The following is a 230,686-nucleotide window of genomic DNA, read 5'->3' on the forward strand; positions in this document are numbered from 1 at the left end:
TACGTCTCCATCAAAATTCATATCGTCATCATAGTCTTTTCCGTCGAATTCTGAAAAGATGTTTTGAGTGTTTTTGCCAAAAATATTTGCCAATACATTTAAACGACCTCTGTGAGCCATTCCCATTACAAATTGCTCTACTCCTTTGTCTGCTGCTGCTTCAATTAAAGCGTCAAGAGCTGGAATAGCAGATTCACATCCTTCTAATGAAAAACGTTTTTGTCCTACGTATTTTGCATGAAGAAATGTTTCAAAAGAAACGGCTTCATTCAGTTTTCCAAGGATTTTTTTCTTTTTTTCTGGAGAAAAATTAGGTTGATTATTATTTACGTCTAACCTGTTTTTTATCCAATCTTGTACTTTAGGATCTCTAATGTACATAAATTCTACTCCAATAGACTGGCAGTAAACACTTTCAAGATGTTTGATAATGTCGGCTAATGTGCTTGAAGGCATATTCAACATTTTAGCTGCATCAAAAACAGTAGTTAAGTCAGCTTGCGATAAACCGAAGTTTTCTAATGCTAATGTTGGAGAATATGTTCTACGCTCTCTAACTGGATTAGTCTTTGTAAATAAATGTCCACGTGTTCTATATCCTTCTATAAGTTTTAGAACGTTAAACTCCTTATGTAATTTTTCAGAAACATGGTCACATGAAAAATCCCCTGAAGTAATTTGACTAACAATATCTTGTGAACCATAGTTTGTTACAGCAAAATCAAAGCCTTGGAAAAAACTCCTCCAGCTTGGCTCTACAGTGTCTGGGTTTTGTAAATATTGATCGTATAAATCTGCGAAAAATGCAGTATGTGCTGCGTTTAAAAAGGAAAACCTATCCATAATTCAGTCTTAATGACGATTTGGTTAAAAATAATTGTACAAAAGTAAAACATTTGTAATAATCTTTTAAAGAAATTTGTATTTTTATAACATAATTTTTTTAGAAAATAGCTTATGAAAAAGAATTTGATTCTCTTTTTAACAAAATCCCTTTTTTTTGCTTTTTTAATCACACCTTTTCTTGTAGTTAATGCTCAAGAAGACGCTTCTATTAAAACAAAAAATCCTTTTTGGGAGAATGTACAATTTGGTGGAGGACTTGGTTTAGGATTTGGAAGCAATTTTACAAATATTACTGTGGCTCCGAGTGGAATTTATAATTTCAATGAGTATTTTTCTGCTGGTTTGGGCCTTCAGTATAGTTATGTGAAACAAAAAGGATATTATCAATCTAATATTTACGGAGGAAGTATTATTGCTTTATTTAATCCAATTCGTGAAATTCAAATTTCTACTGAAATTGAACAACTTAGGGTTAATTCTAAATATGATGGATTTTATGGCAATTTTAATGATGATTTTTGGAATACAGCCTTGTTTATTGGAGCAGGTTATAGGACAAATAATGTAACATTAGGCGTTAGATATAATGTGCTTCATAAAGACAACGATGGTGTTTATGCAGATGCATTGATTCCTTTTGTAAGAGTTTATTTTTAATGTTTTAAAAGTAATCTTTATCTAATATTTATTACGAAACCAAACTTTTTGCCATTCTCTTTTCAATATCAAGAAAGTAACTTGTTCAGATAGGAGTACTAAATCAGAGCCGTCTAATTTTTTGATTTGCTCTTCTGATACATCAATGATATATAACAGGTTTAAGTATTCAGCGAATTTAAATTGTATTAATTTTAATATTTTTTCGTGAACTAAATCTTTAAATTGAAAAGGAAAAATATTTAATGGAATGTCTATGCTTTCATTTGCTAAAGCAAAGTCTTTATTAGTTTGTTCAATCAATTTAAAGTACAGATGTTCTTCCTCTGCTTGAGAAATTAAAGAATCAATATCTATAGGTGGTTTATACATTTCTATTCATTAACTTTTCTCCAAAGGTTCTTAATATTTCTTTCTTTTCATTAGAAATATGCATTTTGTTAAGTGTTTCAAACGCTTTTAATGTGTATTCTTTTATTGCTATTTGTGTTTCTTTTGATGCTCCAGAATTATTGAAAATCGTTTTAACAGATTCTATTTTGTCTGTATTATCGTTTGGTTGAATAGAAAATAAATGTAGTAACTGTTCTTTCTCTTCATTATCACTCTGCGCAAGTGCTTTTAAATATAAATATGTCTTTTTGTTTTCAATAATATCTCCTCCAACTTGTTTTCCAAAAGTTTCAGGATCTCCGAATGCATCTAAATAATCATCTTGTAGTTGAAAAGCAATTCCTAAATTTAATCCAAAATCATATATTAAATTTGCGTTTTCTTCTGTAGTTTCTGCTACAATAGCTCCCATTTTCATTGCTGCGCCAACTAAAACGGCTGTTTTGTATTCAATCATTTTTAAATACTCTGAAATCGTCACATCATCACGTGTTTCAAAATCAACATCGTATTGTTGTCCTTCACAAACTTCTAAAGCGGTTTTACTGAAAAGTTTTGCCAGTTTTTGAAAGATTATAGGTTCGTAATTTTCAAAATATTGATATGCTAAAATTAGCATTGCATCACCAGATAAGATTCCAGTATTTATATTCCATTTTTCATGAACGGTTTGGTGACCTCTTCTTAGAGGAGCATCATCCATAATGTCATCGTGAATCAATGAAAAGTTGTGAAATACTTCAATTGCTGCTGCTGCATGAATTGCATTTTCTAATGAACCATTAAAAATTTCACTAGCCATTAAGGTTAAAACAGGACGCATTTTTTTACCTCCTAATGAAATAATATATTGGATAGGTTCGTATAAATTCTTAGGCTCCTTTGTTAGTTTTAACTCTTCAAAATGAGTTTTTATTGTTTCTTGATATTGGATTATTGAATGCATTTTTTTACAAATAATAGCTTTCTGCAAAAATAGCTTTTTTATTTATAATCTGTGTTGGTTTGATAAAGTTTACTTTTTTGAAGTTTTTCGTTTATGTAGGTTTTAAATAACTATCTGAGTTTTACTGATTATTGAAAAAAAAACCAAGACTAATAAAAATCAGAAACAAATGAACAAAAGAAAGGTGACTTTCAAATTCTTTTTAAAATTTTAAAAGTTTGAATTATATTTGTTTTGGCTTATTGCAACTTCTTTTAGCTGTAAAATGTTGACAAACATTAGAGAAAAATGAATAGTGAGAAAATATTAAATAAAATGGGAGAAATTTATTCTCCATTATCGATTCAATGTCAAGAAGATTTTATAGCGAATTCAAAAATTGGAACATTTAAAAAAGGTGATATTGTAGTTCGTGAAGGACAATTTTCTAAAAATGCATATTTAATAGTTAAAGGGTGTGCAAGAGCATATTATTTGAAAGAAGGTAAAGATATTTCAGACTGGTTTACTTTTGAAAATGAGTTTATGGCATCAATTGTTAGTTTTTTTAGTAAAGAACCTAGTCCTCATTATGTTGAATTTGTTGAAGATTCAATAGTTTTTGAATTTTCGAGAGATACTGTTGATAATCTGTCCAATAAACACCATGATTTTGAACGTTTTATTAGTAAAGTAGTGACCGAAACCATGTTAGGGCTATGTGAAAGATTATATACTATTCAATTTAATAAAGCAGATGAAAGATATAGACATCTAGTAAATATTCATCCTGATATAACAAACAGAATCCCTTTAACGCATATTGCTTCTTATTTAGGAATTACGCTTGAGACTTTGAGTAGAATAAGAAATCTTAAAAACCGAATTTGATTTATATCAAATGATAACTCTTCCATTAAGAGGATTTTTGTAAAAAAATAAAAAAATGGAAGAAAAAAACAAAAAATTAAAATCAATTTGGGGAAAATGGTGGGAATCAATTAGAAAATGGTTTTATCCAGCTTGGTTAGTGTACGAAACTTCAATTCGTTTTTATGATTACGCGCTAGGGGTTTATAATTATTTGGAGATGTATCAAGATAATATATTACCTTATCTTGGAAATATTGGAGTTTTAACTTTAGCTATTTTTTGTAGTGTTGTTACTTTTGTTGTTTGTACAATATTTTTAACAGTACCTACTTGTTTTGTTCTATATAAATTCTTCAAAGTAGGTAATTTAACAGGAACTTCATTTGAAGAAAAAATAAAAATTTATTTCTAGAACAAATGAGAAAAATACTAATTATTAACGGACATCCTGATAAGGAAAGTTTCAATTTTGCACTTTCAAAATCGTATAAGTTAGGTGCTGAAAAAGTAGGTGCTGAAATAAAGGAAATTAATATTAGAGAATTGAATTTTAATCCAAATCTTCAATTTGGATATCGGAAAAGAACTGAGTTGGAACCAGATTTATTAGATGCGCAGGATAAAATAAAATGGGCTAATCATTTGGTTTGGATATATCCTGTTTGGTGGAGTTCTGTACCTGCAATAATGAAAGGCTTTTTAGATAGGATTTTACTTCCAGGATTTGCTTTTAATAAAAGAAAAGACTCATTGTGGTCAGATAAATGTTTGACAGGTAAAACAGCAAGACTAATTTGTACGTTGGATCAGCCTGCTTGGTATTACAAATGGATGTATAGAAATCCTAGTCATAATGCGATGAAAAAAGGAACAATGAATTATATTGGAGTGAAAAAGGTAAGAATTACAACTATTGGACCTATAAGGCTTTCTAAAGAAGAGTTTAGAATAAAATGGCTAAAAAAAGTGGAGAGATTAGGTGAAATGAATAAATAATAACAATTGTAAACAGGAAAAATCAGTTGACGATATGTTTTACAAGCGTCTTTATGGATTTTCCTCTGGTTTGTTCTTTATTCAAGTAATAGAGGGTTTTAAAAAATAAACTTTCTTTTTTTAAACCATATTGCATGTTAATTATAACAAAGCGTATAATGTTTTTCAGTGTTGTGATTTTTTTAATATAGAATATTATTTTCAATTTCTAGAATTGAAAGAGAATAGTTATCGGTTAAGAATATACTAATATAAAAGGGTTGTCTTTAATTAAGAACAACCCTTTTGTGTTATATTTATGTCTATTTTATAAATACTATACTTTCATTATTTCAGCTTCTTTAATAACTAAGTGTTCTTCAATTTTTTTAATATAAGTATCAGTTAGCTTTTGAACGTCTTCTTCTGCTTTTTTGCAAATATCTTCAGATGTTCCGTTTTTTTCTTCTTTTTTAATATCAGTGTTAGCATCTTTACGAGCATTACGAACACCTATTTTTGCATCTTCAGCTTCAACCTTTGCTTGTTTTACAAGATCACGTCTTCTTTCCTCAGTTAAAGCAGGGATGTTTATAATAATGTTGTCTCCGTTATTCATTGGGTTTAACCCTAAGTTTGCAATCATAATTGCTTTTTCTATAGGTTGTAACATTGGTTTTTCCCATGGAGTAACCGTTAATGTTCTTGCATCTGGGGCATTTATATTAGCTACTTGAGATAGAGGTGTTTGAGAACCATAGTATTCAACAAAGACACCGCCTAGCATTTGTGGAGAAGCTTTACCTGCTCTAATGTTTAAAAATTCTTTTTCTAAATGCGCTATAGAACCTTCCATTGATTCTCTTGCACTGTCAATTATAAAATTAATTTCTTCAGTCATCGTATGTCTTTTTTTTATTTTTAGACTTTCTGAATTCTAAATTCTGAATTCTAAATTTTGTTATATTGTTACAGTTGTTCCTATAGTTTGTCCTTCGCAAACTTTTAATAAATTCCCTTCTTTGTTCATGTCAAAAACAATAATAGGTAATTTGTTTTCTTGACTAAGAGTAAACGCAGTTGTGTCCATAACGTTTAATCCTTTTGCTAATACATCTTCAAATGAAATATAATCAAATTTCGTTGCATTTGTATCTTTTTCTGGATCAGCACTATATACTCCATCAACACGTGTTCCTTTTAATATAACATCAGCATTAACTTCTACTCCTCTTAAAACTGCTGCTGTATCTGTTGTGAAATATGGATTTCCTGTTCCAGCTCCAAAAATAACAATTCTTCCTTTCTCTAAGTGTCTTGTTGCTTTTCTTTTAATATAAGGTTCAGCGATTGCTTCAATTTTTAAAGCTGTTTGTAAGCGCGTTTGCATTCCTGCTTCTTCAAGTGCACCTTGTAATGCCATTCCATTAATAACGGTTGCAAGCATTCCCATGTAATCTCCCTGAACACGATCCATTCCATTACTAGCACCTGCTACACCTCTAAAAATATTTCCTCCTCCTATAACGATAGCAATTTCAACTCCTTTATCATGAATTTCTTTAATTTCTTGAGCATATTCGGCTAAACGTTTAGGGTCAATTCCATATTGTCTATCTCCCATTAAGGCTTCTCCGCTCAGTTTTAGAAGAATTCTTTTGTATTTCATCAGGTTGTTTCTATTTATATTTGTGATGCAAATATAATTATATATCTACAGAAAAAAAATGTTGTTTAAATTATGGGCTTAATTCTTCAAAAGTCTTTTTGGCTTCATCGTAACCAATTTGAAAAATAGTTTTCATTTTTGTTTTACTCGTTTCAAAAGTGCTATAGTTTGCTAATTCTTTTGGCTCAATAATTATATCGCATAAACTAAACTTTTGATAATTTCCTTGCGCTGATAGTAAATCAAAGGCTCTTGATGTAATCGATTTTATTGAATTTAAATCTTTTGCCTCAATATTTTGAATAGGACTTACGTAAACCCCAATAATGCTGTCGCAGTTTCCTAAAAGCAAGTCGGTTGGAAAATGGTTTAAAATACCTCCATCACTATATAGTTTGTTGTTTATTTTATATGGGGTTAACATTCCAGGAAAAGAGGCTGATGCTAAAACGGCATCTGTTACTTTTGTGTCATCATTAAAAATTTTTAATTTCCCTTTTACTAAATCGGTTCCTGTAATTTTAATAGGAATGGGTAGTTCACCTATTTTAGTATCTCCAAATATTTGATTGAAATAAACTTTAAAAGAATCAGAATCAATGATACCTGGTTTTTTTAGGGTAAAATGTTTCCAATTAAAAAAGTAAATAGATTGAAAAAAACGCAGAATTTCATCTGGAGATTTTCCAAAAGCATATAAGGCAGCAATAATAGCTCCTGCGCTTGTGCCAGATAATATGCTTGGCTTTATACCTTGGTCTTCTAAAAACTGAAGCGTTCCTGCATGAGCGATTCCTTTAGAGCCTCCTCCAGATAGTGCAATCCCAATATTTTTTGATTTAAAATCCATTTGTAACTAAACTAACATTTAATATTCAAATTTAGTTTTAAATTTGTCAAATAAATATTATAAAGATGAAAAAAATAATAGAAAACGCACTTTTAAATTCATATACATACGTAGAATATAGAGAATTAGTTAGTCAATTAATAAGTGAAGGAAAATCTACAGGGCATACGCAGTCTGAAGATTTGTTAAAATATTCAGAGTTGAATGAAACAAGGTTAAAAAGATTAGATAAAACAATTGTTGTTAATGATGAGTCTCTTTTTAGATTAGAAAATTTAGATAAGAAATACACTTGGTTGGTTCTTTCAGAAGGATGGTGTGGTGATGCAGCACAATTACTGCCTATAATAAATAAAATGGCAGAGTCTTCAAAAAATATAGATTTAAATATAGTTTTGAGAGATGATAATGAAGAGTTAATGAATCTTTTTTTAACAAATGGAGGAAAAGCAATTCCAAAGTTGATTGTTTTAGACGCTGAGACCCATGATGTAATTGCAGATTGGGGGCCAAGACCAGAACCTGCTCGTAAATTAATTGCAGATTATAAAGCGGCTAATGGAGTAGTAGATGAGCCTGTGAAAATTGAATTGCAAAAATGGTATTTAAATGATAAAGGAAATACAACTCAAAATGAAATTATAAGTTTATTAAAAAAGGAAAAAGCACTTGTTTAAGTGCTTTTTCCTTTTAGAATATGCTGTTCAAATTGTTCTGGAGAAATAGCTTTATCAACTGAATAATCACCAATTTTTGTTCTACGTAAAGCTGTTAAATGCCCACCCGATTTTAGAGCTAATCCAAAATCATAAGCTAAAGAACGAATATAAGTCCCTTTACTACATTGTACTCTGAAATCAATTTCAGGTAAATCAATTCTAGTGATTTCAAATTCGTAAATAGTTGTTTTTCTCGATTGAATTTCTATCTCTTCACCAGCTCTAGCATGTTCATACAGTCTTTTTCCATCTTTTTTTATAGCAGAAAAAACGGGAGGTTTTTGGTCTATTTCTCCTAAGAATTGATGGGTAGTTTCGTTAATTAATTCTGGAGTAATGTGATTCGTTGGAAATGTAGCATTTATTTCGGTTTCTAAATCATAAGAAGGAGTTGTTGCTCCTATAGTTATTGTACCTGTGTATTCTTTGACTTGGCTTTGAATGTCAGAAATTGTTTTGGTAAATTTACCTGTACATATAATTAATAAGCCTGTAGCTAAAGGATCTAACGTTCCTGCATGACCTATTTTAAATTTTTTAGGTAAATTATAATGATGTTTTAATAAGTATTTCAGTTTATTTACTGCCTGAAATGACGACCAGTGTAATGGTTTGTCAATTAGTAAAACTTGTCCAGCTAAATAATCTTCTGCTTGCATTAAATAATAGTTAGTTTTTGCACAAAGAAATGAATAATTAAAATAGCAACTCCTGCAATGATTCTATAGTAGCCAAATATTTTAAAACCGTGCTTGGTTAAGTATCCAATAAAAGATTTTATAGCAATTAGAGCGACTATAAAACCTACAATATTTCCAATAATCAATAAGTTTAATTGATGATCTGTTATTTCAACTCCTAATTTGCTGTAGTCATATAATTTTTTAACAGTTGCGCCAAGCATTGTTGGAATAGCAAGAAAAAATGAAAATTCTGCGGCAGTTGTACGAGATAGTTTCTGGCTCATTCCACCTACAATACTAGCACCACTTCTAGAAACTCCAGGAATCATAGCTAAACATTGAAACAACCCGATTTTTAAAGCAGTAAGATAGGATATTTCTGTGTTTTCAGCATTACCAAACCAATCATCTACTTTTAAAAGTAAAAATCCACCAATAATAAGAGAAATGGCCACAACAATTGGACTTTCTAATAAATCATCTATAAAATCGTTTAGTAGTAGTCCAAAAAATACTGCTGGAATGAAAGCAACAAATAGTTTAAAATAGAAATCAATGCTTTGAAAGAAACGCTTAAAATAGAGAACCACAACAGAGAGAATTGTCCCTAATTGTATAACAATAGTGAATAATTTTGTGAAATCATCTCCGGCAATTCCAAAAAAGGAAGAGGCAATAATCATGTGGCCTGTTGAAGAAACAGGTAGAAATTCAGTTATTCCTTCAATAATGGCAAGAATAATAGCTTGTAATGTGTTCATGCTACAAAAGTATATTTTTTTATAGAATAAAGATAATTGAAAAAAGGTTAATTGTTTTTTATAAATTTGTGACACCAGTTGATAAGAATCATTGTATTTTTTTGGCATTTAAAATTACTGCTATTAACCCCTGTTTTATTGATTTGTATAAAGTAAAACATGCAGGTTTTAAACATAACTTAAATATCATAATGAAAACAACTATCACGTTATTTGCACTTTTACTAAGTGTGCCTTTTTTTTCTCAAACACATTCGTTTAATAATCCAATTGTATTAGCTTATTTTCCATCTTATTCGGAAAATTGGACAACAACAAATCAAAATTCTAAATTAAGAGAAATACCGTCTTTTGTGAATTATGTTTTTCTTGCATTTGCAAAGCCAAATTTAACTTATACAAAAGATTCATTTGATATATCAGGAACAGGAATAGAAGTGCCTTATGATGGTTGTACTTTGAAAGAAAGTGTTTCAGCATTAAAACAAAAGGGAGTTCATGTCATTTTATCTATTGGAGGAGAAACTTATTGGAATTCTAATGTTTATTCAGCTATTGATTATCAACAGATAAAAGATTTGGTCGATGACATAGGTTTTGTTGGTATCGACTGGGATTTTGAACCTAATGGTTCTTTTGGGGAAATAGGAAACGCAACAAATGTTCAACATTTTATCAATTTTTTCACAAATTCTAGAGCTATAATGCCTAAAAGTGAGGGGTATATTTTGGCATGTGCTCCAGCAGGAGTAGGAGCTTTAGGAGGACAAACAAATAATGATGTAATGTCTCCGTTTGCTTATGAAAATAGAAATATAGTAACAGGAGAAACAGATGCTAATTTATATAATGGAACAGCAGCTACAAATGGAATAAATCTTTTTGGATTTGCTTCTACAGGACACATGATTCCTGTAATTGAAGCTGTTGGAGATAAAATTGACATTATTGCGTTTCAAGGCTATAATACTGGAGGAAGTACTAATAGAAGTATAATGTATGACGCTTATGCATATTATGCAGAACAATATGGTTTTAAAGTAGCAGCAGGAGTGCATTATCCAAATGAACCTTGGGGACCTTATTATACTTACACACATCAAAATGTTGCAGATTTAGCAAGTCATATTCGTAATTATTCCACAAGGATAGGAGATCAAGATGGGATTATGTTATGGCAGCTATTGTTGGCCAATACAGGATTAAATAGTTCAGGTTATTCTTATATGAACGTTGCAAATAAGGTTTTAAACGGTATTCCAGCAAATACAGCTATTTCTGAAGCGAATGATTATTCTTTATCTCCTTATACAGGTGGAGCAGAAGGATGTTCTGGTCAAGGAGGAACACTTTTTTGTGGTTTTTCAGAATATATGTCCAATCAGTCATATCCAACTGCAAACACAACAGTCTACTATCAATGTAAAATTTGGGCAAATCAATGGTGGGCAAATGCAGGTGAAATTCCGGGAGAAAATTCAGTTTGGCAAGAAATTAATGATTGTCATGAAGGAACAGGTTGTACTTTAGATTTACAAGATTTTATAAATCAAGATATACAAATTGCAGTGAAAGAAACAATAATTGTTTTTGAAAGTCAAAATCAATATATAAACCAATTGTCAATATTTGATATTACTGGAAAAGAAATTTTTAAATTGAGAAATAAAACAAAACGAATAGAAATAGATAAAGCACATTTAGCAAAAGGAATATATATTGTTAAATGTGAAATAGAAGGAAAAACATTAAACAGTAAGTTTGTGTTAAACTAAATTGTATAAAATAAACAAACCTTTTTACTCTCAGAATAAAAAGGTTTGTTTCATTATTTCTTAGTCTTTTTTAAAGATAGAATAAATTGTAATTCCAAAACCAATTAAAACAGTAGTAGGTGCTAAACGAATTCTTCTAAAATCAAAAATAGCATCACTCCATACATTTGGGTCATCACTTCCACCACCAGTCATCAATATAAAACCTATTCCGATTACGGCTAAACCAATTAAAAGAATTTTATAATTTGCTTTGTCAAATAAAAACTCTGGTTTGTTATTTTCGTTGTTTTTCATCTTGTGTTGAAAATATTTTTTATAAATTATTTAATATAAATCGTCTGTTCTTAAATTTAGAAAACGTTGTGTTGCAAAAAATGTACTTACCCATGTAATAATGATTCCAATAAGTAATACACCACCAAAAACAATTCCTAAAGAAACATAATCTTTAGACAGTTTCAAAGAAGGTAATAGTTGATCAATGTAATAAACAGCTCCCATTAAAGCAATAATAGCTAGTAATGAACCAACAAGCCCTAGTTTTATACTTCTCCAAATAAAAGGTTTTCTAATAAATGATTTTGTAGCGCCTACCATTTGCATAGTCTTAATAGTAAAACGATGCGAATAAATAGAAAGTCTAAGCGAACTATTGATTAATAACATTGCTACAATACCTAAAAAACCACTAATAACAAGAATCCAAAAACTTATTTTTTTAACATTATCATTTACTAAGTCTACTAATTGTTTATCATAAATGATTTCAGAAACCATCTCATTCTTTTTAATATCTCTTTCAATTTTTTTAATGCTATCTGCTACAACATAATCTCCTTTTAAATTAATATCGAAAGAATTTTGAAGTGGATTAAAGCCTAAAAATTCCATAAAATCTTTCCCTACAATATCAACATTGTTTTTTGCAGCACTATCTTTATGTACAAAAGCATATTCTTTTATGAAGCGAGCATTTTTCATTTCAACATCAAAAGCCTTTAAAACACTGTCATTAGCTTCATTTTTAAAAAATACGGTCATAGGAATATTTTCTTTAAAATCATTTGTTATTTTTTTAGAGTTAATAACAAACAATCCTAAAGCTCCTAGTAAAAAAAGCACCAAAAAGATACTTACAATTACAGAAAAATAAGAAGAAATCAATCGTCGTTTTTGATAGGTCTCAAATGAAGATGCCATATAAATTTATAAATTATGCTGTAAAAATAAAAAAGAATTTTGGTAAATATAGAATATAACGTTCAAAGTTTTGACTTTCGTACAATAAACGTAAATTTGCAGCTTAATTTTTAAAAGCGAATGGATTAGAATTTTACAAATCCATTTTCCCGCTTTCTGCTTTATCTTTTGATTGGCTCTATTATTTAACAAAAGCAAATCAAAAGGATATCGCTACAATCGGGGCTAAAAAGAAACAAAAAGAATTTTTGTAATCAGAATAAAAAATGAAATTATTAGCGCTTGCAATAATAGCAAGACTTCTAATTAAAAAATAATAAAGACAAATGACTTAAGCTTGCGACAGCATGAGTCCTTAGGCAAAAATAATAAAGACGAATGACTTAAGCTTGCGACAGCATGAGTCCTTAGGCAAAAATAATAAAGACGAATGAAATACAATCCAAACGAAATCGAAGCCAAATGGCAACAATATTGGGCAGAAAACCAAACATTTGCTGCTACAAATAATTCAGAAAGACCTAAATATTATGTTTTAGACATGTTTCCTTATCCATCAGGAGCCGGATTACATGTTGGACATCCTCTAGGCTACATCGCTTCAGATATTGTAGCTCGATACAAACGTCATAAAGGATTTAATGTATTACATCCACAAGGGTATGATTCGTTTGGTTTGCCTGCTGAACAATACGCTATTCAAACAGGGCAACATCCAGACAAAACAACTAAAGAAAATATTGCTCGTTATAGAGAGCAATTAGATAAAATCGGATTTTCATTCGATTGGAGTAGAGAAGTACGTACATCAAATGCTGATTATTACAAGTATACACAATGGATTTTTATTCAATTATTCAATTCTTGGTATAATAACGAATCGGATAAGGCAGAAGACATCTCAACTTTAATTTCAATTTTCGAAAAAGAAGGAAACGCTACTGTAAATGCAGTTTGTGATGATAATATTATTTCTTTTTCGGCAAGCGAGTGGAACGCATTTTCATCGTCAGCACAACAAAAAATACTATTACAATATAGATTAACGTATTTAGCTGAAACAGAAGTAAACTGGTGTCCAGCTTTGGGAACCGTTTTAGCCAATGACGAAATCGTAAACGGGGTTTCAGAACGTGGTGGTCATCCTGTTATTCGTAAAAAAATGACCCAATGGTCGATGCGAATTTCTGCCTATGCAGAAAGGTTACTTCAAGGGTTAAACGATATCGATTGGACGGAATCGCTAAAAGAATCTCAAAGAAACTGGATTGGAAAGTCGGTTGGAGCAATGGTTTCTTTCAATGTGAAAAATCATGATGAGGTAATTGATGTTTTCACAACTCGACCTGATACTATTTTCGGAGTTACATTTATGACTTTAGCACCAGAACATGATTTGGTAGCTAAAATTACAACTCCTGAACAAAAAGCAGCCGTTGAATCTTACATTGAAGCAACTGCTAAACGTTCGGAAAGAGAAAGAATGGCTGATGTGAAAACTATTTCAGGAGTTTTCACAGGGGCGCATGCTGAACACCCTTTTACAAAAGAGCCAATTCCAGTTTGGATTGGCGATTACGTTTTAGCAGGCTATGGAACAGGTGCAGTTATGGCTGTTCCTTGTGGTGACGAACGTGATTATGCTTTCGCGAATTTCTTCAAAGGAACTAATGGAATGCCTGAAATTAAAAATATTTTTGACCAAGATATTTCGGAAGAAGCTTTTGGAGCTAAAGAGGGTTTCCAATTAGTAGATTCAGATTTCTTAAATGGTTTAGGTTACAAAGAAGGAACGAAAAAAGCGATTGAAGCTTTAGAAAATATAAAACAAGGTAACGGGAAAACAAATTATCGTTTGCGTGATGCTGTTTTTTCGAGACAAAGATATTGGGGTGAACCTTTTCCTGTATATTATGTAAATGGTTTACCACAAATGATTGACAAAAAATATTTGCCAATTGCTTTACCAGAAGTAGAAAAATATTTACCAACAGAAGATGGGCAACCACCTTTAGGTAATGCAACAGTTTGGGCTTGGAATACTGAAACCAATCAAGTGGTAAGTAATGACAAAATAAATAACACTAGTGTTTTTCCTTTAGAATTAAATACGATGCCAGGTTGGGCTGGTTCTTCTTGGTATTGGATGCGTTATATGGATGCTCACAATAAAGAAGAATTTGCAAGTAAGGAAGCTTTAGACTATTGGCAAAATGTAGATTTATATATAGGTGGAAGCGAACACGCAACCGGACATTTATTATATGCTCGTTTTTGGAACAAGTTCTTAAAAGATAGAGGTTTTGCACCAACAGAAGAGCCGTTCAAAAAGTTGATTAATCAAGGAATGATTTTGGGGAATTCTGCTTTTGTTTATATTCTTCAACAACATACTGAAGTGAAAGATACTACACAAATAGTAAAATCGCTAAATGCAAAAAGGAAAACATATCTATTGTCAAAAGGAATTTATGATGATTTAGTAGGTAATAAAAATAATCCTATAATTGACAAAATTAAAGAAGAGATTTTATTAGCTTATAGAGAAGTAGGAGCTGATAGTGTTGTTTGGGCTGATGCTGAACCAAAGGCTTTAAAAATCCATGCCGATTTATCAGTAATTAATGATATTACATCAGAACTAGATATCGAAAAATTCAAAGCACATCCTTTGTATAAAGATTATGCAAATGCTGAATTCATTTTAGAGGATGGTAAATACATTGTAGGTCGCGAAGTAGAAAAAATGTCAAAATCAAAATACAACGTAGTGAATCCAGATGATATTTGTAATGAATATGGTGCAGATACGTTGCGTTTGTATGAAATGTTCCTTGGGCCTTTAGAACAAGCAAAACCTTGGAATACAGCAGGTATAACAGGTGTTTTTGGTTTCCTTAAAAAATTATGGCGTTTGTATTTTGATGATAACGGTTCAATTGTAACCAATGAAGAGCCATCGGCTGAAATGTACAAATCGTTACACAAAACCATCAAAAAAATTACAGAAGATATCGAGAATTTCTCATTCAATACTTCAGTGTCACAATTTATGATTTGTGTAAATGAGTTGGTCACTTTAAAATGTCATCATAGAGCCATTTTAGAACCGTTAGCAATCGTAATTTCTCCTTATGCACCACATATTGCAGAAGAGTTATGGAGTGCTTTAGGTAATGAAGGTTCAATAGCAACGGTTGCTTTTCCAATTTTCGAACCCAAATATTTAGTAGAATCTGAGAAAGAATATCCAGTTTCTTTTAATGGTAAAATGCGATTTAAAATTAATTTGCCTTTAGATTTAACAAAAGAGCAAATTGAAGAAATTGTAATGGCAGATGAAAGAACACAAGCACAATTACAAGGAAGAACACCTAATAAAGTAATTATTGTTCCTGGAAAAATTATCAATTTAGTGGGATAATAAAAGAGTTTTATAAAGCAAAGAGACTGTCTGGAAATTACTTTTTGGACAGTCTTTTTTTTGTTTTAATCAGCATAATATAATCTTTAAAGTACGTGTGCAAAGAGAAGGAGAAACACTAAAACGGGTTAAAAGCATAAAACGCATAGATCTACAATTTGAGATTTCTAAAAAAGACAAATAAATTTCCATTAGCTCTAAGCTGCTATTTTTTTAAGAAATTAATCTTGTGATTTTATTTTCTTTTTGAAAAAAAACACAAAAATATTGGACTTCTAAAACATTCCTAAAACGAAATGAACATAGTTAGAATATAAACATAAAAAGAGGCTGTCTTTTTAGACAGCCTCTTTTATTCTTGTTAAGAAATTACAAGATTAAAATTCAGCACATAATTTCCAATACTCACATCCGTATGGAGGATAAGGAGGAGAATCTGGTTTTATACAACATTTGTCCCAATCTCTAATGACACCACCTTGTATTTGTTTTTGCTCATTAGACGACAATTCTTTTGTCCCTTTTAAATTTAAAACTGTTTTTTTCATGTTTGTTTGTTTTATTGTTTCAATAAAGATAATAAATAAAATAGAAATAAATACATAATAATTGTCGCTCTTTTCTATAAAAATATCTTGTTTCTATATTCTTGTGCCTAGGATATTAATATGTTATTGATAATTTTTGTTCGATTTTTCTTCTTAATAAGTAAAAAAGATTTATAAAAAGCGTTAAAACTAAAATTTAATACAATAAAATCGGGTTTTTTACTTTCTTGTAAAGAAACAAACCAAATAAATTTTTATTAATTCCCCCAAATTTAAATCAATGAAGAAAATAACAAGAAAATCAGTTTTAGTAATGTGCTTTTTTTGTGCTAGCTTATTATCGTTAAATGCACAAGAAAAGAGTAAAAAAGTATCAAATGACTTAACTAGATTGCTAGATGTATCATCAAGCTATAAAAATTATAAAGTAATTGAAAAAGGAGCAATTAGTAATTTTCAATCTACATTAAATAATTATATACGACAAGAACAAAATACACAAGCTTCACTTAGAAAAGAATTAAAGGTGAATGAGGATAAAATTTTAGGATTGCAAAATCAAATGGATGAACTTAAAAAATCAAATGAAGTATTGTTGAATGAAAAAGCAAGTATTAGTTTTTTAGGTTTCTTAATAGATAAGAAAAACTATTCCATTGTAATGTGGACATTGTTTATTGGAACGTTGTTAGTATCTCTTGTTTTGCTTTTTAAATTTAAAGCAGCTAATAAAATAACGAATAATTCTAAATCGCTATTGAAAGATTTAGAAAAAGAATATGACTCTTATAGAAGGGTTTGTATTGAACGTGAGCAAAATTTAAGAAGACAGTTATTTGAGGAAGCAAAAAAGAACAAAGAACTTATGAACGCTTCATAAATTGAAACAGTCGCAATTGAGAGATTAAAAGCAAATAAATTTTAACATTTTTTTAAAAATGACAAACTGACATCTTTAAAATATTGGAATACAATTTGTTATTTATTTTGTAATTTTAAGAAATAAAAACAAAAACTATGGATTTTACATATTTAATATTAATTGGAGGAATAGCTCTTTTTAGTTGGTTAGTTAGTTCAAAATTGAAAAGTAAGTTTGCACATTATTCTAAAATTCATTTGAGAAATGGAATGAGTGGTGCTGAAATTGCAGAAAAAATGTTAGCTGATAATGGGATTAGAGATGTAAAAGTAATTTCTACTTCAGGGCAATTAACAGATCATTATAACCCGATTAACAAAACAGTAAATTTGTCAGAAGCTGTTTATAATCAAAGAAATGCTGCGGCTGCGGCTGTTGCTGCCCATGAATGTGGACATGCTGTTCAGCACGCACAAGCCTATAGTTGGTTAACCATGCGATCAAAAATGGTTCCTATGGTAAATGTTTCCTCAAGTATGTCACAATGGTTGATAATGGGAGGATTAATTTTAGGTTTTGCTTCAAAATCAAGTATCGGATTTTATGTTGCAGTTGCAGGATTAATATTAATGGCAATTGCTACAGCGTTTAGTTTTGTTACCTTGCCAGTAGAATATGACGCTAGTAATAGAGCATTAGCTTGGTTGAAAAATAAAAACATGCTAAGTCAAGAAGAATATGCAGGAGCAGAAGATTCATTAAAATGGGCAGCTAGAACTTATGTAGTTGCAGCGCTTGGAGCTTTAGCATCACTTTTATATTGGGCATATAGAATTTTAGGATCTAGAGATTAAAAATAAAGTAAAAACTCCGATTTTAAAATCGGAGTTTTTTATAATTGTATTTGTCGATCAATTTGCTGATCTAAGGAAATAAAAGTTTCAGTTCTTGAAACTCCTTTTATAGCTTGAATTTTTTTGTTTAGTAATTGCATTAAATGCTCATTATCTCTACATATTATTTTTATAAGAATACTCCAATTTCCAGTAGTATAATGACATTCTAATACTTCGGGTATTTTTTTTAATTCGCGAACAGCTTCTGCATTGCTAGATGCTTTGTCAAGATAAACACCTACAAAAGCCATGGTTGAATAACCCAAAACTTTGATATCGATAACGAATTTTGAACCAGATATTACGCCTGCTTGTTCTAATTTTCTTAATCGTTGATGTATTGCTGCTCCAGAAATACCAATTTTATTTGCGATTTGCAAAATAGGTTTTCGAGCATCATGCATTAAATCTCGTAGAATTTCTTTGTCAATTCCATCAATTTCAATTTGTAACTGATTTATCTTCATATTCTTTTATTTGTAAAGTAAAATTAAATAAAAGAATACTGTTTTAAAACAAAAATCCGAGAATTAATTGAAATTTTCGGATTTTAATGATTTTTAATTAGCTGCTAACATTTAAAGGATTGTAGCCCATATATTCTTTCTCAGTTTCATTAAATAGAACACCATATTCTTCTAATTCTTTTAAAATGGGAATATAAACTTCTTTAGCAATAGGTAGTTGTACACCAGGTGTTTTAATTTCTCCATTTAAAATTTTGATGGCTGCAATTGCAACAGGTAAACCAACTGTTTTAGCCATCGCGGTATAGGTTTGGTCATCTCCTATGCAAACCATTGTAGAATCTATTTGTTTTTTCTCACCATTTATTTCATACCCAAATTTATGATACATCACAATCATGTCTTTATCTTCTGGTTGTAATGTCCATTTTTCAGAAAGAATTTTTTCTAAAATTTGAGCAGGAGTCGCGTTTTTTAATTCTACTTTTTTGTTTCCGTTAAAAATGTCTAATTCTAAAAGTTTGTCCCAAATAATATCATCTTGGTCAATTTTTTGAGCATGTCTAAGTTTAATTTCAACAGTGTCAGTAGGATGATAAGGTAGAAATGAGTTTGTGAATTCACGATATGTCATCTCTTCAGAATTTTCAATGATATAAGAATCATCAGTCATTCCAAGTTGAACTAAAATATCCCAAGCTCTTGAATATCCTACTCTTCTAATAGTTCCTCTATAAACTGTTAAGGCATTGTCTAATTTGTAAACACTTCTATATTTTAGAGAGTCTCTATTCGCATATCCTTCAAAACGACCATATCCTTCAATTTCAAGAAACTCAGTTCTTCTAAATAATTTATTATATGGAATATATTTATAAGTTCCTTCTTGAATAAATTTTGCGGCACCACCTTGACCTGCTAAAACCACATTTCTTGGGTTCCAAGTGAATTTGTAGTTCCAAAGGTTATTATCGCTTTCTGGAGCAACAAGTCCTCCACAAAATGATTCAAAAAGCATTATCTTTCCACCATTGTCTCTAATCTCATCAATTACTTTCATGGCACTCATGTGATCTATACCAGGATCAAGTCCGATCTCATTCATTAGAACTAATCCATTTTCTTTAGCTAAATCATCTAATTCTTGCATTGCAGGACTAATGTAGGAAGCTGTAACCATATGTTTTTTATATGTAATACAGTCTTTTGCTACTTCAATATGCATGTGAGCAGGTAACATTGATATGATTATTATAGCTTTTTGAATTTCTTCATGGCGCTGTTTTTCATTAAAAATATCAAATTCTATTGCTCTAGCATTTTTATGATTGTTCGCTTTTTTTTCGGCTAATTCTAGTGATAAATCAGCAATAGTAAGTTGTAATTGCTCTTTCTCTGACTTATCTAATAAATATTTTATTAATGAGGAAGCAGATCTTCCCGCACCTATTATTAATATGTTTCTCATGGTAGGTTTTGTAAAAATATCACACGAAGGTAGTGAAATGTTATATTTATAAAAAATATTTTAAGAATTACAATTGAAATATTTTTATTAAAAATAAGTTTGCAATTGATAAGAGAATAAATAAAAAAACCGACTATCTTTTTTGATAATCGGTTGTCTTTTTTATAGAATATTGTTTATTTAACCTCTTCTAAGTTGTTATTGATTAAAGTAGTGATATATTCTTTATGTGCTTTTGTAGAGATGTCTACAGGAGTAGAAGGAGACATCATTCTTTTGATGTTTTTAATGTTATATAAAGCCATAGATTTTACAACATTAGAATACATGTTTTTCTTATCATCTTTTAATATGTTGATAAGTCTATTAGTATATTCAATTTGTAAATTCTGTCTAAATGTATTGATGTTACTATTAGTGTCTGCTTTAAATATTGCATTGTTTAAATCAGTCATAAACATTGATAGTTTATATTGATTTCCATATAATTCAGAATCAACAATACGCTGTAGAGTATTAGGATGTAAAATATGGTTTAAAATATTATTTTGATAGCTTAATACTTGACTATGAATTTTTGGATCTTCAGGACCATTGAAAAAATTATATCCTCTTCTTTGTAAAGCTAAATAATTGTAAAGTTCATTAGGTGCTTTAAATGCATCAGGAGCAAATACGTATGTTTCCAATGCGTTCATTGCTCTTTTTTGGTCATCTAAGCTTACAGGAGTATAAGGTTGTGTAGCATTTATTTGCCCAGACATTGCTCTGTCAACATATACGCCTCCAATAAATCTAGAAATAACACCAGCGGAAACATTTTTCTGATTACTAAGTATATAATAAATTCTTCTTAACTCTTGATACGATTCGCCTGTTTTTGAAAATTTTGTTTTAGCATTCTTCATCATATTGTCAACAAGTTTGAATCGACCAATTGAATAAGAAATAGGATCATTTGATAAATCACCTATCATTACCCTTGGGTCAATGGCTTTTCCTGGTGCGCGCATATCATCTGCATCATTTCCGAAAATTAATTCAGGTTGAGTCGATTTATTAAGCAAATTAACTTTTTCTGATTCCGATTTGAAAGGAGTGTAACCAAATTGTATTGCCCAAATATCATAAGGCCCAACAGAAGTATCGTAGTATTGTCCTTGTTTTGTTCTGTCTAAAGTTATATTAATGTCAGCATAATCCATTACAGAACCCGTTAAAGCTTTCCCTTTTATAAAATCAGGATTACTTAATTCTTCAGGAGAGAATAAATGACTTGCTTTCATATTATGATTTAATCCTAAAGTATGACCAACCTCGTGCATGATTAATGCTATCATTGACTCTTTTTTCATTCTAGCCATTTCTAAATCAGAAGTAGCTGCTGAAGATAATAAGGCTTGACCAAACATTCTGTTTTCATGCATAACATGCCCTAGAGAACACATTTTTGGATTGTTTTTTTGGAAAGATATAGGATATGCTTCTGCTGAAGACGCAGATAAGTCAAATATTTTATCATATAGTACTCTGTTTGTAAAGTGAACATATTCAAGCATAATATCGGCACCTAGAATTTCTCCTGTTTTTGGATTTACAAAACTTGGTCCGTAACCACCAAATGGAGGATTAGGAGATGAAGTCCATCTTAATACATTATATCTAATGTCTCCAGCATCCCATGTAGCATCATCAGGTTGCACTTTCACAACTATAGCATTTTTAAATCCTGCTTTTTCAAAAGCGATATTCCATTTTAATACACCTTCTGTTATGGTTTCTCTCCATTCAATAGGCGTTGTGTTTTCAATCCACCATGTTATTGGAGTTACTGGTTCAGATAATACTGCATTAGGATCTTTTTTTACTAAATTCCATCTGTGAACTAAATCTCTATATGCTGTTGAAGAGGTAGACGTTTGATCGTCAACTTGCGTAGTGAAAAAACCAACTCTTGGGTCGTCAAATCGTACTTCATAATTGTTTTCTGGCATTGAAATTAAACTATGATATACTTTTATGCTTACGTTTCTTGCGTCAGACACAGCATTAGAACCGCCATTTAATACAGACTGATTGCTGTAAATATATTCAACGGCTATGTCTGTATTTTCAGGATAATTTCTAATCGAATTTATCTTTGTTTTGTCTTTATCTAAACTTCCAAGAGAAAAGGAATGTGGAGATGCTAATGGAGATCTTGAAGGTTTAATTTGTGAAAGTGTTTCTTTAAGGAATAGATCATTGGCTGATATTAAATATAATTTTTTATCACTATCATGAGCTAAAATCTTTTCACTAGACATATTTCCTTCACTCAAATTAGCCTTTTGTGATTTTGAAATAGGATTGTTTGGGTCAAAATAATAAGAAGTATTTTGTGTGATAAATTCTATCTTATCGAAGTACTTTTGAATCTTAAAAACCTTTGAGTCATTATATGAACCTCTAAAGCTTCCCGCATCAGATACACCATCTGCAATTTGATTAAAGTAAATATATTCTTTGTCAATTTGGTCTTCGTTAATTAACATTTGAATGCTACCTGTTACAGTGTCTTGATAAATAGTAAATAAGCCTTCAATTTTTTTGCTTTGTTTTACTAATTCTTCAATAGTCTTTTTTTCGGGCTTTTTTGCTTTTGCAGCTAATAAGCTCGCTTCTTTCTCCTTCTCTTTCTTTCTTTTACTTTGTGCCTCTATAGTTTGATTTTGGAATAAAAACAAACAAATTAAAAGTGTAGGGAAAAGGACTTTTTTTGTTTTAACAAAATTAATTTTCATTGTAATGTATTAGTTAATTTTAAATAGGTCACAATTTAGAAAAAAAGGATATGAGAATGAGTGCCTAAAAGTTAAAGTTTATTTAAAAAAAGAATCGTTAATTTTTTAGAGAGAGTGGAGTTATAAAGGATCTCTTATAGTTGGTGTTTAAAATAGAATTATTGCTTTTCTTTAACTTTAAAATACTCATTTATTATTTTTTATCTTTACACGAAAATAGAACTAATGGATAAGAAAATTCTTTTAACGGCACTTGTATTAGGATTGGTAGCAATAATATTAGGAGCGTTTGGTGCTCATGGATTAAAAAAAAGTTTAACAACGGAAGCTTTGTCTACTTTTGAAGTAGGAGTAAGGTATCAAATGTATCATGCATTGTTTCTATTGTTTGTTTCCACTGCTAATTTTTTAAGTTTAAAAGAGAAAATGATTATTTTTTATTTAGTATTAATAGGTGTTTTGCTGTTTTCAGGGTCAATATATTTATTATCAACAAGTAGCATAACATTAATAAAAACAAAAGTATTAGGGCCTATAACACCTATTGGGGGACTTTTTTTAATTGCTTCATGGGGGTACATGTTTTATAGTGTTTTGGTAAAAAATAGCATTTAACACTTGATTCTAAAATTAAATTTATAATTTTACACCTTTAAATAAACACAACATAACTCATTTTTTATGAACAGTTACACCCAACCTGCGAAATCGATTTCGTTAGAGAAATATGGAATTAAAAATGTATCACAAGTTATTTATAATCCTTCGTATGAATTTTTATATAAAGAAGAGCTTGCAGAAGAATTAAAAGGCTTTGAAAAAGGACAATTGTCTGAATTAGGAGCTGTTAATGTAATGACTGGAGAGTTTACAGGTCGTTCTCCTAAAGATAAGTATATTGTAAAAGATGATACTACAAAAGATACTATTTGGTGGACTTCTGATAAAGCAGTTAATGACAATAAAGGAATTTCTCAAGATACTTGGAATGCATTAAAAGAAACTACAATCAATCAATTATCAGGTAAAAAATTATATGTTGTTGATGCTTTTTGTGGTGCAAATGAGAATACTCGTTTAAAAGTTCGCTTTGTAATGGAAGTTGCTTGGCAAGCACATTTCGTTAAAAACATGTTTATTAGGCCTACAGCAGAAGAATTAGAAAATTTTGGAGAACCAGATTTTATAGTTATGAATGCGTCTAAAACGTCTTTTAAAGATTATGAAAAACACGGATTGAATTCTGAGGTTTATGTGGCTTTCAATTTAACAGAAAGAATTCAGTTAATAGGTGGTACTTGGTATGGAGGAGAAATGAAAAAAGGAATGTTCTCTATGATGAACTATTACTTGCCTTTACAAGGAGTTGCATCAATGCACTGTTCTGCAAATAAAGGGAAAGATGGTGATGTTGCCGTTTTCTTTGGTTTGTCTGGAACAGGAAAAACAACACTTTCTACAGATCCTAAACGTGAATTAATTGGAGACGATGAGCATGGATGGGATAATGATGGTGTTTTTAATTTTGAAGGAGGTTGTTATGCTAAAACAATTGATCTAAGCGCTGAAAATGAGCCAGATATTTATAGAGCAATTCGTAAAGATGCTTTGTTGGAAAATGTGACTTTAGATGCTAATGGTAAAATCGATTTTACAGATGGTTCTGTTACTCAAAATACACGTGTTTCATATCCAATCAATCATATTGATAATATTGTTAAACCCGTTTCTAAAGCAGGTCATGCAACAAAAGTAATTTTCTTAACAGCAGATGCTTTTGGAGTAATGCCTCCAGTATCTAAATTAACTCCTGAACAGACTAAATATTATTTCTTGTCTGGGTTTACAGCTAAATTAGCAGGAACGGAAAGAGGAGTTACAGAGCCTCAACCTACTTTTTCGGCATGTTTTGGAAAAGCATTCTTGTCTTTACATCCAACAAAGTATGGAGAAGAATTGGTTAAGAAAATGGAAGAGCATAATGCTACAGCATATATGGTTAATACAGGATGGAATGGAACAGGGAAACGTATTTCTATAAAAGATACAAGAGCTATTATTGATGCTATATTAGATGGTTCTATTGCAGAAGTTGAAACGAAAACAGTACCGATATTTAATTTTGAAGTTCCTGTTGCGTTAAATAAAGTTAACCCTGCAATTTTAGATCCAAGAGACACTTATGAATCGGCTTCTAAATGGGAAGAAAAAGCAAATGATTTAGCTGCTAGATTTATTAAGAATTTCGAACAATATACAGATAATACTGAAGGAAAAAATCTTGTTAAAGCAGGACCTCAATTATAATAATTATATTAGATTCTGTCTATAAAAAAAGCGTTCTAAAATTTTAGAACGCTTTTTTTGTATTATATAATATACTCTGTATAGGATAAACTTTTTGATTACTTTCCTTTGTTAACTTCAAGAATGTATTTTTCTAAAGCTCCTGTCATAGAAGGTGTTCCAGGAGTTGGAGCCATAATGTCAACTCTTAATCCGCTATCAAGAGCTTCTTTTTGAGTTGTAGTTCCAAAAACAGCAATACGAGTATTGTTCTGTTTAAAGTCTGGAAAGTTTTTGAAAAGAGATTTAATACCTGTAGGACTAAAGAATGCTAAGATGTCATAATATACATCTTTTAAATCTGATAAGTCGCTCATTATTGTTCTGTAAAAAATTGCTGGAGTCCATGAAACTTTCAAGTTGTCTAAAGTTTGTGGAATATCATAATTTAGCTGATCTGAAGCAGGTAATAAGAATTTCTCATCTTTATACTTTTTGATTAAAGGTGCTAAATCAATAAAATCTTTCTGACCAACGTATATTTTACGTTTTCTGTAGACAACATATCTCTGTAGGTAAAATGCGACAGCTTCAGATTGACAGAAATATTTCATGTCCTCAGGAACTTTATAACGCATTTCCTCTGCAACTCTAAAGAAGTGATCAACAGAATTTCTGCTAGTTAATATAATAGCGGTAAAATTTTTTAAATCTATTTTTTGCGCTCTTACTTCTTTTGCAGGGACACCTTCTACGTGAATAAAAGTTCTGAAGTCAACTTTAACTTTGAGTTTATTTTGTAGTTCAAAATAGGGAGAGTTCTCTACCTTAGGCTCTGGTTGTGAAACCAATATTGTTTTCACTTTTAAATTTGACATACGTTTTGATCTAGTTTTTTGTAATAAAATAATACATAAAATAGTAAGGTGCTATTTCAAGGGTGCAAAGATATAAAATAAAATAAAATATTTTACGAATTACCAAATTTTGATATGTTTTTAGGGTTATAATGTAAATAATAAAATTTGTAATAATTATAATGGCAGCCAATGAAAGATAAACCCAACTTTTATTTGTTTCGGGGTTATAAAAAAGAATGATATTTATTGGTAAAAGTAGTAAACTGAAATAAGTTCTATAACTTACTTTTAAAAGATTAAATTGATCTACAAACTCTTCCATTTTAAAGGTTGTAGCTATGATTTTCTCAATTAAATATTTTGATAGGATAAAAACACCTAAAAAAGTAAAAATTTGTAAAAAAACTATTTTGTCACTGTTTTCGTGAAATATAAAGTGTTTTAGGAATAGTAATATAAAAAAAGAAAAAGAAAATAACTGCACAAAAAACATGGAAGCAGTGAAAGTGCTTCTCACATTATTACTGTCTTTGTAAATTTTAGTATATTTGTTAGATATTGCAAGTCTTATAAATTCGTTAAAACGAACTTCAAATATGTTTTTGTTAATTGCAATTATAACAAAGCTAAGGACAAACAATATCGTTGCCCAGTCTTTAAAATTTATAATCCTATCTTGAAATTGAATTGCTAACATGTTTGGCAAAATTACAAAAATTAATGTCATTAATATTATTATAATATTATTATGAAATAAACTTGATAAATAGTTTATTTTTGCATTCGAAAAAGTGTTGTAAAATGACAAAAGCAATAGTAGTAATACCTACGTATAATGAAATTGAAAATATTGAAAGTATTATAGATGCTGTTTTTTCGTTAACGACATCTTTTCATATTTTAATTGTAGACGACAATTCTCCTGATGGAACTTATGTAAAAGTTAAAGAGCTACAAACTAAATATAAAGATAGATTATTTTTAGAAGTCAGAAATAAAAAATCAGGATTAGGAACAGCCTATGTTCATGGGTTTAAATGGGCTTTGTCAAATGAATATGAGTATATTTTTGAAATGGATGCCGATTTTTCTCATAACCCAAATGATTTAGAACGATTATTAGAAGCGTGTAAAGATAAAAATGCAGATGTAGCCATTGGATCAAGGTACTCAACAGGAGTTAATGTAGTTAATTGGCCATTAAATAGAGTATTAATGTCTTATTTTGCTTCTATATACGTGAAGCTTATTACAGGTATGAAAATTCACGATGCGACTGCTGGATTTATCTGTTATAAAAAAAATGTTTTAGAAAATATTAAGTTAGATAGAATAAAGTTTATAGGTTATGCGTTTCAAATAGAAATGAAATATAGAGCTTATGTTCAAAAATTCAATATTGTTGAAGTGCCAATTATCTTTACAGATAGGACAAAAGGAGTTTCGAAAATGAGCAGTTCTATAATCAGAGAAGCTGTTTTTGGAGTAATAATGTTACGTATAAGAAAATTATTTAATAAATTATAATGAGTACCTTTTTAATTAGAAATGCAAAGATTGTAAATGAAGGAGTTGTTTTTGAAGGAGATGTGTTAATTGAAGACGAATTCATTAAAGAAATAGCAGATAAAATTAGCCCTAAATCGTCAGAATGTATTATTATTGACGCAGAAGGAAGCTATTTGATTCCAGGGGCTATTGATGATCAGGTTCATTTTAGAGAACCAGGTTTAACACATAAAGGAACAATCGCATCGGAAAGTAGAGCAGCAATTGCAGGAGGAATAACATCTTTTATTGAACAACCGAACACTGTTCCGAATGCTGTTACGCAAGAACTTTTAGAAGAAAAATATCAAATAGCAGCCGAAACATCATTTGCGAATTATTCTTTTATGATGGGAGGAACAAATGATAATTTAGAAGAAGTATTAAAAACAAATCCTAGAAATGTTGCTGGAATTAAATTGTTTTTAGGATCTTCAACAGGAAATATGCTAGTTGATAATCAAGAAGTGTTAGAAAAAATATTTTCTTCAACTAAAATGCTTATCGCAGTTCATTGTGAAGATGAAGCTACTATAAAAAGAAATTTAGAAAAATATAAAGAAGAATATGGTGATGATATACCCATGAAGTATCATCATTTAATAAGAAGTGATGAAGCTTGTTATCTGTCTTCATCAAAAGCAATTGAATTGGCTAAAAAGACAGGAGCAAGACTTCATGTTTTTCATTTGTCAACTCAGAAAGAAATGAGTTTGTTTACAAATAAAATTCCGTTAGAAGAGAAACAAATCACTGCGGAAGTTTGTGTACATCATCTTTGGTTTTCAGATAAAGATTATGATACTAAAAAGGCTTTTATAAAATGGAATCCTGCTGTGAAAACAGAAGCAGATAAAGATGCTTTGTGGGAAGCGCTATTAGATGATAGAATAGATGTTATAGCAACAGATCATGCTCCTCATACATTAGAAGAGAAAAAGAATCCATATACTTCTTGTCCTTCTGGTGGACCACTTGTTCAACATGCTGTTGTAGCAATGTTTGAGGCTGTTCATAAAGAGAAAATATCAGTAGAGAAAGTAGTGGAAAAAATGTGTCATAATCCAGCTAAGATATTTAAGATTGAAAAAAGAGGCTTTATTAAAGAAGGATATTATGCCGATTTAGCTATTATAAATCCACATTTGCCATGGAATGTAATGAAAGAAAATATATTGTATAAATGTGGATGGTCTCCATTTGAAGGGACTAATTTTAAATCTAGGGTTACACATACTTTTGTTAACGGGAAATTGGTTCATGTAAATGGGAAAATAAAAGAAGTAAAAGTAGCAAAACGTTTGTTATTTGAAAGAGAATAAATAAAAGAATGTTAGATGAAAAAAATAACTTTTTTAATTTTTAGTATTATCCTTTTCTCTTGTTCAGAAAAACCAGTACCTGAACCTGATACTCTTTTGGATGAGAAAGTAATGGTGGATATCTTGTTTGATACAGCAATACTTCAAGCTTCGGAATCGTATTTACCAGATAAACTAACAGAGAATAACGTTAGAATAAAAAAATATATTTATACAAAATACAGTATTGATAGTACTACTTATTATCAAAATCAACGTTATTATGCTTCAGATTCTAGAAAATATCGAGACATGCATAAAGAGGTCTTAGAAAGAATTGATCAGTTAAAAGCAGAAACAGATACTTTGATTAAACACGAAGGAGTTAAAGGTGGGTTATTGAAAGAAAAGAAGTTGACTAAAACTCTTGAGACAAAAGAGTAAGATAATTAGTCATGTCTAAAAAATTATAATCAAGCGTTTCAGTTATTTTTGAGTTACTGTAAATAGTAGTGGAATGTGATGATCTTGATGAGGTTTTTGTGAAGCCTCTTTTTCTTCCTGTTATTTTACATAATAGCCAGTCTAATTTCCAAGCAATGTTTGTAACTGTTTTATTAGCATATAAAAAAGGTCTTTTTGTATTCATTGCATCAGCAATTGTAAATAAAATAGATTCTAATGTAATATTTTCAGAAACTATAGTATATCGTTGGCCGTTATAATTCTTATTTGTTAGTATTACAGCACAGTTTACGACATCTTCAACGGCAACAATTCCTATTTTCCCTTTTGTATAAAATGCAAGCCCTTTTTTTATAGAATTAAAGAAAGCACTACTTCCTTGTTTTGGAAAACCATAGCCAAAAATTACTCCAGGATTTAGAATAATTACTTTTAATCCTTCTTGAAAACCTCTCCATATTTCCATTTCTGCTCCATATTTTGAGATAGCATAATCACTATGAAATTTTTCTGAATTCCATTCTGTTTCTTCTGTTATGGTGTACTCGTTCTCTTTTGCGTCTCCAAGAGCTGCGATAGAACTTATGTAACAAAGTTTATCAACTTTAAAATCAATGCAACAGTTTACAATATTTGCTGTTCCTTCAATATTTGTTTTTCTTAATTCTTCCTCATCATTTGGATCAAATGAAATAAGAGCAGCACAATGGTATACTTGTCTTATGTTTTCAAAGGCTTTGTTAAGTGATGGAATGTCGTTTATATTGCCTTCTATCCAATTAATTTTATCAAATAAGTTCAATTGATTTTTATATCGAAAAACATTTCTTACTTTTTCTATATTTTCCTTATTTCGATATAAGGCTTTTACTGCCTCATTTTCTTGAAGCAATTTCACAAGTAAGTGAGAACCTACTAATCCTGTAGCACCTGTAACTAATATCATTTTGTAAAGATAATTAGATTTTTTATTTAATGAAATTTCAATATTGCAATTACAATTGAATATTGTCAATGCTATTCAAATTGTTATATTTGTACAAATTTTAAAGAATGAAAAATCTAGTAGAAGAATTACGTTGGAGAGGGCTTATCCATGATATGATGCCAGGAACAGAAGAACAATTAGTAAAAGAACCAACAACGGTTTATATTGGTTTTGATCCTACTTCAGATTCACTACACATTGGAAGTTTAGTTCCTATTATTTTATTAATGCATTTAAGGAAATTTGGACATAGGCCTATTGCATTGGTTGGTGGTGCAACAGGAATGATTGGAGATCCATCAGGAAAATCAAATGAGCGTAATTTATTAGATGAAGTAACGTTAAATCATAATGTTAATGGTATAAAGGGTGTTTTATCTCGCTTTTTAGATTTTGATGCGAAAGATGAAACAGCACCTATACTAGTAAATAATTATGATTGGATGAAAGATTTCTCTTTTATCAATTTTGCACGTGATGTAGGTAAACGTATTACGGTTAACTATATGATGGCTAAAGATTCTGTAAAAAAACGTTTGAGTGGAGAAGAAGGAGGAGAAGGAATGAGTTTTACAGAATTTACATATCAATTAATTCAAGGATATGATTTCTATCATTTAAATAAAGAGTATAACTGTTTGTTGCAAATGGGAGGAAGTGATCAATGGGGAAATATTACAACAGGAACAGAATTGGTTCGTAGAATGAACGTAGATAACGAAGAGCGTTCTAAGGCATATGCTATGACTTGTCCTTTAATAACTAAAGCAGACGGTTCAAAATTCGGAAAATCAGAAGGTGGAAATGTATGGTTGGATGCTGATAAAACATCGCCATATAAATTTTATCAATTTTGGTTAAATACGACTGATGTTGATGCTGAAAAATATATTAAAATCTTTACATTTTTAGATGAAGAAACAGTAGTTAAGTTGATTGCAGAACATAATGAAGCTCCACACTTGAGAGTGTTGCAAAAAAGATTAGCAGAAGAACTAACATTATTAGTGCATTCAAAAGAAGATTTGGAGAGTGCTATTTTTGCTTCTAATGCTTTTTTTAGCAAAGATATGGACGGATTAAATGCTTTATCTGAAAAAGCTTTATTGGAGGTTTTTGAAGGAATTCCAATGGCAGAAATTTCAAGAAAAGATTTTGAAGAAGGATTAGATATGGTTGCTGCATTGGCAACTAAAACTAATTTTTTAGCTTCAAATGGTGAAGCTAGAAGAGAACTAAAGCAGAATGCAGTTTCTTTAAATAAAGAAAAAGTAAAAGAAGAACGAGCTATAACAACAGATGATTTAATTAATAATCAGTTCTTGTTATTGCAAAAAGGGAAAAAGAATTATTATGTAATTAGAGTAGTATAGTTTACAAAACCATCAAATTACAACCTCTAATATCAGAATTGTCAAAACGTCCCAACACTTCGAAAGAATGGTTGGGATATTTTTTTCCTAAATCTTGTGTGGCAATAAAAGAGCATGAATTAATATTTGCTAAATCTATTACATTTACACCGCCAGTTTTTCCATAATCAATATAAGATAAAGCATCTTCTGTATCTCTAATTAAAATCTGCATCCATGGTGGACATTCAAAAATACCGTTTCCTAAAGAGTAAGCTTGTGATAATAATTCGGTCATGCCATATTCAGAATGAATCACAGGAACTCCAAATCCTTGGCATAAGATTTCATGTAGCTCTTCTCGAATAATCTCTTTTCGTTTGCCTTTCATGCCACCAGTTTCCATGACAATCGTGTTCTTTAACTCAAATTGATGTGGTTCAATCAAATCTAATAAGGCATAAGTCACACCAATTAGAATTACATTTTGACCCGATTTATCTAGTTCAGCTAATTTGATTGCTAATTCATCAAGATTATTTAAATAAAATCCTGAATCTGGATGGTTGCTACTTTTAATTAAATCATTAATCATGTAGATTAGTGAAGAGCCTTCACGCTCTAAATAAGATGGAAGTAAGGCTAAAACGCAATAATCTTCAATATTACCATAAAATTCAGAAAAGGCATTGCGATAACTTTGCTCATAGATTGAAACATCTGTAACAAAATGATTGCTGGTTTGCATTCCAGTTGTTCCACTACTTGTAAATGTTTCTTGTATAGTTTCTCTGGAGCTTATAATATCATGACTTTTAAAAAACTGAATGGGAAGAAATGGAATATCTAATAATGATTTCACATTAGATTTATCTTTTTTTAGAAGATTACAAAAATTCTTATAAACAATATTGTTGTCATATTGATGTCTGAAAACTTTGAGCGTTAGTTTTTCAAAATCTTTTTTGCTTGAAATGGTAAAGATATCTCCTGTTGAAATCATAGTGTTTTTGTGTTGCTAAATAATTTTTAGAACAATGCAAAAATATAAAATAAAAAAAGCATCAACATATCGTTGATGCTTTTAAGAATGTATTTTTTAAGAAAAATTATTTAACAACTAATTTTCTAGTAGCTGTTTTTCCTTCTTCTGTAATTTTTACAATATACATACCAGCATTTAAGTTAGCTGTATTTATTGTATTATTGATTACTTTAGCATTGATTACTTCTTTTCCTACGATATCAAAAATTTGAACACTCATGTTAGCATTTGCTGTAGAAGAAAAATGTAAAACATTTCCAGAAACTGGGTTTGGATACATTGTTAAGCCTTCAATTGCATTGAAAGAATTTGTTGATAAAGTAACATCTGCTAAAGAACGAGCAACCACTTGAGGAGTTCCATTAAATTCTGTAACAATCACAGCCATGTCGTTTGCTCCAGAAGGTATTAAATTAGCATTTGCTACATAATTTGCTTCTGCAAAAAGAGTTCTGAAAATCATAGTGCTTCCGTCAGAAATATCATAATTAGTGCTTACAGCAAAAGTGGCTACTCCATCTCCATTTATAAAAGTCACGCCATTAATTTGGACTAATTCACTTTCATATGCTTCAATATTCCCTGTTATATCAGAGATTGTAACAACTTCAGGAGTGATTGTGTTTCCAGTAGAAGAAGCGGTAATGTTTTCATAAGGTATTAATTGTAAAACACCACTAAAAATTATCGCTTGTCCTTTAAGACCTGTCATTCCATCACCTTCATTGAAAGTGTTTAATATGATTCCAGTATTATCATCAATTAGAATCGCAGCTGTTCCGTCTTGAATGTATTTCTGATTTCTTGCTGCTCTAGTGTAGGTTACAATTGCTTCACTAGAAATTTCATAAAATAATCCGTCTCCATTTGCAATAACATCAGCTCTTAATGCAGCAAGGTTATTGACTACTGTAAAAGGACTAACTGTAAAATTTACTGTTGAGTTTACTGCTGGTGATATAGGTGTACCAGAGTCATCAACAAGTTCCATGTAAATAGTATGTACTCCTGTAGATAAGCTAGTTAAAGAAATAACTGAAGTGTCAAATTTATCTGTTGCTGAACCATTATCAACAGTATAGCTAATGTGTCCATCTCCAGATCCTGGATTTGCTACGGCAAAATTTTGTACACTAAATGCTATATCAATATTAGTGTCCGGAGTTGTTGATCCATCAGTTGGACTTGTAATTGCTAAACTAGGTGTTAATTGTGCCACGAATTGAAAATTATCAATATACATAATTGATGATCCCGTCCAATTTGCAGAGGTGTCGTAAAATCTAAATCCGATGTCAATTGGTCCAGATGTAGTAGCAGTATAAGTATATGTTAATGTCTGCCATTGATTTAAAGTAGTATCATCACTATAATTTTGGTATGTCTCTACGAAAAATCTAGCTCTAGCTCCATTATCTAAAGCATAAATATCTACTGAAACATCATATGTAGTTCCTGCTACAACATTGATGGTTTGTCTTAAATCTGTATCTGCTTGATTTTGAGTTGTGATTGTGAATTTTCCAGATTTAGCACCTTCTGATATAATAGTTGTTTCCTCTTCAATAGTTATTCCTGAGTCATTTGTCCATGTATCTAATACTCCAGTTGTAAAACTTTCAAAATCACCATTAATTGCTAGATTTTGAGAAAAAGTAATTGTGGAAATCAGTAAAGTAAATAAAAAGTAAAGTTTTTTCATTTTTTTAAGTTTAAATTTTAATACAAATATAATAACTAATTTTCTTTTGAAAGAAAATAGCGATGTAAAATAAAGGTTAAGGTTTATATGGTTGTAAAACGTAATTAATTGATAATTAGTTTTCGTGTAGCAGAAGCTTCTGCTTCTCTTATTTTTACAATATATACACCAGGATTTAGTGTGCTAATGTTTATTTCTTTTGTAGTGGTAATTGTTTCAAACACTTTTTTTCCTAGTACATCAAAAATTTCTACTTTCTTTTCTAAAGAAAGTTTTGATGAAATATTTATTTTTCCTGTATTTGTAGGGTTTGGATAAATAGTTAAACCCTCAATAGTTAGCTCTTGAGTTCTGGTTGTGCTATTTTTTGAATCCTGAGAATAAGTATTCACAGAAAATAGAAAAGCACCGAAAAGAATAATATAAAAGTATTTTTTTATCACTGACGTAAGTATTTAAGTGTAAATATAATGAATTTTTTAATTACAATAACAATGCCAAATGAAAAAATCCCTCAACTGAGGGATTTTTAACTTTTTATATAGATTTTATTATAATCCTGTAGTCCAACCTTGTGCCCAAGAAGGTGTTTCTGCACCATTTCCTGCACCAGTATTATTCCCTTCTGTAAGGTATGTTGTGTTTGTTCCTGAATATTCAGATTTAGAACCAGCAACATTTACAAATTGTATTGGATTGAATATTACAAAACCATTATCTACATTTGTGTTTGCAGGAGCATCTTCAGCAGCAGGCTTGATTTTTATACCTTTACTGAAATCTTGAATATAAATATTTTGAGCATTCCATTTTCCTCCGCCTTCTTTGATATACATTCCATGTTCCTCACCGTTTAAAGAACCTTTTAAGATTGTGAAGTTCTTTAAAGTTGCATTTGTAGTTGGTAATGCATCTCCATTATCTCCATTGTTAGAACCTTCAACACCAGCTTTTGCAACATCTTTTATGAAAACATTTTCTAAAGTTCCAGAATATCCGTCTGCAAAGTCAACAGCATCATCTTCACTATGTAAAGCGATTAAATATTTAGCGTTTACAGATCCGCCGAAAAATTCAATTCCATCATCACCACTTTTGTAGGCTTGAACATATTCAACAGTTGTTCCAGAACCTACACCAAATAATGATAATCCGTTGAATTCTTTTTGATTTGTAAATGCAGCACCAGTATATTCAATTCTTAAGTAGCGAATGATACCAGAACTATCATTGTTGTCAGAGCCACCATAAGTTAAATCAGAAACTTCTGCAGTTGCTGTTTCTCCATTAGCTCCACCTTTATTTGTTCTTGCTTTTCCGCAAACTACTAATCCACCCCAATCACCAGGAGCAGGATTTGTTTTTCCACTTGTCATAATAACTGGATTAGTCTCTGTTCCGTTGATGTATATTAAAGCATCTTGTGCTACAGCAATGTAAGAAGATGTTCCTCCTGTTGCTTCAATTCTAGTTCCTGCTGGTATTGTAAGAGTAGCATCTGCTTTAACTACTAAAGAACCTGTTAATTTGTATGTAACGGCTGGGTCTAATGTTAAAGACTGACCTGCTGTTAAAACACCTTTAAAGTTGCTTGGATCAAATGTTTGTGTAGTTTCATTAGAATCATCGTCTCTTGAACATGAAGTCATCAATAAAGCTGTAATAGCTAAGGTTGATAAAAGTAATTTTTTCATTGTAATTGTGTTATTTAATATTTGAATCAAAAGTAGTAGGTGTATGCTACTTGAATTTTATCTCAATGTTATTAGTGTGTTAAAAAGAAATAGGCTAGTTTTTATAAAAACTAGCCTATGTTTCTTTAATGTTAAAAAGATGTTTAGAATTCGTATTTTAACGAAAAACTATAATTTTGGCCTTTCTTATATGAATCTACTACTACGTTTTGAATGTCTTGGTAACGCTCAATTGTAGGGTTTGTAATATTTTTGACAGTAAAACCTAGGCCTAAGTTTTTGTTTAATTTATATTTTAAAACAAAATCGAATGTTCCTACTTTACTATCAATAAGGTTCCCTTTTCCATAAGAACCAATAGCAAAGTTTCTATCTGAAAAATAACTAAAAGCTAATGTTGATTGTAGTCCAGAATCATTTTTAAAATCTTTACTAAAACTAATGTCTGAATTTATTAATAGATCTGAGGCACCTGTTAGTTTTCCTTCTTTTTCTGTGAACGCAACATTGATAGTTCCTTCTGTTTCATTTAAAACTTTTTCTTTATCAAAATCTTGATTTGTATTCATGTATGATATATTTAATCCAAAAGAAAGATTTGTTTTTTCATTTGTAGAAAGGTTTTCTCTTGAAAGAATATTTTTTCTGAATTCAATTTCAGCTCCTAATCCAATTGCTTTTTCGCCAGAGTTTACATAAGAAATATCATTTGTAGCAGAAGCAACAGTTACTTCGTTTATTGGATTTTGAATGTATTTTCCAAAAGTTGTTAAAGAGATAATTTCTCCGCTTTTAGGAAAAAATTCCCATTTTAAATCGAAATTGTAATCTGTAGAGTTATATAAATATGGATTACCAAAATATACTTGATTTACTTCTTCAAATTGGAAAGGAGCTCTTTCTTTAAACTGTGGTAATGTATATGTTTTACTTGCTGCAATTTTTAAGTTTTGTTTTTCATTAAGTTCATATTTTGCAGTAATCATTGGCAAATATTCCATTGTGTCAAAGTTCTTTTTTCCTCCTTGTGGAGCAAGAGCTGTTTTGTATTTGATATCTTGAATGATAAATTCAGAACGGAAACCCGCAATTACATATAGTTTTGGATTGAATTGATATTCAATAGCTCCATAACCAGCAGAAATAATTTGTTGGCCATTAAAATTTTGAGGGTTAAGAGCATTAGGATCTCCTAATCCACCATTAAACGTTTCTATCACAAATAACCCAGCATTGAAGTTGTTTTGATTGAAATAGCCATCAATGTTATTTAAGTCGATTGTTGGTTGCGCGACGGTTTGAATGTCAAAGTTAAATTGTGTTGCATCAAAATTTAATTTCTTATATCTTATACTATATCCTGCAATTACTTTTCCTTTGTATTTATCACTATCTTTACTGAATTTATAAGATAAATTAGCATTAGCAGCAACTTCATCATCAGTCATTTCTTGATAATATCTGTGGTTTTCAGATTGATTATTTTCAGCAACTTTTATATTTGACAAATCTCCATTATCATTAACAGGAATAAAAGTATTCTGCATTCTGTCTGGAACAATATTTTTCATCATGTTGTATGATGTTCCCCAGTTTAAATCAATTCTATCTGAAAATGTATGTTCTCCAAGTAGTTGATTTACTAATAAAGATGTTCTTTCAAAAGTAGAACGTCTAATAAATCCACCACCATTTGCAGCAATATCAAAAATGTCAATTATTCCTGTATATTCTTCGTGTTTTTGATTAGAAGAATTGATATACATGGAATTAAAGCGTAAATTGTTATTGTTGTTTATTTTATAATTGACGTTAGCCATCAAATTAGTGTTTGTTTGATAATTATATGATTGCTTAAATAAATCTCTTTTTGCAATCCCTTGTACATTAACACTTCCTCTTGAAACTCCTTCTTTAAATGTATATCCATTGTCGAAAGAAGAATTGATAAAGAAGCTTAATTTTCCATTTTCACTTACTGAATATGAATCGCCTCCTCTTAAATAAAATGAGCTATTTATTGGTGTTTGAGCTCTTTTGTCCCAACTGGTATTAAAATTGTAACCACTAAAAGGGCTGTTAGGATATTTTTGATTGCTGAATCCATGAAAACTTGGACCATCTTGTAAATAGAATTTGTCTTGTTTAATTGCATTTGAGTTTACTCCAAAACCAGTTCCTATTTCTAGTGTTCCGCTACCTTTGTAATTTTTAGAAACAATATCAATGTTTGCTCCTGCAAAATCACCATAATTTTTGTAATTGAATGTTTTATCAATGCCAATATATTCAACAATATCTGTAGAGAAAATATCTAAGCTAATATTCTTTTTAGTTGGATTGTTAGATGGTAATGGCAATCCATTCATTGTAGTAGTGTTATATCGATCTCCTAATCCACGAACATAAATGTTTCCTGAACCTTCTTGTTTTGTAATTCCTGTTGTTTTAGTTACTGCCGATGCTACATCGCTAATACCTTTTTTAGAAATCTCTTCAGCTCCTATCGCTTGTTTGATTTCAACCGCTTTTTGTTGCTCTTGTAGTAAAGCTTGCTCGCTTTCTTTAGTTACAGAATGTGTTATTACTACATCTTGTAATTGAACACCACTTGCTTCAAGTGTGTGATTAATTACTTTTTTTTCTCCAGCTTTAATTGTAAAAGGGATTTCTTTTGTTTCGTAACCTAGATATCCAATTTCTAAAACATAACTTCCTGGCTTAACAGATAGTGTATATTTTCCCATGTCATCTGTTGAAGTGCCAATTGTTGTTCCTTTTATTACTATATTAGCAAAAGGTAATGGCTCGTTGTTGAATTCTTTATCTAAAATAACTCCTGTTACTGTTCCTGTTTGGCCGAAAGAGTAAAGGCTAATAAATAAAAAGCTTAATAAAAATTGTAGTTTCATTATTGTGTTGTTGAAATTTGGTGCAAAGGAACTCTAACAAGATTATCAAACTGTTACTGTCAAGTTATAAAAAAGTTTTATAAACGTTACTTAAATGTTAAGTCATTAAATTATCGTTAAGAGCTTGATAGGTTTCATATTATATTTACCTTTACAATCAATAAAGAGAACTTTATTATATTATGAAAAAAAGAGAAATTAAGATTTTATTAGTTGATGATGAGCCAGATATCTTAGAGATTATTGGTTATAATTTGTCACAAGAAGGCTATCAAATTGTAACTGCTTCAAATGGAAAAGAAGCTGTTGCTAAGGCAAAAAAAGAGCTTCCACATTTAATAATTATGGATGTTATGATGCCTGAAATGGATGGTATTGAAGCATGTGAAAATATTAGAAAATTTTCAGAATTAGAGAATACAATCATCACTTTCTTGACTGCTAGATCTGAAGATTATTCTCAGGTTGCAGGCTTTGATGCAGGTGCGGATGATTATATTGCAAAGCCTATAAAGCCTAAAGTTTTGGTTAGCAAAGTAAAAGCGCTTTTAAGGAGGTTAAAAGATGATGTTTCTGCTACTGATACTTTAAAAGTAGGTGATATTGAAATTAATAGAGAAGAATATAAAATCATTCGTCAAGATGAAGAGATAGTACTTCCTAGAAAAGAATTTGAATTGTTTTATCTTTTAGCGACTAAGCCTGGAAAGGTTTTTACAAGAGAAGAAATTTTAGACAAAGTTTGGGGTAATGAAGTTGTAGTAGGAGGAAGAACAATAGATGTTCATATTCGTAAATTAAGAGAAAAAATAGGGGATGATTTCTTTAAAACTATAAAAGGAGTTGGTTACAAATTAGAGTTTTAATGGTCATTAATTTTAAAAAATCATACAAGTTTGCTGTTAAATCAGCAGTATATATAACCCTTTTTTCCTCAGGGTTATTGTATTTATTAAACTTTTTTTATTTAAAGGCAAGTGTTTGGTTCGTGGTTTGCTTTTCTTTTTCAGTATTTTCTTTTTCTTTTTTTGTTTTACAATATCGAGTAGAAAGATTCATATATAGAAGAGTAAAAAAAATCTATGACGATGTATCGCTATTAGAAAACGCATCTTTTAGAAATCAGCCTGTTACAACAGATATGGCTACTTTAACGAGAGAAGTACAAAAGTTTGCGAAAGATAAAAAGTTAGAAATAGAAACATTAAAGATTAGAGAAGAATACCGTAGAGAATTTTTAGGAAATGTATCACATGAATTAAAAACACCATTGTTTACTGTTCAAGGTTATTTACTAACTCTTTTAGATGGAGCAATGGATGATAAAAACATTCGAAAAAAATATTTACAAAGAGCAGAAAAAGGAGTTGAAAGACTTATCTATATTGTTAAAGATTTGGATTTAATAACAAAACTAGAAACAGGAGATATAAACTTAGAGCTTTCAGAATTTAATATTGTAGAGGTAGTTCAAAATGTTTTTGAACTATTAGAAATGAGAGCTTCAAAGAAAAACATATTACTGACTTTTGATGCTAAGTATAAACCCATTACAGTAATAGCTGATCAAGAAAAAGTACAACAAGTAGTTACAAATTTGGTTATGAATTCCATCAAATATGGAAAACAAGGAGGAACTACTGAGGTAAGTATTGAAGATTTAGTGAATAATAAAATAATTGTTAGGATTACAGATAATGGTGAAGGAATAGAGAAGCAACATATTTCTAGACTATTTGAAAGATTTTATAGAGTTGATAAAAGTGGTGCTAGAAGCGAAGGAGGATCTGGTTTAGGATTAGCAATTGTAAAGCATATTATTGAAGGGCATAATGAAAAGATATACATAGAAAGCCAATTTGGAATTGGATCTGAATTTTCATTTACCTTGGAAAAGACTAAATAATTTTTTCCAGCTTATTTCAGTAGAAAAGTTTAAAAATCCTTTATAGCTATTTATTTGTTCAAGTTTTTCAATGCTAAAGTTATCTTGACTACAACTCGGAGCTATATTTTCTTGTTTAAGTTTCTTAGCTAAATATTCTTGTTCATATTGTCCTGGTGTTGGAATGAAAAATGCTTTTTTCCCTAATTGAGCTAAATCCATGATTGTTGTATAACCAGATCGACATAAAATAGTAGAACTTTCATTAAAAGCTATCTCAAGTTGCTCACTATTCATGAAGTTATAATAGGTAATATTTTTTTCCTCATAAGTGCTTTGTTTATCTTCAATAATACCTTTTATAAACAACGTTTTATGAGTATAGTTTTCCAACTCTGTTATCAGTTTTTTTTCTAATAATGTTCTTTGCGGTTCAGGTCCTGAAAGAATTACCATTAATTCATACTTGTTTTTAGTAACTTTTTTATGTAATCTGCTTAATGGACCAATATATTTTAAAGAACTGAAAGGATCTTCTAAATGACCTAATTTTCCAGATAAATTTGGTTTTTTTTCCATATCAGGAACCCAGCATTCATTGTATTTTTTTATGTAATGATGATGTATTTTTGTACTTATCCAAGTAGTATTTCCTGTTAAAACATTTAATTGATGAGTAATGAAAACAGAAGGAATGTTTTTAGAATAAACACCTAATCTATTATCCGATATTAATCCAGAAATATTATATTCTTTAATTATATTTTCAGTGGCTATTCTTTCCGCTTTTATTGCTTTTATAATAGTAGGAAGTTGAGAGAAAAGTTTTATTTTAAAATTTTTTCCTTTTTCTGAATATTTTATTTGATATGAAGGTAATTCAAGTGTAATTAGATGAGCAAATTCTTTTTTTAATAATTCTAATGCAATTCCATCAGAAGCAATTACAGGTTCAAAGCCACTTTTTTCTAAAGCTCGAATTATGGGTATGCATCGAGTTGCATGACCCAATCCCCAGTTTAATGGTGCAACAAGGATTCTGTTTTTCATTGATGAAATCTTATAAATTTATTATTTTAGAACAGAAATAAATTGTTCAGCGAGTTTGTTTTCATATTCGAAAAAGGATTCTTCATTAGAAAAATCTTCAGTTGTCTTATGTTTATATAGCTTCCACTTTTTATTATTATATTCAAGTGAAGTTAGATTTTCTACCCAATCTCCGGAGTTTAAATATACAGTTTTTCCTTTAGTTGTTTCTATGTGCTCTATTTTGGGCTCATGAATGTGTCCGCAAATAACATACTTATAATTGTTTTCTATAGCTAACTCAGTGCAGATTTTTTCAAAATTAGAAATAAATTTCACAGCAGACTTTACATTGTTCTTTATTTTTTTAGATAGAGAATAAGGCTCTTTCTTCGCTTTGGCTAAAATCCAATTTAAAAAACGATTTATTAATATTAATAAATCATAACCCCAACCTCCTAATTTTGCAAGCCATTTTGCATGAGTTATTGAAGAATCAAATACATCTCCATGGAAAAACCAAGCTTTTTCTCCATCTAATTCTAAAACTAATTTATTTAATAAGCTTAGGTTTCCAAGATGCAAATCAGTAAATTTTCGTAAAAATTCGTCATGATTTCCTGTTAAATAATATACTTTTGTTCCTTTGGAGCTTAAAGAGATTATTTTTTTTATGACTTTTAGATGATTAGCAGGAAAATAAGACTTTCTAAATTGCCAAATATCTATAATATCTCCATTTAGAATTAAAGTTTTGGGTTTTATAGATGATAAATAGGCAAGCAATTCTTTTGCATGACAACCATAGGTTCCTAGATGAACGTCAGAAATGACAACAACCTCAACTTTTCTTCTTTTCAAAATAAAATGTTTTTACAAAATAAAAAATTTTATCTTTAATTAAAGTTAATCAAAGATTATTAAAACTTTATTTCATTAATTTTACCAAAAATTATAAAACACGTGGGAAGTAAGAATAAACTTAAAAGATTTAAAGAGAATGAAACATTTACGAATGTTTTTCAACCTACAAGAGAAGAAGTAGTTTCAGATAGTTTTCCGTTAAAAGGAAAATGGAATAGTGAGTTTTTTAAAAATGATAATCCAATTGTGTTAGAATTGGGTTGTGGAAAAGGCGAGTATTCAGTAGGTTTAGCAGAAAAATATCCAAATAAAAATTTTATCGGAATTGATATAAAAGGAGCTCGTTTTTGGAGAGGAGCTAAGACTGCTGTTGAAAACGGAATGAAAAATGTAGGTTTTTTAAGAACGCAAATTGAACTTATCGAACATTGTTTTAATGAAAATGAAGTAGATGAAATATGGATTACATTCCCAGATCCGCAAATAAAATATAAGCGTACAAAACATAGAATGACAAATACTGAGTTTTTACAAAGCTATAAAAAAGTATTAAAAGCTGATGGGTTGATGCATTTAAAAACAGATAGTGAATTCATGCATGGTTATACATTAGGACTTTTACACGGAGAAGGACATGAAGTTTTATATGCGAATCATAATGTATATAAAAATGAAGGAGCTCCAGATGAGGTAATTAAAATTCAAACTTTTTATGAAAGTCAATATTTAGAGCAGAATAAGCCTATTACTTATATTCAATTTAAAATAAAATAGTATGACTTATTTGCTGCCTTTATTATTAGGCTTTCTAATAGCGTTTATAGGAATTATTCCGCCTGGTATGCTTAATATGATGGTGGCAAAAATAAGTGTAAATGAAAGTAAAAAAACAGGATTATTATTTGGATATGGAGCAGGATTCATTGTTTTAATTCAATGTTTTTTAGGATTATATTTTGCAAAATTTTTAGAAAGTCATCCAGCTATCAGTGATAATTTGAAGAAATTTGCAGTAGTTATCTTTATAGCTCTTACTTTGTTTTTTATATATGGAGGCTTTAGAGCAAAAAAGCCTAAAAAAGAAGTAGAAATTAAAAGTAAAAAAAATCGATTTTTTTATGGAGTAATGCTGTCTTCTTTAAACATGTTTGCTATTCCATATTATGTTTTTGCAAGTTTAACATTGTCATCCAAAAATATTTTTGATTTTTCAACCATTTCAAACTTGCTTTTTATTTTGGGTGCTGGTTTAGGCACTTTATTAGTTTTTTATATCTATGCTTCATTATTCAGAAAAATAGAACATAAAGTAGGTTTCTTAATTAGAAATATTAATTTTTTCATAGCTGCAATTACTGGAATTGTAGCAATTTCATCAATTTATAAAATGATATCAGGATAAAATTGACTAAAGAAAAATCAAATAAAGATAATTTTTTTGAACGAGTTTATGATATTGTTCGGCAAATTCCAGAAGGGAAAGTAACATCTTATGGAGCAATTGCAAAAGCAATTGGTGCTGCTCGATCTGCTAGAATGGTAGGTTATGCTATGAATGCAAGTCACGATATGGAAGATGTGCCAGCGCACAGAGTTGTAAATAGAAAAGGGTTGCTCACTGGAAAACATCATTTTGACGGTACAAACTTGATGGCACAATTGCTCGAAAATGAAGGTGTAAAAGTTATAGATAATCAAATTATCAATTTTGAAAAGCATTTTTGGGAACCTGAAATTAGTAGTTAATAATTAGACTTGTAATTATTCCATCAGGCAAATTACAAAAGTAGTTTTTCCATCATTATTCTGATACGTTAAATAACCACCATGAGCTTCAATTATATTTTTAGATAAAGTGAGCCCAATTCCTGCTCCTTCTTTTCGAGTAGTGAAAAAAGGTAGGAAAATTTTATCTTCAATTTCGGGCTCAACACCATTTCCTGTGTCAGTTATTGTAATAAAAAGTCTTTTTTCTTTAGTTTCGGCAGAAAGCGTAATTAGTCTGTTTGTTTTGTTAGACAAAGCATACATACTATTGGTTAATAGATTAATAAGAACTTGTTCTATTTGTAATTTATCAACAAAAAGCCAACGGTTAAATGAGACTAAATTTTGAACTTCAATGTTCTCTTTTTTGAATAATGGAGCCATAAGTTGTAAACCATTTTGAATAATTTCAGTTAACGCTACTTTTTCTTTCTGTGGAGTAGGTAACATAGCTAGTTTTCGGTAGCTTTCCACAAATTGTTGTAGATGATTACTTCTATTTAGCATTGTTTGTACACTTTGTTTCATGTCATCTAAATCCTCATTTGAAAGAGTTTCTTGTTGTACTAATTCATGTAAGTTTTGTGATAATGAACGAATAGGAGTTAATGAATTTAATAACTCATGAGAAATAACTTTCATTAAATTAATCCATGCCTCTTTTTCTTTTTTCTCCACTACTTTTTGAATAGAATCTAATAAAACTACATAATATTCTTGTTGAAAGGTTCTAGTTCGAGAAGATTGCATTACAAAGGTTTGCGTGTCTTGTTTGTTAACCCTAATCTGTAATGAAGTTTTAATTTCATTGAAATTTTGTTCTTCAATTATACTACAAAGTGAAGGTAGTTGATTTTTAAGATAATGCCATTTGGAAACTTTTGGGACTTTGAAATGAGTAGAAAAATAATCATTCATTAAAAAAATATTCCAGTCTTCCTTTTCCTTTTGTAATATTAAAATACCTGTTTCAATATTGTTTAAAATAGAACGATAAATAATATCTTTTGAAATTTGTTCGTTCTGGTTTTCTTTTAAATTTTCATATAATTTGAATAAACTAGCATAACTAGTAAAGGATTTGTGTTTTGAAAAATCAGCAGAAAAATCATTTTGTAAAATAGCCTGAATTGTCTTGTCGTAAAAAACAAAAGCATTTTTTATGTATAAATAAAGCTCTACAATAATTAAGAAAGTAACTACGCAAATGAAAATAGAAGTATATATTAAACCATATTGAAACACATAAGCACTACAACCAAAACAAATTAGAATAATTAATATTCGAACAAAGATTTGATTATATATTTTAAAGTTTGAGAACATATTAAGGCATTATTATGTTGTATTTTTCTATTCTTCTATACAAAGAAGCTCTTGATAAGCCTAATTCTTCAGCAGATTTACTTATATTATATTCATTTTTAAACAGTGCTTTTTCAATAGTGTTTTTTTCAATATCAGAAAGATGAAAATCATCCTGATTGTTATCATAAGGAGTAATTACTTCTAAATCTAAATCCGAAACTTTAATATTGTTGTTTTCACAAAGTATAATAGCCCTTTCAATACGATTTTCCATTTCTCGAATGTTTCCATTCCAAGCATGCTTTTTTATTTGTTCTAAGGCATTCTCTTCAAATGTGATATTGCTTTTTTCATACTTTATCATCATTTTTTCTAATAAAAATTGGGCTAATGGAATTTTGTCTACAACACGTTCTCTTAAAGGAGGTAATAAAATTTCCATAGTATTAATGCGATAAAACAAATCTTCTCGGAAATTTTTCTCTGTAACTTCTTGTTTCAAATCTAAATTAGTTGCAGTAATAATTCTTACATCCAAAGGTCTTGATTTAGATTCTCCAAGGCGAGTTACAGTTTTGGTTTGAATTACTTGTAATAATTTAGCTTGTAAATGAATTGGAACATTACCAATTTCATCTAAAAAAATAGTTCCTTTTTGAGCAGATTCAAATCGACCAGCAGTATCGTTTTTAGCATCTGTAAAAGCACCTTTTGCATAACCAAATAATTCGCTTTCAAAAATATTCTCGTTTAATGATCCTAAATCTACATGGATGAAAGGATTGTCTTTTCGACTAGAAGTTAAATGGATATGATGTGCTAAAACATATTTTCCAGTTCCATTTTCTCCTAAAACCAGAACATTTGCATCTGTTTTAGCTACTTTTTCAGCTAAAGAATATGCTTTTTTAATAACTGGTGATGTGCCAATGAAATAACTAGAAACTTCATTTTTTTGAATATCTTTTTTTTGGCGTTTTCTCGATTCGTCAACTCCTTTTTTTACTGATTCTAATAATTTATCATTATCCCAAGGTTTTAAAACATAATCAAAAGCACCTGATTTTAAACCTTCAACAGCCGTTTCAACTTTTCCAAAAGCTGTCATTAAAATAACAATCGTTTTAGGAGATAATTTTTGTATTTCTTTTAAAAAAAATAAACCTTCTTTTCCATCTTCAAAACCAATACGATAATTCATGTCTAATAAAACTACATCAATAGTGTTGTCAGCTAAAAGTTGAATCACATTCTTAGGATCGTTTAGTGTATAAATAGTTTCAAAATGTTTCTTTAAAAGAATTCTTGCAGCGAAAAGAATGTCATCTTGGTCATCAATTATTAATATATTGGCTTGTGTTTTCTTCATTTTTATTGTTTTTCATCAGTCAAATGTTTCCACATTAATCTTTTATTAATGATTATTTTATAAAAGGACTGTTTTTGCAATTTTATAAAGTGTTCAGTATCGCACAAATGGTGTTCGAAAACGAACATTTTGTTTTTTTGATTTAAATACAATATGTTTTAAATCAGCATGTTGTGGTCTTTAAATTTTTGGCACGAAATTGCTTCTGTTTTTAGAAAATTTAAATAATGGACACAGTCATTAAGCGTAAAAATAATAAAAAAAAGAAGTTACTTGTAGTTATACCAATAATTTTACTTTTGATTTATTTTGTGTTTACATCAATTACTAAAAAGAGAAGTTTGAATGTAAAAAAAGCAGAAATAACCATTAAAACAGTTTCATCTGATTTTTTTGAGGATTTTATTGTTTTTCAAGCTAAAGTAACTCCATTAAATGCAATGTTAGTTAATGTTATTGAAGGTGGAGCTGTTCAGGAAATTTATGTTGAAAATGGCGATTTAGTTAAAGAAGGGCAGCCTTTAGTTCGCTTGTATAATCCAAATACAGAATTGAATTATATGCAACAGGAAACAGCTATAATTGAGCAAATTAATAATTTAAACAAAGCAAAGCTCGATTTGCGCAATCAAGAATTAAATTTAGCAAAAGATTTAATTAGTATAGAACACGATTTTCAAGATGCAAAAAACTTATATGAATTAAATATAAAACTATTCAATCAAGAAATTATTGCTAAAAATGAATGGATAGTAACACAAGAAAATTATCGATTTCAAAAAGAACGAATGGATATCATTAAGCAAAGTGTTACGAAAGAAAAACAAGCTAATCAAATTCAAATTAGTCAACTGAACCAATCAATTGGCATTATGAATCAGAGTTTATCTATTTTAAGAAAAAACAAAAACAATTTTTTAATTACAGCACCACTTTCAGGTCGATTATCATCGTTTGAACCAATATTAGGAAAAACGTTTATACAAGGAAATAGTATTGGAACTATAGATGTAATGAAAGGATATAAATTGGTAGCTGATGTAGATGAATTTTATTTAAATAAAGTGTCAGAAGGTCAAAAAGGGTCAATAGATTTTAAAGGAAAACCTGTTGAAGTTCAGATTTCTAAAGTGATTTCTGAAGTGAAAGAAGGTAGATTTATAGTAGAATTGAATTTTATAAATAATGATAATCTAGAATTAAATCAAGGAATTTCTTTTGGAGTACGTATTAATTTATCAGAGAAAAATAAAACAATGGTGCTTTCTAAGGGAAGTTTCTATCGAGAAACTGCTGGGAAATGGGTTTTTGTAGTGAATGGGAATAAAGCTGAAAGAAGAACAATAAGCTTAGGTAGAGAAAACCCATTGTATTATGAAGTTCAAGAAGGATTACAACCAGGAGAAAAAGTAATTACATCTTCTTATAAGGATTATAAAGATGTAGCAATATTAAATATTGAGAATTAAGAAAAAGCTATAATTAACTAAAAACTAATTACTAAAAATGATACAAATACAAAATCTTTCTAAAGTTTTTCAAACAGAAGAAGTAGAAACAAAAGCATTAAACGAGGTTTCAATCACAATCAATCAAGGAGAGTTTGTAACTATAATGGGTTCTTCAGGAAGTGGAAAATCAACACTTTTAAATATAGTAGGGCTTTTAGATAGTGCATCGAGTGGTAATTATCAATTATTAAATCAGGAAATGATTGGTTTAAAAGAACAAGAAAAAGCAAAAGTGAGAAAGCAAAATATCGGATTTGTATTTCAAAATTTTAATCTTATTGATGAACTTTCGGTATATGATAATATAGAATTGCCTTTAATTTATAATGATATTCCAGCTTCTGAAAGAAAGAAAAAAGTGGAGAAAATTGCAGAAAGATTAGGAATCTCGCATCGATTAAAGCATTATCCTCAACAACTTTCTGGTGGACAACAACAAAGAGTAGCAGTTGCAAGAGCATTAATAAATGAACCTAAAATTATTCTAGCAGATGAACCAACAGGAAACCTGGATTCTAAAAACGGAAATGAAGTAATGGAATTATTGACTGATTTACACGCTCAAGGGGCAACTATATTAATGGTAACTCACTCTGAATATGATGCTTCATTTTCTCAAAAAACTATTTTCATGAAAGATGGTGTTATCCTTTCCGAGAAAAACAATAGTAAAAATGTAGATGTTTTCATTTCTTAATTAAAAATATAATACCATGATAAAAGTAATTACAACCATAGCTGTTTTTTTAATTGGATTGTTTTCAATAGCACAAGTTTCAGAAAATAGAAACGTAGGAAATTTTTCAAAGTTAAAAGCGTCACATGCAATTGATGTATTTTATACAGTTTCAAATGAAAGAAGTATAACTGTTACTTCGGATAATTTAGAAAAGGTAAGTTTTATTAAAACTGAGATAGAAGGTGAAACACTTAAAATTTATGTTGAAACAGGAGATAAAAAAGAAAAAATAACTAAAAAACAGACTAAGAAAAAATATGTTAATTGGGTAAATGGAGTTGAATTCCAAGTGCTAAAAGTAACTGTTTCAGGCCCTGCATTGAAAGGAATTAAAGTAAGTTCATCAGCCGATGTGAAACTTGAAAATGAAAATACAGTAGATAACTTAGAAATAGAATCTAGTTCATCTGGAAGCGTAACAGGAACTTTTAATTGTACAATGTTAACTGTTGATGCATCATCAAGTAGCACACTTGATGCAACAATTAAATCAAAAGAAATAAAAATCAAGACAAGTAGTTCAAGTGACGTTAAATTACAAGGGAAAGCTCAAAACATAGAAGTAAAGAGTAGTAGCTCATCTGAATGTGATTTGGAAGGATTGTATGTGGAAAATGCAAAAGTAGAAGCGAGTAGTTCTTCTGATATTATATTAAATGTATCAAAATCTATAAATGCAAAAGCATCATCAAGTGCGGATATTGTTTTTTATGGTAACCCAACCCAAATAAGTACAGAAAAGAGTTCGTCAGGTTCAATCACAAAAAAATAAAGTGGTATCATCAATCTAAAAAATCATATTAAATCAAAAAACGAATAGTTATGTTTAAAAATTGGACAAACCTTTTTATATATCATGCAAAAAACAATAAGCTTTTTACTTTTCTTAATATTTTAGGATTAAGTATTGGTATAGCTGGATTGATTTTTGCCATTTTATATTGGAACGATGAGCAAAGTTATAATGATTGGAATCCAGATAAAGATAAAATACATCAAGTAATTAGTGATTTGGGAGAAGATTTAATATGGGGTTACACAGCAAGTCCGCTATCACAATATCTAGATGAAATACCAGAAGTAGAATCATATTGCTACTTTAATACATGGTATTATAATGAAATAATAAACTATAAAGACAAAAAAGAATTAGTAGCGAAAATATTTGATGCTCAAAATAATTTTTTTGAATTTTTCCCTTTTGAATTTGTTAAAGGAAGTTCAAATATTAAAAATCATGATAACACAAGTATATATCTTTCAGAAGAAGTTGCTGAAAGAATATTTGGTAATGATGATCCAATAGGAAAGCAAGTTCAGTATTCTGGAAGAACATTAGTTGTAAGAGGTATTTATAAAATTGAAGAAAAATCATCAATTGCTCCAGAGGCAGTTACAAATATTATAGACAAGAAATTAGAAGAGAATAAAGATCAATGGGGTAATTTTAATTTCGGATTATTGTTAAAATTAAAAGATCCATCTCAAAAGACAAAAGTTGAAAAAGCACTAAACTCTCTTTTTCTTAAATATAAAATGTCTAAAGAAGCAGAAAGCGAAGGGATTTCAATAGAAGAATATCTAAAATTATATGGATCAATAAAAAATATTTTAGAACCACTTTCTACCTCAAGACTACATTCGAAAGCACATGGATATCCTGAAGGAAACGGGAATTATCAAATGTTATTAATTCTGATGGGATTATCTATTTTAATATTAATTCTGTCAGTAGTAAACTATATTAATTTAGCTACGGTTAATGCTGTTAAAAGAGCAAAAGAAGTAGGTATACGAAAAATAATAGGCGCTTCAAAAATGAATATCATTAAACAGTTTGTTTTTGAAACCATAATAATGGTGCTATTGTCAATACTGTTGTCATTAGTAGTGGTAGAACTATCATTACCATATTACAATGAGTTTCTAGGAAAAGAATTAGTTATATATGGAAGTCAGTTCTATCAACAGTTAATAGTTGTTTTTCTATTAACAGTCTTATTCGCAGGTATTTTTCCAGCTATTTATGTGTCTAATTTCGAAACATTAAAAGTTTTAAAAGGCAATTTTGGACGTAGTAAAAGTGGTGTTTGGATTCGAAATGGGATGCTTATTCTTCAGTTCTCAATTGCTACATTTTTTATAATAGGATCATATATTGTATATGAACAAGTTCAATTTATGTTAAATAAAGATTTAGGATTTAAAGGCGAACAAGTATTAGAAATTTCGTATAGAAATTCATATGATTATAAAGAAAGAGATTATAGGCAAAAACTTATTACGCGCTATAATACAGTAAAACAAGAAATTTCTAAAATTAAAGGAGTAAAGCAAGTTTCTACAGGAGCGTTTAAATTTGGAGATGGAGCATCATCATCATCAAGTTTTAGATATAATGATGCAAATATTCAAGGGCAAAACATGGCAATCGATTTTGGAATGTTAGAAATGATGAAAGTAAATGTAAAAGAAGGACGACTATTTTCTGAAAAATACGCATCAGACACTATAAATTCAATTATGATAAATGAAACAGCATTGAAGATGATGAATGAAAAAAATCCGATTGGAAAAGAAATAGATTGGAATGGTAATAAACTTAAAATTGTAGGAGTGGTAAAAGATTTCCATTTATATGGACCACAAGCAGAAATTCCACCAATGTCATTTTTTCATTTCAAAACAATAGATTGGATACTTCAAAATGTAAACACAATTTATGTGAAAGTAGATGCAAATAATATGGAGCAAACTATTAATGATATTGAAAAATTTTGGGTAAATAAAGTAGACACAGAATATCCATTTGCGTATGATTTTGTAGATAAAAGCTATGCAAGAACTTTTGATCGTTTTGTTAAAATGAAAAACTTATTTTCATTGTTAAATATAGTCGTTATTCTCATAGCACTTTTCGGACTTTTCGCATTAGCATCTTATTCTATTCAAAGAAGAATGAAAGAAATTGCTATTAGAAAAACATTAGGAGCTAATACTAATACATTACTTAAAGAATTATCAAAACAATATATTACATTCTGTGTTATAGGATTTTTAATAGCGCTTTTCCCTATTTATTATCTTTTAAATTTATGGCTAGAAGATTTTGCCTATAGAATAAGAATTACAGTGCTACCTTTTATAATCGGTTTTATTGTTCTATTGTTGTTAACATTAGGAATAGTGCTATCTAGAGCTTATCAAGGAACCAAAGTAGATGTTTTAAAATACTTAAAATATGAATAAGAAAATAATTGTATGTCTCTTTTTCATAACAATAAGCTTTTTTGTAAAAGGCCAAGAAAATACTTGGTCTTTGCAAAAATGTATAGATACTGCTTTGGAGAATAATATAGAAATAAAGATAAGACAATTAGAAATAAAAAGAACTCAGAAAGCAAGAAATTCAATGCTGAATGAAATATTGCCTGTTGTGAATTTATTTGGAAGTCAGAGTTATAATTTTGGTTCCACAATTAACCCATCAACAAATGGAAGAGTAAGTTCAAACATTCAATATGATAACTTTTATTTAAATGCACAAATGAACCTTCTCGATTTTAATGCTATTGTTAATTCAAAAAGGAATAAAATTAGTATTGAAATAGCTAAAGCAGAAAAAGAAATTATTGAAAATGAATACAAATTACAAATTTTAGAAAGCTACTATCAAGCTCTTTTTACACAAGAGTTATTGAAAATTCAAAAAGAACAGCTTAAAAATACCATTTTTAATTTTGACAGAATATCTAAAGAAGTAAATACAGGAAGCAAACCTAAAAGCGATTTATATGATATTCAACTTAACTTGTCTCAAGAAGAAAAACAAGTTATCGAAACAGAACAATTATTTACAATACAGAAAACACAATTATTTCAATTGATGAATTATTCAAATATTATAATTGAAAATGTATCTTTAGAAAAAGCATTAACAAGTAATGTTGAAACTGAAAAAGAGATAAATAACCCAAAAATTATTTCAGCAAAACTCAATTATGAACGAGATTTAGAAGAAGTAAGTCTACAAAGATCAAATAATTTACCTGTATTATCTGCTTTCTATCAAATATCATCGTTTTATTATAAGCCTTTAAATCAGCCCGACGTAATTGTAGATAGTTTTAATAATCAAATTGGGAATAATAAAAACCAACAAGTAGGATTACAATTAAATATTCCCATTTTAAACGGTTTCAAGAACAATAGAAAAATTAACGTGGCTAAAATAGAAAGTGAAAAATCAAATTTAAAAATAGAACAAGAAAATCAAAAAGTAGCACAACAATTAGAAATAGAAGAAAAAAATAAACAAAACTATTTAGCGCTACAGAAAAAATTAGATGAAGTACTAGCATTTGCTCATGCCTCATTTATTACTACACAAGCAAAATTTGTAGTAGGCAAAGTAGATACTTTTATTTATTCGTCAGTTAAAAATAACGTACTCACATCAGAATATAATGTTTTAAAAAACGATTTACAATTACAATATATTAATTTCAAAATGAATTTAATACGCTCAAATAACCTGTAAGTAGCGATTATAATTTTTTTCTATCTTACTATTAACAAACTTTAAACATATAAACTTTTAAACTTTTAAACTTCTGCCTATCTTTGCAATTCAGATTCAGTTTAAATAACGAAAAAATATTTAAACTTTTAAAAAATGACATCCTTGATAGCTTAGTTAAATAGTTAAAGGATTTAAACGTTAGTATAATGAAATTAGATAGAAAAGAAATTCTGGGAGCTTTAGAAACCATTTCTGTTGCAGGAGAAGGAAAAAATATGGTAGAAAGTGGAGCGGTTAAAAACGTAATTACATTTGGAGATGAGGTGGTTGTAGACGTTGTTTTAACTACACCAGCATTACATATAAAGAAAAGAGCTGAAGTTGATATTATTAAAGTTATACACGAAAAAGTGTATGAAAAAGCAAAAGTAAAAGTTAATATTAAAGTAGAAGCTCCAGAAAAGCCAGAAAATCCAAATCAAATTAAAGGGAAAGCAATTCCAGGAATTAGTAATATTATAGCAGTTTCATCAGGAAAAGGAGGAGTTGGAAAATCTACTATTACTGCAAACCTTGCAGTAACATTAGCAAAAATGGGCTTTAAAGTAGGAGTATTAGATGCTGATATCTATGGTCCATCAATGCCAATAATGTTTGATGTTGAAAATGCAAAACCAGTTTCAGTAGAAGTAGAAGGAAAATCTAAAATGCAACCTGTCCAAAGCTATGGAGTTGAAATATTATCTATAGGGTTTTTTACAAAACCAGATCAAGCTGTAATATGGAGAGGACCAATGGCAGCAAAAGCTTTAAATCAAATGATATTTGATGCTAATTGGGGAGAAATTGATTTCATGCTAATTGATTTGCCACCAGGAACAGGAGATATTCACTTATCAATTATGCAATCACTACCAATTACTGGAGCAGTAGTGGTAAGTACGCCTCAAGCAGTAGCACTTGCAGATGCTAAAAAAGGAGTTTCTATGTTTGCAAATGAAAGTATCAATGTGCCTGTTTTAGGAATTATTGAAAACATGTCTTATTTTACACCAGAAGAACTACCAAACAATAAATATTATATCTTTGGAAAAGAAGGTGCTAGAAATTTAGCAATAGATTTACAAGTTCCATTCTTAGGAGAAATTCCATTAGTACAAAGTATTAGAGAAGCAGGTGATTATGGTCGTCCAGCGGCACTACAAACATCAACTCCTTTAGAAAAAGCTTTTGAAGATTTAGCTAGAAATGTAGTGCAAGAAACAGTAAGCAGAAATGAAAGTTTGCCTGCTACTGAAGCAATAAAAATAACGACAATGGCAGGTTGTTCTGCTGTTAAAGGAAAATAAGATGAATAAAGAAGAAATAATAGTAAATATCGAAAAAGCATTAGATGAAATTCGCCCATTCTTAAATTCGGATGGAGGAGATATTTCTCTAGTTGAGGTAATCGATGAGAAGCATGTAAAAGTCCGTTTAGAAGGAGCGTGTACAAGTTGTAGTTTAAGTGTGAGTACTATGAAAGCAGGTGTTGAAACTACAATTAAAAAATATGTTCCACAAATTGAAACGGTAGAAAATATTGCGTAACTATTTCAAAAAAGATTAATTACAAACTAAATATTTATTAGTTGAGAATGCCTTTAAGGTTGGTTTTTGTTGTGTTTTTTATTTTAATAATAGAATATGTTTCTTCAACCTTTTTAAAATAGCTAAAACTGATAAAAATCATATTAAAAATCAAAGTAACTTCGTTATTTTGTAGCTTACAATTATAAACATGATAGAAACTGATATATTAATAATAGGAGCTGGTCCTACAGGACTTTTTACTGTTTTTGAAGCAGGATTATTAAAATTAAAATGTCACATTATTGATGCCTTACCTCAGCCAGGAGGTCAATTAGCTGAATTATATCCTAAAAAACCCATTTTCGATATTCCAGGTTATCCGGAAGTATTAGCAGGAGATTTGGTGACTAATTTGATGGAACAAATTAAGCAATTTCAACCTGGATTTACTCTTGGTGAGACAGCCGAAACTATTGATAAGTTAGAAGATGGAACTTTTATTGTCACAACAAAAGAAGGAACGAAACATAAAGCAAAAGCAATTGCAATTGCTGGAGGATTAGGAACATTTGAACCTAGAAAACCTCTACTAAAAGATATAGAGTTCTATGAAAAAGAAGACAGAGGAGTTGATTATTTTGTAAAAGATCCTGAAAAATATCGTGGAAAAAATATCGTGATTGCTGGAGGAGGAGATTCTGCATTAGATTGGAGTATTTTCTTATCAAATGTAGCAAAATCAGTTACTTTGGTACATAGAAGAAATGAATTTAGAGGTGCTTTAGATTCTGTTGAAAAAGTTCAGGCGCTGAAATCTGAAGATAAAATAAAATTAATTACACCAGCAGAAGTGGTTGGTTTTAAAGGGGATGAACGTATAGAGTCTATAGATATTGAGGTTAATGGAGCTCGTATGAATGTGGAAGCGGATTATTTTATTCCTCTTTTTGGATTAACACCTAAATTAGGACCTATTGCAAATTGGGGATTAGAGATTGAAAAAAATGCAATCAAAGTAAATAATGCACTAGATTACCAAACTAATATTGAAGGAATCTATGCTATTGGTGACGTTAATATTTATCCTGGTAAGTTAAAATTAATTCTTTGTGGTTTTCACGAGGCAACCTTGATGTGCCAAAGTGTATACAATAAGTTAAATCCTGGAAAACGATATGTATTGAAATATACAACAGTATCTGGTGTTGATGGTTTTGACGGTACACGAAAAGAAGCAGAAAAAGCAGTTGTAAAAGCTATAGACTAATGACAGACATTACTATAAAGATTACAGATCGTAATGGTATAATTCATGAAGTACAAGCTCCAACAGACATGAACATGAATGTTATGGAGCTTATTCGCTCTTATGAATTAGCAGAGGAAGGAACAGTAGGCGTTTGTGGAGGTATGGCAATGTGTGCTTCATGTCAATGTTATCTTTTAAATGACGTTTTGAAAACAGAACGGAATGACGATGAAGAAGCAATGCTTTCCGAAGCCTATCATGTTAAAGAAAATAGTAGATTAGGTTGTCAAATTCACCTTACTGAAGATTTAGATGGTCTTGAAATAGAAATTGCACCAGAGCAGTAAAAATAATAAAGCGAAGAATATTCTTCGCTTTATTATTTTATTTATAATCTTCCAAATTAGCCGGTCCTTCTAAGTATTCTTTCTTAATTTGTAATGTTCCATCTTCTTTAGTATCGATAAACCATTTTATTAAAGCAATTGCTCCATTTTCTATTTCGATGCCAGTTATGCTTCTAGGATGTACGCAACTTCCATCATTAAAATAGTGTAAGGCATTTTCACTAGGACTTGGAAAACGTGGTCTATGGGTATGTCCAGTAATTGTTATTTTATTGTTATTTTCAGCAATCCATTTTTTGATTCTACGTTCTACCTTTATAAGTTCAATATAATTTTTAGCAGGACTTGTGGGGTCTTTTATTCCCCAAACTTGTAAAGGTTTCCAAAGAATTCTAACTAAAAAGCGATTAATTTTCCACCCGACATAATTCATAAAATCAGCTTGATGTCCGTGTGTTAAAAACAACTCTTGGTTATCATTATCTGCGTTTTTTAAGACAATTCCTTCGTGAAATTTAATATTTGGGAATAACGGTATTTTTTCTCCTTTTCGTTGATCAAAATATTCACTTAAAGTTTTTTTTACAACATTTTGATTACGATATACCATGTCATGATTTCCGTAAATCATATGTAACCTATTGTTGTTGAAAAATTGCTGAAGAAGCATATAAACATTCTTATTTGCTTCAAAAATATCTTTAAAGAATAAGTTTTCCCATAATTCATCTCCATCTCCAAGCTCTATATATGTAAAGCCTTCTTTGTAATAATGTTGGAGTGCATGAAAATAAATGTTTCTATTATTAGCAAAATCATCTGCAAAACTAGAATCACCTCTGTGACAATCACTAAACAAAATAAATTTGTCCTTCTTTGTAAAGGATACTCTTTTAGCTTCTTTATATGCTTTTGTTAATCGAGTTTGTGAAGACATTTAGCATTTGTTTGTTTTGTAAAGATAAACAAAAACCACTTTTGTATTGTTTTGTTACAATGCTAATTCTTTTTTTCGAATTTGTTCTTCAATGGCATCCCATAATTTAATTCTCTTTTGAAGCGCTAATATGGCTGTTTCTTCAACTTCTTGCCATTTTTTATCATCATTTTCACATAATTCCTCAATCATTTTCATTGCCATTGGTCCATGTTCATCTGCATCTAATTCAATATGACGTTCAAAATAATAGATTAATTCAGATAAATCTATTTCAGGGAAGTTTTGTTGAAATTTAGTAAGAATTGCTGAAAACATATCAGGAATAAGATCTTCTCTTCCAAAGGTGAAAGCAGAAGCTATTTGATGAGGTTTTCCTTCTTCGATTACTCTAAATGTAAAATCTAAGAAAGCTTTTATATCATCATGTAAATCACTTTGTTTAATACTTACAAATATATTTTTCGTAGTGACAACATCTTCTAAAAAGTTTTTTATTATAGCTGTATTTGCTCCACAAGTTGCCATTGCGTCAATATATAGCTCATAATGACTTTTTCTATTTCCATTTATATCAACATCGGTTTCTTCTGCAACAACTATCTCATTTATTAAGTAACGAATTTCAGGATTACCAACAGGTAGCCAAGGAGTTGTTGTACAAGTTAATTTGTTTTGTAAGGCTTTTAATAAAGACATAAAATCCCATACAGCAAACACATGATTTTCAAGAAAACAATGTAAATCTTCAATGTTTTTTATTTCATTGTATAAAGAGTGATTTAATAATTGGTCTTTATACGATTGAATTCTACGGTTAATAGTTTGGGTTTTCATAATATTTTGTTTTTAAAATTATTTACGAAATCTATCTAAATATAGTTTTAGCAAATAATGTTCCAAAAATAAAAATGCTTCATCAAATAATGAAGCATTTTATATTATTTTTATCTATTATGGTATTATTTAAATGCTGAAAACCCAGTTACATCCATTCCAGTAATTAATAAATGTATATCGTGAGTTCCTTCATAGGTAATTACTGATTCTAAATTCATCATGTGGCGCATAATAGAATATTCCCCTGTTATACCCATTCCACCAAGCATTTGTCTGGCCTCACGAGCAATATGTATTGCCATATCTACATTATTACGTTTTGCCATAGAAATTTGAGCAGAAGTAGCTCTTCCTTCATTTCTTAAAACACCAAGTCTCCATGTTAATAATTGAGCTTTTGTAATTTCGGTAATCATTTCAGCTAGTTTCTTTTGTTGTAACTGAGTTGCACCAATAGGTTTGTCAAATTGTATACGCTCTTTAGAATATCTTAAAGCAGTATCATAACAATCCATTGCTGCTCCAATTGCTCCCCAAGCAATACCGTAACGAGCGGAATCTAAACATCCTAGCGGAGCTCCTAATCCAGATTTATTTGGTAATAAATTCTCTTTTGGAACTTTTACATTATCAAATATTAATTCTCCTGTTGCAGAAGCACGAAGTGACCATTTATTATGAGTTTCAGGAGTAGAAAATCCTTCCATTCCTCTTTCTACAATAAGACCATGAATTCTTCCTTCTTCATTTTTTGCCCAAACAACAGCAATGTCAGCAAATGGTGCATTTGAAATCCACATCTTTGCGCCATTTAAAAGATAGTGATCTCCCATGTCTTTATAGTTTGTTGTCATTCCTCCTGGATTTGAACCATGATCAGGTTCGGTAAGTCCAAAACAACCTATAAATTCTCCAGAGGCTAATTTTGGTAGATATTTCATACGTTGTTCTTCATTTCCATATTTCCAAATAGGATACATAACTAATGAAGACTGAACAGATGATGTTGAACGAACACCGCTATCACCACGTTCAATTTCTTGCATAATCAAACCATACGAAATTTGATCTAAACCCGCTCCTCCATATTCTACAGGAATGTATGGGCCAAAACCACCTATGTCGGCTAATCCTTTAATTATTTGTTTTGGGAATTCTGCTTTTTGAGCATATTCTTCTATAATTGGAGAAACTTCTCTTTTTACCCATGCACGAGCTGCGTCTCTTACTAATTTGTGCTCATCTGATAATAAATCATCTAATTGATAATAATCTGGAGCTTGAAATAAGTCTGGTTTCATAATTATGTCATTGCAAGCAACGCAATTAAGCGAAGCATTTGGTTATATTTTCTAACAAAAGTAGGTAAAGATTTTTAACAAATCAATCCTAAAATGTTATAATTTTAAATTTTATATCATAAAATAATTATAATCTTTCTGATTGAATAATCCTTAATTTAAAAACTTAGATGTAGGATTAATATTTGTCTTTGGTTTGATAAAATTATTTTGTGATTAAAAATAACAGAGGTTTTAATTATTAATAATATGTTAATTATTTTACAAAATTAATTTTTGTAAAGAAGATATTTTATATTTTTAGGTTAAATTTTATTTATAATATAACATTTTTATTAGTAATATCGTATTTTAATGTAAGATATATTGATGATAATTACTATTGTATTTTTTTAAATAGAGCAAATAAACAGACAAAAAATCCAAGTGTCTTTAAATGATTGGATATTAAACAATTTTTAAACCTAGTATTATGTTAAAAAGTATCTTAGAATTAAAAGGAACTCAAAAGTTAAGTAAAAAAGAACAAAAAACAATTAGTGGTGGAATTGGACCAATTTATGAAGATAAACGTTGTGGAGGAGACGGAAGCTTCATTTTTGTTAATGGAGTAAAAACATGTTGTTATATTCCTTCTCAGAATAATTATATCTGTTAATTTATAGTTATAAGAATTTTAATAAGAACTAATTTAATTAAAAACCTCTCTATTTAGTAAATGGAGATAAATAAAAATAAACAATGAAAAAATCAATTTTAAAATTAAAAGGATCTCAAGAGCTAACTAAAAAAGAACAAAAAAGCATTAATGGAGGTATAAGAATTCCAATTCCTGGAGACCCAATAGAAGAGCCAAAAGCTTGCGGAGGTGATGGAAGTTTTATATATGTAAATGGAGTAAAAACATGTTGTTATATTCCTTATAACAACACCTATTTCTGTTAATTAAAAAAATCAGTTTATTAAAAATAATTTACTGAAAGCAAACTAAATAAAATGAAAGAATTACTCTTATTGTTGCAATAGGAGTTTTGTTTTAAGGCTATCTAATTTAAAAGATAGCCTTTTGTGTATAACTAATTTAAGTAAAGAAAACAGGTATAATTACCTGTTTTTTTAATTCTCTATTTAGGTAATTTTGAAAAGAATCAAACAAACAAAAAGATGGAAAAAGATCAAGTTATTCAAAGTGTAGCAATTTATCCACCACTAGGAATTGCTAGAATTGGAAATTCTTCGGAATATTATTTTGCTTCAGATTTATCAAATACTATGGAAACACCAGATGGGGGATTTAAAGATAAAGAAGGGAAAGTTAAAAAGCAAGTTGCTCGGTTTAGAGTATACGGATTTAATGCTGCTGGAGAAGTTGTTAAAGAAATAGTAGCAAGTGAAGCACAAATAAATTGGAGAGTACATGTTGCCAATGTAAAATCAGCTTGGTATGAGTTCAATAATGCTTTAGATTTAGAAGGATATGCTATTCCTTCAACATATAGAAATGGAAATGTTAAAGGAGGTGATAGGGATGAATTGGTTATAAATCCAGGAGTCAAAAAGATAAATGGAATAAGTCAAAAAGATAAACCAGAATATGAGTTAACAGGAGGGAAGTTTTATGGGAAAGAAGTACCACTAGGAAAAATAGAAACAGATGATAAAGGAAGGCTTTTGTTTTTTGGTGGAGATGGAAACTCTGCTTCTTATGATAATAAACCAGCAACAACCTTTGCAAATAACGTAGGTTGGCATGATGATACTTCTGATGGTACAATTAGGGCAACTATTGTTCTCAATGGCAAAACATTTGAAGCAGAACCAGCAATGGTTGCTGTAACTCCTCCAAATTTTGGACCAGGGTTATTTGGAGTTGTAACCATGTATGATGTAGTGTTGAATTTATTTATTGAAAAATTCAATTATCCAGATCCAACTTCTAATGGAGTAAATTTTTGGGAGCATATTTATCCAGTTTTAGAACGTATGACAAATACACAATGGGTAAATCATGGATTTTTTATGCTTTTTGGGAAAAACTCTCCTTCTGATTTCACTAATCCAGAGTTATTGAATAAGTTGTCTGATCCTTCTGAATCTTCAAAAGAAGAAAGGGAAAGAATCTTTAATTGGTTAAGAAATCCAAATAGTAATGTAGCAGAACCTAAAAAAGTACCTCCTTTTTATGGGGATGGTTTTGGAGATTATACAAATATTGCCTTAGATGATTTGCCAATTACAAATACACAATATAAATGGTTTGAAAAATGGGCGAAAGGAGATTTTAATAATGTCAAAGTAGATAAAATAAAATCTTTTAATGAATTATCTCTGGAAGAACAAATAGAGGCTTTAAATATAGCTCCATTTGAAGAATGTTTAGGAGGTCCTTTTCATCCAGGAATTGAATTAACATGGCCAATGCGTAATGCTTTGATGTGGGAAAAACCTTTTAGATTGAAAGTATTGCCTGAAAATGAGATGCCAAATTTAGATTATGGAAGCTTATTAAGTCCTGCAATTGCTTTGTCTGAAGACGGACCATTGTCGGCAAGTGGACCAGGTTCTTTGACTAGATGGTTAGGTGTGCCTTGGCAAACAGATGAGGCAAGTTGCCTGTCTGGATATGATACTACAACTTATTTGCCTTTACCATCATTTTGGGCAGCAAGAGTGCCTAATCAAGTATTAAGTGAAGATAGTTATGGTAGAATGAGTGATACAAAAGTAAATATTGCACAGCGATTGAAACACTTTGATTATCGTCAAGATTGGTTACGTGAATTTGGTACACAATATTTACCAAAAATAAATAAAATGATTAGTGAATGGCATGATTTAGGAATTATTGCAGAGACAGAATATAAGAATCAAGAAAGTGATTTTTTACCAAATAGAGTTTGGAAGGAAACAAGAATGGCTTATACTTCAATTGATCCAACAATGGAACAAGTTCGTTATGCGGAAAGAGTAACAGTAGATGAAAAAATGTTAAAAACAACATTTGCTGAATCTACTAAAATAGCTAAGAAAAGACCATTTTATGGTAGAAATGAAAGATAATAACTTTTTTAATGTAATTATTATTGGAGGAGGTCCTGCTGGTATTGCAGCAGGATTAACTCTTAATTCTAGGAATATTTCAACTGTTATTGTTGAAGCAAATCAGTTAAGTAATCAAAAAGTAGGAGAATGTATTCCTCCTAACGCTTATCCATTATTTCAAAAAATGGGTTTAGAATCATTGCTTATAGATGAAAAACATCATTTGTATTATGGGAATAAATCTGTTTGGGGAACGTCTATTTTGCATGAAAAATTATTTCTTTTTGATAGGTATAATAAAGGGATTCTTTTAAATAGAACTTATTTCGAAAAACAATTACAAGACATTTCTAAAAGAAATCAAATAAATTGGTTGGTAGATTATACATTATATACTATTAATAAAGAAAAGAATTTTACAAAAGTAGTCTTGAAATCGAAAACAGATGAGTTAACTCTTTTTTGTAATTATGTTGTAGATGCAACAGGAAGAAAAGCTTCTGTATGTAGAAAATTAGGAATAGAAAAGAAAACACTAGATCAGCTTGCATCATTAAGTTTTAAATGTCAAATTAAAACAACTATCCCGTTTTATGTTCATACAGAAAGTTTTGAGAATGGATGGATATACGTGTCGCCATCAGAAGGGGATAATGTGATAGTCATGATTTTTACGGATTTAGATTTGATTCCGTCTAAGAATAAAGGAAAAGACTTTATTTTGGATATTATGAATAATTCTCAATTAGGTCAAAAAGTATTTAAAACTAGATTAGAGGAAGATAATATTTTTGATATAACAACAAGAATAGCAAATACAACATATTTAGAAAAACCTTTTGGAGGAAATTGGTTAGCTATAGGAGATGCTGCTTATTCATTTGATCCATTGTCTTCTTATGGTATTACCTCGGCTCTTGCTTCAGGATATTATGGCGGACATGCATTGGCAGATATACTCTTGAAAAAAGAAGAAGCATTAGATGTTTATCATTATATTATGAGAGATGCATTTGAAAACTATAAAGTTCAACTTCATGAACAATATGCTCTTGAGAGCAGATGGGCAAATTCAATTTTTTGGAGTAGAAGAAATTAATAAAACATTTTTGAGGTTATTATGTTTTGTTTATACAAAAATTATAGTTGAATTTAATGTATAAAAAAAATGAGGTTGTTAAACCTCATTTTTTATTTATAGTTTTTAATCTAATCTTTCAAATTTTCCCTTTTTGTTTCTAGAGTAAACAACACTTCTGAAATCAAGTTTTTCAATATCGCTTAAAACATTTAAAGCTTCGTCAACATAGATATCTTTTTGAAGTTCTTCATGCCAACGCTCTCTTTTCTCCTTTAAAATGTTGTCTTTTTGAGTAGCTTCAATTTCATAAGGAAGTGAATTGAACGTTAGATTGTTTTTATAATCAGCAAGTGATTTAAACTTTCTAAGTTTATTGTCAATAATCTCCATTTTTATTTCAAATTTTTCTAAGCTAAGTTCAAAATCATTATCATCTTTTCTTTCAAAAATCCATTTTGCATTTTCATCAATCAACTTAAATTGTTCGTTATTAGCTATTCTATCATTGCTTTTAGAAATAATAGATTCAAATCCTGAAAAAATAGGTTTGTATGGAGCAGCGTCAATTTTGTCCCAAGGTAAAGAATTTTTCTCATCTCTTTCTCCCATATCTAAATAAGCAAAACGATCTGGTAAAATAATATCGCTTAATACACCTTCTCTTTGAGTTGATCCACCATTAATTCTATAGAATTTTTGAGTAGTAGTTTTTAATGCTCCTAAATCTCCATAAGAATTACTTCTTACGAACTGATTTAAATCAATAAGGTTTTGAACTGTTCCCTTTCCATAAGTATGTTTACTACCTATAACAAGACCTCTTTTGTAATCTTGAATTGCTGCTGCGAAAATTTCAGAAGCAGAAGCAGAAAAATTATCAACCATTACTACAAGCGGGCCAGTCCATTGAACACCAGGATCTTTGTCGGATAAAATATCCTTTTTACTTCCGGATGATTTTACTTGTACTACCGGACCTTGTTCTATAAATAATCCCGTCATATTTACAACAGTTTCAAGAGAGCCTCCTCCGTTTCCTCTTAAATCCATTATAATACCTTCAATGTTTTCTTTTTTAAGTCTCTCAATTTCAAGAGCAACATCTTTGTATGCATCTCTTTCGTCTTTGTTGTCAAAACTAATGTAGAATTTTGGAAGGTAAATAATTCCGAATTTTTTACCATCTTTTTCAACTACAGAAGATTTAGCAAATGTTTCCTCTGTTTCTACTTCATCTCTAATGATAGAAATTACAGAAATTGTACCATCTACTTTTTTAACGGTTAAACGAACTTCGGTTCCTTTTGCTCCTTTGATCTTTTTTACAACATCATCAAGTCTCATTCCTGCAATATCAAGAGGATCTTCACTTCCTTGAGCAACTTTTAATATTATATCTCCTGCTTCAAGTTCTTTTCCTCTCCATGCTGGTCCACCAGAAATTAATTCTGATATTTCAACTACTTCATTTTTCTTTTGAAGTTTTGCACCAATTCCTTCAAATTTTCCGCTCATACTAATGTCAAACTTGTCTTTTTCTTCAGGAGAAAAATAAAAAGTATGAGGATCAAATTGCTCAACAATTGAGTTTATAAATATTGAATACCAATCATTGCTATCAAGTTCTTTTTCAATAAAATCAAAATAATCATTTAATGATTTTAAAGAGCTTTCACGTGCTTCTTTTTCAATTTCTGAAAAACGCTTTTTAGTATAATTAGGATCTTTTTCTTTTTTGTCTTTTTCTAATTTTTCTTTATCAACGATAGTTGAAAGAACAGATAATTTTAATTGTCTACGCCATCTATTCTTTAATTCTTTATCATTTTTAGCATAAGGCTGTTTTTCATAATCAGTATTGATAACTTCATCAATAGTGAAATCAAAAGGTTTAGATAATATAGATTTATAAATAGATTCCGATTCTTTAATACGTTTTAATAATCGCGTATTAGTTAAGTAAAAAAACGACAAGTCTTTATTTTTGATCATGTCATCAATTACTTGCTTATATTGATCGAATTCTTTTATATCAGATTCTAAAAAGAAGCGTTTTGTAGGATCAATTCCATTCAAATACTTATTGTACACTTGTTTTGAGAAGCTGTCATTAATTTCAACAGGGCTATAATGTCCTTTTTCCAAGACATAAGTTAGTAGTTCCAAAAGTAATTTGTCTTTCTCTGGATCTTCGGTTTTTTTCGTAGGTATAAAACTCCATAGAACTGCTGATAAGGCAGTTATTAACAAAATAACCTTATAATTTCTTTTCATAAAATTAACAATTTGGGTCATTAAAAAAATTTTCAACTAAATTACATAAAAAATCATGCCATATCTCGCAATTTACGACAATTTTTTGTTAAAAATTAAAAACTTTATATTTATATTATTGAATTTGGTTTCCATTTAAATTATTTAAATTAGCAGAAAAAAATAAATGAAAAAACCACTTATACTTGTAACTAATGACGATAGTATAGTAGCACCTGGTATCCGTTTCTTAATTGATGTAATGAAAGAAATTGGAGAGGTAATAGTTGTAGCGCCTGATAGTCCTCAAAGTGGAATGGGACATGCGATAACAATAAATAATACACTACACATTGATAAAGTAAATTTAGATAAAGAAATTGAACATGAATATAGTTGTTCTGGAACACCAGTTGACTGTGTTAAAATGGCTGTTCATGAAATTTTAAAAAAGAAACCAGATTTATGTGTTTCTGGAATTAATCATGGATCAAATTCTTCTATAAATGTTATTTATTCAGGTACAATGAGTGCTGCTGTTGAGGCAGGTATTGAAGGAATTCCAGCTATTGGTTTTTCACATTTAGACTATAGTTGGGAGACAAATTTTGAACCGACAAGAGAGTATGTTAAAAAAATAACACAAGAAGTTCTGAAAAATGGGTTACCTGAAGGTGTTGTTTTAAATGTTAATTTTCCTAAAGCTTCGAAAGGAGTAATAAATGGAATTAAAGTTTGTCGACAAGCAAAAGCAATGTGGGTTGAAGAATTTGATAAAAGAACAAACCCACAAGGAAAAGAATATTACTGGTTGACAGGGGAATTTGTAAATAAAGATGAAGGAGAAGATACAGATGAATGGGCTTTAGAAAATAATTATGTTTCTGTTGTACCAGTTCAATTTGATTTAACAGCTCATCAGGTAATAAAAACGCTAAATAATTGGGATTTAAAATGAAGAAAAAAGATTTATTCATAGGGTTAATAATTGGTTTATTAGGAGCTTTAATAGGAACTTTTATAGCGCTTCAGTTTTTTACAGAACAAGGTTTTGTAGAAGGATTTAAAATAATGAAAAGTGCAGGAATGATAGGAAAAGTTATAACACTAGGTGCAATACCAAATGTTGTTGTTTTTTTCTTATTATTGAAAAAGAATAAAGATTTGATGGCAAGAGGAATTATCTTGGCAATGTTTATTATAACAATTACAACATTACTTTTATAACAATGAAAAATATTATTTTTTTACTTATTATTAATTTTTGCTTTGCAAGCTTAGTTCATTCGCAAAATAATGTAAACTCTAAAGACTTTTCAAAAGAAAAGACGATAACAAAAATAATATTAGTTCGTCATGCTGAAAAAGAAAAGGACGGAACTAAAAATCCTGCTTTATCAATAGAAGGAGAAGAAAGAGCAAAAAAGTTAGCGTTTATGCTTAATGATTTTTCTATTGACAGATTGTATGCAACACCTTATCTAAGAACGCAAAAAACATTAGGAGTAATTTCAGATGAAAAGAAAATAGAAATTACTAATTATGATGCTAGAGATGTTGAATTTGCTAAGAATATAGTAAAGAAAGAACAAGGAAAAATCATAGTAATAGCAGGACATTCAAATACAATTCCTGCTTTGGTTAATCAATTTATAGGAAGTTACAAATATAAAGAGTTGAGCGAAGAAGAGTATGGCAAGTTGTGGATTATAACTTTTGTAAATAACGAATTAGTAGATTGTAGCTTATTTAATTATTAGAATTAAAGAATGAAATATTACATAATTGCAGGTGAAGCATCCGGAGATTTGCACGGTTCTAATCTGATGAAATCTATTTTTAAAGAAGACCCAAATGCCGAAATTCGTTTTTGGGGTGGAGATTTAATGCAAAAAACAGGAGGAACATTAGTAAAACACTATCGTGATCTTGCTTTTATGGGATTTATAGAAGTAGTAATGAATTTGCAAACGATTTTGAATAACATCAAAGTATGTAAAAAAGACATCGAACAATTTCAACCAGATGCTATAATTTTTATCGATTATCCAGGTTTTAATATGAGAATTGCTACTTGGGCAAAGGAGAGAAAAATACCAACACACTACTACATTTCACCTCAAATATGGGCTTGGAAAGAAAATAGAATTAAAGCTATAAAACGAGACGTGGATTTTATGTACGTAATTCTTCCGTTTGAAAAAGACTTTTATGAGAAGAAGCATCATTTTCTGGTGAAATTTGTAGGTCATCCATTAATTGATGCCATACATAATAGAACAGAAGTAAATGAAGTTAATTTTCGAAAGGAAAATAACTTAGATGATAAACCTATAATTGCACTTTTGCCAGGTAGTAGAAAGCAAGAAATTACAAAAATGCTTTCAGGAATGTTATCAATAGTAAAAGATTTTCCAGATTATCAATTTGTCATTGCAGGAGCTCCTAGTCAAGAATATTCTTTCTATCAAACGTTTTTAAAGAATGAGAATGTTCATTTTATATCAAACAAAACGTATGATTTATTGAGTGTTTCTCGTGCTGCATTAGTTACTTCTGGAACAGCAACATTAGAAACGGCACTTTTTAAAGTCCCTGAAGTAGTTTGTTATAAAGGAAGTTGGGTGTCATATCAAATTGCAAAACGTATTATCACTTTGAAATACATTTCTTTAGTTAATTTAATTATGGATAAAGAAGTTGTTACTGAGCTTATTCAAGATAAATTTAATTCCAAAAACTTAAAGAAAGAATTGAGTAAAATTCTTGATGAAAAAGGCAGAAAGAAAATGATTGAAGCGTACTCTGTTTTAGAAGAAAAGTTAGGAGGAACAGGCGCTAGTGATAAAACTGCTCAATTAATTGTTTCCTCATTAAAGAAATAATCTTTATTTTAGCAAAAATACACACTTAGGTTTGAAAAAAGGATTACTATTATTATGCTGCTTGTTTATTATTAGTGGAAAAGCACAATCTGTTTTAACAGATAAAACTGCTGATAATGAGATTAAAAAAGTAGTTGTTTTTGATGATTATTTAGGTTTATTAAATCCTAAAAATAATATCAAAGCAGATAAGTCTGCCGTTAAAACCGAAAAATCATTTTTTCTAAAAAAACGATTTAAAGAAAAAGAGAAAAAAAGATTCGCAGAAGTTGTAAAAGATATTGACATTTTTCTTACTCGTATTAAAATTATAGATAGCGCAAGAGTTTATATTGGAACTCCATATCATTATGGTGGAATGAGTAAAGACGGAATAGATTGTTCTGCTTTGATTTATAAAGCCTATAAAAAGAATAATTTTTTACTTCCAAGAACATCTATAGAGCAAAGCAAATTAGGTGAAAAAATTAAAAGAGAAAAAGCAGATATAGGAGATTTAATTTTCTTTAAAACCAATAGGAGAAGAAGTATTTCACATGTAGGAATAGTAATTGAAAATTGTAAAGGTGATATTAGATTTATCCATGCGTCTTCAAGTAAAGGTGTTATGATTTCATCACTGATGGAAACCTATTTCAAGAAAAAATTCGTAAAAATTAAAAGATTAATATTATAATATATTTTGAAAAAAATACTCGTTTTTATCGTTTTAATTAGCATTGTAAGTTGTAAAACGCAATCAAATATTATTACTTCAAAAAAAGAAGCAAAAGAAAAAGGGATTTATAGTTATTCTGAAGATGGAAGAACTAAAACTGTAAAATCAAACAGAACTAAATCATCAGAAAAGAGAGAGAATGAAGAGATTGTTGATAAAGATGACAAAGGAAGAAAGCTAGAAAAAAGAGCTACAAATTCTTTAGCGAATAAAATTATTAATGATGCATTAGATAATTTAGGTGTTAAATATAGAACTGGAGGAACAACAAAAACAGGGATGGATTGCTCAGGACTTGTTTTTAGTACTTATGGGAATTATGATATTTCTTTGCCAAGAACATCTATTGATATGTCTAGACATGGTCAAAAAATTAAAAAAAATGAAGCACAACCTGGTGATTTAATTTTTTTCAAAACAAATGGAAGAAGCGTTATTAACCATGTAGGAATTATTACAGAAATTGTAAATGATGAAATTAAATTCATCCATTCATCTACAAAAAGAGGTGTTATTGTTTCTTCAACTTTGGATGCATATTATTCTAAAACATTTGCTCAAATAAATCGTGTTTTAGACTAATAAAGATGAAGCTACTTAAGTTCCCAATAATAACAATTACGGTCAGCTTTGTATTAGGAATTTTAGCAAATCATTTTTTAAGGTTACCATTTTTAGTAATCTTAATTTTTCTTTCAATCTCTTTTTTAGTTTTTGTTTATGCCTTTCTAAGAGCAAAAAAACAACTTTTTCAAAACATATTATTTGGAATTTGTTGTTATTCATTTGTAATCTCCTTAGGAGTGTTTTCTCATTATTTACATGAAGAAATACATTATAAAAATCATTATTCTAAGATAATGAAAAGTGAAAATAATGAATTGAGAGGTACTATCACTTCTGTAATAAAACCAAATAGTAAATACAATAAATATCTTTTAAAAATAAACCAGTGTAATAAAACAGAAGCATTAGGTAAAATTCTTTTATATTATTCAAAAGAAAACAAAGAACAACTCAGTGTAGGTCAGGAAATATGGATTAATAAAAAGATTCAACCGATACAAAAATCTCGTAATCCATATCAATTTGATTATTCAGAATATTTAGAAAAGCAAAACATATTTCACCAAGTATTTTGTAATAAAGGAGAGATTGTGAAAATTAAACTCACTAAGAACTTTGATTATTATATACAAAATTTAAGATTAAACTTAAGGAATAGTTTCACTGATCACAAATATGATGAAACTATAAGATCAATATTAGATGCTTTATTATTAGGACAACGAAGTTATATGGATAAAGAAACTATTGATAAATATTCTAAGGCTGGAGTTATACATATTTTAGCTATTTCTGGACTTCATATAGGTATTCTTTATTTCTTTCTAGCGTTTGTTCTAAAACCGATTGAGAAGATTAAATATGGGAAAACCCTCAAAATGATAGCTATTTTAAGTTTTTTGTGGCTATTTGCTTTTTTAACAGGTTTACCAGCTTCGGTAACAAGAGCAGTTACTTTGTTTACATTTGTTAGTATTGGGGATTATTATAATCAACAAAATAATGTTTACAATGCAGTAGCGGTTTCAGCTTTGATATTACTCATTTTTAATCCAAATTTTGTTTTTGATATAGGATTTCAATTAAGTTATGCTGCTGTAATATCTATACTTTTGTTTCAACCATTTTATAAGAGATGTTATTTTACAAAGAATAAAATAGGAATTTATTTTATAGATATTATTCTAGTTTCATTAGCTGCTCAAATAGGTGTTTTGCCACTAAGTTTGTATTATTTTAATCAATTACCATTATTGTTTTTAGTAGCAAATATTGTTGTTATTCCTTTGGCCAGTTGTATACTAATTTTTGGAAGTTTCACATTGTTGTTGAATTTTATTTTTAAGCCATTTGCATTGCTTTGCGGTAAATTACTTGTCATTTTTATATCTATAATGAATAGTTATATTACCATGATTTCAAAAATAAAGAATGGAATTGTGGAAAATATTTCATTTTCAGCATTTTCAACAGTTTTATTATATTTATTTATTGGGACTTTGATTTATTGGATATATAACCCAAAATGGAATACTTTTAGGAATTGTGCTTTTGCAATTTTAATTTTTCAATTGTCTTTCATTTTTATAAAAACAGAAGAGAACAAGGCTGATGAATTATTAGTTTTTAATAGTAAGAAAAGTTTAATATCTATAAAAGAAGGAAACAAAATAAATGTGTTTACTAATTCTATAGAAGAAAATAAGGGATTAATAAACGATTATTCTCGTGGAACATTTACAGATAGTGTTCATATAATTCCATTACAAAATGTATTAAATTATAATGAAGAAAGGATATTAATTATTGATAGCATGTCTATTTATAAAACAAAATTGAAACCAGATGTAATTGTTTTAATTCAAAGTCCAAAAATTAATTTAAGAAGATTAATTAAAGAGGTAAAACCAAAGGTAATTATTGCAGATAATAGTAATCCTTTTTACAAAATGAAGAAATGGAAAGAAACATGTGAACAAGAAAAAATCCCTTTTCATACAACAGTAGAAAAGGGATTTTATAGGTTATTAAAATGATAGATTATTTTTCTTCTGTTTTAGAAACAATTCCTTTTGCCACAGTTAACCATTTTTCTGGTCCTCCAGCAACATAGCCAGTATTTCCAAGACCGCTTAAGTTCATTTTTCCTTCCTTTTTTTCAGGAGTAACAAACCAAACAGTAGGATAGCCTCTTACTTGAAACATATTTTGTAGTTGATGGTTTTGAGCTTTAATTGTTTCATCTTGAGGTGTTCTTTTTGGAAAATCTAGTTCTACTAAAACTACATTTTCTTTTGCCCATTTTTCAAATTCGGTCGTTTTTAAAACCTCTTTCTGTAAACGAATACACCAACCACACCAATCTGAACCAGTAAAAAACAAGAGCATAGGTTTTTTCTCTTTGATTGCTAATTCAGATGCTTTACTCATATCAGTATGCCATGTTAATTCTTGAGCATTGCTAATACTGAAACTTATAAAAAAGAGTATTAAGAGTATTTTTTTCATAATCATTTAATTTATTATAACAAAATTAGACAAAAAAGATGCCAAATTTTGTTTGTTATCTAACACCGTGCATTAGTTTTTTGATAACTGGCGTCATTAATATTGACAAAGCAGCCATTACTAAAGAAATTATTGTTAACATCCAGAAGAAAGAACTTAACCCTGATTCATTAGCAATTTTATCAATTTTTTCTCCAAACATACCCGCACCTTTCATACCAATTGCTACAGCTAAATACCAAACACCAAACATAAAAGCAATCATTCTAGCTGGAACTAATTTACTCACGTAAGACAATCCTACAGGAGAAATACACAGCTCACCCATTGTATGGAATAAATATACTAAAATTAACCAAATCATACTTACAGAAGCCGTTTTAGCACCTGGCTCAATTCCTGTTGCTCCAATTGCAACACAAGCCATTCCTAATGCTAATAATCCCATTCCAATACCATATTTCATATTTGCATTTGGATTGTATTTACTTTCCCACCATTTAGAAAATAATGGAGCTAATGAAATAATGAACAAAGAGTTTAATGTTGAAAACCATGTTGCAGGAACTTCTGTAATTGCTTTTGTAACTTTTTCAATTTTTAGCATCTCTAAAGTTGAATCTGACAATGTTATAAACCCTGCGGTGTAAAAATCTTTAATCAACATCCAAATTGCGATTGTCCAAATAATAACAAAACTGGTAGCTAAAATAATATTTGCAATTGCGTAATTTTTGAATGTTTGTTTGAATAATAAATATAAAACCCACGTTATAATTGCTAAAGGGACAATTGTAATTAATGTGTTAATAAATAGAAAGAATGTACTCCAATTACCTTCTAATACTCTATCTGTATAATCACTAGCAAAGATTGTTAATGAGTTTGGAGATTGTTCGAAAATTGCCCAAAAGAAAATGGTTAAAAAAGCAAAGAAAGTTACTGCAATTAATTTTTCTCTTGTAATTTGAGAATACTTCATTAAACGAGTCACTAATAAGTAAATAAATAATAATAGTGCTGTTACTATAGCAATGTTGTTTCCATTTTCTCCTAAAAATCCGAATATATTTACAGCTCCACCAGAAATTTTAGAAGCAGGATCGTTAATGATCCATAATAGACCTAATATTGAACAAACAGCAATAATACCTAATTCTAACTTAGTGAATGGGTTTCTTGCATCTGTGTCAGCAGCTTCAGATTTTGCTTTACTTTCTGCTGTTGGTTTTAATCCAATGTCTCCAAAGATGTTTTGAGATAACCAAAATTGTAACATTCCAAAGAACATAAAAATTCCAGCTAAACCGAAACCATAACTCCAACCTACTTTTTCACCTAAATAACCACAAAGTAGAATCCCAAAGAATGCACCAGCATTTACACCCATATAGAATAATGTGTAAGCACCATCTTTCTTTTCTGGTCTGTCTTTGTACATTTCAGAAATTATTGAAGTCATATTTGGTTTAAAGAAACCATTTCCGAAAACTAATAAAATAAGTCCTAAATAAATTGAAAATTCCGTTTCAACAGCCATAGAAGCATGTCCTAAAGTCATTAAAACAGCACCAACTACAACAGCCCATCTAAAACCAATAATTTTATCAGCAAAATATCCACCTAACATGGTTGATAGGTAAACTAAACCTACATAAGAACCAAAAAGTGCAGACGCATTTTCTCTTGTCCATTCCCAGCCACCACTAGTAAAAGAAGCTGTTAAAAATAATATTAATAGTGAACGCATTCCATAAAAAGAAAAACGTTCCCACATTTCTGTGAAAAATAATACAAATAGCCCTGCTGGATGTCCTAGGACAGGATTTTTAAAAAATTGATCTGTTGAATTTTGACTCATAATATTAATTGTTTAATTCTTTATCTACTCCGTGCATTAATTTTTTGATAACTGGAGAAAGAGCTAGTAATAAAACTCCAAATCCAAGCCCTGTATAAAATAAATATTCAAATAGTTTCAAATAACTTTGTTTTGCTAAATTTAAATCTGGTGCGGTTCCGTTTGTAGTATCTACAGAAGCTATGTTTGCTAATACAGAAGCTATAAATTCTGAACTAGCAGTTGCTAAGAACCAAACTCCCATCATGAAACCAACAATTTTTACTGGGGATAATTTAGTAACCGCAGAAAGTCCAACAGGTGATAAACTTAATTCTCCACATGTATGTAAAAGGTAAGCTAAGATTAACCATATAGCAGCTACTTTTCCTAATCCAGAGACATTGATTCCCATTACTAAAGCGCCAAAACCTAATCCTACTAACATTAATGCTAATGAAAATTTAACGGCTGTATTTGGGTTATATTTTCCTAATTTTACCCATAACCAAGCAAAAACAGGTGCTAATGAAATTATGAATAAGGAATTGAAACTCAGGAATTGTCCTGCTGATAATTCAAAACCAAAGATATGTCGATCTAAAATTCTATCAGCAAAAAGGTTCATAGAAGTATAGGCTTGCTCAAACAGAGCCCAAAAGACAATAGTGAAAATGATTAAAATAGTTAATGCTATTAATTGTTCACGAGCTTTTCCGTCTAATTTTGTTGCAGCATAATATACAATATATAAAAATGAAACAGCACCAGCGACTTGTAAAGCTATTGAAACAGCATCATGATTTTGTACCATTTGCCAAAATATTAATGTAGATAAAATACTTCCAATATAAATTAACCACTCGTTTTTAAGTCCAAATGATTTTTGTTCTAAAAAGGCTGGATTGTTAGATTCTCCTTTACCCATTAATAATTTCTTACCTGAGATAAAGGTTAATAATCCGAAAAACATTCCAATTCCAGCAGCACCAAATCCATAACTCCAACCATAAGCTTCTCCTAACCATACACAAACAATTGTTGCTAAGAGAGAACCTAGATTTATACCCATGTAGAATAGTGTGAACCCAGAGTCTCGTCGTTTATCTCCAACAGTATATAATTCTCCTACTAAAGAAGAGATATTAGCTTTTAGAAACCCTACACCTAAAATAATTAAGGCTAGTGAAAAGTAAAAAATTTGTAAGGCCGTGTTATCTCTTGTAATTTCTCCTGTAATAGATTGTGTGGCAGCATTTCCCTCATAAGCCATTCCTAAATGTCCTAAAACAAGCATAATTCCACCAAAAACAATAGCTTTTCTAAAACCTAAATATTTATCTGCAATAAATCCTCCAATAACAGGAACTGCATAAACTAATGCTGCATAACTTCCAATCAATAAATTTCCAGAATCATCAGAAAATAAGTGATACTTTGTTAGGTAAAAAATTAATAAAGCTTTCATTCCGTAAAATGAGAATCGCTCCCACATCTCTGTAAAAAATAAGATGAATAAAGCTCTGGGATGTCCAAAAAAAGTTTTCTCTTTTATTGTTGTATTGGTCATATTATGGTTTTTCTGGTTAAATTGTAGTTGTTTGATTAATGAACATTGCCCATTAATTTTTTCATTAATGGTGAAAAGATAAGGACTAATAATCCAGCTCCAAGAGAATATTTTGCTATTAAATCAAATCCATTAGTATAAATAGAAAGTGTTTCTAATCCTCCTACGTTAATATCTGTACTTTCAACAGCTAGTTGTTTTGAAATAAATCCTACAATTTGAAATGCGTAGGCAGAAGATAGAAACCAAATTCCCATCATGAAAGCGACAATGCGTTTTGGTGATAAATCGGTTATTTTGGATAGTCCAACAGGAGACATGAATAATTCTCCAATTGAAATTATAAAATACATTATTAAAAGGTATGAGAAAGGAACCATTCCATTCTCATCTGCACTTGCGCCACTTAATGAAAGAATATAGAAACTTAATCCAGCTAAGATTAGTCCAAAGCCAAATTTATAAGGTGTTCTAGGATTAAGGTTTTTCTTAGATAGATAAGCCCAAAGTAGTGAAATTGGAATAGAGAGGGCTATAATAACTAATGAGTTTAATGAATTTGTTTGACTAGCATTCATGATGCCATTTAAATTTACATTTCTGTCTGCAAATAGAGTGATTACACTTCCAGACAACTCATGGAATCCCCAAAAAAGAGTCATGAAAAATGTAATTAAGATAGCCATGATTAATTTTTTTCTTTCTTCTATACTTGAATTCTTAAGAATAATGAATAGGTAAATAAAAATTAATACTCCAATAACTTTAAATAAGATATTTACGATATTTTGGTCTCCTAAAAAAGAATCTTCTTTTCCAATAGATTTATAACTAGCTAATAAAAATGCTATTATAGGTGCGCATAAAAAAGCAACGATTGGGATAAATGTTTTTTGAGGAATTCCTAAAATTTTCTTTTCATAGATTTCTTTATTTGGTGGTAATCCTTTGTCTCCAAAAACATTCTTTTTTATTCCGCTCCAAAAGAAAAGTAATCCAGTAAGCATTCCTAATCCTGCTAAACCAAAACCATAATGCCAGCCATACGTTTGTCCTAGCCAACCACATAGTAGTGGTGCAGCAAATCCTCCAATGTTAATTCCCATATAAAAAATGGTAAATCCAGAATCTTTTCTTCTGTCTCCATCTTCGTATAATGAACCAACGAAAGTTGAAATGTTTGGTTTAAAAAAGCCATTTCCTACAACAATGAATGCTAATGCAAGGAAAAAAGCAATGTCATTTTCAATTGCTAAGACAAAATGACCTAGAGACATTAAAATTCCACCAAGAAAAATAGAGCTACGCATTCCTAAAATTTTATCAGAAATACGACCACCTATAACAGTTGAAGCGTAAACTAGTGAGCCATATGAAGCATAAACAGCAGCAGCAGCTACATCTCTTTCGGCTAAAGCTTTAAAGATTTCGTTAACCATGTAAAGCATTAGTAATGCTCTCATTCCATAAAAACTAAATCTTTCCCAAAGTTCTGCGAAGAACAAATAAAATAAACCTTTAGGATGTCCAAATAATTCAGGCTGTTTATCAGTAATACTGTTCATGTTATAGCTTTTCTAAGATAAAGTTAGTCATTTTTGTATATAGTTGAAGTCTAGTTTTTCCACCATAAATTCCATGGTTTTTATCAGGATATATAGCCCAGTCAAATTGTTTATTTGCTTGTACTAAAGCTTCAATCATTTTCATGGTATTTTGTACATGTACATTGTCATCCGCAGTTCCATGAATTAATAGATAATTTCCTTTTAGTTTTTCAACATGATTAATAGGGGAATTGTCGTCATAACCACTTGCGTTTTCTTGAGGAGTTTGCATGTATCTTTCTGTGTAAACACTATCATAATATCTCCAACTAGTAACTGGAGCAACAGCAATTGCTGTTTTAAATACATCATTTCCTTTTAATATACAATTACTACTCATAAAACCACCATAACTCCAGCCAAAAATACCAATTCTTGATTTGTCCACGTATGAATAGTTTCCAATTATTTTCGCAGCGTCAATTTGATCTTCTACTTCATATTTGCCTAATTCTTTATACGTAACTTTTTTAAATTCGGCTCCTTTGTAACCAGTACCTCTTCCATCTACGCAAACTACTATGTATCCTTTTTGGGCTAACATGTAATACCAATAATCATTTGATGAATTCCATTGATTCGCTACAGATTGTGATCCTGGTCCTGAATATTGATACATAAATACTGGATATTTTTTTGAAGTATCAAAGTTTTTAGGTTTAATCATCCATGCATTTAATTCATTTCCTTTAGAAGTAGTTAGAGTGAAAAATTCTTTTGGAGCAATATTGTATTGCGCTAGTTTTTCTTCTATTTCATTGTTTATTACAATTTGCTTTATTAATGCTCCTGTTTTTGATTCATTTAAAGTAAATGTAGGGGCATTTATTGCGCTAGAATAAGTATTTATGAAATATTGAAAATTAGGGCTAAAAATGGCATTGTTTGTCCCTGTTTTAGAAGATAATCTTGTTTTAGATTTTCCATTTATTTTAATGGAATAAACATCGCGATTAATTGATCCATTTTCAACGGATTGATAATAAATAGTTTTGTTTTTTTCGTCAAAACCATAATAATTGGTTACTTCCCAGTTTCCAGAAGTAATTTGTTTTTTTAGTTTTCCATTTTTATCATAATGATAAATGTGGTTATATCCATCTTTTTCAGAAGTCCAGATGAAACTATTATCTTCTAAGAAAGTAAGATTGTCAGTAACGTCTATATATGCTTTATCCTTTTCGTTTAGAATTATCTGAGTATTTCCAGAATTTGCATCAACAAAATGTAAATCTAGGTTGTTTTGATGGCGATTCATCACATGAACGCTTAGAGTATTATTGTCATTTGTCCATTTAATTCTTGGAATATAAAAGTCTGTATAATTTCCTAAATTAATTTTTTTAGTTGTATTTGTTTTTAAATCATAAATGTGTAGTGAAACAATTGCGTTTTTTTCTCCTGCTTTAGGATATTTGAAAACAGATTGCGTAGGATATAGTCCTTCGTTGTATAAATCCATTGAGAATTCAGGAACATTTGTTTCATCAAATCGAATAAATGCAATTTTTTCACCTGAAGTATTCCAGTCATAAGCTTTTACAAAAGCAAATTCTTCTTCATAAACCCAATCAGTTATACCATTGATAATAGCATTTTTCTTGCCATCATTTGTGATTTGTAAATGGGTTTGAGAAATTACATCATAAACATATAAGTTGTTTTCAAATGCATAAGCTATTTTTGAACCATCAGAAGAAAAAGTAGGCTCTTGAATTTTTTTATCAGTAAATTTTGTTAGTTTTTTTGATGAAATATCATACACAAAATAATCAGCGGTAAAAGAATGTCTAAAAATTGGATTAGAATTTGTAGCAATAAGAATTTTATTCTCTGTCTTATCAAAAGTGTAACTATCTATAGATTGAAGTTCTTTGTGGTTTTTTGTGTCAATTATGTTGTTTACTTTTTCAAGAGTTCCAAAATCATATAAATCTATTTGCATCGACCTTGAACTTCTATCAAAATTTAAGATTGTATATTGGTTTGTGTTTTTCATTGCATGAAGTTCATCCATCCCTTTTGTTCTAAAGGCTCCAGACCAAATTTCTTCAAGCGTAATGTTTTGTTGTGCAACAATTGAAAACGAAGCGACTAACAATAAAAAAGTAGTAATTTTCCTTAATGACATATTAAATCTTTTATTAAAAAACCCCCAATAATAGGGATTTTTTATGACATATGCATGAAATTTAACTTATTTTGGTGTCTATGCTTTTTTTTTATACTTTTATAGAGTTAACTGCCCCTACTATTTTCCAAATATGATTAAACTTTACCATTTAATTTTATTTTCATTTTTTTTGCTTTCTTGCCCTATACAAAGTCAGCAATATAATTTTGAAATAATTAATCAAGAGAAAGGATTTCCTTCTTCTTCTGTCAACAAAATATTTAAGAGTAGTGATGGGCTTTTTTGGTATGGAACCGAAGGAGCAGGATTAATACGTTATGATGGTAACCAATTTGTAAATTATAATAAATTTAAAGGCTTAGAAAATTTTTTCATTACAGATATAATTGAAAGTGATGACAAGAATTTAATACTTACCACAAAGTTTAGAGGGTTGTTGGTTTTTAATGGAAAAAAAATTATAAAAGGAATCAAATATCCTAGTTATAATGGTAGGTTAGATGTATTTAAAAAAATTATAAAAACAGATACTAAAATATATGGTATTACAACTAATCGTATTTATGAAATTGATGAAAATCTAAGAATTCATCCAATAATCGATATTGTTGATAAAAAAATATCTAGTATAAATACAGTAACACAATTAGACGAGAATAATCTTCTTGTTGCTACTAATAATGGACTCTATCAATTTTCAGACAGTAAATTTTTTATTTTAGATTTTAAAGATAACGATGTTTGTATTTCAGGAAATAAAAATACATTTTATTATTTAGGAGATAATAAAGGAAATGTTTTTATAATTCAATTTGATAAGGGGAAATATAGATATAAACATAAGATTACAACAGTTAAGAAAGCAGATAATTCTAATTTTTATATTAATAATATTTATAAGACTAATTCTGGTGATATATGGGTATCAGGTAAAAACCTAGGAGGAATAGGGATTGTCTATGGAAAAGATAGTTATTTAATTATTGATGAAGAAAAGGGGTTTCCACAATCTGAAGTAAATACCATTTTTGAAGATAATGGGTGTTTGTTTTTAGGATCAAATTATTTAGGCGTAATTCAGTTTAGTGATCAGACATTTGTAAAATACAACCATCATTCTGGATTAAGTTCAAAGTCAATATTTGCAATTACGGAAAAGGGAAATGATTTATTTGTTTATAGCAGAGAAAATGGATTAAATATATTTACAGAAGAAAACACCTCTACATTAAAACATAAGAAGAAAATAGAATTTAATGAAAGGGTAAGTGTTTTAAAAAAGACTAAAAATGATGTAATCCTTATAGGGGCTGAAAACGGATTATATAAATATCATGACAATAAAGTTGTATCGCTTATTCCAAAAATTAATGTATTAGCAATTACTCAAGATAATCAAGATCGATTTTGGATTGCAACAAATGGAGATGGATTATTAATTGTTGATTCAAAATTTAATCTAGTTGCAAAATTATTTAAAAATTCAAAAGGAAGTGTTTGTTATAATTCAATTCAAATTGGAGACAATTCATGGCTGGTTTCTACATCATTAGGTCTTTGCGAAGTAAGTTATGATAAAAAACATTTTAAAGTTAAAAAAAAAATTATACATGATTTATTGTTTTTAGTAACAAAAGACAAATACAATACAATATGGTTTAGTGGTACAAATAAAGTTTATTCATATAATAATGGCGTTGTAAAATCATTTGGAACAAATGACGGATTATCATCTACATTAATATATACTTTAACAGCAATTGAAGATAATGTATTGATTGGTTCTAATTTAGGATTAGAAAGAATTATTGCGGATAAAAACGGGAACATTCTTAATATAGAAAATTTGAGTTCAAGCAATATGTTTGATGGTATCGAAACGAATACAAAATCAGATTTTATAGATAAAAATGGGAATGTCTATTTAGGAACAGTAAAAGGGCTTTATAAGTATTATTTTAAAAACAGAAAATCTAAAAGAGCAACACCAATTTTTATCACAAATTTATTAGTTAATAATAAAGATTACGTTGCTGAAGAAAATAAATACTTTAACGTTCCTAGAGAGAATATTAGTTTTACTCATAAAGAAAACACACTTTCTTTTCAAATAGGACAAATAAATAACTCTTTAGCAGAGAATAATTATTATTCGTATAGGCTAAAGGGATTAAATAAAATATGGACAAAACCAACAAAAAGCAAAGAAATTAACTATCATAATCTTCAACCAGGGAACTATACTTTTTATGTAAAAGAAGTTGATGCTCTAGGAAATGATTTAGGAAATAAAACATCTTACACTTTTAATATTACACCACCTTTTTATACTTCTTGGTGGTTTGTTTTTCTTTTATGCTCATTAACAATAATTGCTTTTAATTATTTGATAAAAGATTCATCAAAATACAATAAAGATTTTGTTAAGAATATTTCTGAAAACGAGATGCAGTTCGACTTAAAAAGTTATTTTTTATATTTTGGAATTATTATAATTTTCACTCAAATTGCATATTATATATTTGAAACATATGATGAAAAAGAATTAATTGTTAAAACAATTTTAGGGTTCATATCGTTGTTTATTTACTTTCTTTCATCAATAAAAATAGTTAAAGGAAATCTAGATAAAATATTCACTTTCTTTTTTATAGCAATAACAGTTATTGTATTTAATAATCTAATTTATTCAGAAATCTCATTTGTCAACTTTTCAGAGTTTCTGTTGTTAGTGTTCTTTTCATACAATGTCTTTAAAAAATTCAGGAACTATATTATTTACATTCTTATTGTTTTGGCAACTCTATTGTGTTTTTTTATTATTGAAACAGAAAATAAAGGAGTTTACATTCAACTAATAAGTGCTACATTCATAATTGTAATAATTAATTTTTCTAGACGAATTAATTTTTTAAATACGTATGATAAATTAGTTTTTACAAACGATATTATTAATCAATCAAACTTTATTACCATAGCTTGTGATAAGTTTGGGAATGTTGTTTTTTGTAGTGATTCAATTATTAAGGTATTAGGTTATCAAATTGAAGAAGTAATGGGAAAAGGCTTCTGGAGTCTAACAAAGGATAGTGATTTTGAAGATGTCGACTATAATATAAAATATATTCCTAATTCTGTTTATACAAGAAAACTTAGAGCAAAATCAGGAGATTATAAATATATTCAATGGAGCGATTTTAAGTATTCTAGTAATTTATTTATTGCCACAGGACTCGATGTTACTCAGAAAATTATAGCAGAAAAAGAATACCAAACATTAATTGAAAATGCACCTGATATAATATATGATGCCAATAAAGAAGGAATTATTACGCTGATTAATGATGCTTCAAAAAGAGTTTTAGGCTATGATCAAAGTGAAATTGTAGGAAGGCATTTTGCAGAATTTTTATCTCCAAAGGAAAAAAAGAAAGTACAAGAGTTCTATAGACAAAAATTAGACAATCAAACAGATTTTGATTCTTATGTAATTCCTATAAGAAATAAAGACAAAGAGCTTTTATGGTTTTCGCAAAAAGTGAGAATTAAATATGATTTAGAAAACAAAGTATCTGGTTTTTCATGTGTTTTAAGAGATATTACAAAAACAAGAAAATTAGAAGATAGAATTATTTATAAAAACAATATTCTAACACAATTATCGCGATATACGAATAAATTAATTCAAAAAGAAAGTATAGATGATATTTTTGATGAATCATTAGGAAGTTTAACAAAAGCTATAAATGCAGATAGAATATGCTTCTACAAATATGAGCAAATAAATAATGTAGTGAATCAAAAATTTGAATGGTTTGTAAAAGGTAATGTTTTAAATTTAAACAATCCCGATTTTCAAAATTTTCAGGCAGATGAGTATGCAGATATGTTTAATACATTATTGGAAAACAAATCATTTAAAATTATTACAAGTAAATTAGAGAATACACTTTTGAAAGAAAGATTAAGAAAAAGAGGTATTCAATCAGTTCTATTAGTTCCTGTGTTTCATGTTGATGGGTTAATAGGTTATTTAGGTCTTGATAATTTTCATATAGATAGAAACTGGGATGATGAGGAAATCACAATTTTGGAAACATTGGCAAATAATATTGCAACAACGATAATAAGAATTAATAACGAAAAAGCGCTACAAGAAAGCGAAGAAAAATTTAAACTATTAGCGAATAATATCCCAGGAGCAGTTTATTTAGTAAAATTTGACAAAAACCGATCTAAAGTATATTTAAACAAAGAAATTGAAAAATTAACAGGCTACTCAATGGCTGATTTTTTTGAAGGAGATGTTAAACTTTTAGACTTATATCATCCAGAAGATAGAGAAAAGGCTATAAAAGAAATTGATGTCGCAGTAAAAAACCAAAAAGCCTTTTTAGTAACATCAAGATTAATTAAAAAAGATGGTACAATAATATGGGTTGAAGAACACGGAGAAGCCATTCTAATAGATAATAAAATTGAATATCTAGAAGGAGTATTAATAGATGTTACAGAACGGAAAAAAGCAGAAGAAGCCATTTTAGCCAAAGAGTTGGCAGAAACTTCAAATAAAGCAAAATCAGAATTCTTGGCAAATATGAGTCATGAAATACGAACCCCTTTAAACGGAATAATAGGGTTTAGTAAATTATTGCTTAATACAAATATAACAGAAATACAAAGTCAATATTTGCAAACAGTAAATCAATCTGCCGAATCATTATTAGATGTTGTTAATGATGTGTTAGACTTGTCAAAAATAGAAGCAGGAAAACTAACATTAGATGAGAGTAAAACAAATCTGTATAATATAATTAATCAGTCTGTAGACATGGTTAAATTTACAGCACATCAAAAAAATATTGAAATAATTGTAAATGTAGAAGAGAATATTCAGTGCGTAATTTGGACAGATGAAGTTAGGTTAAAACAAATATTACAAAACTTATTAAGTAATGCTGTTAAGTTCACATTAAAAGGCCAAATAGAATTAAATGTAACAGCACAAAAAACAGAAAATGATACTTCAATTATCAATTTTCAGGTAAAAGACACAGGGATAGGAATAAAACCTGAAAATAAAGATAAAATATTAGAAGCGTTTTCTCAAGAAGATAGTTCTACAACAAGAAATTTTGGAGGAACAGGATTGGGTCTTTCAATCACAAATAGTTTGTTAAAATTAATGAATTCTCAACTACAAATAGAAAGCGATATTAAGAAAGGAAGTACTTTTAATTTTGAAGTAGAATTAAAAACAGAACTTTGTGAAAATCATACCATATTATACAACAATAGATTTAAAAATGCACTTGTTGTAGAAGATAATAGATTAGTATGCGATGTTATTAAGAGAATGTTCAAAAGTTTAGATATACCATGCAAAACAATATCCACAAAAAGTAATGCTGTAGAAATAATAAGAGAAGGAAAAGAATACGATTTAATCTTAGTTGATTATGAGTTTTTGTCAAGAAAAACCATTCTGGAAATTATAGATATTGTTAACCTTAGAAAGAAAACACATCTGTTGATAATGCAAAATTCAACATCAGACTTTATTGCAAGTAAAAACTTTAATAATATTCAAAATATAATAAAGCCATTAAAAATTCATGTTCTTCAAAATTATTTAAATAAAATAAATAACCCAATTAGAAGGAACGTTAAAGAAAAGCTAATAAACAAAGAATCATTAATAAACAAAATAAGCATCCTAGTTGTAGAAGACAACAAAGTTAATATGCTGCTTACAAAAACGTTAATCAACAGAAACTTTTCAAACATAATAATACACGAAGCAAACAACGGTTTAGAAGCAATAGAAATTTTTAAAAATACAAGTCCTGAAATTATCTTAATGGATATTCAAATGCCAGTGATGAATGGATATGAAACAACAGAAGAAATAAGAAAAATAAATTCTGAAGTAATTATTATTGCACTTACAGCCGGAGTCATAACAGGAGAAAAAGAAAAATGTTTAGATATAGGAATGAACGATTTTATACTAAAACCAATAGATAAAGAGCTTTTTGAAAACACATTAATAAAATGGATAAATACATTACAAAAAATATCCATTTAGTATCTTTGCAGTTATATTAAGAATATAAATTTATGACTCAAAATATAAAAGGGTTTTCAAAACTATCAAAAGAAGAGAAAATAAATTGGATAGTAGAAACCTATTTCTCAAATCCAGAAGAATCTAAAAAACTCGTAAAACAATATTGGAATACAAGTGAAAACTTGCAAAAACTACACGATGAATTTATAGAAAACACCATAACAAATTTTTATTTGCCTTATGGAGTAGCTCCAAACTTCATTATTAATGGGAAACATTATACAGTTCCTATGGCTATTGAAGAAAGTTCAGTTGTGGCAGCCGCATCAAAAGCAGCTAAATTCTGGGGAGAAAGAGGCGGTTTTAAAGCTACAGTTATAAATACAGAAAAAATAGGTCAAGTGCACTTCTTATTTAAAGGAAGTGTAGAAAAATTACAAGATTTCTTTACTGAAATAAAACCAAAATTCTTTTTATATACTGAAAGTTTTACTAAGAATATGCAAAAACGAGGAGGTGGAATTTTGGATATTCAATTAATTGATAAAACATCAGAACTAGAGAATTATTATCAATTACATGCTACATTCAATACAAAAGATAGTATGGGAGCAAATTTCATCAATACCTGTCTTGAGCAATTTGCAAAAACATTAGAAAACGAAGCGCAAAACTTCGTTAGCTTCAATGAAGACGAAAAAAATATTCAAGTAATAATGAGTATTCTAAGTAACTATGTTCCTAATTGTCTTGTAAGAGCAGAAGTATCTTGTTTAGTAGAAAACATGAGTGAAGACGAGTTGATAGACTCTAAAGAATTTGCAGAGAAGTTTGTAAATGCTGTTAAAATAGCAGAAATAGAACCTTATAGAGCAGTGACACATAATAAAGGAATTATGAACGGAATCGATGCAGTGGTTCTTGCTACAGGTAACGATTTTAGAGCTATTGAAGCAGGAGTTCATGCTTATGCAAGTAAAACAGGACAATATAGAAGCTTATCTCATGCAGAAATAGAAAATGGAATTTTTAGATTTTGGATAGATATCCCATTAGCACTAGGAACTGTTGGAGGATTAACATCATTGCATCCATTAGTGAAATTTTCACTAGAAATGTTAGGAAATCCTAGTGCTGAAGAATTAATGAAGATTGTAGCAGTTACAGGATTGGCTCAAAATTTTGCAGCAGTTCGTTCCTTAACTACAACAGGAATTCAACAAGGACACATGAAAATGCATATCAATAACATTTTAAATCAACATCAAGCAACAAAAGAAGAAAAAACACAAGTGTTAGATTATTTTAAAAACACAGCTATTTCTCATAGCTTAGTGGTGGATTATTTAGATAATCTAAGAAAATAAAATATTTTTTAAGAAGCTTTTCCTGCTGTACGCTATATCTTTTTTATTTTAAATACATTTAATATAAAAAAGGATGTCGCTTCCATCAGGACTAAAACATAAAAGTAATGCAAGAACAAATTTTTTATAGTAATGGAAAGCTGTTATTAACAGGAGAATATGTCGTTTTAGATGGAGCTCAAGCATTAGCAGTACCAACAAAATTTGGACAAAATCTAATTATTAATCAAGGAAAAAATAAGCAAATTAATTGGAAAAGCTATGATTCAGACAAGAGTATATGGTTTGAAGATGTTTTAAGTTTTAAAGAAATAACAAACAAACAAACTCAAGAAACCAATTCAAAAATAAAAAATACATTATTAGAAATTTTATATCAAGCTTATGTCCAAAATCCTACTTTTATTGAAAAATCAAGTGGATACGAAATAAAAACGCATCTCACTTTTCCAAGGCTTTGGGGATTAGGAACGTCATCAACGTTAATTAATAACATAGCGCATTGGTTACAAATAGATGCTTTTCAATTAATAAAGGAAAGCTTTGGAGGTAGTGGATATGATGTTGCTTGTGCACAAAATAATAAGCCTATTATTTATGCTATAGAAGCAAATAAACCAAAATATGAAATTGTAGATTTCAATCCTTTATTTAAAGAAAATATACATTTTGTTTATCTGAATCAGAAACAAAGTAGTAAATCAGCAATATCAAACTATATTACGAAACAACATAAAGTAGATAAAGTAATTTCTAAAATAAATAATATTACACAAGAAGCCTTAAAAGTAACAGAAGGAAGAGATTTTGCGTTACTAATGGAGAAACATCAAGCAATAATGAGTGATGTTTTAGAAACAGAAACAGTAAAAGAAATGCTGTTTCCAGATTTTAAAGGAGTTGTGAAAAGTTTAGGTGCTTGGGGAGGCGATTTTGTAATGGTGTTGTCTAAAGACAACCCTAAAGATTACTTTATTCAAAAAGGATATACTACTATTTTAACTTATGAAGAAATGGTGTTGTAATTCAAAAAAAAGTCTTGATTTCATTTATTAAATCAAGACTTTTTTGTGGTACCTCCAGTAAATTTGCACACAAACTAACTAGTTGTTTTTCAATATTATTGTTTTTTTTGTGTCTCACTTTTGTTCAAAAAAATCTGATTTATATTTTTTAAATCTAATTTTTTATCAATTTTTTCCAGCTTTGCATATATCATTTCGTTAGTTATATGCGTGGTTTTTTTATAGTTTGATGTAGGTTCTGAAACGTAATTAGAGTTATTTTTTAGTAACCAATTCAGATCCAAATCAGGAAAAATATCCATTAAAATATCGATAATTTTTATACCTAAATTTTGAGTTCCTGATATGTAGGCACTCCATTGTTTATAATTAAGATTATTATCCTCACAAAACATTACGACATAAGACTTTTCTGGGTAGTTTCTTGCTGCCCCATAATTACTTATTAGCTGTTTAATTTTCTCACCTTCTATGTTCATAATTAAAAAAAATAAAAAAAAGTTCCATTAATTTATAGATTTATCCATTAATTAATATATATTTGCTTTATCAATGTGCAACTAATATAAAACTAATGCAACACAAAAGTACAACAAATTCAGGAACAAAAATCAGTGCATTTACCCCAAGTGATGTAAAAACTGCTTTGAAGCACATTCCTTACAATTACATTTTAAAAGTTCAAGATGTGCTGAATGAAAAAATTAACCAAGGGTTAATCGAAAAAAATTTTTCCAAAACCTATATAGCTGAAGTAAGAAAAGGAGAAAAATTCAATGCAGAAATTATGGAAGCTCTTGTCGAAGTAGGTCTTAAAGCTCACGCAGAGAAAAAACAATTTGGTTTTAAAAATAAAAAAACCTCTTCAACTAATTAAAGCTTCAGAGGTTCTAAAATTTTTTTTCTATGACAAATATACAAATACCATCAGGACTTTTAGACAGTAATGTCGAATTTTTTTCTCACAATGGTGAGCCAATGGCAACTCATGAAGGGAAAGTCAAATCACTTTTTGAACTGCCAAGTAATATACTTAAAGCTATTCAAAAGGATTTAGACGCTAATTATTCAGTTTCTATCGCCTTAGAATTGGCTGGATTTAAAACTTCATCTGAAAAATTAAAAAAATATACTGTATGTCGATTTGGTAATTATGATAATGATCCAGATTATAAAGATGGACAATTAAAAACTGTTGAATACTTTAATTGTGGCCATAGAGGCACTTGTCCTATGGAAGGGATAGTTTGTGATCACCTATGGGTTAATGAACGTGTTATTTCTCCTTTTGAAATTAGCATGATTCAGCAATTAGCTACAGAAAAGACTATTCCAGTAATTGCTGAAGAATTGAAAGTATCTATTAACACGCTCGAATCTCGTAAGAAAGTGTTATTTGATAAACTAGGAGTTTTTTCAAGAGCTCGTATGGTATCAAGATCTTATGAATTAAGAATATTAAATCCAAGCTATGTTCATTGTAGATAAAGAAGATCAGGTTTCTCTATTTAAAATTAGAATAGAAGAAATCGAAAATAATAAAAAAATTACTCTATCAGATAAAAAACAATTAACCAGGTTTTTTAAAAAAAAACTGAAAGAGATCGAATAGTCTATTAACAATACGTTCTTACCCTTTTTAAGAAGCTGTGCGCTTCAAGTATTTAACCAACAGCCCATCGTAATGGTGGGCTTTAATAAAAATTATATATGAGTAATTCAACGTATCAAGCCATAAATAAGCAGATTTTATCCGATATAAATAGGGTAAAAGCGCAAATTAAACAATTAAATGAATCGGATTTATTTTCTCAAGAAGATAGAGATCGTTTGAATCCTATTTATCTAAAACAACTCCAAGAATTAGAAGAAAAAGCCTCTAAGCCTTTAGGGTATGATGTAATTACTGAAAAATTTCATTTTCATGATGGTGTTTCAGATGTCAAAGGATTTCACAAGAGTATAAACGAAATAGAAGTTATTGATCCTGAATTCTTATAAAATAATCTATGAAATTTATAAAACAATCCTCTATTGATACTGTACTCGATGAAGCTTTAGTGTATGATGTAGTAAGTGCTACTGAAATATTAAAAAAACAAGGCGCAAACTTCTTTTGCTTATCACCTTTTACTTCAGAAAACACACCATCATTTGCCGTGAATCCTGTTAAAAATTACTTTTACGACAATTCAGCCGGCTTTGGAGGAAATGCTATTACTTTTTTAATGAAAAAGTATCCATCGATTTCATTTTTTGAAGCTATCGAAAAAGCTGCTGAAATCTGTGGAATTACTTTAGAATATGAAGAACGTTCTGCTGATCAAAAGAGACTTGATGATGAAGATCAAGCTATGAAAAAGTTTGTTGAATTCGCAAACAAGGAATATCAAAAAGCCTTTAAGAATTTAGCAGATGATTCTTGGGCTAAGACAATGATTTTTAAAGAAAGAAACTATACTTCTGAAATTGTAGAAGCTTTCATGATCGGTTTTGCTCCTGAAGAACCTAAAAGTTATATTTCTACTCCAGCAATTAATCAAGGGATGTTTGAGCTTTCTAAAACTTTAGGTTTTACAAATACTTCGAACAATATTTCTTATGACTTCTTCAGAAATAGAATTATGTTTCCCATCCACAACGATAAAGGAATCGTAGTAGGTTTTGGAGGTCGAAAATCTAATGATGAATCAAATAAAAAGTATGCTAAATATTTAAATTCTAAGGAAAGTAAGATCTATTTCAAAGACAAACTTCTTTATGGCTTGTATCAGGCTAAGAAATCAATAATAGTAGCCGAAAAAGCTGTTTTAATGGAAGGTTATACCGATGTAATTGCATCGCATCAGGCAGGACTTACAATTTCAGTTGCCACTTGCGGAACTGCTCTTTCTGAATTTCATGCAAAATTATTATCTAGATTTTCTAAACACATTATTTTATTTCGTGATGGTGATAAAGCTGGCCTAAGAGCTGTACATCGTGATATTGATATTCTTTTAAAATTTGGAATAAAAGTTGAAGTTGTTATTTGTCCTGAAGGAGAAGATCCAGATAGTTTATCAAAACAATGTAATCTAGTGGATTTTGTCGAAAAAAACAGACAAGATGCAATTACATGGAAAGCAAAATTTTTAAAGGAAGATTCTAAAAATCCAGAGATACCAAATCTGATTAAAGAATTAGAATTTCTTCAAAATAAAGAAATTGGAGAAATATATGAGAAGATAGTTCCTGACACGAACGAAGCTTACAAGAATGCTAATGCCGTTGAAAAAAGGATGATCAAGAAAGACAATGATCTTCTTTTTAAACAAATCTCTGAAATAGAAAGAGATTATAAAGCTCAAATCGAAGAGCTGCCAAAATTTGAACCTGAGCTAGTTGCTCAATCTGTAGAGAGTATGGCCACTACTCTTTCATTAATACCTAATGAAATAGTGCTGCAGCATTATATAAAATTAGTTTCCAAAATTCTAGATCAGAAGCCTCAAATAATTACAGGAGTAATTCAATCTAAAAAGGAAGAAGCTCAAAAAAAGAAATCGGACCAGGAGAAAGAAACTGATGCAAAAGAGAGTAAACTTTTAAAACTTCCTGAAGGAGCAAAAAAGGATCAGTTCTTAGAAGACCGTTTCTGTGAGATTGGAGAGACTTATTATTTCATGGGTAAGAGTGGAGAGTTCTTTATCGGTACAAATTTCACCGTAATACCATTATTCCATATCGACGGAAATCAAGAAAATAAACGTCTATGTGAAGTAAAAAACGTGAACGGTGCAAAACGATTAATTGACTTTGATTCAACAGACATTATCAACTTTACAAAATTCAAAGAGCGTCTGATCAAGGAGGGTAACTTTTTTTGGGAACCAGGAGCAACTAACGAAAATTTTCTCCTGGTCTCGAGAAAACTTGTAAACGAATTTATAACAGCTTCAGAAATCAAAACACTAGGACATCAGCAAAAGGAGGGATTTTTTGCCTTTGCAGATGGTATTTTCCACAACGATCAATTTTTAAAAGTCAACAAATATGGAATTGTTCATGTGGAAGGCCTAGAAAAATCGAGTTCAGAATACAAAGCAGATGTTTGTCATTATTATTCTCCAGCTTATTCTGAAATATACAAGTCAGCTCGTGAAGATGATGATCCATACGAGAATGATAGACACTTCATTTATAAGATTGCTCCTATCTCATTAGATCAGTGGATGATGCAGCTTGTTAAAGTTTTTGGAGATAAAGGAAAGCTAGGCCTGGCCTTTTGCATCGCTGCCAATTTTAGAGATTTATTTTTAGCAAACTGGAAATATTTTCCCTTAATGGGAGGTTTTGGCCAGCGAGATTCAGGAAAATCAGGTTTTGGAAATTGTCTACAATCTTTCTTTTATTTCAATATCCCTCCTCTGGAACTAAACACTTCTACACTTGTAGGTATCTCAAGAAGATTAAGCAGAGTAAAAAATACAGTTGTTTTCTTTGATGAATATAGAGATGATATCGATGAGGATAAGCATCAACAATTAAAAGGTGGATGGAACGGCATTGGCCGTGAAAAAGGGAAAGGTGCAGAAACGAATAGAACCTCCAGTGATAAAATTAATTCGGCTATTTATTATGCAGGCCAATATTTGCCAACAAAAGATGATGGAGCTCTTCCGTCACGCTCAATAATTCTAAATTTTGAACAAAAAGAACGTTCAATTGAAGAAAAAGAAGAGTACAATAAATTGATGAATTGGAACAAAACAGGAATTTCCTCTTTTGTACTGGATGTCCTAAAATATAGAAAATATGTTGCTGACAATATAATTAAAACTTACTCTGAAGTTCTGAAGGACTTAAAAAATTCATTGAAAGAAGAAGAAAACATTCAAAATAGAATTTTAGAGAACTACTTGGCCATTTTAGTAATTATGAAATTACTCCAGGACAAATTTACCTTTCCTTTTACTTATCAGGAATACTTTGATTTAACAAGAAGATCAATTATTGATAACTCCGATACGATATCTGATTCAGATGGTTTAGCCGCTTTCTGGAGAGTCATTGAATACTTGTCTACTCCTGGTCACCAGCGACAAATAAAAGAAGGTGAAGATTACATAATTATAACAGATTCAATTGTGAATTATGTACCTAAAAAAGGAGAAAAAGCACAATGGAAAAACGAAAATAAGGACAAAGTATTATATCTCGCATTTTCAAAGGTGCATCAAGATTATCACAAAGAAGTAACTAAGAGACAAGGTGAAGAAGTAATTCACGAAACGACAATTCGTAATTACTTAAAATCGAAAAAATATTTCATTGGATTGTTTGCGAGCAAACGAATGGGGGATAGAACTCCTAGTGGGTACGCCTTTAATTATTCAATGATGCAACGCCTAGGAATTGTCAATTTACATGACTCCAGCGATGATCAAACTGAAATTGATCTTCCTGAATCCTTTTAAAAGTTAAAAATATGGATCAGAAAGAAGCTTACATCTATAAAAAGTGGTGTTTGGAAAATAAAATTACCATATATCCTAAACCAGTTACGAATAATGGTAGCCGTTGCAAAATTGTCATTAATCGAAATGGCAAAGAAAAGATAGGATCTGAAATCTATGAAGTTCAAAAAACATTTAAAGAAGTTGAAATTCAAACGCCTTCAGGAATGAAAAAAGTGAAACAAGTTATTCCCCCACTTTACGAAAAAATAGAACAGCTGTACAAAGACACGTATTTCAAAAATCAAAATAAAATAGAATGAGAAGAGGTGTCCCAAAATACAGATTGATACAGTCTCACCTGGATGAATTAGGAATTATGACAACTATTCATAAAACTGGTAAAAATGAATACTCCTTTATGATCAATGGAGTTATTGTGAAAATTTACAAGAAACGTGAGAATGCTAATAAGAAGTTGCTCAAATTAATTAAAGAAAATGCAACTCGACCCATTGGCCTATATGGCTGCTATTGTCATCCTTTTAAAGATTGGCCAGAACACGACAAATTCTTTACTCAAAAATTAACTGCAGGGAAAAAAGTAAAAGTGAGATGTTGTGGAACCGTAGCAGAATTGGTTAAAAAATTACCTAATGGATTTTGGCAATTAAAAACGGACCAGGAAGAATTAATAAAAGAACACACACAAAATTTAATAACAATTAAAAATTAACACAAATGGAATGGATTATTCAACAACACAAAAGAGGCAATAGACAGCAAGAAATACAGGTGTCTATATTGGTTAAATCGCTTAATAATTTTTACGCTTATAATGCTCAATCATGGATTGATCATTTTCATAATCGTTTAAAAGAAATACCACGTTCTAATAGCTTTTCTGCTGAATATGGCTATAAGGCAACTCCAAGAAATGAAAACAGCCTAGAAGTTTGGAAAATGAAAATGAATGGAGATTATAATTATAAAAGTAAAGATGATCAAATCAAAAAAATTGAAAATACTTCAAATATGCTTAAAATTTTAACCAATATAACAGCTTTCAATTTTGGAAACTTAATGAATTGTCAGAACGTTTCGATAAACTAACTGGTGCAAAGCACTTTTAAAAAATAATAACATGAGCAAATTTGAACAAAAATGGGATTTTACTTATGATAATAAACCCCTAAATCCTTACAATGCTAAAAATTCCAGAAGTTTTATCATAGCCCTCACGATTGGAGCTCTTATAGGCTCTATAATTACAGCGATATTATTAATGACTTATTCAGTTTTTTTCTTATGAAAGCAAAACCAATAATTTTTAGTACAGAAATGGTACAAGCTATCCTGGAAGTAAGAAAATCACAAACTCGTAGAATGAATGGATTAAAAAAAATCAATGAATATCCAAATGATTGGGTTTTTGAAGATTTTGATTTTACAGGGAATTTTATTTTCTATAATAAAAGTGGTGATAAAATTTCTATAAAACCTCCTTATGAAGCTTCAGATGTATTGTGGGTTCGAGAGACTTTCGTGGAATTTGAAACCTGGAACGAATTAGAACAGATTTTTAGTTATCATTATAAAGCAGATTTTTATGATTATACACTGAAATATCGACCTTCAATTTATATGCCAAAAGAAGCCTGTAGGTTGTTTCTGAAAATTAAAAATATAAGAATTGAAAGGTTAAATGATATAAGTGAAACTGATGCAATTGCTGAAGGAGTTGAAAAGATAGCAGATTATGGAACTACAGGATATAAACTTTACACAGAACCAGATGCAGCATATTCTGATATTGATGCCGTTTATTCTTTTGAATCTTTATGGGAAAGTATAAAAGGTAAGAAATCATGGAGCTCTAATCCTTGGGTTTGGGTTATCGATTTTGAACAATGCAAGAAACCAAAAAACTTTTAATAATGGAAAACGAAACATTCTTAAGAAAAGGGTCTTTTATTGTCGGATTTGTATCTGGAGTAATTGTAACCTTAAGCTGCTGCTTAATTATCCTTTACATATTTGTCTATCAATAAAAAAATAACTAATAGGAATTATCGGAATTTATCGGAATTCCAATAATTCCAAAAAATACAAAAATTATGAAAAAATATATTTTAAGATATGCACTAACATTTTTCTCAGGTAGAATTAAAGTAGGTCATATTGAATTTCTAGCAGAAAATTTAGAAAGTGCAAGATCAAAATCATTTGAAGTACTCTATGAGTGTTTAAAGGAAAAATCCATTAATAATGGCGACAACGAATTATATTATTTTGAAAATTTAAAGAGTTTAAAAATAGTAGTTGCTGAAAATAACGATCAATAATCAAAAATCAATTACAGGTTAACAATAATTATCGGAATTCTGAAAAATTCCGATAATTCCTAAAAATATGATATGTACACAAAGTTAGAAATAGCTACAATTTTAAAAAATTGTAAATCAGTTGGAGAAGTCTTAAGCATAAGTAGAAGCATTCGCTTCCTTCATGAAATACATGATCAGGAATTGTATAATATTTCATATTTAATTGTAATACGAATTAAAAATTTTAAAAGATGATTACAGCGATTAAAGGTTTAAGATTATTAATAATTTAAATGATAAATATGACAACAGATAAATATATTTCGGAAAACAGAACAGGGAGCTTTAAAAAAGGAGATAAAGTTGTAATGCACACTTGTGCTGAAGCCAATTATTATAAAGGTAAAATATGGACTTGTTTGACTGATAGCTTTTTAGACAGAGGAAAACAAGAAGTTGTGTTCCTTGAAAATTTTAGCGGATGTTTTTCCGTTAGTTTTCTAGCTATTACACAAGCTGATCGTTAACGTTGAGTTTTAAAACAAACATTAAATTAAACCCAAAGCCGAAAATCATCGCAAAACACTTGTTATCGTTTCGGTTTTTTAAAATCTAAAACTTATGAGTTGGAATCCTAAATTTTTTATTATTTATCCAAGGAAAATAATAGCCGAAATTGAAAAATGTAGTACAGAATATCTTTGTGCTGGAAATTTAAGCGATAAATTAAAAGAAGTTTTAAACGTGAAGTCAATAGGTTCTGAATTAAAAATTATTTGGAACAACAATCATAAATGGCAATTGATTAAAGATTACGATTTAGAGATAATAGATTTAGAAGATTACGTAAAATCTGACTGTAGCATTCTCACGTTTAAAACAGAATTTTTAATGAAAAAATCAGTGAAGGCTTTGCGAAAATTAGGTGTAAAATCAGAAATGATTTGCACTGATAATTATAGAGATGTTATTATTCAGCAAGCGTTTTACAAAAGGAATGGCGTTTTTTTCCACTCCAACGAAGCTGAACGATAACGGCTCGGATAAGATACGTTGCGATTTAATACACTAATTTTCGATAATAAATAAAACTTTATAAAATGAAAACACTTTTAAATTACCTACTAAATAAGCAATGGATTTTATCTATTGTTATGTGCTTTTTAAGCGATGACAAAAAAGAGCAAATATACATAGCACGATTCAGAGCTGAATTAGCATTTTGGGGACATGATGTTTCTGATATGACTGATGAAGAAATAAAGGAAGGTATTAATAAAATGAGTGAAATGGTTGCAAAATGCGGAATGACAACAAATGAAGTTACAGAAGCATTTAAAGCGTTGGCAAATTGCACATAACGAGTTGCCAGCTTCATTTCAGTTGCGTAATTCAAGACTGAACAAACCAAATAATCACTTAATAAAAATTCAAAAATGAACAATTCAGATACAAACAAAACCGAGCAATTGAATGAAACTGCTGTTAAATGCAGGTTTTTTGCTCAATACTTAGGAAAAACTTTCATAAATGGGTTGGGTGGAAGTTCAATATTATGCCCTATTGATTTGGTACACATTCACGCTGATACAATTTCTGCTACAATGAAATTAAAACCGATTGACCACATTGAAGATGAAGATGCAATTGAAGTAGCTAAAATGTTTATCAAAAAGGAAGAAATAAGAGAGGAACTTATTTTTTGTGGACGAATATTCGCTACTTGTATTTTTGATAATCAAGATATAGAAGAAACTCAACTTTATAATGAGCATTGCAAAGCAACTGATTATTTACGCTCAAAAGGTTATGCTTTACCATTTATGGAATACACCGTTGATGATTTAGTAAAAATGGATTGGGTACAGTTGGGTTAAACTTGCATTTAACGTATGGTGGTATGGCATCGTTTTAATGTGCTATACCACGTGTTGTACATCTGTATTGCGGTTTTAAAGCACTAAATTTTGAATTATGAACGAACATAGTAATAACATTTTTGAGCGTGGGCAAATTGCTGACGTAGGAAGCAAAGGAATAAACGTACTTTCTTTATTTAACGGAATGAGTACAGGACATACTGCACTTGATAATGTAGGAATAAAAGTAAATAAGTATTACAGTTCTGAATTAAAGCCTTATGCAATAGAATTAACACAATATCACTATCCAGAAACCATACAATTAGGTGATGTAAATAATTGGCGAGAATGGGATATTGATTGGAAAAGTATTGATTTACTTTTAAGCGGTAGCCCTTGTAAAGATTTATCTATTGCAGGAAAAAGAAAAGGGATAAACGGAAGTAATAGTGGTTTGTTTTGGAAGTTTATTGAAATATACGAACATATTAAACAATTAAACCATAATGTAATATTCTTTCAAGAAAACGTTGGATCTGCACCTAAAGAAGACATTGGAATTATGAGTAGAGCAATGGGTGTTTATCCTGTAAGATTCAATAGCAGTTTGGTTACTGCTCAATTAAGAGATAGATACTATTGGACTAATGCAAAAACTAAACCCTTTGGAATGTTTGGCGATTTAGTTACAGATATTCCAGAACCAAAAGACAGAAATATAAAACTTTTTGATGTTATTACAGATGGTTGGACTAATAAAGAAAAAGCAAACTGCATTTTAGAAAGCGAAAGCAGAATGGCAACAAGCCAGGAAAGTCTAAAAAAACGATACGTTAAATATTTTAATACTATTGTCTATTTGGTTGAAGATGAAGTGAGAGTAAAGACAAATACTGTGAAAGGCTATGATGTTTTAACAGAAGAAGATTGTTTGAATTTATCTTTCCCAAGTAGCACAACGAGACGAGGAAGAGTAACAAAAGGTAAAGCACCTTGTTTGTTGCAAGGAAACGAACCTTTGTATGTATTAAAAGATAAGCAAGTAAGAATGTTGAATAAGATTGAACTTTGTAGATTACAAGGATTTCCAGATAACCATTGCGATATATTGAGTAGAAATAAAGCAGCAAGTCTTTTAGGTGATGGTTGGACTTTACCAATTATAGAACACATCTTCCAATATTTACCTTTTAAAAAAGCGAGGGAAGAAAAAAATGTTATTACGGAATATAAGCACAAACCTTTGAATAAAACAGGAACGTAGCAATATTGTGTACAACGTTCTCCAGTTTGCACGACGTTGCGTGCCTAAACACAGATGAACACAAAAATTAATAAACTTTAAATTTAAAAATTATGTTTACAAACAAAAACTTATTTAGCAATGCGTGCAAACTGGTGTTATGCACTGTTTTATTATTAACATTTACTTCTTGCGATGATGTTTTTCCAAGTTCAAATAAATTTATAATTACTCATAGTTCAAGTTATGGTAAAAACACAAAATATATGGTAAAAGGAATTGATGGAAGAACATCATTTTTCTTTGAAAGCGATGAATTTTATAGAGTAGGAGATACATTACGTTTATCTAAATAGTGCATAACACCAAAATAAGCAATCGTTTTAATGTTGCTTATTGACTGTTACGACACGTTTCAATGTGTCGCTTAGTTATTCCACACAGTCATCGGCTTTGCCGATGATGAAAAAACTTAAAGCCCGCTAGGGCTTTTCCTATTTCCTTCTTCCCCGCACCCCATCATCTATAATAGTATGGTCAAGAAGTTGAGCCGTTGAGCCGTTGACCCTAATTTGCGAAGCAAATTACTATAAATTAAGCTTCTGAAAGAAGCGTTCCTATTCTATTATTAAACACCCCCGCACCCCCAATTAAAAAAAGCTTATAAGGAATAAGGTAGCAAAGACCTTAGTAAACGGTTCAACAGTTCAACGGTTCAACAGTATATGTATAACTGTTTGATATATATATAATTAAATCTATATATATATAATTAAATCGTGTTGAACTTGTTGAACTATTTTTAGTCGGTTCCTACAAAATCGGCTAAGTTCAACGTGTTCAACGCACAATTTTTTATTAAGTGTTTGATTTTAAAATAGTTGAACTGTTGAACCTATTTTACTGAAAAATGTCTATTAATTAATGTATATTTGAATTTTAAAAATTAATCTTTTTTTAAAATGAGTGAAAAAGCAATCATAACTGTATATTTTCCTGTAAAGCCACATGTTTACAAATTCCTGCAAAAAAAAGTAGGTGAAAAAATGGTGGTAACTAAAAACAATTTTTATGGTAATCTTGTTCTTGATGTTCTTTCTAAGAAGTACAGTGTTCTCGAAGCTGTAACAGATGATCTTGTTTTTCCAGTTGATATTTCATTACGATACATTACTAATTATGGTGTGTTTATCGATCAGAATATCATTAGAAAATTTAATGCACAAATTGATAAGCAATTTAGAGAAGAACTTCGTTCCTATGTCTCAATTAATGCTAGCGCAAATAATTTACCAAAGAATGAAGCTATACGACAATTCATTTTTCATTATAATATTACTGAAGAAGATATTAAAATGGAAACTTTAATTAAAGACATTGTTAGAAATGTTGTTTTGTAAGGACAAAATTATTTTTACACGATTTGTCCATTAAAAAATAGATAAAATTTAAAGTCATGATAGATAATTTTTCACCAGACAATTATAAAAATATAACTAAGATTTCCATATTAGATGCAAAGAAAGTTTTTTATCCGTTAAAATATGTTCTAGAGAAAAGAGATATTTTAATTGATGAAGATTATTCACTGATCATTATACCTTTACCTGAAGATATAAAGTATCCTTCAAATACTAAAATGACTGATGCAGGCATGATCTGGAATTATAAGGTAGAAATAACGATCAATAATCAAAAATCAATTACTGAGGCTAAGCTGTTAGAATTTGTAAATAAAAAAGTAATTGTTGTTTTCCATCATAATGATGGAAAAATAATTATAGGTTGTAACGAGATGCCTCTCCAGTACATCTATGGAGATGACAATACAACTAATCCAGCTGCGCATTGTGGTTATTCTGTAGAATGCCGTGGAAACTCCTATTTTTCAAAGGTTTCAACTTAATTAACTGTCCTTTTAAAGGCTTCTTATTCATAGTAAAATTGTATCGTAAATAATACTAACGATACAATTTTACTATTTTGGCTAAACAAATTCATAATTTCTTTCAAGGTAGTCTTTATATTCAAGAAGCATATTTAGATGCTTTGATTCCTCTTTATTTCAAGTCGATAACATCTTCTGATGATTCTGATAATGGTAAAACAATTGAAGAATTAGAGAAATCTCAAATTTCGTTTATAAATTCTTCTTCTTCCGATATTAACACTACTGAAAGTGCTGTTAAAGTAGTTCTTATTAATCTAATTGGTCCAGTTATAAAATATTACGACTGGTGGTATGATATGTTAGGAACTCAAGAATACATGCAAATTTTAAATCGTTACAAAAATGATCCTTCAATTGCTGGAGTAGTTTTCAATATGGATACAGGAGGTGGTCAGAAATATGGAACTCCTGAATTTTTCGATTTTATTGCAGACTTTATTAAAGTAAAACCTTTGGTAATTTATACTAATGGTTTACTCTGTTCTGGTGGATATTACATTGCATGTCCTGCATCATATATAATTGCGAATAAGAGAGCTGATGCAATTGGATCAATTGGTATCTACACTGAAATATTTGACATAAATGGATATTATGAAAGTCTAGGTTTAAAGGTTCATACGATTTACTCTAATTTATCTTCTGAAAAAAATAAATCTTATAGAGATGTTATTGATGGAATTGATAAGAATTATGAGAACTACAAAAAGAAAGAGCTTGATCCAGATGGTCAAATTTTTATTGACGATATGAAAAAATCAAGACCACAAATTAAAGAAGAAGTTTTTAAAGGTGGTGCATGGAATGGTGAAGAAGCTGTAAAAATGGGATTAGTAGACGCTAATGGTAGTCTTCAAGATGCTATTAATAAAGTACTAGAACTTGCACAGTCTAATCCAAAATCAAATTCAAATAATAATAAAAATTCTAAAAAAACGAGTATGTCTAAAAAAACGAAAAACTTCCCATTAATACAAAGTCTAATTGGTGTTGAAGGTGAAGGTGTTGATACAATTTCAACCATAACAGGTAAAAAAGGAGTTCAACTAACAGAAGAACAGTTAGAGATAGTGGAAACTGCTCTATCTGGAAATGAAGCAGCTCTTACTGCTGAAAAAGGCAAAGTGACTACTGCTCAAGAACAAGTTACTTCATTAGAAACAGCTGTAAATACGGCTATTGAAACTGCAGGGTTAACAGCTTCAGTAGCTGCAGCTGCTTCTATTGAAGATAAAATTACTTTATTAGGAAGTAAAGTTGTTGAATTTGGAAAACAACCAGGAAAAAAAATCACTAATCCAAAATCAGAGGGTGATTCTTTTGAAGAAGAAAATTCGATTGTAGATGCAAATGCAGATCACAATAAGATCTACAATCAATTACCTTAAATAAATTTTTAATCAATTAATAAATAATAGACTATGTCAGTAAATATCGATCAGGTATTGGAAGAAACCAAAAAGTTTGCGGCTCAAAATCCGACAATCTTAATGGGAAATATCATGTCTAATTCAATTCTATTGAACAAATATGCTAAGCTTATCCCTAAAGTTAGAGGTGAGTACGCTACTGTTCATAGTCTTATAGGGCATGTGGTTCAGGCTTTTCAGCCTACATGGACAGAAATGGCCGATGTGCAATTTCGTGGCAAACAAATGAAGGATTATCATCAAAAAGTGAATTTTGGCTTCGTTCCTGCAGAAATTTTAGGATCATGGATTGAACAAAAATATGATGAAGGAGTAGACTTGAAAGATAAAAGTATTTCTAAACACGTTATGACTGTGTTAGGAAATAAAATCATTTCTGACGTAAACTACTTGTCGGTTAAAGCAGTTTACAATGCTGCAACTCCAACAGTTTTTGGAGCTTCAATGAACGGTTTGAATAAAATTCACACTGATTTGATGGCAAATACGGTAAATCCTTGTTTCAAAATTCCTACGAATGCTTTGTCAAGCACAAACATTCTTGATGAAGTTTTGAAATTCGAAAGAGGAATTCCAGAAGTGTACAAGCCGTTTATAAAAGAAATAAAAATGTCTGTTACAAACGCTGAAAACTATCTTCTATTGTATGAAGACACGTTTGGAAAAAACACAGACTATTCAATGGCAAAAGGTTTGAAAACTCGTTTAGGAGGTAGAACTATTGTACCAGTTCCAATGATGGACAACGCTGTTTTATCAGCAACAATTGATGGGAATTTTGCAAGAATGATCGATGTAATCGAAAATCCTGCAACTATTACAGATGTACAAAAACTTGATTATAAAATTAAAGTTTTTGCAGAGTTCACTCTTGGTTATGACTATGCAGTTAATGAATTAGTATTCATGAATGATCCTGTAGGAGTTGTAAGAGGTTTAGGTGATGCAGGTTTAAACGCATTGTACTATCCTGAAGAATCATTATAAATCTACATTATGGCAAACGAAAAAATAATCAAAAAAGCTAAAGAGTTAGGTATTGAAAATGCTGAAGCTCTTAATGAAACTCAATTAGAAAAAGCAATCAAGCAAACTGAGGCTTCTAGTAAAGAGAGAAATACTCTTTTAAAAAGGGCGAAAGAATTAGGATTTGATGAGGAATTGTTTAAAGACTTCTCTAATGAAGATTTAAAAAAATCGCTTTCAGAAGCTGAAGAAGAGAGAGCTTTAGAACAATTAAACGAAGATAAAGCGGAATTGATATCTGAATTTTTAGGATTGGATGTGACAGAGTGTTCTTTGAAAGATCTTAAAAATTATTTAGATTCTAAAATAAAAGAATTATCAGCAACACCTTCACTGGAAGAAAAGAAAGAAGTTGTTCCTGAAGGTAAGACAGACAAACCGTTTAAAGCTAAAAATGGTATGGAATATGTATTTACATCTGATGCTCCTGAAAAATTCAGATTTGCAGATGTTGTAAAAACTCAAAAGGAGTGGTTGGAAGATTCAGAATCTTATCAGTTAATGATAGATTCAGGCGTTTCTTATGTAAAAATTTTAAAAAAATAAGATATGGCAAATTGTTATGATGATGTCGTAAATGAAAATTTAGATGCATGCATCAATTCTGAAATTCAAGCAGGAGTTTCAGAAGTAGGAGTTTATTATGGCGTGCATTCACAAATTACAACTTTCCCAATGCCTCTGAGTCCTGGTGATGTTGGATATACTTTTGAGACTGCAGTTACAGTAACTGAGGACATTGTATTCGCTGCAGGAAAAGGATTCGGGAAAATTACTGTGCAGTCAGATATGGGAGAGGTGAAAGTTTCTGCTCCTGGGAACAAGGGAAATAAAAAATCAAAATCATCATTTGATTTTTATATTCCAGGAAACTCCAAAAAATTATTAGGATTTATTAGAACATTTAAAAATGTTCCAATGGTATATTGTGTTACTGAAAGAGATGGTCAAAAAAGGCTGATTGGTGATAAATTTAACCCAGCTTATATGAGCGAGGTTGAAGGAACTACAGGTAAAGGTGGTGAAGATGACAAAGGAATTCAATTCACGATTGAGGCTTATTCTTTACCGATAGTTTATGAAGGAGTTATTCAGGAACCAGTTGTAGTTCCTTAAAATGAAAAAGTATTTTGAAATAGTAAATCTACAAATACCTTGTTCCTTCATCTTGAATGATGGAACAAGGTTTGATTTGCGAACTGGAATTCCTAATAATGCATTAGTCGTTTATAAACAAGGCTTTAAAAATTTAGGATTAAAAGAAGGAGCTGAAGAGTTATTTAAGAAAGAAAAAATTAATGATTTAATTGCTCTTATTAGAAAAGCTCGGAGAATTGAAGATGTTAAAGTCTTAGCAGCTGCCAAAGCAGATAACGAAAAAATTAAAGAAGAAGCTGAAGCTAGAATTAAGGCTTTACAATCTAGTTAGTGTTGGATTTGTGTTTGTATTTAAAGCCAGTCTTCGGATTGGCTTTTTTTATACTTTATTAAATTAATATGGATATACAAAAATGGTTTGATGGACCAGGCACTTATAAAGAGGGATTGCAATTATATGCTTCTTTGCCTAATAAAAGTAATTTATTTCTTAAAAGCATTCAAAAGGAAAATGTTTATAATTTGTTGAAGTTGAAATACGAGCTTAAAAAAGCTTTAAATAATAATTCTGAAGTAACTATACAATTAAGTAAAAACGTTCCAACAGAATTACCTATAGTGGCTAAAAAAGAGCCGTTTCAACAGATCATTAATGAATCGGCTGTTCTTCTTCAGAAAGAAACAATGGCTAGTTATCCTATGGGGTTGCACTCTGTTTATAGAGATCGTATTTCTAACTTTTACAATGCTTGTGAATTGAAATTCAAATTAAATGCATTACCTGCAGATGACGAAGAAGAGGCGTTTGATTTAATTATTCAGCTGGAGGAACTTTGGGAAAGAATAGATCGAGCTTGGTTTGTCTTAAATCATTGGAAAGACTATGGGCGAATAATGCCTTTTGATACTTCAGAAGATTTCAAAAAAATGAATGCCATTCAATTAGTTAAACGAAGGGATCAGCTTCAAACTTCAATTTCCAAAAGAAATAAAACGTTGGAAAAAATAATTCAAGAAGTAGAATCTTCTCCAGAAGATCGTGTAAAGTTGAATTTACTTAATAGAAAAAAAGAACAGCTTCAGCAATTAATAATCGATTTAGAAACTATTAGAAATTTATTAAAAAATGAGTGATTTATTATTAGCTCCATTGGAGTGGACAACTGAAAAAAGGAAAGTTTCTGATTTAATTCCTTATGAGTATAATCCTAGGAGGTTAACTGAAGATAAAAAGGAAAAATTGAAAGCAAGTTTAGAACGTTTCAATTTGGCCGAAATTCCTGCAATTAATACTGATAACAAAATTATTGCAGGCCATCAAAGAATTGTAGTTCTTCTTGAGCTTGGCCGTGGTGATGATTTTATCGATGTTAGAGTTCCTAATAGAACACTTACTGAAGAGGAATTTAAAACTTACAACATTAGTTCTAACGTTCCTACAGGAGAATGGGATGTTGACATTCTAAATGCAATTTTTGCTGATATTGATCTGATGGGATTAGGATTAGATGTTAGTGCAATACCTCTTCCGGATTCAGATGTTCCTCCAGAACTTTTTAACGAAGAAGAAGATGAGTTTGAATTTGTATTGCCTGTTGATCCAATTAGTGTAACTGGAGATCTTTATGAGTTTAGAAGTTTGCAAAAAAAATTAACGCATAAGATTATCTGTGGAGATAGTAGAGATGTTTCGGTTTATGATAAATTACTCCAGGGCGAATTGTTTCGACTTATTTTAACAGATCCGCCTTATAATGTCGATTATGAAGGAGGTACTAAAGACCGCTTGAAAATTCAAAATGACAAAATGAAAACCGATGACTTCTATACTTTTTTATTAGAATTCTATACTGCAGCTTTTTCTAAAGCTTCAAAAGGTTGTCCTATTTATGTTTTTCATGCTGATACTGAAGGCGTAAATTTTCGTAAAGCTCTTAAAGATGCTGGGTTCAAATTATCACAGTGTTTAATTTGGTTGAAAAACTCTATTGTGATGGGTAGACAGGATTATCACTGGAAGCATGAACCTTGTCTTTATGCATGGAAAGAAGGCGAAGCTCATCCATGGTATTCAGATCGAAAACAAACTACAATTTTAGAATTTGACAGACCAACAAAAAGCGAAGATCATCCGACAATGAAGCCTGTGCCTTTATTTGTTTACATCATTAAAAATAGCTCTAAGCAAAGGGAAATTATAGGAGATTGCTTTACTGGATCTGGAACGACAATTATAGCATCTGAGCAAAGTTGGAGACAAGCTAGATGTTTAGAACTTGAACCAGGCTTTATTGATCTAACGGTAAAACGTTGGGTAAAATATATGCGAGATAATCATTTGGAACATGAAGTTTATAAAAATGGACAAATTTTGTCCAAAACAGAACTTGACAAATACTTCGATAAAATAGAGCCACTGTAATAGTGGCTTTGTTTTGTCCTTTTTATACACTTTCCCTTTCAGCAACTTGCATAAAAAATAATAAAATGAGTGAAGGATTGATCTTAAGAAAAAAAATCACGACTCTAGATAAAATACGTAAATATTATCTCAAGGGGGCTGATAAAGTTACTCTTACGGCTAAGCAAGAAGAAATACGTATAAAAATATATAAGTCTTGGAATCTGCTGTGTAATTATCATTCGAAAGAACAAGCTATGAGTGTCTTAGTGAACGATGGTTCTTCACGAGCTCAGGCGTATAGATATGTTTCTGATGCACTTTCCATTTTTGGAGATATATTGAAAAATCACAAAGAAGCAAAACGATATCTTATTGAAGAAGATCTTATGCGTTTGCAACAACGAGCAATCAAAAATGGTGATGGTGATCTTGAGCTTCGTGTGATTGCACAACGAATTAAGATATCAGGTATTAATAAGGACGATGATTTGAAATTCAATCCAGAGAAATTGGCAGCGCAAACTTATATCATAAAAGCTGATCCTGCAGTATTAAAAATGATAGAATTGCATAAAAATGGAGGAGCTTATGATTTTAACATGGTTGATACTGAAGAAATTACTTTCCAAGAATTAAAAACTGATGATGATGACGAATAGAGAAATTAAACTCAATCTTCCTCAATTTGCAGTCGTTAATTTATCTCGAGAAAAAGTATATAACCCAAAGACACAAACTGATGAGTATGTAAAAACGATAGTTCTTGAGTGGGCTCGTGGTACAGGAAAATCAACTATTCTAGGATGGTACATGAAAGAGGCTGTTATTCAGATGCCTCGAGCTACTGGAGTTCTCGTTGGAGAAACGTATCAACAGATTTTATCCAGGACTCTACCTTCTACAAAAGAAGGTTTGGAAATGTTCGGATTATATGAGCATATCGATTATGTAGTTGGTCGAAGCGGAAAGAATCTTGGTTATGAGATGCCTTTTCAATCTCCTTCACGCTGGGATAATGTAATTCATTTTTCGAATGGTTTTATATTTATTATGGTCTCGAATGACATGCCTAATGCAGGGCGTGGAATTAATTCAAGTATTGTAATTGGAGATGAAGCAGTATTGTTAGATGCTGAACGTTTATATAATAATGTTCAAACTACCAACCGTTCAACTTGTGGAGGTCTTTATGAAGATAAGCCTCTTTGTAATGCAGAAATATATGCTTCCTCTGTAGCCATGACTCAAAAAGGGCAATGGTTTACTGATTTGGAGAAAGTGGCTATAAAAGAACCGTGGAAGGTTGTTTTCGTAAAAGCGAACGCATTTGCCAATAAACATAACTTATCTAAGGATTGGTTTGAACGTATGCGAGATAAAGCACCATCAGATATACATTATGATGCTGAGATTAAGAATATAAGACCAAAGAAAACAACTAAAGGATTCTATCCTTCTTTAGATCCTAAGAAACACTATTATCGATATGCTTATGATAATGTTTATCTTCAGGAGGTTGGTGTTAAGGCGACTAAGAAAGACTTTACCTGCAGACAGGACACTGATTACATGAAGAGTAAACCTTTAATTGTTACTATTGACTGGGGTAACATCATGACCATGACAGTATCTCAAGACCAGGGCGAACGATACAGATGTCTAAAAACCTTTTATGTGATCAGTCCAAAGATTATTGATGATCTAATTGATGAGGAGTTTGCTCCATACTATGAGCCATTAAAGAAAGGTAATAATGTAATTGAGTTCTATTATGATCGTAATGGTAACAGTAAAACACCTAATTCTAAGCTGACCTTTGCTGAACAGGCTGGAGCTGCATTCAAACGTAATGGATGGAAAGTCTTATATAAAACTAGGAAACATGAGAACCCACCACACAATGAGAAGTTTATAGTACTTAATTATATCTTGAAATATGGAGGGGTTAATGGTCTACCTCTTATCGAGATAAACGAAAACAATTGTCCTGATCTGATTGTATCGTTAGAGAATGCTCCAGCAATGGAAGGTAACCAACCTAACACTATCGTTAAAGATAAACGAAGTGAGAAGTCTAAGACTACGCCTCAAGAGCATGCCACTCACTTTAGTGACACGTTCGACATTCCTCTTTACTGGAGGTATCATAAACAAGTGCAGCGATTGCTTGCTGACAATCAAGACAAAGGCACGATTCCTTTATTTAAAGGTCAAACAATGAAATGAAATTAATCAAAATTCAGCTCTCAGCTGAGAGCTGAGCATATTTCGCTCAATTTGAAAAAGGAAAGTGTAGATGTAGAACAGGGGCAGGCCGGCAGAATTGCGAAATTTGAGAAAATAAAAAATAATTTTTATGCTTAAAAATTTGAATATTAAATAGTTATGTTTTTTATAATGATACTGAAGGAACAATTACACTCATTTTTTTTATGTCCTTTTAATAAAAACTTGGTAACCCGAATTTTGAATTATGGAAAAACATATTTTTTTGAGACAGGTTCTTGAAATGATGAAAACTAAAAATGCGTTTGGCCAGCCAATTGCTTTTGATTTAGAAGTTCGAACATTTAATAAAAACAATAAACGTGGAGGCGTTTTGATGATCTATAAAAATGCTAAGTTGTTAATGGGTGATAAATTAAAAGGGAAACCCTTTATCGAAGCTTCTCATTTTTATAGAAAAACTAGATCCAGAACTAATCCTAATCATTGGGATAATCTAACAAGAAATATTGAGCTTCCATCTGGTCAGATTAAAAAAATAAAAATTCGGTACATAACTAAATTTAACGAAATGCAAGTAGTTTATTAATATGAAACATTTTAATTCAATAGGCGTACATATAGGAAAGTCTACAATAGCAATGACAAATTTGAAAACTGAATTTGTCAAGCCTAAATCAATACTTATTGATAATGCTAATCAAGAAGTCAAAGGTGAAATTATTCCTTGGGGTTCTGATAATTTATATCCTCAAACCTTTTACAATAAAAAATATTTAAAAAACGGATCAGCTGTTGGAGGTGTCGGTGCTTTGCAAAATGCACACTATGGTAGTGGATTTCAACTGCAGTTAGAATCTGCAGATGAAAATGGAGCTTCAGTAAAAAAGACTGTTCCTTTTTTAAGTTATCCTGAAATTCAGTCGTTTTATAAAAATTCAAAACTGAATAAGTTCTGGTATGAAATCGTATCAGATCAAACGCTGTTCAGTATTGGTTTTGCTTCATTCATTGTCTCACAAGATTTTAAAAAAATAACTTCAGTTAGAAGAAGAAAAGCTGCATGGTGTCGCTTCGAGAAAATGGGAGATGATGGTGTTATCAAAAATGTATGGATCAATTCTGACTGGAGTAATGAAAATTTAAAATATTCAATGCCTATTCCTGTTGTAGATCCATATATGACAGCTGAAGAAGTAAGGCTTTGGTGTCAAGAGAGCAAAATATATGAATTTATATATCCTTCTTATTATCCTCTAATAGATGAATCTTATTATCCTAAACCAGGTTGGCACGCTGTTGATCGTAATGGATGGATGGATGTTGCGAATTCAGTTCCTGAATTGAAGCAAGCAATTTTTGCGCAACAAGCGCATATAAAATATGTGATCTATGTTTCAGAAATGTACTTCGAGAATTATTACAAGGAAGAATGGGATGATTTTGATTCTGATAAACGTCAGAAATTAAGAAGTGATCTTGTTACAGCTATCGATGATCACATGAGTGGTAATTCTGCAGGAGGTCGCTCTTTAATTTCTCCCATTTTTGAAGAAAACGGAAAGTTTGTCGAAGGGATTAAAGTTGTTCCCATCGATAATAATCTACAGGAAGGGTCATATTTGCCAGATTCATCCGCTGCCAATTCTGAAATTCTTTTTGCTTTAGGAGTTGATCCTTGTATTATCGGTTTAGGTATTCCTGGAGGGAAAAATCTATCAGGTTCTGGTTCTGATAAAAGAGAAGCTTACAACATTCTTTGCGCTAATCTTAAACCTCGTAGAGAAATCACGCTCGAAATATGGGATTTAATTAGAGATTTTAATTTGTGGGATCCTAACCTTGAAGGTTGTTTTCCAAATATGATTCTAACAACGCTCGACAAAGATAAGTCTGGCCAAAATACAATAGTAAACTAATGGCACAGTTAATTAACACAATAGAAGATTTAAAAAAGCATATAGTTGTATCTGCTTCGTTTGACTTTAAAAAAGTCCTTCCTTATACTAAAAGAGCTGAGAGAAAATATATCATTTCCTTAATTGGCCGTGAACAGTATGACTCAATTATAATTCATCCTTACGATGAAGACAGTGATGCTCCTATAAATTTAGTTAAATTATTAATTGCTGAAGCTGCGGCACATTTTTCTTTATTATTAGCTCTTCCAGTAATAAACTTACAGATCACTAATCACGGTTTGAAGACTACAGAAAACAAAGATGCTTCTCCAGCTGACTGGAAAGATGTTCGTGATTTAAAACGATCACTTATAGAAACAGCAAACGAAGCTCTTGATTCTGCTTTTGAGATCATGGAAGAAAATACAGCTGATTTTTCAGAATGGGTTGCTAGTGATCATTACACAATTTTCAAAGAAGGAATTGTACGACATACAAAAACTTTCAACGACTTATTCAATATCGGAAACTCAAGAAAAACATTCCTGGCATTAAAGCCATATATGACAGAAGTTGAAGAACGTTTTATTCTTACTATGCTAGGCCAATGTACACTTGATTTTTTGAAAACTTCATCAACTGATTCTGTCGTTTTAAGATCTCAAAAATTACTGCAGATGGCCGTTGTTTCATTTACAATTTCTAAAGCAGCTGTTGCTGGAACTTTTTCCGTAACTCAAAGCTCTTTAGTCGTCTCTTCAGAAGAATTGCCTTGGGAAAGAAATAAAATGGAACTCGATGAAGCAAAGCTCGAGCGTTTAAGAAAAGACAGGGAAAATTCTGGAAACGAATATCTCAAGAAACTTAAAAAAATAATTGTAGACAATCCTACAATCTTTGTCTGTTATGAAGATAAGACAGAAGTTGGATTGGCAAATAAGATCCAAAAATTAAAAACTGGACTAGCTCTGTAATGTCCTTTTTAAAAAATGAAAACCGAAATAGTTTTATAAAAAAATAAAAAATGCGTGTAGTTAGAATTGCAACTCCAAACGGAATAGATGATATAAAGTTAATCGCTGAAGATAGTTCAGAGGCGGTTTTCATTAAACAACTTGCAGAAGCTGGAACATTGTCTTCTTTAAGTTCAAACGCTTCTTCTAGCGTTGTTTTTAGACCTATATCGGTTCAAGGTGTCGATCAATCATTTAATGATCAATTAATCTCGAGAGGGACTATAGGTAAATATGATTTCTCAGTTAGACAAAATCAAGATCATAATGTAGATTTATCTTTCATTAAAAATGAATTGCCACTCGATCTTACATTATACACTAGTATTAAACTACAGGTTAAACCAAGTAAACAATCATCTGCAATCATTTCTTTAGATACAGTTTCAGGACTTACCATTTCAGGATCCGACAACAACGTTTTGGCCGTTGCATTTACAGCTGCTCAAACAAAAGAACTATGTAACGAGACTTATTATTATGATATCCTTTTTGTAGGAGCTGCTAATAATAATTACTATCTAGAAGGAAAAATCACAGTTAAAAAATCAGCAACACGATGAGCAATAATTTCGAAGTAAATATTCAAGAAGCCATTATTCCTGAGTTAATTGAAGTTCGTGTCGATGAGAATTCTGCGCAAACTGCTCAAGATGCAGCAGCACTAGCCGCTGATATATTAACACAGATTCAATCTGCAATTACTGGAATAGATACCAGGAATACTATTATTGACGATAATGGATTTACAAAAGTAGATGAAGTCTTTACAGCTGCAGCTGCATCTGTTTGGGACATCTCTGGAATTGAATATACAAATCCTGCAGAAGTAATTATTAATATTCCTTTGGCAGTATCTGGCATGCAAAGATGGGATAGAATAGTTTTAAATACATCAAACACTTTTCAAAGAATTGCTGGAGTCGAAGCTTCAGAAAATCCTGCTATTGATCCAGTTCCTGATAATACATTAGATTATACCTTTTTCTTAGTTACTGATTCTGAAGTAGGAGATGCTACACCTCCTTTAGTTGGTGGTCAATTTGTAAAAAAAATTTTTTCAAATAGCTATGCTTATCCTGCTTCAGGATCTAATGCTGTTATAGAATTACGTCCAGATGGAAGCTCTTACTATACTTTGACGAATTCTTCTTTGGTGTCGTTATCTGGATTTAAAAAAACTCTCATAACTGGCGTTTTTTCCGCCGAAGAGCCTTACAACAATAAAGAAATCACAATTTTCAATAAAACAGGAGTGGCGTTTACCATTAATAATTTAGAAGATTCTGCTGGTAATATTCCTTTTTTTTTAAAAGGAGGAGTAGATTTAGTTTTTCCTCCAAATGAAAACATCACATTTTTATATAGTGATTCAGGGATAAACGAAAAATTTAGAAGTTGGGTAACTTCTACAAATGTTGATGTCGAAAATTTATTTAAAGCAAAAGGAGATTTATACATGTGCCAAGTAACTGGTAGTTCTTTCTCTAATATTGGATACCCATTAAATCCATCAACTATAGGTACTCCTGCTTATTTGACTGCAAATTTAAGTGCAGATTATAATACTTCTCCTTATTCAACTTGGAATTTAAGGCGATCAATATGTGCTAATGTAGCTGGAAATACAGCATCATTCGTCTGGCCGTGGAAAAATGTTTCTGTGGGGTTGGGATTCTACGTTTCAGCGAAAGTAAATGTTAATTTGTCTCTAAACGGTAGATTCTTTTTTGGATTAACAGATAGTACTTCGTCTATTGGGAATGTCAATCCAAGTTCTTTGACTAATATTTTGGGTTTTGCAATAGACTCTTTAGATCTTAATTTACAAATCATAAATAATGATAGTACAGGTATTGCTACAAAAACAGATTTAGGCTCTGACTTTTCGATTAATTCTACAGATGACAATACATATATTATTGAAATTTGGAATAAAAAAAACTCTAATAATTGTTCTTTTAGAGTCCTAAATTTGCTCAATAATGTAATAAGTTCTGAAATTACAATAACAGAGGATTTACCAGTAGTTACAGATGGACTCGCATTTCAGCTGTGGTTAAATAATGGCATAGACTCAACTTTTTTAACTCTTCATTTTTCTAATCACACATTAATAAGATCGTCATGATATATCTTAAGTCTATAATTTCAGAAAAAATATATATGATAGAAAATGGAATTTATCAGCTGATTCCATTTGATGATTCTAACCAGTTGTATTTGACTTTTATTGAATGGTTGAGTCAAGGAAATTCTATAGAATTGTTTGAAGGCACTTCAGAGGAAATTCAGAATTCACAATTAGAATTAAAACTTATAGAAATAAAAAATAAATATGAATTTCATAAAATAAATGGATGGGATGCGTATCAAAATTTTAGAGCAAAAGTTGTAAATGATATTTATGAAAATTTAATTACTGAAGAGCAAGCATTTGTAATTGAAGATAATTTAAGTATAGCTTATGATCAGATTTCGAGTACTGGCGATTGGAAAACAGCTCGTCACAAGCTTCTACAAGTAAGTCCTTATCCTCCTTATGTGCAACCTTATTATGATTTGGCGCTAATTTTAATAAATGATTATATAACGAATAATTACGAAGATTAAAATGGGAATAATACTTTATATAATAGCTACAATACTTTGGATTATCATTACACCTATTAATTGGGTAATTGTTACAATTAAAAATGGAATGAGCAATGCTTATTTTCTTGAAACTGCTATTGATCTGGATAAGTTCGGGAATCGAAATTTCAGAACCTTTTTAAATGTTACAATGAAAGTGAAAGGAGGTTACCAATTTGGAAATATAAATGAAACTATTAGTAGTGCACTGGGTAAAAATCAACGTGATAATACACTTAGTTGGTTTGGAAAATTTATCTCTTTTCTCCTGGATAAGTTAGATAAAAATCATTGTCAAAAATCAATCAATAATTCAATATGAAAATAACAGAAATTTTAAATACTGCTATACCGAAATTCTCTCTTTTTGGAGAAATTTTAAAAAAACCATTAATAGGCTTATACTTAGTTGGTACTACAGTTCCAACTGCAATAATTGTAAATATCTGGAGCGCTTTTTATGCTCTATGTTGGTTTTTTGTTGCTGATTTAATTACAGGTCTTTTTGCGTCTTACAATGATTGGAAAAGATCGGATAAAAAAGATCGTTGGTTTTTTGGCAAAGGAGAAGGTTTTTCATCAGACAAGTTTAAAAAAATGTTTATCAAAATAATTGTCTATTGCGGAACACCTCTAGTTATTTATAATTTTCAAAAAACTTTTTTATTAAAAAACATTAGCTATAAAAGAATTTCAGACGCTGAAATAGATCTAGCTACTTTTTTTATTTTGATATTTATTTTAAATGAAGGCTTCTCTATTTTTCATGAGAACCTACCTAAATGCGGTTTTAATATTTGGCATCGAATTAAAAAAATGATTGGTTTTTACAAAGAAATTAAAAATGAAATAAAAGAATAATATGCAACTAACAAAAAATTTTATATTAGATGAGTTTAGATGTAATGATGGTACAGCTGTACCAGAAATTTATATATCAAACGTTAAAGAACTAGCTAATAATTTACAAATTCTTAGAGATTATTTAAATGAACCCGTTTTTATAACTGGCTCAGGCTATAGAACTCCTTTTTGGAATGCAAAAGTTGGAGGTGTTAAAAACAGTGAACATTTAGTCGCAAAAGCAGCAGATATAAATGTAAAAAGTAAAACACCTAAACAACTTGCATCTGTAATAGAAAAATTAATTAAAGCTGGAAAAATGAAAGAAGGTGGTATAGGTGTTTACAATGGATTTGTACATTATGATGTTCGAGGAACTAAAGCAAGATGGTAATATGAAAAAACTAATATACATCATTTGTTTTTTTCTGTCCATTTCCTGTGGATCAATAAAAAAAGACAAAACGAATGTAGAATTGGAATCTAATTCTACTGAAAACACAAACACATCTTCTAATACTAATCGTTGGATCAATTCAAATGATTATATTTTAGAACCTGTGGATCTATCACAACCGATGTTTTTCCAAAATAACGGCAAAAAAGATACGGTTTGGAATACTCGGATAATTAATAATACACGATATATAAAGGAAAAAATTAAAGAAGACACTAATCAAAATAAGCAAACAGAAGACAATTTATCTATCGATCAGAAGAATAAAGAAACTGATAATACTAAATTGATTCTTGGAATTGTTGGAATAGTTTTCTTGTTTTTATTTTTCACAATGATTCTATTCTTTTACCTGATTTCAAAAAAAATTGATAAAGCAATAAAAATAATTCCACAAGTATAATGGAACAAAAATTAAGTAATCTTAGAATTAAAAAAGCGACGTTATTTTCTCATATAGAAATGATGTCAACAGTTAGTGATACTTTGTTTCGAGATTTTGGAAAAGTATGTGCTGAAATTATGCAACTAGAAAAAAAAATAGTAAGAGAAACCAAAAACCATTTCAATGAGGATTAGTTATACAATTCCACAAAAATGGAATGATTTAACCGAATGGCAACTCAAGCGCATAGGAAAACTTACGCTTTCAAAAGAAAAGATGCCGCATCGATTATTTATTTCGATGCTCATTTCTATTCTATTAATGCCTAAGCGATCTCTTAAAGGTTATATAAAATCTTTTTATCTTTTTACTCAGGTTCCTCTTTTAGTTCTGGAGGAATACTGCGGTTTCATTTTTGAAGAAGAAGAATATTTAACCAAGTTTCCAGAAAAATTTAAAATAGGTAAAACTTACGTTTATGGTCCAGGAAAAAGATTATCAAATATCACCATTAATGAGATGTCTTATGCCGATACCTTTTTTTATAATTGGATCAACGGAAAAAAAGATGTAGATCTACATCGATTGGCAGCGGTTCTATATCGTGAAAAATCTCCTTCACCTTCTCCAGAAGATATTAGAGCTCCTTTTAATAAGTTATTGTTGCCTGTAAATGCAGATCTTACCGATAAAATTCCGTTAGCCGATAAGTTAATTATAGCACTAGCTTATCAAGGCTGTAGGCAACTGTTTAGTAAGAGGCATCCTATTATTTTTCCAAAACCTCCAGATGAAGAGAAAACTCCTGAAGCTGCAAAAAAAAATAAAAAAGCATATCAGCCATTTGAGAAGATAATACATGCAATGGCAATGGATGAAATACAGGTGTTTGGAAATTTGCAACAAACCGAACAGGCAAATGCTGCACAATTTTTCAAAATATATGAAGAAAGCATCATTCGACAAAGAGAGCGTGAACGTTTAGCTAAAAAGAAATAACATGGATAGAATTTTATCATACACTAAAGTAGATGACTACTTTAAATCATTAGCAAATAAGCATTTAGATATAAATGATTATATTGGAACTTCAACTACAGAATTAGATAGTCGAATGAGTTCTGTCGATGGTATCGCTTCTCCGTTCTTATGCCTTTTTAATTACCAAGGTAAGCTATCTGGAAATATGCAGCGCACATTTAATGACAGAACTTTGTCTTTTTCTATTTGCTTTACTGGGATAGAAGCTGAAGATTTTCCAGCACAAAAAGCGGCCATAAATGCAGCTGAAGTAATAGGCCTAGAAATCCTGTCTAGGATAAATGTAGAAAGTAAGAATCCTGCAATAGGATGGCTTTATGACAACTTTCAAAAAGACACGGTTCATTATAGTGAAATAGAACTGGATAAAGCTGAAGGATTCTTTGGAATGGAATTTCACTTCGATTTAAAAAATTCAGAACCACTTGTGGTTACTCCAGATAAATGGTCAGATGGTGATCAGTTCTGCACGGTATAATTAAAACCATTCTTCGGAGTGGTTTTTTTTATACTTTTGTTAAAACACAAAATTCAAAAAAACATGAAAAAATTTATTTTACTAGTCCTAGTTGTTTTTTCTTCAGGAGTTTTTGCTCAAGAATTAATATTAAATTCTGAAACCAAAATTTATGAATATGAATATATTAAAGAAAGTTCCGAAACGATTGAATTCTTAACAAGCTCTTTTGAATCAAAACTTAACGATCTTAACTATAAGGATGTTATTTTTTCAACTGATAAAATTACTTCTCAAAGCTTTTTTACTAAGTTGATTATGGGAACTCCTATGGAAATTAGATATAATTTAACTATTGATTTTAAAGAAGGAAAATATAAAGTTCTTTTTAATAAATTTATAATTGAAGACAAACGATTTGGAAGTGTGCCTCTAGAAGATATAAAATCAGCTAAAAAGAAATGGATAAAAACTATTAATGAAAAACTTCCTGATTTAATAGCTGCCTTAGAAAGCAAAGCTAAAGATTGGTAAAATATAGCGTTACTTTAGTGTTACTTTTTTTTGGGGTGAACGCACCATTGTATTATAAAAAAATATATCTTTGTTTTGACTTACCGTTTATTAGGATTTCCTATTGAACATTTTTTTTTAAATAAAAGCAAGCCCTTGCAATGGTTATCCTAGTTGAAAGATTAGGAATGCGTTCCTAGAACGGTAAGTCAAACCTAAAGCAAGGGTCTGCTTTATAATTTTTTTTGTTATGACTTACACAAAAGAGAATCCATTAACAGTGGAACAGGCTATCCAGCCTATTGTAGAATGTGGTGTTAATTTTCGCAATCAAAGAATGTTCCTTCATGAGATGTTTACATCCTGTGTGGCTAATGCTGCAAATGATGAAGTCGAAAACTTTACAGCCAAAAGGCTGACACCTTTTTATCTAGCAATGTGCAATTTGCTGGAAAATCTAGACAGTATCGATGATGTGCATTCCGATAATATACAGCATTGTATGTTTCCCAAACTTAATACTTAATGCCATGCCAGATATAATCAATTACAAGGAAGAAGTGAAACGCTTAATCTGTGATAGCTACGAACCAGCAGACATGGTCAGTGTGGAATTTAAATACACTACAAAAGAAATAGTGTGTAATTTAAAAAAGGTACTTCCAGATAATGCAGTAGATGAACATCTCATCTATGAAGCTCTACAGGAGTTAAATTTTGAACCCAAAGAAGAATCCCCACTAGAATTTTATTGGTACTTTAAACGTAAAAATCACTCATGATTTCTTTTTAAATTTTGGACAGGAAAGCGAGAAACTTTGTACACTTCTCGCTTTTTTTATACCTAACTGTTAAAATTTATTGCAGTTCATCGAATTTCCTTAAAAAACTTTTTTAATGATAGTAAATTTACTATCTTTGAAGAGTCAAATAATAACAACGTTCTTATGAAATACAATGAGTTTTTTAAGTTAGCCAAGCGCAACGGTTGGCAACTTCTCCGACAGGGTAAAGGAAGTCACGAAATTTGGGAAAAGGAAAATAAAACAGTAGTAATTCCAAATCACGGGTCAAAAGAAATGCCTACAGGATTAGAAAAAAGTTTAAAAAAAGAAATGGGTTTATAACCCATTTCTTAAAACAAATTAAAAAAATGAAAGAAATAAAAATTATAATCGAAAAAAGTTCAGATTCATTTGGTGCTTATGCCGAAAATGTTTCGGGAATTTACGGAGCTGGAGATACGGCTGAAGAATGCAAACAATCTATTTTAGATGCAATTGATACATTAAAGGAATTAGATAATTGTCCTGGAGAATTATTGGATGATTATTATTTAACTTATAAATTTGATGCTGTTAGTCTTTTAAATTATTACAAAGGGATTTTTACTAACTCTGCTTTAGAGAAAATGACAGGCATAAATCAGAAACAAATACAGCATTATACATCAGGACATCGAAAGCCACGTGTAGAACAAAGAGAAAAGATTGAAAAAGCATTACACTCTTTAGGAAAAGAACTTTTAGCTGTAGAACTATAGTTATTATTTGACAGTTATAACTTTTTACGGCAAACCACTCTTAGGAGTGGTTTTTTTTATGTCCTTTTTTCTCTTTTCTATAAATAGGAATTTGCATCAAAATTACAGAGCATGCAAAATACAACCGATAGAAAAGCAGGAAATGCTGCAGCAAATAAATTAAGAGCTGCATTTCGCACAGCCATTAAGTCTACGTTTAATCGTAGAACTGGCAAAATGTACAAAACAAATGTCACAGCTAAATATCGTTCTGATAATTTAGACAGGCTTACACTTACCTCTCCACGATATTCTTTTCAAAATCATTTTGGCTCTAGCAAGACTGGAACCACTGGCAATACTTCTCGATCAGGCGGCCAAGTAAAATCTTATACTAGGCATGTAAATGGAAAGGCAGTTACTGTTCCTTCCTTTAATAGATCAGCTGCGACTGTTAGCTCGCATAAAAAAAACAGACAGTATAGAAAATATGGTCATCTGGCCATAGCTATGAGAGCTTCACAACCAGCCTTAGAACAATTAGCCACAGATTTAGCAGAAAACAGAGCTGTAGTTGTCATTTCTAAAATTGATTTCTAATGGCTGGAGAAAATGTAAATAGAAGGTTAAACATCTACATTAATGATCGAGAAGTTACAAATTCGCTCATAGGTGTTAATCGTGAAATGGCAAAAGTGCGAGGTCAAATGCGTGGCCTTAACAAAGGTTCTGCGGACTATCAACATCAGCTCGACAAACTAAATAAGGAGTATAAGTATTTAGAAGCCGTTCAAAAAGAATTTAAAGATGATATCTATGGTGTAAAAAAAGGCTTCGATGATACTACAAAATCGGCAAAAGATACAACTGAAGAGTTAGGAGCTGCTCAAGAAGCTTTTTCTAATTTGTTTACAGGTCTTAGAACTGGTAATCTTTTACAGGTAAAGGAAGGATTAATGGCTATTAAGCTTGGTTTGCAAGCAACTGCTAAAGCGGCATGGGCTTTCGTCAAAACACCGATAGGCGCAACAATTGTAATACTTGCAGGAATTGCAAAAGCTACAAAAGAATGGATAAATTATAATGAAGAACTAGCAAAAGCGACAAGAACAACTGAAGCTATCACTAAATTATCAGGAGAAGCTTTAAATCAAGCAAGAATACAGGCACAAGTAATTGAGCAAATTTATGGGAAACCATTCGAAGACACTTTAAATACGGCTAATGTGCTGGTCAATGAATTCGGTATTTCTTTTGAAGAAGCTTTGAATAAGATAGAAAATAATTTAGTCGCTGGTGCTCAGTATAACGATGAATATTTACAGTCTATTAAAGAATATTCCACTTTTTTTGCACAAGCGGGGTATTCTGTTGAAGAATTTCAAGGAATTATAAATGCGGGTTTTGATTTAGGTATTTATTCCGATAAATTACCCGATGCTATCAAAGAATTCTCGTTATCTATAAATGAACAAACTAAAGCTACTAAAGATGCTTTAGAGGATGCTTATGGAAAAGAATTTACAGATAAGATTTTAAAAGGTGTAAAAGATGGATCTATATCTGCAAAAGAGGCATTAAAATTAATGGCTGAAGAAGCTACACGTGTAGGTTTAAATGCCAAAACAGCGCAGCAATTAACAGCGGATCTATTTCGTGGAGCTGGTGAAGATGCTGGAGGCGCTTTGAAAATTTTTCAAGCTGTTGAGCGAAGTTATAAATTGCAAACCTTAGCTTTAACTCCTTTACAAGAGTCGTTAAATGAAGTAGCTGCTTCTCAAAAATTATTAATAGAAACTCAAGATGCTCTTTTTCAATCGGAAGGTTTTGAACTTTGGAAAAATGATTTAATCACAATGTTTAATCAGGTTAAGCAAGGTTTTTATTCATTAATTTATGAAATTACTAATGGCTTTGGATCTATGCAAGAAAAAGCCAAAGAAGACTCTGAAAAAACAGCTATTAATAATTATACAACAGATGCCTTAGCTGCTTTTGATGATTATATTAAACGTCGTGAAAAGTCTATGGGCAAAGAATTTAATCTTGAAAAAGTGCGTCAAGAACGTCTCGAAATGCTAAGAAAACAATATAGTTCTTCAGGTGCTGGTAGTTGGGATGCGTCAGAGAGTCAAATTCAAGTGCAAAAGCGTTTAGAAGCAGAGATTGAAGCTGTTCAAAAATACATTCCAAAATCAGTAAAAATTAATACCGAAAAAACAGAAGCAGAATTAGCTGCAGAAGCAAAGTTAAGAGCAGATGCAGCTAAAAAACATCATGCTGAACTAGAAAAACAATTAAAAGAACGTGAAGCGCTAGATAAACAATTATTGGCCACACAACGTGCTTTTCAAGATGCACAGTTAGAATTAATGGCTGATGGTTACGAAAAAGAAAAGGCAAAAATTAACCTGGAATATGATCGTAAAATTGAAGATTTACGCTCTCATCTTTTCAAAGAAAGTGAATTAAAGGAACTTCAAAAACAAATTGATGCTGCTAAAAATTCAGGCAATAAAGGAGAAGCAGAAAGATTACAAGGCCTTTTAAACCAAAAAATTGCTATTAATCAAGCCTATAACGATACTATTATAGCAGCGGAACAAACTCGCAATCTAAAAATAGGCCAACTCCAGGAGAAATATTTAGCTGAAGAATTTAAAAGAGAAGAAGAAGCGCATCAACGAAATTTACTAAGATTAGATACAAAGCAAAAAAATGAACTTAATGGAATTAAGAGTTTAGATGATGCAAAAGAAATCCTTTCAAAATCATTGTCTGAAAAAGAGATTAATGGCATTACTTCTCTTGAGGAAGCTAAAAAGGCAATTCAAAAACAACATCTCACTGAAAAATTTGAGATGGAAAAAGCTAACCTTGATAAGGTTGTAAAACAATATCAAAGTTTACTTGCTTTAGATCTTAGTATGGGAAATACATTCCTCTCTGATGAACAAAGAGATGAGATTGTTAAAAATTTAGAAATTGTAGAAAATAAGCTTGCAGGTTTAGTTCCTCCACCTGACGAAGCTGAATCACGAACTTTTGATGAAGCAAAAAATCATGGAATAGATATATTAGGATTTGATGCTGGTAAATGGGAAGCTCTATTTGATGGTTTAGAAACGTTTGCAGAAAAATTAGCCGCTGTTCAAATGGTCGCTGGAGCTTTAAAAAATGCTTTTAGTTCTTATTTCGATTTTATGGCAGCAGGTGAGGCTAGAACTTTACAAAAATTTGAAAGATCAGCCGATAGAAGAAAGAAATTATTATCTGATCAACTTGAAAAAGGTATGATTTCTCAAGAACTCTATACTGCTAGAGTTGCTAAGATAGATGAGGAATTAAATCGAAAAAAAGCTGAAATAGAGTACAAACAAGCTAAAAGGCAAAAAATATTCCAAGCTGCTCAAATTGTTGCCAATACTGCTCAAGCTATTATGAGTATTTGGGCTCAGGTACCAAAATTTGACTTTGGTGTAAGTGCTGGAATTATGACTGGTGTAGTTTCGGCTTTAGGCGCTTTACAACTTGCTACAGTTCTAAGACAACCTTTACCAGAGAAAGGTTATAAAATGGGTGGTTTTACGCCTCGAGGAAATAGAAATAAAGTAGCAGGAGTTACGCATCAGGATGAATATGTTATTCCAGCCGATGTTCTCTATGATGATGATCCAGCAATGCCAGACATTATGAGTTATATAGAAGGAAAACGAACGGGCAAAATTATTCCTTCTTCTTCCTCTTCAGGAACTGAAACTGAAAATTTAAATAATAAATCTATAGCTTCAAATGTAGAATTATACTTGGCTAAGATTATAGATCGTAATTCAGATTTAATCGAGAAACAATTAAAAGAAGGATTAATCGCATGGTTAGAAGTCGATATTCCAACTGCTAAAAAAATTAGAAAAAAAATACAAGAACTAGAGTTAATCGAAAATTCAGCAAGAAAATGAGTATAAAATATTATGAAATTTTTTCAAAAAATGAAATTTTTGAAGATCCAGTAATAAACACTTCGCTTAATCAGATTTTCACATTTTTAATAAATGTAATTTCTGAAGAAATCGTAACTACTGAATTACTGGTAGATGGTGATGTGGCTAAGTTGTTACAAGGAGTAACTTTTACCACAACTATTTCAAAAGTTGAATTAATAACTGCTAATATGACTATTTTTAATTTTTTTAAAAGTAGTTATAATAACTTCAAAGTTAGTCAAGTAATCATTCAAGATTATGAAATTCAAATACTTATTAATGGTAAATTGATAATAATCAAATATTCATCAATTCCTCTTATTTCTAAAAATATAGGAGGAATATATGTAAAACAATTAAATGTGCCAATATGGGAATAATAGTGTCAAATAATGCAGGTAACTTATATTCAACTCAGAATAGTTCTACTATAATTTTTTGGGAATTTACACCATCTCCTATTTTTAAGCTAGTTTGGCAAATGGGAAGCTCTTTACCATCAGTAACTGCTATAAAAGTCAAATTACCAGCTTATGAATTAATATCTTATTATGCTAATTATACAGATTTTGAACTAAATGTAGCAATGGCATTTGGATCATCACCACAAATTATAAAAGTAGAAGGTCTTTTCGATATTACAACTGATTTAGGAGTTCCACAAGAACAAAATAGTTTAATATTTTATGAAAAAACGCTTAATTTTTCCTTTGTGAATTTCAATTTATTATCGTTAGGAACTTTTTTTGCACAGGCTGATTATACGTTGTCAGCTATAAATCCAGATACAGGTTTGAGAGAATTTATAATCGCTCAAGCAATGTATTTTCAAATACAAGTTGTCAATATCGCTACAGAGTTATTAGAATATACTTGGAATTTAAATTTATTGAATGAGTTATATTTTTCATATTATTCAGGAGGAACATTGCCTGCCGTTAGAGATGTGACAGTATATCACAATGTTCCTTTTACTGTTGCTGTTAGTGACCCTTTACTTTTATTCGCCGTAACTGCATCAATAAACTATTCTCTTCTCGAGATATCTTTTGGTCCTGGAATATCTTCTCTAGCTGTTGGAAGTTATAATTTTCAAGTAACTTTAAATTATGGTACAGGAAATTCGAAAACATTCGATGTTCAATTGGAGGTTTTCGACACTACAGATTCATTTTTTGTAAGTACAGATACCATTATTTTTGAAGCTTATAGAAATGCTACTTTACCACCTTCACAACTGGTAAACACTATTTCTCCTACGGTTTGGAGTGTAAATGAAAATTTACCTATTTGGCTAGAAGCTTCTCCAATTCAAGGAAATGGTCTTACAGATATCTATCTTACAGTATCAAATTACAATCATTTGCCTACAGGATCTTATTTTTTTTTACTGGAAATTACCAATGAAACCGAAACAAAAACAGTAGAGATTACATTGAATTTACATGATTTTGTAACACATCCATTTCTTCCAGGAAAAGTGTCATTTACTGAAGCTCTAGATTACTTAGAATTTAATTCTGAGGAGGTCGATCCAACCTTTATAGAAATAGATCTTCAAATAAAAATTTTTTCGTTCAATTTATATGAAGAAATTAATTACTCCAGACAATATAAATTACCTCTTTACAAGGGATTAGGTCAATTTCACATTGGTACAATTGTACATCAGTTGCTTGAAGAAATTAAAGATTTAAGTGAAATTGTTCCTTTATTAGAAGGTAACTATTCTAAAGTTCAGTATGCTCCAGCTGAAGTAACTGTATTATTTAACGAAAAAAAATATGATAGTGATGATATCGTTAGATCTGGAAGTATAGACTTGATAAAATTTATAAAAGGTCATAAGCCTTATGTTGCTGATTCTAATCTTTGTTTGCTTACCGTAAAACAACAGGAGTTTACAAGAATTACACCTAAATCTGTAATTGGAATAGGTTTTATCCACATGAGTAATCCTGTAATTAAAATCATTAAAAATGGTCAGCTTCAGGAAGAATATAATGTTTTAGTTTTTTCTTCATCTCCTTCAAAAATAATTAATTCTTATTATCACTTTAAAAATAATTTTAAACCAGGAGATGTAATTGAAATTCAGATATCTAATGATTTTGAGATTAGAACACAACGATTTCTTGTTTTTCCTGAAGGAGTATCGTCTACTTATTTCTTCTTTGAAAATGATAATGGAATTATAGAAGCTTTTGAGTTTACTGGACGTATGAAAATAAATAACTCTTATACTCATGTGACTAATAAGGTGTTTTCAAATCTATTTGAAATCGAACAAAAAGTTCACTCTTGGAATAATCAATCTGTAGTTGTGAATACAGGTCAATTATTGCCGACAGATCATAAAATAATAGATGCTATAATTAGAAGTGAAAATGTATGGTGTTCTTTTGAAAATTCATCAGGAAGTTATTTTAAAGTTGATTCAAATACAAGTAAAATGACTCCTTCTGATACTTTTAAAGAAGATAATAGTTTTGATGTTGAATTTAATATATTAGAAAATTCCGATGCTACAATTTATCCACAATGATTTTAAGCTAGATCTTAGTCACTTAAAAGTTACATTTGTAAGTGAGAATATATGGTTTAAAAAAGAAATTAATTCAGACTATTCATTTCCTTTTATAATTCCGTTTGATGAGTGGGCTAAAATCAGTAATTCTGCTCACTATAATTCACTTAATGGAGTAATTAAATTCTCAGGACGATTATATCGAGATGGAATGATTTCAACTGCAACTTTAAAGGTTGAAGATGTGCAGGGAAAGTTTGTCTCAGCTGTCATTTATTCTGGCCTTGAAAATCTTACGTGTTTCGATAAAAAACTTTCAGATTTAGAACTAGATAATTTTACAGTAGCAGATATAAGAACTCATGCACTTACAATTATAACTCAGGATTACCCCGCAGTTAATTATAACTTCCCAATGATTCATACAGATAAATACAAAGAAATTGAGGGGTTTTCTAGTTTTGAAAATGTTTTAAATAAGATTAAAGAAGGCCTTTATGTTGAAAATACTGTTGATTCAGCAACAAATTTAGATTTAGTCAGAAACATAATGCAACCATTACCTTATCTAATGCATGTGGTTAAAAAAGGTTTTGAAAGTGATGGCTATGACCTGCAGGGAGATATCTTGAGTATTGATGAATTTAATAAAACTCTTATATTTCGTGATGGAAATTATTATGAAGAAACAAAAAAAGAAGTGATTCCATTTCAAATTGAAATTTCACAACATGTATCTTCAGAAGGATTCTTTTTTGTTAATTTTGCACTTGATGCAGAAGTTGTTAATTTCTTTAAAGAAGTGATCATCGAAAAAAAAGGAACATATAATTTGTTTGGAGACATTAAATCATTTCAATATAAACGTTTTAAACATCCTGTACCATTCTTATATATGACTCCTCTTAGTTATAAACTGACAAAAATTAGTGCTGGAACATCAACAACTATTCTCATTTATAATCAAGAAATTGATACAGATCTAACTGGAGCAAACTTAGGGTACTACTCCGTTTCTCCAAATGCGTCTATTGATTTAAATGTCGATTTCGAAGCTGGGGATGTTTTAAGATTCGAAAAGCAAGAGGCTAGAAGAGATCTTACTCCAGTTATTCTAGAGGACTATCCTTATGTCATTGATATGTCAATTATTCCTGTTAGATATAAAAATTCAGATAATACTCCAATTTTATCAATTTTAGATAGGAATGAAATTAATTTAACTCAAGTAGTTCCAGATATGACTTTTGGGGATTTAATTGCTCAATTAATGATATTAAAAAAATTAGATTTAAGATTAGAAGGTAACATAATTTATATGAATTATGTGCAAACACAACTTGACAGATCAAATGCAATTAATGTTTCCAATAATGATATTGAAGAACCAATAATTAAATATAATGATGAGCGATCTTATGAGTTAAGCTTTAGTGATGGGAAATCTCATGATCTTTATAAATATGATAGTGTTTTCATTGATATTAATGGATCTATAATTAATGATTATATCATAAAAAAAGATACAACTCCAATAAAGATAGATCTACTACCGTACCCAGTCGTTCAACGTGGTGATATAAAAACAGCATTAGCATTTGATCAAGAGACAAGTAAACTTCGTGTAGTTTTTTTTAATTCAGTTGACGATCAAGATGATAATCTATACGTTTACCCTGTTTGTCATGAGCTTTCCAACATGCTTATTCCTGGCATTTACACAAGAAATTATAAAGACTGGCTGTTTTTTCTTATTAATTCTAGAACTTTTGAGTGGAATTTTATTATATCTGTTGAGAAATTTCGTAGTATAACAGCTCAGTCTTTAATATATGCTTATAATAATTTTCATGTTTTTACAGAACTTGAGCAAGAAAGAATGAATCATCTTTATTGGAGAGTTACTGCTAAAACTGAAAGCTTAATCTAAATTCATGTTGTCTAATAACAGAATCTCTTTATCTTGATCTTCTTGTAATATAGTAACATAGATCATTGTCTCTTTTATATTGCTGTGGGCTAATATCTTTTGTAACACTTCTACTTTTCCACCTTGTTTTAAGTAGTTTGTTGCAAAAGTATGTCGGCCAACATGAAAAGTGACAACTTTACTTATTTTCCGATCTTTACATATATCTTTAAGAATTCTATTTATATATTGATCAGTTAATTTTATTGTGAATATTTCTGGAGCACTCTCTATAACTTTTAATGCATAATTGCTTAGTTTAATTTTTTGATTTTTTCCAGTTTTAACAGAAGTGAACTTAATTGATCCTTCTGCAATACTATTATTTTGAATATTTTGAATATCCGAAATTCTCATTCCTGTAAAACAGCTAAGTAAAAATAAAGCCAAGGGAATTTTATATGTTTCATTAACAAATTCTGAATGAAAATATTTATTAAGCTTTTGAAGTTCATTTTCATTTAAAAAATTTCGATTACCATTTGTGCTACCAATTTTTATTAAACGAAGATTAAGAGGCATTCTAATTCCAGAATCTTCAGCGATTCGCAAATATTTTTTTAAAACTTTTAAATTTGAATTTATACTGGTACTTACCATTTTTCTTTTTATCATGAAACCTTTGAATTTGTTTATTATTTCTATATCTATATCAGAGAATAGTAATTGAGATCTAAACTCTTTAAATTTTTTAAAAACAGATCTTTCTTTTTTAGCTGTATTTTTATGAACTACTTCTTCTTGAAGTAAAATTTGTGATTCCCAAAATGTAATAAAATCTAATCTAGGAATTCCAAATTTGAATTCATGAATAAACTTATCAATAGTTAAGTGTCTCTCAGAGAGTCTGTAGTTAGTTTTAATAGCAGTAATTTTGCTATCTATATTATCTAAAATTAAATTTAAATCCTGACTCTTTTGTGAGTTGTCTGTCATTCTACATTTTTTACCGTTCCAATCATTTGGATTGGCATAAAGAGATAAAGAAATTTTATGAAGATTATTTTTGTGATTTATACGTAAATACAAAAGAGCCTCTCCTTCTTTATTTATGTAGTTTCTAAGAATGAATTTATGTTTCATTGGCACAAAGAGTTTTTTTGTGCTAATTTGTGTGTCAAAAATGTTTGATGGAGTTTCTAAAATTCTCATTATTTATAATTTAGATTAATAAAAAAAGCGCACTGTTTCAGGAATAAACCTGTAAACTGTGCGCTTGAGAATTTAATTTTGTGGTACCTCCAGGAATCGAACCAGGGACACATGGATTTTCAGTCCATTGCTCTACCAACTGAGCTAAGGTACCATTGCTTTGTTTTAGCGAGTGCAAATATAGGATGCTTTTTTAAATATCCAAAACATTTTAAAGAAAAAATCATTTCGTATATTTGCAAACCGAAAAAAATAATCATGCTTTTAACTATAGATATTGGTAATACAAGAATTAAGTGTGCTGTCTTTGAGAATAATATGATTCTATATCAAGGTGTTTTCTTAAAAGAAGAAGCTTTAAAAAAAATTGAAAAAATTTTTAATGATTTTCCAAAAATATCAAATTCAATATCTTCTTCAGTCGGAAATTTAGATAATGATTGTTTTAATTTGATAAAAAACAACTCAGATTTAATGGTTGTAACTCCTCAGACGAAGTTGCCTTTTTCTAATAAATACAGCACTCCATTAACTTTAGGAATTGATAGAATAGTTCTAATGGCTGGAGCAGCAATACAATTTCCAAATAAAAATTGTTTAGTTATTGATGCAGGAACATGTATAACATACGATTTTATAGATGATGAAAATAATTATTTTGGAGGAGCAATATCTCCAGGGATAAATCTTAGATATAATAGTTTACACAATTACACAGCAAAATTACCGTTATTAAAAAAAGAACTTCCTGGTTTTTTTATTGGAAACTCAACAAATGAGTCAATTCATTCGGGAATTATTAACGGTGTGATTCATGAGATAGAAGGTTTTGCTTCACAATATTTTCATAAATATACAGATTTAACAATAATTTTAACAGGAGGCGATGCAGATTTTTTGGCTAAAAGATTAAAAAGCACCATATTTGCCAATTCAAATTTTCTAATTGAGAGTTTGAGCTTATTATTTACTTATGTACAAACAGAAAATGACTAAAAAATTAATAGTTTTTGTAGCGCTTATATTTAGTGTTATTGGTTACTCGCAAGAAAATACGTCTTCACCATATTCTTACTACGGATTAGGCGAGGTGAAATTTAGAGGGACACAAAGTTCAAGAGCAATGGGAGGTTTGGGTATTCAAGGAGATAGTATTAGTCTTAATCTGTTAAACCCTGCGTCATATTCGCATTTAAAATTGACAACTTTAGCTGTTGGAGGTACAACAACTTTTACGAATCTAAAGAATGAAACTGAAGATGGAAAAGCAAAAAGAACAAGTTTAGATTATTTAGCAATAGGTATTCCTATGGGTAAATTTGGAGCTTCGTTTGGGGTTTTACCATATAGTGCAGTAGGTTACAAGATTCAAAATGTAACAACAAATAATGAGGGACAACAAATAAAAAAGACTTTTTCAGGAGAAGGAAATGTTAATAAAGTATTTTTTGGAGGAGCATATTCGGTAAATAAAAATTTAAGTTTTGGTGCAGATGTTCAATATAATTTTGGTAATATTGAAAACGAAAGTATCGAAGGTCTTTCAATAGTGCAATTAGGATCGAGGGAGCGAAATATTTCAAAAATTTCTGGAGCATCATTTAACTTTGGAGGTTTGTATAATCGTAAATGGAATGAAAAAATAGATGTATATGCTAGCTTTGTATTTTCTCCTGAAGCAAGATTGAATTCTAGCAATGAAAGAAATCTAGCTACAGTTACTTATACAGCTAATGGAACAGAAGTTGTGAATGATGATATAGATATTAATGTGAATGATACTAAAATATCTATACCTACAAGAATGTTGTTTGGTTTAGGATTAGGAGAAAAAAATAAATGGATGTTAGGAACGGAAATTACTTTTCAAAGTAATAGTCAATTAACAAACAGATTTAATGATGCAGCCTCTTCTAATGTTACTTATAAAGACGGACAAAAATTTGTATTAGGAGGTTATTATATTCCTAAATATGACTCTTTTTCAAGTTATCTTAATAGAGTAGTTTATAGAGCTGGATTTAGATATGAAAATACAGGTTTAGTTATAAAGGATAAAGAAATTGATGATTATGGCATGAATTTTGGTTTAGGTTTACCACTAGGATTTTCAAAAATAGATATAGGTTTCGAAATTGGAGTAAGAGGAACTACATATTATAACTTAGTAAGAGAAAACTATTTTAACCTAAGTGTAGGTTTATCACTAAGCGACAAATGGTTTAAAAAACGTAAAATAGATTAATAAATTTTTAGAATTAGGATATAATGAAAACTAAATTATCTTTATTATTTGTATCAGCTTTAGGTTTTTTTGTAAATGCACAAAATAACGATGCTTGTACTGAAACTTTAAGTTTAATGGCATCTTCGGTAAAAGCGAAAGATCCAGCAGGATATGATTTCTTAACAACATTAAGAAAAGATTGCCCGTCTTTTGATAAAAGAGTGTATTCTTACGGAGAATTTGCAATCAAACAAAAAATTGACAATGCGGCTGATGAAGTGGAAAAAGAAAAGTATGTACGCGATTTGATGAGTTTCTATGATGAGAATTTTAAATATTTTCCAGAAACAAGTGGAAGTGTAGATATGAAGAAAGGATTAACATTGTTTAATTACAATGTTGGTACTAAAGATGAAATATATGCTTTCTTAGATAAAGCTTTTACAAATGACAAAGCTAATTTTGATTCAACAAGAGCATTATATGCTTATTTCGAAATCTTTGTTAAAGATTATGAAGCTGGAAACAAAGGAATCGCATTACAACAAGTATTTGATAAATATGATGATATTTTAGAGAAATTATCAATTCAAGAAAAGGAATATTCAGATGCAAAAGATGTTTTAATTGCAAAAGAAGAAGCAAATGAAACATTAGATACTAGAGAAGCTAAGGCAAAAGCACGATATGAAGCAAACTTAGAAGATATTGTAACTGTAACATCAAGTATGGATGCTATTATTGTTCAATTATCATCATGTGATAAATTAATTCCTTTTTATCAAAAATCATTTGAAGAAAATAAAGGGAACAAATTATGGTTACAAAGAGCAGCAGATCGTTTAGAAGCTAAAGAATGTGATAGTGATCCATTATTCTCTAAAATATCAGAGGCGCTTTATAAATTAGATCCTAGTGCAGATGCAGCATATAAATTGGGAGTTGTAGAATATCAAAAGAAAAATATTTCTAAAGCGATGGAATATTTTAACCAAGCAGCAAGTTTGTATACTGACAACACTAAGAAAGCAAATGTATACATGAAAATGGCTTCTATTTACACAAAATCAAGTAAAAGCCAAGCTCGTACTTATGCTAGAAAAGCACTTCAAGTTAAACCATCTTATGGTAAAGCATATTTGTTAATTGCACAATTATATGCGAGTAGTTTAAATGACTGTGGAGGAGATCAATTTGAAAGAAGAGCTATGTATTGGTTGGCAGCACAATATTGTGATAAAGCAGCATCAGTAGATTCTTCTTTAAAAGCATCAGCAAGTAGTAGAGCGGCAGGATATAGAGCTGCAGCACCTTCAAAATCTGAGATTTTCAGCAACCCTAAAGGGAATATGTCTGGTAAAAGAATTTCATTTAATTGTTGGGTAGGAGAAAGCGTAATCGTTCCTACTTTGTAATACGAATATGAAAAAAACTAGAAATAGAATATTTAATATAGTCACAGTAAGTATTATTGTGGCTATATTTTTTTCATGTGAAGGTTCATTAAAAGATGTGCAAAAATTTAATCGCTCTTCCTTTTTGCCTTCAGGAGAAGCAGATTCTATTAATTTGAAATACACAGATTCAGGAAAAATAAAATCTATACTTAGAAGTAAAAGAATGTTAGACTATAGTAATATAGAGAACGCTTTTACAGAATTTCCAGAAGGAGTTGTAGTTACGATGTTTGATGACAAAGGTAAAACAACTATCATAGAATCGAATTATGCAATCTCATATAAAAAAACAGAGATTATAGATTTGCAAGGAGATGTTACAATAACATCTAGTGATGGAAAAAAACTAGAAACTTCCCAGTTATATTTCGATCAAAAAAATGAATGGTTCTTTACAGAGAAGCATTTTAAATACACAGATAATGAAGGAGGATTTCTTCAAGGTCCAGGTGTAGATTTTAGTAAAGATTTTAAAATCTTTAATATGCAAACCAGTAGTGGTGAGATCAATAGTGCAGAATAAAACAATTTCTTTTTTGTCAATAAATTTCCTTATTTTTGATGAAAATTTGATAAAATGAATTATTTAAAATTTATACAATATTTCTATTTAGCTTTTGGTGTTTTCTTTTTGTACGACGCTTTTACAAAGTATCAAAACAATGAGAATTATATTATGAGTATTGCAATTGCAGTAGTAGCAATAGGAATGTTTTTCTTTAGGAGACATTTTTATAATAAGCATAAAAATCGTCAATAATCTATGGAAATAGCTATAATAGTTATTTGTTTACTGCTTTCTGCTTTTTTCTCTGGAATGGAGATAGCCTACGTTTCATCAAACAAGGTGTATTTGTCAATAGAAAAAAAGCAACACAATTTTAACGCAAGAATCTTATCTAAGCTAACAGAAAAACCATCTCAATTTATTACCTCTATGTTAGTAGGTAATAATGTAGTGTTAGTGGTATATGGTATATATTCGGGTGACTTGTTGATGAATTGGATAACATCATTTAGCTATACTTTTTCACCATTTATAAATCTTTTACTTCAGACATTGCTTTCAACTGCAATAATTTTAATGACAGCAGAGTTTTTGCCAAAAGTATTCTTTCAAATATATGCAAATTCGTTTGTTAAATTATTCGCAGCACCAGCTTATATTTTCTACCAATTATTTTTTTGGGTTTCTAAATTTATTATTTGGATTTCCGATTTTATATTGAAAAAATTTTTTAAAACAGATGGAGATCAGGTTCAAGATTACTTTAGTAAAGTAGAATTAGGAAATTATATTAGCGAACAAATGAGTAGTATTTCTGAAGATCATGAAATTGACTCCGAGATACAAATTTTTCAAAATGCATTAGAGTTTTCTGATTTGAAAGCACGAGATATCATGACACCGCGAACTGAAATTTCAGGAGTAGATATACTGGATTCTGTTTCAGAGTTAAAAGAACTTTTTATAAATACTGGATACTCTAAAATTATAGTATATCAAAATTCAATTGACGATATTTTGGGATATGTTCATTCATTTGAGCTGTTTAAAAAACCAAAAACAATCAAATCAGTAATGATGCCTATTGAATATGTTCCAGAAACGATTTTTGTAAAAGACTTATTGGATATCTTGACAAAAAAGAGAAAAAGTATGGCGGTAATTCTTGATGAATATGGAGGAACTTCAGGAATTGTTACCGTTGAAGATATAATTGAAGAATTGTTTGGAGAAATAGAAGACGAACACGATTTAGATGAAGAACTAATCGATGAAAAAATAGAAGAAAATGTTTTTTTATTTTCAGGCAGACTCGATGTGGAGTTTATAAATCAAAAATATAATTTATCAATTCCAGAAAACGATTCGTACAGTACATTAGGAGGATATATTGTTCATAATACGAAAGAAATACCTCAAAATGAAGAAAAAATAAAGATAGAAAATTTTGAAATCACCATCCATTCTGCGTCAAATAAAAAGATTGAATTGGTTAGACTTTCAATTCTAGAAGAAAAACAATAAGAAAAAGACAAAAAATTAATATAAATTATAACTTTTCTATTTTATTATTAAATAGATAATTGTATTTTCGCCCACTGAATAAAATTAAATTAATATAAAATGGCAGTTTTATCTAAAATTAGACAACGTTCATTCTTTCTAATCGTAATCATTGCTTTGGCTTTGTTTTCATTCGTTTTAGCAGATGTTATTAAAAATGGGAGTTTTGGTTCGGACTCAAGTAATGTAGGATCTGTAGATGGGACAGATATTGTTGCTCAGCAATTCATGCAAAAAGTAGCTCAAGTTGAAAAACAATCTCAACAACAAGGGCAAAATATGAGTTCAACACAAGCTATGAATAGCGTGTGGGAACAAGAAGTAAGAAGTGTTTTAGTAGGAAAAGAAATAGAGAAAATAGGACTAGGTATTGGTAATGAGCAGGTTATCAATGTTGTTAAAACAAATCCATATTTTTCTCAAAATCCTCAATTTTTAAATGACGCAGGAAAATTTGATGAAAATAAATTCAAAGAATTTGTAAAATCAATTAAAAATGATCCAAATCAAGATCGTTGGGTACAATGGAAGCAATTTGAAGAGGATGTTGCAAAATCAGCTGTAGAACAATTATATTACAATATGATTAAAGGTGGTGTATACACTACTAAAGCAGAAGGTAAATTCAAACATGAATTAGATAATAAAAAAATAGATTTTGATTATGTTACTGTTGGTTTTTCAACTATAAATGACGATCAAGTTAAAGTTTCTGATGATGAAATCATGGCATACATGAAAAAAAATCCTAAGAAATACAAGTCAGATGATACAAGAACTATTGATTATGTTTTTATTGAAAACAAACCATCTGAACAAGATGAAAAAGATTTAGAAACTAAATTTTACGGATATGTGAATGGAGTTGCTAATGGAAAAGATTCAATTCCAAGCTTTAAAGATGTTAAAAATGAAAATGTAATAGCTTTTGTTAACAAAGAATCAGAAATTCCTTTTGACTCTACTTATGTTACTAAAAAAGATTTACCAATAGATTCTCAAGAACAATTGTTTAATTTGTCTACTGGAGAAGTTTTCGGACCTTATGTGAATAATGAATACCAATCATTATCTAGATTAATGGGAAGAAAATCTAACGCAAGTGCAAAAGCAAGTCATATTTTATTAGCATATGAAGGAGCGCAAAATTCAAGTGCAACAAGAACTAAAGAAGAAGCGCAAGCATTAGCAAATAGTTTAATGGCTCAAGCGAAATCAAATCCAGCTAATTTCGCAATGTTAGCATCTACAAACTCAGATGATCCAGGTTCAAAAAATAATGGTGGAGAATATGATAATATCACACCAGGTCAAATGGTTCCTACTTTTAATGATTTTGTATTTAACAATCCAGTAGGAGCAATAGGGGTTGTAGAAACAGATTATGGATTTCATGTAATTAAAGTTTCAGCAAAATATGATGCAGTACAATTAGCGACAATTTCTCAAAAAATTGAACCGTCAAGCACTACAATTGATGCAATATATAATAAGGCAAGTAAATTTGAAGCAGATGCTAATGAGAAAAGCTTTGAAGAAGTGGCTAAAGCATCAAAATTGACAATAGTTCCAGCTTCTAATATTAAGCCATCAGATGAGTTTATTCAAGGATTAGGAGCGCAAAGAGAGATAGTTCGTTGGTCATTTAATGAAGATACAGAAATTGGTACTATTAAGCGTTTTGAAACACCAAAAGGATATGTAATTGCGACATTAAAAAGCAAAAATGATTCAGGATTACTTGCTATGGATGTTGCAAAAGAATCTGTAGGAGTAATATTAAGAAACGAAAAGAAAGCTGAATTAATCAAGAAAAAAATGTCAGGTTCTTCATTAGAAGATGTGGCTAAAGTTTCAGGAGGATCAGTTCTTTCGGCTACTAATGTTTCATTAGGAACTCCAGTAATTCAAAATGTTGGTTCAGAATCAAAAGTAGTAGGTACGGCATTTAGCTTAGCAGAAGGAAAAACTTCAAAATTGATTGTAGGGAATACAGGAGTTTTTATGGTAAAAGCTAAGAAAGTTGTAGCGGCTCCTGCTGTAGATAATTTTACTTCCTTTATAACTCAAGAGAAATCTCAGCAAGCGTCATCTTCACAAATTAGAGCATATCAGGCTATTAAAGAGAAGTCAAAAATTAAAGATAATAGAGCTAATTTTTAATTAGAGATTTATAAAATAAAAAAATCCGATGTGAAATTTCACATCGGATTTTTTTATTTTAATTATATACTTTTAAGGTTCTGGAGTTAACTACTTGTACTCTGTATTGTTTCATTGGATATTCTTTTCCAGGTGCTTGGCCAGTGAAGAAACTATATTCCGTGTCGTCACATGAACAAAGTGCCTTAATTCCGTTTATTGTCATGGTTGAGCAATTGCTTAAAGGTTGATTCGGACAAGCGGCATCAAAAGCCACATAATTTCCGCCACCAGCATTAAAAACGAAAATACCTCTAATACCTGCTAACCCATTATTTACGTAAACAGCATTAGTGTCATACAGTAATTGATTGTATTGAGGTAAATTAAGGTTTAGTGTAACGTCTACTGGGTAATTAGGTAAATATGGGTTGTTGTTATTCACTCGGTCATCTTTGCTACAACCTAGCGATACACCTAATAATATAAAAAATATGATACTTTTTTTCATTTTAATGGAATAAATTTAATATATCAAAATTAATTTATTTAAATTTGACTAACTATAAATATAGCAAAAAATAATTTTAAAATAATAATTACTACCTTTGTAGAAAGGAATCCCATTTCGATGGGATTCTTTCTATTTATATAAATAATGAACTTATGAGTACAGTATCTTATTACACAGCAGAAGGGTTAAAGAAACTTAGAGACGAAGTGGATCATTTAAAAAGTATTGAAAGACCAAAAGCATCACAAGCTATTGCAGAAGCAAGAGATAAGGGTGATCTGTCTGAAAATGCCGAATATGATGCAGCAAAAGAAGCGCAAGGATTACTTGAAATGAGAATTTCTAAAATGGAAGAACTTTTAGCAAATGCTCGTTTAATAGATGAATCACAATTAGATCTTTCTAAAGCACTTGTTCTATCTACAGTTAAAATAAAAAATAAGACTAATGGAATGGAAATGACATATACATTAGTTGCTGAAAGTGAAGCAGATTTAAAAACAGGCAAGATTTCAGTTACTTCTCCAATAGGAAAAGGATTATTAGGAAAGAAAGTAGGTGAAATAGCTGAAATTAATGTGCCAAATGGGACATTACAGTTTGAAATTATAGAAATTACAAGAAATTAATAATATGGCTTCTATTTTTACTAAAATTGTAAACGGTGAAATACCTTGTTATAAAATTGCAGAAGATGAAAATTTTCTTGCTTTTTTAGATGTTAATCCAAATGCTAAAGGACACACATTGTGTATTCCAAAGCAAGAAATCAATAAAATTTTTGACATGGAGGAGGAACTTTATCTAGGATTAATGTCATTCTCTAGAAAAATTGCAAAAGCATTAGAAAAAACAATTGAATGTAAGAGAATAGGAGTTGCAGTAGTTGGTTTAGAAGTTCCACATGTACATGTACACCTTATTCCGCTACAAGATATGGATGATATGCGTTTTCAGAGAAAAGTAAAACTTGAGAAAAGCGAATTTGAAGATTTAGCGAAAAAAATTCAAGAAAAAATATAAATAAAAATCCTACAATTGTAGGATTTTTTTATTTTATATAAAGAGATATTAAAAAATATAGCATACAAAAAATCCTGCAATTGCAGGATTTAATCTTTCTAGGTAACCAAAAAATAATAGTATATTAGTCTTCGATAACTACTACTTGAGCAGCTACTTTACCTTTTCTTCCTTCTTCTTCTTCGTAATTTACTCTTTCTCCTTGAGTTAATGACTCAACTCTCATTCCACTAGCGTGTACGAAAATATCTTTTCCTGTTTCTTCATCAGTGATGAAACCGTAACCTTTTTCTTCATTGAAGAATTTAACTGTGCCTGTTCGCATTTTGTAATATAAAATAATTAATAATATTCAAAGATATACTTATTTGTGAAACAAACACCTTTTTGAGTAAAAAAATTATTGATTTTCAGACTTTTCCTTTTTTTGATTGGTGTTTTTTAATACATAATCTTTAATATTTTTGTTACGATATCGATGATAAATGAATAAAGGCATTAATACTAAAGATAAGATTAGTACACCAATTCCAATCCATTTATCTCCATCACTATTTCCTGAATTTTTAAGAAAATAGCCATATCCTACAAGGGCAAAAAAGGATAGAAGTAATAATCGAAGTATGTATTTCATTTTTTAGTTATATTAAAAAGGACTCTAAAAAGAGTCCTAATAAGATTTATTTTAATTTAATATGTAATTCTTCTAATTGTTTATCATCAATTTTTGCAGGAGCATCAATCATAACATCTCTTCCAGAATTATTTTTTGGGAAAGCAATAAAATCGCGTATTGTTTCTTGACCACCTAAAATAGAAACTAATCTATCTAAACCAAAAGCTAATCCACCATGAGGAGGAGCTCCAAATTCGAAAGCATTCATTAGGAAACCAAATTGTGCTTCTGCCTCTTCTTTACTAAAGCCTAATAAATCAAACATTCTAGATTGTAATTCTTTATCATGAATACGGATTGATCCACCACCTATTTCGTTTCCGTTTAAAACCATATCATAAGCATTTGCTCTTACTTTTCCTGGTTCTGTTTCTATTAATTTAATGTCTTCAGGTTTAGGAGAAGTAAAAGGATGATGCATAGCATGATAACGAGCACTTTCTTCATCCCATTCTAATAGTGGAAAATCGATAACCCATAATGGAGCAAATTCATCAGCTTTACGTAAGCCTAAGCGAGTCGCTAATTCCATACGTAATGCACTTAATTGACCTCTTGTTTTATTTGCTTCACCTGAAAGGACTAAAATTAAATCTCCAGCTTTTGCATTGGTTGCTTCAGCCCATTTTTTTAAGTCTTCTTGATCGTAAAATTTATCTACTGATGATTTGAAAGTTCCGTCTTCTTCGCATTTTACATAAACCATTCCTAATGCACCTACTTGCGGACGTTTTACCCATTCAATTAGAGCATCAATCTCTTTTCTGGAATAAGAAGCACATCCTGGAACAGCAATTCCAACTACTAATTCAGCAGTATTAAATACAGGGAATTCTTTATGTTTTGCAATTTCATTTAATTCACCAAATTTCATGTCAAAACGAATGTCTGGTTTGTCATTTCCGTATGTTTTCATTGCGTAATCATACGTGATTCTTGGGAATTTATCTACATTTATTCCTTTAATTTCTTTTAATAAATGGCGAGTTAATCCTTCAAACATATCTAAGATGTCTTCTTGCTCAACAAAAGCCATTTCACAATCTATTTGTGTAAATTCAGGTTGCCTATCTGCACGTAAATCTTCATCACGAAAACATTTTACAATTTGAAAATATTTATCCATTCCACCTACCATTAATAACTGTTTAAAAGTTTGTGGAGATTGTGGTAAAGCGTAAAATTGCCCTTCATTCATTCTACTTGGCACTACAAAATCTCTAGCACCTTCTGGAGTAGATTTAATTAAATAAGGAGTTTCAATTTCACAAAATCCTTTATCTGAAAGAAATTTGCGAACTTCCATACTTACTTTATGACGAAATAATAAATTATTTTTTACAGGATTCCTTCTGATATCTAAATAGCGATATTTCATTCTAATATCTTCTCCACCATCTGTTTCATCCTCAATTGTGAAAGGAGGAAGCATTGCTTCGTTTAGTATTGTAAGTTCTGAAACTAGAATTTCAATTTCTCCTGTTGGAATGTTTTTATTTTTAGACTCGCGCTCAATTACTTTTCCTTTAATTTGAATAACAAATTCTCTACCAAGTGATTTTGCTTTTTCAAAAACAGACTTATCCGTTCTCTCTTCATCTAAGATTAATTGAGTAATTCCGTAACGATCACGTAGATCTATCCAAACCATAAAACCTTTATCACGAGATTTTTGTACCCAACCTGCTAATGTTACTTCCGTATTGATGTGTGAAGCATTTAATTCTCCACAAGTATGACTTCTATACATTTTCTTAAATTTTATGCAAAAGTAATAACAAATATTAATTTTATAGCTTAAATTTATTAGATTTGATTTTTATTTTTTAACTCAATTTAGGATTTATGAAAAAAGTATTAATGTTATTTTTATTTGCTGTTTTATCTACTTACGGACAAAATAGTACTGAATTTGTTTTGTTTCAAGGGAAAATTGCAAATCGAAATTCAGATTCAATTGTTTTATCTTCAGGTAGAAGCTTCAAAAAAACAATAAAACTGAATAAAAAAGGAGAATTTAAAGATAAAATTGAAATTCCTGCTACTGGTTTATTTCGATTTTTCGATGGAACTGAAGGAACGTTATTATTCTTAAAAAACGGGTATGATTTAAAGTTAGCAATGGATGCAAAGCAGTTTGACGAATCTATTGTTTATAAAGGAGAAGGAGCTAAAGAAAATAATTATTTAGCGCAAAAAGCATTGTTGGATGAAGTTTTTCAGAATGATTTAGAAGCTCTTTTAGAAAAAGATGAAGCTATATTTGCTAACAGTTTAGAAAAGAAGAAAAGTGGAGATCTAGAAAAACTAGGTAATGCAGGGATAGATGAAGAATTAGCTAGTATTGTTAAATCAATTATTGAGCAAGAATCGGCTATGTTGACTCAATATTATAATCAAAAGAAAAAAGCGAATGAGATGAATGGTAAACCAAGTCCTTCGTTTAGTTTTGAAAATCATAAAGGAGGAATTACAAAATTAGAAGACTTTAAAGGGAAATATGTATATATAGATGTTTGGGCAACTTGGTGTGCACCTTGTAGAGCAGAAATTCCTTTTTTGAAAAAAATTGAAGAAGAATTTAAAGGAAAAAATATTGAGTTTGTAAGTATTTCTATTGATACTAAAAAGGATTATGAAAAATGGAAGAAATTTGTATCTGATAAAGAATTAGGAGGTGTTCAATTAGTTGCTGATAATGATTGGAACTCGGATTTTGTAAAAGCTTTTGGAATTAATGGAATTCCTAGATTTATATTAGTTGGCCCTGACGGGAATGTTGTATATTCTGATGCTCCAAGGCCTTCATCAGAAGGATTGTCAGCTAAATTAGAAGACCTTCTTAATTAATTTTTTTAAAAGAAAAGACATTAACCAATGCGTTTGCATTGGTTTTTTTATGATTCTTTTCCAATGTTACCAAATTGTTAAGTAAATGTTTTTTTAATGTAAAATATTTTGTTATATTTGTTATAGAATAATTTAACCTATTAAAAGACAGTCTTATGAAAAAGATAATAATTACAGGAGCTTTATTAATTTCGAGTTTTATTTTTGCTCAAAATGTTGAACCAAAATTTGAAGTAGTTGATAAAATGGTTAAAGCAACATATTATCATGATAATGGTCAGGTTAAACAAGAAGGTTTTTACTTAGATGGAAAATTACATGGAAAGTGGGTTTCTTATAATGATAAAGGAGTGAAAGAAACTATTGGAGAATATGATAAAGGAGATAAAGTAGGGAAATGGTTTTTTTGGAATGCAAATCAATTAAGTGAAGTAGACTTTTCTAACAGTAGAATTGTTGAAGTTAAGAAATGGTCTAGTGAGTCGCTAGTAAAAAATTAATATTATTTTTTGTATAAATAGTTAAAAAAGAAGGATGGAAATTATTGCCATCCTTTTTTGCGTCATTATTTGATATAAAAAAACTACTTTAAATAGCTTACCTGAATAGTTGTTCCTTTACCTATTTCAGAAGCAATTACTTTTATTTTTCCGTTATGATATTCTTGTACAATTCTTTTAGTAAGTGAAAGTCCTAATCCCCAACCTCTTTTTTTGGTAGTAAATCCAGGTTCAAATATTTTTGTAAACTGATTTTTAGGTATTCCTTTTCCAGTATCTGATATTTTTATCTTTACAATATTGCCAGAATCTTCAATCATGATGTCTAACTTCCCTTTTCCTTTCATTGCATCAATTGCATTCTTAACAAGATTTTCAATAGTCCAACTATGTAATATAGAATTCATAGGAATAGGTATGGGATAATTTGGAGCAGAAAAGTTAAAAAGAACATGTTTTGATGTTCTGGATTTTAGATATTCAAAAGAATTTTTAGTTTCTTCTACGATATTTAGATTTTCTAGAATAGGTTCACTACCTATCTTTGAAAATCTGTCAGTAATAGTTTGTAGTCTATTGATGTCTTTTTCTATTTCTTCAATAGTACTTTCTTCAACATTGTCTAATTTTAAAATTTCAAGCCAACCAATTAAAGATGATAAAGGAGTACCTATTTGATGAGCAGTTTCTTTTGCCATTCCAGCCCATAGTTTATTTTGAGTTGCCATTTTTGTGGCTCTATAAAAGTTATAAACAACTGCTCCAAAAAGAATAATAATTAAGATTAAGGCAATAGGGTAGTATTTTAGTTTGTTTAGTAAAGGAGAATTGCCATAATATATTAAACGATAATTATCATCAGAAAGTGACATTTTGATAGGCTGGTTTTCTGATTTGATTTTTTCAAAAAGTTTCTTTAGTTTGATACTGTCTTTAGTAATTTCTTCCTCAATATTATTATGATTTAAGATAACTCCACTACCATTTGTTTCAATCATTGGATTAGAATTATTTGTACTTATAAGTTGAAAGGGTAAATCTACATCAGTAAATTCATTAGCATTTGCCAATGTTTTTTGAGCAGAAGCCCAAAGTTCCATTTTTGTACGTTCATCAGTTTTGAAAATTTGAAAAAAGGTATATGTATTCCAAAGTATAACAATTACAATGAGAAAAGAAGCTAATATAATAAACCAACGAGTTAATTCTCGCTTTTCAGAAAATCGCATAAAAAATATTTGTTAGTAAAAGTACTGAAAAAGTAACAAATCATTAACGTACAAAACGTTGCTTTTACATATATATTTTATTTTTTAAAGTAAAAGATAAAGATTTTATATAAATAGCTTTTCAATTTGGCACCATATTAAAATTGTGTAATTTTGTAAAAATCTTTTCAAAATGATATCAATAAATCCGAAAGAAATTTCATCTGCAAAATTACAAGGCTATTTACAAGGTGCTGTTGCTCCAAGACCAATTGCTTTTGCAAGTACAATAGATGAAAATGGAATTCCTAATTTATCACCATTTAGTTTCTTTAATGTTTTTAGTTCAAATCCTCCAATCTTGATTTTTTCTCCAGCAAGAAGAGTAAGAGATAATTCGATAAAACATACTTTAATAAATTCAAAGAAGACAAAAGAAGTTGTTATTAATGTTGTGAATTATGATATTGTACAACAAATGTCTTTATCAAGTACAGAATATCCAGATGGTGTAAATGAATTTTTGAAATCAGGTTTAACAATGATAAAATCAGATGTAGTAAAACCATTTAGAGTAGCAGAAAGTCCTGTTCAATTTGAATGTGTTGTGAATGAGGTTATTGCATTGGGAGACCAAGGAGGAGCAGGGAATTTGATTATTTGTGAAGTAGTTAAAATTCATATAAATGAAGCGGTTTTAGATGAAAATGGAGCAATTGATCAGTATAAAGTAGATTTAGTTGCCAGAATGGGAGGGAATTGGTACAGTAGAGCAAATAAAGGAATGTTTGAAGTAGAAAAGCCAATATCAACACTAGGAATAGGGGTGGATAATGTACCAGATTTCATAAAAGAAAGTTCTGTTTTTGAGGGTAATGATTTAGGAAAATTGGGAAATATTGAAGCGATTCCATCTGAAGAAGAAATTACTATCTTTGCAAAAGATAATTTTGAGATAAAAGCAGTTTTGAGTTCAGACGACGAATTAAAGAAACATGAATTAGCAAAAAAATATTTAGATAATAATGAAGTTTTAAGTGCTTGGAAAGTACTTTTGGCGAACAAATAAATTTTAAAAATGGAAGTAACAGGTAGAGTAAAAGTAATTAATCCAGTACAACAAATAAGCGCAACGTTTAAGAAAAGAGAGTTAGTTGTAACAACGGAAGAACAATATCCACAACATATAATGATTGAGTTCACGCAGGATAAAACAGATTTATTAAATAATTATAATCCTGGAGAACAAGTAAAAGTATCGATTAATTTAAGAGGAAGAGAATGGGTTAATCCACAAGGAGAAACTAAATATTTTAATTCAATACAAGGTTGGAGAATTGAGAAAGTGCAAGCAGAAGCACCATCAAATCAAGTTCCTCCTATGCCAGCTGCTGATGCTTTTGAGCCAGCAACGAACTTCAATGAAGAAGAGCATGACGATTTACCTTTTTAAAAGAAAAATAGAGTAAAGAGCAAAGAATAAAGAAAACCATTCTAATTTTAGAGTGGTTTTTGTGTACTTATTCTTTTCTCTTTTTTCTCTCATCTATATTTTATAAAAATGTATTTTCTAACAAAAGAACTTTATTTTCCGCCTGTTGATGAAGCAACGCCTGATGGTGTTTTAGCTGTTGGAGGTGATTTATCTATAGAAAGATTACAACTAGCTTACAAAAGCGGAATTTTTCCATGGTTTGAAGATGATGAGCCTATTCTTTGGTGGTCACCACCTGAAAGAATGGTTTTGTTTTTTGAAGACTTAAAAGTGTCTAAGAGTATGAGAAATGTACTCAATCAAAATAAGTTTAAGGTAACATTTAATACAGCTTTTAGAGATGTAATTACCAATTGTAAAAAAGTCATTAGAAAAGATCAACCAGGAACTTGGATTACTAATGAGATGGTGGAAGCTTATTGTAAATTAAATGAAATAGGTATTGCAAAAAGTATTGAAGTTTGGCAAGAGGATGAATTAGTTGGAGGTTTATATGGAATAGATTTAGGTCATGTTTTTTGTGGAGAAAGCATGTTTTCCAAAGTCTCCAATGCTAGTAAAATAGCTTTTATTTATTTGGTAAAGCATTTAGAAAAAAATAACTATAGAATTTTAGATTGCCAAGTTTATAATGATCACTTAGCCTCTTTAGGTTGTGTGGAAATTGATAGGGAAGATTTTATGATGATTTTAAATTATTAAATTATGATAGTTTTTTTAACGGGTGATATTTCGGGTTTACTACTTTCATTATTACTATTATCCTTAGTAATAGGATTGATTGTATTTGTGATTATAAACTTTTTTATAAAAAATAAAGCACGATTTATTTGGAAGTTACTTTTCATTATTGTCTTTATTTTCTTCTTGTTTGTCTTGCTATTAAGAAGAATTAGTTCTTTTTAAAACTTCAACTTAATGAAACTCCATTCTAAGGTGTTGAAAATAATTAGTTCATTGGTTAAACAAGGTAAATCAGTGATTATCTTTAAGGTTTCGTGAGCCATCATAGTGCCAATTATTCCTGGCAATGTTCCTAAAACACCATTTAAACTGCAATTCGGGACATCCTCGGGATTGGGTGGTTCTGGAAATAAGTCGCGAAGGTTTTTACTGCCTTTATTATTGAAAACAGCAATTTGTCCTTCAAATTTTAAAATACTTCCATAAATTAAAGGTTTGCCCAATTTCAAACAGGTATCGTTAACTAAATAACGAGTGGCAAAATTATCGCAACCATCAACAATTACGTCAAATTGAGAAAGTATGCTTTCGCAATTAGCAGTAGTTATTTTTTCTTCGAAAGGAATGTAATTAACAGCAGGATTTAGATTTTTTAATATTTCTGAAGTAGTAGTAGCTTTTGGTAGTTCAATATGATTTTCATTATATAAAACTTGTCTATGTAAGTTGGATAATTCTACTATATCAAAATCAACTATTCCGATTGTTCCTACACCACTAGTAGTTAAATATTGAAGGATAGGACAACCTAAACCACCAGCACCAACGACTAAAACTTTAGCATTTTTAATTTTTTTCTGACCTTCGTTACCAATTTCAGGGAGTAACATTGGTTTTGTATATCGTAAGTAATCTTGAATACTAAGCATTTTTCACTCTCAATTTATAAGTTCTTTTATATAGCAATTTTTAAGACTTTAGATTTTAGGATTTTGTACTTTATTACTAAATGTTTTGTCCCAATCTTTCCAAACGGGCTCGTAACCTTTTTCACGGATAATGGTTGCTATTTCAACAGCCGAACGGTCATCACTCGTTTCAAATTGTTCTAAAGATTGTTTGTCAACACTATAGCCACCAGGATTTGTTTTAGATCCTGCACTCATTGTTGTAGTACCAATAGGAATGATATTGTCTCTGAATTTTTCGTTTTCTCGTGTTGAAATAGAAATCTCTAAATCGGGATTCCAAATACGGTAGGCACAGATTAATTGTGTTAAATCCTTGTCATCCATAATAAAGTTGGGTTCAATGATTCCCTCTGCAGGACGAAGTCTTGGAAAAGAAACCGAATATTTACTTTGCCAATATGTTTTTTGTAAATAATCAATATGTAGAGCATTGAAAAAACTATCAGTTCTCCAGTTTTCTAAACCTAATAAAACTCCTAATCCAATTTTGTGAATACCTGCTTTTCCAATTCTATCGGGTGTTTCTAAGCGATATTCGAAGTTTGATTTTTTTCCTTTAGGATGGTATTTTTTATATACTTCTTTATGATATGTTTCTTGATATACTAAAACGGTATGAACACCAGCTTCATGCAAAGCCAAATATTCTTCTTCATCGAGTGGTTGTACTTCGACTGAAATATTAGCAAAATGTTTTTGAATTTGTTGAATCGCATTCAAAAAATAATGAATATTTACGGTATAGTTGGCTTCACCAGTAACTAATAGAATATGATCGAAACCAGCCTCTTTTAATACTGAAACTTCTTCTTTAATTTCAGCATCAGTTAATGTTTTTCGCTTAATTTTATTATCTAAACTAAATCCGCAATAGGTGCAAATATTCTGACATTCATTACTCAAATACATAGGAGCATACATTTGAATGGTTTTACCAAAGCGTTGTTTAGTAAGGATATGACTTTTTTGAGCCATTACCTCCAAATAGTTTTGCGCAATAGGAGAGATAAAGTTTAAAAAATCATCAACAGTGCATTTACTTTTAGAAAGACTTTGTTCAACTTCTTTAGCAGTAACTGAATAGATCTTTTTTTGAATGGAATCCCAATCGTATTTTTTGAATATTTCGTTGAATGTGTTCATATTGTATTGTTGATAATAGGAGACTAATTACTTTTTACTAATCACTAAGGACTCTATTCATTCAAAAAAGCCGTCAACGGACTCGATGCTTGTGCAAAATTAGAAACTGAACCCAATTGTGCTTCATACGCTTTTCGTCCAGCAATAACAGCTTCTTTAAAAGCTTCCGCCATTAATTTTGGATTCTGAGCCACAGCAATAGCCGTATTTACTAAAACAGCATCTGCACCAATCTCCATAGCTTTTGCTGCATCAGAAGGAGCTCCAATTCCAGCATCAACAATGACAGGAACATTACTTTGTTCAATAATAATTTCTAAAAAATCAATCGTTTTTAATCCTTTATTGCTTCCTATGGGAGAGCCTAATGGCATTACGGCTGCTGTGCCAACTTCTTCTAAACGTTTACATAAAACAGGGTCAGCATGAATATAAGGCAATACAATGAAGCCTAGTTTGGCTAATTCTTCCGTTGCTTTTAGCGTTTCAATAGGATCAGGTAATAAATATTTTGGGTCTGGATGAATTTCTAATTTCAAGAAGTTGGTTTCAAAAGCTTCTTTTGCTAATTGAGCCGCAAAAACAGCTTCTTTAGCATTTCTTGCACCAGAAGTATTGGGTAATAAATTGATATTCGGGTGTTTTAAATGCGAAAGAATAGTATCTGTTTCTGTTTCAAAATCCACGCGTTTTAGAGCTACGGTTACCAATTCACTTTCGGAAGCTAAAATAGCTTCTTCCATTTGTTGATTAGAACCGAATTTTCCCGTTCCTAAAAACAAACGGGAACTGAATGTTGTATCTGAAATTTTAAATGTTGACATATAATTTTTCGTTGAGTGTTGTTATTACTGTTGGGTTTTGAGTTAATAGACTTGAAACGGCAATACCATGAATGCCTGTTTCTATAAGTAAAGTGATGTCTTCTAATTGAATGCCACCAATTGCAATAAGTGGTGTTGAGATATTATTCTTTTTCATTTGGTTTAGAATAGTTTGGTAGCCTTCTAAACCTAAAATGGGACTTAATTTTTCTTTAGTAGTAGTAAAACGAAAAGGACCAAGACCTATATAGTCGCATTCTTCATTAACTCTTTGCAAAACGTGTTCAAAAGTATTTGCTGTTCCACCTATGATTTTTTGGCTACCTAAAATAATACGAGCTTCTTTAATTGACATATCATCTAAACCTAGATGAACACCATCTGCATTTACTTGAGAAGCTAAATCTACTTTGTCGTTAATAATTAAAGTAGCTTTGTACTGTTCGCAAAGGTGTTTGGTTTTTTCAGCAACAGTTAAAACTTCCTTTGTGTTTCCGTTTTTAAAACGTAATTGAATCCAGTTGCAACCACTATCTAATGTTTGTTGAATATTATTCAATTGTTCGTCAATTGTATTTCCTTGTGAGATATAGTGTAATTTACTAATCATGATGATATCCTAATAAAGTATTGTTGGAATGAAGAAATTTTTCGATGTACATCTTAGCTTTTTTACAAGAAGATTTAATATCAAAACCTAAAGCCAAGTTTGCTGTTATAGCGGAAGATAAAGCACAACCTGAACCGTGTTTACTAAAGATATTTTTAGTTTCTGGTAAAAGTGTAAATATCTCATCTTTCAAAAATAAGAAATCGGTTCCCAATGCTTCCGAATTGTGTCCGCCTTTTAAGAGAATTGCACAATGTTGAGAAATATTTTTTGCAATGGTTTCGGCATTGATTCCTTTGGTAGACAATTGCAAAATTTCTTTATAATTGGGTGTAATTAAATCCATTTGATTTAAAATGGATATTAATTTTATTTGATTTTCAATGTCCATAAAGTTGAAATCTGTACTGGATCTTAAAACGGTGTCCCAAATGATTTTTGCCTTTTGCGAAAGTTTTTTTATTTGGAAAACAATTTGTTCTAAATACTCCAAAGTAGGAACAATCCCAATTTTTACGGCTTTAATTTCGTATTTATTAAAAAGAATAGTCATCGATTCAAGTACAAAATCAATTGTTATCCATTCCATTTTTATGAATTCATTTTCTGTTTGAATGGTGTTTCCTGTTATAATTGCTAAACCATAAACCTGATGTTGCTCGAATGTTTTTACATCGGTTAAAACACCAGCTCCACCAGAAGGATCAAAACCAGCAATGCTTAAAACGATTGGGCGATTGTTTGACATTTTTTAAAGTTTTCTATTGGGTTTTTGGTATTCCAAATGGCTCCAAGCAAAGCATAATCATCAAAATTATTATGCAATACTTCTTCAATATTTTCAACTGAAATTCCTCCTAAAGCAATCAATTTTGTATGATGATTGGTTCGTTTCTTTATTTCTTCAAAAGCATTTTTCGTTGGGACATAATTCTGTTTTGAAATACTTGGATAAATCGGACTTAAAAAGGCATAATCAAAAGCATTGGATAAAATATTGAAATCTTTAATTGAATGGACTGATGTTGAAAGAAACTTATACCTGTCAGGTTTTGATAACTTGACAGGTTTAGTAAGTCTTTCTTTCTCCGTAAAATGAACTCTCTTTATCTGAAATTCCTCTGCCAATTCATGATGTTGATGTAAAACCAATTTTGAATAATAACTCGAATTTATTGCAGATAAAAAAGAACGTAATTCTTCTATTGAATAATTTGGTTTTCGAATATGAAATAACTCCATTCCTTCTTCAAAAAGAGAATTTATGATGTTTATTTCATTTGTTATTTCTGTTGGATTTGAAATTACAATCATGATTTTTCTTTTATGAAATCTAAGTTCTCGATACATTTTTTATTCCGTTTATCTCCATAAAAAACACTCGAACTGGCGATTTCTACAAATAAATTTCTTTTCCGTTTTCGATAAATTCTTCCGACATGGCTTTCATGCCTTCTTCTGCAGTAGCAGAATCTCTAATTTCTTGAGAAATTTTCATTGAACAGAATTTTGGACCACACATCGAACAGAAGTGCGCTACTTTAGCACCATCTGCGGGAAGTGTTTCATCATGAAATTCTCTTGCGGTATCTGGATCAAGAGCCAAGTTGAATTGGTCTTCCCATCGAAACTCAAAACGGGCTTTACTTAAAGCGTTATCACGATATTGTGCTCCTGGATGACCTTTGGCTAAATCGGCAGCATGAGCTGAAATTTTATAGGTTATGACTCCATCTTTAACATCTTTTTTATTAGGTAAGCCTAAATGTTCTTTTGGTGTTACATAACAAAGCATCGCACAGCCATACCAACCAATCATGGCTGCTCCAATCGCAGAAGTAATGTGGTCGTAACCTGGAGCAATATCTGTTGTTAAAGGCCCTAAAGTATAAAATGGAGCTTCTGAACAATGTTCTAATTGTTTGTCCATGTTTTCTTTAATCATGTGCATAGGTACGTGACCAGGACCTTCAATAAAGACTTGTACATCGTGTTTCCAAGCAATTTTTGTCAATTCTCCTAAAGTTTCTAATTCAGCAAATTGTGCAGCATCGTTAGCATCGGCAATAGAACCCGGACGCAAACCATCTCCAAGAGAAAAAGCCACATCATATTGCTTCATGATTTCGCAAATTTCTTCGAAATGAGTGTATAAGAAGTTTTCTTTATGATGAAATAAGCACCATTTTGCCATAATTGAACCGCCACGAGATACAATTCCTGTTACACGATTAGCGGTTAAATGTATATATCTCAAAAGGACACCGGCATGAATAGTGAAGTATGAAACCCCTTGTTCTGCTTGTTCAATTAAAGTATCTCTGAAAATTTCCCAAGTTAAATCTTCTGCAACTCCTTTTACCTTTTCTAAAGCTTGGTAAATAGGAACAGTTCCAATAGGAACAGGAGAATTACGAATAATCCATTCTCTAGTTTCGTGAATGTTTTTTCCTGTTGATAAATCCATAATAGTATCTGCTCCCCAACGACAAGCCCAAACAGCTTTTTCAACTTCTTCTTCAATACTAGAAGTTACCGCACTGTTTCCAATATTTGCATTAATTTTTACCAAGAAGTTTCTACCAACAATCATGGGTTCGCTTTCAGGATGGTTGATGTTATTTGGAATAATAGCACGTCCTGCTGCTACTTCGCTACGAACAAATTCAGGTGTAATTTTGGTTTTTGGTGTATTGGCTCCAAAACTTTCTCCTGTATGTTGGCATTGCATGGCCTTGGTTTGATTCTCTAGTTGTTCAATACGTTGGTTTTCACGAATAGCAATATATTCCATTTCTGGTGTAATAATGCCTTGTTTCGCATAGTAAAGTTGTGTAACATTAGCTCCTTTTTTAGCACGCATTGGTTTATGTAAGTATTCAAAACGTAGATGGTCTAAATCAGGATTGTGTAAGCGTTCTTTTCCATATTTTGAAGAAATTTCAGTTAGTTCTTCTACATCATTGCGATCTAAAATCCATTGTTCTCTTAGGCGAGGAAGCCCTTTTCGAACATCAATTTCAATATTTGGATCAGTATATGCACCAGAAGTATCATAAACAGTAACTGGTGGGTTTTTTTCAACACCTCCTTTAGCTAATTTTGTATCTGACAATGTGATTTCTCTCATTGCTACTTTTATTGAATGAATTTCCCCATCTATGTATACTTTTTTTGAATTAGGGAATGGTTGTCTGGAAATTTGTTCTTCGTTAGTCATCTTGTTATGGATTTGGTAATGTTTTTTAGGTAAATGAGGTACTACTAAATATTAACTATAGAAAATTATCCGCCTTGTGTAGCGGTAATAATTAAAATGTCATCGGAAGGAGAAAGAGAAAAAGTGTTCCATTGGTTTTTGGAAACCACAGTTTGATTTACAGCAACAGCAATCCCATTTTGTTTTGTGGGAAGTTCGAAATCGATAAGTTCTTGAATTGTAAGAGTGTTACAATCGAAAGTTTTGTGTTGGTTGTTGATTTTTAATTCCATTCCTTTTACTGAATTTAGTATATTATATAGTTATACTTTAGGAATGGCTATAATGGTACATGAGTGTACAATGAAGTCATCTTACTTTTCCCTACGCTAGTATGAACTAAATCAGGTTCAGAGGGTAAAATCTCAGCCTGTAAAATTACAGACACCCCTAAAGTGAATAACAAATGTAGTGAAATGAATTGAAAAATAATCTTAAAGTTAGAAAAATAACAAAAGTTGTAATCCGGTTACTTTTGATTTTTACTTTATGGGTAAGGATTATAAATTTATGCTACAGATTTTTTATTTAATTCTAAAAGAGATTTAATATTCTATAAAATCAAATAATTCTTTTTGGACTAAATAATCAATTATTCTTTCAGATATGAGATAGTAACTGTCATTTAATTTTAATAAGTCGTTAGAATTTTCAAATGGTTTTAATGATTCTATATTTAAATTATTAGTAATTAAATAAAAATGATAACTCTCTAATAATAACTGTTCTATATGTTTTAATACGACATAAAAGCTAGCATAATCTCTTGACATACTACTTATACTTATTGAACATATGGGGTTTTCTATCCGATTCACAACTTCTTTCCAAAATTGTTCTGGATAACCATAGTTTTCTATTTCATTATTATATTCTATATAAAAGCTGTCATGAATGTAAACCTCTTTTCCATTAATTTTTACTTCCTGTTTTATTGAAAACTCGTAATTTAACAATGAATAAGATACAATTTCTTTATTAAAATTTAGATCAGAAAAAAAATTACTCTGTCTCGTTATTTTGTTGTTACATACAATTAAGGTTAAACTAAAACCAGACATAGTTATTCATTTTATTTATTACATTTTAGATAATGTCTTAATATACAGTTCTTCTACTTTTTTTCTTGCCCAATCCGTTTTTCGTAGAAAAGTTAAGCTTGATTTTACAGAAGGATTTTCAGTAAAACATTTAATATTGATTAATTCTCCTAAAGTATCAAAACCATAGAAATCGACTAATTGCTCTACAATTGCTTTTAAAGTTTTACCGTGTAATGGATCGTTACTCATTTTTTGTTTTTTTATTTTTAAATTCAAAACTATACTCTTGTAAAACAATCTTCAACATGGTCATTTACCATTCCAGTAGCTTGCATGTGAGCGTACATAACAGTTGATCCAACAAATTTAAACCCTCGTTTTTTTAAATCTTTACTTATTGCGTCTGAAATAGAAGTTGTTGCTGGAACATCTTTTAAGGTCTTCGGTTTGTTGTCAATAGGTTTTCCATTAACAAAATTCCAAATGTATTTTGAAAAACTACCAAATTCTTCTTGTATTTTTATAAATGCTTGAGCATTTGTAACAGTGGCTCTAACTTTTAGTTTATTTCTAATGATACCTTCATTTTGAAGTAGTTCTTCTATTTTAGATTCATTATACTCTGAAACTTTTTTCAAATCAAAATTATCAAATGCTTTTCTGAAGTTTTCACGTTTAGCTAAAACAGTGTACCAACTTAAGCCAGCTTGAAAGGTTTCAAGGATTAAAAATTCAAATAGCGAAGGGTCATCATATACAGGTTTTCCCCATTCGTTATCATGATAATCTCTATATAAATCATCTTTTTCGCACCAAGCACATCTTATTTTAGTAGTCATCATATAAGTAATTTACATCTGTTTTTTTATTTCTTTTTTCAAAATTAACTCTTAAATGAGATTCATTTAAGCTTTTTTTGATTAAAATTTCTAGCGTTTCATTTAATTTTTCTTCATCTGTAATTTTTGAAGTATTAAAATAACGATATGTATATAATTCTACATTATTATCATTTATTAAGAAGGCAAGTGAACATAGTTTGTCTTCATAATTTTTAGGTTCTTTTTCTGTTATTTTGTAGAAGAAATATGCAATTTTATGATTGTTGTGTTGGACAATTCTTTTTTCTAAAAATATAATACTATCGTTTTTTGAAACACTATAAAAATTATTTAATGCATTGTTTGCTATTTCTTCTTGAGAGAGATTGAATGTTTTATTCTCCAATTGCATTAATAAGAAAGCTTTTTTCGGATCTGCTAGGATTTCTTTTCTATCAGTATCAGTTAATGTATTGTTTAAACTAGCTAATCTCATTATTTCAATATCAAGTGCTAGAATATTTAGCTTTTTCAACTTTGTAATGAAGGCATTTGTTTCATTATTTTTTTTAAAATGTTCAAGTAAGTTTAAATAATCAATTAGAACATCTACAGGTGCATATCTTTCTTCAGAGATATATTCATCATTCTCTTCATCATTATATTCAGTATTTTCCAATTTCCAACTTAAAACTCTTTTGTATTCTAATTTTGCATTTGTTAGAATCATTTTTCTAAAAGATTTTAATTTTGAAGCAGAAGCGTATTTGTATTCGATTAATTCATTACAGAAGTTTATAATAGGATCATTGTATTCTGGAATACTGTAAAATTGGAATATTTTTGGGAATAATACTTTACTGTTTTCTTTATCATTTAGGAATAAATAAAATAAATTACGAATGTCATATTCATTATTACTAAGTGGTAAATCATATTCTAAAAGCGTCATTATTGTTTCATATCCTTTTTTTGATTTTTGGAAAACAAGAGACTTTAAAATATTTATTTGTGTTTCCGCTGCTATTTTTTCTTTTTTGTAATAATTTTCTAAGAATGGAATTACTCTTTCATCATCGACTGAACCTAGTTTTTCTAAAAGCTCGCTTTGAGCGTTTATTTCTGTAGCTTTGAAATTAAAATCATTCAAAAATTGAATCACTTTTGGGATATCATTTTTAGAAAATTTTAGTTCATCTGTAGAATTTAAAGCAGAATATCGAACGGTGTCTTTTTCACTATAAGCATCTGTAATATAGTCATCTATTTTGCTTCTAAAAACATTGTCTTTAGGCTTTTTAATGAAATTTAAATTTGAATAAACAGTTTCAATAAAAGGATCATCATTTTTGTATTTTTTTGGGACTAATGTCTGTAATACAATATAAGCATCTTTTCTAAACAAAATATTTGTTTTGATAGCTTGATTACTACCTTCTTTACTGATTAAGTAATTGATAGAAGTTGTATTCTGTTCTTTGTTGCTAGTAGTACTTTCTTTTATAATGGTATATTCTTTTTCTTCGTTTTTAAACAAAACTTCATACCAATTACTTTTTTTAAATCCTTTTTTATTATTGATATTATAATTTAAAATGGAAGTGCTGCTTGAATAGTCATAGTCTTCGTCATAATAATCTTCATCTGATGGATTATAAAATGAAGTAAAATAATCTTTGAAATTTTTTTGTATAGTATCTAAGTTGGGATAACTATTATACTTGTGAAATTTATAATATTCTAAAGTTATTTTATTTCCATTTTCAGCATTAATGGAAATGTATTTGTTTTTAATGTTAAAAATGTTTTTGTTTTCAATATTGTTTTCTCCTATTCCATAAAATAGTTTTTCATTTTCTTTTTTTGGAATTTTAACGGAGAAATTATTGATAGTATCAGTATAAACTTCCATTTCATTATTATAAACGAATGGTTTTTTCTGAAATGAATTAAAAAATGCATTTTTGTCTTTCTCAGGAGCATTCACAGCACCTAATAAATAATACTTGTTTCCAAAAATATAAGATTGTAATGCTATTTCTTTGCCGTTTAATACTGAAATACTTTGAGTTTTATTATTTGCGGTTTTAGTAAATGTAGGTTTTATTTCATGTTGGATGTAAAATTCTTCTTGAATCTGTTTTTCTTCAAACTCATTATCTTCTAATAAATTTATAGTATTTAAATTACGTTCAGTTACAAAATAATAACTTTCTGTATCATTATTATAAGCTTGAATTTCAATGTTTTCAGGAGTTCTAGAATCTTCACCATAGGTGTTGAAATAAGAGGGAATGAAAACGCTAAATCCTCCTCTTTTTGGAGAATAATTTTCCCATTTATTTGAAAATGATTTTAATTTTATAGGATCGAAAAAGATGCTTGTGTATAGTTTTGCATAATTTTTTGCGCCAGTTAATGATACTGAAATAATTTCTAAAGGAGTGATGTAGAAATTAAAATGTTGACTATTTCCTGTTTTGGTTTCGTTGTCTATTTCAAATTTTGAATAGTTTTTTTCAACTGTAAAGTTTTTGGATAATATTGTTCCAGGAATATTCTCAAAGAATAAACTGTCTAATGATTTTGGGTTGTATTTCCCTTTTTTACTTAAAAAATCATTTAAGGGTTTACGAATAATTTTAATAACACCTCCATTTGTATAATCGGGAGATCCAATAATGTATTTATCATTTACAACATATTCGTTCATTGGAATAGAAATCATTCTATCAGAAGTAGTATATGTTTTTAAATTTGGTTTAGGAAAATTAGTTTCTATTGTTTTTTTTAGATTGTCTCCAATGTTTGAGCGTTCTGTACTAACAGGTTTAACAGTGTATCCTTCTTTCTCTAAAAGAGTAAGTACTCCTTCGTCTCCTGCCAAATGGGCTGCACCAATTGCTGCAAATAATGATTTCCCTTGCATAATTTCAATCATGCTATTTACCATTACTTTATTACGACTTATAATTAATACATCATGGGCTTTTGGAGATATCATTAATTTATATAATGTATCAAGAATTACAATGTTTTTTTCTCGATATGATTCTTTAAGAAATTCATTTAGCGGTTTGTTTTTTAAAAGCTTCATTAGAAGCGGTTTGTTTTCTTCTTTTGGTTTCGCTTCTTCCTCTGTTAATTTGTATATAGGAATCAAAGACGTTTTGGCATCTTCTAATCCCATTATTGTTTTGTTGTATTTTTTTCCAGTTTGAAAAATAAACATGTCTAAAACAGTATCTTCCTGATAGTCTGCATTATAGTTGTTGTTTCCTGAAATAATATTACTAAAATAAGACGAGTGTGTGTTAAATAAAGTTTTAACTTCATCTTTTGTTATAGGGTCTAAATAAAATTCGGTGTATAATTTATAAGCATTGTTGAGTTCTTTCGAAAACATTAAGTTTGTTAATTCTCCCCAAGTTTCAGGGTTGCTTTCATTTGCAACTACATCTACATTTAATAAGGCTTCAAAAAAGGCATCAGAAAGGTGGTATGAAATTTTATCATTAACATGCATTGTGCCATATACATACGATTTTTTTTCAGAACCATTTTTTGTAATTTCCCAAAGTAAATTGTTTTTTTGTTGAGAGAATAGAGATACAATTGATAGTGTTAAAAGAATAAATGTACTAAATATTTTTTTCAAGGGGAAATAGTGTTAAGAGTGTATTTCAAATATAAAACAAAAAAACCTTAATTTGAATTTTCAAATTAAGGTTTTTATAAAAAGTATAAGTATATACTAATTAAATTATCCTAAAGATACTCTTTTGAATCCTGTAACAGTTAAATTAGAATCTACTGATTTTACGTATGCAGCAACATTCATAGAACCATCTTTGATATAATCTTGATTTACTAAAGTGTTGTCTTTATAGAAACGTTGGATTTTTCCTTTAGAGATATTATCTAACATTGCTTCTGGTTTTCCTTCAGCACGTAATTGTTCTTTTGCAATTTCAATTTCTTTTTCAATGATTGCAGAATCAACACCAGCTTCATTTAAAGCGATTGGGTTCATTGCGGCAGCTTGCATAGCTACGTTTCTAGAAGCTTCTTCAGCTCCTTCTACGTTTGCAGATAATGAAGTTAAAACAGCAATTTTGTTTCCAGCGTGGATATAAGAACCAACAAATGCTCCTTCTAATCTTTCAAAAGAACCTATTTCGATTTTTTCTCCAATAACACCAGTTTGCTCAATTAATTTTTCAGAAACTGAAATTCCATTGAAATCAGAAGCTAATAATTCTTCTTTAGTAGCATAGTTTAATGCTTGGTTTGCTAAGTCAGTAGCTAATTTCACGAAAGATTCGTTTTTACCTACGAAGTCAGTTTCACAGTTTAATGTAATAGTTACACCAGCTGTTTTGTCTGCATTTACTACAGCAATTGCAGCTCCTTCTGTAGATTCTCTATCAGAACGATTTGCAGCTACTTTTTGTCCTTTTTTACGAAGGTTTTCAATAGCTAAATCAAAATTTCCATCTGCTTCAACTAAAGCTTTTTTGCAGTCCATCATACCAGCACCAGTAGCTGTTCTTAATTTGTTTACGTCTGCAGCAGTAATATTTGCCATAACTTTATCTTTTATTTTTTTAAATGTAAAAATTCCAAAATCCAAAAACCAAATTCCTATTTTAAATTATTATCAACTTTATGTTTCTAATAGAATAGGAATTTGGTAATTGTTTTTTGGAATTAATATTCTATTATTATTCGTTAGAAGTAGTAGCTTCTGTTTTAGTTTCAACTTCTTTAGTTGGTTGCTCATCTTTTTCAGCTTTTCTATCAGAAAGACCTTCAACGATAGCAGAAGAAACTAATCCTAAAACTTTATCGATTGATTTAGAAGCATCATCATTTGCAGGGATAACAAAATCAATTGGACGTGGATCCGAGTTTGTATCAACCATTGCAAAAACTGGAATGTTTAATTTTTGAGCTTCTTTTATTGCGATATGTTCAGCTTTCACGTCTACTACAAAAAGAGCTGCAGGTAATCTTGTCATATCTGCAATTGAACCTAAGTTTTTCTCTAATTTTGCACGTAAACGATCTACTTGTAATTTTTCTTTTTTAGAAAGAGTATTAAAAGTACCATCTTTTTTCATTCTGTCAATTGAAGCCATTTTTTTAACAGCTTTACGGATAGTGATGAAGTTTGTTAGCATACCACCTGGCCATCTTTCAGTGATGTAAGGCATGTTACAAGCTGCTGCTTTTTCTGCAACGATATCTTTAGCTTGTTTTTTTGTAGCTACGAAAAGTACTTTTCTACCTGAAGCAGCAATTTTTTTCAAAGCTTCGTTTGCTTCTTCTATTTTAGCTGCTGTTTTGTATAAGTTTATGATATGGATACCATTACGTTCCATATAAATATAAGGAGCCATATTCGGGTCCCATTTGCGAGTCATGTGTCCAAAATGTACACCAGCTTCTAATAACTCTTTAACGTCAATTTTGTTTGCCATTGTGTAATAGTTTACGTTCCGTGTTATAGCAATTATCAAGTAGTCACTTTCGTTAGTCTTGAAAATTTAGATGCTAAACTAATTCCCTTTTTACAAGGAATATCGGCAACTTTGTTTTAAATTCAATTTTAATTGTAAAAATATGTCTGAAAAAATATTCTGAAATATACAGGATATTAACGTTTTGAGAATTGGAATCTCTTACGCGCTTTTTTCTGACCAAATTTCTTACGTTCAACCATTCTAGGATCTCTTGTAAGTAATCCTTCTGGTTTAAGGATAGCTCTGTTTTCAGCTTCAACTTCACACATTACACGTGCTAAAGCCATTCTTACTGCTTCTGCTTGTCCTGTTGAACCACCTCCATAAACGTTTACTTTTACGTCAAAGTTTTCTGCGTTTTCTGTCATTGCTAACGGTTGCATTACTTTGTACTGTAAAGTAGCAGTTGGGAAGTAAGTTGTAAATTCTTTTTTATTTACGGTAATTTTACCTGTTCCTTCAGTAACATAAACACGTGCAACAGCACATTTTCTTCTACCGATTTTGTGAATAACTCCCATTACTTAAGATCGTTTAGGTTTACGGTTTTAGGTTTTTGAGCCTCATGTTTGTGCTCAGTACCTACATATACATTTAAATTTCGGAATAATTCAGCACCTAATTTGTTTTTAGGTAACATTCCTTTAACAGCTTTCTCTACTAATAATGCAGGGTTTTTATCTTGCATTACTTTAGCAGTTAAACTTCTTTGTCCTCCTGGATAACCTGTGTGTCTGATGTACGTTTTGTCATCTAACTTGTTTCCAGTAAGGTTGATTTTTTCTGCATTGATAACTACTACGTTATCTCCACAGTCAACATGCGGTGTGTAACTTGGCTTGTATTTACCTCTTAATAGCATAGCTACTTTTGAAGCAAAACGACCTAAGTTATGACCTTCAGCATCTACAACAATCCACTCTTTTTGAGTAGTTGCTTTATTTGCCGATACTGTCTTGTAGCTTAATGTGTTCACAATAATTAATTTAAATTAAACATTCCATTCCCAATTAAGGGAGTGCAAAAGTACAATTATTTATCATAAATACAAATGGCAAGGACATAATATTTTCTGATTTTAAGGATTTTATTATTTTGACTTAATCTTTTGATATTAAATAGTTTCTGTATATTTAGGGAATCAGTCTGTTTTACCGTGATTAAATTGCTATTTTTACTTTTTAAAAATTCAATATGAGATCTAAAGCTACTCTAAAACAAATTGCAAAAGAATTGGGAGTTTCTATTTCAACTGTTTCTAAAGCATTGAACGATAGTTCTGAAATAAGTAAAGCAACAAAGGATAAAATTAAGGAGTTTGCTGTTTTAAGAAATTATAAGCCTAATTTGATGGCAAAAAATCTTAAACATCAAAAATCAAGCACTATTGGAGTAATTCTTCCAAATATTTTAAATTCTTTTTTTGCTAAAGTTTTTAGTGGTATTGAAAACGTAGCGAGAAATAGAGGTTATAATGTGATAACTGCTATTTCAAATGAATCATTAGATAGAGAAAAGCAATTGATGGAAATGCTTAATAATGGTGCTGTAGATGGATTTGTTTTGTCAATTGCAGAAGAAACTCAGATATTAAAAAATTTTGATCATTATAATGCAATAATTAGGACAGGTACCCCAATTGTGATGTTTGATAGGGTTACAGATTCTGTAAGATCAGATAAAGTAATTGTGGATGATTTAGACTCTGCTTTTGATGCTACACAGCATTTAATTAATATTGGATGTGAACATATTGCTTTGATTTCTACTATTGATAATTTAAGTGTAGGTAAGTTGCGTTTTGAAGGATATAAAAGGGCATTGGAATTAAATAAAATGGATTTTGATACAAATCTGATGCTAATTGGAGTTGAGGAAGAAGGTCTTGATGTGAAAATTGAAACACTTTTGCGTGCTAAAAAAGTAGATGGTATTTTTGCTATCGATGAGCATTCTGCAACTAGAGCTATGAAACTAGCGCTGCAAAAAGGATATAAAATACCTGATGAACTCAATATAATAGGTTTTGCTGATGGTGCTTGGTCTCGTAGATTAACACCAAGTCTTTCTACTGTAAGTCAACATGCTCCAGAAATAGGAGAGAAAGCAGCTACATTACTAATTGATAGATTGCAAGCTGAAAAAGCTGAAATATTAGATTATAGAACAATTGTTATAAAAACGGAATTGAGACAAAGAGATTCTACGAGAAAATTATAATTGTTTTTTCTGATCATCATTCCAAGTAATATATCCAATTATAGCATTGAAAAAATAAAATATGTATTTAGCTGTATTAGCAATATTTAGCAATAGCAGATTTTGAATAATTTTTGTAAGATTATAAAATTGCCATAAAAACCAATTGTCGGGATACATTCTAGCAGTATTGAAAGTACCTCCAAATGTTAGTCCAGCAGGAATTGAAATAGCAAAATAAAGTTTCCAATCGATTGTGTTGGTTGACAAATATTTAAAAGCAATATAATTAAGTAAAAAAGAGAAGAAGAAGCCAAGAATAATATTTTGGTAAAAAATTAAATCTATTTTTCGTAGTACTTTACTTTTTTTCCAAGAATTAAAAACAAGATAATTACCTATAAAAGAAACTGGATAGGTTAGTATTGCTCCGATATTTCCGAGTAAATAATCTATTGAACCACTCAAAAAAGTATTGCAAGTAGTTATGAAATTCCCAATATTATTTTTCTTCGTTACGAGTCTGTTTCCAATCATCGAAAAGCTAGTGTTAATAATAGAAACATAACCTAATAGAAACATATAATTTTTTCCATTGAAAGAAAAATTATAAACTGTTTTGTAATACCCTAAGATTATAGAAACTGTTATTACTATGATTAAGCCAATAATGTCTAGATAAGTACTATTTGTTATTGATTTAATTTGTGTTGTAAGTGTGTTGGAAATTTTTAGTTTAAAAATCATTATTCTTTTGTAAAATTGAATTTTCCACCTCCTTGGTGTAAAATAAAGGTATTTTCATCGAAAATAATTTCTATTCCAGCTTGTGCAAAAATAAATGTTCTTTCATCTTTTAGTGTTAACGGAAACGAACTTTGTCCTGTTGCCTGAGCAAGAAGCTCTCCGTTTTTTTCAAAGATATTTATTTTCAGCGGAATATCTTTAGAAGAATAAGTGCCAGAGTATTTTGAAATTAGCTCTGTATTTATCTTTTCAAAGTTCGGGAAAGGAAAAGGAATCTTGTAGTAAATACTTAGAATACCAATCATAATATCATTACGATTGTAATTGTCTCCGTTTACAATTAATGAAATCCCTAGATCTTCTGTAGTGTAATATCCTACAACTGCTCGAAAGCTTTCTATTCCTCCAGTATGACCATAGAAACGTCTTTCTCCAAAAGGGAATTGAATTAGAGCCATGCCATAGCTATCTTTTAATGTTTTCATTTCTTCAAGAGAATTCTTTTTAACTAGTTTTCCTTGAAATAAAGCACGCATAAAATTAGTTAAATCTGAGGGTGTTGAGACAATTGCTCCAGCAGCATAGGCTATATCATTTTTCCATTCGTCAATTTTTTCCCAAGACGATCCGCTGTATATATAAGAATAACTTTCATTATTTATGGTTTTAACACCTTCTTTTGGATAGAAAGTGTTTTTTAGTCCAATTTTATTAATAATTCTTTTTTCTATATTTTCAGAATAGGATTTTTTTGTGATTTTTTCTATAATACCACCAAGTAGATAATAGTTAGAGTTACTATATGCGTATTGGCTATTGGGTTCAAAAAGGGAGTTGTAGTTTTCGATTTTGTTAAAAATAGCTTCTTTTAAATTGGGAGCATTAAGTTCTTCCTTTGTGATTGAGTCTTGATTAATATAGTCTGGAATTCCTGTTCTTTGATGCAATAAATCGTTAATAGTTATTTTATCAGCATTATTTACTTTTGGATAAAAAACAGATAATTGAGTGTCTAGTTTTAATTTTTTTTCTTCTATTAATTGCATAATTACAATAGCTGTGAAGGTTTTTGTAATAGAGCCTATTTTGTATTTTGTTTCTTCATTAGCTTTTGTGTTATTTTCAATGTCACTAGCGCCGTAAGCTTTTGAAAAAACAATAGTATTCCCTTCTTGGATTGCTAATGAACCCATAAACTTATTGTTGACCTCTAAATAAGTTAGTAGACTATCTATTCTTTGAAATCTTGGTTCAGATTGAGCAAATGATGATAATATTATAAAACAGTATAATATGCAAAGAATTTTTTTCATAGTTTAAATAGATTCCATTAGGTGAAATGAATTTTTTATTTACTGCAAATTTAATAGATAGTTTTATTTTACAAGATGTTTTTTATATAAATATGAATGGGCTATTTTGGTGATTTTGTTGTAATAAAGGTTGGATAATTAGATGTATATGATAAAATTATTGAGATTGATCAGTTCAAATCCTTTGATATTAGTAGGGTTGTTAAAAAAATCAAAATTTTAACATTTAACATATTAAATATATAAAAAATGTTAATTATATTTGCCTATATAAAGTTCATTTAAGTATAAAATTTTTAATTTAAATACTTTTTAGTATAATAATTGAAATTTTTAATATATCAATAAGTTGTTGATTAGTTGAGAGATAATGTGATTTGAAACGGAATATTGATTTAGAAAATTATAATGAATATTGATTTAGAATTTATGTTTGTTGTTTGTATTATTTAATCTTAGATAATTAAAAAGAAACAGCCTTTTAGATAAATTTATTGTATTAACCAGAGATTAAAGAATTAAAAACTTAAATATTATGTATAATATTATTTAGGTTTTTTTTCTATGTAAAAAAATATGAAAACAAGGAATCAAATTTTAAATTTGATTCCTTGTTTTTTTTAAAGATATGTTTTTAATGCGCTTCAAGCCAATTTTTTCCTAATCCTAAGTCAACAGTAAGTGGCACTTCTAACTTAAAAGCACTTTCCATTTCATCTTTAATCATAGATTGGATTTTATCTAATTCGCTGTTGTGAACGTCAAAGACAAGTTCATCATGTACTTGTAAAAGCATTTTTGATAGCCATTTTTCATTTTTTAATCGTTTGTAAATGTTAATCATTGCTATTTTAATAATATCAGCAGCGCTACCTTGAATAGGTGCATTTACAGCATTTCTTTCTGCTGCACCACGAACAACTGCATTTGCAGAATTGATGTCTTTTAAATAACGTCTTCTTCCTGAAATTGTTTGAACATATCCATTTTTTCTTGCAAAATCAACTTGTTCTTGCATATATGCTTTTAATTTGGGGTAAGTTTTGTAATAAGCATCAATAAGATCTGCACTTTCACTTCTTGTTAAATCTGTTTGATTGCTTAATCCAAATGCAGAAACACCATATATAATTCCAAAATTTACTGTTTTAGCATTACTACGTTGCTCTTTAGTAACATCTTCTAAAGCTACATTGAAGACTTTTGAAGCAGTAGAACGGTGAATATCTTCTCCATTTTTGAAGGCTTCAATCATTGTGGTTTCTCCACTTAAAGCAGCTATTATTCTTAATTCTATTTGAGAATAATCGGCAGCTAATAAGGTGTGATTGTCATCTCTTGCAATAAAGGCTTTTCTAATTTGTCTTCCTCTTTCCGTTCTAATAGGGATGTTTTGTAAGTTCGGATTGTTAGAACTTAAACGTCCAGTTGCGGCAACAGTTTGCATGTAATCTGTATGAACTCGACCTGTTTTTATGTCAACTTGAGTTGGTAAAGCATCAACATAAGTATTCTGTAATTTAACAAGTTGTCGCCATTCTAAGATGTGTTGAACAATTTCGTTGTCTTTTGCTAAATAACTTAAAATTTCTTCACCAGTTGCATATTGACCTGTTTTTGTTTTCTTTTGCTTTGGTCCACCAATTTTAAGTTTGTCGAATAAAATATCACCTAATTGTTTTGGAGAAGCTAAATTGAATGTTTCGCCTGCTATTTCATATATTTTCTGTTCGAAAGTATTAATTTCAATTTGCATGTCTGTAGACATTGATTTAAGGAAATGAACATCTAGGTTAATTCCTTCACTTTCCATGGCTGCCAAGACTTCTACAAGAGGAATTTCTATTTCGTCAAATAATTTTTTCGTTCCGACTTTTTCTAATATAGGTTGGAAATGTTCTTTTAATTGATAAGTTATATCAGCATCTTCAACAGCATATTCTTTTACTTCTTCTAAAGTAACGTTTCGCATTGATTTTTGATTTTTTCCTTTTTTACCAATTAATGCTTCAATCGATTTTGGACTATATTTTAAATAGGTTTCTGATAATATATCCATGTTATGACGCATATCAGGATTTATTAAATAATGAGCAATCATGGTGTCAAAAAAAGGTCCTTTTACTTCAATTTCATAATTTGCTAATATTTTTAAATCATATTTTATATTTTGACCAATTTTTTCAATTTTTTCGTTTTGAAAGAAAGGAATAAATTTAGTTGCCAATATTTTGGCTTCATCTTGATTTTCTGGGAATGGGACATAAAATCCTTTCCCTTTTTCCCATGAAAAAGCAATTCCAACTAATTCCGCATTTAACGCATCTAAACCTGTAGTTTCTGTGTCAAAACAAACAGATGATTGTTTTTCTAAATTTTGTAAAAGTAATTTGAGAGCTAAATCACCTTGTATAATTTGGTAGAAATGTTCTGTAGTTTCTAGTGTTGCATAGAAGGAATTGTGAGTAATTTCAGTAGTATCTTCATCAGAAAAGCCAAATAAATCGAATTGGTTTTCGTTTTTTGGTGATGGTTTTTTTATTGGTTTTTCTGAGTTACCACTCTCTGAATCATTGGCTCCAAAAATTTTATCAAATTGAGTTTTCATTTGACGAAATTCTAATTCTTGGAATATCTCATCTGTTTTTTCTACATTTGGTTGTGAAAGCTCAAAATCTTTCTCGTTGAACTGGACTGGACAATCTAATAGAATTGTAGCTAATTTTTTAGAAAGAATTCCTTTTTCTTTATTCGCTTCAATATTTTCTTTCATTTTTCCTTTAAGCTCATGAGTATTTGCTAAGAGGTTTTCCATTGAGCCATATTGAGCTAAGAATTTTTTTGCTGTTTTTTCACCAACACCAGGTAATCCAGGAATATTGTCTATTGCGTCACCCATCATTCCAAGAAAATCAATTACTTGCAGTGGATTTTCAATTTCAAATTTGGCTTGTACTTCAGGAATTCCCCATATTTCGATACCATTTCCCATTCTAGCAGGACGATACATAAATATGTTCTCGGAAACTAATTGAGCAAAATCTTTGTCAGGAGTAACCATAAAAACTTGATAGCCTTCTTTTTCTGCTTGTTTAGCAAGTGTACCAATTAGATCATCTGCTTCAAAACCTGCTTTTTCTATGATAGGAATATGCATGGCTTTTAATAATTCTTGGATATATGGAACAGCTATTTTGATTGCTTCAGGGGTTTCATCTCGATTTGCTTTATATTCTTCAAACATTTCTAGCCTATAATCACTACCTCCTTTATCAAATGCAACTGCTAAATGATCTGGTTTTTCACGTTTAATTACATCCATTAGCGAATTCATGAAACCCATGATTGCAGATGTATCCATTCCTTTAGAGTTAATTCTAGGGTTTTTTATAAATGCATAATAACCTCTAAAAATTAAAGCATAAGCGTCCAGTAGAAATAATCGTTTTTGTGACATGAAATGTTATTTTGATTTAAAATGTAAAAATACGATTCTTCAAAGATTTAATTTCCTCATTAATAAAAAAAATAATAAAAAAGGGAGATATGAAATCTGTAATTGTTGTTAAGGTTTGGTTTTACAAGGGTTTATGTCGTTTTGTTTGTTGTGTGTTTTTGCATTAAACGGATATGAATTATTTCCTTATGAAAATGAATTGTACCTATAATATTTTAAGATGGGAATGCTCAAGTAGAAATCAATACTGTTTCTCCCTACGCAAGTTCAATATTAGATATGTCATCTACAATACAAGGAATGCTTGTTCCAAGAATAACAACTGCTGAAAAGTCAGTGATTACATCACCTGCTAATGGGTTGTTGGTTTATGATATTGATTTAAAGCAGTGCTTAATCAATCAAAAGGATATGTGTATTCAAGTTCGACAACAGATATTTTAGCTGTACCTCTTCAAACTATAGTAGAATTGTCTCCCAATGATTATATTGAAGTTTTTGCTCAAAGATTTAGTGGGAGTGGTAATATCCTAACAGTTTCATTAAATCTTATAGCGGATTAAAAAAAGAAATTTGAGTTAAAATTTTAACAATTAATGTTTAGAGCTGATTCAATATTTGTTATTTTGTAAAAAATAATATTATGTTACGTTGGTTAATGCCAGTTCTTATAATTCTAATTATTGAATTTTATTCCTATCAAGCAGTAAAGACAATTATAAAATCAAAATGGATAATAGGAGCTTATTTGTTGATCTCTTTAATTGTTATTGCATATATATCTTTTTTTATATTCACTCATAATAGAGGTGAAGGTCAAAATAGGCAATCTCTTTTTACAATAGGGCTGTTGTTAATAACAGTCTTGCCTAAAATAGTAATGACTTTAATTCTTTTTGGAGAAGATGTTTTTCGTTTTTTTGAAGCAATTATTATTTATTTTATGGGTGATAATAATGGAGGAAAATTTTTACCTGAAAGACGAACATTTGTAAGTCAAATAGCATTCGGATTAGCGGCAATACCATTTACTTCTTTGCTGTACGGAATGACTATAGGGAAATATAATTTTAAAGTTATAAAACAGACTATTTTTTACCCAGATTTGCCAGAAGATTTTGAAGGAACTACAATTACACATATTTCAGATATTCATAGTGGAAGTTTCGATAATCCAGAAAAAATACAATACGCAATTGATTTAATTAATGAACAAAACTCAGATTTAGTATTGTTTACAGGAGATATTGTAAATACGCATGCTAAAGAGATGGATCCTTGGATTGATACGTTTAAAAAAATAGAAAATTCGAGTTTGGGTAAATTCTCTATTTTAGGTAATCATGATTATGGAGAATATTTTGAATGGGATTCTAAGGAAGAAAAAGAGGCTAATTTTCAGGCAATAAAAGATTTGCATGAAAAAATTGGATTTAAACTCCTTTTAAATGAAAATGTGAGATTTAAAAAAGGAGAAAGTGAGTTAACTCTTATAGGGGTTGAAAATTGGGGTAAACATTTTAAAAAAGCTGGAGATTTAAAAATAGCATCTGAAGGGGTTCATAAAAATGATTTCAAAATTTTAATGAGTCATGATCCTAGTCATTGGGATGCTGAAGTTCAACATGATGAAAATCATTATCATTTAACGCTTTCTGGGCATACGCACGGTTTTCAATTTGGGATTGAAATTCCGGGTTGGATAAAATGGAGTCCAGTTCAGTATGTGTATAAACAATGGGCAGGTTTGTATGAAAATCTTGGTAGATATGTATATGTAAATCGTGGTTTTGGATTTCATGCTTATCCAGGACGAGTTGGAATTATGCCAGAAATAACGGTTATAGAGTTAAAAAAAGGAGAAAAGAAATAAAATGTATTCTTTGTATTTGTATTGATTTTGCTTACTTGATGTAGGATGTCTAATATATTCTGATGAAAATGTAGCATAATTCAGTAAAAATGCTACATTTGTATATAGTTTTCGATTAGAAATTACTTTTTTATTAAAAATTTCGATTATATGTCAAAATTTGGAGAGCTTATAGATGCACAAGTACCAGTGCTGATAGATTTTTTCACAGAGTGGAATGAATCTTCAGTAGCTATGAACGAAGTTATTCGTGATGTAGCTGCTGCACTTGGAGATAAAGCTAGAGTTATTAAAATTGATGTTGATAAAAACCGTGAGTTAGCAGAAGCTCTTAGAGTTAAAGGATTACCTACTTTGATGATTTATAAAGAAGGACAAATGATTTGGAGGCAAAGTGGAGAGATGGATGCGAATACATTAATTTCTTTAGTTACTGAATATGCTTAGTTCATATTGTACTAAAATTAAATCCTTTTTCTTTTAATATTTGTATTGCTTTCGGCAGTGCAAATTTGATATTTTGTTCTGCTTTTAAGCTATCGTGAAATACAATAATACTTCCACAAGAGATGTTGTTTATTACATTTTTTAAACATTTTTCATGACTTGTGTTTTTGTCAAAATCATAACTTAGTATATCCCACATTATTATTTTATATCCTTTTTTTCTAAGAAAAATAGCTTGACTTGGTTTTATTTTTCCATAAGGAGGACGAAATAGTTTATTGTTTTTTAAAGTGTTTTTTTGATGCTCAATTTCATAAAGATTAATGTTGTTGAGGTATTTTTCATTTTTTGTTTTCCAACCATTTAAGTGATTAAAAGTGTGATTGCCGACAGAGTGTCCTTCTGAGATTATTCTTTGAAATATTTCAGGATGTTTCTTAATATTGTCACCAATACAAAAAAAAGTAGCTTTTATGTTTTCTTCTTTTAAAATGGTTAAAACCCATTCAGTTACATTTGGAATAGGTCCATCATCAAATGTTAAGAAAATCTCATTGTTTGAATTAGGAATTTTCCAAATATAATTCGGAAATAATTTTCTAATGAATGATGGTGTTTTTACCCAAAATAATTTCATGCTGTAAAGGTAAATAAATAAAAAATGTGACACTCTAGAGCATCACATTTTTAGTTATTTAGATTATAAATTATTCCATATCTCTATCAAATTGAGGGAACATTTTATTATAGTTGTTGAATTTGTCCTTTTCTTTATTGTAAAGGTCAGTGTCTTTCGCTCGTTTCATTATTTCTAATAAACTACGATATCGTTCAATAGAAGAAATAATTTCTATGTAGATATCATTTTGCTCATCAAAACTTAAGCTTTTAAAATAAGTTAGTTCTTCATGGTATTTTGTAATCAATTTTTTAAGAATTTCTCTAGCTTTTTCTTTTTTCCCAATTTCATAATATCCTTCAGCAAATGGTTCAACTAAAGTGTAGTATTCAAATTGATCAATTGGCATTTTTTCCATTGCCAATTCAATTATTTTTTCTGCTTTATCATTTTTATTTTCATTGATTAAAGCTTCCATTAATCGAGCAAGATTGGTTCTGTAAGTAATTCCATTTTTACGAGTTTCAGGATCATGATAGATGTCTTGGTTACCACTATTTCCCCAATCCCATTTTGTAACAATATCATACATTTTATCGGCATCAATAAGTCCCATGTTAAGTGGACTTGGTCCATTCTTACTGTTTTTAGTTTTAACAGGAACTAATTTAAAACACATACCATCTAATTCCAGATAATCTTTCATCCATAAATAATCGTCATCGCCAAAACTACCACCTGTAAAATAAATAGGTCTTTCCCAATTGTTTTCATTAATAATGTCTAGCATCATTAATCTGTTTTTATAGATTGCATCTCCTTTTATGGTAAATTCGATATAAGGAACAATGGAATCATGATATTTTGGAGAAACAACGTTGTTTTTAATAATGTTCTCTTTGTCAATAGGAATAATGATTTTATTTGACGGATAATAGTTTACTTTTTGACCGCTTCTTAAATCAATTTTAGCTCTCTCATCTTCTAAAGAAATAAACTGGATTAAATCTTGAAGTGTTATAGAATCTTTTGTTTTTTCAATATAAAAACTATAATCTCTATTGCTTCCTTTGTATAAATCTCTTGGCATTGATAATGGAATTGGTTCAGAATCATAAGCTTTACGTCTCATTTGATCTATATACCAATCAGTCATAAATAAACTAGTGTTTACTATTCTTATGTCGGTTCTGTAACCTTCAATTTCTTGTGCATACCATAAAGGGAAAGTATCATTATCTCCAATAGTAAATAAGATCGCATTTTTTTCACAAGAATCTAAATACGCTTTTGCGTTTGCCAAAGCAGTGTATTTATTAGCACGACTATGGTCATCCCAGTTTTGATTAGCCATTAATACTGGAGCGGCTAACAAGGTTAATGTTAGTACAACTGGAATTGTTATTTTTGGCTGTAAAAACTTTTTGAGACCATCGTATATTGAATATACTCCAAAAGCAATCCACATTGCGAAAACATAAAAAGATCCAACTAAAGCATAGTCTCTTTCTCTTGGTTCAAAAGGCCTTTCGTTTAAGTATATTTTTAATGCTAAGCCAGTAAACAAGAATAAAACAAGTAATACATAAAAGCTTTTTATGTCTTTTTTAGCATGAAAAATCATTCCAATAACAGCTAGTATAAAGGGTAAAAAGAAATAAGTATTTCTCCCTTTGTTATTGAGCATATCAGATGAAAGATTATCTTGATTGCCTAATCTTATAGCGTCAATAAAATTAATACCGCTTATCCAATTACCATTAGTATTATCGTATTTCCCTTGATTGTCATTTTGACGACCAGTAAAGTTCCACATTAAATAACGCCAATACATATATCCAAACTGATATTCAAACATGAATTTAACATTGTTAATAAAACTAGGTTTTTCAACAATTAAATATTCTCTATATCCTTTTAAAAACTTGTCATAATCTTCTAAGTCTAATCGACCACTGTTGAAAGCGGTTCTAAATTGAGAAACAATCTCTATTAATTCTTGCTCACTTGCATATTCAGGTTTAATTCTAAAATCTAAAGGTTCGGTAAAACGCATGTAGTTTTCATTATGATCATTGCTCCACATTCTTGGTAAAAAAGCTTTGTGGTTATCATCAGAATTTTGATTTGCATTTACATAATTGTTAATAATGACATATTTTCCAGTTTTATAATCACGCTCATAATTTGGTTTTCCATCAGTGTACGGGTTTTCTTCATCTAATCCTGCGTATGCTTCAGAAAATTGAGGACCAAAAAACAAATGTTGTTCACCATATTGTTCTCTGTTATAATAAGCTAAAACTTCGGCTGCATCAGAAGGTTTGTTTTCGTTGATAGGAGGATTAGCATTTGCTCGAATAGGAAGCATTAACCAAGATGAAAATCCAATCAAGATAAAAAGAATAGAAAGTATAATAGTATTGTAAAAAACATGTCCTTTTTCTTTTGTGTATTTTAATCCAAAATAAAATAATGCGATTAAAATTAAAAATGCTAAAATTGTTCCAGAATTAAATGGTAATCCAAGTGTGTTAACTGTGAAAATTTCTGTTTTACCAAAGAAGGCTAAAGTGTATGGCAAAAGAAGTTTAAAAATAAACAGTAATATAGCTATTATTATAACATTTGCTATTAAGAATGATTTTATAGTTATGTTTTTATATTTTTTAAAGAAATATAAAAGACCTATTGCTGGAAATGTTAATAATGCCATGAAATGAACTCCAAACGATAGTCCAATTACTAGTGAAATAATTAATAACCATTTGTTTCCTTTTGGATTATCCATGTCTTGTTCCCAACGAAGACCTAACCAAAATAATAATGCTATTAAAAAAGAAGCCATTGCATAAACTTCTGCTTCAACGGCATTAAACCAAAAACTATCTGAAAAAGTAAAAGCTAATGAAGCAATAGCTGAACTTCCTAAAATCATTATGTAGTTGTTGTTTGTGTTTTCTTCTCCAGTAATAAAGACTCTTTTCATTAGAAGAGTTAAAGACCAAAACATAAAAAGTATGGTGAAAGCACTAGAAAAAACAGACATCATGTTAACCATTAATGCAATTTTTGATGTACTGGTCGCAAACATAGCGAAGAAAGCACCAAGCATTTGAAATAGTGGAGCTCCAGGTGGATGCCCAATTTCAAGGTTAGCTGAGGTAGCAATATATTCTCCACAATCCCAAAAACTCATTGTGGGTTCTACTGTTAATGAATAAGTTAATAGTGCGATTGTGAAAGTAATCCAGCCTATTAGGGTATTCCATTTGTTAAAATTAAATGCCTTCATATTTAATTAGTTTGTCTTTTTTAATATGTTTTACAAAGAAAGTACTTTTTTGGAATTAGTAGCAGAGAAAAATTTTTTTTAATATTTTTTTTAGAAAAATTTGCACATTAGAAAATATGTTCTAAATTTGCACTCGCATTCAGGAAATATGTCCCATGGTGTAATGGTAACACTCCGGTTTTTGGTACCGTCATTCAAGGTTCGAGTCCTTGTGGGACAACAAAAAAGCCTCTCGTACGAGAGGCTTTTTTTATTTTATTTCTTTGTAGTTATATTTTAAAGGTTATAACAGGTCTTTTTGCGTGATTAACAAGGTCTTCGCTAATGCTGCCATTAAAGAAATGTGAAAGTCCTTTTCTTCCATGTGTACTCATTCCTATTAAATCAGCATTAATGCTTTTTGCAAAATGTAAAATACCTTTTTCAACGTTTATGTCGTTGTATATGTGAGTAGAGTAGTTGTTTATTTCAAATTCAGAAGTAAATTTGTCCATAATTTTTTGAGCTACACTGGTAGATTTGAAATTATTAGGAGTGTTTATATTTACTAAATGAATGTGTGAATTGAATTTATTTGCGAAATCAACTACTTTTTTGAATGGTTTTTTGATTTCATCAGAAAAATCAGATGCGAAAACAAAGTCTTTAGCATTGAAATCGTTTTCTTCTCTTTTGATTACTAAAACAGGAACTTCTGAGTTTCGAACTACTTTTTCTGTATTAGATCCAATAAACATTTCTTGAAATCCGCTTGCGCCATGTGAGCCCATTACAATTAAATCAGCATTATGGCTTTTTCCATTGTTCATAATACCGTCAAAAGCTAATTCGAATTGGATAACTTTTGAAACGGTAATACCATCAAGGTATGGTGCATTCATAAGATTATCTAATTTGGCAATTGCAACATTTTTAAAAAGCATTAATTCAGGAATTTCATGTGAAGATGAAATAGCATCGCTCCCAGTTGTAGGTAATTCGAGCATATGAATTATGACAATTTCACTGTTGTCTTTTTTGGCAATTTGTGCAGCAACTTTTAATGCGTATTCTGAATGTTTTGAAAAATCTGTTGGTACTAGAATTTTTTTCATAATTAATTTAAAGTTTTGAGAGTAAAATTTTGTTTTATAAATTTACTAAATTATATTAAGAAAAATACATTTTTTTTAATTAAAAAATATTATGTATATTTGCCTCGATTATTTAGCACGGATTTAAATAATGAGGCACGCAATGCGTGCCTCTTTTTATAAAAATATGACATTTAGAAGTAAAGTAGAAAAAGCATTAGAAGACGTATTGATTGAAAGACCTCACTTATTTTTAATAGATTTAAAAATAGATGATGCAAATAAAATTAATATTGTTTTAGATGGAGATAATGGAGTTAATCTACAAGATTGTATAGATGTTAGTAGGTTGATAGAGCAAAATCTCGACAGAGAAGAATGTGATTTTGGATTAGAGGTTGCCTCATCAGGTTTGTCATCCCCTTTGAAGCTAGTTCGTCAATATGTAAAAAATATTGGAAGGAAACTGAAAGTTAAAACGACAACATTAGAAGAGATTGAAGCAGAGCTTGTTAATGCAGATGATTTAGGAATAACATTGCAATGGAAAGCTAGAGAACCAAAAAAAATAGGAAAAGGAAAAGAAACAGTTGAAAAATCTGTAAATTTGCCTTATTCGGAAATAAAAGAAGCGATAGTAGTAGTATCATTTTAAATAAAGAGTTGACATGGAGAATATTGCGTTAATTGAATCGTTTTCGGAATTTAAAGACGATAAACTCATTGATAGAGTTACCTTAATGGCAATTTTAGAGGATGTGTTTAGAAATGCATTGAAGAAAAAATATGGTTCAGACGATAATTTTGATATCATTATAAATCCTGATAAAGGAGATATGGAAATTTGGAGAAATAGAACGGTAGTTGAAAATGGAGAAGTAGAAGACGAAAATTCTGAAATTTCATTGTCAGAAGCAAGAAAAATTGAGCCAGATTTTGAAGTTGGAGAAGAAGTTTCTGAAGAAGTGAAATTATTTCAATTAGGTAGAAGAGCAATTTTAGCTTTACGTCAAAATTTGATTTCGAAAATTCATGAACACGATAATACTAATTTATATAAACAATTTAAAGACTTAATTGGAGATATATACACAGCAGAAGTGCATCATGTTAGACCAAAATTAGTAGTTTTGATGGATGATGATGGAAATGAGATAGTATTGCCAAAAGAAAAACAAATTCCAAGTGATTATTTCAAAAAAGGAGATAATGTTAGAGGAATTATTGAAAATGTTGAATTAAAAGGAAATAAACCACAAATTATAATGTCAAGAACAGCTCCTGAATTTTTGGAGAAGTTATTTGAGCAAGAAATACCAGAGGTTTTTGATGGTTTAATCAATGTTAAAAAAGTAGTAAGAATCCCAGGAGAAAAGGCAAAAGTTGCTGTTGATTCTTATGATGATAGAATTGATCCAGTTGGAGCATGTGTCGGAATGAAAGGATCTAGAATTCATGGAATTGTTCGCGAATTAGGAAATGAAAATATTGATGTTATTAATTATACGAATAATATTCAATTATATATTACAAGAGCTTTAAGTCCAGCAAAAGTATCATCTGTTAAAATTGATGAAGAGACTAAAAAAGCAGAAGTGTTTTTAAAAGTAGAAGAAGTATCAAAAGCTATCGGTAGAGGTGGATATAACATTAAATTAGCTAGTTTGTTAACGGGCTATGAATTAGATGTTATAAGAGAAGGAGTGGTAGAAGTAGATGATGTTGAATTAAGAGAATTCTCAGATGAAATCGAAGGATGGATTATTGAAGAATTTGAAAAAATTGGTTTAGATACAGCAAGAAGTGTACTAGGTCAGGATGTTGAAGATTTGGTGAGAAGGACTGATTTAGAAGAAGAAACAATATTAGACGTTGTTCGTATTTTAAAAGAAGAATTGGAAGACTAACTTTTATAAGATAAACAACACGCAAAATAAAAAGAATTAGAAAAAAGATTATATGTCTGATAAAAGAGTTATAAGAATCAACAAAGTTTTAAGGGAGTTAAACATTTCTCTAGATAGAGCGGTGGACTTTTTAAAAGAAAAGGATCATGAAATTGAACCTAGTCCAAATGCTAAAATATCTCAAGAAGAGTATGATGTCTTATGCAATCAATTTTCTGCTGATAAAGGAAAGAAAGTAGCCTCGCTTGAAGTTAGTGAAGAAAAGAAAAAGGAGAAAGAAGCACTTAAGAGAGAGCTAGAAAAAGAGGTTGAATTAAAACGTCAGCAGGAAGAAATTCAGAAACAAGAAGTAATCAAAGCAAAGGCTTCTTTAGCTGGTCCAAAAGCAGTCGGGAAGATTGATTTGAATCCAAAAAAGCAAGAACAAAAACAACAAGAAACTCCTATTGTTGAAGAGAAAATCAAAGTTGTTGCTGAAGTTAAAGAGGAAAAAACAAATGCTGTTTCTAATGAAAATCAGGTAAAGGAAGAAACTCCAAAAGTTGAAACTCCAAAGGTTGAAGTGGTTAAAGTTCAGCCAAAAGTTGAAATTCAAAAGAAAGTAGTTGAGCAAAAGCCAGTAGAAAAAACTGAAGCTAAAAAAGAAGAAGTTAAAACTGCCGAAGAACAAGCAGAAGAAGATAAGATTAAAACGAATTATCAAAAGTTATCAGGTACAACTTTTACAGGTCAAAAAATTGATTTGTCTCAATTTGAAAAAGTAAAAAAGAAACCTGAAGATAATAAAAAAGAGTTTAAAAAAGCTGGAGGAAACCACCAAGGAAATCAGAATAAGAAAGATGGTGGAGGAAATGATCCAAATAAAAATAAACGTAAAAGAATCACAAAACCTGTTCCTGGTAATGCTGGGAATAATGCAGGTAATGCTGCGGGAGGACCTAAAAAAGTTTTTTCTAAAGACCGTTTTAATAAAGGTAAAAAAGTTGTAGTTCAAAAAACAGAACCTACAGAAGAAGAAGTTAAAAACCAAATTAAGGAGACTCTTGAGAGACTTCAAGGTAAAGGTAAAAAAGGATCTAAAGCAGCTAAATATAGAAAAGATAAAAGGGATTCACACCGTCAACGTGTTGATGATGAATTACAACAAGCAGAACTTGAAAATAAAATTTTAAAAGTTACTGAGTTTGTAACAGTTGGTGAAATCGCTTCTTTAATGGATGTGCCTATTACAAAAGTAATTGGAACGTGTATGTCGTTAGGTATCATGGTTACCATGAATCAGCGTTTAGATGCGGAGACACTATCAATTGTAGCAGACGAGTTTGGATATGAAGTAGAATTCATTACTACTGATATTGAAGAAGCTGCGGAAGTAGTTTTAGATAAACCAGAAGATTTAAAACATAGAGCACCAATCGTTACGGTTATGGGACATGTTGATCATGGTAAAACATCGCTACTTGATTATATTCGTGAAGAGAATGTAATTGCTGGTGAATCAGGAGGAATTACGCAACATATTGGAGCGTATGGGGTTCAGTTAGAAAATGGTCAAAAAATCGCTTTCTTAGATACACCAGGTCACGAAGCTTTTACCGCAATGCGTGCTCGTGGAGCTCAGGTTACAGATATTGCAATTATTGTAATTGCGGCTGATGATGATATAATGCCTCAAACAAAAGAAGCAATTAGTCATGCGCAAGCAGCAGGTGTTCCAATGATTTTTGCAATTAATAAAGTAGATAAGCAAACAGCTAATCCTGAAAAGATAAAAGAGAAGTTAGCTGCAATGAATTTATTAGTTGAAGATTGGGGAGGAAAATATCAATCTCATGATATCTCAGCTAAAACAGGTTTAGGAGTTAAAGACTTATTAGAAAAAGTATTATTAGAAGCAGAAGTGTTAGAGCTTACTGCAAACCCAGATAGAAATGCAATTGGTACGGTTGTAGAAGCTCAATTAGATAAAGGACGTGGATATGTAACTACAATTTTAGTTCAAGCGGGTACTTTAAGAATTGGAGATTATATGTTAGCTGGAAAAAATCATGGAAAAATTAAAGCCATGTTTGACGAAAGAGGGCATAATGTTACAGAAGCAGGACCATCAACACCAGTATCTATATTAGGTTTAGACGGTGCTCCTACTGCGGGTGATAAGTTTAATGTATATGATGATGAGAGGGAAGCAAAACAAATTGCAGCAAAACGTACACAATTACAACGTGAACAATCTGTTCGTACTCAAAAACATATTACACTTGCAGAAATTGGTCGTCGTATTGCATTAGGTCAGTTTAAAGAATTGAATATTATTCTTAAAGGAGATGTTGATGGTTCTGTAGAAGCATTATCAGATTCATTCTCTAAATTGTCAACAGAAGAAATTCAAATTAATATTATTCATAAAGGAGTTGGTGCAATTACGGAATCAGATGTATTGTTAGCTTCAGCTTCGGATGCAATTATTATTGGATTTAATGTTCGTCCACAAGGAAACGCAAAACAATTAGCAGAAAAAGAAGAAATCGATATCCGTAACTATTCAATTATTTATGCAGCTATTGATGATTTGAAAGATGCAATGGAAGGAATGTTGTCTCCAGAATTAAAAGAAGAGATTACAGGAACTGCGGAAGTTAGAGAATTATTCAAAATTTCTAAAGTGGGTACTATTGCAGGATGTATGGTTACAGACGGTAAAATCTTAAGAAATGGACAAATTCGTTTAATTAGAGAAGGGGTTGTTATCTATACAGGAGAATTAGTGGCGTTAAAACGTTTCAAAGACGATGTGAAAGAAGTTTCTAAAGGATACGATTGTGGTATGCAAATTAAAGGTTACAATGACTTGAAAGAGTATGACGTAATTGAATGTTTCCACGAAGTTGAAGTGAAGAAAAAATTAAAATAAAATTTAATTTTATATATGAAAAATCCCAAGTGAAAACTTGGGATTTTTTGTTTAGAAATATTTCTAAACATGTTTGTAACAAAATAAATTAGAACTAAAAAAATAATTTTGTATATGAAAAACCAGTGAAATGTTATCCACTGGTTTTAACTAATTTATCGTAAAAAATGTCAATCTATTTTAGGATAACTCATATATAATGAAGGAAATTAAAAAGTATATTTTAATCCTCCATAAAAGTTTCTTCCAGGAGCATTTATTCCAGAAGCAAAAGCTCTGTATTGAGTATCTAAAATATTCTCAACACCAGCAAAAAGGCGAGTGTTTTTAAATATTTTATAACTTCCTTTTATGTTGTAAGTTTCCCATGCTGGCATTCCTCCTTCAGGAGCATATTGTGCATTATCTTCTCCATTAAAAAAGTAATCTTTACTGTGTTTTTTTCCGTTATATAACATGTAAACATCAAATGCCATTTTGTTTTTTGAATAACTAAATCCAATTTTTCCATAATAAGGAGAAATGTGATCTAATGGTTGCTCTCCATCTTTTTCAATAATTCTACCATAAGTATAATTAAAACTGGCATTAAATTGAAGTTGATCGAAAATATAGCCTCTTACATTTGTAGAGATTCCAGTTATAAATGCTTTTCCTTTATTTTGATTTGCTACAATTTGACTAATTGATCCATTATAATCAATAGTACTTTGTCCTTCATATTCAAAATCATCAGTAATAATAGCATCATATAAACGGGTGTAGAAAAAAGTGTGTTCTAATTTAAAACGTTTGGAATTTGATTGAATTACAAAACCAGCATCACCCGTAACTGTTTTTTCTGGATGAAGATTTTCATTTGGAACAATTAAAAAACCATCACCTGATTCAAATACTTTTGCAAAATCATCTATGTTTGGAACTCTAAATCCTGAAGAAATATTTGCTTTTAATGTTACATTATTAGAAGTATTATGTGTAATTCCGAGTGTTCCACTATATGTAAAATTCCCTTGAGAAATAGTTGAAAAAGGTAAAGGAAAATATGTATCATCCGCAATTGTACTTTTTAGTGTTGTGTACCCGATTCTAAAACCTGTGCTCCAAGCTGTCTTTTCTGTAGACTTTTCATTATAAGAAAAGTATAAATCATTTCTAAACATTGAATTGTCTCCATTAGGATAACGACTATCAATTCCGCCTCTTTCTCCAGTATTAATATCTTCTTTATAAGCAGAAGAACTTAATGTTTCAAAATAAGATTCGATACCATAGAAAAGTTCTCCTTTGTTGAATTTTTTATGTAAATCGGTACTCACAGAATACATGTTTACATTTTCTTTTCGATGCTGTAAATTAGGATTTCCGAAACGTCTATTATGTCTACTTTCTTTCGCATTTTGATAGCCAAAATTTAATTGCAAATCACTTTTTAAAAAAGCATTCTCTTTGTCTAAAGTATAAGCTGCAAGGATTCTCTGTTGCGGGCCGTAATACCATTCTGAATTTTTTAGTCCAGTTGATGATGAGACATCGGTTAATCTGTCATACCTAGGAATGTCTGAAGTTGTAGAAAATTGAAAGTTTACGCTATGTTTAAAACCAGAAGCACTTTTATAAGTGAATTTTTGTAATGCATTATATTGTGTGTAGCCAGAGTTTTTTTGAATGTACTTATTGCTGTTTTCAACTAATTGATCGATTCCATTTATTGTTGCGGTATAAAATGGTCTTTCGCCAAAATAATCTGCATGATGATTTTTCTTTTTTCCCATTCTTAAATCATCGAAATCATTATAGGATAATATTGTTAATGCAGCAAAATTATCAGTAGCATAATTAAGATCAAACGAAATGGATTTTTCATTATTTACAGAGCCATATCGAGTATTTACTCCGCCTGATAAGGCATTCTTTGTTTCAGATAAGAATTTAGGGCTTTTTGTTGTCATACTAACAGTTCCTCCCAGCGCATCACTACCAAAGATTGTTGAAGTAGGACCATAAAATATATCAACATTTTCAAGCATGTTTTCATCAACAGTTATTACATTTTGTAAATGACCAGCTCTGAAAATTAAATTATTCATTCTAAAACCATCAACAAGTAGTAGAACTCTGCTGGCTTCAAATCCTCTAATTGCAGGACTTCCTCCTCCTTGTTGTGATTTTTGAACAAATAAGGATCCAGAATTAGAAAGCATTTCGGCTGTTGATTGGTAATTTTGGAATTCAATTTGTTTAAGATTTATAGATTCAATTTGATTAGGTAAAATCTTTTTGTTTTTTGGTATTTTATTTGAAGTTACAATTACCTCTTCCAAACTGGTTGTTTTAATTGAATCTTTTTCGGTTTGTGAAAAGCCAAAAAGACAATGTAAGGTGAAAACTAAAATTATTATTTTTTTCATTTGGGTGTTTTTTAATAATACAAAAGTATTCATAACAGAATTGTTATGAAAAGATAAACATCTTAAAATGTATTAAATAATAAGTGGTTTAATAAGTAGTCTTAATTATTGAAAAATCTTTTGTTTCTTGAAAAAGGAAAAGTTTTTTCTTCTTTATTAGGGTTACTATATTTTCTTGTTGTGTAGTAGTGTCTAATGTTAAATCAAAATTCTGTTTTAATTTGCTGATTTCTTTTGTTTAATTTTATTAGTAATCAAATTAATACAGTATTTAAAGAAATTTTAATTGAATTGTAGCGTCTTTTTTTTCAATTATAAAGCGTTGCCTAATTAATAATAATTCCGAAAGTATGCTTTCGGAATTATCAAGGATTAAATTAATTCTGAAAAGAAATATAATATTGCTTTTCTGAAAAATATGGCTACTCTTTAGTAGATCTAATTAAAAGAGCTGTTGGGTACTTACTTTTAATGTCAATTAATGCTTTTTCTGCATGGATTCTTAGTTTGTAGTTTCCAACCCATACCTTATATGTGGGGTTCGTGTATTGAATAGTAGCTTCGGTGTCTTTAAAATTTCTTTTAAAAGTCATTAAACTTCTCTTCGCGTTTTCTTTCTCCCCATAGAAAATCTGTATTTTATAATTACCATCAATACTAATGTCGCTATTGATTTGTTGCTTCTCTTTGAGTAATTTTTCAAATCTAGAGTCTTGTTCTACTGTGGTTTTCGATTCTTGTGAAAAAGAATTTGTAATAAAAAAAAGACTAAATATAGTCAGGCAAAAAATGTTTTTAAAAGCTAATTTTCTCATTATGAATAAAATTTAAAGCAAAAATACAATTTATTAAGTGAAACGGAACAACTTGAATTATTTAGAATAAATATAAATTACATTTTAAGGTAAAGTTAAGGTTTTCAGAATAGTTCTAATATCGTATTTTTGTCGGAGTTTAAAATAAAGTGCGATATAGTTGTAATAATTTATATCTAAAATCGTACCAAATTTACTAGATAATCATTAATTAAATATGAAAAAGGTGGGTAACCATAAATCGTTTTCAAGGATTTTCTTCAGCTTAGCTTTAACGCTGTCTTTTTCTTTATCTGTGTTTTCTCAGGATGCTGCTGCTGAAGCGCCAGCTCCAACAGGTGCTGATCCTGTAAAAGGTAAAGAGTTGTTTAATACAAATTGTGCAGCTTGTCATGCTTTGGATAAAGAAATGACTGGACCAGCATTAAGACATGTTGCGGATAAGTATGATAAGGAATTTCTTCACAAGTGGATTAGAAATAATACAGAGCTTATTAAAGCAGGTGATGCAACAGCATTAAAAATTTTCAATGATAATGGTCAAAAACCAATGACTATTTTTCCACAATTATCTGATGGAGATATTGATGCTATTTTAGCGTATACTTCTCAAGAGAAAGTGGTTGTGGAACCGCCTGTAAAAGAGGAAGGTACGGTTGAGTCTTCTGGAGGTTCAGGAATTTCAAACAATGTCATTTTAGGAGCTTTGTCTTTAGTTTTATTAATGTTAATTGTAATGTTGTTCTTGGTGAACAATGTGCTAACTAAAATAGCTAAGGCAAATGGGATTCAAGTTCCAGTAAGTGAAAAATCACTTCCTATTTGGAAAGCGTTTGTGAAAAACCAGTTCCTTTTAGTGGTATCTGCAATATTATTCTTATTGTTTGCGGCTTATTTTGCTTATGGATATCTAATGCAAGTGGGTGTAGATCAGGGATATGAGCCAATTCAGCCAATTCATTATTCTCATAGAATTCATGCTGGAGATAATGCTATCGATTGTAAGTATTGTCACTCTGCTGCAAGAGTTGGTAAGCACTCTAATATACCTTCATTAAATGTTTGTATGAATTGTCATAAAAACATTAGTGAAGTTGCTCCAGAAACTTTAGCAGAAGGAAATGAATTTGGTGTAAATTATAATGATGAAATCCAAAAACTGTATGATGCGGTTGGTTGGGATAAGTCAACTCAAAAATATACAGGGAAGACAACTCCAGTGAAATGGGTTAGAATTCATAACTTGCCTGATTTTGTGTACTTTAATCACTCACAGCACGTTTCTGTTGCAGGAGTTGAATGTCAAACATGTCATGGTCCTGTCGAAGAAATGGAAATTATGAGACAACACTCTTCTTTAACGATGGGTTGGTGTGTTAATTGCCATAGAGAAACAAATGTGAAAGTGGAAGATAATGAGTATTACACAAAAATACATGAAGAACTTTCTAAAAAGTACGGTGTTAAGCAATTAACAGCAGCTCAAATGGGTGGTTTGGAATGTGGTAAATGTCACTACTAATAAATAAAAATTAAGAAGCTAATATCAATATACAATATGGCATCAAACAAAAAATACTGGAAAAGTGTTGAAGAGCTAAACGAAAATAGCTCTATTGTTGAGACGCTAAGAAACAATGAGTTTGTTGAGCAGATTCCTGTAGATGAGTTTTTAGGAGACAAAGAAAATTTATCAAATACTTCAACTTCTCGTCGTGACTTTTTAAAATATGTAGGATTTAGCACTGCGGCTGCTTCGTTAGCTGCTTGTGAAGGTCCTGTTGTGAAATCTATTCCTTACGTAGTTCAACCAGAAGAAATTATTCCTGGTGTAGCAGATTTTTATGCTACGACTATAGCTGATGGATTTGATTTTGCTAATATTCTCATCAAAACTCGTGAAGGTCGTCCAATTAAAGTTGAAAACAATAATTTAGAAGGGTCTAATACAGGCGCAAATGCAAGAGTTCATGCTTCTGTTCTTTCTTTATACGATAGTTTACGTTTAAAGCAACCTAAGATTGAAGGTAAACCTGCATCTTGGGGAGAAGTAAATGCTAAAGTGAAAGCAAGTTTAGAAGATGCTAAAGCAAAAAATGCTTCTGTTGTTTTGTTAACAAATACATTAGCAAGTCCTTCAACGGATGCTTTAATAGCAGATTTGAAAATAAAATATCCAACAGTAAAGCATATAACTTACGATGCGATTTCTGAATCTAATGCATTAGATGCTTTTGAAGCAGTATATGGAGTTAGAGCTTTAGCAAATTATGATTTTTCTAAAGCAGATGTAATTGTTTCTGTTGGAGCTGATATATTAGGAGATTGGCAAGGTGGAGGATACGATGCAGGTTATGCTCAGGGACGTATTCCTAAAAATGGAAAAATGTCTAAGCATATTCAAATTGAAGCAAATATGTCTTTGGCTGGTGCTAATGCAGATAAGAGAATTCCATTGACAATTGCACAACAAAAGAATGCTCTTGCTGATTTGTATAGTGCTGTAGTAAACGGTGCTACGCCTAAAAATGCAGAAATTGCAAAAGTGGCTAAGCAGTTGATTTCTGCTGCTGAAAAAGGTGTTGTTGTAACAGGTTTAGATGATTTAGACGCGCAATTAGTTGTTTTAGCAATAAACAATAAATTAATGTCTGAAGCATTTAATCCAAATGCTGCAAAGTTAACACGTAACGGTAATGCAAAAGAAGTAACTCAATTAGTAGCAGATATGAAAGCAGGAAGTGTTCATACACTTATTATGAGTGGAATAAACCCTGTTTACACATTGCCGAATTCTAAGGATTTTTCTGAAGCACTTAAGAAAGTTAAGCTATCTGTTGCTCTTTCTATGAAAGAAGATGAAACGGCTAAATTAGCTACGATTGCTGCGGCTGCACCTCATTATTTAGAATCATGGTCAGATGTAACAATTGCAAGAGGTCATTATAGTATCATGCAACCAACTATTCGTCCTTTGTTTGATACAAAACAATTTCAAGAAGTATTGTTGACTTGGACTGAAAATAGTGCAACGTATTATGATTATTTAAAAGGTTTTGCTGCAAATCAAATTGTTGGAAAATCTTGGAATCAAGTTGTTCATGATGGTTTTGCAATTACAGAAACGTATGCTTTAACAGCAAATATAATTGATGTTTCTGCTGCTGCGGCTAAATTAGGACAAACAAAATCTTCTGGATTCGATTTAGTTTTATATACTAAAACAGGATTGGGAGATGGACAACAAGCAAATAATCCTTGGTTACAAGAATTCCCAGATCCTATTACTAGAGTGTCTTGGGATAATTATGTAACGGTTTCTAAAAAAGATGCTGAAAAATTAGGATTAGAAAATTGGAATGTTGCCAATGGAGGTTTAAACGGAAGTTATGCTACGTTAAAAGTTGGTAGTGCAACACTAGATAAAGTTCCAGTAATAATTCAACCAGGTCAAGCAGTTGGAACAATTGGTTTAGCTTTTGGTTATGGTAAAACTGAAGGAATGAAGCAAGAAATGCAAGTTGGTGTTAATGCTTATACATTATATAGTAACTTAAATGCTAATCAATCAGTAACAATTACTAAAACAGATGGAGAACATGAGTTTGCTTGTGTTCAATTACAAAAAACATTAATGGGTCGTGGAGATATTATTAAAGAAACGACTCTTGAAATATTTAATACGAAAGATGCTAAAGAATGGAACCCAATTCCAATGGTATCTTTAGATCATAAGGCAACTCCTGCAACAGAGGTTGATTTATGGACTTCTTTTGATAGAAGCACAGGTCATCATTTCAATTTATCGATTGACTTGAATGCTTGTACAGGGTGTGGAGCTTGTGTTATAGCTTGTCATGCTGAAAATAACGTTCCTGTAGTAGGTAAATCTGAAGTAAGAAGAAGTAGAGATATGCACTGGTTGCGTATCGATAGATATTATTCTTCTCAAGATACATTTAATGGAGATGTTGAGTTGAAAGAAAAAACTTCTGGATTAATGAATTCAATAAGTACTTTAGGTGCGATGGAAGATCCATCTGAAAACCCTCAAGTAGCATTTCAACCAGTAATGTGTCAACATTGTAATCATGCTCCTTGTGAAACTGTATGTCCAGTTGCTGCTACTTCACATGGTAGAGAAGGACAAAATCACATGGCATATAATAGATGTGTAGGTACTCGTTATTGTGCGAATAACTGTCCATATAAAGTAAGACGTTTTAACTGGTTCTTATATAATAAAAACACTGAATTTGATTACCATATGAATGACGATTTAGGTCGAATGGTATTAAATCCAGATGTGAACGTACGTTCTCGTGGAGTTATGGAAAAATGTTCAATGTGTATTCAAATGACACAAGCAACTAAATTACAAGCTAAGCGTGAAGGTAGATTAGTTAAAGATGGTGAATTCCAAACAGCATGTTCTGCGGCTTGTACAAGTGGAGCAATGATATTTGGAGATGTGAATGATAAAGAAAGTCAGGTTGCTAAATTAGTAGAAGACGAAAGAATGTATCATTTACTAGAGCATATTGGTACTAAACCAAATGTGTTCTATCACGTTAAAGTTAGAAACGATAAATAAGTATTAATTTAAGAAACAATATAAAGGATTATGTCGTCTCATTACGAAGCACCCATTAGAAAACCTTTAGTAGTAGGAAGTAAGTCTTACCACGATGTTACTGTAGATGTGGCTAGACCAGTTGAAGGTAGAGCTAATAAACAATGGTGGATTGTATTTTCAATTGCCTTAACAGCTTTCCTTTATGGTTTGGGCTGTATGATTTATACTATCACTACAGGTATTGGTACATGGGGATTAAATAAAACTGTTGGTTGGGCATGGGATATTACCAATTTCGTTTGGTGGGTAGGTATCGGTCATGCTGGAACCTTAATCTCTGCTGTATTATTATTATTCCGTCAAAAATGGAGAATGGCCATTAACCGTTCTGCAGAAGCAATGACAATTTTCTCTGTAATGCAAGCTGGATTATTCCCTATTATTCACATGGGTAGACCATGGTTAGGATATTGGGTATTACCTATACCAAATCAATTTGGATCATTATGGGTAAACTTTAACTCTCCATTACTTTGGGATGTATTTGCAATATCAACATATCTATCTGTATCATTAGTGTTCTGGTGGACAGGTTTACTACCTGATTTCGCAATGTTAAGAGATAGAGCAATTACACCGTTTACAAAAAGAATATATTCTACATTATCATTCGGATGGAGTGGAAGAGCTAAAGATTGGCAACGATTTGAAGAAGTTTCTCTTGTATTAGCAGGTTTGGCAACTCCACTTGTACTTTCTGTACATACAATTGTATCTTTTGACTTTGCTACTTCTGTTATTCCAGGTTGGCATACAACAATTCTTCCTCCGTATTTCGTGGCAGGAGCAATTTTCTCTGGTTTTGCAATGGTAAACACACTGTTGATTATTATGAGAAAAGTGTCTAACTTAGAAGATTATATTACTATTCAGCATATTGAATTAATGAATATTGTAATTATGATTACAGGTTCTATAGTTGGATGTGCATATATTACTGAGTTATTTATTGCTTGGTATTCAGGAGTAGAATATGAACAGTATGCATTCTTAAATAGAGCAACTGGTCCTTATTGGTGGTCATACGCTTTAATGATGTTATGTAATGTAATTTCTCCACAAGTTATGTGGTCAAAGAAAATACGTACAAGTATAATGGCATCTTTCATAATTTCAATTGTTGTTAACGTAGGAATGTGGTTTGAGCGTTTTGTAATTATTGTTACTTCATTACATAGAGATTATTTACCATCTTCTTGGACGATGTTCCAACCTACATTTGTTGATGCAGGTATTTTTATCGGAACAATAGGATTCTTCTTTGTATTATTTTTATTATATTCTAGAAGTTTCCCAGTTATTGCACAAGCAGAGGTTAAAACTATTTTGAAATCGTCTGGTGACAATTACAAAAGAGAGAGAGAATTAAACGATCATAATCATTCAGACAATCATTAATATCATGAGTAATAAAGTTATACACGCTATATATAATGACGATGATGTTTTAATGGATGCTGTAAAGCAAACAAGAGCAGCTCATCATCATATTGAGGAGGTTTATACACCTTTCCCAGTGCATGGTTTAGATAAAGCAATGGGGTTAGCTCCAACAAGAATTGCAATTGCATCATTTTTATATGGTTTAGTTGGAATATCAGTTGCAACAGCAATGATGAGATACATCATGATTGTTGATTGGCCACAAGATATTGGAGGAAAGCCAAGTTTTAGTTATATAGAAAATATGCCAGCTTTTGTGCCAATTATGTTTGAATTAACAGTCTTTTTTGCAGCACACTTAATGGTAATTACCTTTTATATGAGAAGTAAATTATGGCCATTTAAAAAAGCAGAAAATCCTGATGTGAGAACAACAGATGATCATTTCTTAATGGAAGTTGGCGTTCATGGCAATGAGGAGGATATGATTTCTTTCTTTAAGTCTACAGGAGCTGTTGAAGTAAAAGTAATAGAAAAGCATTAATACAAGATATGAAAAGCTTATATAAAATAGTAGCAGTAGTAGGTTTATCTTTCATGGCAACATCATGTTTTGATAAATCTAAACCAAACTATCAATTTTTTCCGAATATGTATGAAGCGGTTCCTTATGAAACCTATTCAGAACATGATGTGTTTAAAAATGGTGTAGAAGGTCAAATACCAGCTGAAGGTTCAATAAAGAGAGGTTTTGTACCTTATGAAATTCCAAATACAACGGAAGGATATGCTTTAGCTAAAGAAACATTAAAGTCTCCTCTAGATTCAATTTCGGTTAATCCTGAAAAAGGAAAAGAGCTATTTAATATTTACTGTGCTATTTGTCATGGTGATAAAGGAGATGGAAAAGGAAACCTTGTTAAAAGAGAAAAATTCCTTGGAGTTCCTAGTTATAAAGATAGAGAAATAACTGAAGGTAGTATTTATCATGTAATTACTTATGGATTAAATTCTATGGGGTCTCATGCTAATCAATTGACGCAAGAAGAAAGATGGCAAGTGACAGATTACGTTTTAAAACTTAAGTCAGAATTATAATTGTAAAACACTTTTTTGAAAATTATTAATATGTATACGTTTTCAAGTAAATTAAAAACTTTTTCATTAGCTCTAATGGTCTTAGGTATCATAGGGATTGGTATTGGCTTCATGTCAGTTCCAAATAAAGAGGAAGTTAAAGAGATGTTAAAACAGGGTCATGGTCATCATGAAAGTGCAACATCACATGATACTCATGAGTCAAAAGATAGTCATGTTAAGCAAAATGTTTCTCATGATACTCACAAGTCAGAGGAAGTTCATGCTGATAAAGAACATGAAGAGCATGTTGAGCATGTGTTACATCAACAACAAAACAAACCTTGGTCTGCATTTTATGTAGCTTGTATTTTCTTTATGCTTATTAGTGTTGGAGTTTTGGCATTTTATGCTATTCAACAAGCAGCACAAGCTGGATGGTCTCCAATATTATTTAGAGTAATGGAAGGAATTACAGGGTACTTATTACCTGGGTCAATTATATTCTTTTTGTTTTTAGTATCTTCAGGATTCCATTTAAATCATATTTTTATATGGATGGATGAATCAGTTGTAGCTAAAGACCATTTATTACAAGCTAAAGTAGGATATTTAAATGTTCCTTTCTTCTTAATAAGAGCAGCAATATTTTTAGCAGGTTGGAATATTTATAGATATGTATCTAGAAAGAATTCAATTGCTCAAGATAGCGCTACTGATCATTCTTTCTATAAGAAAAATTTTAAATGGGCAGCAGGATTTTTAGTTTTCTTTATTGTATCGGAATCTATTATGTCTTGGGATTGGATAATGTCTGTAGATCCTCACTGGTATAGTACTTTATTTGGTTGGTATGTATTCGCAAGTTTCTTTGTGAGTGGAATTACAACTATCGCTTTAGTTACTTTGTATTTGAAATCTAAAGGATATTTAGAAAATGTAAACACAAGTCATATTCATGATTTAGCTAAATTCATGTTTGGTATTAGTATCTTCTGGACATATTTATGGTTTTCACAATTTATGTTAATATGGTATTCTGATATTCCAGAAGAAGTTACATATTTTGTTACAAGAATAGAAAACTATAATCTGCCATTTTTTGGAATGCTTGTTATGAACTTTTTATTCCCATTGTTAATATTGATAAATACTGATTTCAAACGTTTATCATGGATTATAGTAATGGCTGGTATCGTAATATTATTTGGACATTATATAGATTTCTATAACATGATTATGCCTGCAACTGTAGGAGATCAATGGTTTATTGGATGGTCTGAAATAGGTTCAATATTATTCTTCCTTGGATTATTCATATTTGTAGTGTTTAATGCACTTACTAAAGCACCATTAGTGGCTAAAGGAAATCCTTTAATGGAAGAAAGCAAACATTTTCATTATTAATATTTAAAGTAATAAACAAATGACAAGTTTATTGATATTCTTAGTTTTAGTTTTAATTGGAATTGCGATTTGGCAGTTAACTAAAATTTTCGATTTAACTCAAGTAGGCGTAGATTCAGATAATTCTGAAGTTGCTAATGATAAAGATAATAGTGTTAATGGTTATTTAATGTTTGCCTTTGTTGGATTCATTTATATCTTTACCATATATTCTTTATTTGAATGGAGTGATTTAGTTTTAGGTACTCCAGCTTCTGAACATGGTGTTGAAGTTGATAATTTGATGTATATTTCAATGTTATTGATCTTTTTTGTTCAGACTGTAACTCAGTTTTTACTACACTATTTTGCTTTTAAATACAGAGGTAAAAAAGGACAAAAAGCATTATACTTTGCTGATAATAATAAATTAGAAGCAGTTTGGACGATAATTCCTGTGATTGTATTAGCTGGATTAATTCTTTATGGCTTGTATACATGGAATAATATTATGTTCTATGAGGAAGATGAAGATGTTATCTATGTAGAATTATATGCAAAACAATTTAGTTGGGAAGCAAGATATGCAGGTGAAGATAATACATTAGGAAAAGCAAATGTTAGGTATATTGAGGGAATAAATACTTTAGGTGTTGACTTATCAGATCCAGCAGCTCAAGATGATAAAGTAGTAACTGAATTGCACTTGCCAAAAGGGAAGAAAGTAGTATTTAAAATACGTTCTCAAGATGTTCTGCATTCAGCTTATATGCCACATTTTAGAGCTCAAATGAATTGTGTTCCTGGTATGATAACTCAGTTTGCGTTTGTTCCAACAGTAACTACTGCTGAAATGCGTCAAGACGAAGCAATTATTGCTAAGGTTGATAAAATCAACAAAATTAGAGCTAAGAAAAGCACTGAATTAGTTGCTAAAGGAGAAGAAGCGTTAGATCCATATACTTTTGATTATTTATTGTTGTGTAATAAAATTTGTGGAGCTTCTCATTACAATATGCAAATGAAGATTGTAGTTGATACTCCAGAAGATTTCAAGAAATGGTTAAATGAAAAACCAGCTTTAGCACAACAATGGAAAGAGGCTAATGCACCTGCTGAACCAGAAGTTAAGCAAGATGTTACACCAGAAATGGTTATTGATTCTACACTTATTGTAGACAATCATTAATCATTAAAATTTGAAAGTTATAAAATTATAATATAAGATTATGTCAGCACACGAACACGGTCATCACAAAGAAACATTTATTACTAAATATATTTTTAGTTTAGATCATAAGATGATTGCTAAGCAATACCTTATTACAGGCTTATTAATGGGAATTATAGGAGTTTTATTATCTATATTTTTCCGTATGCAAATAGCTTGGCCAGAAGAATCTTTTGGTATTTTTAAATTCTTTTTAGGAGAAAACTTTGCACCAGGTGGTGTAATGAAAAATGATATTTATCTTGCTTTAGTTACAATACATGGTACAATAATGGTATTCTTTGTATTAACGGCTGGGTTAAGTGGTACATTTAGTAATTTACTTATTCCATTACAAATTGGAGCAAGAGATATGGCGTCTGGATTTATGAATATGCTTTCATATTGGATGTTCTTCGTTTCTTCTGTAATTATGGTTGCTTCTTTATTTATTGAATCAGGACCAGCATCTGCTGGATGGACTATATATCCTCCTTTAAGTGCATTGCCTCAGGCAATTGGTGGTTCAGGATTGGGAATGACTTTATGGTTAGTATCTATGGCTATATTTATTGCATCTTCATTAATGGGATCTTTAAATTATGTAGTTACGGTTATAAACATGAGAACAAAAGGTATGACAATGACAAGATTACCACTTACGGTATGGGCGTTTTTTGTTACTGCAATAATTGGTATTGTTTCTTTCCCAGTATTGTTCTCAGCGGCATTATTATTGATTTTTGATAGAAGTTTTGGAACATCATTCTTCTTATCTGATATATTTATTCAAGGGGAAGTTTTACATTATCAAGGTGGTTCACCAGTATTGTTTGAGCACTTATTCTGGTTCTTAGGGCACCCTGAAGTATATATTGTATTATTACCTGCATTAGGTATTACTTCTGAAATTATAGCTACAAACTCAAGAAAACCAATTTTTGGTTATAGAGCTATGATTGCCTCAATATTAGCAATTGCTTTCTTATCAACTATTGTTTGGGGGCACCATATGTTCGTATCTGGAATGAATCCATTTTTAGGATCGGTGTTTACTTTTACAACGTTATTAATTGCAATTCCTTCAGCAGTAAAAGCTTTTAATTATATTACAACATTATGGAAAGGAAACTTGCAGTTGAACCCAGCAATGCTATTTTCAATTGGTTTAGTTTCAACATTTATTACCGGAGGTTTAACAGGAATTATTTTAGGAGATAGTACTTTAGATATTAATGTTCATGATACTTACTTTGTTGTTGCTCACTTCCACTTAGTAATGGGTATATCTGCACTATACGGATTCTTTGCAGGAGTTTATCATTGGTTCCCAAAAATGTTTGGAAAAATGATGAATAAAAACTTAGGATATGTTCACTTTTGGGTTACAGCGGTTTGTGCTTACGGAGTTTTCTTCCCAATGCACTTTATAGGAATGGCTGGTTTACCAAGACGTTATTATACAAATTCAGCATTTCCATTATTCGATGAGTTAGCAGATGTTAACGTGTTAATCACAATGTTTGCAATTGTAGGAGCAGCTTTTCAAATTGTTTTCTTTTGGAACTTCTTTTATAGTATGTTCTATGGTAAAAAAGCACCAAAAAATCCTTGGAGATCTAATACTCTTGAATGGACAACACCAGTTGAACATATTCATGGAAACTGGCCAGGTGAAATACCAGAAGTACACCGTTGGGCTTATGATTACAGTAAGCCAGGTCATGATGATGATTTTGTACCTCAAGTAGTTCCAATGAAAGAAGGTGAAGAAGAATTACATCATTAAGATTTTAAAATATACATTTAAAAAACCTTTCCTTTCAGGAAAGGTTTTTTGTTTTTAACTTTGCTTATATTTATTACTATGAATGAGAATTTAGACCCTAATAAAGAGAGATTTACACCTCAAGATTTAGATATTGAGAAGGCTTTACGTCCTTTAAGTTTTGATGATTTTGCAGGACAGGATCATGTTTTGGAAAATTTGAAAGTTTTTGTTGAAGCAGCAAATCAAAGAGGAGAAGCACTAGATCATTCATTATTTCATGGTCCTCCAGGTTTGGGTAAAACAACATTGGCTAATATTTTGGCAAATGAATTAGGAGTTGGTATAAAAATCACGTCAGGACCTGTGTTAGATAAGCCAGGAGATTTGGCTGGTTTATTGACAAATTTAGAAGAAAGAGATGTCTTATTTATTGATGAGATTCATCGTTTAAGTCCTATAGTTGAAGAGTATTTATATTCTGCAATGGAAGATTATAAAATAGACATTATGATTGAAAGTGGGCCAAATGCAAGAACAGTTCAAATTCATTTGAATCCGTTTACATTGGTTGGTGCAACAACCCGTTCAGGATTATTGACTGCTCCAATGAGGGCTCGTTTTGGTATTCAAAGTAGATTACAGTACTATAATACAGAATTATTAGCTACAATTATTGAACGTAGTGCTACTATTTTAAAAGTTGAAATTGATCTAGAAGCAGCAATAGAAATAGCAGGAAGGAGTAGAGGAACACCGCGTATTGCAAATGCGTTATTGAGAAGAGTTCGTGATTTCGCTCAGATAAAAGGAAATGGTAGAGTTGATATAGAAATTACAAAGTATGCTTTAAAAGCACTAAATGTAGACGCAAATGGGTTAGATGAAATGGATAATAAAATTTTATCAACTATAATCGATAAATTTAAAGGAGGACCAGTTGGATTAACAACATTGGCTACTGCTGTTTCTGAAAATGGGGAAACAATCGAAGAAGTTTATGAACCGTTTTTGATACAAGAAGGGTTTATTATGAGAACACCTAGAGGAAGAGAAGTTACAGAGAAGGCTTATAAACATCTAGGAAAAATAAAAGCAAATATACAAGGAGGCTTGTTTTAATATAAAAATATGAATTCCTCTAAAAAAATTCCTGAAGTAACTGTTTTTAAGTTTCTAAAACATTCATTATCGATTTTAAAAAATCCGTTACCTTTTCATAAAGCTAATTTTAATTTTCATGGTGATATCTTCAAATTAAATATCGGGTTTGGAAGTTCTGTTATTTTTTCTAGAGATGCGAGTTTGTTGAGTTATGTGCTTCAAAAGAATCAAAAAAACTATACAAAGTCACCTATACAAACAAGAGATTTGGCTAAATATGTAGGAAAAGGACTTTTAACGTCAGAAGGGGAAAAATGGCAAAAACAACGCAAACTAATTCAGCCTGCTTTTCATAAAAGTCAATTATTGCTATTATTAGAAAATATCCAATCTATAATTGAATTTGAATTAGATAAAATAGTATGTAATAAACCGATTGATGTTTTTCCGATATTTAATGATTTAGCATTTCAAACAGTTGTAAAGTCATTGTTTAGTTCTGAAGTTAGTGATGATGAGATTAATAAACTTCAATATGTGACTGAGGTTACTCAACAAATGTTAGTTAAAGAATTGCGCCAACCTTATTTAGGTTGGTGGTTTAAGGCATCTGGAGACATTAAAAAACATTTAGGCTTAATAAATGAATCGAGAGACATTTTAAGAGGAATTGTAAATAAAAGAAAGCAGAATAATATTAAACAGAATGATTTATTAGAAATGTTGCTTAATGCTCAATATGAAGATGGGAGTATTATGGAAGAGCAACAATTACTAGATGAAATTTTAATTTTATTTGCGGCAGGACATGAGACAACATCAAATGCTTTAACATTTACAAGTGAATTGTTAGCTAGAAATAGTATCACTCAAGATAAAATATTAGAAGAAGTTAAACGACTTAAAAAGGAATCTTCAGATATTATGTATTGGTTGAAAAATGCAAGTTATACCAAGCAAGTTATTGAAGAATCAATGCGATTATTTCCTCCAGCATATTTCATTGATAGAATTAATAAAGAAGATGATGAATATGAGGGATTTCATTTCCCTAAAGGATCAAGCATATTGTTTTCAGTTTATGAAATTCATAGACATCCTGATTTTTGGGAAAATCCAGAAGAATTTATTCCTGAACGTTTTTCAAATGAAAGTGTAAAGTTCTCTAAAAATTATTTTCCTTTTGGAGCAGGTCAACGTATGTGTATAGGAAATAATTTTGCAATGTATGAAATGATTTTAGCAATAATGACTATCGTTGAACGATATCAAATAATAGAAAAAACAACGCCAATTAAAATAAAGCCTTTAATTACACTTAAGCCTTTAGATGCTATATTAGAGTTTAAACTACGATTGTAAAATCTGTAAGATGAATAATAAAGAAAAATATTCATTATTAATAAAAGAAGAAGCTAAGCGATTAGGATTTCTTTCTTGTGGTATTTCTAAAGCAGAATTCTTAGAGGAAGAAGCACCTAGATTAGAAAATTGGTTAAATCATCAACATAATGGTCAGATGGCTTATATGGAAAACCATTTTGATAAGAGGCTTAATCCTACGCTATTAGTAGATGGAGCAAAAAGTGTTATTTCGTTGTTATTAAATTATTTTCCTTCAGAAAAACAAAATGAAGATTCATATAAGATTTCAAAATATGCTTATGGTCAAGATTATCATTTTGTAATAAAAGAAAAGCTAAAAGAACTATTAAATTTTATTCAAGAAGAGATAGGTGAAGTTTCTGGAAGAGCATTTGTAGATTCTGCACCTGTTTTAGATAAAGCTTGGGCTGCAAAAAGCGGATTAGGTTGGGTAGGAAAAAACAGCAATCTTATTACTCAAAAAGTGGGTTCTTTCTATTTTATTGCAGAGTTAATAGTTGATTTGAATCTGGAGTATGATACTATAACTACAGATCATTGTGGCTCTTGTACAGCTTGCTTAGATGCTTGTCCTACAGAAGCTATAATAGCACCTTATATTGTTGATGGGAGCAAATGTATTTCATATTTTACAATTGAGTTAAAAGAGAATATTCCTTTAGAAATGAAAGGTAAATTTAATGATTGGGCATTTGGGTGTGATGTTTGTCAGGATGTTTGTCCTTGGAATCGATTTTCAAAACCACACAATGAACCTCTTTTTAATCCTAATAAAGAGTTGCTGTCTTTTTCTAAAAAAGATTGGGAAGAAATAACAAAAGATACTTTTAATAAAGTATTTAAAAATTCAGCAGTAAAAAGGACTAAATTAGAAGGGCTACAAAGAAACATTAGTTTCTTGTTAGGTAAATGATAAGTTAAGGAGATTGAAATATTTTATATATTTGGAACACTAAAATTCCAATACTGTGAAAAAACATTACTATCTATTACTTATTATTCATTTATCATTTTTTAGTTTTTCTCAAAATTTACCAAATGATTGTCAAAATTATATCCAAGCATGTGACAATCAAAATATTTCTTATAATGTTTCAGGAGCCGGTGTTCAAGAAATTATTCCAGAATCATGTAGTAGTAGTGAGCACAATTCACTTTGGTTAAGAGTTACAATAGATCAACCGGGAACTTTAGGTTTCACAATTGTTCCACAAAGTACAGATATAAATGAAGATTATGATTTTTGGGTTTTCGGACCAGTGTCAGATTGTAGTAATTTAGGAGCTCCCATACGTTGTTCTACTACAAACCCTGCTGCTGCTGGACAAACCAATAATCATACAGGATTAAATGCTTCGTCAATTGATATAAATGAAGGACCAGGTGCTGATGGTAATGGTTTTGTAAGACAACTAACTGCTCTGTCTGGTCAAAGCTATTTTATAGTAATTGATAGACCAATAGGGAATTCTCCTTTTTCCTTGACTTGGACAGGAACTGCTACTATTTTGAATCCTTTTAAAAATATAAATTTTCCTGATTATCCTGATGTAGTTCTTTGTGATGAAGGCTTAGATAATTTAGAATTGTATGATTTCTCAGTTTTAGATAATATTATTTTAACAGGCCTAACAGATTTTTTTATAACATACCATAATTCTTTGCAAGACGCGTCATTAAATAATAATCCAATTATTGGAGCAGCTAATTTAAATGAAGGGACATATTATGCTAGAATTTCATCATTAACAGCACAGTGTACTGAAATAAAAACAGTTAATCTAATTTTTGATAATATATCTACAAATGATGTAATAGAAACCGTTTGTGAAAACACAGCAGCAAATACAATTGATTATGATTTAAGCAATTCGAATAATAGTATTTATACAGGAACGCAAGTAGTAACGTATAAATATTTTACAAATTTAACAGACGCAAATAATAATACAAATGAGATAACAAATTGGCAAAATAGAACATTGTCATTGGGTTCACATGAGTTTTATGTTCGAACTGAAAAAGGAACTTGTTTTGATACTTCAAAGTTAACCATAAATGTAATTCAAAGGCCAGTAATTAACCCTATAGTAGAATTAAAGCAATGTGATGATGATACAGATGGGTTTAGTGCTTTTAATCTTACGGAAGCAGAAGATCTAATTGTCGCTAATTCAACAGGTTTGACAATAAGCTATTTCCTAAATTTAACAGATGCACAAGACAATATAAATACGATTACAAATGTTACATCTTTTGTTAATCAAACTATAAACACACAAACTATATATTATAGAGTAACAAATACTAATGATTGTTTTAGAGTTGGTCAATTAGATTTAATAGTTTCTGCAACTCAAATTCCAACTACTTTTTCACCAATAGTGATTACTTCTTGTGATGATACTTTTGGAACTAATAATGATGGAATCGCAACTTTTGACTTTAGTGGAACTCAAACTGTAATAGCAGGATTGTTTACAGGGCAAGTGGTAAATGTAACGTTTTATGAAAATGTTCAAGATGCTTTAGCAGAAGTTAATCAAATTGATATAGCAAATGCTTCAGCATATACGAATGATAATTCACCAAATACGCAAGATATTTATGTAAGAGTTGATAGCGATTTGAATAATGATTGTGTCGGTTTAGGTAAGTATGTAAGTTTGCAAGTTGAAAATCACCCTATTGTTCCTCCAAAAGAAATAAGAGGTTGTGATGATGATAATGACGGAATAATAGATTTTATAACAACTGATATTGAAACAGAATTATTAAATGGATTAACAAATGTGTCAGTAACATATATAGATGCTAATAATGTAGTATATGATGATTTACCAAATCCATTTACTACAGCATCTCAAATAATGACAGTTACACTTAAAAATGACACGGCAAAAGAATGTCTTTTTGTAACAACGTTAGAATTTATTGTTGATAACAAACCAACAGCAAATCCAATTCAACCAGATTTACTTGTAAAATGTGATGATGATGAAATAAATCCATTGCAACAAAATGGTAAATTTAATTTTGATACATCAACTTTTGATAATATAATTAAAGGGACTCAAACTAGAGTCGTTATTGAATATTATGATGAGAATAATGATTTATTACCAAGTCCGTTACCAAATCCTTTTGAAATAGGGACACAAGATATAACAGTCAAAGTTATAAATGAAGATAATAATGATTGTTATGATACTATTGTTTTGTCGTTTATTGTAAATCCAGTTCCTAATATTTATATTGAAGGAGAGGAAGAGATTATTTGTACTGATGACCCTAGTGATTCACAAGTTTTAAATGCAGGATTAGTCGATGAAACAACCATTGACGATTATACATATCAGTGGTATTTTAATAATCAAATTATTGTTGGAGCAGATCAATATAATTTAACGGTTACAAATTCAGGAAATTATAGTGTAGATGTAATTGATAATAATTTGTGTTCTAGTACAAGAAATATTGTGGTAATTCCATCAAATATTGCTGTAATTAATAATATAGAAATTGTTGATTTGGTAGATTCAAATACAATAACAGTTTTAGTAACAGGTGACGGAAATTATCAATATAGTTTAGATGGAGAGAATTATCAAGAGAGTAATGTTTTCTATGATGTTCAAGCTGGATTAAAAACGGTGTATGTTTATGACTTAAATGGTTGTGGTATTACATCAGAAACAGTAAGTGTTTTATCTGTCCCAAAATATTTTACACCAAATGGAGATGGAATTAACGATTTTTGGAATGTTAAAGGGTTTAATGAAAGATTTCAAGAAAGCACTTTGATTTCTATTTTTGATAGATATGGAAAATTATTGAAGCAAATTTCGTCATTTTCTCAAGGATGGGATGGAACATTTAATACAGTAAATATGCCTTCTTCTGATTATTGGTATTCAATTGAATTATTAGATGGACGAGTTAAAAAAGGACATTTTTCATTAATAAGATAGAAAATATAAATAAAACACCAGTTTTTACACTGGTGTTTTAACTGCAAGCAACGAAAACGTTCTGCGAAAATGTAATTAATTTGAAGAATAATTAAATTTAAAAAAGCAGAATTTTTTATTTAAGTAAGGTTGTTTTGTTCATTTATTTTTAAATAAGCAAGCCTTTTTAATTTTTTATATTGAAATAGAAAAGATTCAATATTATTTTTAAAAAGGATATGGTCATTTAAATAATAAGTTTCGCATTCAATGTCTTCACATTCTTTTAATCCGTCTGTTTTTCTAATGTAAAATATTAGATTTGCTAGTAAAATGTTATTTTCTTTTTCTTTTGTTTCTAGTTTTTCAATAATTTTACTATAGATGTCATTGTTTTTTTTGTTTTTTAAAAGCTGTTTAAAAAATACTATTTCGGCATTAATACAGTCTACTTCTTCTTTCCATAAAAGAATATCTTTATTGATAAATTGTCTCTCAATATCATCTTTGTCATAATGCTTTTTGACTAAATTATTCATCCTTTTAAGTATTTATAATTGTTTAATTTTTAACAGAGATTATCTCTATTGTGCTTATTCCAGTAGGGAATTGCCAATTGATTTTATCATTTTGAGCATAACCAAATAAAGCAAGGCCCATTGGAGCTAATACAGATATTTTATTATTTGCTACATCACTTTTTTCTGGAGTAACAATTTGATATGTTCTTTCTTTATCAAAAGCTGTTTTAATGGTTACAATAGAATTAAATCGAACAATGTCTTCAGGTATTTTTGCACTATCAAGTACTTTTGCTTCTTTTAATTCATCTATTAATTTTTCAAAAGACAATCGATATGTTTTATCATTTTTATTGTGAGAATTCGAAAAAAGGTGCTTTAAAGTTTCAAGTTCTTTTTTATCAATAATTATTTTTCCGTACTTCATGATTCAAAAATTAGTTTTAATTAATTGATCTTTATTAAGGGAAAATTCCTCTTTCAATATAGGCTGTTTCAATTCGACTAATAGCTATTGTATATGCAGCCGTTCTCCAATCAATTTTATTAGTATTAGCTAGTTTTTCAACTCTTTTATAGTTTATAGTCAGTTTTTTTTCTATTTTAAACATCACTTCGTCTAATGGCCATAATTCTCCATTTCTATTTTGAAGCCATTCAAAATAACTTCCTATAACTCCTCCTGAATTACATAAAATATCTGGTATTATGGTAACATTTTTATTAAGTAATATATGTTCTGCTTCATTGTTAATAGGGCCATTAGCTCCTTCTGCAATAATTTTAGACTTAATTTTGTCTGCGTTTTTTTCTGTTATTTGATTCCCTAAAGCAGCAGGAATAATAAAGTCACATTCTAAACCGAAAAAATCATCAGGATTCATTTCTGTTGCACCTTCAAAACCTTTGGTAGAACCTTTTCTAGGTTTGCAATGTTCGTATAAATCTTCAACAGAAATTCCATTAGTATTAATTAGAGTAGCATGAGCATCTTGAGTCGCAATTAAAATAGCTCCATCATTATTTAAAAAATGAGAAGCCCAATAGCCAACGTTTCCGTAGCCTTGTACAATAAATTTTTTTCCTTTTAAAGTTTCGTTTCGTCCTTCAAATAACAATCTAAGAGTTAGATAAACACCAAAGCCTGTGGCTCTATCTCTACCTTCTAAACCGCCACTTCCAACAGGTTTTCCTGTTACAACATGTTTGTGGTTAGATCTTTCATTAGGAGATTTAGTAGACATGAATGTGTCTGCCATCCATGCCATTGTTTGTTCATTTGTGTTTACATCAGGTGCAGGAATATCATATTCAGAACCAATGTTATCACCTAATGCATAAGTAAATCGTCTTGTAATTCTTTCAAGTTCAGATAATGAATAGTTTCTTGGATCAATCTGAATTCCACCTTTTGCACCACCATATGGTAATCCTGCTAATGATGTTTTCCAAGTCATCCACATGGCTAAAGCCTTTGCATCATCTACATCAACAGTTGGATGATATCTCAATCCTCCTTTATATGGACCTAATGCATTGTTGTGCTGTACTCTATAACCTGTAAATATTTCAACATTACCATTGTCCATTTTTACAGGGAAATGGATAATTATTTCGTTATTAGTGATAGACAAAATCTTTCTAATATTAGAATTAAGATTCATTGAATCTGCAGTTTTGTTAAACTGTTCTAATACATTGTCTAGCATTGTTTTCTGTTTTTTTACTTCTAAAATTTCCATATTATTTATATTCTTCACAATATTTTTTTTTGTTTTCTATCCAAGTACAGAATATGTTATTTTCGCAATTTGAACAAATTCCAATAAGACTATTTGTAGTGCTTATTTCTTCAAGTAGGGCAGAAGGTTCAGGATCAAGTAAAGTTTCCATATTTTATAATTTAACATGAATCCTATTAGTCAATCTGTGTGCCATATTTTTTTGATTTTATGTAATTGTTTAAAAATCAATTAATTGATTTTTATTTTTTGTTCTTGCTTTATTTTTAATATGAGTATATATACACCAAACGGGGTGTTTTACCCCGTTTTTTCCTTTGAAGCTATTAAGTGTGCTAAAAAAAGAATATTATTATTTTAGAAGCTTTTGTCTTAGTGTTTTTCGGTCTATTTGTAGAATTTCTGCAGCTTTTGTTTTGTTATTATTTACAGCAGCTAGAACTTTTAAAATATATGATTTCTCAATTTCATGTAAGGACTTCAGTTTTTCATGTTCTATTGGTTCTTTGTACTTTAATGATTTAGGTAATGAGTTGGTATCAATAATTTTATCGCTTAAAATAATAAGGCGTTGAATAATATTTTCTAGTTCTCTAATGTTTCCTGGCCAATTATGTCTAGTTAGAATGTCAATGGCTTTTTGAGTTATTGTAACATCGGGTTTTCCATATTCTTTTCCATATTTTTTCAGGAAAGTAGTAATCAACACAGGGATGTCTGTTTTTCTATCTCTTAAAGGCGTAGTTTCAATATTTACGACATTAAGTCTATAGTATAAATCTTCTCTAAATGTACCATTTTCAATGGAGTTTTGTAGATTACTATTAGTCGCAGAAATAATTCTAACATTTATTTTTTGTGGCTTTTGAGAACCAATCATATAAATTTCTTTTTCCTGTAAAACTCTAAGTAGTCTAGTTTGAACAGAATGTGTCGCTGTTCCTATTTCATCTAAAAAGATAGTTCCGTTTTCAGCAGCATGAAATAATCCAGCTTTAGTTTCATTTGCTCCAGTAAATGCACCTTTTACATAACCAAATAATTCAGATTCAATCAGATTTTCAGGAATTCCTCCACAATTGACAGATATAAAAGGTTTTGATGCAAAATTACCATTATAATGAATTGAACGTGCAATTAACTCTTTTCCTGTGCCACTTTCTCCTTGTATTAAAACGGTTGCTTTATTGTTTTTTACTCTTTTTATGATGTCAATTAACTGTGTGTGTTCTTTAGATATCCCTACTAAATTAGTAATAAAATCATCGGAATCTTCTACTTTTTTATTTAAAGGATTCTTTTTTTTATTTTTAAGGCAATTATGGATTGATTTTTTTAATTCTTCAAAAGTAAATGGTTTTGTTAAATAGTCTAATGCTCCAGATTTTACAGCATTAATAGCAGTATCCACAGAAGGAAACCCTGTTATAACTAATTTAGGGATATTAGGAAAATGTTCATCAGCATATTTTATAAGCTCAATACCATTTATTTCAGGCATTTGTAAATCTGTAATTAAGAGATCAATAGTAGAAGATTTTAAAATGTCTATAGCTTCAATAACAGAAGTGGCCTTATATGAATGAAAGTTTAGATCTTTTAAATTACGTTGTAGTAATTCTAGCATATCATAATTGTCATCTACAATTAAAATGTTTTCTTTTTTTAAACTCATCACTTTTCTTTTAGAGGTAAAATAATTTGAAAATTAGTCCCTTTAGGTTTGTTGTTTACTACTTTTATTTCGCCTTTATGACTTCTAATTATTCCATGAACAACGCTTAGTCCAAGACCTGAACCTTCACCTATTGGTTTTGTCGTAAAAAAAGGTTCAAATATCTTAGGTTTAATTTCTTCATCTATTCCAGAACCTTGATCTTTAATTTCAATTATAAAGTTTTCTTTTTTAGAGTTAACCAATATGTCAATTTTACTTTCAAATGGAGATACATAGATTGCATTCATAATAATATTGAAAAGTACTTGTGTTAATTGAATTTCGTCTATTTGTGCTTTTATATTATGATCTTTAAAAGTTACATTGCAAGTAATATTCGCTTTTTTGAAGTTTGGCCCTAATAATGTGACTGCTTGAAGAATAATAGGTTTTATTAATAAAATCTCTTTATTTTGAGGCATTTCACAAGAGAAAAACATTAATTTTTTTACAATTTCCCTAGAGTAAATAGCAGCATTAATAATTTTTGAAATATCCTTATCTATAGATTTTACTTTGTTTTCTTTTTTGATAAGTTCAGCAAAACCAAGAATATTTCCTAAAGGAGTGTTTAGTTCATGTGCAATTCCTGCGGTTATTTCTCCTAAAATTGAAAGTCTGTCGTTTCTTTCTGCCGATTGTTTTAGCTTTTCTTCTTTTTCTTTACGCTCTTTGTTTTCTAAAAACTGACTTGTTTCTACACTTATTTTTTCAAGTAGTTTGTATTCTTCTTCCAAAAAATCATCTATAGATAATTTAGGAGAAGGATAATGGATTTTTATAAAACCAACTTCATTGTTTTCTATAAAGGTTTTATGATCAATATATACAGTTTTTTGAGGTAGAACATTCGTAAGTATTTTCAAATCTTTAAACACAATCTCTACTATGGCATCGTCAGAATATTTTAAAGCTTTTTCTAAATTTTGACCAATGTTAGTCAAAACCTCTTCAATTGTTATATTCTTTTGATTAATTATATGAGTTGTTTCGTATAAACAAACTAATTCTTTGATTCTTTCCTTTAGTCTTTCTTTAGTTGATAATGATGGCATAAGTGTTTGTTTTATGAAAAAATCGGGGAATTATTCCTCAATACAAAAGTATGTTTTTTTTATGCATAATTTGTTTTAAAAAAGAGTTAAAAGTTTAAGCATATTTATTAGTTAAATTAAAAATAAAAAAATGATTCAAAAGAGTTTCTTTAAAATTTCATTTTCTCATGAACTCTTATATCTTTGTAAGTTAGTATAAAAATAATTATATGCATAAGGATACAAAAAGAAGAGAGGCATTATTATATCATGCAAAACCGACACCTGGTAAAATACAAGTGGTGCCAACAAAAAAATATGCAACACAAAGAGATTTATCACTAGCATATTCTCCAGGAGTAGCAGAGCCATGTTTAGAAATAGAAAAAGATATTAATAATGTTTATAAATATACAGCAAAAGGAAACTTAGTTGCTGTAATATCAAATGGGACTGCTGTTTTAGGACTTGGAGATATAGGTCCAGAAGCATCTAAACCAGTAATGGAAGGAAAAGGACTTTTGTTTAAAATTTTTGCAGATATAGATGTTTTTGATATTGAAGTAGGAACAAAAGATGTTGAAGAATTTATTCAAACAGTAAAAAATATTGCACCTACATTTGGAGGGATAAATCTTGAAGATATAAAAGCTCCTGAATCTTTCGAAATTGAAAGGAGATTAGTAGAAGAATTGAATATTCCTGTAATGCACGATGATCAGCATGGAACAGCAATTATTTCTTCAGCAGCATTATTAAATGCTCTAGAATTAGCAAACAAAGAAATAGATAAAGTTAAAGTAGTAGTTTCAGGAGCAGGTTCAGCGGCATTAGCTTGTGCTAATTTATATGTTTTATTAGGAGTAAAAATTGAAAACATTTTTATGTTTGATAGAGCAGGAATGCTAACTACTTGTCGTGAAGATATTTCTGATTTACAAAAAAGATATGCAAAGTCTTGCGAGCCAAAATCATTGAAAGAAGCAATTGTAAACGCAGATGTTTTCTTAGGATTGTCAGTAGGAAATATTCTAACTTCAGAAATGTTATTGACAATGAACAATGATCCAATTGTTTTTGCAATGGCTAATCCAGTTCCAGAAATTGATTATAATGTTGCAATAAATACTCGCGAAGATATTATAATGGCTACTGGTCGTTCAGATCATCCTAATCAAGTAAATAATGTACTAGGTTTTCCTTATATTTTTAGAGGTGCATTAGATGTGCGTGCTAAAAAGATTAATGAAGAAATGAAGATGGCTGCGGTTAGAGCATTGGCTGAATTAGCAAAAAGCCCAGTTCCAGAACAAGTGAATGTGGCTTATGGTGAAACAAAATTAAACTTCGGTAGAGATTATATTATACCAAAACCTTTTGATCCTAGATTAATTGCTGTTGTTGCTCCAGCAGTTGCCAAAGCAGCAATAGATTCAGGTGTTGCCCAAATTGAAATTAATGATTGGGAAAAATATGAATTAGATTTATTAGATCGTTTAGGTTCTGATAATAAGATGATTAGAATGTTGGTTAATCGAGCAAAAACAAATCCTAAAAAAGTAGTTTTTGCAGAAGCAGATCATTTAGATGTTTTAAAAGCAGCACAAATTGTTCATGAGGAAGGAATTGGAATTCCTATTTTATTAGGAAATAAAGAGATAATTCAAGAGCTAAAAACAGAAATAGGGTTTGATGCAGATGTTACTATAATAGATCCTAAAACAAAAGAAGAAGATAGTAGTAGAGCAAAATATGCTAAGTCTCTTTGGGAAGCAAGAAAAAGAAGAGGAATTACGTTATTAGATGCCGAAAAATGGATGAGAGAACGTAATTATTTCGGATTGATGATGGTTAATGCGGGAGAAGCAGATACAATGGTAACAGGATATTCTAGAAGTTATCCTTCTGTGGTAAAACCAGTATTGGAATTAATTGATAGGGCGCCAGGAGTTTCACGTATTGCAACTACAAATATGATGATGACTACGAGAGGACCAATATTCCTTTCAGATACAGCAATCAATACGAATCCAACAGCAGAAGAGTTAGCTAAAATTGCATTAATGACGGCAAAAACACTTAGAATGTTTGGTATGGAGCCAGTTATGGCAATGGTTTCTTTTTCAAATTTTGGCTCATCTGAGAGCGAGAATCCTAAGAAAATTAGAGAAGCAGTTGCATATCTTCATAAATATTATCCAGATTTAATAGTTGATGGAGAAATACAAACAGATTTTGCTTTAAATCCGGAAATGTTGAAAAGTAAGTTTCCTTTCTCTAAGTTAGTTAATAAAAAAGTAAATACTTTAATTTTTCCAAATTTAGATTCAGCAAACATTACTTATAAAATGATGAAAGAACTGAACAAGACAGACTCAATAGGTCCAATAATGTTGGGGTTAGATAAGCCAGTGCATATTTTCCAACTAGGAGCTAGTGTTGAAGAAATGGTAAATATGGCAGCAGTTTCAGTTGTTGATGCACAAGAAAAAGAAAGAAAATTTAAACAGTCTATTAATAAATAATATTTTATATTTTTGACTATTAACATATTAAATATATAATGATAACTCATATCCAAGGGAAACTAGTTGAAAAAACGCCAACAGAAGTAATAATAGATTGTAATGGAATAGGGTATCATATAAATATATCATTGCATACTTTTTCGCTTTTGCCAGATAGTGAGAATTTGAAACTTTTTACTTTTTTACAAGTAAAAGAAGATTCGCAGACTTTATATGGATTTGTAGAAAAAAAGGAAAGAGAATTATTTAAGCTATTAATTTCTGTTTCTGGAATTGGAGCTAATATTGCAAGAACTATGTTGTCTTCTTTAGATCCTCAGCAAATTATACAAGCTATAGCTTCAAATGATGTTCCAACTATACAAAGTATAAAAGGAATTGGGGCAAAAACGGCTCAGAGAGTTATTTTGGATTTGAAGGATAAAGTGTTAAAAGTTTATGATTTAGATGAAGTTTCTTTAACTTTTAACAATACAAATAGAGAAGAAGCGTTATCTGCATTAGAGGTTCTAGGTTTTGTTAGAAAAACGAGTGAAAAAGTTATTGATAGAATTGTAAAAGAATCCCCAAATGCAACAGTTGAGACCTTAATAAAACAAGCATTAAAAAACTTATAAGACTTGGAAAATAAATTTAACGAAAGTGTTTTTAATAGATTTAAAAAAGGACTAAAAATCATTTTTTTATGGTTTCCATTTTTCTTGTTTTCACAAGTAGATGGTCAAGAAAATGATTCTATTAAAAAAGGTGTAGATCTAGGTAAGATTAAAGTTCCTAATCCACAAAGTATAGTTGAAGCTTATACTTATGATTCTGTAACTGATAGATATATTTATACAAACACTTTTGATGGATTTAATGTAAACTATCCTTTAGTCTTAACTCCGCAGCAATATCAGGAATTAGTTTTACGTGAAGAAATGCGTAAATATTATAGAGATAAATCAGCAGCAATTGATGGAAAAAAGGATGGTAGTGAAGAAAAGAAAAAAGATTTATTGCCAAGATATTATGTTAATTCTAAATTCTTTGAAGCTATTTTCGGAGGAAATACTATTGATGTAAAGCCTACAGGTTCTGTAGAAATAGATTTAGGAGTACGTTTTACAAAACAAGATAATCCAGCATTTTCACCAAGAAACAGAAAGACAACCACATTCGATTTCGATCAGAGAATTAGTGTTGGTCTTCAAGGAAAAGTAGGAACGAGGTTAAATGTAAATATTAATTATGATACTCAATCTACATTTGCTTTTCAAAACCTTATAAAATTAGAATATGGCTCAACAGAAGATGATATTCTACAAAAATTAGAAGTTGGAAATGTTAGTTTTCCACTATCTAATTCTTTAATTAGAGGTTCTCAAAGTTTATTTGGTGTTAAGGCTCAATTGCAATTTGGAAAAACAACCGTAACAGGTGTCTTTTCTGAACAAAAGTCGCAAACGAAAACGGTAACTTCTCAAGGAGGAGGAACACTTCAAGACTTTGAATTATTTGCTTTAGAATACGATTCTGATAGACACTATTTTTTATCGCAATATTTTAGAAATCAATATGATAAATCATTAGAAACATATCCATATATTAACAGTAGAATTCAAATTACAAGAATTGAAGTTTGGGTTACGAACAAGCAAAATAGAATTAATTCAACTGAGAATAATTTAAGAAACCTTATAGCTCTTCAAGATTTAGGAGAAGCTCCTTTAACAAATTTGACACCTCAAGAAGTTGTAGGTGTAAATTTAGCTGGAAATCCATCCTTTTTTAACGTAGGGCCAGATACTCCTTCAAATAACCCAAATAATAAATTTAACCCAAATCAAATAGGAAGTAATTTTTTAACTCAAGCTATTAGAGAAGTTGCAACAGCAAATAATGGTTTTACAATTGGAGTAGATGAAGGGCTAGACTATGCGAAATTAGAAAATGCTAGAAAGTTAACAGCATCAGAATTTACATATCACCCACAATTAGGGTACATTTCGTTAAGTCAACGTTTAGCAAACGATGAAGTTTTAGCTGTTGCCTATCAATACACTATTGGAGATCAAGTTTATCAAGTTGGAGAATTTGGAACAGATGGAGTTGATGCTACACAAGTTGATAACACAGGTATTCCTTCTTCACAAGCTTTGATTGTTAAGTTGTTGAAAAGTAACTTAACAGCAGTTAAACAAAAGACACCAAATGAAGATTTAACAATGCCAACATGGAACTTAATGATGAAGAATATTTATCAAATTCCAGGTGGATATCAATTACAACAAGAAGATTTTAAATTTAATATTTTATATACAGATCCATCACCACTAAATTATATTACTCCATTTGTGGATAATTCAGGAAATATTCCTTTAGACTTGCCAGCAGGAGTAAAAGAAACACCTCTTTTAAAGGTTTTAAATGTAGATAAACTAAATTATACAAATGATCCGCAAGAAGGAGGAGATGGTTTCTTTGATTTTTATCCAGGAATAACAGTCGATCCTCAATACGGTAGAATTATTTTTACAACTAAAGAGCCTTTCGGAGAACATTTATTTGGAAAATTAAATACAGGAGGAACAGAAAATTATAATGATCCATTAACATATAATGTGAATCAGAATAAATATGTTTTTAGAAACTTGTATAAATCAACACAAGCTGCTGCACTTCAAGAAAGTGAAAAAAATAAATTTCAATTAAGAGGGCGTTTTAAATCTTCTGGAGGTGATGGTATTTCTATTGGTGCTTTCAATGTTCCACAAGGATCTGTAGTTGTAAAATCAGGAGGAAGGGTTTTGGTTGAAGGAGTAGATTATACAGTGAATTATCAACTTGGAAAAGTACAATTATTAGATCCTTCATTACAAGCATCAAATACTCCACTTGAAATATCAGTTGAAAATAATTCTGTTTTTGGTCAACAAACAAGACGATTTTGGGGTGTAAATGTTGAACATCAATTTAATAAAAACTTTTTAGTTGGAGGTACAATATTGAACTTGTCAGAGAGACCTTTTACAAACAAGTCAAATTATGGACAAGAATCTGTAAATAATACTATTGTAGGATTAAATACAAATTTCTCTACCGAAGTGCCATTTTTAACAAGATTAGTTAATAAATTACCAAATATTGATACAGATGTACCTTCTAATTTGTCTTTTAGAGGAGAAATAGCCTATTTATTACCAGGTTCTTCAAAAGCAGATCAATTTAATGGAGAAGCAACTACTTATGTAGATGATTTTGAAGGCTCACAATCTTCCATACCTTTAAATTCACCTGGACCTTGGACTTTAGCAAGTGTGCCACTAGAAGAAAATTTTGATGGAAATCCAGATGAAACAGAACCTGTAACAGATGATCCAGTTATTGGGTATAAGAGAGCGAAAATGGCTTGGTATACTATTGATCCTGTCTTTTATACTCAGCCACCAAGTGGAATTAATGATAATGATTTATCGTTAAATAGAACAAGAAGAATATACAGTCGAGAATTATTCCCAAATGTAGATATTGCACAAGGAAATTCAAATGTTATCAGTACATTAGATTTAACATATTTTCCAAAAGATAGAGGGCCATATAATTTTAACCCTTCACTTGCTACAACAAACCAATTTCCAGATACTGATATTGTAGATAATTGGGCAGGAATTATGCGTTCAATTAATTCAACTAATTTTGAACAATCAAATGTTGAATATGTTCAGTTTTGGATTTTAGACCCTTATTATGGAAATGCTCCAGATGTAGTTAGTCCTGCGAATACAGGAAAATTAGTGTTTAATTTAGGGGAAATTTCTGAAGATATTTTAAAAGATGGAAGAAAACAATATGAAAATGGATTGCCGGAAGTTGGAGCAACTACACCAGCGCTTCAAACCGGTTGGGGACAAGTACCAAGTTCTCAATCCTTAGTGTATGCATTTGATACAGACGAGGCAAATAGAAATCAACAAGATGTTGGTTTTGATGGACTTAATGATGCTGCTGAAGCAATAAAGTATAGTGCTTTTGCTGGTCAAAGCGATCCATCTGCTGATAATTATAGATTTTATTTAAATGCAACGGGTGGAGTTGTGGATCGTTATAGAGATTATAATGGTTTTGAAGGGAATTCTCCTGTAAATGTTACAGATACAAATAGAGGGAATGACACTAGACCAGATGTAGAAGACGTAAATCGTGATCAAACAATGAATACGATTAATGCTTATTTTAAATTTGAAGTGCCTATTAATAATACTCCTCAAGTTGGCCAAAATTATGTCGTTGATGTTAGAACAGTATCAGAATCATTACCAAATGGGAGTAATGTTAACGCAAGATGGGTTCAATATAAAATTCCAATTTTAGAATTTACACAAAATAATGTAGTAGGAGCTATTGCTGATTTTAGATCAATTAGATTTATGAGAATGTATATGACTGGGTTCTCAGAAGAGATTACACTTCGTTTTGGAACTTTAGATCTTGTCAGAGGAGAGTGGAGACGTTATACAAATTCATTAGAATTTAATGACCCTGATCCAACAGATGATAATACTGGTTTTGATGTTGTAGCAGTAAATATTCAAGAAAATAGTAGTAGATCACCAATTCCTTATGTTTCGCCTCCAGGAGTAACTAGAGAACAGTTATATAATAACAATACGGTTATTAATCAGAATGAACAATCTTTATCATTGAGAGTTTATGACAAAGATGGAGGATATAATGATGGTTTAGAAGCAGGAGATTCAAGAGCAGTTTTTAAAAATGTAAACGTAGATATGCGTCAATTTAAAAAGATGCGTATGTTTTTACATGCAGAATCATTGCCGCAACCAGATGAACCACAGCCACTTCAAAATGACCAAATGGTTGCATTTATTCGTTTTGGAAATGATTTTACAGAAAATTTCTATCAAGTAGAAATTCCTTTAAAGGTTTCTTCTCAAAACGCATCAACACCAGATGATGTATGGCTTTCTGATAATGAAATTGAATTACCAATGGAATTATTAACTAAACTTAAAATATTATCACTTAATAACTCTTCAACTATAATATATGGCCCTGATGGAATTGGTTTTGTAGAAGAAGAAGCCATTGGTTCTTCGAATAGTAAACTAACATTAGGTATAAAAGGAAATCCGAATTTTGGATTAGTTCGAACGTTAATGGTAGGGCTTAAAAATATAAGCAATCAAAATATTAGAGGTGAGGTATGGTTTAATGAACTTAGACTTTCAGACTTAGACAATAAAGGTGGTTATGCAGCGGTAGCAAATCTAGATACAAATCTTGCTGATTTTGCAACTGTTTCCGCAACAACTAGAGTAAGTACTATAGGATTTGGAGGAATAGAAGAAGGTCCGAATGAAAGAAGTAGAGAAGATGTTTTTCAATATGATATAGTTACTAATTTGAATTTAGGGAAATTACTACCTAAAAAGTGGGGAATAACATTACCTTTTAATTATGCAGTTGGAGAAGAAACTATAACGCCTAAATACGATCCTTTTTATCAAGATATTGAATTAAATCAACTTTTAGATGTAACTACAGATGCAGAACAACGTTCAAATCTTGAAAATAGAGCAATAGATTATACAAAAAGAACAAGTATTAACTTTATAGGTGTTAGAAAAGAGAGAGGTGAAGGTCAAAAACAACATTTCTATGATGTAGAGAACCTAACATTATCATATTCTTTTAACGAAACCGAACATCATGATTATGAAATTGAGAATCTTGTTGATCAACAAAACAGAACAACAGTAGATTATGCTTATTCATTTAAACCTTTGACAATTGAGCCTTTTAAAAACTCAAAGAAATTAGATAAAAGCGGTTATTATAAAATGTTGAAAGATTTTAATTTTAATTTCTTACCATCAAATATTTCATTTAGTTCTAATATTATAAGACAATTTAATAGACAACAGTTTAGGTTAGTTGACGTAGAGGGAATTGGTTTAGATCCTTTATATAGAAGAAATTACTTTTTTAATTATCAATATGGATTCAATTATAATCTTACTAAATCATTACGTCTTAATTATACAGCAGCTTCAAATAATATAGTTAGAACTTATTTAGATGAAGAAAATAAACCGATAGACGGTCTAGATATTTGGGATGATTATTGGGATATTGGACAATCAAATCAGCATAATCAACAAATTGTTTTAAATTATGATTTACCAATAAATAAAATTCCTGCTTTAGCATTTGTTAAGTCAAATTATACCTATACAGGAGATTTTAATTGGCAACGTTCATCAGATGCCTTTTCATCAATTGTTGCAGATAATGGTATTAGATATAATTTAGGAAATACAATTCAAAATGCAAATTCCCATAAGCTGAATACAACATTTAATATGGATTTGTTATATCGTTATATCGGGTTGACAGGGAGTAAAAAGAAGAAAAGTAAAAAAGAAAAAGATTCGAAAGATGCTTTACCAAAACCAGGGCAAAAGATTACAGCAAAAAGTAAAACAAGTAAGAATGACGGAAATGTATTTGTAAATGGTTTAATAGGAATAATTACAAGTATTAAAAATATACAAGTAAATTATACAGAAACAAATGGAACCGTTTTGCCAGGTTATACTCCAGGATTAGGTTTTTTCGGTTCTTCTAGACCATCACTTGGGTTTGTATTTGGTAGTCAGTCAGATGTTCGTTATGAAGCAGCAAGACAAGGTTGGTTAACTGAATTTCCGGAATTCAATCAAAATTTCACACAGGTAACAAATAAACAATTAAATTTCACTGCCCAAGTAGAGCCTTTTGCGGATCTTAAAATAGATTTGACAGCAGACAGAATGTATGCAGATAATTATTCTGAACAATATGATGTTTTGAATGGTCAGTATAACTCTCGATCGCCTTATAATTTTGGAAATTTTAGTATTTCAACTGTTTTAATCCAAACAGCATTTAGTCAAAGTGATGAGAATTTTTCAGAAGCTTTTGAAGACTTTAGAGCAAATAGATTAAAAGTAGCAAATAAACTAGCTTCTGAATATTATGGAAGCAATGTTTATCCAACTGATTTAGAAGGTTACCCAGTAGGCTATGGTAAAAATAGTCAACAAGTGCTATTACCTTCTTTTGTTGCTGCATATTCAGGAAAAGATATCTCTAAACAATCAACAGGTGTTTTTAAAAATGTTCCTTTACCAAACTGGACAATTAAATACACAGGATTAATGCGTTATAAATGGTTTAAAGATAAATTTAAACGTTTTTCATTACAACATGGTTATAGAGCAAGTTATAATGTAAACTCATTCCGTTCAAATCTAAATGAAGCGCCTGTAGATGCTAATGGAAACTTTTATGCGAATACAATTATTTCAAATGTAAACTTAACAGAACAATTTAATCCATTAATGAGAGTTGATTTTGAAATGAAAAATTCAATCAAAATTTTAGCAGAAATTAAAAAGGATAGAACATTAAATATGAGTTTTGATAATAACTTATTAACAGAAGTAAGCGGTAATGAATATACTATAGGTTTAGGATATAGAATAAAAAATGTTACAATAGTATCAAAATTAGCAGATAATCCGACAGGAGTAATTAAAAGTGATATCAATATTAAAACGGATTTCTCATTAAGGAAAAATAATACAATTGTTCGTTATCTAGATTATAATAATAATGAATTAGCAGGTGGACAAGATTTATGGTCTATTAAGTTATCTGCGGATTATTCGTTTAGTAAGAATTTGACAACGATATTCTTTTATGATCATCAGTTCTCACAAGCGGTTATTTCAACATCATTTCCAATAACAAATATTAGAGCAGGATTTACAATTCGATATAATTTTGGGAACTAGTTAGTCTATATGAATATAAAAAAGACTCACTTTTATATAAAAGTGAGTCTTTTTTGTTTTATAAATGTAACATTTTTTAATAGTAATAAGATAAAAAAAATTAAAAACCTATTTTGGAATTAAATTAATAAAACTACATTTGTGAAACCAATAAAAAAGAAATAAAATGAATATTCCAGCTAATTTAAAGTATACAAAAGACCACGAGTGGGTATTAATAGAAGGAGAAATTGCAACAATAGGTATTACTGATTTTGCTCAAAAAGAATTGGGTGATATTGTTTATGTAGAAGTAGAGACATTAGATCGTACCCTAGAAAGAGATGAGGTTTTTGGTACTGTTGAAGCAGTTAAAACAGTTTCTGATTTGTTTTTACCATTGAGTGGAGAAATTATTGAATTTAACGAAAACCTTGAAAGTGAGCCAGAAAAAGTAAATGTAGATCCTTATGGAGATGGATGGATGGTTAAAGTTAAAATAAATAACGCTTCTGAAATTGACCAATTGTTGTCAAATGATGATTATGCAGCGCTTATTGGAGCGTAAATATTTTTATTTTGCTGTTTTTTGGACGTTATTTATTACTTATATGAGTTTGGTAACGATAGAAAAAGTAAATACATCTATTATTAATATTCCAAACAAAGATAAAATAGTTCATTTTGTATTCTATTTTATCTTTGTCTTTAGTTGGATTAAGGTTTTTAATAGTGATAAAAATAGAATTAATTTAAAAATAGTTGTAATCGCGGTATTATATGGCATAATTATTGAAGTATTACAGTCGGTGTTCACTACTAATCGTCAAGCAGATATTTTTGATGCTATGGCAAATGCTCTCGGAGCGTTAACTGCGTTTCTTTTTTTGAGATATATTAAAAATAAATCTTGAAAAAATTTTAAAAACATCTTATTATTAATTATATTAGCGACCTTAAAAATAAAATTATGGAATTAAAGAAAAATCCTAATGTAGACCCTAAAAGAAATAGTAGATTGTTCTTTCAGATTGGTCTTGTAGCAGTTTTATTGCTTACTTATGTTGGAATTGAATTAAAATCCGAAGATCCAAGAATAGAAAAAGAAAGATTTACATTGACAGATAACTTAATGTTAGATGAAGAGGATGTGATTTTGACAATGCCTCCAGTTCAACAACTTCCACCACCACCACCACCTGCTCCAGAAGTAATTGAAGTGGTGAAAGATGAAATTAAATTGGAAGAGAAGAAAATTGAAACTACTGAAGTTGAAGAAAATAAACCAGTTGTGGTTGTTAAAGCATCTGAAGTTGGAAGCACAGGACCTTCTTTAGATGATATTCCAGATGAGATGCCATTTGCTGTTATTGAGCAAATTCCTATGTTTCCTGGATGTGAAGGAGTGGCAAAAAATCAACAAATGGATTGTTTTAATGAAAAAATGCAAGCGCATATAAAGAAATACTTTAGTTACCCTGAAAGAGCTGCTGAAAACGGATCTCAAGGACAAGTTTCTGTACAATTCTTAATTGATAAAGATGGAGTTGTTAAAGATATTAAGGTAAGAGGAAGAGGAATTAAAAATGATGCTGAACTTTTGGAAAAAGAAGCAGAAAGAATTATTTCTAAATTACCTAAGTTTACTCCTGGTAAGCAAAGAGGAAAAGCTGTAAGGGTAAAATACGGTTTACCTATTACTTTTAAATTAAATTAAAAAAAAATCCCAATCTTTTTAGATTGGGATTTTTTTTTTGGCACATAATTTGTGTAGGTATTATTAACAATCTGTTAACATATAACCTATATAATTATGAGAGTAAAAAATGAATTTCAGAAAAAGGCAAAAAATAGTGTAATCTATTTTCAATTAGGTCTTATTGCTACAATGTTGGCTGTTTTATTTGTTTTAGAGTATAATTTTCAAGATGTAAAGAAGAAAGAAAAAGAATGGGTGTTTAAAGGTCCTATTGTTGATGAGCCTTTTGTGTATAATCCGATTGAAGTTAAACCAGAAGTTACAAAGCCTGTTTCTAAACCAGTTACTCCTGTTGAGCCAGTTATCCCTCAAAAAGTAGTGACGGATTTTAAAGTGGAAGACGATAAAGTAGAAGTTGAAAAGGAAGATAATTTGGCTACTCAAGATAATACTACAAAAGCAGAAAATCCAACATCAAATAATTCTTCAACAGTTAATACGGGAGCAACAACCACACCTAATAGCGGTCCGGAAACTATTCTTTCTGTTGAACAATTACCAATGTTTAAAGCTTGTAAAGGATTAAGTAGAGCAGAACAAAAAGAGTGTTTCGAATCGGAATTAGCAAAAGTGGTTTCTAGAAATTTGATTTACCCTAAAGATGATTATGCAGATGGAATACAAGGAAGAACGTTTGTTGAATTTATTATTGACGAAAACGGAAATATAACAAATGTAAACTCTTTAGGAAGTGGGAATGCAACAAAAGAAATGAAATTAGCTGCTGAAAAAGCAGTAAAAAAAGTGCCAAAATTAATTCCTGCAAAACAAGGAGATAAGAATGTAAAAATTAAATATGTAATTCCAATTTCTTTTAAGATGAACTAAATTGAATTATTACAAAAAAAGAATCCCATATCAATGGGATTTTTTTATTTTTACCAAATTCTAAGAATGTAAAAAAAATCATAACATGAGACAATATCTAGATGCTACTTATTTAAAAACAGCAGAACAAGCGGGTCTTTCCAAGAAAGCGAATATGGAAGTTGTGAAAATGAACATCAAAGAAGCCATTGAAGAACAGTTTAAATTGATAATGATTAGGCCAGAATTTGTTTCTGTGGCAAAAGAAATGATTCAAGAATCTAATTCAAACTTAACAATTGGTACTGTGATTGATTTTCCAAAAGGAGACGGTTCTTTGGAAAGTAAATTGGCTGAAGCTGAAAAAGCAATTAAAGACGGTGCAGATGATTTAGATTTTGTTTTAGATTATGAAGCTTTTAAAAAAGGAGATGTTGATGTGGTAAAAAAGCAAGTTATAGAGTGTACAAAATTAGGATTAGAGCATAATAAAATAGTAAAATGGATTATTGAAATCGCAGCACTTAATAATCATCAAATCGTGCAGCTTACAGTTTTGGTAAAAAATTGTGTAATTGCAAATTTTAAAGAATTTCAATATGAAAATGTTTTTGTAAAATCGTCAACAGGATTTTATCAAACGCATGACGGTTCACCAAATGGGGCAACTGTTCAAGCAATAAAGTTAATGATTGAAAATGCTTTTCCATTGTCTGTCAAAGCGGCTGGAGGAGTAAAGAATTATCAAGAGGCTTTGGAAATGATTAATTTAGGGGTAAAGAGAATAGGAACTTCTGCGGCAAAAGCAATAATATCAGGAGAAGAGTTAAAATCTGAATATTAAAAAAAACATGAAAAAGTATATAATATTTCTATTATTTTTATGGAGTATATTGAGTTATTCACAAAGGGCTTCTGAAACATTTCCTGTTTTTGAAGAATGTAAAAATGAAAGCTTAGAGCGTTCTGGAAAATGTTTTTATAATGTTTTGGAAAAATTTGTGTTTTCAAATTTTGAAGTTCCAGACGAATTAAAAAAGAGTAATTATCAAGGTCAAATAATTACAATATTTGAAGTTGATACAGTAGGAGTGTTTAAGGTGCTTTATATTGATGCGGTTTCTAATGAATTAAAAAAAGAGACGCAACGAATATTTGATATCTTGCCTAAAATTGAACCTGCAAAATATTCAGGAAGACCAACATATTCAAAATTCACACTTAAAATTAGTATTCCTCTACAAGAGCCTAATCTTAATGAGGAAGTAATAATAGATTCAGAAGCAAAAACAAATGAGAAATTAATAGATAATTCAAAAGAATTGGATGAGTTTGAGAATATTGAAAAATCATATCAGGAATTTAAAAATCCTAGCTTTAAAAGTGATTTAAATATACCTTTTTCTCATTTAAATTATTATGAATTTGATGCTTTGCTTAATCAAGTAGGAAGTAATAATCACACAGCAACAAAGCCTTATTCTTATAATGAAGTTGCGAAATATTATGATTTTGAAATAGCAAGAACCAATGTATTGAAGAAAAAAACATCTTGGTGGGGAAGGAAATTTTGGAATGAAAATTTAGTGGAAATTCAAGGTGATGGATATTGGTTTAGTTTTAATCCAATTTTAGACTTAAGAGCAGGGAAAGATACAAAAAGTGAGCTTTCAAATACATTTGTAAATACAAGAGGAATTCAGATTCAAGGCGGACTTGGTAAAACTTTAACTTTTACATCTTCAATTTATGAAAGTCAAGGGAGATTTGCAGATTATTATAATGATTATGCAGCAAGTATAAAACCTTCGGGAGGAAATCCAGCAATTTTGCCTGGTATTGGTATTGCAAAAAAGTTTAAAGTAGATGCTTTAGATTTTCCTTTAGCAGAGGCTAATATTAAGTATAAACCAAGTGGGTTTATAGATTTGCAGTTAGGATATGGAAGGAATTTTGTAGGCGATGGCTATCGTTCTCTTCTTCAAAGTGATGCAACTAGTCCTTATCCATATTTTAAAATTAATACTACATTTTGGAAAATAAAATACACAAATACCTATATGTGGTTGAAAGATGTAAGACCAGAAGCTACATTTGAAGGAACATATTCAACAAAGTATATGGCAAGTCATTATCTGAGTTATAATGTTTCAAAAAGATTAAATATTGGATTATTTGAAAGTGTTGTTTGGGCAAACACAAATGATAGAGGTTTTGATATGAGTTTTGTGAATCCAATAATTTTTTATAGAGCAGTAGAGTTTAACTCTTCTTCAAAAAGTGGGAATGCAGTCTTAGGAGCAACAGCAAAATATAAGTGGAATAATCAAATTAATTTCTATAGTCAATTTATTCTTGATGAATTTTCAATTGGAGATGTGAAAGCTGGAAAAAAAAGCTGGAAAAATAAATTTGGATATCAAATAGGGATAAAATATTATGATGCTTTTAAAGTAAAGAACCTTATGTTGCAACTAGAATATAATCAAGTAAGACCTTATGTGTATTCTCATAGTAATCCGTTGACAAATTATGGGCATAACAATCAAAGTATGGGGCATGCTTGGGGAGCTAATTTTAGAGAAGTATTAGGAGTTGCGCGATATTTCAAAGGAAGATACTTTGGAGAAGCAAAATTAATTTATGGACAAAGAGGTTTTGATTTTAATACAACAAATGATGTTTCTAACTATGGAGGAAATATTTATTTAAATTATGAAGAAAATAGACCATTTGATAATGGAGTTTCTATTGCGCAAGGGAATAAAACAAATGTTTTAATAGCAGATTTGCAATTGGGTTATATAGTTAATCCAGCATCAAATATGAAATTTTTCGGAAGTTTATTGTATCGTAATTTTGACCCTAAAACTGAAACTGTTAATGTAAAAAAATCAAATACAGTATGGTTTTCAATTGGTTTACGAGCTGACTTGTTTAATTGGTATTTTGATTATTAACATTTTTAAGGTGTTTTTTATCTCAGGAATAGGCTGTAAATCAAAAATCTTATTTGTATCTTTGCGCCCAATTAAAACAAGGATATCTGTTTATTTTGGACACTGCAAATCATACCGTTTCTAAACCCACTCTCTTTTCGAGTTTTGTAGCGATTACAAAAGCAAGATTGGCTATAAGTGTAGTTTTTTCTACAGTGGCCGGTTATTTACTTGGAGTAAATTCATGGAGTAGTCAGAATTGGCTTACGTTATTGTTTTTAATTGTTGGAGGATATTGCATGGTTGGAGCATCAAATGTTTTTAATCAAATTATAGAAAAAGATTTAGATGCATTAATGGATAGAACAAAAAATCGTCCTTTACCACTTGGAACGGTTTCAAAACAAAATGCTTTTATTTTAGGTATAATTCTTACTCTTTTAGGCTTATCCATTCTCTATTATGTAAATGCAAAAACGGCAATGTTTGGTGCAATTTCAATTTTTATGTATGTAAGTTTATATACACCTTTAAAAACAATCACACCATTATCTGTATTTGTTGGAGCTTTTCCAGGGGCAATTCCTTATATGTTAGGTTGGGTTGCAGCTACAGGTAATTTTGGAATAGAAGCAGGAACATTGTTTATTATTCAGTTTTTTTGGCAATTTCCACATTTTTGGGCTATTGGATGGTTTTTATATGATGATTATAAAAAGGCTGGATTCTTCATGTTGCCAACAGGTAAAAGGGATAAGAAAACAGCTTTACAAACAATTCTTTATACTATTTGGATGATAATAGCTTCTATTATTCCTGCTTTTGGTTATACAGGTAAATTGTTTTTAACAAAGATATCGGCAGGAATAGTTGTAATGTTAGGACTGTGGATGTTGTTTTATGCAGTTAAATTATATAAAGAAATGGATGCAAAAGCAGCTAGAAAATTGATGATAGTAAGTGTGTCTTATATTTCATTATTACAAATTGTATTTATTTTAGATAAATTTTTAAGATAGGATGGAAACAAAAATGACTTTAGAAGAGCATAATAGTAGAAAATCAAAAACGTATAAAATGTTATTGATTTTTGGAATGATAAGTATATTGATGATTTTCGCTGGATTAACAAGTGCGTATGTAGTAAGTAAATCACGACCAGATTGGTTGAGTGATTTTGAATTGCCTAATGCATTTTTAATGAGTACAATTGTGATGATTTTAAGTAGTGCTACTTTTATTTTAGCACTTAAGTCAATAAAAAAAGCAAATAGAAATTTAACAACTATATTCTTAATAACAACTTTTTTATTAGGTGTTTTGTTTGTAGTGTTACAATTTAAAGGATTTGGACAAGTAATAGACAGTGGTTACTTTTTTACAGGTAGCGAAAGTAGTGTTACAACTTCATTTTTATATATTGTAGTGCTAGTACACATGGCGCATCTTTTAGGAGGTTTTATTTCATTAATTGTGGTAATTTATAATCATTATAAACAAAAATATAATGCTTCACAAACCCTTGGTATTGAACTAAGTGCGATGTATTGGCATTTTATGGATTTTATTTGGGTATATTTGTTTTTATTTTTCTATTTTTTCAAATAGAAAAAAAGTAATAAATTTGGGAACTTTTTAACAATTAAATTTTATGGGAGCGACAGTTACAAATGACAATCACGCTTTGCTAGATGGAGGACCAGGACCAATGGGGGCAACCTATGGTAAAATGATGATGTGGTTTTTTATACTATCAGATGCTTTAACATTCTCGGGATTCCTTGCTGCTTATGGTTTTTCTAGATTTAAGTTTATAGAAACATGGCCTATTGCAGACGAGGTGTTTAATCACTTTCCTTTTGCACACGGTAAAGATTGGCCAATGATTTATGTGGCTTTAATGACTTTTATCTTGATTTTTTCTTCTGTTACTATGGTGTTAGCTGTAGATGCAGGACATCAAATGAAAAAATCAAAAGTTGCTTTCTATATGTTTTTAACCATAATAGGTGGTTTCATATTCTTAGGATCTCAAGCTTGGGAATGGAAAAACTTTATTAAAGGAGAATTTGGAGCAATAGAAACTAAAGGTGGAGCAATCTTGCAATTTGTTGATAAAGATGGAAAGAGAGTTGCATTACACGAGTTTTCAAAAGTTCTACCAGAAGAAAGAGAACAATTAAAACGCGATAAAGGGTTTTGGTTTATGGAAGAATCATCTCTTCCTTCATATTCGGTAAATGAAGTTATCGAAGGTTTTAAAGCTAATCCAAATATACTTATTAGAAGTGAAAAAATTGTTGATAAAAGAAAAGTTGTTCTTTCAAGAGAAGAATCTTTAATTAGAATCAATGATGCAAAATATGTTGTAGAAGGAGCTAACTTAGTTAGAAACGAGTACGGACATAAATCTTTTGGAGATTTTTTCTTCTTCATTACAGGATTTCACGGATTTCACGTTTTTACAGGAGTTCTTATTAATATCATCATTTTCTTTAATGTACTTCTTGGAACTTATGAAAAAAGAAGAAGTTATGAGATGGTTGAAAAAGTTGGATTATACTGGCACTTCGTAGATTTAGTATGGGTATTTGTATTCACATTCTTCTACTTAGTATAATTTATTAAAAAGTAATATTATGGCACACGCACACGAATCAAATACAAAAAGAATCTGGATCGTTTTTGGAATACTTTCATTAATTACAATAGTAGAGGTATTGTTAGGTATTTATAAACCAGATTCATTATTCAGAACACATGTTTTATCTAGTAGTTTATTAAACTGGATATTCATTATCTTAACAGTTGTAAAAGCGTACTATATTATGTGGGCATTTATGCACTTAGAAGGAGAAAAAGCAAGTTTCCGTTGGTCAATAGTAGCGCCTTTAGTGTTCTTAATTCTTTATTTATGTTTTATCGTTCTTGTTGAAGGAGATTATATTTATGAAGTATTTAGAACTGGTCATTTAAAATGGATATTTTAACATCATATTAGATATACTTAATCCCGCTTTTAGCGGGATTTTTTTTACTTTTGCATTAAGAAATATGTAATCTAAATTTTTTTAATAGATGAAAAATAAATTAGTCTTAATACTTCTCTTTATTTTACCAATAATAACCTATCTTATCTTTGCTTCTGCTAAGCATAACTCTCTCTTTTTACCAATTTTATCTGAAAATAATACTGAAATTCCAAAAGAATGGAAGTCGCTATCTGGGGATAATGTAGAATTGAAAGATAAAATTACAGTTTTAGGTTTTACTGGTTCCGATATTCCTGAATTTAAAGCAAGAATGTTTAATTTAAATCAAAAGATTTATAATAAATTTTTTGGATTTGAAGATTTTCAAATTGTTATGATTGCACCTGAGGGAACTCAAGAAGAGATAAAGAAGAATGTCGTAGAGTTGGATAGAATTACTGAAGATATGAAAGGATGGAAATTTGTTTTTGCAAAACCAGAAGAAATAAAGAAATACCATCAGTCTCTTGAACTTATAAGTAACTTAGATAATAACTTTGGAACACCATCTGTTATAATTTTAGATAAAAATATTAACCTTAGAGGAAGAAAAGGAAAGAATAAAAAAGGAGAAGAAGAATATAGAGAAAGTTATAATACTATTTCTGCGGCAGAACTCCATAATGAAATGACAGATGATGTTAAAATTATATTGAGAGAATATCGTTTAGCATTAAAAAAGAATAAAAGAAAAGATGATTTTAGAGATAAAATCACAAATAAAGTAGAAGAAACATCTCGTAAAAGTGAATAAAAATCATCATGAAAAATAAATCATATATAGGAATTACATTTATTATATTGATTTTTGGAATTTGGGCTGTACCAAAAATAATAGCTAAGTTTCAAAAATCAGATTTGTATGTTATAGGGAAAATACCAAGTTTTGAGCTAACTGACCAGAATGATAAAAAAATTACAGATAAAGATTATTTAGGAAAAGTATATGTAGTGGAATTCTTTTTTTCGACTTGCCCTACAATTTGTCCAAGAATGAATCAAAATATGTTATTGTTACAAAATGAATTCTATGGAAATCCAGAATTTGGAATTGCCTCAATCACAATTAATCCAGATTATGATACGCCAAAAGTATTAAAAGATCATGCAGATCATTTAGGTGTTAAACATTACAACTGGCATTTTTTAACAGGAGAGAAAGACTATATTTTTAACCTTGCCAATAAAGGATTTAATATTTACACAGGAGAAAATAAAAATGTGGCAGGTGGTTTTGAACATTCTGGGTTATTTGCTTTGATAGATAAAGAAGGAAATATAAGATGTAGAAAAGATGAATTCGGAAATCCTATTTTATATTATGACGGATTAGAAGATGAAGGAGTAAAAGCAATTAAAGAAGATATTAAAAAATTATTAGAAGAATAAATGGAAAATAATATTGAAACAAAGTATAATAAACTAATTACTATTTTATCAATAGTAATTCCTTTAGCTGTTGCAGCACTTTTTGGCGTTAGCTTTAAACGTTTGGGATTTGATATTGAACCTTTTAGTTTTTTGCCGCCTATTTATGCTACAATTAATGGAATTACGGCAGTTTTATTAGTAGTTGCGGTTGTGGCTATTAAAAATGGTAAAAGAAAGTTACATGAAAACCTGATGAAAAGCGCTATAGCCTGTTCGGTTGCTTTCTTATTAATGTATGTTGCTTACCATATGTCATCCGAGTCAACTTCTTATTTAGGAGATTATAAACCAGTTTATTATTTTATATTAATATCTCATATTATTTTGTCAATAGTAATTATTCCATTAGTATTAATTACTTATGTAAAAGCACTAGCAAAAAGATTTGATAAGCATAAGAAAATAGCTAAAATAACATTTCCTATTTGGTTGTATGTTGCAATAACTGGTGTGATTGTATATTTAATGATTTCACCTTATTATGCTAATTAAGAGAAAAAAACAAAAAATGAAACAAGAGAAAAAAGAAAATGACTTTTTAGATATAAAGAAAAAAATCTTTTTAATATTATCTTTTTTATATGTTGTTTCTTCAGAAGCTCAGTGTGCTATGTGTAGAGCTGCGTTAGAAAGTGAGGAAAGCGGAGTGCAAGCGCAAGCCATAAATGATGGAATTGTATATTTGATGGTAATTCCATATGTGTTAGTTGCAGCAGCAGCTTATGCTATTTATAAAATAAAATTTGCTAAGAAAAAGGAAAAAATATAAATATTTTTTTTAGAATTATATAAAAATAACACCCTATTTCAATTTGAAATAGGGTTTTTTAGTTTATTTATTCCATTCCGTCAATAGTGATTTTCATTTTTCCACCAGTACTGATAAAAGCAATAATAGCCTTATCTGTTAATTCTACTTTTTCAAACTCAAAATCACTCATTGTTCCATTCACAAAAACACCTTTCATAGGAGAGTAGTTTGCTAAATACTTTTCCATACTTTTTTTTCCTTCTTCCATATTTTCTTGAATAGAATAGCGACAATTTTCTTGAATTTTTCTTAAAACAGTACCTTGCGCTAACCAATTTGCAGATTTTAATAAAACACTTTTTGTATTTAAAACATAATCTAATTGATCAAAAAAGATTTCTTTAGTAAAAGCGTTATATTGTGGATAACCAGATAAATAAATAGTTCCGTTTATAGAACCTAATAAGTCTAAAGCAATGATTAGTTTTCCTCCATTTTGCCAAATATCAACTTTTTGTACAGTCACTTTTTTGCTTCCAGAACCAAACTCTTGTCCCTGAAAATTCTTAGTAATTACTTTTGAAGCACTTTCATAAGTAGAAACAGCAGCAACAGCAGCAGAGAAATGATCAGGTATTTTAGTAACGGGTTTTAGTATCAATTTATCTTTGTCAAATGTATTCTTAGGTTCTCTCCCAATCATGGTTTGCATGTTGCATTTTAAACCCATATCCATTGTAATCTTGTTGTTTTTTAATTCAGCTTCTGTTACATATAATTCTATTGGAATTAGTTTAAACCACGCCTCATAACTTTCATCTGTTAAAAAAGGAGTACTTATTTTTTCCATTGTTTCTAACACCATAGGTTTAAAATCACAAGATAAATCAATAGCATCATCAATCATTTTTGAAATTTTACTTTTAAACAAAGAAACAGTTGGGTTAATAATATAAGTAATAGGAATTTTTTTCCCTGCAACCATAATATTTGGACTTTCGCTCCATTCAAAATCTTTTATGGTAGAGTTTGTAGTCAATTTCCAGTTGTATAAATGAGCCTTACTGTTTAATGTGATTTTTCCGTTTAAATTAATCTCTCTCGTGTCATTTAAACCCATAAAATCGGTTCCATATTTTATTTTTGCCCAAATTTTTAAGGGAATTTCAGATATAATTTCACCATTTACTTCTGTCAAATGTATTGCAGAAGTTTTCCAAATCTTCATTTCTGTTTTATCATCAGAAATATCATTGTCTTCATAAATTAAACCAGCCATGTTTTTATTTAAAAGAGTTTCAATATCTTTTAAAGTAATTTCCGTAGGTAAAGAAATAAAAGAAGTTTTATTTTTAAAAACCATAGGGTTGTTATCTGAAGGCATTGGTTTTAATGCCTGAATTTTTTGAGTTGTTCCACAAGAAGCGAAGAATGATATAAAAATAATCACTAAAAGAAAACCGACTATATATTTCATTTTTTAAAATAATTTTGATGTAAAAATAAAATATTAAATGATTACTGTAACAAAAACTTATTTTTTTGGTCTTATAGTAAAAATTCATTTATAAATCATCAATAATGATAACTAAAAGAATACTCGTTTTTCTCTTATTTGTAGGAATTAACATCTTTGCACAAGAAAAGAAATGGACTTTGCAAGAATGTGTTGATTATGCGGTTAAGAATAATATTTCGGTAAAACAATCTGAGTTAGACTTAAAGACATCAGATATAGAAAAAATGGAAGCTATAGGTAGTTTTCTACCAACGCTAGGTGCAAATGCAAATTATAGTGTAAATACTGGAGCTAATATTAATCCAGCTACTAATCAATTTGAAAATACTACGTTTAAGTCGCTTTCTGCATCTGCAAATTCAAGTATTACTTTGTTTAATGGGTTAGCTAACTGGAAAACGCTTCAGCGTACTAAATTGAACAAAATAGCGAATACTTATAAATTAGATAAAATGAAAGATGATATTGCACTTTCAGTTGCAAATGCATACTTACAAATTTTATTTAATAAAGAGCAATTAAAGGTTCAGAAAAATCAAAATCTAATTACAAAAGAGAATATTAAAAGAACTCAAGAGTTAATAGAAGTAGGTTCTGTTCCAGCGGGAGATATTTATGAATTGCAAGCTACCGATGCTACTCAGGAACAACAAATTATAAGTACTGAAAATGCTCTTTTGATATCTAAAATTTCATTATGTCAAACATTGTTGTTGGAAAATTATGCAACTTTTGATATTTCTGATGAAGTAATAGAAGTACCTATTACAAATCTTGCAGATGAAAGCCAAGAGACCATTTTAGCTAAAGCAAAAGAATCAGTATATGATATAA

The 230,686-nt window shown here is 30.0% G+C and carries 216 protein-coding genes, 2 tRNA genes and 1 riboswitch (2 of these 219 cut by a window edge); of the genes, 144 read left to right on the top strand and 74 right to left on the bottom strand.

The features are described from left to right. Nucleotides 1-843: the beginning of a 2-oxoglutarate dehydrogenase E1 component gene (locus LXD69_RS06740; protein ID WP_246918393.1), read on the bottom strand. The gene continues 1,929 nt to the left of window position 1, outside the view; 843 of the gene's 2,772 nt are visible here — the first part of the coding sequence; it begins with the start codon at nt 841-843; its stop codon lies off the left edge, out of view. Nucleotides 844-957: 114 nt separating this feature from the next. Here LXD69_RS06740 and LXD69_RS06745 point away from each other — a divergent pair, with 114 nt between their 5' ends. Further along, complete coding sequence (locus LXD69_RS06745; protein ID WP_246918396.1) at nt 958-1,503, top strand: hypothetical protein; 546 nt, start codon at nt 958-960, stop codon at nt 1,501-1,503. 21 nt (nt 1,504-1,524) lie between these two features. On the opposite strand, the gene LXD69_RS06750 is transcribed toward LXD69_RS06745, so the two are convergent. Both LXD69_RS06750 and LXD69_RS06755 read right to left on the bottom strand, forming a co-directional pair. Next, nucleotides 1,525-1,875: a hypothetical protein gene (locus tag LXD69_RS06750; protein ID WP_045969732.1), complete on the bottom strand. Its 351-nt coding sequence runs from the start codon at nt 1,873-1,875 to the stop codon at nt 1,525-1,527. Further along, a complete protein-coding gene (locus LXD69_RS06755) occupies nt 1,868-2,842 on the bottom strand; it encodes a polyprenyl synthetase family protein (RefSeq protein ID WP_045969729.1) in 975 nt (324 codons plus the stop codon). The genes LXD69_RS06750 and LXD69_RS06755 overlap by 8 nt, the downstream gene beginning before the upstream one ends. A gap of 288 nt (nt 2,843-3,130) precedes the next feature. Between LXD69_RS06755 and LXD69_RS06760 the strand changes: the two genes are divergently transcribed. Genes LXD69_RS06760 through LXD69_RS06770 form a run of 3 tightly spaced genes read left to right on the top strand, consistent with a single transcriptional unit; the run spans nt 3,131 to nt 4,690 of the window. Beyond that, complete coding sequence (locus LXD69_RS06760; RefSeq protein WP_246918398.1) at nt 3,131-3,712, top strand: Crp/Fnr family transcriptional regulator; 582 nt, start codon at nt 3,131-3,133, stop codon at nt 3,710-3,712. A 55-nt stretch (nt 3,713-3,767) separates the two neighbouring features. Continuing rightward, a complete protein-coding gene (locus LXD69_RS06765; RefSeq protein WP_246918400.1) occupies nt 3,768-4,106 on the top strand; it encodes a hypothetical protein in 339 nt (112 codons plus the stop codon). Nucleotides 4,107-4,111: 5 nt separating this feature from the next. After that, nucleotides 4,112-4,690, top strand: a complete 579-nt coding sequence (locus LXD69_RS06770; RefSeq protein ID WP_045969723.1) for an NAD(P)H-dependent oxidoreductase — start codon at nt 4,112-4,114, stop codon at nt 4,688-4,690. A 316-nt stretch (nt 4,691-5,006) separates the two neighbouring features. Here LXD69_RS06770 and frr read toward each other — a convergent pair whose 3' ends face one another. From frr to LXD69_RS06785, 3 genes are all read right to left on the bottom strand, one after another. Then, entirely contained in the window at nt 5,007-5,570 is a 564-nt protein-coding gene (frr, locus tag LXD69_RS06775; protein ID WP_045969721.1) for a ribosome recycling factor, read from the bottom strand. A 60-nt stretch (nt 5,571-5,630) separates the two neighbouring features. Further along, nucleotides 5,631-6,338, bottom strand: a complete 708-nt coding sequence (gene pyrH, locus LXD69_RS06780) for a UMP kinase (RefSeq protein WP_045969719.1) — start codon at nt 6,336-6,338, stop codon at nt 5,631-5,633. A 70-nt stretch (nt 6,339-6,408) separates the two neighbouring features. Beyond that, nucleotides 6,409-7,188 (bottom strand): patatin-like phospholipase family protein, encoded by a 780-nt coding sequence (locus LXD69_RS06785; protein ID WP_045969717.1) that lies wholly within the window; start codon nt 7,186-7,188, stop codon nt 6,409-6,411. 65 nt (nt 7,189-7,253) lie between these two features. Between LXD69_RS06785 and LXD69_RS06790 the strand changes: the two genes are divergently transcribed. After that, entirely contained in the window at nt 7,254-7,865 is a 612-nt protein-coding gene (locus LXD69_RS06790) for a thioredoxin family protein (RefSeq protein WP_246918402.1), read from the top strand. Here the strand turns inward: LXD69_RS06790 and truB are convergent. Beyond that, a complete protein-coding gene (gene truB, locus LXD69_RS06795) occupies nt 7,862-8,566 on the bottom strand; it encodes a tRNA pseudouridine(55) synthase TruB (protein WP_246918403.1) in 705 nt (234 codons plus the stop codon). The genes LXD69_RS06790 and truB overlap by 4 nt on opposite strands. Further along, nucleotides 8,566-9,351: an undecaprenyl-diphosphate phosphatase gene (locus LXD69_RS06800; RefSeq protein ID WP_045969711.1), complete on the bottom strand. Its 786-nt coding sequence runs from the start codon at nt 9,349-9,351 to the stop codon at nt 8,566-8,568. Before LXD69_RS06800 ends, truB begins: the two co-directional genes overlap by 1 nt. Before the next feature lie 191 nt (nt 9,352-9,542). Here LXD69_RS06800 and LXD69_RS06805 point away from each other — a divergent pair, with 191 nt between their 5' ends. Continuing rightward, on the top strand, nt 9,543-11,126 hold the full coding sequence (locus tag LXD69_RS06805; RefSeq protein WP_246918405.1) for a T9SS type A sorting domain-containing protein: 1,584 nt from the start codon (nt 9,543-9,545) through the stop codon (nt 11,124-11,126). A 60-nt stretch (nt 11,127-11,186) separates the two neighbouring features. On the opposite strand, the gene LXD69_RS06810 is transcribed toward LXD69_RS06805, so the two are convergent. Together LXD69_RS06810 and LXD69_RS06815 are read right to left on the bottom strand one after the other, a co-directional pair. After that, nucleotides 11,187-11,423: a DUF3098 domain-containing protein gene (locus LXD69_RS06810; RefSeq protein ID WP_045969707.1), complete on the bottom strand. Its 237-nt coding sequence runs from the start codon at nt 11,421-11,423 to the stop codon at nt 11,187-11,189. Nucleotides 11,424-11,453: 30 nt separating this feature from the next. Continuing rightward, the gene (locus tag LXD69_RS06815; RefSeq protein WP_045969705.1) at nt 11,454-12,329 is read right to left on the bottom strand and encodes a cell division protein FtsX; all 876 of its coding nucleotides are present in this window, start codon (nt 12,327-12,329) and stop codon (nt 11,454-11,456) included. A gap of 430 nt (nt 12,330-12,759) precedes the next feature. On the opposite strand from LXD69_RS06815, the gene LXD69_RS06820 reads away from it, so the two are divergent. Further along, on the top strand, nt 12,760-15,753 hold the full coding sequence (locus LXD69_RS06820) for a leucine--tRNA ligase (RefSeq protein WP_246918407.1): 2,994 nt from the start codon (nt 12,760-12,762) through the stop codon (nt 15,751-15,753). Nucleotides 15,754-16,130: 377 nt separating this feature from the next. Here LXD69_RS06820 and LXD69_RS06825 read toward each other — a convergent pair whose 3' ends face one another. Then, on the bottom strand, nt 16,131-16,301 hold the full coding sequence (locus tag LXD69_RS06825; RefSeq protein WP_161794145.1) for a hypothetical protein: 171 nt from the start codon (nt 16,299-16,301) through the stop codon (nt 16,131-16,133). Nucleotides 16,302-16,581: 280 nt separating this feature from the next. Between LXD69_RS06825 and LXD69_RS06830 the strand changes: the two genes are divergently transcribed. Continuing rightward, nucleotides 16,582-17,181 (top strand): hypothetical protein, encoded by a 600-nt coding sequence (locus tag LXD69_RS06830; RefSeq protein ID WP_246918409.1) that lies wholly within the window; start codon nt 16,582-16,584, stop codon nt 17,179-17,181. A 137-nt stretch (nt 17,182-17,318) separates the two neighbouring features. Further along, on the top strand, nt 17,319-18,017 hold the full coding sequence (locus LXD69_RS06835; RefSeq protein WP_045969699.1) for a zinc metallopeptidase: 699 nt from the start codon (nt 17,319-17,321) through the stop codon (nt 18,015-18,017). Between the two features lie 38 nt (nt 18,018-18,055). Here the strand turns inward: LXD69_RS06835 and LXD69_RS06840 are convergent, their stop codons facing one another. From LXD69_RS06840 to LXD69_RS06850, 3 genes are all read right to left on the bottom strand, one after another. Further along, entirely contained in the window at nt 18,056-18,526 is a 471-nt protein-coding gene (locus LXD69_RS06840; protein WP_045969697.1) for an Lrp/AsnC family transcriptional regulator, read from the bottom strand. 97 nt (nt 18,527-18,623) lie between these two features. Further along, on the bottom strand, nt 18,624-19,994 hold the full coding sequence (locus tag LXD69_RS06845) for a saccharopine dehydrogenase family protein (protein ID WP_246918412.1): 1,371 nt from the start codon (nt 19,992-19,994) through the stop codon (nt 18,624-18,626). Nucleotides 19,995-20,170: 176 nt separating this feature from the next. Then, nucleotides 20,171-22,777 (bottom strand): zinc-dependent metalloprotease, encoded by a 2,607-nt coding sequence (locus LXD69_RS06850; protein ID WP_246918415.1) that lies wholly within the window; start codon nt 22,775-22,777, stop codon nt 20,171-20,173. A 225-nt stretch (nt 22,778-23,002) separates the two neighbouring features. On the opposite strand from LXD69_RS06850, the gene LXD69_RS06855 reads away from it, so the two are divergent. Both LXD69_RS06855 and pckA read left to right on the top strand, forming a co-directional pair. Continuing rightward, complete coding sequence (locus LXD69_RS06855) at nt 23,003-23,392, top strand: DUF423 domain-containing protein (protein ID WP_246918418.1); 390 nt, start codon at nt 23,003-23,005, stop codon at nt 23,390-23,392. Between the two features lie 66 nt (nt 23,393-23,458). Continuing rightward, nucleotides 23,459-25,084, top strand: coding sequence for a phosphoenolpyruvate carboxykinase (ATP) (pckA, locus tag LXD69_RS06860; protein ID WP_246918420.1), 1,626 nt, complete (start codon nt 23,459-23,461; stop codon nt 25,082-25,084). A gap of 98 nt (nt 25,085-25,182) precedes the next feature. Here pckA and LXD69_RS06865 read toward each other — a convergent pair whose 3' ends face one another. Continuing rightward, nucleotides 25,183-25,941 carry a uroporphyrinogen-III synthase gene (locus LXD69_RS06865; RefSeq protein ID WP_045969686.1) on the bottom strand — a complete coding sequence of 253 codons (759 nt, stop codon included), beginning with the start codon at nt 25,939-25,941 and terminating at the stop codon, nt 25,183-25,185. A 10-nt stretch (nt 25,942-25,951) separates the two neighbouring features. Beyond that, nucleotides 25,952-26,650 carry a DUF4271 domain-containing protein gene (locus LXD69_RS06870; protein ID WP_317236316.1) on the bottom strand — a complete coding sequence of 233 codons (699 nt, stop codon included), beginning with the start codon at nt 26,648-26,650 and terminating at the stop codon, nt 25,952-25,954. A gap of 74 nt (nt 26,651-26,724) precedes the next feature. Here LXD69_RS06870 and LXD69_RS06875 point away from each other — a divergent pair, with 74 nt between their 5' ends. From LXD69_RS06875 to LXD69_RS06885, 3 genes are read left to right on the top strand one after another with little or no spacing between them, the layout of a single operon-like run. Next, nucleotides 26,725-27,450 carry a polyprenol monophosphomannose synthase gene (locus LXD69_RS06875; protein WP_045969684.1) on the top strand — a complete coding sequence of 242 codons (726 nt, stop codon included), beginning with the start codon at nt 26,725-26,727 and terminating at the stop codon, nt 27,448-27,450. After that, nucleotides 27,450-28,793 carry a dihydroorotase gene (locus tag LXD69_RS06880; protein ID WP_246918421.1) on the top strand — a complete coding sequence of 448 codons (1,344 nt, stop codon included), beginning with the start codon at nt 27,450-27,452 and terminating at the stop codon, nt 28,791-28,793. Before LXD69_RS06875 ends, LXD69_RS06880 begins: the two co-directional genes overlap by 1 nt. A 15-nt stretch (nt 28,794-28,808) precedes the next feature. Beyond that, nucleotides 28,809-29,216 (top strand): DUF4296 domain-containing protein, encoded by a 408-nt coding sequence (locus tag LXD69_RS06885; protein ID WP_246918422.1) that lies wholly within the window; start codon nt 28,809-28,811, stop codon nt 29,214-29,216. Here the strand turns inward: LXD69_RS06885 and LXD69_RS06890 are convergent. Then, nucleotides 29,191-30,183, bottom strand: a complete 993-nt coding sequence (locus tag LXD69_RS06890) for an NAD-dependent epimerase/dehydratase family protein (protein ID WP_246918424.1) — start codon at nt 30,181-30,183, stop codon at nt 29,191-29,193. The genes LXD69_RS06885 and LXD69_RS06890 overlap by 26 nt on opposite strands. 107 nt (nt 30,184-30,290) lie before the next feature. On the opposite strand from LXD69_RS06890, the gene tyrS reads away from it, so the two are divergent. Continuing rightward, entirely contained in the window at nt 30,291-31,598 is a 1,308-nt protein-coding gene (gene tyrS / locus LXD69_RS06895) for a tyrosine--tRNA ligase (RefSeq protein ID WP_045969676.1), read from the top strand. A 1-nt stretch (nt 31,599) separates the two neighbouring features. On the opposite strand, the gene LXD69_RS06900 is transcribed toward tyrS, so the two are convergent. The 5 genes from LXD69_RS06900 to LXD69_RS06920 all read right to left on the bottom strand — a co-directional run bounded on the left by LXD69_RS06900 (nt 31,600) and on the right by LXD69_RS06920 (nt 38,930). Beyond that, on the bottom strand, nt 31,600-32,580 hold the full coding sequence (locus tag LXD69_RS06900; RefSeq protein ID WP_246918426.1) for a LuxE/PaaK family acyltransferase: 981 nt from the start codon (nt 32,578-32,580) through the stop codon (nt 31,600-31,602). A 106-nt stretch (nt 32,581-32,686) separates the two neighbouring features. Then, nucleotides 32,687-34,324, bottom strand: a complete 1,638-nt coding sequence (locus LXD69_RS06905) for a T9SS type A sorting domain-containing protein (protein ID WP_246918427.1) — start codon at nt 34,322-34,324, stop codon at nt 32,687-32,689. 104 nt (nt 34,325-34,428) lie between these two features. After that, a complete protein-coding gene (locus LXD69_RS06910; RefSeq protein ID WP_246918428.1) occupies nt 34,429-34,767 on the bottom strand; it encodes a T9SS type A sorting domain-containing protein in 339 nt (112 codons plus the stop codon). A gap of 108 nt (nt 34,768-34,875) precedes the next feature. Continuing rightward, nucleotides 34,876-36,018 carry a hypothetical protein gene (locus LXD69_RS06915; RefSeq protein ID WP_045969670.1) on the bottom strand — a complete coding sequence of 381 codons (1,143 nt, stop codon included), beginning with the start codon at nt 36,016-36,018 and terminating at the stop codon, nt 34,876-34,878. 143 nt (nt 36,019-36,161) lie between these two features. Next, on the bottom strand, nt 36,162-38,930 hold the full coding sequence (locus tag LXD69_RS06920) for a TonB-dependent receptor (protein ID WP_246918430.1): 2,769 nt from the start codon (nt 38,928-38,930) through the stop codon (nt 36,162-36,164). A gap of 182 nt (nt 38,931-39,112) precedes the next feature. Here LXD69_RS06920 and LXD69_RS06925 point away from each other — a divergent pair, with 182 nt between their 5' ends. Next, nucleotides 39,113-39,796, top strand: a complete 684-nt coding sequence (locus tag LXD69_RS06925) for a response regulator transcription factor (RefSeq protein ID WP_045969666.1) — start codon at nt 39,113-39,115, stop codon at nt 39,794-39,796. Continuing rightward, the gene (locus tag LXD69_RS06930) at nt 39,796-40,836 is read left to right on the top strand and encodes a sensor histidine kinase (RefSeq protein WP_045969664.1); all 1,041 of its coding nucleotides are present in this window, start codon (nt 39,796-39,798) and stop codon (nt 40,834-40,836) included. Before LXD69_RS06925 ends, LXD69_RS06930 begins: the two co-directional genes overlap by 1 nt. Here the strand turns inward: LXD69_RS06930 and LXD69_RS06935 are convergent. Together LXD69_RS06935 and LXD69_RS06940 are read right to left on the bottom strand one after the other, a co-directional pair. Further along, nucleotides 40,810-41,865, bottom strand: a complete 1,056-nt coding sequence (locus LXD69_RS06935; protein WP_246918433.1) for a glycosyltransferase — start codon at nt 41,863-41,865, stop codon at nt 40,810-40,812. The two genes, LXD69_RS06930 and LXD69_RS06935, sit on opposite strands and share 27 nt — an antisense overlap. A 21-nt stretch (nt 41,866-41,886) precedes the next feature. Then, nucleotides 41,887-42,705, bottom strand: coding sequence for a UDP-2,3-diacylglucosamine diphosphatase (locus tag LXD69_RS06940; RefSeq protein WP_246918435.1), 819 nt, complete (start codon nt 42,703-42,705; stop codon nt 41,887-41,889). Between the two features lie 102 nt (nt 42,706-42,807). Here LXD69_RS06940 and trmB point away from each other — a divergent pair, with 102 nt between their 5' ends. The 3 genes from trmB to LXD69_RS06955 are packed head-to-tail and all read left to right on the top strand — an operon-like array spanning nt 42,808 to nt 44,454. Further along, the gene (gene trmB / locus LXD69_RS06945) at nt 42,808-43,482 is read left to right on the top strand and encodes a tRNA (guanosine(46)-N7)-methyltransferase TrmB (RefSeq protein ID WP_045969658.1); all 675 of its coding nucleotides are present in this window, start codon (nt 42,808-42,810) and stop codon (nt 43,480-43,482) included. Nucleotide 43,483: 1 nt separating this feature from the next. Continuing rightward, nucleotides 43,484-44,110 (top strand): LysE family transporter, encoded by a 627-nt coding sequence (locus LXD69_RS06950; protein ID WP_045969656.1) that lies wholly within the window; start codon nt 43,484-43,486, stop codon nt 44,108-44,110. A gap of 2 nt (nt 44,111-44,112) precedes the next feature. Beyond that, nucleotides 44,113-44,454: an MGMT family protein gene (locus LXD69_RS06955; RefSeq protein ID WP_246918437.1), complete on the top strand. Its 342-nt coding sequence runs from the start codon at nt 44,113-44,115 to the stop codon at nt 44,452-44,454. A gap of 15 nt (nt 44,455-44,469) precedes the next feature. Here LXD69_RS06955 and LXD69_RS06960 read toward each other — a convergent pair whose 3' ends face one another. Next, entirely contained in the window at nt 44,470-45,801 is a 1,332-nt protein-coding gene (locus LXD69_RS06960; RefSeq protein ID WP_045969652.1) for a sensor histidine kinase, read from the bottom strand. A 1-nt stretch (nt 45,802) separates the two neighbouring features. Further along, complete coding sequence (locus LXD69_RS06965; RefSeq protein WP_246918439.1) at nt 45,803-47,152, bottom strand: sigma-54-dependent transcriptional regulator; 1,350 nt, start codon at nt 47,150-47,152, stop codon at nt 45,803-45,805. A 227-nt stretch (nt 47,153-47,379) separates the two neighbouring features. On the opposite strand from LXD69_RS06965, the gene LXD69_RS06970 reads away from it, so the two are divergent. The 9 genes from LXD69_RS06970 (at nt 47,380) to LXD69_RS07010 (ending at nt 57,092) form a co-directional block, all read left to right on the top strand. After that, the gene (locus LXD69_RS06970) at nt 47,380-48,621 is read left to right on the top strand and encodes an efflux RND transporter periplasmic adaptor subunit (RefSeq protein ID WP_246918440.1); all 1,242 of its coding nucleotides are present in this window, start codon (nt 47,380-47,382) and stop codon (nt 48,619-48,621) included. Between the two features lie 37 nt (nt 48,622-48,658). After that, on the top strand, nt 48,659-49,360 hold the full coding sequence (locus tag LXD69_RS06975) for an ABC transporter ATP-binding protein (protein WP_045969646.1): 702 nt from the start codon (nt 48,659-48,661) through the stop codon (nt 49,358-49,360). A 16-nt stretch (nt 49,361-49,376) separates the two neighbouring features. Next, on the top strand, nt 49,377-50,174 hold the full coding sequence (locus LXD69_RS06980) for a head GIN domain-containing protein (protein WP_045969644.1): 798 nt from the start codon (nt 49,377-49,379) through the stop codon (nt 50,172-50,174). Between the two features lie 50 nt (nt 50,175-50,224). After that, entirely contained in the window at nt 50,225-52,651 is a 2,427-nt protein-coding gene (locus LXD69_RS06985) for an ABC transporter permease (RefSeq protein WP_246918441.1), read from the top strand. Then, a complete protein-coding gene (locus LXD69_RS06990) occupies nt 52,644-53,942 on the top strand; it encodes a TolC family protein (protein ID WP_246918443.1) in 1,299 nt (432 codons plus the stop codon). Before LXD69_RS06985 ends, LXD69_RS06990 begins: the two co-directional genes overlap by 8 nt. Before the next feature lie 188 nt (nt 53,943-54,130). Further along, the gene (locus LXD69_RS06995; RefSeq protein ID WP_045969638.1) at nt 54,131-55,273 is read left to right on the top strand and encodes an Mrp/NBP35 family ATP-binding protein; all 1,143 of its coding nucleotides are present in this window, start codon (nt 54,131-54,133) and stop codon (nt 55,271-55,273) included. A gap of 1 nt (nt 55,274) precedes the next feature. Further along, nucleotides 55,275-55,514, top strand: a complete 240-nt coding sequence (locus LXD69_RS07000; RefSeq protein ID WP_045969636.1) for a NifU family protein — start codon at nt 55,275-55,277, stop codon at nt 55,512-55,514. Nucleotides 55,515-55,704: 190 nt separating this feature from the next. Further along, a complete protein-coding gene (locus LXD69_RS07005; protein ID WP_045969634.1) occupies nt 55,705-56,763 on the top strand; it encodes an NAD(P)/FAD-dependent oxidoreductase in 1,059 nt (352 codons plus the stop codon). Then, nucleotides 56,763-57,092 (top strand): 2Fe-2S iron-sulfur cluster-binding family protein, encoded by a 330-nt coding sequence (locus LXD69_RS07010; protein WP_045969631.1) that lies wholly within the window; start codon nt 56,763-56,765, stop codon nt 57,090-57,092. The genes LXD69_RS07005 and LXD69_RS07010 overlap by 1 nt, the downstream gene beginning before the upstream one ends. Before the next feature lie 37 nt (nt 57,093-57,129). Here LXD69_RS07010 and LXD69_RS07015 read toward each other — a convergent pair whose 3' ends face one another. From LXD69_RS07015 to LXD69_RS07025, 3 genes are all read right to left on the bottom strand, one after another. Continuing rightward, entirely contained in the window at nt 57,130-58,029 is a 900-nt protein-coding gene (locus LXD69_RS07015; RefSeq protein ID WP_045969629.1) for a metallophosphoesterase, read from the bottom strand. Nucleotides 58,030-58,083: 54 nt separating this feature from the next. Further along, complete coding sequence (locus LXD69_RS07020) at nt 58,084-58,866, bottom strand: DUF3050 domain-containing protein (protein ID WP_045969627.1); 783 nt, start codon at nt 58,864-58,866, stop codon at nt 58,084-58,086. 125 nt (nt 58,867-58,991) lie between these two features. After that, nucleotides 58,992-60,170, bottom strand: coding sequence for an acyl-CoA dehydrogenase family protein (locus LXD69_RS07025; protein WP_045969625.1), 1,179 nt, complete (start codon nt 60,168-60,170; stop codon nt 58,992-58,994). A 472-nt stretch (nt 60,171-60,642) separates the two neighbouring features. On the opposite strand from LXD69_RS07025, the gene LXD69_RS07030 reads away from it, so the two are divergent. The 4 genes from LXD69_RS07030 (at nt 60,643) to LXD69_RS07045 (ending at nt 64,311) form a co-directional block, all read left to right on the top strand. Then, on the top strand, nt 60,643-60,828 hold the full coding sequence (locus LXD69_RS07030) for a hypothetical protein (protein WP_045969623.1): 186 nt from the start codon (nt 60,643-60,645) through the stop codon (nt 60,826-60,828). Nucleotides 60,829-60,911: 83 nt separating this feature from the next. Further along, nucleotides 60,912-61,115, top strand: a complete 204-nt coding sequence (locus LXD69_RS07035) for a phosphoheptose isomerase family protein (protein ID WP_246918445.1) — start codon at nt 60,912-60,914, stop codon at nt 61,113-61,115. Between the two features lie 219 nt (nt 61,116-61,334). Next, a complete protein-coding gene (locus LXD69_RS07040; protein ID WP_246918447.1) occupies nt 61,335-63,230 on the top strand; it encodes a LodA/GoxA family CTQ-dependent oxidase in 1,896 nt (631 codons plus the stop codon). Beyond that, nucleotides 63,211-64,311: an NAD(P)/FAD-dependent oxidoreductase gene (locus LXD69_RS07045; RefSeq protein WP_246918448.1), complete on the top strand. Its 1,101-nt coding sequence runs from the start codon at nt 63,211-63,213 to the stop codon at nt 64,309-64,311. The genes LXD69_RS07040 and LXD69_RS07045 overlap by 20 nt, the downstream gene beginning before the upstream one ends. 105 nt (nt 64,312-64,416) lie before the next feature. On the opposite strand, the gene LXD69_RS07050 is transcribed toward LXD69_RS07045, so the two are convergent. After that, nucleotides 64,417-66,588, bottom strand: coding sequence for a carboxy terminal-processing peptidase (locus tag LXD69_RS07050; RefSeq protein WP_246918450.1), 2,172 nt, complete (start codon nt 66,586-66,588; stop codon nt 64,417-64,419). Between the two features lie 145 nt (nt 66,589-66,733). Here LXD69_RS07050 and surE point away from each other — a divergent pair, with 145 nt between their 5' ends. The 7 genes from surE to LXD69_RS07085 are packed head-to-tail and all read left to right on the top strand — an operon-like array spanning nt 66,734 to nt 72,752. Next, the gene (surE, locus tag LXD69_RS07055; RefSeq protein ID WP_045969618.1) at nt 66,734-67,504 is read left to right on the top strand and encodes a 5'/3'-nucleotidase SurE; all 771 of its coding nucleotides are present in this window, start codon (nt 66,734-66,736) and stop codon (nt 67,502-67,504) included. Then, on the top strand, nt 67,501-67,773 hold the full coding sequence (locus LXD69_RS07060; protein WP_045969616.1) for a hypothetical protein: 273 nt from the start codon (nt 67,501-67,503) through the stop codon (nt 67,771-67,773). The genes surE and LXD69_RS07060 overlap by 4 nt, the downstream gene beginning before the upstream one ends. Nucleotides 67,774-67,775: 2 nt before the next feature. Beyond that, a complete protein-coding gene (locus LXD69_RS07065; protein WP_246918451.1) occupies nt 67,776-68,306 on the top strand; it encodes a phosphoglycerate mutase family protein in 531 nt (176 codons plus the stop codon). Between the two features lie 9 nt (nt 68,307-68,315). Then, a complete protein-coding gene (lpxB, locus tag LXD69_RS07070) occupies nt 68,316-69,431 on the top strand; it encodes a lipid-A-disaccharide synthase (protein WP_246918453.1) in 1,116 nt (371 codons plus the stop codon). Nucleotides 69,432-69,462: 31 nt separating this feature from the next. Then, nucleotides 69,463-70,107: a C40 family peptidase gene (locus tag LXD69_RS07075; protein WP_246918455.1), complete on the top strand. Its 645-nt coding sequence runs from the start codon at nt 69,463-69,465 to the stop codon at nt 70,105-70,107. A 6-nt stretch (nt 70,108-70,113) separates the two neighbouring features. Next, on the top strand, nt 70,114-70,731 hold the full coding sequence (locus LXD69_RS07080; RefSeq protein ID WP_246918456.1) for a C40 family peptidase: 618 nt from the start codon (nt 70,114-70,116) through the stop codon (nt 70,729-70,731). Between the two features lie 5 nt (nt 70,732-70,736). After that, nucleotides 70,737-72,752, top strand: coding sequence for a ComEC/Rec2 family competence protein (locus LXD69_RS07085; RefSeq protein ID WP_246918457.1), 2,016 nt, complete (start codon nt 70,737-70,739; stop codon nt 72,750-72,752). Between the two features lie 4 nt (nt 72,753-72,756). On the opposite strand, the gene LXD69_RS07090 is transcribed toward LXD69_RS07085, so the two are convergent. Genes LXD69_RS07090 through LXD69_RS07110 form a run of 5 tightly spaced genes read right to left on the bottom strand, consistent with a single transcriptional unit; the run spans nt 72,757 to nt 80,372 of the window. Then, nucleotides 72,757-73,224, bottom strand: coding sequence for a thioredoxin family protein (locus LXD69_RS07090; RefSeq protein WP_045969605.1), 468 nt, complete (start codon nt 73,222-73,224; stop codon nt 72,757-72,759). A 55-nt stretch (nt 73,225-73,279) separates the two neighbouring features. Then, nucleotides 73,280-75,085 (bottom strand): peptide MFS transporter, encoded by a 1,806-nt coding sequence (locus LXD69_RS07095; RefSeq protein ID WP_045969603.1) that lies wholly within the window; start codon nt 75,083-75,085, stop codon nt 73,280-73,282. A 4-nt stretch (nt 75,086-75,089) separates the two neighbouring features. Further along, on the bottom strand, nt 75,090-76,634 hold the full coding sequence (locus tag LXD69_RS07100; protein WP_246918459.1) for a peptide MFS transporter: 1,545 nt from the start codon (nt 76,632-76,634) through the stop codon (nt 75,090-75,092). A 35-nt stretch (nt 76,635-76,669) separates the two neighbouring features. Next, nucleotides 76,670-78,199: a peptide MFS transporter gene (locus LXD69_RS07105; RefSeq protein ID WP_045969599.1), complete on the bottom strand. Its 1,530-nt coding sequence runs from the start codon at nt 78,197-78,199 to the stop codon at nt 76,670-76,672. Nucleotide 78,200: 1 nt separating this feature from the next. Further along, entirely contained in the window at nt 78,201-80,372 is a 2,172-nt protein-coding gene (locus LXD69_RS07110) for a S9 family peptidase (protein ID WP_246918460.1), read from the bottom strand. A 133-nt stretch (nt 80,373-80,505) separates the two neighbouring features. On the opposite strand from LXD69_RS07110, the gene LXD69_RS07115 reads away from it, so the two are divergent. The 3 genes from LXD69_RS07115 (at nt 80,506) to LXD69_RS07125 (ending at nt 88,837) form a co-directional block, all read left to right on the top strand. Continuing rightward, complete coding sequence (locus LXD69_RS07115) at nt 80,506-86,463, top strand: PAS domain S-box protein (RefSeq protein ID WP_246918462.1); 5,958 nt, start codon at nt 80,506-80,508, stop codon at nt 86,461-86,463. A 32-nt stretch (nt 86,464-86,495) separates the two neighbouring features. Then, the gene (locus tag LXD69_RS07120; RefSeq protein WP_246918464.1) at nt 86,496-87,812 is read left to right on the top strand and encodes a hydroxymethylglutaryl-CoA reductase, degradative; all 1,317 of its coding nucleotides are present in this window, start codon (nt 86,496-86,498) and stop codon (nt 87,810-87,812) included. A gap of 107 nt (nt 87,813-87,919) precedes the next feature. Then, nucleotides 87,920-88,837, top strand: a complete 918-nt coding sequence (locus LXD69_RS07125) for a GYDIA family GHMP kinase (protein WP_246918465.1) — start codon at nt 87,920-87,922, stop codon at nt 88,835-88,837. A 95-nt stretch (nt 88,838-88,932) separates the two neighbouring features. Here LXD69_RS07125 and LXD69_RS07130 read toward each other — a convergent pair whose 3' ends face one another. Next, nucleotides 88,933-89,316: a hypothetical protein gene (locus LXD69_RS07130; RefSeq protein WP_246918467.1), complete on the bottom strand. Its 384-nt coding sequence runs from the start codon at nt 89,314-89,316 to the stop codon at nt 88,933-88,935. A 95-nt stretch (nt 89,317-89,411) separates the two neighbouring features. Between LXD69_RS07130 and LXD69_RS07135 the strand changes: the two genes are divergently transcribed. The 49 genes from LXD69_RS07135 (at nt 89,412) to LXD69_RS07375 (ending at nt 129,048) form a co-directional block, all read left to right on the top strand. Next, entirely contained in the window at nt 89,412-89,714 is a 303-nt protein-coding gene (locus LXD69_RS07135; RefSeq protein WP_246918469.1) for a hypothetical protein, read from the top strand. A 29-nt stretch (nt 89,715-89,743) separates the two neighbouring features. Further along, complete coding sequence (locus tag LXD69_RS07140; protein ID WP_246918470.1) at nt 89,744-90,325, top strand: helix-turn-helix domain-containing protein; 582 nt, start codon at nt 89,744-89,746, stop codon at nt 90,323-90,325. A gap of 222 nt (nt 90,326-90,547) precedes the next feature. Further along, a complete protein-coding gene (locus LXD69_RS07145; protein WP_246918472.1) occupies nt 90,548-90,838 on the top strand; it encodes a hypothetical protein in 291 nt (96 codons plus the stop codon). An 8-nt stretch (nt 90,839-90,846) separates the two neighbouring features. Beyond that, the gene (gene dnaG / locus LXD69_RS07150) at nt 90,847-94,296 is read left to right on the top strand and encodes a DNA primase (protein WP_246918473.1); all 3,450 of its coding nucleotides are present in this window, start codon (nt 90,847-90,849) and stop codon (nt 94,294-94,296) included. Nucleotides 94,297-94,307: 11 nt separating this feature from the next. Then, nucleotides 94,308-94,598, top strand: coding sequence for a hypothetical protein (locus LXD69_RS07155; protein ID WP_246918475.1), 291 nt, complete (start codon nt 94,308-94,310; stop codon nt 94,596-94,598). After that, complete coding sequence (locus tag LXD69_RS07160) at nt 94,595-95,011, top strand: hypothetical protein (RefSeq protein WP_246918477.1); 417 nt, start codon at nt 94,595-94,597, stop codon at nt 95,009-95,011. Before LXD69_RS07155 ends, LXD69_RS07160 begins: the two co-directional genes overlap by 4 nt. Before the next feature lie 5 nt (nt 95,012-95,016). Next, nucleotides 95,017-95,388, top strand: coding sequence for a hypothetical protein (locus LXD69_RS07165; protein WP_246918478.1), 372 nt, complete (start codon nt 95,017-95,019; stop codon nt 95,386-95,388). A 31-nt stretch (nt 95,389-95,419) separates the two neighbouring features. Further along, nucleotides 95,420-95,587 (top strand): hypothetical protein, encoded by a 168-nt coding sequence (locus LXD69_RS07170; RefSeq protein ID WP_246918480.1) that lies wholly within the window; start codon nt 95,420-95,422, stop codon nt 95,585-95,587. Beyond that, nucleotides 95,584-96,210: a hypothetical protein gene (locus LXD69_RS07175; protein ID WP_246918482.1), complete on the top strand. Its 627-nt coding sequence runs from the start codon at nt 95,584-95,586 to the stop codon at nt 96,208-96,210. Before LXD69_RS07170 ends, LXD69_RS07175 begins: the two co-directional genes overlap by 4 nt. Before the next feature lie 182 nt (nt 96,211-96,392). Continuing rightward, nucleotides 96,393-96,620 carry a hypothetical protein gene (locus LXD69_RS07180; protein WP_246918483.1) on the top strand — a complete coding sequence of 76 codons (228 nt, stop codon included), beginning with the start codon at nt 96,393-96,395 and terminating at the stop codon, nt 96,618-96,620. A 284-nt stretch (nt 96,621-96,904) separates the two neighbouring features. Further along, a complete protein-coding gene (locus LXD69_RS07185; protein ID WP_246918485.1) occupies nt 96,905-97,129 on the top strand; it encodes a hypothetical protein in 225 nt (74 codons plus the stop codon). A gap of 94 nt (nt 97,130-97,223) precedes the next feature. After that, entirely contained in the window at nt 97,224-97,637 is a 414-nt protein-coding gene (locus LXD69_RS07190) for a hypothetical protein (RefSeq protein ID WP_246918486.1), read from the top strand. 65 nt (nt 97,638-97,702) lie between these two features. After that, nucleotides 97,703-97,963, top strand: a complete 261-nt coding sequence (locus LXD69_RS07195) for a hypothetical protein (RefSeq protein WP_246918488.1) — start codon at nt 97,703-97,705, stop codon at nt 97,961-97,963. Between the two features lie 75 nt (nt 97,964-98,038). Next, nucleotides 98,039-98,479, top strand: a complete 441-nt coding sequence (locus tag LXD69_RS07200; protein WP_246918490.1) for a hypothetical protein — start codon at nt 98,039-98,041, stop codon at nt 98,477-98,479. Nucleotides 98,480-98,576: 97 nt separating this feature from the next. After that, nucleotides 98,577-99,728 (top strand): DNA cytosine methyltransferase, encoded by a 1,152-nt coding sequence (locus tag LXD69_RS07205; RefSeq protein WP_246918492.1) that lies wholly within the window; start codon nt 98,577-98,579, stop codon nt 99,726-99,728. Between the two features lie 92 nt (nt 99,729-99,820). After that, complete coding sequence (locus LXD69_RS07210) at nt 99,821-100,063, top strand: hypothetical protein (protein WP_246918494.1); 243 nt, start codon at nt 99,821-99,823, stop codon at nt 100,061-100,063. A gap of 606 nt (nt 100,064-100,669) precedes the next feature. Beyond that, entirely contained in the window at nt 100,670-101,107 is a 438-nt protein-coding gene (locus LXD69_RS07215) for a hypothetical protein (protein WP_246918496.1), read from the top strand. A 56-nt stretch (nt 101,108-101,163) separates the two neighbouring features. Then, nucleotides 101,164-101,613, top strand: a complete 450-nt coding sequence (locus LXD69_RS07220; protein WP_246918500.1) for a hypothetical protein — start codon at nt 101,164-101,166, stop codon at nt 101,611-101,613. A 77-nt stretch (nt 101,614-101,690) separates the two neighbouring features. Then, entirely contained in the window at nt 101,691-103,046 is a 1,356-nt protein-coding gene (locus tag LXD69_RS07225) for a S49 family peptidase (protein WP_246918503.1), read from the top strand. A 33-nt stretch (nt 103,047-103,079) separates the two neighbouring features. After that, nucleotides 103,080-104,075, top strand: coding sequence for a hypothetical protein (locus LXD69_RS07230; RefSeq protein ID WP_246918506.1), 996 nt, complete (start codon nt 103,080-103,082; stop codon nt 104,073-104,075). 9 nt (nt 104,076-104,084) lie between these two features. Further along, entirely contained in the window at nt 104,085-104,660 is a 576-nt protein-coding gene (locus tag LXD69_RS07235; RefSeq protein ID WP_246918509.1) for a hypothetical protein, read from the top strand. Nucleotides 104,661-104,663: 3 nt separating this feature from the next. Next, nucleotides 104,664-105,230: a hypothetical protein gene (locus LXD69_RS07240; protein WP_246918512.1), complete on the top strand. Its 567-nt coding sequence runs from the start codon at nt 104,664-104,666 to the stop codon at nt 105,228-105,230. A 1-nt stretch (nt 105,231) separates the two neighbouring features. Then, nucleotides 105,232-105,543, top strand: coding sequence for a hypothetical protein (locus tag LXD69_RS07245; RefSeq protein ID WP_246918515.1), 312 nt, complete (start codon nt 105,232-105,234; stop codon nt 105,541-105,543). Nucleotides 105,544-105,611: 68 nt separating this feature from the next. Beyond that, complete coding sequence (locus LXD69_RS07250) at nt 105,612-106,346, top strand: hypothetical protein (RefSeq protein ID WP_246918516.1); 735 nt, start codon at nt 105,612-105,614, stop codon at nt 106,344-106,346. After that, nucleotides 106,339-107,634 (top strand): DNA modification methylase, encoded by a 1,296-nt coding sequence (locus LXD69_RS07255; protein ID WP_246918517.1) that lies wholly within the window; start codon nt 106,339-106,341, stop codon nt 107,632-107,634. The genes LXD69_RS07250 and LXD69_RS07255 overlap by 8 nt, the downstream gene beginning before the upstream one ends. Before the next feature lie 236 nt (nt 107,635-107,870). Then, nucleotides 107,871-108,275, top strand: coding sequence for a hypothetical protein (locus LXD69_RS07260; RefSeq protein ID WP_246918518.1), 405 nt, complete (start codon nt 107,871-107,873; stop codon nt 108,273-108,275). Continuing rightward, on the top strand, nt 108,265-109,842 hold the full coding sequence (locus tag LXD69_RS07265) for a hypothetical protein (RefSeq protein WP_246918519.1): 1,578 nt from the start codon (nt 108,265-108,267) through the stop codon (nt 109,840-109,842). The genes LXD69_RS07260 and LXD69_RS07265 overlap by 11 nt, the downstream gene beginning before the upstream one ends. Before the next feature lie 247 nt (nt 109,843-110,089). Continuing rightward, complete coding sequence (locus tag LXD69_RS07270; protein WP_246918521.1) at nt 110,090-110,431, top strand: hypothetical protein; 342 nt, start codon at nt 110,090-110,092, stop codon at nt 110,429-110,431. Between the two features lies 1 nt (nt 110,432). Next, a complete protein-coding gene (locus tag LXD69_RS07275; RefSeq protein ID WP_246918524.1) occupies nt 110,433-111,761 on the top strand; it encodes a hypothetical protein in 1,329 nt (442 codons plus the stop codon). Then, a complete protein-coding gene (locus tag LXD69_RS07280) occupies nt 111,761-112,717 on the top strand; it encodes a DUF6712 family protein (protein WP_246918525.1) in 957 nt (318 codons plus the stop codon). Before LXD69_RS07275 ends, LXD69_RS07280 begins: the two co-directional genes overlap by 1 nt. 50 nt (nt 112,718-112,767) lie before the next feature. Then, nucleotides 112,768-113,319, top strand: coding sequence for a hypothetical protein (locus tag LXD69_RS07285; protein WP_246918527.1), 552 nt, complete (start codon nt 112,768-112,770; stop codon nt 113,317-113,319). Next, a complete protein-coding gene (locus tag LXD69_RS07290; protein ID WP_246918529.1) occupies nt 113,316-114,887 on the top strand; it encodes a hypothetical protein in 1,572 nt (523 codons plus the stop codon). The genes LXD69_RS07285 and LXD69_RS07290 overlap by 4 nt, the downstream gene beginning before the upstream one ends. Further along, entirely contained in the window at nt 114,884-115,369 is a 486-nt protein-coding gene (locus tag LXD69_RS07295) for a hypothetical protein (RefSeq protein WP_246918531.1), read from the top strand. The genes LXD69_RS07290 and LXD69_RS07295 overlap by 4 nt, the downstream gene beginning before the upstream one ends. Before the next feature lies 1 nt (nt 115,370). Further along, the gene (locus LXD69_RS07300) at nt 115,371-115,712 is read left to right on the top strand and encodes a hypothetical protein (protein ID WP_246918532.1); all 342 of its coding nucleotides are present in this window, start codon (nt 115,371-115,373) and stop codon (nt 115,710-115,712) included. Next, the gene (locus LXD69_RS07305) at nt 115,709-116,251 is read left to right on the top strand and encodes a phage holin family protein (protein ID WP_246918534.1); all 543 of its coding nucleotides are present in this window, start codon (nt 115,709-115,711) and stop codon (nt 116,249-116,251) included. Before LXD69_RS07300 ends, LXD69_RS07305 begins: the two co-directional genes overlap by 4 nt. Nucleotide 116,252: 1 nt before the next feature. Then, the gene (locus LXD69_RS07310) at nt 116,253-116,627 is read left to right on the top strand and encodes a YcbK family protein (protein WP_246918535.1); all 375 of its coding nucleotides are present in this window, start codon (nt 116,253-116,255) and stop codon (nt 116,625-116,627) included. Between the two features lies 1 nt (nt 116,628). Then, on the top strand, nt 116,629-117,093 hold the full coding sequence (locus LXD69_RS07315; RefSeq protein WP_246918537.1) for a hypothetical protein: 465 nt from the start codon (nt 116,629-116,631) through the stop codon (nt 117,091-117,093). After that, on the top strand, nt 117,093-117,269 hold the full coding sequence (locus tag LXD69_RS07320; protein ID WP_246918539.1) for a hypothetical protein: 177 nt from the start codon (nt 117,093-117,095) through the stop codon (nt 117,267-117,269). The genes LXD69_RS07315 and LXD69_RS07320 overlap by 1 nt, the downstream gene beginning before the upstream one ends. Continuing rightward, a complete protein-coding gene (locus tag LXD69_RS07325; RefSeq protein WP_246918541.1) occupies nt 117,259-118,074 on the top strand; it encodes a hypothetical protein in 816 nt (271 codons plus the stop codon). Before LXD69_RS07320 ends, LXD69_RS07325 begins: the two co-directional genes overlap by 11 nt. 1 nt (nt 118,075) lies before the next feature. Continuing rightward, nucleotides 118,076-118,594, top strand: a complete 519-nt coding sequence (locus LXD69_RS07330; RefSeq protein WP_246918543.1) for a hypothetical protein — start codon at nt 118,076-118,078, stop codon at nt 118,592-118,594. A gap of 63 nt (nt 118,595-118,657) precedes the next feature. Beyond that, the gene (locus LXD69_RS07335; RefSeq protein ID WP_246918545.1) at nt 118,658-119,107 is read left to right on the top strand and encodes a hypothetical protein; all 450 of its coding nucleotides are present in this window, start codon (nt 118,658-118,660) and stop codon (nt 119,105-119,107) included. A gap of 449 nt (nt 119,108-119,556) precedes the next feature. After that, complete coding sequence (locus LXD69_RS07340) at nt 119,557-119,868, top strand: hypothetical protein (RefSeq protein WP_246918547.1); 312 nt, start codon at nt 119,557-119,559, stop codon at nt 119,866-119,868. A 165-nt stretch (nt 119,869-120,033) separates the two neighbouring features. After that, on the top strand, nt 120,034-120,213 hold the full coding sequence (locus LXD69_RS07345; RefSeq protein ID WP_246918550.1) for a type II toxin-antitoxin system HicA family toxin: 180 nt from the start codon (nt 120,034-120,036) through the stop codon (nt 120,211-120,213). Nucleotides 120,214-120,239: 26 nt separating this feature from the next. Next, entirely contained in the window at nt 120,240-120,629 is a 390-nt protein-coding gene (locus LXD69_RS07350) for a type II toxin-antitoxin system HicB family antitoxin (RefSeq protein ID WP_246918551.1), read from the top strand. Nucleotides 120,630-120,740: 111 nt separating this feature from the next. Beyond that, nucleotides 120,741-121,208 carry a hypothetical protein gene (locus LXD69_RS07355; protein WP_246918553.1) on the top strand — a complete coding sequence of 156 codons (468 nt, stop codon included), beginning with the start codon at nt 120,741-120,743 and terminating at the stop codon, nt 121,206-121,208. After that, nucleotides 121,208-124,567, top strand: a complete 3,360-nt coding sequence (locus tag LXD69_RS07360) for a phage tail tape measure protein (protein ID WP_246918555.1) — start codon at nt 121,208-121,210, stop codon at nt 124,565-124,567. Before LXD69_RS07355 ends, LXD69_RS07360 begins: the two co-directional genes overlap by 1 nt. Then, nucleotides 124,564-124,971, top strand: coding sequence for a hypothetical protein (locus tag LXD69_RS07365; protein WP_246918557.1), 408 nt, complete (start codon nt 124,564-124,566; stop codon nt 124,969-124,971). Before LXD69_RS07360 ends, LXD69_RS07365 begins: the two co-directional genes overlap by 4 nt. Then, the gene (locus LXD69_RS07370) at nt 124,962-127,136 is read left to right on the top strand and encodes a hypothetical protein (protein ID WP_246918558.1); all 2,175 of its coding nucleotides are present in this window, start codon (nt 124,962-124,964) and stop codon (nt 127,134-127,136) included. Before LXD69_RS07365 ends, LXD69_RS07370 begins: the two co-directional genes overlap by 10 nt. Next, nucleotides 127,114-129,048: a hypothetical protein gene (locus LXD69_RS07375; RefSeq protein WP_246918560.1), complete on the top strand. Its 1,935-nt coding sequence runs from the start codon at nt 127,114-127,116 to the stop codon at nt 129,046-129,048. Before LXD69_RS07370 ends, LXD69_RS07375 begins: the two co-directional genes overlap by 23 nt. On the opposite strand, the gene LXD69_RS07380 is transcribed toward LXD69_RS07375, so the two are convergent. Continuing rightward, nucleotides 129,040-130,239, bottom strand: a complete 1,200-nt coding sequence (locus LXD69_RS07380; RefSeq protein WP_246918562.1) for a site-specific integrase — start codon at nt 130,237-130,239, stop codon at nt 129,040-129,042. The genes LXD69_RS07375 and LXD69_RS07380 overlap by 9 nt on opposite strands. A gap of 81 nt (nt 130,240-130,320) precedes the next feature. Further along, nucleotides 130,321-130,393, bottom strand: a tRNA-Phe gene (locus LXD69_RS07385). Between the two features lie 104 nt (nt 130,394-130,497). On the opposite strand from LXD69_RS07385, the gene LXD69_RS07390 reads away from it, so the two are divergent. The 7 genes from LXD69_RS07390 (at nt 130,498) to LXD69_RS07420 (ending at nt 138,157) form a co-directional block, all read left to right on the top strand. Continuing rightward, nucleotides 130,498-131,235 (top strand): type III pantothenate kinase, encoded by a 738-nt coding sequence (locus LXD69_RS07390; RefSeq protein WP_246918565.1) that lies wholly within the window; start codon nt 130,498-130,500, stop codon nt 131,233-131,235. After that, the gene (locus LXD69_RS07395) at nt 131,228-132,484 is read left to right on the top strand and encodes a hypothetical protein (protein WP_045969586.1); all 1,257 of its coding nucleotides are present in this window, start codon (nt 131,228-131,230) and stop codon (nt 132,482-132,484) included. Before LXD69_RS07390 ends, LXD69_RS07395 begins: the two co-directional genes overlap by 8 nt. A 23-nt stretch (nt 132,485-132,507) precedes the next feature. Beyond that, nucleotides 132,508-133,881, top strand: a complete 1,374-nt coding sequence (locus LXD69_RS07400; RefSeq protein ID WP_045969584.1) for a tetratricopeptide repeat protein — start codon at nt 132,508-132,510, stop codon at nt 133,879-133,881. 7 nt (nt 133,882-133,888) lie between these two features. Further along, nucleotides 133,889-134,446: an LPS export ABC transporter periplasmic protein LptC gene (lptC, locus tag LXD69_RS07405; RefSeq protein WP_045969582.1), complete on the top strand. Its 558-nt coding sequence runs from the start codon at nt 133,889-133,891 to the stop codon at nt 134,444-134,446. 54 nt (nt 134,447-134,500) lie between these two features. Further along, on the top strand, nt 134,501-134,683 hold the full coding sequence (locus LXD69_RS07410; RefSeq protein ID WP_045969580.1) for a hypothetical protein: 183 nt from the start codon (nt 134,501-134,503) through the stop codon (nt 134,681-134,683). 3 nt (nt 134,684-134,686) lie between these two features. Beyond that, complete coding sequence (locus tag LXD69_RS07415) at nt 134,687-135,955, top strand: hemolysin family protein (RefSeq protein ID WP_045969578.1); 1,269 nt, start codon at nt 134,687-134,689, stop codon at nt 135,953-135,955. 99 nt (nt 135,956-136,054) lie between these two features. Next, a complete protein-coding gene (locus LXD69_RS07420; protein ID WP_045969576.1) occupies nt 136,055-138,157 on the top strand; it encodes a peptidylprolyl isomerase in 2,103 nt (700 codons plus the stop codon). Nucleotides 138,158-138,215: 58 nt separating this feature from the next. On the opposite strand, the gene LXD69_RS07425 is transcribed toward LXD69_RS07420, so the two are convergent. Continuing rightward, nucleotides 138,216-138,647 (bottom strand): Rieske (2Fe-2S) protein, encoded by a 432-nt coding sequence (locus LXD69_RS07425; protein WP_045969574.1) that lies wholly within the window; start codon nt 138,645-138,647, stop codon nt 138,216-138,218. Nucleotides 138,648-138,802: 155 nt separating this feature from the next. On the opposite strand from LXD69_RS07425, the gene greA reads away from it, so the two are divergent. Together greA and LXD69_RS07435 are read left to right on the top strand one after the other, a co-directional pair. Next, a complete protein-coding gene (gene greA / locus LXD69_RS07430) occupies nt 138,803-139,279 on the top strand; it encodes a transcription elongation factor GreA (RefSeq protein WP_045969572.1) in 477 nt (158 codons plus the stop codon). A gap of 4 nt (nt 139,280-139,283) precedes the next feature. Then, nucleotides 139,284-139,673 (top strand): HIT family protein, encoded by a 390-nt coding sequence (locus tag LXD69_RS07435; protein ID WP_045969569.1) that lies wholly within the window; start codon nt 139,284-139,286, stop codon nt 139,671-139,673. A 124-nt stretch (nt 139,674-139,797) separates the two neighbouring features. On the opposite strand, the gene LXD69_RS07440 is transcribed toward LXD69_RS07435, so the two are convergent. From LXD69_RS07440 to aspS, 3 genes are all read right to left on the bottom strand, one after another. After that, nucleotides 139,798-139,998: a cold-shock protein gene (locus LXD69_RS07440; RefSeq protein ID WP_045969567.1), complete on the bottom strand. Its 201-nt coding sequence runs from the start codon at nt 139,996-139,998 to the stop codon at nt 139,798-139,800. A gap of 75 nt (nt 139,999-140,073) precedes the next feature. Next, complete coding sequence (locus LXD69_RS07445; RefSeq protein ID WP_045969564.1) at nt 140,074-140,307, bottom strand: hypothetical protein; 234 nt, start codon at nt 140,305-140,307, stop codon at nt 140,074-140,076. Between the two features lie 46 nt (nt 140,308-140,353). Beyond that, a complete protein-coding gene (gene aspS / locus LXD69_RS07450; protein WP_246918567.1) occupies nt 140,354-142,099 on the bottom strand; it encodes an aspartate--tRNA ligase in 1,746 nt (581 codons plus the stop codon). Nucleotides 142,100-142,194: 95 nt separating this feature from the next. Between aspS and LXD69_RS07455 the strand changes: the two genes are divergently transcribed. Both LXD69_RS07455 and LXD69_RS07460 read left to right on the top strand, forming a co-directional pair. Continuing rightward, nucleotides 142,195-143,199 carry a TlpA family protein disulfide reductase gene (locus LXD69_RS07455; protein WP_045969560.1) on the top strand — a complete coding sequence of 335 codons (1,005 nt, stop codon included), beginning with the start codon at nt 142,195-142,197 and terminating at the stop codon, nt 143,197-143,199. 155 nt (nt 143,200-143,354) lie between these two features. Next, nucleotides 143,355-143,699, top strand: coding sequence for a toxin-antitoxin system YwqK family antitoxin (locus LXD69_RS07460; RefSeq protein ID WP_045969559.1), 345 nt, complete (start codon nt 143,355-143,357; stop codon nt 143,697-143,699). 83 nt (nt 143,700-143,782) lie between these two features. Here the strand turns inward: LXD69_RS07460 and LXD69_RS07465 are convergent, their stop codons facing one another. Continuing rightward, a complete protein-coding gene (locus LXD69_RS07465; protein WP_246918569.1) occupies nt 143,783-144,928 on the bottom strand; it encodes a sensor histidine kinase in 1,146 nt (381 codons plus the stop codon). A 172-nt stretch (nt 144,929-145,100) separates the two neighbouring features. On the opposite strand from LXD69_RS07465, the gene LXD69_RS07470 reads away from it, so the two are divergent. The 3 genes from LXD69_RS07470 to aat all read left to right on the top strand — a co-directional run bounded on the left by LXD69_RS07470 (nt 145,101) and on the right by aat (nt 147,104). After that, a complete protein-coding gene (locus LXD69_RS07470) occupies nt 145,101-145,976 on the top strand; it encodes a flavin reductase family protein (RefSeq protein ID WP_045969555.1) in 876 nt (291 codons plus the stop codon). 9 nt (nt 145,977-145,985) lie between these two features. Continuing rightward, a complete protein-coding gene (locus LXD69_RS07475) occupies nt 145,986-146,360 on the top strand; it encodes a DUF3127 domain-containing protein (protein ID WP_246918572.1) in 375 nt (124 codons plus the stop codon). Nucleotides 146,361-146,468: 108 nt separating this feature from the next. Continuing rightward, complete coding sequence (gene aat / locus LXD69_RS07480; protein ID WP_246918574.1) at nt 146,469-147,104, top strand: leucyl/phenylalanyl-tRNA--protein transferase; 636 nt, start codon at nt 146,469-146,471, stop codon at nt 147,102-147,104. A 200-nt stretch (nt 147,105-147,304) separates the two neighbouring features. On the opposite strand, the gene LXD69_RS07485 is transcribed toward aat, so the two are convergent. The 16 genes from LXD69_RS07485 to rplM all read right to left on the bottom strand — a co-directional run bounded on the left by LXD69_RS07485 (nt 147,305) and on the right by rplM (nt 162,258). After that, nucleotides 147,305-148,015, bottom strand: a complete 711-nt coding sequence (locus tag LXD69_RS07485) for a HesA/MoeB/ThiF family protein (protein ID WP_246918576.1) — start codon at nt 148,013-148,015, stop codon at nt 147,305-147,307. 48 nt (nt 148,016-148,063) lie between these two features. Next, a complete protein-coding gene (gene thiH, locus LXD69_RS07490) occupies nt 148,064-149,200 on the bottom strand; it encodes a 2-iminoacetate synthase ThiH (RefSeq protein WP_246918577.1) in 1,137 nt (378 codons plus the stop codon). 53 nt (nt 149,201-149,253) lie between these two features. Beyond that, nucleotides 149,254-150,024 carry a thiazole synthase gene (locus LXD69_RS07495; protein ID WP_246918579.1) on the bottom strand — a complete coding sequence of 257 codons (771 nt, stop codon included), beginning with the start codon at nt 150,022-150,024 and terminating at the stop codon, nt 149,254-149,256. Beyond that, nucleotides 150,011-150,634 (bottom strand): thiamine phosphate synthase, encoded by a 624-nt coding sequence (locus LXD69_RS07500; protein WP_246918580.1) that lies wholly within the window; start codon nt 150,632-150,634, stop codon nt 150,011-150,013. Before LXD69_RS07500 ends, LXD69_RS07495 begins: the two co-directional genes overlap by 14 nt. Further along, nucleotides 150,627-151,382 (bottom strand): hydroxymethylpyrimidine/phosphomethylpyrimidine kinase, encoded by a 756-nt coding sequence (locus LXD69_RS07505; protein WP_246918582.1) that lies wholly within the window; start codon nt 151,380-151,382, stop codon nt 150,627-150,629. The genes LXD69_RS07500 and LXD69_RS07505 overlap by 8 nt, the downstream gene beginning before the upstream one ends. Further along, nucleotides 151,355-151,948, bottom strand: coding sequence for a thiamine phosphate synthase (locus tag LXD69_RS07510; RefSeq protein ID WP_246918584.1), 594 nt, complete (start codon nt 151,946-151,948; stop codon nt 151,355-151,357). The genes LXD69_RS07505 and LXD69_RS07510 overlap by 28 nt, the downstream gene beginning before the upstream one ends. A gap of 82 nt (nt 151,949-152,030) precedes the next feature. Continuing rightward, a complete protein-coding gene (gene thiC, locus LXD69_RS07515; protein ID WP_246918585.1) occupies nt 152,031-153,854 on the bottom strand; it encodes a phosphomethylpyrimidine synthase ThiC in 1,824 nt (607 codons plus the stop codon). 65 nt (nt 153,855-153,919) lie between these two features. Then, entirely contained in the window at nt 153,920-154,126 is a 207-nt protein-coding gene (gene thiS / locus LXD69_RS07520; protein WP_045969537.1) for a sulfur carrier protein ThiS, read from the bottom strand. A 71-nt stretch (nt 154,127-154,197) separates the two neighbouring features. Beyond that, nucleotides 154,198-154,295: riboswitch (TPP riboswitch) on the bottom strand. 143 nt (nt 154,296-154,438) lie between these two features. Further along, complete coding sequence (locus tag LXD69_RS07525) at nt 154,439-154,954, bottom strand: hypothetical protein (RefSeq protein WP_246918587.1); 516 nt, start codon at nt 154,952-154,954, stop codon at nt 154,439-154,441. A gap of 18 nt (nt 154,955-154,972) precedes the next feature. Next, on the bottom strand, nt 154,973-155,185 hold the full coding sequence (locus tag LXD69_RS07530; protein ID WP_246918588.1) for a VF530 family protein: 213 nt from the start codon (nt 155,183-155,185) through the stop codon (nt 154,973-154,975). Between the two features lie 29 nt (nt 155,186-155,214). Further along, entirely contained in the window at nt 155,215-155,775 is a 561-nt protein-coding gene (locus tag LXD69_RS07535) for a DNA-3-methyladenine glycosylase I (RefSeq protein ID WP_045970219.1), read from the bottom strand. Next, entirely contained in the window at nt 155,765-159,415 is a 3,651-nt protein-coding gene (locus LXD69_RS07540) for a TraB/GumN family protein (protein WP_246918590.1), read from the bottom strand. The genes LXD69_RS07535 and LXD69_RS07540 overlap by 11 nt, the downstream gene beginning before the upstream one ends. Nucleotides 159,416-159,520: 105 nt before the next feature. Next, entirely contained in the window at nt 159,521-160,345 is an 825-nt protein-coding gene (tsf, locus tag LXD69_RS07545) for a translation elongation factor Ts (protein ID WP_045970217.1), read from the bottom strand. Between the two features lie 136 nt (nt 160,346-160,481). Beyond that, nucleotides 160,482-161,240, bottom strand: a complete 759-nt coding sequence (rpsB, locus tag LXD69_RS07550) for a 30S ribosomal protein S2 (protein WP_045969531.1) — start codon at nt 161,238-161,240, stop codon at nt 160,482-160,484. Nucleotides 161,241-161,416: 176 nt separating this feature from the next. Further along, complete coding sequence (gene rpsI / locus LXD69_RS07555; RefSeq protein ID WP_045969529.1) at nt 161,417-161,803, bottom strand: 30S ribosomal protein S9; 387 nt, start codon at nt 161,801-161,803, stop codon at nt 161,417-161,419. Next, nucleotides 161,803-162,258 (bottom strand): 50S ribosomal protein L13, encoded by a 456-nt coding sequence (rplM, locus tag LXD69_RS07560; protein ID WP_045969527.1) that lies wholly within the window; start codon nt 162,256-162,258, stop codon nt 161,803-161,805. Before rplM ends, rpsI begins: the two co-directional genes overlap by 1 nt. 218 nt (nt 162,259-162,476) lie before the next feature. Between rplM and LXD69_RS07565 the strand changes: the two genes are divergently transcribed. Next, nucleotides 162,477-163,502, top strand: a complete 1,026-nt coding sequence (locus LXD69_RS07565) for a LacI family DNA-binding transcriptional regulator (protein ID WP_045969525.1) — start codon at nt 162,477-162,479, stop codon at nt 163,500-163,502. Here the strand turns inward: LXD69_RS07565 and LXD69_RS07570 are convergent. The 3 genes from LXD69_RS07570 to polA all read right to left on the bottom strand — a co-directional run bounded on the left by LXD69_RS07570 (nt 163,497) and on the right by polA (nt 168,998). Further along, on the bottom strand, nt 163,497-164,228 hold the full coding sequence (locus LXD69_RS07570; protein ID WP_045969523.1) for a nicotinamide mononucleotide transporter family protein: 732 nt from the start codon (nt 164,226-164,228) through the stop codon (nt 163,497-163,499). The two genes, LXD69_RS07565 and LXD69_RS07570, sit on opposite strands and share 6 nt — an antisense overlap. Then, nucleotides 164,228-165,541: a serine hydrolase domain-containing protein gene (locus tag LXD69_RS07575; RefSeq protein WP_246918592.1), complete on the bottom strand. Its 1,314-nt coding sequence runs from the start codon at nt 165,539-165,541 to the stop codon at nt 164,228-164,230. Before LXD69_RS07575 ends, LXD69_RS07570 begins: the two co-directional genes overlap by 1 nt. Nucleotides 165,542-166,175: 634 nt before the next feature. After that, a complete protein-coding gene (gene polA / locus LXD69_RS07580) occupies nt 166,176-168,998 on the bottom strand; it encodes a DNA polymerase I (RefSeq protein ID WP_246918594.1) in 2,823 nt (940 codons plus the stop codon). A gap of 279 nt (nt 168,999-169,277) precedes the next feature. Between polA and LXD69_RS07585 the strand changes: the two genes are divergently transcribed. From LXD69_RS07585 to LXD69_RS07595, 3 genes are all read left to right on the top strand, one after another. After that, nucleotides 169,278-169,442 (top strand): hypothetical protein, encoded by a 165-nt coding sequence (locus tag LXD69_RS07585; protein WP_246918595.1) that lies wholly within the window; start codon nt 169,278-169,280, stop codon nt 169,440-169,442. A 196-nt stretch (nt 169,443-169,638) separates the two neighbouring features. Then, nucleotides 169,639-170,871: a metallophosphoesterase gene (locus LXD69_RS07590; RefSeq protein WP_394799754.1), complete on the top strand. Its 1,233-nt coding sequence runs from the start codon at nt 169,639-169,641 to the stop codon at nt 170,869-170,871. 150 nt (nt 170,872-171,021) lie between these two features. Next, nucleotides 171,022-171,318, top strand: coding sequence for a thioredoxin family protein (locus tag LXD69_RS07595; protein WP_045969513.1), 297 nt, complete (start codon nt 171,022-171,024; stop codon nt 171,316-171,318). Between the two features lies 1 nt (nt 171,319). Here the strand turns inward: LXD69_RS07595 and LXD69_RS07600 are convergent, their stop codons facing one another. Together LXD69_RS07600 and LXD69_RS07605 are read right to left on the bottom strand one after the other, a co-directional pair. Further along, entirely contained in the window at nt 171,320-171,955 is a 636-nt protein-coding gene (locus tag LXD69_RS07600) for a polysaccharide deacetylase family protein (protein ID WP_246918599.1), read from the bottom strand. 70 nt (nt 171,956-172,025) lie between these two features. Then, on the bottom strand, nt 172,026-175,232 hold the full coding sequence (locus tag LXD69_RS07605; RefSeq protein WP_045969508.1) for a glycosyltransferase family 117 protein: 3,207 nt from the start codon (nt 175,230-175,232) through the stop codon (nt 172,026-172,028). 149 nt (nt 175,233-175,381) lie between these two features. Between LXD69_RS07605 and LXD69_RS07610 the strand changes: the two genes are divergently transcribed. After that, nucleotides 175,382-175,452: transfer RNA gene (locus LXD69_RS07610), tRNA-Gln, on the top strand. A gap of 49 nt (nt 175,453-175,501) precedes the next feature. Here LXD69_RS07610 and LXD69_RS07615 read toward each other — a convergent pair. Beyond that, nucleotides 175,502-176,326 (bottom strand): universal stress protein, encoded by an 825-nt coding sequence (locus LXD69_RS07615; RefSeq protein WP_045969506.1) that lies wholly within the window; start codon nt 176,324-176,326, stop codon nt 175,502-175,504. A gap of 166 nt (nt 176,327-176,492) precedes the next feature. On the opposite strand from LXD69_RS07615, the gene rimP reads away from it, so the two are divergent. The 3 genes from rimP to infB are packed head-to-tail and all read left to right on the top strand — an operon-like array spanning nt 176,493 to nt 181,126. Continuing rightward, nucleotides 176,493-176,960 carry a ribosome assembly cofactor RimP gene (gene rimP / locus LXD69_RS07620; protein WP_246918600.1) on the top strand — a complete coding sequence of 156 codons (468 nt, stop codon included), beginning with the start codon at nt 176,493-176,495 and terminating at the stop codon, nt 176,958-176,960. 13 nt (nt 176,961-176,973) lie between these two features. Continuing rightward, nucleotides 176,974-178,212 carry a transcription termination factor NusA gene (gene nusA, locus LXD69_RS07625; protein ID WP_045969504.1) on the top strand — a complete coding sequence of 413 codons (1,239 nt, stop codon included), beginning with the start codon at nt 176,974-176,976 and terminating at the stop codon, nt 178,210-178,212. Nucleotides 178,213-178,264: 52 nt separating this feature from the next. Continuing rightward, nucleotides 178,265-181,126, top strand: a complete 2,862-nt coding sequence (gene infB / locus LXD69_RS07630) for a translation initiation factor IF-2 (protein ID WP_045969502.1) — start codon at nt 178,265-178,267, stop codon at nt 181,124-181,126. Between the two features lie 209 nt (nt 181,127-181,335). Here the strand turns inward: infB and LXD69_RS07635 are convergent, their stop codons facing one another. Then, nucleotides 181,336-183,537: a TonB-dependent receptor plug domain-containing protein gene (locus tag LXD69_RS07635; RefSeq protein WP_246918602.1), complete on the bottom strand. Its 2,202-nt coding sequence runs from the start codon at nt 183,535-183,537 to the stop codon at nt 181,336-181,338. Nucleotides 183,538-183,959: 422 nt separating this feature from the next. After that, entirely contained in the window at nt 183,960-184,352 is a 393-nt protein-coding gene (locus LXD69_RS07640) for an SPOR domain-containing protein (protein WP_246918604.1), read from the bottom strand. Between the two features lie 217 nt (nt 184,353-184,569). Here LXD69_RS07640 and LXD69_RS07645 point away from each other — a divergent pair, with 217 nt between their 5' ends. From LXD69_RS07645 to LXD69_RS07700, 12 genes are all read left to right on the top strand, one after another. After that, a complete protein-coding gene (locus tag LXD69_RS07645; protein WP_045969498.1) occupies nt 184,570-185,874 on the top strand; it encodes a c-type cytochrome in 1,305 nt (434 codons plus the stop codon). A gap of 36 nt (nt 185,875-185,910) precedes the next feature. Then, entirely contained in the window at nt 185,911-188,946 is a 3,036-nt protein-coding gene (locus LXD69_RS07650; RefSeq protein WP_246918605.1) for a TAT-variant-translocated molybdopterin oxidoreductase, read from the top strand. A 30-nt stretch (nt 188,947-188,976) separates the two neighbouring features. Then, nucleotides 188,977-190,386 carry an NrfD/PsrC family molybdoenzyme membrane anchor subunit gene (gene nrfD / locus LXD69_RS07655; RefSeq protein WP_045969494.1) on the top strand — a complete coding sequence of 470 codons (1,410 nt, stop codon included), beginning with the start codon at nt 188,977-188,979 and terminating at the stop codon, nt 190,384-190,386. 4 nt (nt 190,387-190,390) lie between these two features. Beyond that, complete coding sequence (locus tag LXD69_RS07660; RefSeq protein ID WP_045969492.1) at nt 190,391-190,915, top strand: DUF3341 domain-containing protein; 525 nt, start codon at nt 190,391-190,393, stop codon at nt 190,913-190,915. An 8-nt stretch (nt 190,916-190,923) separates the two neighbouring features. Further along, entirely contained in the window at nt 190,924-191,469 is a 546-nt protein-coding gene (locus LXD69_RS07665) for a c-type cytochrome (RefSeq protein WP_246918607.1), read from the top strand. 30 nt (nt 191,470-191,499) lie between these two features. Further along, entirely contained in the window at nt 191,500-192,855 is a 1,356-nt protein-coding gene (locus LXD69_RS07670; RefSeq protein WP_045969488.1) for a hypothetical protein, read from the top strand. A gap of 19 nt (nt 192,856-192,874) precedes the next feature. Continuing rightward, on the top strand, nt 192,875-194,023 hold the full coding sequence (locus tag LXD69_RS07675; RefSeq protein WP_045969487.1) for a cytochrome c oxidase subunit II: 1,149 nt from the start codon (nt 192,875-192,877) through the stop codon (nt 194,021-194,023). 40 nt (nt 194,024-194,063) lie between these two features. Further along, nucleotides 194,064-195,833, top strand: a complete 1,770-nt coding sequence (locus LXD69_RS07680) for a cytochrome c oxidase subunit I (RefSeq protein ID WP_045969485.1) — start codon at nt 194,064-194,066, stop codon at nt 195,831-195,833. Between the two features lie 78 nt (nt 195,834-195,911). Further along, the gene (gene ruvB / locus LXD69_RS07685) at nt 195,912-196,934 is read left to right on the top strand and encodes a Holliday junction branch migration DNA helicase RuvB (RefSeq protein WP_045969483.1); all 1,023 of its coding nucleotides are present in this window, start codon (nt 195,912-195,914) and stop codon (nt 196,932-196,934) included. A gap of 9 nt (nt 196,935-196,943) precedes the next feature. Then, nucleotides 196,944-198,278, top strand: coding sequence for a cytochrome P450 (locus LXD69_RS07690; protein ID WP_246918609.1), 1,335 nt, complete (start codon nt 196,944-196,946; stop codon nt 198,276-198,278). Between the two features lie 10 nt (nt 198,279-198,288). Next, nucleotides 198,289-199,215: a tRNA epoxyqueuosine(34) reductase QueG gene (gene queG, locus LXD69_RS07695; RefSeq protein ID WP_045969480.1), complete on the top strand. Its 927-nt coding sequence runs from the start codon at nt 198,289-198,291 to the stop codon at nt 199,213-199,215. 55 nt (nt 199,216-199,270) lie between these two features. Next, nucleotides 199,271-202,273 carry a T9SS type B sorting domain-containing protein gene (locus LXD69_RS07700; protein ID WP_246918610.1) on the top strand — a complete coding sequence of 1,001 codons (3,003 nt, stop codon included), beginning with the start codon at nt 199,271-199,273 and terminating at the stop codon, nt 202,271-202,273. Nucleotides 202,274-202,392: 119 nt separating this feature from the next. On the opposite strand, the gene LXD69_RS07705 is transcribed toward LXD69_RS07700, so the two are convergent. The 6 genes from LXD69_RS07705 to LXD69_RS07730 form a co-directional block, all read right to left on the bottom strand. Then, nucleotides 202,393-202,791, bottom strand: a complete 399-nt coding sequence (locus LXD69_RS07705) for a hypothetical protein (protein WP_246918612.1) — start codon at nt 202,789-202,791, stop codon at nt 202,393-202,395. 22 nt (nt 202,792-202,813) lie between these two features. Beyond that, nucleotides 202,814-203,200, bottom strand: coding sequence for a GreA/GreB family elongation factor (locus tag LXD69_RS07710; protein WP_045969474.1), 387 nt, complete (start codon nt 203,198-203,200; stop codon nt 202,814-202,816). A 34-nt stretch (nt 203,201-203,234) separates the two neighbouring features. Further along, nucleotides 203,235-204,515: a Glu/Leu/Phe/Val family dehydrogenase gene (locus LXD69_RS07715; protein WP_246918868.1), complete on the bottom strand. Its 1,281-nt coding sequence runs from the start codon at nt 204,513-204,515 to the stop codon at nt 203,235-203,237. A gap of 1 nt (nt 204,516) precedes the next feature. Further along, the gene (locus tag LXD69_RS07720) at nt 204,517-204,666 is read right to left on the bottom strand and encodes a hypothetical protein (RefSeq protein WP_246918613.1); all 150 of its coding nucleotides are present in this window, start codon (nt 204,664-204,666) and stop codon (nt 204,517-204,519) included. Between the two features lie 201 nt (nt 204,667-204,867). Continuing rightward, nucleotides 204,868-206,190 carry a sigma-54-dependent transcriptional regulator gene (locus LXD69_RS07725; RefSeq protein ID WP_246918614.1) on the bottom strand — a complete coding sequence of 441 codons (1,323 nt, stop codon included), beginning with the start codon at nt 206,188-206,190 and terminating at the stop codon, nt 204,868-204,870. Beyond that, nucleotides 206,190-207,287 carry a sensor histidine kinase gene (locus LXD69_RS07730; protein ID WP_246918615.1) on the bottom strand — a complete coding sequence of 366 codons (1,098 nt, stop codon included), beginning with the start codon at nt 207,285-207,287 and terminating at the stop codon, nt 206,190-206,192. Before LXD69_RS07730 ends, LXD69_RS07725 begins: the two co-directional genes overlap by 1 nt. A gap of 209 nt (nt 207,288-207,496) precedes the next feature. On the opposite strand from LXD69_RS07730, the gene LXD69_RS07735 reads away from it, so the two are divergent. The 17 genes from LXD69_RS07735 to LXD69_RS07815 all read left to right on the top strand — a co-directional run bounded on the left by LXD69_RS07735 (nt 207,497) and on the right by LXD69_RS07815 (nt 228,351). Beyond that, on the top strand, nt 207,497-209,791 hold the full coding sequence (locus LXD69_RS07735) for an NADP-dependent malic enzyme (protein WP_045969466.1): 2,295 nt from the start codon (nt 207,497-207,499) through the stop codon (nt 209,789-209,791). A 38-nt stretch (nt 209,792-209,829) separates the two neighbouring features. Then, nucleotides 209,830-210,411, top strand: a complete 582-nt coding sequence (gene ruvA / locus LXD69_RS07740) for a Holliday junction branch migration protein RuvA (RefSeq protein ID WP_246918616.1) — start codon at nt 209,830-209,832, stop codon at nt 210,409-210,411. Nucleotides 210,412-210,414: 3 nt separating this feature from the next. Continuing rightward, nucleotides 210,415-217,635 carry a T9SS outer membrane translocon Sov/SprA gene (gene sov / locus LXD69_RS07745; protein WP_394799749.1) on the top strand — a complete coding sequence of 2,407 codons (7,221 nt, stop codon included), beginning with the start codon at nt 210,415-210,417 and terminating at the stop codon, nt 217,633-217,635. A gap of 166 nt (nt 217,636-217,801) precedes the next feature. Next, complete coding sequence (gcvH, locus tag LXD69_RS07750; protein WP_045969463.1) at nt 217,802-218,182, top strand: glycine cleavage system protein GcvH; 381 nt, start codon at nt 217,802-217,804, stop codon at nt 218,180-218,182. Then, entirely contained in the window at nt 218,160-218,528 is a 369-nt protein-coding gene (locus LXD69_RS07755) for a VanZ family protein (protein ID WP_246918617.1), read from the top strand. The genes gcvH and LXD69_RS07755 overlap by 23 nt, the downstream gene beginning before the upstream one ends. A gap of 56 nt (nt 218,529-218,584) precedes the next feature. Continuing rightward, complete coding sequence (locus tag LXD69_RS07760) at nt 218,585-219,331, top strand: energy transducer TonB (protein ID WP_045969459.1); 747 nt, start codon at nt 218,585-218,587, stop codon at nt 219,329-219,331. A gap of 96 nt (nt 219,332-219,427) precedes the next feature. Continuing rightward, nucleotides 219,428-220,201, top strand: a complete 774-nt coding sequence (locus LXD69_RS07765; protein WP_246918618.1) for an energy transducer TonB — start codon at nt 219,428-219,430, stop codon at nt 220,199-220,201. An 85-nt stretch (nt 220,202-220,286) separates the two neighbouring features. Continuing rightward, nucleotides 220,287-221,024 carry a deoxyribose-phosphate aldolase gene (deoC, locus tag LXD69_RS07770; RefSeq protein ID WP_246918619.1) on the top strand — a complete coding sequence of 246 codons (738 nt, stop codon included), beginning with the start codon at nt 220,287-220,289 and terminating at the stop codon, nt 221,022-221,024. Between the two features lie 7 nt (nt 221,025-221,031). Next, nucleotides 221,032-223,140: a capsule assembly Wzi family protein gene (locus LXD69_RS07775; protein WP_246918621.1), complete on the top strand. Its 2,109-nt coding sequence runs from the start codon at nt 221,032-221,034 to the stop codon at nt 223,138-223,140. A 95-nt stretch (nt 223,141-223,235) separates the two neighbouring features. Then, complete coding sequence (gene cyoE / locus LXD69_RS07780; protein ID WP_045969453.1) at nt 223,236-224,138, top strand: heme o synthase; 903 nt, start codon at nt 223,236-223,238, stop codon at nt 224,136-224,138. 1 nt (nt 224,139) lies between these two features. After that, nucleotides 224,140-224,727 carry a cytochrome c oxidase subunit 3 gene (locus LXD69_RS07785; RefSeq protein ID WP_045969451.1) on the top strand — a complete coding sequence of 196 codons (588 nt, stop codon included), beginning with the start codon at nt 224,140-224,142 and terminating at the stop codon, nt 224,725-224,727. A 43-nt stretch (nt 224,728-224,770) separates the two neighbouring features. Next, complete coding sequence (locus LXD69_RS07790) at nt 224,771-225,739, top strand: cytochrome c oxidase subunit 3 (protein ID WP_045969449.1); 969 nt, start codon at nt 224,771-224,773, stop codon at nt 225,737-225,739. A gap of 19 nt (nt 225,740-225,758) precedes the next feature. After that, nucleotides 225,759-226,109 (top strand): cytochrome C oxidase subunit IV family protein, encoded by a 351-nt coding sequence (locus LXD69_RS07795; protein WP_045969446.1) that lies wholly within the window; start codon nt 225,759-225,761, stop codon nt 226,107-226,109. Between the two features lie 88 nt (nt 226,110-226,197). Next, nucleotides 226,198-226,905 carry a hypothetical protein gene (locus tag LXD69_RS07800; protein ID WP_045969445.1) on the top strand — a complete coding sequence of 236 codons (708 nt, stop codon included), beginning with the start codon at nt 226,198-226,200 and terminating at the stop codon, nt 226,903-226,905. Between the two features lie 8 nt (nt 226,906-226,913). Then, complete coding sequence (locus LXD69_RS07805) at nt 226,914-227,540, top strand: SCO family protein (protein WP_246918622.1); 627 nt, start codon at nt 226,914-226,916, stop codon at nt 227,538-227,540. Beyond that, nucleotides 227,541-228,074 (top strand): DUF420 domain-containing protein, encoded by a 534-nt coding sequence (locus LXD69_RS07810; RefSeq protein ID WP_045969441.1) that lies wholly within the window; start codon nt 227,541-227,543, stop codon nt 228,072-228,074. Between the two features lie 16 nt (nt 228,075-228,090). Next, nucleotides 228,091-228,351, top strand: coding sequence for a hypothetical protein (locus LXD69_RS07815; protein ID WP_045970207.1), 261 nt, complete (start codon nt 228,091-228,093; stop codon nt 228,349-228,351). 67 nt (nt 228,352-228,418) lie between these two features. Here the strand turns inward: LXD69_RS07815 and LXD69_RS07820 are convergent, their stop codons facing one another. Beyond that, on the bottom strand, nt 228,419-229,810 hold the full coding sequence (locus LXD69_RS07820) for a DUF4403 family protein (RefSeq protein WP_246918623.1): 1,392 nt from the start codon (nt 229,808-229,810) through the stop codon (nt 228,419-228,421). A gap of 104 nt (nt 229,811-229,914) precedes the next feature. On the opposite strand from LXD69_RS07820, the gene LXD69_RS07825 reads away from it, so the two are divergent. Further along, nucleotides 229,915-230,686, top strand: partial view of a TolC family protein gene (locus LXD69_RS07825; protein WP_045969437.1) — the 5' portion only. 548 nt of this gene lie beyond the right edge of the window; the window shows 772 of its 1,320 coding nt (coding positions 1-772); the start codon lies at nt 229,915-229,917; the stop codon falls past the right edge of the window.

This window comes from Flavobacterium sediminilitoris (genome assembly GCF_023008245.1).
Lineage (GTDB): Bacteria > Bacteroidota > Bacteroidia > Flavobacteriales > Flavobacteriaceae > Flavobacterium > Flavobacterium sediminilitoris.

Excerpts from the sequence above, each read along its gene's own strand:
- LXD69_RS07065 (WP_246918451.1), top strand. The coding sequence starts at position 67,776 with ATGAAAAATATTATTTTTTTACTTATTATTAATTTTTGCTTTGCAAGC.
- LXD69_RS07040 (WP_246918447.1), top strand. The coding sequence starts at position 61,335 with ATGGAAAAAGATCAAGTTATTCAAAGTGTAGCAATTTATCCACCACTA.
- LXD69_RS07425 (WP_045969574.1), bottom strand. The coding sequence starts at position 138,647 with ATGAAAAAAAGTATCATATTTTTTATATTATTAGGTGTATCGCTAGGT.
- LXD69_RS07245 (WP_246918515.1), top strand. The coding sequence starts at position 105,232 with ATGAAAAAGTATTTTGAAATAGTAAATCTACAAATACCTTGTTCCTTC.
- LXD69_RS07160 (WP_246918477.1), top strand. The coding sequence starts at position 94,595 with ATGAGAAGAGGTGTCCCAAAATACAGATTGATACAGTCTCACCTGGAT.
- LXD69_RS07300 (WP_246918532.1), top strand. The coding sequence starts at position 115,371 with ATGGGAATAATACTTTATATAATAGCTACAATACTTTGGATTATCATT.
- LXD69_RS07615 (WP_045969506.1), bottom strand. The coding sequence starts at position 176,326 with ATGAAAAAAATTCTAGTACCAACAGATTTTTCAAAACATTCAGAATAC.
- LXD69_RS06950 (WP_045969656.1), top strand. The coding sequence starts at position 43,484 with ATGACTTATTTGCTGCCTTTATTATTAGGCTTTCTAATAGCGTTTATA.
- LXD69_RS06755 (WP_045969729.1), bottom strand. The coding sequence starts at position 2,842 with ATGCATTCAATAATCCAATATCAAGAAACAATAAAAACTCATTTTGAA.
- LXD69_RS07135 (WP_246918469.1), top strand. The coding sequence starts at position 89,412 with ATGCAACACAAAAGTACAACAAATTCAGGAACAAAAATCAGTGCATTT.
- LXD69_RS07455 (WP_045969560.1), top strand. The coding sequence starts at position 142,195 with ATGAAAAAAGTATTAATGTTATTTTTATTTGCTGTTTTATCTACTTAC.
- LXD69_RS06885 (WP_246918422.1), top strand. The coding sequence starts at position 28,809 with ATGAAAAAAATAACTTTTTTAATTTTTAGTATTATCCTTTTCTCTTGT.
- LXD69_RS07435 (WP_045969569.1), top strand. The coding sequence starts at position 139,284 with ATGGCTTCTATTTTTACTAAAATTGTAAACGGTGAAATACCTTGTTAT.
- LXD69_RS07575 (WP_246918592.1), bottom strand. The coding sequence starts at position 165,541 with ATGAAAAAAATTCTTTGCATATTATACTGTTTTATAATATTATCATCA.
- LXD69_RS07370 (WP_246918558.1), top strand. The coding sequence starts at position 124,962 with ATGGGAATAATAGTGTCAAATAATGCAGGTAACTTATATTCAACTCAG.
- LXD69_RS07600 (WP_246918599.1), bottom strand. The coding sequence starts at position 171,955 with ATGAAATTATTTTGGGTAAAAACACCATCATTCATTAGAAAATTATTT.
- LXD69_RS07390 (WP_246918565.1), top strand. The coding sequence starts at position 130,498 with ATGCTTTTAACTATAGATATTGGTAATACAAGAATTAAGTGTGCTGTC.
- LXD69_RS07005 (WP_045969634.1), top strand. The coding sequence starts at position 55,705 with ATGATAGAAACTGATATATTAATAATAGGAGCTGGTCCTACAGGACTT.
- LXD69_RS07100 (WP_246918459.1), bottom strand. The coding sequence starts at position 76,634 with ATGACCAATACAACAATAAAAGAGAAAACTTTTTTTGGACATCCCAGA.
- LXD69_RS06980 (WP_045969644.1), top strand. The coding sequence starts at position 49,377 with ATGATAAAAGTAATTACAACCATAGCTGTTTTTTTAATTGGATTGTTT.
- LXD69_RS07270 (WP_246918521.1), top strand. The coding sequence starts at position 110,090 with ATGGAAAAACATATTTTTTTGAGACAGGTTCTTGAAATGATGAAAACT.
- LXD69_RS07710 (WP_045969474.1), bottom strand. The coding sequence starts at position 203,200 with ATGAAGTACGGAAAAATAATTATTGATAAAAAAGAACTTGAAACTTTA.
- LXD69_RS07025 (WP_045969625.1), bottom strand. The coding sequence starts at position 60,170 with ATGAAACCAGACTTATTTCAAGCTCCAGATTATTATCAATTAGATGAT.
- thiS (WP_045969537.1), bottom strand. The coding sequence starts at position 154,126 with ATGGAATTAAAAATCAACAACCAACACAAAACTTTCGATTGTAACACT.
- thiC (WP_246918585.1), bottom strand. The coding sequence starts at position 153,854 with ATGACTAACGAAGAACAAATTTCCAGACAACCATTCCCTAATTCAAAA.
- LXD69_RS07775 (WP_246918621.1), top strand. The coding sequence starts at position 221,032 with ATGAAAAAGTATATAATATTTCTATTATTTTTATGGAGTATATTGAGT.
- LXD69_RS06765 (WP_246918400.1), top strand. The coding sequence starts at position 3,768 with ATGGAAGAAAAAAACAAAAAATTAAAATCAATTTGGGGAAAATGGTGG.
- LXD69_RS06840 (WP_045969697.1), bottom strand. The coding sequence starts at position 18,526 with ATGAAGATAAATCAGTTACAAATTGAAATTGATGGAATTGACAAAGAA.
- lpxB (WP_246918453.1), top strand. The coding sequence starts at position 68,316 with ATGAAATATTACATAATTGCAGGTGAAGCATCCGGAGATTTGCACGGT.
- LXD69_RS07185 (WP_246918485.1), top strand. The coding sequence starts at position 96,905 with ATGACAACAGATAAATATATTTCGGAAAACAGAACAGGGAGCTTTAAA.
- LXD69_RS07375 (WP_246918560.1), top strand. The coding sequence starts at position 127,114 with ATGCTACAATTTATCCACAATGATTTTAAGCTAGATCTTAGTCACTTA.
- LXD69_RS07250 (WP_246918516.1), top strand. The coding sequence starts at position 105,612 with ATGGATATACAAAAATGGTTTGATGGACCAGGCACTTATAAAGAGGGA.
- LXD69_RS07635 (WP_246918602.1), bottom strand. The coding sequence starts at position 183,537 with ATGAAAAAAATAATAATTTTAGTTTTCACCTTACATTGTCTTTTTGGC.
- LXD69_RS07020 (WP_045969627.1), bottom strand. The coding sequence starts at position 58,866 with ATGAAAACCCAAACTATTAACCGTAGAATTCAATCGTATAAAGACCAA.
- LXD69_RS07650 (WP_246918605.1), top strand. The coding sequence starts at position 185,911 with ATGGCATCAAACAAAAAATACTGGAAAAGTGTTGAAGAGCTAAACGAA.
- truB (WP_246918403.1), bottom strand. The coding sequence starts at position 8,566 with ATGCAAGCAGAAGATTATTTAGCTGGACAAGTTTTACTAATTGACAAA.
- tsf (WP_045970217.1), bottom strand. The coding sequence starts at position 160,345 with ATGGCAAATATTACTGCTGCAGACGTAAACAAATTAAGAACAGCTACT.
- nrfD (WP_045969494.1), top strand. The coding sequence starts at position 188,977 with ATGTCGTCTCATTACGAAGCACCCATTAGAAAACCTTTAGTAGTAGGA.
- LXD69_RS07230 (WP_246918506.1), top strand. The coding sequence starts at position 103,080 with ATGTCAGTAAATATCGATCAGGTATTGGAAGAAACCAAAAAGTTTGCG.
- LXD69_RS07130 (WP_246918467.1), bottom strand. The coding sequence starts at position 89,316 with ATGAACATAGAAGGTGAGAAAATTAAACAGCTAATAAGTAATTATGGG.
- LXD69_RS07465 (WP_246918569.1), bottom strand. The coding sequence starts at position 144,928 with ATGCGATTTTCTGAAAAGCGAGAATTAACTCGTTGGTTTATTATATTA.
- LXD69_RS06745 (WP_246918396.1), top strand. The coding sequence starts at position 958 with ATGAAAAAGAATTTGATTCTCTTTTTAACAAAATCCCTTTTTTTTGCT.
- LXD69_RS07105 (WP_045969599.1), bottom strand. The coding sequence starts at position 78,199 with ATGAACAGTATTACTGATAAACAGCCTGAATTATTTGGACATCCTAAA.
- gcvH (WP_045969463.1), top strand. The coding sequence starts at position 217,802 with ATGAATATTCCAGCTAATTTAAAGTATACAAAAGACCACGAGTGGGTA.
- LXD69_RS07640 (WP_246918604.1), bottom strand. The coding sequence starts at position 184,352 with ATGAGAAAATTAGCTTTTAAAAACATTTTTTGCCTGACTATATTTAGT.
- LXD69_RS07785 (WP_045969451.1), top strand. The coding sequence starts at position 224,140 with ATGGAAACAAAAATGACTTTAGAAGAGCATAATAGTAGAAAATCAAAA.
- rpsB (WP_045969531.1), bottom strand. The coding sequence starts at position 161,240 with ATGGCAAACAAAATTGACGTTAAAGAGTTATTAGAAGCTGGTGTACAT.
- pckA (WP_246918420.1), top strand. The coding sequence starts at position 23,459 with ATGAACAGTTACACCCAACCTGCGAAATCGATTTCGTTAGAGAAATAT.
- LXD69_RS06825 (WP_161794145.1), bottom strand. The coding sequence starts at position 16,301 with ATGAAAAAAACAGTTTTAAATTTAAAAGGGACAAAAGAATTGTCGTCT.
- LXD69_RS07585 (WP_246918595.1), top strand. The coding sequence starts at position 169,278 with ATGTCATCTACAATACAAGGAATGCTTGTTCCAAGAATAACAACTGCT.
- LXD69_RS07470 (WP_045969555.1), top strand. The coding sequence starts at position 145,101 with ATGATATCAATAAATCCGAAAGAAATTTCATCTGCAAAATTACAAGGC.
- LXD69_RS07445 (WP_045969564.1), bottom strand. The coding sequence starts at position 140,307 with ATGAAATACATACTTCGATTATTACTTCTATCCTTTTTTGCCCTTGTA.
- LXD69_RS07205 (WP_246918492.1), top strand. The coding sequence starts at position 98,577 with ATGAACGAACATAGTAATAACATTTTTGAGCGTGGGCAAATTGCTGAC.
- LXD69_RS07690 (WP_246918609.1), top strand. The coding sequence starts at position 196,944 with ATGAATTCCTCTAAAAAAATTCCTGAAGTAACTGTTTTTAAGTTTCTA.
- LXD69_RS06935 (WP_246918433.1), bottom strand. The coding sequence starts at position 41,865 with ATGAAAAACAGAATCCTTGTTGCACCATTAAACTGGGGATTGGGTCAT.
- LXD69_RS07505 (WP_246918582.1), bottom strand. The coding sequence starts at position 151,382 with ATGTCAAACAATCGCCCAATCGTTTTAAGCATTGCTGGTTTTGATCCT.
- LXD69_RS07680 (WP_045969485.1), top strand. The coding sequence starts at position 194,064 with ATGTCAGCACACGAACACGGTCATCACAAAGAAACATTTATTACTAAA.
- LXD69_RS07195 (WP_246918488.1), top strand. The coding sequence starts at position 97,703 with ATGAAAACACTTTTAAATTACCTACTAAATAAGCAATGGATTTTATCT.
- LXD69_RS06880 (WP_246918421.1), top strand. The coding sequence starts at position 27,450 with ATGAGTACCTTTTTAATTAGAAATGCAAAGATTGTAAATGAAGGAGTT.
- LXD69_RS07325 (WP_246918541.1), top strand. The coding sequence starts at position 117,259 with ATGAGGATTAGTTATACAATTCCACAAAAATGGAATGATTTAACCGAA.
- LXD69_RS07420 (WP_045969576.1), top strand. The coding sequence starts at position 136,055 with ATGGCAGTTTTATCTAAAATTAGACAACGTTCATTCTTTCTAATCGTA.
- LXD69_RS06835 (WP_045969699.1), top strand. The coding sequence starts at position 17,319 with ATGGATTTTACATATTTAATATTAATTGGAGGAATAGCTCTTTTTAGT.
- LXD69_RS07335 (WP_246918545.1), top strand. The coding sequence starts at position 118,658 with ATGAAAAAATTTATTTTACTAGTCCTAGTTGTTTTTTCTTCAGGAGTT.
- LXD69_RS07190 (WP_246918486.1), top strand. The coding sequence starts at position 97,224 with ATGAGTTGGAATCCTAAATTTTTTATTATTTATCCAAGGAAAATAATA.
- LXD69_RS06815 (WP_045969705.1), bottom strand. The coding sequence starts at position 12,329 with ATGGCATCTTCATTTGAGACCTATCAAAAACGACGATTGATTTCTTCT.
- LXD69_RS07035 (WP_246918445.1), top strand. The coding sequence starts at position 60,912 with ATGAAAAAATCAATTTTAAAATTAAAAGGATCTCAAGAGCTAACTAAA.
- LXD69_RS07570 (WP_045969523.1), bottom strand. The coding sequence starts at position 164,228 with ATGATTTTTAAACTAAAAATTTCCAACACACTTACAACACAAATTAAA.
- LXD69_RS06960 (WP_045969652.1), bottom strand. The coding sequence starts at position 45,801 with ATGTTCTCAAACTTTAAAATATATAATCAAATCTTTGTTCGAATATTA.
- LXD69_RS07795 (WP_045969446.1), top strand. The coding sequence starts at position 225,759 with ATGGCACACGCACACGAATCAAATACAAAAAGAATCTGGATCGTTTTT.
- LXD69_RS07675 (WP_045969487.1), top strand. The coding sequence starts at position 192,875 with ATGACAAGTTTATTGATATTCTTAGTTTTAGTTTTAATTGGAATTGCG.
- LXD69_RS07705 (WP_246918612.1), bottom strand. The coding sequence starts at position 202,791 with ATGAATAATTTAGTCAAAAAGCATTATGACAAAGATGATATTGAGAGA.
- LXD69_RS07820 (WP_246918623.1), bottom strand. The coding sequence starts at position 229,810 with ATGAAATATATAGTCGGTTTTCTTTTAGTGATTATTTTTATATCATTC.
- LXD69_RS07110 (WP_246918460.1), bottom strand. The coding sequence starts at position 80,372 with ATGTCATTAAGGAAAATTACTACTTTTTTATTGTTAGTCGCTTCGTTT.
- LXD69_RS07095 (WP_045969603.1), bottom strand. The coding sequence starts at position 75,085 with ATGAGTCAAAATTCAACAGATCAATTTTTTAAAAATCCTGTCCTAGGA.
- infB (WP_045969502.1), top strand. The coding sequence starts at position 178,265 with ATGTCTGATAAAAGAGTTATAAGAATCAACAAAGTTTTAAGGGAGTTA.
- LXD69_RS07535 (WP_045970219.1), bottom strand. The coding sequence starts at position 155,775 with ATGACTACTAAAATAAGATGTGCTTGGTGCGAAAAAGATGATTTATAT.
- ruvB (WP_045969483.1), top strand. The coding sequence starts at position 195,912 with ATGAATGAGAATTTAGACCCTAATAAAGAGAGATTTACACCTCAAGAT.
- LXD69_RS07145 (WP_246918472.1), top strand. The coding sequence starts at position 90,548 with ATGAGTAATTCAACGTATCAAGCCATAAATAAGCAGATTTTATCCGAT.
- deoC (WP_246918619.1), top strand. The coding sequence starts at position 220,287 with ATGAGACAATATCTAGATGCTACTTATTTAAAAACAGCAGAACAAGCG.
- lptC (WP_045969582.1), top strand. The coding sequence starts at position 133,889 with ATGAAAAAAACTAGAAATAGAATATTTAATATAGTCACAGTAAGTATT.
- LXD69_RS06990 (WP_246918443.1), top strand. The coding sequence starts at position 52,644 with ATGAATAAGAAAATAATTGTATGTCTCTTTTTCATAACAATAAGCTTT.
- LXD69_RS07240 (WP_246918512.1), top strand. The coding sequence starts at position 104,664 with ATGGCAAATTGTTATGATGATGTCGTAAATGAAAATTTAGATGCATGC.
- nusA (WP_045969504.1), top strand. The coding sequence starts at position 176,974 with ATGGAGAATATTGCGTTAATTGAATCGTTTTCGGAATTTAAAGACGAT.
- LXD69_RS07180 (WP_246918483.1), top strand. The coding sequence starts at position 96,393 with ATGAAAAAATATATTTTAAGATATGCACTAACATTTTTCTCAGGTAGA.
- LXD69_RS06875 (WP_045969684.1), top strand. The coding sequence starts at position 26,725 with ATGACAAAAGCAATAGTAGTAATACCTACGTATAATGAAATTGAAAAT.
- LXD69_RS07285 (WP_246918527.1), top strand. The coding sequence starts at position 112,768 with ATGCGTGTAGTTAGAATTGCAACTCCAAACGGAATAGATGATATAAAG.
- aspS (WP_246918567.1), bottom strand. The coding sequence starts at position 142,099 with ATGTATAGAAGTCATACTTGTGGAGAATTAAATGCTTCACACATCAAT.
- LXD69_RS06790 (WP_246918402.1), top strand. The coding sequence starts at position 7,254 with ATGAAAAAAATAATAGAAAACGCACTTTTAAATTCATATACATACGTA.
- LXD69_RS06770 (WP_045969723.1), top strand. The coding sequence starts at position 4,112 with ATGAGAAAAATACTAATTATTAACGGACATCCTGATAAGGAAAGTTTC.
- LXD69_RS06750 (WP_045969732.1), bottom strand. The coding sequence starts at position 1,875 with ATGTATAAACCACCTATAGATATTGATTCTTTAATTTCTCAAGCAGAG.
- LXD69_RS07755 (WP_246918617.1), top strand. The coding sequence starts at position 218,160 with ATGCAGCGCTTATTGGAGCGTAAATATTTTTATTTTGCTGTTTTTTGG.
- frr (WP_045969721.1), bottom strand. The coding sequence starts at position 5,570 with ATGACTGAAGAAATTAATTTTATAATTGACAGTGCAAGAGAATCAATG.
- LXD69_RS07125 (WP_246918465.1), top strand. The coding sequence starts at position 87,920 with ATGCAAGAACAAATTTTTTATAGTAATGGAAAGCTGTTATTAACAGGA.
- LXD69_RS07305 (WP_246918534.1), top strand. The coding sequence starts at position 115,709 with ATGAAAATAACAGAAATTTTAAATACTGCTATACCGAAATTCTCTCTT.
- LXD69_RS07765 (WP_246918618.1), top strand. The coding sequence starts at position 219,428 with ATGAGAGTAAAAAATGAATTTCAGAAAAAGGCAAAAAATAGTGTAATC.
- surE (WP_045969618.1), top strand. The coding sequence starts at position 66,734 with ATGAAAAAACCACTTATACTTGTAACTAATGACGATAGTATAGTAGCA.
- LXD69_RS07415 (WP_045969578.1), top strand. The coding sequence starts at position 134,687 with ATGGAAATAGCTATAATAGTTATTTGTTTACTGCTTTCTGCTTTTTTC.
- LXD69_RS07365 (WP_246918557.1), top strand. The coding sequence starts at position 124,564 with ATGAGTATAAAATATTATGAAATTTTTTCAAAAAATGAAATTTTTGAA.
- LXD69_RS06810 (WP_045969707.1), bottom strand. The coding sequence starts at position 11,423 with ATGAAAAACAACGAAAATAACAAACCAGAGTTTTTATTTGACAAAGCA.
- LXD69_RS06865 (WP_045969686.1), bottom strand. The coding sequence starts at position 25,941 with ATGTCAAATTTAAAAGTGAAAACAATATTGGTTTCACAACCAGAGCCT.
- LXD69_RS07495 (WP_246918579.1), bottom strand. The coding sequence starts at position 150,024 with ATGTCAACATTTAAAATTTCAGATACAACATTCAGTTCCCGTTTGTTT.
- LXD69_RS07215 (WP_246918496.1), top strand. The coding sequence starts at position 100,670 with ATGAGTGAAAAAGCAATCATAACTGTATATTTTCCTGTAAAGCCACAT.
- LXD69_RS07310 (WP_246918535.1), top strand. The coding sequence starts at position 116,253 with ATGCAACTAACAAAAAATTTTATATTAGATGAGTTTAGATGTAATGAT.
- LXD69_RS07015 (WP_045969629.1), bottom strand. The coding sequence starts at position 58,029 with ATGTCTTCACAAACTCGATTAACAAAAGCATATAAAGAAGCTAAAAGA.
- LXD69_RS07320 (WP_246918539.1), top strand. The coding sequence starts at position 117,093 with ATGGAACAAAAATTAAGTAATCTTAGAATTAAAAAAGCGACGTTATTT.
- LXD69_RS07045 (WP_246918448.1), top strand. The coding sequence starts at position 63,211 with ATGGTAGAAATGAAAGATAATAACTTTTTTAATGTAATTATTATTGGA.
- LXD69_RS07395 (WP_045969586.1), top strand. The coding sequence starts at position 131,228 with ATGACTAAAAAATTAATAGTTTTTGTAGCGCTTATATTTAGTGTTATT.
- LXD69_RS07475 (WP_246918572.1), top strand. The coding sequence starts at position 145,986 with ATGGAAGTAACAGGTAGAGTAAAAGTAATTAATCCAGTACAACAAATA.
- LXD69_RS07265 (WP_246918519.1), top strand. The coding sequence starts at position 108,265 with ATGACGAATAGAGAAATTAAACTCAATCTTCCTCAATTTGCAGTCGTT.
- LXD69_RS06985 (WP_246918441.1), top strand. The coding sequence starts at position 50,225 with ATGTTTAAAAATTGGACAAACCTTTTTATATATCATGCAAAAAACAAT.
- LXD69_RS06915 (WP_045969670.1), bottom strand. The coding sequence starts at position 36,018 with ATGAAAAAATTACTTTTATCAACCTTAGCTATTACAGCTTTATTGATG.
- LXD69_RS06805 (WP_246918405.1), top strand. The coding sequence starts at position 9,543 with ATGAAAACAACTATCACGTTATTTGCACTTTTACTAAGTGTGCCTTTT.
- aat (WP_246918574.1), top strand. The coding sequence starts at position 146,469 with ATGTATTTTCTAACAAAAGAACTTTATTTTCCGCCTGTTGATGAAGCA.
- LXD69_RS06995 (WP_045969638.1), top strand. The coding sequence starts at position 54,131 with ATGAAATTAGATAGAAAAGAAATTCTGGGAGCTTTAGAAACCATTTCT.
- LXD69_RS06975 (WP_045969646.1), top strand. The coding sequence starts at position 48,659 with ATGATACAAATACAAAATCTTTCTAAAGTTTTTCAAACAGAAGAAGTA.
- LXD69_RS07565 (WP_045969525.1), top strand. The coding sequence starts at position 162,477 with ATGAGATCTAAAGCTACTCTAAAACAAATTGCAAAAGAATTGGGAGTT.
- LXD69_RS07140 (WP_246918470.1), top strand. The coding sequence starts at position 89,744 with ATGACAAATATACAAATACCATCAGGACTTTTAGACAGTAATGTCGAA.
- LXD69_RS06900 (WP_246918426.1), bottom strand. The coding sequence starts at position 32,580 with ATGATTTCAACAGGAGATATCTTTACCATTTCAAGCAAAAAAGATTTT.
- LXD69_RS07260 (WP_246918518.1), top strand. The coding sequence starts at position 107,871 with ATGAGTGTCTTAGTGAACGATGGTTCTTCACGAGCTCAGGCGTATAGA.
- LXD69_RS07340 (WP_246918547.1), top strand. The coding sequence starts at position 119,557 with ATGATGTGCATTCCGATAATATACAGCATTGTATGTTTCCCAAACTTA.
- LXD69_RS07670 (WP_045969488.1), top strand. The coding sequence starts at position 191,500 with ATGTATACGTTTTCAAGTAAATTAAAAACTTTTTCATTAGCTCTAATG.
- LXD69_RS07175 (WP_246918482.1), top strand. The coding sequence starts at position 95,584 with ATGAAAGCAAAACCAATAATTTTTAGTACAGAAATGGTACAAGCTATC.
- LXD69_RS06855 (WP_246918418.1), top strand. The coding sequence starts at position 23,003 with ATGGATAAGAAAATTCTTTTAACGGCACTTGTATTAGGATTGGTAGCA.
- LXD69_RS07200 (WP_246918490.1), top strand. The coding sequence starts at position 98,039 with ATGAACAATTCAGATACAAACAAAACCGAGCAATTGAATGAAACTGCT.
- LXD69_RS07050 (WP_246918450.1), bottom strand. The coding sequence starts at position 66,588 with ATGACCCAAATTGTTAATTTTATGAAAAGAAATTATAAGGTTATTTTG.
- LXD69_RS07120 (WP_246918464.1), top strand. The coding sequence starts at position 86,496 with ATGACTCAAAATATAAAAGGGTTTTCAAAACTATCAAAAGAAGAGAAA.
- LXD69_RS07330 (WP_246918543.1), top strand. The coding sequence starts at position 118,076 with ATGGATAGAATTTTATCATACACTAAAGTAGATGACTACTTTAAATCA.
- LXD69_RS07275 (WP_246918524.1), top strand. The coding sequence starts at position 110,433 with ATGAAACATTTTAATTCAATAGGCGTACATATAGGAAAGTCTACAATA.
- LXD69_RS07255 (WP_246918517.1), top strand. The coding sequence starts at position 106,339 with ATGAGTGATTTATTATTAGCTCCATTGGAGTGGACAACTGAAAAAAGG.
- LXD69_RS07085 (WP_246918457.1), top strand. The coding sequence starts at position 70,737 with ATGAAGCTACTTAAGTTCCCAATAATAACAATTACGGTCAGCTTTGTA.
- LXD69_RS07665 (WP_246918607.1), top strand. The coding sequence starts at position 190,924 with ATGAAAAGCTTATATAAAATAGTAGCAGTAGTAGGTTTATCTTTCATG.
- LXD69_RS07155 (WP_246918475.1), top strand. The coding sequence starts at position 94,308 with ATGGATCAGAAAGAAGCTTACATCTATAAAAAGTGGTGTTTGGAAAAT.
- LXD69_RS07280 (WP_246918525.1), top strand. The coding sequence starts at position 111,761 with ATGGCACAGTTAATTAACACAATAGAAGATTTAAAAAAGCATATAGTT.
- LXD69_RS07360 (WP_246918555.1), top strand. The coding sequence starts at position 121,208 with ATGGCTGGAGAAAATGTAAATAGAAGGTTAAACATCTACATTAATGAT.
- LXD69_RS07720 (WP_246918613.1), bottom strand. The coding sequence starts at position 204,666 with ATGGAAACTTTACTTGATCCTGAACCTTCTGCCCTACTTGAAGAAATA.
- greA (WP_045969572.1), top strand. The coding sequence starts at position 138,803 with ATGAGTACAGTATCTTATTACACAGCAGAAGGGTTAAAGAAACTTAGA.
- LXD69_RS06970 (WP_246918440.1), top strand. The coding sequence starts at position 47,380 with ATGGACACAGTCATTAAGCGTAAAAATAATAAAAAAAAGAAGTTACTT.
- LXD69_RS07315 (WP_246918537.1), top strand. The coding sequence starts at position 116,629 with ATGAAAAAACTAATATACATCATTTGTTTTTTTCTGTCCATTTCCTGT.
- LXD69_RS07730 (WP_246918615.1), bottom strand. The coding sequence starts at position 207,287 with ATGCCATCATTATCAACTAAAGAAAGACTAAAGGAAAGAATCAAAGAA.
- LXD69_RS07805 (WP_246918622.1), top strand. The coding sequence starts at position 226,914 with ATGAAAAATAAATCATATATAGGAATTACATTTATTATATTGATTTTT.
- LXD69_RS07350 (WP_246918551.1), top strand. The coding sequence starts at position 120,240 with ATGAAAGAAATAAAAATTATAATCGAAAAAAGTTCAGATTCATTTGGT.
- LXD69_RS07235 (WP_246918509.1), top strand. The coding sequence starts at position 104,085 with ATGGCAAACGAAAAAATAATCAAAAAAGCTAAAGAGTTAGGTATTGAA.
- LXD69_RS07090 (WP_045969605.1), bottom strand. The coding sequence starts at position 73,224 with ATGAAAAAAATACTCTTAATACTCTTTTTTATAAGTTTCAGTATTAGC.
- LXD69_RS06905 (WP_246918427.1), bottom strand. The coding sequence starts at position 34,324 with ATGAAAAAACTTTACTTTTTATTTACTTTACTGATTTCCACAATTACT.
- LXD69_RS06820 (WP_246918407.1), top strand. The coding sequence starts at position 12,760 with ATGAAATACAATCCAAACGAAATCGAAGCCAAATGGCAACAATATTGG.
- LXD69_RS07210 (WP_246918494.1), top strand. The coding sequence starts at position 99,821 with ATGTTTACAAACAAAAACTTATTTAGCAATGCGTGCAAACTGGTGTTA.
- LXD69_RS07000 (WP_045969636.1), top strand. The coding sequence starts at position 55,275 with ATGAATAAAGAAGAAATAATAGTAAATATCGAAAAAGCATTAGATGAA.
- LXD69_RS07380 (WP_246918562.1), bottom strand. The coding sequence starts at position 130,239 with ATGAGAATTTTAGAAACTCCATCAAACATTTTTGACACACAAATTAGC.
- rpsI (WP_045969529.1), bottom strand. The coding sequence starts at position 161,803 with ATGGGAGTTATTCACAAAATCGGTAGAAGAAAATGTGCTGTTGCACGT.
- LXD69_RS07605 (WP_045969508.1), bottom strand. The coding sequence starts at position 175,232 with ATGAAGGCATTTAATTTTAACAAATGGAATACCCTAATAGGCTGGATT.
- LXD69_RS07060 (WP_045969616.1), top strand. The coding sequence starts at position 67,501 with ATGAAGAAAAAAGATTTATTCATAGGGTTAATAATTGGTTTATTAGGA.
- LXD69_RS07715 (WP_246918868.1), bottom strand. The coding sequence starts at position 204,515 with ATGGAAATTTTAGAAGTAAAAAAACAGAAAACAATGCTAGACAATGTA.
- LXD69_RS07790 (WP_045969449.1), top strand. The coding sequence starts at position 224,771 with ATGGGAGCGACAGTTACAAATGACAATCACGCTTTGCTAGATGGAGGA.
- LXD69_RS06785 (WP_045969717.1), bottom strand. The coding sequence starts at position 7,188 with ATGGATTTTAAATCAAAAAATATTGGGATTGCACTATCTGGAGGAGGC.
- LXD69_RS07645 (WP_045969498.1), top strand. The coding sequence starts at position 184,570 with ATGAAAAAGGTGGGTAACCATAAATCGTTTTCAAGGATTTTCTTCAGC.
- LXD69_RS07030 (WP_045969623.1), top strand. The coding sequence starts at position 60,643 with ATGTTAAAAAGTATCTTAGAATTAAAAGGAACTCAAAAGTTAAGTAAA.
- LXD69_RS07660 (WP_045969492.1), top strand. The coding sequence starts at position 190,391 with ATGAGTAATAAAGTTATACACGCTATATATAATGACGATGATGTTTTA.
- LXD69_RS07345 (WP_246918550.1), top strand. The coding sequence starts at position 120,034 with ATGAAATACAATGAGTTTTTTAAGTTAGCCAAGCGCAACGGTTGGCAA.
- LXD69_RS07295 (WP_246918531.1), top strand. The coding sequence starts at position 114,884 with ATGATATATCTTAAGTCTATAATTTCAGAAAAAATATATATGATAGAA.
- LXD69_RS07115 (WP_246918462.1), top strand. The coding sequence starts at position 80,506 with ATGATTAAACTTTACCATTTAATTTTATTTTCATTTTTTTTGCTTTCT.
- LXD69_RS07290 (WP_246918529.1), top strand. The coding sequence starts at position 113,316 with ATGAGCAATAATTTCGAAGTAAATATTCAAGAAGCCATTATTCCTGAG.
- thiH (WP_246918577.1), bottom strand. The coding sequence starts at position 149,200 with ATGAACACATTCAACGAAATATTCAAAAAATACGATTGGGATTCCATT.
- LXD69_RS07500 (WP_246918580.1), bottom strand. The coding sequence starts at position 150,634 with ATGATTAGTAAATTACACTATATCTCACAAGGAAATACAATTGACGAA.
- dnaG (WP_246918473.1), top strand. The coding sequence starts at position 90,847 with ATGAAATTTATAAAACAATCCTCTATTGATACTGTACTCGATGAAGCT.
- LXD69_RS06920 (WP_246918430.1), bottom strand. The coding sequence starts at position 38,930 with ATGAAACTACAATTTTTATTAAGCTTTTTATTTATTAGCCTTTACTCT.
- LXD69_RS07800 (WP_045969445.1), top strand. The coding sequence starts at position 226,198 with ATGAAAAATAAATTAGTCTTAATACTTCTCTTTATTTTACCAATAATA.
- LXD69_RS06760 (WP_246918398.1), top strand. The coding sequence starts at position 3,131 with ATGAATAGTGAGAAAATATTAAATAAAATGGGAGAAATTTATTCTCCA.
- pyrH (WP_045969719.1), bottom strand. The coding sequence starts at position 6,338 with ATGAAATACAAAAGAATTCTTCTAAAACTGAGCGGAGAAGCCTTAATG.
- LXD69_RS07485 (WP_246918576.1), bottom strand. The coding sequence starts at position 148,015 with ATGCTTAGTATTCAAGATTACTTACGATATACAAAACCAATGTTACTC.
- LXD69_RS06930 (WP_045969664.1), top strand. The coding sequence starts at position 39,796 with ATGGTCATTAATTTTAAAAAATCATACAAGTTTGCTGTTAAATCAGCA.
- LXD69_RS07400 (WP_045969584.1), top strand. The coding sequence starts at position 132,508 with ATGAAAACTAAATTATCTTTATTATTTGTATCAGCTTTAGGTTTTTTT.
- LXD69_RS07530 (WP_246918588.1), bottom strand. The coding sequence starts at position 155,185 with ATGAGTAACGATCCATTACACGGTAAAACTTTAAAAGCAATTGTAGAG.
- rimP (WP_246918600.1), top strand. The coding sequence starts at position 176,493 with ATGACATTTAGAAGTAAAGTAGAAAAAGCATTAGAAGACGTATTGATT.
- LXD69_RS07440 (WP_045969567.1), bottom strand. The coding sequence starts at position 139,998 with ATGCGAACAGGCACAGTTAAATTCTTCAATGAAGAAAAAGGTTACGGT.
- tyrS (WP_045969676.1), top strand. The coding sequence starts at position 30,291 with ATGAAAAATCTAGTAGAAGAATTACGTTGGAGAGGGCTTATCCATGAT.
- LXD69_RS06845 (WP_246918412.1), bottom strand. The coding sequence starts at position 19,994 with ATGAGAAACATATTAATAATAGGTGCGGGAAGATCTGCTTCCTCATTA.
- ruvA (WP_246918616.1), top strand. The coding sequence starts at position 209,830 with ATGATAACTCATATCCAAGGGAAACTAGTTGAAAAAACGCCAACAGAA.
- LXD69_RS07810 (WP_045969441.1), top strand. The coding sequence starts at position 227,541 with ATGGAAAATAATATTGAAACAAAGTATAATAAACTAATTACTATTTTA.
- LXD69_RS07735 (WP_045969466.1), top strand. The coding sequence starts at position 207,497 with ATGCATAAGGATACAAAAAGAAGAGAGGCATTATTATATCATGCAAAA.
- LXD69_RS07525 (WP_246918587.1), bottom strand. The coding sequence starts at position 154,954 with ATGTCTGGTTTTAGTTTAACCTTAATTGTATGTAACAACAAAATAACG.
- LXD69_RS07010 (WP_045969631.1), top strand. The coding sequence starts at position 56,763 with ATGACAGACATTACTATAAAGATTACAGATCGTAATGGTATAATTCAT.
- LXD69_RS07725 (WP_246918614.1), bottom strand. The coding sequence starts at position 206,190 with ATGAGTTTAAAAAAAGAAAACATTTTAATTGTAGATGACAATTATGAT.
- LXD69_RS07165 (WP_246918478.1), top strand. The coding sequence starts at position 95,017 with ATGGAATGGATTATTCAACAACACAAAAGAGGCAATAGACAGCAAGAA.
- LXD69_RS06870 (WP_317236316.1), bottom strand. The coding sequence starts at position 26,650 with ATGACATTAATTTTTGTAATTTTGCCAAACATGTTAGCAATTCAATTT.
- LXD69_RS07220 (WP_246918500.1), top strand. The coding sequence starts at position 101,164 with ATGATAGATAATTTTTCACCAGACAATTATAAAAATATAACTAAGATT.
- LXD69_RS07510 (WP_246918584.1), bottom strand. The coding sequence starts at position 151,948 with ATGATTGTAATTTCAAATCCAACAGAAATAACAAATGAAATAAACATC.
- LXD69_RS07355 (WP_246918553.1), top strand. The coding sequence starts at position 120,741 with ATGCAAAATACAACCGATAGAAAAGCAGGAAATGCTGCAGCAAATAAA.
- LXD69_RS07460 (WP_045969559.1), top strand. The coding sequence starts at position 143,355 with ATGAAAAAGATAATAATTACAGGAGCTTTATTAATTTCGAGTTTTATT.
- LXD69_RS06850 (WP_246918415.1), bottom strand. The coding sequence starts at position 22,777 with ATGAAAATTAATTTTGTTAAAACAAAAAAAGTCCTTTTCCCTACACTT.
- LXD69_RS07170 (WP_246918480.1), top strand. The coding sequence starts at position 95,420 with ATGAGCAAATTTGAACAAAAATGGGATTTTACTTATGATAATAAACCC.
- LXD69_RS06830 (WP_246918409.1), top strand. The coding sequence starts at position 16,582 with ATGAAGAAAATAACAAGAAAATCAGTTTTAGTAATGTGCTTTTTTTGT.
- LXD69_RS07595 (WP_045969513.1), top strand. The coding sequence starts at position 171,022 with ATGTCAAAATTTGGAGAGCTTATAGATGCACAAGTACCAGTGCTGATA.
- LXD69_RS06925 (WP_045969666.1), top strand. The coding sequence starts at position 39,113 with ATGAAAAAAAGAGAAATTAAGATTTTATTAGTTGATGATGAGCCAGAT.
- LXD69_RS07760 (WP_045969459.1), top strand. The coding sequence starts at position 218,585 with ATGGAATTAAAGAAAAATCCTAATGTAGACCCTAAAAGAAATAGTAGA.
- LXD69_RS06890 (WP_246918424.1), bottom strand. The coding sequence starts at position 30,183 with ATGATATTAGTTACAGGTGCTACAGGATTAGTAGGTTCTCACTTACTT.
- LXD69_RS07410 (WP_045969580.1), top strand. The coding sequence starts at position 134,501 with ATGAATTATTTAAAATTTATACAATATTTCTATTTAGCTTTTGGTGTT.
- polA (WP_246918594.1), bottom strand. The coding sequence starts at position 168,998 with ATGTCACAAAAACGATTATTTCTACTGGACGCTTATGCTTTAATTTTT.
- LXD69_RS06965 (WP_246918439.1), bottom strand. The coding sequence starts at position 47,152 with ATGAAGAAAACACAAGCCAATATATTAATAATTGATGACCAAGATGAC.
- LXD69_RS06800 (WP_045969711.1), bottom strand. The coding sequence starts at position 9,351 with ATGAACACATTACAAGCTATTATTCTTGCCATTATTGAAGGAATAACT.
- queG (WP_045969480.1), top strand. The coding sequence starts at position 198,289 with ATGAATAATAAAGAAAAATATTCATTATTAATAAAAGAAGAAGCTAAG.
- LXD69_RS07815 (WP_045970207.1), top strand. The coding sequence starts at position 228,091 with ATGAAACAAGAGAAAAAAGAAAATGACTTTTTAGATATAAAGAAAAAA.